Origin of the sequence: Xanthomonas sp. 4461 (assembly GCF_024806475.1) — a bacterium.
GTDB lineage: Bacteria > Pseudomonadota > Gammaproteobacteria > Xanthomonadales > Xanthomonadaceae > Xanthomonas > Xanthomonas arboricola_F.
The window spans coordinates 905,210-1,069,355 of sequence record NZ_JANTYV010000002.1; the positions used below are offsets into that span (position 1 = coordinate 905,210).

The following is a 164,146-nucleotide window of genomic DNA, read 5'->3' on the forward strand; positions in this document are numbered from 1 at the left end:
TCGCTGCGGAATGGCAGCGATCACGCCTTCGGTGGTTCGTCCTTCTGGTTGAACACCCGTTCCATCACTTCCAGCAGTTCGTCTTCGGAAAACGGCTTGGTGATGTAGGCGCGCGCACCCTGGCGCATGCCCCACATGCGGTCGGTGTCCTGATCCTTGGTGGTCACCAGGATCACCGGGATGTGCTGGGTGGTGGGCTCGCGCTTGAGCGTGCGCGTGGCCTGGAAGCCGTTGAGGTTGGGCATGACCACGTCCATCAACACCAGATCCGGCAGCGACTCCTTGGCCGCTTCCACGCCGGCGGCGCCATCGGTGGCGGTGATGGTTTCGTGTCCCAACTTCTCGACGATGCGCTGAATCCCCAGCAGCTGCGACGGCGAGTCGTCGACGATCAAGATGCGTGCCATGTGTTTCCCCTAGTGTGCGCGGCGAGTGTAGTGCCAAGGCTGCGCTTGCGGTAGCTGGGCCTGGCCAACTGCTTGGCGATTTGCGATTGCTGGCCGATGAGTGTCGCGATCCACGATGGACTGACGCGCTGTCTCTTCGAGTCGCCGGAAGTAGTACGTCGGACGGCACACACCGGATTCAACGCAGGACTCACCGGACGGCGATTCCGATTGCCTTCTCATGGGGAGCCGGCGTCGCGCAGCGCAGGATGAGGGTGCGGCCGCACTGCGATGGCGCAGAGAGACGTCAACGGCTGTACGACCGGCCCACGTCCCATCCCCCCAACCCCTCTCCCGCCGGGAGAGGGGTTGATCTGGCTGACTCCTTCGCCGGGAGGGCACCTGCCTGCTTTGCCGCATGACAAGCGAAGCATCCGGCTTGCCTTGATCGGCTCAGCTCACCGTCTCGCCGAAGGCCTTGGCCAGGTTGCGATAGGCCTTCTTCTGGGCGTCGTCGGTGGGCGCCGGAGCCAGGATTTCCAGCTCCACGATCTGATCGCCCGGGGTGGTCCCCGGCAAACCGCGGCCGCGCAGGCGCAGCTTGCGGCCGGCCTCCGAGTCGGCGGGCACCTTCAACTCCACCGAGCCGCCCAGGGTGGGCACGCTGATGGTGGTGCCCAGCGCCGCCTGCCAGGGCATGACCTGCAGGGTGTAGAGGATGTTGCGCCCGTCCACCTCGAACTGCGGGTGCGCGGCATATTCGATTTCCAGCAGCAGATTGCCGCCGCCGTTGCCCTGCCCGCTCAGGCGGATCACCTGGCCGGGCTGCACGCCCTTGGGCACGCGCACGTCCAGCTGCTTGCCGTTGATGGTGATGCGGACGCTGTCGCCGGAATGCACCGCTTCCAGCGGTACCGCCAGCTTGGCGCGGGTATCGCCACGCGCCTGCGGACCGGCGCCTGCACCAGGACCGGCACCGGGTCCGCGTGGACGGCCGCCGCGCTGGCCGGCGAACAGGCTTTCGAAAAAGTCGCTGAAGCCGCCACCGGCGCCACCGTTGCCGAACACTTCTTCATAGTCGAAGCCCTGCCCGCCGCCGTAGCTGGGCGGTGCCTGGAACTCGTCGCCCGGACGATAGCCCTGCGCCTTCAACTGGTCGTAGGCCTTGCGCTTTTGCGGGTCGCGCAGCGCCTCGTAGGCTTCGTTGATCGCCTTGAACTTGTCTTCGGCGCCGGCTTCCTTGCTGACGTCGGGGTGGTACTTGCGCGCCAATCGACGGTAGGCGGTCTTGATCTCCGCGTCGCCTGCGCTGGGTTCAACGCCCAGCGTTGCGTAGTAATCCTTGAATTCCATCTGTTCACCTCTGGAAAAAAAACGGCCCGCAGCCAGGGCCACGAGCCAGTTCGAGAGGCAGACACCGGGTTGGGACGGCCATGCGTGACGCGGGGGTGGGAATCGTCAGATACGTGCCGTACCTGACGATTCCAGACACCAACCGCGCCCGCGGGGCGGTCACGCAACTGGGTTGCTGGCCGATCTCTTCGCAGCCGGGCGGGCGACCGCGCCTATTCTACGGCGCGGCCGTCGCCGGGGAGCGAAGTCGGCGACCCCGCTCCAGGTCCATTGCCTGACAGCACGTACCCGGCAGCGCGCCGCGCTGCCGGGCGCCTGCAACTGGCGACCCGGGCCCGGGTGTCATGCACACCCCAAAGCCCTGGCCCTGACCAGCCGCCGCTGCGCGTGCTGGCGCTTACTGCACCGTGCTGCCGCTGGTGTCGTGCCCGTTGCCCACCTGAATACGACGCGGGGTCGCTGCCGGGCGCTTGGGGATGCGGATTTCCAGCACGCCGTTATGACCGGCCGCCGTGATGCCGTCGGCATCGGCGCTATCGGGCAGCGCGAAGCGGCGGTGGAAACTGCCGTAGCGGCGTTCGATGCGCGAGAAGCGCTCGGTCTCGGTGCTGGACTCGCTGTTGCGCTCGCCCTTGATCGACAGGATGCCCTTGTCCATCTGCACCTCGATCTGGCTGGGGTCGATGCCCGGCAGGTCGGCATACAGTACGAAGTGGTTGGGCTCTTCCTTGATGTCCACACGCGGCACCCACTGGGCGGTGACCACGGCCGATTCGTCGCTATCGCTGTTCTGTTCGAAGAAACGATCGAACACGTGCTTGATCTCGTTTTGCAGGGCGTGCGTGGGCCACTGGGGATAACGAACGATGTTCATTGCAAGCCTCCAAAAGGTTGGGTGAGGGGCCGGCGACTGCGGCATGCACCGCCGCGCCGGCCATGTGCGTCAGATAGGCGTGGCCTTGCGGATTTCAAGCGCGTTGACGCGCTTTTCCCCTGCCCTTTTCTAGAATCCGTTCAGCCACAGGAGCCCAGCACCATGACCATCGCCGTTGGTGACAGCATTCCCGAAGTGGTGCTCAAGCGCATGCGCGAAGGCATCGAAGCGGTCGACACGCATAGCTTGTTCGCCGGCCGCAAGGTCCTGCTGTTCGCCGTGCCGGGCGCATTCACGCCTACCTGCTCGGCCAAGCACCTGCCGGGGTATGTGGAGCACTTCGAGGAGTTCCGCAAACGCGGGATCGAAGTGTTGTGCACCGCCGTCAACGACCCGTTCGTGATGCAGGCCTGGGGGCGCAGCCAGCTGATTCCCGATGGCCTGCACCTGTTGCCCGACGGCAACGCCGAACTGGTGCGCGCGCTGGGCCTGGAAATCGACGCGAGCGGTTCGGGCATGGGCCTGCGTTCGCGCCGCTACGCGCTGTATGCCGACGACGGCGTGGTCAAGGCCTTGTTCGTCGAAGAGCCCGGCGAGTTCAAGGTGTCTGCGGCCGATTACGTGCTGCAGCATCTGCCAGATTGAAAGAGCGATTCCCCCGTCCACTCAGAAGGAAAACGGCCAGCCATGTCTGATCAGCCAGCCAGCAAAACCTCCGCCGGTATCACCGATACCGCCACCTTGCGCGCACGCGCACGCCAGAGCATCGAAGACGGCGCCATCACCGAGAGTTACCACGCCGATCGCGAGAAGGTGATCGAACTGCTCAACACCGCGCTCGCGACCGAGTACGTGTGTACGCTGCGCTACTACCGCCACTACTTCATGGCCAAGGGCATGCTTGCCGACGCGGTCAAGGGCGAGTTCCTGGAACATGCGCAGCAGGAACAGGCGCACGCGCACAAGCTGGCCGAGCGCATCGTGCAGCTGGGTGGCGAGCCGGACCTCAATCCGGACACGCTCACCAAGCGTTCGCACGCCGAATACAAGGAAGGCACCGATCTGCGCGACATGGTCAAGGAGAACCTGATCGCCGAGCGCATCGCCATCGACAGCTATCGCGAGATGATCGATTTCATCGGCGACAAGGACACCACCACCAAGCGCATCCTGGAAAGCATCCTGGCCCAGGAAGAAGAGCACGCCGACGAATTTGCCGACATGCTGGAAGGCTGGATCGGCGAGTAAGTGTGTTGCATCGGTGCCGATCGCGCCGATGCGACGACGCTGTTGAAGATGCAAGAAAACAGGGCGCCATTGGCGCCCTGTTTTCTTGGCGGCTTGTGTGGACGGCAGCCACAACCATCCCACACCCACGCCGTAGGAGCGCACCCGGGCGCGACGAAGCCTTACCGACAACGCCCCATCGCGCCCAGGTGCGCTCCTACGTGCAGGTCGCTCTGTTCACACCTGCCGATCGCCATCGCGGTGAGCGTCTGCTGGCCTGCCTGGCCGTACAACGCCGATATGGATACCGCATTGAAGACGGTGCCATTGAGCGCCCTGCTCGTATCTGAGAGCAGGTGCGGACGGCAGCACAACCCTGCCCACCGTAGGAGCGCACCCGGGCGCGACGAGGCCTTACCGATAACGCCCAATTGCGCTCAGCTAACGCCAACGTGCGCGGCGACTTTCCCACTCAACGCAAGACGCGGAACCGCACCTGCGTCCAGGCGCCGTCGCTGGCCATGGCGGTGAGCGTGTGCGCGCCCACTTCGGCAAAGTCGCGCTGAAATCCCTGGCGTCCGTCGGTCTGGGCAATCCAGCGACCGTCCAACAGCCAGTCGATACGCGCCTCGCTGCCGAGCGCGCGCAACTGCAGGCGTACCGGGCGTGCGGTGTCGTTTGCGCGGGCCAACGTGGCGCGGTCGCTCAGCCCGTCGATGCGCAGCACGCCGCCGCCGGTCATGCGCCCGTCCGGCAGGCAGTCCGCTGCCAGTGGCGGCAACTGTGCGGCCGTGCGTTCTGCCGCACTGAGCCAGGGCGATAGCAGCGCCGGCCAGCGCGCCAATGCACGGGACGTGCGTACGTGCGGCTGCGTGCACTCCTGCGACAGGCGCTGGCCGCTGCGCGCGTCCACTTCGAACTGCAACCGCCCGCTTTGCCACAGGCGCGCATCGCGTTCGGCGAAGGTGGGCGGCAACGCGCCGTCCAGTGCGTAGGCCTCGGCACGGCGTGCGCACAGGTCCGGCGGCGTCTGCTCCAGCGCGCCACCAAGGGGCCAGCAGATCTCCCTCGCCTGCACCGTGGCCGGCATCGGTGGCGGCGCACTGTCGCCGGCGTTACGCGGCAATGCATCGATGACTTCGAACATCAACGGCAATGCGGTCACCGCACCGTACTGGCCCGGCAAGGGCGTGCCATCCGGGCGGCCCACCCAGACGCCGACGGTATAACGCCGCGTGCCGCCGATCGCCCAGGCATCGCGGTAGCCATAACTGGTGCCGGTCTTCCAGGCCACACTTGGGCGCGCGGCGGTGTCGAAGGTGCCGCTGCCGTAGCCGGGGCGCGGATTGCTCTGCAAGATCTCGCGCACGATCCAGGCCGCACCTGGCGACATCAGCCGTCGGTCGATCCGGGCATCGTCCGGCGTGTAGCGCACGCGTCCGGCGATACCGCCACGATTGAGCGACGCGAACGCGCCCACCAGTTCCTGCAACTGCGCGCCGGTGCCGCCCAGGATCAACGCCAGCGACGGCGTGCTGCCACGCGGGAAGTGCAGCGCGATGCCGGCATTGGACAGCCGTGCGGCAAAGCGTGCCGGGCCGATGCGATCGAGCAGATCCACCGCCGGCACATTCAACGACAGCCGCAGTGCGGTGGCCGCACCCACCGGCCCGTTGAAGGCCGCATCGAAGTTGCCGGGCCGGTAGTTGCCGAAGCTTTGCGGCGCATCCACCAGCAGGCTTTCCGAATGGATCAGGCCATCGTCCAGCGCCATGCCGTACAGGAACGGCTTGAGGGTGGAGCCGGGCGAGCGCCAGGCCTGCACCATGTCCACATGACCGAGGCGCTTGCGATCGCCGAAGCTGGCCGAGCCGACATACGCTCGCGCTTCCATGCTGGCGTTGTCGACCACCAGCAAGGCGGCCGAGGTGCGCTCGGGCAATTGCGAAAAATACGTGGCCACGCGTTCTTCCAGCGTGCGCTGCAGCTCCACATCCAGCGTGGTCACGATGCGCGCGGCATGCGGTTGGGCGCTATGCAGACGCTGCGCCAGCAGCGCGGCATGCAGCGGCGGCTTGAGCGAGCGCGTGACCACCGGCTCGATGCGGGCATCGTCCACCTGCGCGCGCGACCACACGCCCAGCTCCACCATGCGGTCGAGCACCTTGTCGCGCGCATGCTGCGCCGCTTCCGGGTGACGGTCCGGGCGCAACCGGCTGGGCGATTGCGGCAGCACCGCCAGCAACGCCGCTTCGGCCTGCGACAACGCCTTGGCCGGCTTGCCCAGATACGCCCAACTGGCCGCCTCCACGCCTTCGATGGTGCCGCCGTAAGGTGCGCGCTCCAGATACAGGGTGAGAATCTGGCGCTTGCTCAGATGCGCTTCCAGCTGCAGCGCACGCAGTAGCTGCTTGACCTTGCCCCACGGCGTGCGCGTGTGCGGGTCCAGGATGCGGGCCACCTGCATGGTCAAAGTCGAACCGCCGGAGACGATGCGTCCCTGCCCCATCCACTGCCCGCCGGCACGCAACAAACCCCATGGGTTGACCCCGGGATGGCGCCAGAACCAGCGGTCTTCGTAGTTCAGCAACGCCTGCAGATACAGCGGCGACACCGTCTCCGGGCTGGCCGGATAGCGCCAGACACCATTGCGGTCGGCGAACGCGCGCAACGGCGTGCCGTCGCGCGCCACCACCAGCGTCGAGGTATCGGGCGATTTGGGCAGCGGCAGCGGGAAGGCCAGGTCGAGCACCAGCAACGTGGCCAGCACGGCCGCCGCGCTCCAGCGTAGCCACTGTCGCCAGCGGCGGCTGCGTTTGGGCGTCACTGCCTTGTGCCCGGCCACACTGTCCTGTGTCGTGGTGCTCATCGTGTCGGTGCGTCGATCATCCATCGCGCAAAGCATGCAGCGGCACACGAATTTCGGCCACTGTGCCAGGCGCATCGATACGTGCATGCAGACTCAGACTGCCGCCTTGCGCCTCGATGATCTGCCGCGACAGCACCAGCCCGATGCCGGAGCCACCGGGCTTAGTGGTGAAGAACGGCACAAACAGGTTGTCGCTGGGCGGTAGCCCGGCACCACCGTCGACGATCTCGATCCGGGCGTCCGTGTCGCCGGGCCACGCGCGTAGCCAGACCTGTGCCTGTCCACCAGCTTCCAGCGCATTGCGCACCAGATTGATCAGCACCTGTTCCAGCTGATCCGCATCGGCCTGCACCTGCAGCGCAGGCGCTATGTCGATGCACAGCCGTGGGTCGTCGAGCAGCTGTTGGACGCGCGCGCACAGGGGCTGCAATGCAATCGGCATCACGCTCGGTGGGGGCAGGCGTGCCAGGCGTACATAGCCGCCAAGGAAGCGTTGCAGCGCGACGCTGCGCTGTTCGATCACCGCCAGCCCGCCGCGCAGATCGTTGTGCAGCTCCGCGTCCACCACCGCTGCCGGCGGCGGCACCATGCGCGCCAGGGTGTCGGCGATCGAGCCGATCGGCGCCAACGAATTGTTGATCTCATGGCTGAGCACACGCAGCAAGCGCCGGAATGCCTGCGCCTCTTCATCGCGCAATGCGCGCTCCATCGGCTGCAGCACCAACAGATGACCGGCCTGGCTGCGGCTGCGCAAGGCCGCGTGCCCCACTTGCCAGCGCCCTTGCTGGCCGGCAAATGTCTGCACGTGGATGCTTCCGGAGGGCACCGCGAACAACTCCGACAGGCCAAGCGACTCGGCAGAGCAACCGAGCAGTGTGTCGGCAGCGGCTGCCAGCAAACGTTCGCCGGCCGGGTTGATCAGGCGCAGGCGCCAGTCCTGCTCGAAGGCGAACACCGCACCGTCCAGCGCTGCCAAGGTCTTGCTCAACAACTGCAGGCTTTCGTGCACGTCGCGCTGCTCGTCCTGCAAGCGCTGCGCCAGCAAATTGAAACGTGCGAACAGCATGGTATCGCTGCCGGCGACCGAGACGGCCCGCACGCTGTAGTCGCCCTCGCGCAATGCGTCCAGCAATCCGGCCAGCGTGCGCTGGCGGTGACCATCACGGCGCCGACGCAGGCGTATCACCGCCGCGGTGAGCAGGAGCACGCAGGCGAGCAACAGCGCGGCCTCGGTGGGTGCCGGCGCTCCCACGCACAGCACCACCGCCAGTGCAAGCAGCGCGGGCACCGCCACCCACCACGCTTGCCAGCGCAGTGGCTTACCCGACATCGTCGCCACGTAGCCCGTGTTTGCCGATGCGCCGGTACAGGCTTTGGCGGGTGATGCCCAGTTGCTCTGCGGCGCGCTGCAGGTTGCCCTGCTGGTCGGCCAGCGCGGTGCGCAACAGCAGCGCCTCGGCCTGATCCAGGGTCATGCGTGCCGCGACTGTCGTTGTGTCCTGGGCCGCGGTACGCATGCGCAGGTCCTGGGCACCGATCACGCTGCCATCGACCAGCAGCGCAACGCGCTCCATCGCATGCGCCAGTTCGCGCACGTTGCCCGGCCATGCATAGCCGAGCAAGGCCTGCTCGGCATCGCGGGCCAGCGTGGGCAGGGCGCGCCGATAACGCGTGCACGCCGCAGCGAGGTAGTGCCTGGCGAGCGGCAGGATGTCCTCATGGCGTTCGCGTAGCGGCGGCACGCGTACCTGAAACGTGTTGAGGCGATACAGCAGATCCTGGCGGAAGCGTCCGGCAGCCACATCCGCCTCCAGATCGGCGTTGGTTGCCGCCACGATGCGCACGTCCACGCGCTGGGTGCGCGAGGCGCCCACCCGTTCGAACTCGCCGTCTTCGATGGCGCGCAACAGCTTGGCCTGTTGTTCCAGCGGCAGATTGCCGATTTCGTCGAGAAACAACGTGCCGCCATCGGCCAGCTCGAAACGCCCGCTGCGGTCCTGGCGCGCGTCGGTGAAGGCGCCGCGCACATGGCCGAACATCTCCGACTCGAACACGCTGGCGGCCAGCCCACCGACGTTGACCTTGATCAGGGGCTGCGCATGCCGTTCGGACCACTGATGCAGCAGGTCGGCCACCACGCTCTTGCCGGTGCCGTTTTCGCCGAGCAACAGCACGCCGACGTCGCTCTTGGCGATGCGCGACAGATCGTCGAGCAGACGCTGCATTACCGGCGATTCTGCGATAAAACCGCCGGCCGCCTCCTGCAGCCGCAACGCCTGCGCCTGGCTGAGGCGGCGCTCGCTGCGGCGGCTACGGTCCAGCGCGATGCGGCTCTCCAGCACACTCAACACGCGCGCGTTCTGCCAGGGCTTTTCGACAAAATCCACCGCACCATGCTGCATGGCGTTGACCGCCAGGCCGACGCTCGCCCAGGCCGTCATTGCGACCACCGGCAAGCCCGGCCACTGCGCGGCGATCTGCGCGATCAAGCCCAGCCCTTCTTCGCCAGAGGTGGTGTCGCGACGGTAGTTCATGTCCACCAGCACTGCGGCGAAGGTATCGCCGCGCAGGCAACCCAACGCGATCTCCGGCGACTCCGCGCCCACCATGCCGTAGCCGGCGCTCTTGAGCAGCAGCCGCATCGCCTCGCGGACGTCGGGCTGGTCGTCGACCACCAGGATGCGGGATAAGGGAGTTGAAGGAACCGTCATGCGCAGAGTCTAGCGGCCATGCGCAGGATCGCGACGCGGCGCGATGCGCACGCCCGCAATGCGCGGGCAGCGGACACCAGCGCGCAGGCGGCCGCATGCGTGCCCGACCGCATCGTGCATGCGGCCTGCCCGCGTGTCGGTGGAGCTGTGCCTGTCTTCATTCCAGCCGCAACGCCTGCATCGGCGAGACGCAGGCCGCGCGCCAGGCCGGGACCAACGCGGCGAGCAGGCCCGCCAGACCCAGTGCCAGCAGCACGCCACCAATGGCCAGGGGATCGGCCACCCGCACGTCGAACAAGAACCGCTGCAACACGCGTGATAGCGCCATGGCGATGCCCAGACCGATCGCCAGTCCCAGGCCCAGCTGCAGCGCCGCTTCGCGCAACACCTGGCCCAGCAAGCGCGCGGACGAGGCACCCATCGCGGCACGCACGCCGAACTCGTGCCGCCGCGCGGTCACCGCCACCGCCATCACTGCGTACAGGCCGACCACGGCGAGCAGCAAGGCCAGCCCGGCAAACAGGCCCACCAGCAACAGGTTGAGCTTTTGGTCGCTGGTGGTGGTGGCCACCACGGTTTGCATGGATTGCAGGTCGGCGATGGGTTGTTGCGGAGCGACCTCGGCAAGGGCGGCGCGTAACGCGCGCTCGTCCACACGCTGCGCCTGCGCACGCAGTTGCACCGCGTAGGTCAGGCCGCCGAAGCTGCGCAGGATCTGGTACATCGCATCGCTCATCTGCGCCAACGGTTGATAGACGATGGGGGGCGCAGGCTCGGCCGGCCCGGCCTGGCGGACATCGCCGACAACGCCCACCACACGCATGGGCACGCGCTGATTGTTGCCGTCATCTTCCAGCACGACCTGCTTGCCGATGGCCTCATCGCCCAGATAGCGCTGCGCAAACGACGCGCTGACCAGGCAGACCTTTTCGGCGCCTGCGCTGTCTTTGCTGCCGATCGCGCGGCCGGCAAGCAGCGGGATCCGAAAGACTTCCATAAATCCCGGCGTGACCAGGCGGTATTGCGTATTGAACGACGGCGCCTGCGCGGTCGACACGCTCCAGCTCAGCTGGGTGGTGGTGGGTGGATTGGTGGACACGCCTGCCAGCGCGATTCCGGGCTCGCGCTGCAAGCGTTCGACGATGCGGCGCGCCTGCTCCATCGCGTCCGCCGCCGTGGCGTAGCGCTGCTTGACCGGTGCCAGGGTAAAGATGGCTGCGGCCCTGCTCTCGAACCCCATCGGCACCTGCGAGAGTTGCTGCAACGAGCGTGCAAACAAGGCCGCCCCCACCAGCAACACCACGGCAATGGCCACCTGCACCACCACCAACGCACGCGCCAATCGCCCGGCCTGCAGACTCCATCCGCCACGCCCCCCGCCGACCAGTTCCAGCACCAGGTTGCGGTTGCGATTGCGCGCGACTCCGAGCGCGGCGGCGAGCACGGCGGTGCCGATCCCTGCCAACAGCGCAAACAGCGCGCTGCCACCGGTGAGATGCGCACTGTCGCCGCGCAACCACATCACCGGCACCCAGCTGGCCAACAGGCGCAGGCCGATCCACGCCAGCAGCACGCCACCCAGGCTGCCGATCAGGCCGATCAAGACGCCTTCGGCCAGCGCCGGCAGGCTCAACCGACCCAGCGATGCACCGAGCGCCGCTCGCACCGCGCTGTCGTGACTGCGGCCAAGTGCACGCAACGCCATCAGGCTGAGCAGGTTCACCGCCGCAATCACCAGCACGCACCCTGCGGCGGCAAAGAACAGCCACAGCATGTTGCCGCTATTGGCGCCATACAGCGCGTTCTTCAGCGGCAACGCGTTGGCGGGATGCCGCTGCAGCTCCTGAAACCAGGTATCGGTCATGCCGGGGTTGGTCCGCAGTGCGGCCTCCAGGGCCGTTGCCACCTGCGCAGAGGCCTGCTCCGGGCGCACGCCCGGCTTCAGCCTCCCGACGATGATTTCGTTGGTGGAGAGATTGGTGGTGGCCAGGTCCGGCTGCATGGTCTGGATCAGATCGAACGGCTCGGCCCACGGAAACTGCGCCGGCAACACCCCGACCACCGGAACCGCACGGCCTTCCACCTGCAACAGGTGCCCCACTGCCGCCGGGTCGCCGCCGAAATAGCGCTGCCAGAATGGGTAACTCAGGATCACCGCAGACGGACCACCTGGCTGATTTTCTGCATCGTCGAAGTTGCGCCCGGCCGCCATGCGGACACTCAGCGTCTGCAAAAAGCCGCGGTCCGCACTGATCGATTGCACCACGTCGGCGCTGTCGCCGCGGGCGATATTGATCGGCAACGGCCAGGCACGCAGCATCCCGGTGGCCGACAGGCCCGGCAGGCGGCGTAGCGGCGCGTAATAGCCGGGCCCTGCCACGTTGCGTCCCTGCTCGGAAGGGCGCCCCAGGGTGACCAATTGTTCGGCCTGCGGAAACGGCAACGGTGCCAGCAGCGCCTGGTCCAGCAGCGCGAATACGGCCGTGGTGGTCGCCACGCCCAGGGCCAGCGTCAGGCTGGCCAGCAGCAGATAGCCCGGCCGGCGCAACAGGCCCCGCCACGATTGCCTGGCTTCGCGCCACAGCAGCGCGTGCGCCATCACGGCGATGGCTCCGTGACCCGCGTCGGCAAGACGCTGTCGTGTTCGTGGCGAATGCGCTCGAAGGTGTCTTCGTCGACGATGCGGCCGTCGAGCATGTGCACGATCCGCGAGGCCCGGCGCGCAAACGCAGGATCGTGGGTGACCATGCACAAGGTGGTGCCGGTGAGATTGAGCTGCTCCAGCAACTGCATCACCGACTCGCCGTTGCGGGTGTCGAGGTTGCCGGTGGGCTCGTCGGCGAGCAGGATCGCCGGCTCCCCCACCAGCGCGCGCGCCACCGCCACGCGTTGCTGCTGGCCGCCGGACAACTGGCCGGGATAGTGCCGCTGCCGGTGGTGCATGCCGACCAGTTCCAGCACCTCGCGCACCCGCTGGCGCAGCGCGGCAGTCCCGATGCCATCGCGGTAGGTCAGCGGCAAGGCCACGTTTTCTTCGACGGTAAGGTCTGCGATGAGGTTGAAGGCCTGGAAGATGAAGCCGATATGGTCGTTGCGCACGCGGGCACGTGCGCGGGCAGTGAGATCGGCGACATTGCGGCCCTGCAGCAGGTAGTCGCCGTGGCTGGGCGCATCCAGCAGGCCCAGGATCGACAGCAGCGTGGATTTACCGCAGCCCGAAGGCCCGGTGATCGCGACAAAATCGCCCGGCGCGATCTCCAGCGCAATCTCGGCAAGCGCGTGGGTTTCCACCTCATCGGTGTGAAATACCTTGCTCAATCCGTGCAGGCGGATCAGCGGAGCGGCGGGGGTAACAGTGGGCTGCATGGAGCTCTCCTTGAAGGTCTAGCGTAGACGTAACCGTGGAAACCTTGCCCACTGGCTGGTATCGGACAGGATGAGTTGGTCGCCGGGCCGGAGCCCGGCACGTATTTCGATACGGTCGCTGGAGACGGCGCCAAACCGCACCGGCACGCGGACGGCGGCATCGCCACCGGGCTGCACGACAAACAGTGCGGCCGATGAATTCGGCGCGGCCAGCGCGGGGCGCGCGACGCTGATGACATCGCGCAGCATGCCGAGCCGGATGCGGCCATCGACCGACAGGTCCGGCCGGGCGCCGGCCGGCAAGGGCTGCACGAAGCGCACATCCACGCTGACGCTGCCGTTGCGCACCGCAGGGTCGATACGGATCACGCTGCCGGCGACCAGACCGTTGCGGGTATCGACACTGACCGGCAGATCCAGCAACAGATCCTTGGCCAGCACTTCCGGCACCTGCAGCCGCGCCAGCAACTGATCCGGCCGCGCCACCCGGGCCAGCTTGGCCCCTGCAGCCACCTGCTGCCCAGGCTCTACGTCGACCTGTTGCAGGATGCCCGCGATGCCGGCACGCACCTGCAGCGCGGCCAGTTGCTGACGCGCGATCGCCAGGCTGCTGGCCACCTCGTCGCGACGTGCCTGCGCCGCACGCAACTGGGCGGCCATGTTCTGCCGGAATGCCGCAACGCGCTGCTGTTCGATCTGCGCGCGGCCGCGCTGCTGCGCCTCGGTGATCTGGCTCTCGCGCAATTCGATCGCCGAAATGACACCGGCCGCATGCGCGCGCTCATAGGCCTGCGTCTTGACTTCGGCAATGCGCCAATCGGAACTGGCCCGCGCCTGCAGCGCCTGTTGATCGAGCAGTTGCGAAGCCAGTGCAGTGCGTGCGGCGGCCACCTCCGCCTCGGCGCCGGCCAACGCGGCGGTGGCCTTTTCCTGGTTGGCCACCAGCTCGGGATTCTGCAACCGCAGGATCAGCGTGTCTGCTTCGACCCGGCTGCCGGCCTGCACCAGCACCTGCTCCAAGGTGGCCGGCGCGCCAGCGGTGATCCAGCGCGTGTCGCGCGGGACCAGCACACCGGTGGCGCGGATCTCGCGCAACATATCGCCGCGTTCGGCGGTACCGATCCACACGCTGGCACGCTCCACGCGGGGGCTGGCGCGGCCAAGGCCCACGGCGGCGATCCCGGCAGCCAGCAGCACGGCGCCACCAACCAGCACACTCACGTGCAGGCGGCGCAGACGAAAACGACGGGGAGACTTGGCGATATCCATGCCAAGGTGACAGCAGGACGCGTGCCATGTAGTCGCCGACCGCAACGCCTTGATTTGCAACGCGATCGCCGATTCCAAGCGCGTACTGCGCTGTACGATTCCGTACATGCACCTCCGATACCGGACAGTGGCGCGGCCTGTCCATGCATGCGCGCGGCAGCGTGGTGCAGACCGGGATCCGCAGATGCTGCTGGCGCACGCCAGTGCAAGCTGCGCATGTCATGTCGGCAACGGCGTGCTGCATCTCGCTTTATCGAGCACGACCGCCCCGCCTCATCGAGACGCGTGGCGCCGGTGATGTAGCTCATCTACCAGACATCGGCCGCAGCGTGATCGGTTTAGCGCGGCTGACCAACGGATGCGCTCACCGCCAGGCGGACGCGGACGATGCTCGGTGCGGCATGGACCGCTTGTCCACTCCGGTTCTGAGCCTGCTGTCCGCGCCCACCTGACGACTGCTGGCCAAGTGTGTCGGCGGTTTTCTCAACGTCTCGATGTCATCGCAGTACGATCTGGCGCCTGCGTGCCCGATAAGACCCAGCGGTTAGCTGCGCTCAGCCTGCGGCCCTCGTGTCGCAGTACCAACCGCACCCGCTGCGCTCATCTGCAGCCAGGCCGGTGGCACGACGCTCTCCGTTACCGCGACTCAAGCGTCTGCCGATACCGCAACAGCGCTTCCGGTGCGTCGGTCTGGATGATGGAAATACCGTCGCGGTGCAGGCGGCCCCAGACCTTGTCCGGATCGCGTTCGGCATCTGCGTCGCCGCCGTAGCCGGCAATGAACCCTTCCCACAAAGAGTTGACCATCAGCCGCACGTTGTGCGCCTTGCTCACTGCCGCCAATGCCGGCAATTGCGCTGCGGCCATCTTGGGCAGCTCGAAGGCCATCGGGCGCGCATTGCGGGTTTGTGCAGTGGCGATCGCGGCCAGATCGGCAGTGCCGTGCGCGTTGATCAGGATCGGGAAGAAGTACACGCGGTCGAACGGCTGCATCGCCGCCAGCGGCGGGGTCGCGATGCCCGCTTCGGCCTTGACGATCACCTGGTGCTGCATGCCGGCGCGCGTGACCGCATCGACCACCTGTACGTAGATCGCATCCTTGACGTCCAGATTGAGCAGGATGTGGCCCTTGGCGGCGGCCAGCATCTGATCCAGCGTGACCACGCGCTGATCGGTCAACGGCGCTTGCGCGCCGCCTTCGTCGCTGCGCAAGCGCAGCTTCTGCAGATCGGCCAGCGTGAGCTCTGACAGCTTGCCGGTGCCATCGGTGGTGCGGTCCACGGTGGCGTCGTGCAGCATCACCAGGGTGCCGTCGGCCGCGCGGCGCACGTCGGTTTCCATCACATCGGCGCCGATGGCGATGCAACGCCGCAGCGCTGCCAGGGAGTTCTCCGGTGCGGTGTCGGTGAAGCCATGCTGCGGTGCGGCCGCGTGGCAACCGCGATGGGCGACCACCACGATGCCGCCCTGCGGGTTGGTCAAGCGGGCCTGGATCGCCGCCACCCCGGTGGGGGCTGCATTCACAGGGCTGGCGAGCGCCGCGCACAGCATGGCGGCGACAGTGGCAACAGAACGTAGTGTCATTGAACAACTCTCGAGTGGGTGACTGATCGCCTGACGGCATCTGCACCAGGCAATGTGCATGCAAGCCGGATGCGGCAAGCAACGCTCGCACTTGCGATTCAACGCGCCATCGGCATCCGGCCCATGGCATCCCTTTCAAGCGCTACGCTCAGAACGTCGGCGTGAAGCGCAGACCGAACCAGTAGGTGGTGGGCACCGAGTAACTGTCCTTGAGCAGGTTCTGCCCTGGGCCAGTCACGCTGGTGATGCGGCTGTGGGTGATGTTGCTGACCTGGCCGATCAGGCTGAGTTGCTTGCTGATGGCATAGGTGGCGGTGAAGTCCAGCTGCGAGCGCGGCGACCAATACAGGTCCTGCCAATCGATATTGCTGACGATGGCACGCAAGGCCTTGCCCTGGCGATTGTAGGCCGCACGCAGCTCCAGCCCGCCGGTGTTGTAGAACACCGTTGCGTTGGCGGTGTAGTCCGGCTGGCCGACCAGGTTGTCGAGCTTGCGTTCGCGCTGGGTGACAGCCGTACCGCTGCCGACGCTGTAAGGCACGTCCAGGCTGCCATCGAGCACGGCAACATTGGCACTGAAGCCCACACCGCTGAGCCACGGCGCGATGGGCGCCAAGGTGTTGACGATGCCGTTGAACTCGACCCCGCGGATGCGCGCCTTGGCGGCATTTGCCGGTGTGCTGATCAAGGCATTGGCGTAGGTGGTGCCGTCGAAGGTAAAACTGTCGGTGCGCGAGAGCGTAAAGATCTCGTCCTGGATGCGCTTGTCGAACACCGCAGTGGACGCGAAGGCATCGAAGTCGCCGGGCAGGCGCCATTCCAGCGACAGGTCCAGGTTATTGGACACACGCGGCTTGATGTCCGGGTTGCCGATGGTGACGGTGACGCCTTGCGCATTCGGGTTGCCGGCGTCGGTCGTGTTGACGAAGCCGATCGAGGTGCGGGCTGCGTACGCGTCGTACGGCGGGCGGCCCAGCGTGCGGCTGGCACCGGCGCGCAGGTCCAGCGTGTCGGTCAGGTGGTAGGTCATGATGGCCGACGGCAGCAGATAGTCGTAATCGGCACTGGTCGGGTTATCGACATAGACATAGCGGTTGCTGGCAGCATCGAGTTGGCGCTGGCGGCCCACCGTGTCGAGCTTGGTGCTGTCGAAATGCACACCGGCCTGCACGTTGAGCCGATCGCTGCGATAGCTCACCAGCCCGTAACTGCCGAAGGTCTTTTCGGTATGGGTGAAGTTGTCCTGGTTGCTGAAGGCCTGCTGGTCGGTGCTGTTGAATGCGCTCAACGGCGCTGCCGCCAGCACGCGGCTGGCCTTGTCCGGATCGATGGTGATCAGGTTCAATCCGGCGTAACGCATCGGCGCCCGGCCGGTGCCGGCCACGTCGGCCAAGCCGAACGCCGGCGCGCTGGTATTGGGCTGATATTCGACGCGATAGATGTCGTAGGACGGCTTGTCGGTGGTGTACGACACGCCTGCCGCAAAGCCGATGCCCTGGTCGCTTTCGCCCTGATTGAAGCCGTAATCGAGCCGTCCGGTGAGGATGCGATCGGCAGCGGTGCGCTTGTAGTCCGGCCGCCAGTACGACAGGCTGTAGTTGTCCAGGGTGTTGTAGGCCTGCGGCGACACCCCGAAGCGCTGATCGAAACCGGAGGTGTCGTAGTTGAATGCGTAATTGGGCGTGGCATTGACGGTCACACCACTGCCGGTCTGGCCCACCGGCACCGGCGCGGCGCGGCTGATGCCGGTGGCGTACTTGATCATCCGGATCGGCTCGTCGTAGGTGGCGTCGGACCACGCGCCGCGCGCAGAAAACTGCTGCCGATCGGTCGGCCGCCAGATCGTTCCCAACTGCGCAACCTTGGTGCGCGTGGTGACGATCTGATTGGAATATCCCACCTCGATATCGCCGCCCGGATAACTGCCGGAGGTGGCGGTCTGATTGAACACCCGGTTGCGGTTGCGCGGGTCGATGATGACCTCGTTGCGCTCCATGTTGTCCTTGAAGTAGTAGTAGCCGGCCATGGCATAGGCTTCGAGCGCAGCGCTGGGGCGCATTTCGAACTTGCCGGTGACGCCATAGCGGTCGCGCTGGTTCTGCACGTACCAGTACTTGTCCTGCTGCGGCACCGCCCAGCCATTACCGAGATTGGCGCCAGTCTGCAGCACGCCGTTGTTGTCGTAGAACCCGTAATGCACCGTATCGGTGGTCATATGGGTTTCGGTGTAGCTGCTCAACGTCTGGTAGTTGGCCGACAGCGTAAAGCCGTATTGCTGCTCGCTGCCGAAGGTACGGCTGCCGGTGGCATTCAAGCGATACCCCGGGTCGTCCTGATCGCGCGGCTTGCCGACATCGTTGGCGTGGCCCAGCGCAGCTTCGGCACTGAAGAACGGCTTGCCGCCGTTCTCGAACGCGCTACGCGTCTTGAGATTGATCGCGCCGCCGGTGGCATTGGGGTCCAGATCCGGCGTAAACGTCTTGACCACCTGCAACTCGCTGACCATCGAGGCCGGCAACAGATCCAGACGCACGCCGCGGGTGATCGAACCGAGCGTGCCGTTCGGCGTGCCGGGCGAGGCAATGGTCAGCCCATCAATGGTGACGTTGTTGTAGGACGGACCCAGGCCGCGCAACACCGGTGTGGCCGCTTCGTCGCGCGGATGCTCGTTATCGGTGGCCGGCAGTACCGACAACCCGGGAACGCGACGCAACGCTTCAACAATCGTGCTGTCCGGCAGTGCGCGCACATCGGTGGCGCTGATCACGTCGGTGATGTTGGTCGCCGCTCGCTTGCTCTCCACCGCCGCCGCATTGGCGCGCCGCACGCCGGTGACCTGCATGGCGTCGAGGGTCTGCACCCCGGTTCTGCTGGTGGTGGCCGGTGCGCCGCTATTGGCTGCATCGGCTTGCGACGATACAGGTGAGACAGCCGAGGCAGGATCTATCGCTGCGGCGTCCATGGAATCAGCAGATGCATCTGCTGACACTGCAGAACGTCGATTTGCAGTCGCAACTTCGGCATCGGGCGTGGTTTCCTCGTCGTTACTGACTGTGGCTGAAGCTGTGGCGTTGGCTGTCGCCGTACCTGCGCTCGTCAACGCGCTCGCGGTCGTGGCCATAGCCACAGAAGCCGCCTCAGCTGAGGCCTCGACTGGAATCCCCGCACGCGCGCTGGCCAATGCCTGCGAAGCAGGCGAGCAGGCCGCAATGGCCACGGTGAGAACGGACAGGTGTAAACGGTACGAATCGGAGCGCTGCATGGAATCCCGGGATCGCGCAGCAAGGACGCCGCGCCGGTGAGAAAGCAGGCCACCGTAGCCAGTAACAATGACCTTTGCGTGTCACCCGCATCGCATCGAAAAGACAGTGCGCAGCGATGTCCCCGCATGCGAAGCAGCGGTATCGTCGACGTAGGAGCGCGCTTGCGCGCGATGTGGCTTTCCCAATGCCGCAATCGCACGTAGGAGCGCGCTTGCGCGCGATGTGGCTTTCCCAATGCCGCAATCGCACGTAGGAGCGCGCTTGCGCGCGATGAGCTTTCCCGGGGACGCCGCGTCGCGCGCAAGCGCGCTCCTACGGAAGCCGGATGGCATCCCCGAATGGATAGTCGCCAACCCGTGCGGACATCCGGGCGCAGCGGATTGGCGATCAGGTAAAGACGCCCCACCGTTAGGAAGGCGCACCAGCGCGGCCAGTCGCAATGACCTATGTGTGCCACCCGCATCGCATCAAAAAGACAGCGCGCGGCGATGTCCCCACATGCGAAGCAGCGGTATCGTCGACGTAGGAGCGCGCTTGCGCGCGATGAGCTTTCCCGGTGACGCCGCATCGCGCGCAAGCGCGCTCCTACGGAAGCCAGATGGCATCCCAGAACGGATAAGCGCCAACCCGTTCAACCAGTCCGGCGCGCAGCGGATTGGCGATCAGGTAAAGACGCCCCGCCGTTAGGAAGGCGCACCAGCGCGGCCAGTCGCAATGACGTATGTGTGCCACCCGCATCGCATCAAAAAGACAGCGCGCGGCGATATTCCCCGCGGCTTTGAGCGCGCTTGCGCGCGATGTGGCTTTCCCGCTGACGCCAATCGCACGTAGGAGCGCGCTTGCGCGCGATGTGGCTCTCCCGGTGACGCCGCATCGCGCGCAAGCGCGCTCCTACGGAAGCCAGATGGCATCCCAGAACGGATAAGCGCCAACCCGTTCAACCAGTCCGGCGCGCAGCGGATTGGCGATCAGGTAGCGAGCCGCGATGCGCAGATCGTCTTCTTTGCGCAAGGCACGGTCGTGGTAGGCGCGCGTCCAAACCGCACCGCGCACCCCGCGTTGCTCATTGACTGCACGCGTGCTTGCCGCCTTCATGCGTGACACCGTCCGCGCCAATGGCGTCACATCCCCCAGCTGCACCAGCCAGTGGACGTGGTCCGGCATCAGCACCCAGGCAAGCAACGAGGCATCTTCCGGCACTGCGGCGATAAAGGCGCGGCACGCCGACGCGGCCAGCGGAAAATCGTCGAACACCCGTCGCCGCTGCCAGGTTGTGGCGGTGAGGAGATAGCAGCACCTTGCAAGCGAGCGCCGGCCGCAACGTAGCGCCCGATGTCCTGCGGAAATGGATCTGGTCATCGATGCATGCTGACCCGCCCGCGCAAACCCTTGCATCGGAGTCGGACGCTCGCTTCGGTGAGAAAACCCCGAGCGTAGGAGCGCGCTCGCGCGCGATGGGGCGTTACCGGGAAAGCCCCATCGCGCGCAAGCGCGCTCCTACCTTGTTGTTTTACGGCTGCACCACCATTCGCCGCTGCCAGGTTGTGGCGGTGAGGAGATAGCAGCCCCTTGCAAGCGAGCGCCGGCCACGACGTAGCGCCCGATGTCCTGCGGAAATGGATCTGGTCATCGATGCAGGCTGACCCGCCCGCGCAAACCCTTGCATCGGAGTCGGACGCTGGCTTCGGTGAGAAAACCCCGAACGTAGGAGCGCGCTGGCGCGCGATGGGGCGTTTACCGGGAAAGCCCCATCGCGCGCAAGCGCGCTCCTACCTTGTTGCCTTACGGCTGCACCACCGTGATCGTTGCCGGGGTGGTGCGGCCTACGCCACGCAACTCCGGCCGGTACATGTCTTCCACCAGCGACGGCGACACAATGTAGGTGCCCGGCGTCACCGCACGCACCAGGTAATACACCTGCGCCTTGCTGCCCGACGACAGCGACAGCGCGGCCACATAACGGTCGTCGCGGAACTCTTCGTGCTTGACGTCGGCGGCGCTGGAGCGCTCGCTGATGCCGATGCCGTCCACCACCACATCGGCCCATTGCTTGGCATCGCCGAGATTGAAATTCTCGATTTCCAGGCCGGCCGGCAACAGATCGGTGAGCAGGGCATCGGGCATCGATTCGTTGGCGGTGATGGTGACGCGCACGATCAGCGCCTCGCCTTCCTTCAACGCGCGCGGCGTCCACGGCTTGCCGTCGGTGGTGTACCAGCTGCGCTCCACGCTGAGGTGACGCGTGTCCGCCTCCGGTGCGGTACGCGGGATGCCGGCCACTTCAATGCTGGCATACATCGGCGCCTCGCCCTGCGGCGCGAACTGCACGCCGCGGGCCAGCGCCGCACTGTCGAAGCTGCGTGCGAACACACGGGCCGGTGCGATCTGCTGCACCTCGTCGCCCACCGTCAAGCTGCCCGAGACCTGCTTGCCCTGCCCCACCATCAACGCCTTGCCCAGCCGCGCCAGCGCGATCTGCTCCTGCGTGCTCAGCCACAACACACCGCCAGCACGGCGTGCATCCAGTGCCTGCCCCAGGGCCACCACGCGGGTGTCGTACTCGGGCTTGGACAGGCCACGTTCGTGCAGCAAGGCCATCATCAAGGCATCGTCGCGAATCGCACTGCCGTAGTCGCCGAAATACGGCGGCCGCTCGGAACTGTCCTTGGCGAAGCCGGCCTTGATCGCCGCCTCGCCCCGCTTGGTGTCGCCCTGCAGCGACAGCGCCGCACCCAGATGCACCAGCGACAGGCCAGTCAGCGCCTTGCTGCGCTGGTTGTCGTACAGCGCGCGCAGCGTGCCCAGCGGAGCGCGGTTGACGCGTGCCAGCACGTAGCCGGACCACGCCTGGTTGGCGAACTTCAGATTGTCGCGGCGGTCCTGCCCATAGAACTCGTTGCCGCCGGACAGCAGGTCTTCGCTGAGGCGGTTGAGCGCCTTCTGCAGCACGTTGTCGGGCACCGCAAAGCCGGCGTCCTTGGCATCGAGCAGGAACTCGGCGATGTACGGGGTCAGGCCCGGATTGACGTAGCCATCGTCGCCCCACATCGAAAAATGCCCGCTGGCGATCTGCATCGACGCCAGGCGGCCGAACGCGCCTTCCATGCGCTCGCGGCGCGTGGCCGCATCCAGCCCCTTGGTGCCCAGCGCCTTGGCAGTGGCCTCGTCGAGCAACAGCGCGGCATACCCCTTGCTGGTGGTCTGTTCGGCGCAGCCATACGGATACTCCAGCGCGCCCTGCATGGCGCTGGCGAACGGAATCGGCGGTAGCGGGCTGACCAGCATGCGCGCGGTGACCGAACCGGCCATCAGGCCATCGGCATTGGCGCTGTCCAGGGCGACCGGTGCCAGCGGGTCGAGCACGCGCGTCTGCGTGCGCAGCACCTGCGGCCACCCGGCACGTACCGGCAGCTCGTAGTTGCGGTCGGCCTTGAACCCATTGCCGTCCACACGCACGCGCACCTTGGCCACGCTATAGCCTTCGGTGGCCGTCAGCGGGAAGCTCAGCGTCTGCTTGGCATCCACGCCCAGCTTGATGCTGCGCGCCGCCTCGGCAATCGACAGCGGGCCGATGCCATCCACACGCACATTGAACTCGCCCGGCTTGCCGGTGAAATTCTGCACGTCCAGCGTCACCGTACTGCGGTCGCCCGGCGCCATCACGCGCGGCATGCTGGCTTCGGCCAGGATCGGCGCACGCACGATGGTTTCCATGTCGCGGTTGCCGTAGCGCGTGTCCGAATACACCAGTGCCGACACCCGCAAGGTGCCGTTGAAATCCGGCACCGGCAGTTGCACGCGCGCATTGCCACGGGCATCGAGCGTCACCGACCCGGAAAACAGGTCCACGGTCTGCACGCGCGCAGTCGGGCGCTTGGCCTGCGGCAAGGCTTCCAGCGCCATGTCGCCGCCGAACTTGAGCTTGCCGCTGGCGCCTTCGAAACTTTCGATCACGCGGCCATAAATGTCGTAGGCATCGGTACCCAGGCGCCGCTGCGCAAAGAACTGCGCGTTGGCATCGGGCACCGGGAAGCGGGTGATGTTGAGAATCCCGACATCCACCGCCGAGATGGTGACGTGCGCCGCCTTGCCCGCCAGTTCCGGCACGCTCACCGTCACCGGCAGCGATTGCTCCGGGCGCATCTGCTTGGGCGCCGACAGGCCCACCGCCACGCGGCGCGCCTTGCGATCCATCGGCACATACGCCACACCCACCGCACGCGCGGGAGTGATCTTGCTCGGCGCGGTGCCGCCGCGGAACACCAGCGCGGTGACGTAGACGTCGTGGCGCTCCCAGGCATCGGTCACCGGAATGTCGAACGTGCTACCCGGCTTGACGTCGATGTCCTGCACGTACAGCAGCTTGTCGCTTTCCACCAGCAGCACGCCCTTGCCGGCATGCGGCGGGGTCAGCGTGACCGTGAGCGTGTCGCCGGCACGGTAGCCGGTCTTGTCCAGCGCCAGCTTGACCTTGTCCGGGCGCGCATCCAGGCCGCGGTTTTCGTCGTTCCAGCTCCAGCCGGCACGGAACGGGTAACGCGTGGTCAGCCCGGTGGCCGGGTCGAACACGTCCAGGCGGTACTCGCCCCATTCCACCGGGAAATCGAGCTTGGCATTGCCGCTGCCCACATCGAGCGTGCGGGTGTCCTTGTTCTCGAAGCGGCGGGTGAAGTCGTAGTCCCAATGGTCGTCGGTGTAGTTCCAGTGATAGTCGCGCAGCTCGCGCACCAGCGTGGCCTTCAGGCCCTTGGCCGGCTGCGGCTTGCCGTCGGCATCCACGCGGGTGAGCTCGAACCGCGCGCTGCCGTTGGCATCGGCGCCGTCCTTGTCGTCGAACAGGGGGCGCACGCCGACCAGCGCCTTGGCCGGCCACAGCACCCGCTTGACGGTGCGGGTGACGGTGCGCCCGCCGGTCTCGTAGACGCTGCCGGACACCACCGCGGCGATCGTGCTGACCGGCTTGGCTTCGGCCGGCAGCGCGATGTCTTCGCGCAGGATGCCGTCGCTGCCGAACGTGGTATCGATCACGTCCTTGGCTTCGCGCGGCAGCTCCAGCGTGGGGTCGCCGAAGAACCAGCCCGGCAAGGACTCGAGCGGATGCTGCTCGACGCTGACCGCCAGCTTGGCGGTGAAGCGGTTGCCATCGGCCGGCGCGCCATACAGATACGCGGCATTGGCGACCAGCTTGAACGGCTGGCCGGCGCTCAAGGTCTTTTGCGCGGCATCCAGGTCCAGCTTCATGCGCTCGGGCAGGAACTCTTCCACCCGCACCGTCATGCCCTGCACGGCATCCTTGCTGGCCGGGTCGGTACGGAACTCCACCTGCCAGCGGCCGGTGGGCGCGTCGGCCGGAATCTGCTGGGTGAATTCGAAGTAACCCTGTTGGCCGGGTTGCAGCTTGGTTTCGCGGAAGGTCTTGCCGTCCGGCTGCTTCAGGCGCAGGAACACCGGCTGCGGCTTGGTGGGTTTGCCGTCGTTGTCGCGCAGGATCGCCGACACGCGCATGGTCTCGCCGGGGCGATACAGATCGCGGCCGGCCCAGGCGAACACGTCGAACCACGCACTCTGGCGACCGGCCACCGCGAACTCGCTCAGGTCCAGCGCCGGCTGGTTGAACGGCAGCAACGAAACGTCGGTCTTGCTGCGCGCCACCAGCACGTGGCCGGCATCGAGCGTGTAGTTGAGCAGCGCATTGCCGTTGCCGTCGGTGGCGCCCTTGAGGAACAGCTCGCCCTTGGCATCGAGGATGCGCACTTCCACGTTCTTGATCGGCTCGCCGCTCTGCAGCGAAGCGGTGTGCACGAACAGCTTGTCCTTATAGGCGCGCGTGTGCAGGCCGATGTCGCTGACGGTAAAGAACGCGGTCTCTTGCTCGCTCTCGAAACTACCGGCGCGCTTCATCACCGCAAAATACAGGCCAGGCTCCTGCAGTTCCTTGATGTCCTGCGTCGGCAGGTAGGTCAGCACGCGCTCGTTCTGCTTGCCGCCCAGGATGAAACGGTTGACGTACACCGGGTCGGCCAGCTTGGACAGCGGTTGTTTGCCGCTGTATTGGCTCTCAAGCTCCCAACTGCCGCGACGACCGCCGCGCTGAAACTGCTGGAAGAACGCCGGCAGCGACTTCTCGCGCACGCGCAGGAACTCCACGTCCACTTCCGGCACGTTGACCGACACCACCGGCAGTCCGCGGCTTTCGCGCGCCGGCAGCACGCTGCCTTGCGAAGCGAACCCGACCACCGGCTTGAGCGCGCCGGTGTAGACCTTCTGCTTGAGCGGCTTGCCCAGGCGGCTGCCGTCGGCGGCCAGCAGGTTGGCGTCGATCAGTACCGTGTAGTCCTTGGCCGCTTCCACATACGGGTAACGCAGCGTCTTGCCGTCATCGGACAGCGTCCAGCTGCTGTCGCCGGTGCCGACCTTTTCCTCGAAGCGCACCAGCGCATCGAAATCCTGCGTCCCCACCAGCGGACGCGAGAATTCCAGCGCCAGCGACAGACCGTCGCCGGCCTGGTCGGGATAGGCACGCGCCAACGCGAATCCGGTGATGGCCTGCTTGTCGGCCTTGATCGCCTCGCCGCTGGCGGCGGGCAATTGGCCACTTTCGTTGCGCTTGCACGCCACCGCGCCGATCGCCACGCTCAGCAACACCACCCACAGCAACATGCGCCGTGTACCCGACCACCTCATCCCTGATTCCCGGCTGTCCATTCGCGCTACCCCATGACTGAGGACGCAAGTATAGCGACGCCAATCGTGTCGCCGATGGCCGCTATGAGGCGACGCATGGAATTACCGATGGGCGGTGATCGTGTGCCGCTGTGCGAGCGTCGCGATGGCACCGGCGGCCCGACCAGCCGCACTGTCCCTGTCCATTGAGACAAAACACCTAAAGCCATCGAGATTTAGAACCGTGGCGGCGTTTAGGCGCGATCCGATGCTTAAGTCAAAAGCTCGGTGGGTCCAGGGCGCGGCGCCCTCACCGCTCGCGGGACACGCCGTGAACCCATCCTTGGGGGCTCGGTGGCGGCATCCATGCCGCCACACGGTCCCGCAACCGGCGAGGACACCGCACCAGACGGCTGGTCGGCTGCTTTATAAAAACCAAGCACACCGACCATCTCGACGGGTCCTTGCCCGCCCAGCGTCGCGGGACCTTACGCGGCATGGATGCCGCGTAAGAGCCTCCATGGACGGATTCACGGCGTGTCCCGCGACGCTGGGCGGGCAAGGGCCCTGCAGCCAAGTTGCAGCACTATCGCCGTAAAGCCGTTTCGTTCGCCGCTCTTAGTGCAACTGCAACAACGTGCGCATGTACATCTCGATCAACGCTGGCTTGTCCGCACGCAGGCACGCCTGCACGTTCGCGGTGCCTTTGCCCTCGCGGGTGTACCCCTGCGCATCGACCTCCAGATGCAATGGCGTGGTCGGGCACAGGTCGGGGCGCAGCAGCCAGGCCACCGGCACTGCGTCGAACAGGGTCGGCGTGGCGCTGGCCCAGGGCTGGTCGGTATTGCGCCACTGGTAATACAGCTGGGTGAGCGCATCGGTCAGATCATCGCCGTGCGCAAACAGCGCGACGCGTTCGGGTTCTTCCAGCGTGATCTGGGTGGCATCCAGCGGCAGCAACACGATCGGCACGCCGGCCGCGAACACCTGCTGCGCCGCCGACACATCGGAGAGGATGTTGTACTCCGGCGCCGGCGCACTGGCCGGCCGATACGCCGACTTGCCATAGCCAACGCGTACCGACCCGCCCATCGCCACGATGCGCTTGAGCTTGGCAAAGCCGGCCGGGTCGCGCCGCTGCGCCAGTGCGGCGTCGGTCATCGGCCCCAACACCAGCAAGGTCACCTTGCCAGGATGCAGGCGCGCCTGCTGCAGGATCATCGCCGCCGCATCCGGCAACTTGCCCGGCAACCGCCCCTTGGACGCCCAGCGCGCCTGGCTGAAGGGAATCGTACTGGTGGTGCGCGCGCCCACCGCCAACGGAATCTCGCTGCGCCCGGCCTGCTGCAACAGGCGCTGCAGCAGCTGCGCACGCAAACTGGTATCGCCCCAGGCCGATGCGATGCCCAATACCCGCAGTTGCGGGCTACGCAGCAACAGCCCGAGCGCAAACGCATCGTCGATGTCGTCGCCGATATCGGTGGAGACCACCAGCAACTCGGTGGATGCGGGCGTTGGCGTCGCCTGCGCTGCGGTCACGGCAGGCGTCTGCGCCCATGCCACTGCCGACGCACACCACAGCCCCAGCATCCACCACATGTTTCGCCATCTGCGCTGCATGCACCTACTCCTGCCGCCATAAAAAAACCGCCGGCATCATAGCCGGCGGTTCAATCGTGCTACACCAACACGCCGATCAGAAGTTGGCGCGGAACTGCGCACCGACGATGCGCGGGTCGTTGATGAAGCCGGTGAGGTTGTTGAAGTCGATCGCACCGGTCACGCGGATCTGGTTGGTGCAGTTGCGGCAGAACACCGACAACTCGTACGCGCCCGCGCCCCAGTTGTAACCGATCTTCGCGCCGCCTTCGACCAGCGGCTGGCCGGTGAACTCCTTGGAGTCGTACAGGAAGAAGTTCACTTCGCTGCGGTAGGACCAGTCGGTGTAGAAGAACAGCTCGCCGTCGTTGCCCATCGGGATGCCGTAACGCAGGGTGGCGTTGGCCATCCACTTGGCGGCCTGCGGCAGGTCGTTGCCGTCGATGATGGCGTTGCCGGCCGCATTGAGCGGGTCGGTCACGGTGCAGGTGCGGCACACGCCCACCGACAGGCTCGGGTCGTCGATGCGGGTCCAGTTGTAGGCGCCGCCGGCGGTCACGCGCAGGTTCTGGGTGAGCAGCGCTTCGAAGTCGAACTCGGCGCCGCGCGCCTTGGTCTTGTCGGCGTTGAGCAGGCGCACGTCGTTGGAGACGCCGCCCACTGCGGTGAGCTGCTGGTTCTTGACGCGGAAATCGTAGATGTCGAAGCTCAGGCGCGCGCGGTTGTCGAACAGGTCCGACTTGATGCCGATCTCGAACGAATCCACCGTCTCCGGCTCGGCCACGGTCAGCGGCGCGGTGCCCGAGGGCACGCCGAAGCTGGCGCCGCGGAAGCCACGTGCCGCACGGGCGTACACGTTGACGTCGTCGTTGATGGCGAAGGTGGCCGCCAGATCGCCGGTGACCTTGGAGTTGTCGGTCTCGCCGCTGGACGGCTCCACCAGCGTGACGCGGTCCAGCGCCAGCACGTCGAAGGTCTTCTTGTCGTAGGTGTAGCGGATGCCGGCGCGCAGGTTCAGGCGATCGGTGGCCGCATAGTTCAACGAGCCGAATGCCGCCCACGAGGTGTTGCGCTGGCGGGTCAGCTGGTAGCTGGCCAGATCGCCGCCGCTGAAGGTGTTGTAGGTGTAGTTCTCGCCTTCCACATCGTCGTGGAAGTAGTACAGGCCGGCCTGCCAGTTGAGCGGGCCTTCGTACTGCGATTCGGCGCGCAGTTCCTGGCTGTACTGGTCCAGGCTCTTGATGCCGCCGGCGGTTTCCACCGGGAACGGAATCGCGCCCGGACCGGACGGCGGTGCGAACACCGCGCCGAAGCCACCGTCGATGTCGCCACGGCTGTAGTACTTGCCGATGCCCTCATACGCGGTGATCGAGTGCAGCGCGATGTCGCCCAGGTCCCAGGTCAGATTGGCGCTGCCGCCATAGGTCTGCAGTTCCTGGGTGTTGGCGCCGTCGATGAAGGACTTCTCTTCGTCGAAGCCGTCCACCAGCTGGTTGGTGCCGGGCTGGATGATGTTGGCGCGGAACAGGCGCGCGGTGCCATCCAGGTGACGCGCATGCGCGTTGAACAGGGCACTGAAATCGTCGCTGGCCTGGTACAGCAGCTGCAGGCGCACGGCCGAGTCGGTATAGCCTTCCAGATCGCGGCCGTCGCGGTTTTCCACCCAGTCATCGCGACGCTGGCCCAGCGTGGACAGACGCGCCGCCCAGTGATCGCCCATCGCGATGCTCAGGCCGCTTTCCAGGGTCATGGTGCCGTAGGTGCCGTAGGACAGGCTGGCGTAGCCGTCATTGGCGCCGATGGTCGGCTTGACCGAGTTGAACTTGACCACGCCGGCCGGCGTATTGCGGCCGAACAGCGTGCCCTGCGGGCCGCGCAGCACTTCCAGGCCTTCCAGATCGAAGATCGGGAAGCCCTTCAGGAACGCGTTTTCCTGCACCACGTCGTCATAGATCAGCGACACCGGCTGCGAGGCGTAGGTATTGAAGTCGGTGTTGCCGTAGCCGCGGATGTACACGCGCGGGAACACACGGCCGTTGGACGATTCGATGTTGAGGCTGGGCGCCTTGCCCGCCAGCACGCGGATGTCCGAGCCGCTGGTGGAGATGGCGTCCAGAAATTCCGGGCGCAGCACGCTGGCCGACACCGGCACATCCTTGGAATCTTCCGAACGACGTTCGACCGTGACCTTGACCGCATCCAGACGCACGACACCGTCGTCGCCAGAAGCCTGCTGTGCAGCAGCGTGGAACGGGAGAAGCGAAACGACGGCAACGGCAAGCGCGCTGATCTTGAGCGACCGGCTGGCTGACATGGGAAGACTCCGAATTCTGGTGGCGGGGCGGCTGCCTGGCCTGCATGCCGCGGTGCAACAGAATTAACACGATTTACACAAATATGGCAGGGCGCGTGCGAAAAAGTTTCCATAATTCGAAAGAGCGTTCGAATTAATGCAACACACCCGTGCAATTTGTGCGCCAGGGCTGAGCCAGTCTCCCGATATGGGTTCAAGCGACGTCTTCTGCGTGTTGCTCCTGGCGCCGGCAATCTTGGTCAGGCGTGCGGTCGCCAGGGGCCTGCACGGCGGGCAGTGGACCGCTCCGCAGGGAGCCCGGGTGAACGGACGAACCGCAGACTTCGGAGGGTGAGATCCGGGTGCCATCGCCCGGCAACGCTGATCTGAAGCCGGCCCGCAGCGCAGGCGCATTGCGGGCGGCGTTGATCGCTGCGCAACCGGTGAGCCATCGGTTCTGTCAGTCAGGGGGCCGCTCACACCTCCCGGCAACACATTGCCGCCCGTCTTGGCGATGCCAACCGCTACCCAGGCAACGACGTGCGGATACCAGCACATGCGGCAAGCGAGCGCCCGGATCGGCAACGCGCGGCCGCCGCTCATTCACTCCGGCGCGGGCACCCGCACCCAGCCTTCCATCAGCACCCGCGCACTGCGGCTCATCAGCGCCTTGGTGACCTGCCACTGCCCATTGACCTGTGTTGCCTCGGCCCCCACCCGCAAGGTGCCTGACGGATGCCCGAACCGCACCGCCGAGCGCGCCGCGCCGCCGGCCGCCAGATTGACCAGCGTCCCCGGCACGGCCGCAGCAGTGCCGATAGCCACCGCCGCGGTGCCCATCATCGCGTGATGCAGCTTGCCCATCGACATCGCCCGTACCAGCAGATCGATCTCGGCCGCATGCACCGGTTTACCACTGGAGGCGATGTAGTCCGCAGGCGGTGCAACGAACGCCACCTTGGGCGTGTGCTGGCGCGTGGCCGCATCTTCCAGCCGCGCGATCAAACCCATGCGTACCGCACCGTGTGCACGCAAGGTCTCGAACATGCTCAGCGCACGCGGATCGCCATTGATGGCGTCCTGCAGTTCGGTGCCGGTGTACCCCAGATCGCGCGCATTGACGAAGATGGTCGGAATGCCGGCGTTGATCAGCGTTGCATCGAGCCGGCCAAGGCCGGGAATGTCCAGCTGGTCGATAAGATTGCCAGTGGGAAACATCGCTCCGCCCTCGCCTTCGGCATCGTCGGCCGGGTCAAGGAACTCCAGCTGCACCTCGGCCGCCGGAAAGGTCACCCCATCCAACTCGAAGTCGCCGGTTTCCTGTACCTGACCAGCGGTCATCGGCACGTGCGCCACGATGGTCTTGCCGATGTTGGCCTGCCAGATCCGCACCGTTGCCACGCCATCGCGCGGCAGCGTTGCGGCATCGACCAGGTCGTTGGCAATCGCAAACGGCCCCACCGCCGCCGACAGGTTGCCGCAGTTGCCGCTCCAGTCCACGAACGCGCTGTCGATGGACACCTGCCCGAACAGGTAGTCCACATCATGACCCGGCCGCGCGCTGGTGGAGACGATCACGCTCTTGCTGGTGCTTGAGGTCGCCCCGCCCATGCCGTCGATCTGCTTGCCATAGGGATCGGGGCTGCCGATCACCCGCAGCAACAGCGCATCGCGTGCAGCACCGGGCTTCTGCGCCGCTGCGGGCAGGTCCTGCAGACGGAAGAACACACCCTTGCTGGTGCCGCCGCGCAGGTAGGTGGCGGGGATGCGGAGTTGGGGAGCAAATGCCATGAAGGTTCCTTGAAAACGACGTGCGGACGTACCGGAAATTCTGCGTAGCGCATCGATACGATATGGCAATGCGTCACCGTGAAAATCTCAAGCATGCAATCCTGCGCAGATCAGAACGGCAAGTGCGCCTGGTCAGGCAGGAGGCCGTCGGGTCGCAACTGCCAACATGCAATGGGGGCATAGTGATACGGCCGCCCACCGCCCTCGACCAGTAACACTTCGGTAGCGTGCCACGTGATGGGCACAATGGGCTGCGTCAACTTGCTCGGCGCCGCATAGCTAATCGTTACGTGCGGCGTATGTCCGCTCGCAACGTGAAAGCCTTCGGCACGTAGCGCTGCTGCGATAGCAGCCTGTAACGCAACGAAAGCAGATGGATTGCCCTCTGCCCGAAATGCCCAATGCACTGGGTCTGTTCCGCGACTTGTAATCCGGTTCAAGCAAAACGTGACTGCCTGGGCATCGAGGCGATCACCCGCACGTAGCATGGCCGCACGCGCAGCAGGCCCTTCGAACCGATCCGAGACCGACTGATGCCAGTTGCCAGGATCGAAATAGGCATCGCCAAGCATCGCATCGAGACGGTGTGCAGCCACGGCACCGACCATGGCGTCAAGCACCTGCGGTGGCGGCTTGAGCGTGAAGATCAATCGCGAAGAGTCGGCCATGATGCTGACCTATGCGGCCTTGCTTGCCTCAAGAAAATCCTGCGCAAACCGCTGCAGCACACCACCGGCTTCGTAAATAGAGACTTCCTCCGCGGTATCCAGCCGGCAGATCACCGGCACCTGCAGCTGCTCGCCATTACGCCGATGGATCGAGAGTGTCAGCGTGGCGCCTGGGGTGCGCTCACCGGAGACATCGAAGGTCTCGCTGCCATCGATACCCAGACTCTTGCGGTCGGTTCCAGGTTTGAATTCCAGCGGCAGCACGCCCATGCCGATCAGGTTGGTGCGGTGAATGCGCTCGAAGCCCTCGGCCACGATCGCTTCCACGCCCGCCAGCCGCACGCCCTTGGCGGCCCAGTCGCGCGAGGAGCCCTGGCCGTAATCGGCGCCGGCAACGATGATCAGCGGCTGTTTGCGCGTCATGTAGGTTTCGATCGCCTCCCACATGCGCAGCACCTGGCCTTCCGGTTCCAGCCGCGCCAGCGATCCTGCCTTCACCTGTCCATCGACCACGGCCATTTCGTTGACCAGCTTGGGATTGGCGAAGGTAGCGCGCTGCGCGGTGAGGTGATCGCCGCGATGGGTGGCGTAGGAATTGAAGTCTTCTTCCGGCACGCCCATCTGCGCAAGGTATTCGCCGGCCGCACTGCTGGCCAGGATCGCATTCGATGGCGACAGGTGGTCGGTGGTGATGTTGTCGCCCAGTACCGCCAGCGCCCGCATCCCGCGCAGGCTGCGCGCACCGGCCAGCGCGCCTTCCCAATACGGCGGGCGGCGGATATAGGTGCTTTGCGGGCGCCAGTCGTACAGCGGGCTCACGCGGAGTCCCTGCCCCACGCTGCGCTTGAACATCGGGTCGTAGACGCTGCGGAAATGCTCCGGCTTGACGCTGCGCGCTACCACCGCATCGATCTCCGCATCGCTTGGCCACAGATCCTTGAGCGTCACCGCCACGCCATCGGCGTCGATGCCTAGCACATCCTTTTCGATATCGAAGCGCACCGTGCCGGCGATGGCGTAGGCAATCACCAGCGGTGGCGATGCCAGGAACGCTTGTTTGGCATACGGATGGATGCGGCCATCGAAGTTGCGGTTGCCCGACAACACCGCTGTCGCATACAGATCGCGGTCGATGATCTCCTGCTGGATCGCCGGATCCAACGCCCCGCTCATGCCGTTGCAGGTGGTGCAGGCGAACGCCACGATGCCGAAGCCCAGCTGCTCCAGCTCGCTCAACAGGCCGGCTTCTTCCAGATACAGCTGCACCGCTTTTGACCCCGGCGCCAGCGAACTCTTGACCCACGGCTTGCGGGTCAGGCCGCGCGCATTGGCATTGCGCGCCAGCAGGCCGGCGGCGATGACATTGCGCGGGTTGGAGGTATTGGTGCAGGAGGTGATCGCAGCGATGATCACCGCGCCATCGGGCATCTGTCCCGGCACCTCGTCCCATTGCCCCGCGATACCGCGCTGCGCCAACTCACTGGTCGCCACGCGCTTGTGGGGGTTGGAGGGCCCGGCCATGTTGCGCACAACGCTGGATAGATCGAACTGCAGCACGCGCTCGTAGTGCGCCGTCGCCAGGTCGTCTGACCACAGGCCGGTGTGGCGCGCGTAGGTTTCCACCAGCGCCACCTGCGCATCGTCGCGACCAGTCAGTCGCAGGTAGTCGATGGTCTGCCGGTCGATGTAGAACATCGCCGCGGTGGCACCGAATTCCGGCGTCATGTTGGAAATGGTGGCGCGGTCGCCAATGGTCAGCGCACTGGCGCCGGCGCCGAAGAACTCCAGGTACGCCCCTACCACGCGCTGCTGGCGCAGGAACTCGGTCAATGCCAGCACGATGTCGGTAGCGGTGATGCCCGGCGCAGGCCGGCCGGTCAGTTCCACGCCGATGATGTCCGGCAGCCGCATCCACGAGGCGCGCCCCAGCATCACATTCTCCGCTTCCAGCCCGCCCACACCCACAGCGATCACGCCCAGCGCATCCACATGCGGGGTGTGGCTGTCGGTGCCCACGCAGGTATCCGGAAACGCCACGCCGTCCAGTGTGTAGATCACCGGCGACATCTTCTCCAGATTGATCTGATGCATGATCCCGTTGCCCGGCGGAATCACTTCCATGTTCTCGAACGCGCGCTTGGTCCACTCGATGAAGTGGAAGCGGTCGGCGTTGCGGCGATCTTCCACATCGCGGTTCTTGGCGAACGCCTGCTTGTCGAATCCTGCGTATTCCACCGCCAACGAATGGTCCACGATCAGCTGCACCGGCACTACTGGGTTGACCTGCGCCGGGTCGCCGCCTTGTTCGGCGATGGCATCGCGCAGGCCGGCCAGGTCCACCAGCGCGGTCTGCCCCAGGATGTCGTGGCAGACCACACGCGCCGGAAACCATGGAAAATCTAGGTCGCGCTTGCGCTCGATCAACTGGCGCAGATAGGCCTCCAGCATCTGCGGCTGCGCGCGTCGCACCAGATTTTCGGCGTGTACGCGCGCGGTGTACGGCAATGCCGCATACGCGCCGGGCTGCAACGCATCGATGGCGGCACGTGCATCGAAGTACTCCAACGACGTGCCCGGCAGGGGCTTGCGGTACTGGCTATTCATGGCTGGCGATATCACAAAGCGGGCGGGGTCCGTTGCTGTTGTTGTTGCTGCTGCTGTTGTTGCTGTTGTTGCTGTTGTTGTTGCTGCTGCTGTTGTTGCTGGCACTGCTGTTCACCACGTACTGCTCGCCACGCTCCTTTCTCCCGCAACGCGGGAGAAGGTGCCCGAAGGGCGGATGAGGGCGAGTCGCACGCAGCGGCTTTCAAGAGCGCTGATCCAGCGGCACAAACACCTGATCTTCCGGACCGGTGTAATTGGCCGAAGGCCGAATGATCTTGCCGTCCACGCGCTGCTCGATGATATGCGCGCTCCAACCTGCAGTGCGCGCCAGCACGAACAGCGGCGTGAACATCGCCGTCGGCACGCCCATCATGTGGTAGCTGACCGCACTGAACCAATCCAGGTTCGGGAACATCTTCTTGATGTCCCACATCACCGTTTCCAGGCGTTCGGCGATGTCGTACATCTTGCGGCTGCCCTGCTCATCGGACAGCTCGCGCGCCACGTCCTTGATCACCTTGTTGCGCGGGTCGGACACCGTATACACCGGATGACCAAAGCCGATCACCACTTCCTTGCGTTCCACACGCGCCTTGATGTCGGCCTCGGCCTCGTCCGGCGTGTCGTAGCGCTTCTGCACTTCGAAGGCCACTTCGTTGGCGCCGCCATGCTTGGGGCCGCGCAATGCGCCGATACCACCGGCGATGGCGCTGTACATATCGCTGCCGGTGCCGGCAATCACGCGACATGCAAACGTGGAGGCGTTGAACTCGTGCTCGGCATACAGGATCAGGCTGGTGTGCATTGCACGCACCCACGAGTCCTTCGGCGCAAACCCGTGCAGCAGATGCAGGAAATGCCCACCGATCGAATCGTCGTCGGTCTCCACATCAATGCGCTTGCCGTTATGGCTGTAGTGGTACCAGTACAGCAGCATCGACCCCAGCGAGGCCATCAACTTGTCGGCGATGTCGCGCGCGCCCGGATGGTTGTGATCGTCCTTTTCCGGCTGCAGGCAGCCCAGCACCGAAACGCCGGTGCGCATCACGTCCATCGGATGCGCCGACGGTGGCAGTTGCTCCAGCGCGGCCTTCACCGCGGCGGGCACGCCACGCAAGGAACGCAACTTGGCCTTGTAACCGCGCAATTCGCCGCTATTGGGCAGTTTGCCGTGCACCAGCAGGTACGCGATCTCCTCGAACTCGCTGGTGGTTGCCAGATCCAGGATGTCGTAACCGCGATAGTGCAGATCGTTGCCGCTGCGCCCCACGGTGCACAGCGCGGTGTTGCCGGCGGCAGTGCCGGACAGGGCAACGGATTTTTTTGGCTTGAAACCGGGAATGGCGGTGTCGTTCATGCGATGAGCTCCCAAGCGGTGGCGTGTTGCGATGTCACTGAGGATTGACCAGGTGGACGCAGCAAGCGGCGATCATGCGCCTTTGCGCGCAAACAGTGCATCCAGGCGTTGTTCGTAATCGTGGTAGCCGATGCGCTCATACAGCTCTTCGCGCGTCTGCATCGTTTCCAGCACCGCTTGTTGATGGCCGTCGCGCCGGATGGCGGTGTAGACGTCCTCGGCAGCCTTGTTCGCCGCGCGAAATGCCGACAGCGGAAACAACTGGATCGCCACACCGGCAGCGGCCAGTTGATCGCGGGTAAACAGAGGCGTCTTGCCGAACTCGGTGATGTTGGCCAGCACCGGCACGCCCACCGCATCGACAAAACGCTTGTAGGTCTCCAGGTCGTAGGCGGCCTCGGCAAAGATGCCGTCGGCGCCCGCTTCCACGCACGCGATGGCGCGCTCGATCGCCGCGTCCACGCCTTCCATCTGGATGGCATCGGTCCGCGCGATCAAAAAGAATGCCGGATCGATCTTGGCATCGGCCGCCGCCTTGACCCGGTCCACCATCTCGCCCTGACTGACGATCTCCTTGCCAGGCCGATGCCCGCAGCGCTTGGCGCCGACCTGGTCTTCGATGTGGCAGCCGGCCGCGCCCGCCTTGATCAGCGATTTGATGGTGCGCTCGATGTTGAACGCGCTCGGCCCGAAGCCGGTGTCCACGTCCACCAGCAGCGGCAACGCGCAGACATCGGTAATGCGGCGCACATCGATCAGCACGTCTTCCAACGTATTGATGCCCAGATCCGGCAGCCCCAGCGAACCCGCCGCCACGCCGCCGCCGGATAGATAGATGGCCTTATATCCGGCACGTTGGGCCAGCAGCGCATGGTTGGCATTGATGGCGCCGATGACCTGTAGCGGCGACTCGGCAGCCAGCGCCGTGCGGAAGCGGGTACCGGCGGAAGAAATGGGCGAGGACGTCATGGCGATTCCAGGGATGGGATGTTGGGATAAAGCGCAAACACCATGCCAATCGTAAGTGCTTGATTGCAATAAAGCATGCACGTCCATCGTTGCAGATATGAAACGATTGACGCAACATGAAACACCCATACAACACGCCAACTCCCATGCGTAGCCCCGCACCTGCAGCGCTGGCCGATACATCGCCTCCGGTGATCTGGACCGTCAGCGTGTCGCGGCTGACCGGTCTGCTGGCCGATGTCATCCCCGAATTCGACCAGCGCGCACGCATCGAGCAGATCAACCTCGGCTTTGCCGATGCAGTGGACGTCATCGGCCAGCGCCTGCGCCGCGAGCGCTGCGATGCCCTGGTCGCCGGCGGCTCCAACGCCGCCTACCTGCGCAGCCGGCTCGCGCTGCCGCTGGCGCCGATCCAGGCCACCGGCTTCGACCTGATGGAAGCGTTGGCGCGTGCGCGCCGTATCGCCCCACGTATCGGCGTGGTCACCCATGCCTCCGACGTGCCCTCGTTTCGCGCGTTCCAGGACAGTTTCGATCTGGACATCGAGCACCGCCGCTTCGTCACCGCCGAAGACGCGCGCGACCGCATCGCCGACCTGCGCGCCGGCGGCATTCAGGTCATCGTGGGCACCGGCATGGCGATCGATTTCGCCGAGCAGGCCGGCCTGCCGGGCGTGCTGCTGTATTCGGCCGATTCGGTCCGTCACGCGCTGGAAAACGCCATCGCCCTGGGCAACGCCTCCAGTCAGGAACGCCCGACCGCCCGCAGCAACGCACGACGGCTGCGCCGCAGCGAAACCCTGCTCGGCGACGACGCGGCAATGGTGCATGTCCGCGAGCTGGTGCAGTTGTATGCGCCGCACACCGGCACCGTGCTGATCAGCGGCCAGACCGGTACCGGCAAGGAGTTGGTGGCGCAACAGCTGCATGCAGGCAGTCGCCGGCGCGGCCGCTTTGTCGCGATCAATTGCGGCGCCATCAGCGAATCCTTGCTGGAAGCGGAGCTGTTCGGCTACAGCGATGGCGCCTTCACCGGCGCACGCCGCGGCGGCCACACCGGCCTGATCGAAGCCGCACAGGACGGCACGCTGCTCCTGGACGAAATCGGCGACTTGCCGATGCCGCTGCAGACGCGCCTGCTGCGTGTCCTGGAAGAACGCGAAATCCTGCGTGTCGGCGCTACCGTGCCAATTGCCGTGGATGTGCGCGTGATCGCAGCCAGCCTGCAGGATCTGCATACGCTGGTCGAGCAAGGGCGTTTTCGTCGCGACCTGTTCTACCGTTTGACCGCACTGCGCATCGCCCTGCCGCCGTTGCGCAATCGCTCCAACGACATCGCGCTGCTGCTGACGCACTATTTTCAGCAACTGGGCAGCATTGCATCGCCCTTGTCGCCCGCAGCGCTGCAGCGGCTGCAGCAACATGCATGGCCGGGCAATGTGCGCGAGCTCCGCAACCTGGTCGAACGCTTATGCATTCACTGGAAGGCGCAAGCGCAGGGCCACCTAAGCCTGGAACAACTCCAACGCTGGGCGCCGGAACTGTTTGACGCACACACCGTCCCTGCACCGCAGGTCCACACCGAGCTCGCAGCATCCCGCCTGCAGCTTACCGCCACAGCGGTGCGTACGGCCCTGGAACGCGCCAACGGTAACCGCGCCCTCGCCGCCCAGACGCTCGGCGTTTCACGCACCACCTTGTGGCGCTGGATGCAGGCACAGGCAGTGGCGCCACCGTACTGAACATTGCACGTTAGCTCGGCTTCCGCCCGGGGAAGCCATGAGTGCTGATCTCCAGCGATTGATTCACTACTGCACGCAGCTGAGCGCGCGACGATCAGCGCGCAGGCGGCGATGCAGCGGTTACTTGATCCGCGTGTACTCAGTATCGCCCGTGCTCAGACGACCCGTCGCCTCATCGATCGCGTAGTTGAGCGTGCCGCTACCACTGGACACCTGCAGCACCCCCTTGGTCAGCAGCGCCGGATAATTTCGGGTCCGGACCCCGCTGCCGAACAACTCCGGCGTGGTGTCGCGAATGATGAAGCTCTCGCCATTGTGCTCGATGCTCAGCACATTCTTCTGCGACTTCACATTGACCCACTTGCCCACATACTGCTCGCCAACATCGCGCGCGCACCCGGCCAACAGCAACATCGCAACCAGCGCACTTCCAAGCAGCGTCTTCATCGCCACTCCATCTCGACCCGGGCCTTGCAGGATGGCAAGTCCCTGTCGAGCCCGCAAGGCATCGACCCTAGCGAAAAGTGCTTACCTACGGCGTCTATCGAAACGCAACGCAGGCGTACGCTTCACAGCGACACCGGCCAGGCATTCATGACCGGTGCGATCGATAAAGCCCAGCGCCAAGCCACGCAGATCGCAGGCCCTGATCGAACGCACAAAGACGAACATCGCCGTGCCCTTCGCCAAGGCGATCGACCGCACCGCAGGGCCGCTGGGTTCGCGGCAGTGACTGCCGAGCAGTCGATTCAAAGAAGGCTGGCGCGCTGCCGTATCCACAGTCCCCACGGCAGCAGCTATCTTGCGACCATAAAAAAACCGGCTGTCGCCGGTTCTTTATCTGACACTGAATGCATGGTGGGCGGTACAGGGTTCGAACCTGTGACCCTTGCCGTGTGAAGGCAATGCTCTACCGCTGAGCTAACCGCCCGGTGACGCGAGCCGCACATTATAGGGTAGCTGCGGCAATCGTCAACAGGTGTCTATCTGGGCAGGTCGCGTGCCCGCGCCGCAGCCATATCGTCCTTGCTGCGCGCGCGTCTGCAATGGGTTCGCCCGCACTGCAGCGCATCCACAGCATGCCGGATTGGCCGCGCCCACGGCCCCGGGTCACATCGTATGGGTGGGCTTGTCCGAAGTGGTCAGGCCGGCCAGCAGGGTTTCGATCTTGTTGCGCACCGCCTCGCCTTCGGGGCCATCCGGAAACTGCACGCCGATGCCGGCGGCGCGGTTGCCCTGCGCGCCCGCAGGCGTGGTCCAGATCACCTTGCCTGCCACCGGCAGGCGTTCGCTGGAATCGGGCAGGGTCAGCAGCAGGAAGACTTCGTCGCCCAGCATGTAGCGCTTGGGGGTGGGCACGAAGATGCCGCCACCTTTGACGAACGGCATGTAGGCGCTGTAGAGCGCCGGCTTGTCTTTCAACGCCAGCGACAAAATGCCTTGGCGTGCATTCATTGCACTCATCGAGTTCCCCTAGAACGTGGCTGGCGCTCTCCTTCGCGCCAGGCCAGCAGCAATTCCGTCACTGCCAGGTCGGCGCGGACGGTGGTGCGCAGCAGATCGCGCGTGCGATTGGCGGCGTCGAACCAGGTCGCCAGCTTGTGCAACCGCGACGGATCGGTCAAGCCGGCCGAGGCCTGTGCCAACGCCAGGTCGGCCGCATGCCGCAAACGCTGATCGGCCTGACCGTCGTTGGTCCAGCGCTGCGCAATCTCCACCGCACCAACGCGGCCGCTGGCGATCTGCTCCAGGTCCTGCGCCACTGCGCGACGTACCGCCAGGCCATCCTCGCGCAACCACTGCGCGGCAAGACCGGGATGGCCGCGCGCAGCCTCCAGTGCGTCCTGCGCGGCGCGCTCGCTGACGCCTTGCGCCAGCAGCCAGGCCAGCGCTTCGTGCGCAGGCGGCAGCTTGAATTCCAGACGCTGGCAGCGGCTGCGGATGGTGGCAGGCAACCGCGCCGGCTGCGCACTGATCAACCACAGGTAGCGCCCCGGCGAGGGTTCTTCCAGGGTCTTGAGCAAGGCATTGCAGGCCGCGCGATTGATCGCATCGGCCGGGTCGACGATCACCACCTGGGCGATGCCGTACTGCGGCGTCAGCGACAGCTTCTGCGAAATCTCGCGCACCTGTTCGATGACGATCTCCGTCCGCAGCTTGTCGCCGGTGCGATTGGGAATGAACGAAATCAGCTGCAGGTCCGGATGGGTACCGGCGGCGATCAATTGCCGGGTGCGCTGCGCCAGCGCCGGGTCCGGCGAGCTGGCCAGCACGTGCTCGGCCAGGGCCAGCGCGACTTCGCGCTTGCCCAGCCCTTCCGGGCCGCAGATCAGCAGCCCGTGTCCGAGCCGGCCGGCATCCAGCGCCGCCACGGTCTGGTCGAAGGCGCGCTGCTGCCAGGGCGAAAACGCGGCGGTCATGGCGTGGGCTCCTTCTGCGGCAGGGTCGGCTCGCGGCGACGCTGCAGATAACGCGCCACCGCAGCGTTGTGTTCGGCCAAGGTGGCCGAGAAGGCGTGGGCGCCGGTGCCGTCGCCCACCGCCACGAAGTACAGCGCATCGCCGGGGGCCGGGCGCACCGCTGCCAGCAGCGCCTCGCGGCCGGGCATGGCGATCGGCGTCGGTGTCAGGCCGGTGCGGGTATAGGTGTTGTAGGGCGTATCGGTGGTCAGGTCGCGGCGGCGGATGTTGCCGTCGTAACTGCTGCCGATGCCGTAGATCACGGTGGGGTCGGTTTGCAGCTTCATGCCCAGCTGCAGACGACGCAGGAACACCCCGGCGATCAACGGCCGCTCGCTGCCCAGCGCGGTTTCCTTTTCGATGATGGAGGCCAGGATCAGCGCCTGCTCCGGCGAGGTCAGCGGCACGTTGGGCGCGCGCTGCTCCCAGGCCTGCGCCAGTGCCTTGTCCATTGCCGCGTGGGCGCGCTTGAGCACATCCAGATCGCTGTCGCCGCGTTGATACAGATAAGTCTCCGGCAGGAAGCGGCCTTCCGGATGCTGGTTGGCAACCCCCAGCCGCGCCATCAGCGCGGCGTCATCCAGTGTGCCCAGGGTCTGCTGCAACGGCGTGGCGGTCGCCAGTGCGGCACGCAGCTGACGGAAATTCCAACCTTCCACGATGGTGAAGCGGTACTGGATCACCCGCCCCTGGCGCATGCGGCCGAGCAATTCGCGCGGCGACAGGGCCGGCGCCAGTGCGTATTCGCCCACCTTGAGTTTGCCGGCCGCATCGACCTGACGCGCCAGCAGCTGCCATTCCAGATCGGTGCCCTGCGCAATGCCGGCCTCGCGCAATTTGCGCAAGGTGGCCTTGAGCGAATCGCCGGGCGCAATCACCACGCTGGGCGCGGTGGCGCTCACCGGCGTCTGCGCGAAGTGCAGGTAATGCCGCCATGCCACCAGAGCGGCAATCGCCAGTAGCGCTGCAAGCAGCAATGCCGTGCCCAGCACGGCCAGACATCCGCGTTTGCCAGTCACCGCCACACCCACCTCGTCATTGCTCCATCGCCGCGCAGGATACCGCGCACCGGTGATGTCCCGTTGAAGCGCTCATGTCCGCTCGATCGCGCGCAGCACGCCACGCGCCTTGGCGCGGGTTTCGTCCAGCTCGCGTTGCGGGTCCGAGTCCACCACGATGCCGGCCCCGGTGCGGAAGCAGACCTGGTTGCCGGCCACCTCGGCGGTGCGGATCAGGATGTTCAGGTCCATGTCGCCATCGCGATTGAGCCAACCGAACGCGCCGGTGTAGGCGCCCCGCGCGGTCTGCTCCAGCTCGGCGATGATCTGCATGCAGCGCACCTTCGGGCAACCGGTGATGGTGCCGCCCGGGAACACCGCCGCAATCACCTCGCCCGGGGTGACGCCGGCACGCAGGCGACCGCGTACGTTGCTGACGATGTGGTGCACGTGCGCATAGCTTTCCACCGCCATCAGCTCATCCACCTCCACCGTGCCCGGCGCGCAGATCCGGCCCAGGTCGTTGCGTTCCAGGTCGATCAGCATGACGTGCTCGGCGCGTTCTTTCGGGTGGCCGACCAATTCGCGGATGCGTGCCGCGTCGTCGTCGCCGGCAAAGCGCGCACGGGTGCCGGCGATCGGACGCGTCTGCACCACATCGCCCTGCACCGACACCAGCCGCTCGGGCGATGAACTCACCACCGCGCGACCGGCCGCCACGAACACACCGGCGAACGGCGCCGGGTTGGCCGAGCGCAACCGGGCATGCAGCGCCGCCGGATCCACCGCAGCGGCAAACCGTGCATTCCAGGCCCGCGAGATATTGGCCTGGAACACATCGCCGGCATGCAGGTAATCGAGCACCCGCTGCACCGCATCGGTAAAGCGCCCGGGTGCGTCTTCCTCCACTGCCTCCGGCCCCGCCCAGGCCGGCAACGGCGGCAGCGCGGCGCAAGCGCCGATGTCGTCGACGATACGGGCCAGCAGATCGTCGCGACCCGGTTCGGCCAGCGCGATGCAGCGCCCTTCCACGCGGTCACGCAACACCGCCGCCGGCGCACGCAGGGCCAGCGCGCTCGGCAGGCGGTCGGTGCGCACAGGCAGCTGCAGGATTGGTTCGACCTGCGCGGCCAGTTCGTAATCCAGCAACACCGCCCAACCGCCACGAAACGGCCATACGCTGCTCGCATCGCGCGGCACCCGTTCGGCCTGCCAGGCGGCGTCCAGCGCGTCCAGGAAATTGCTGTCGATCACCCGCCCATCGCCATCGCGCGTGCGCCCGTCCGGATCCAGCCGCAGGCTGGCGCCGTCTGCCAGCAACAGCACGTCCCAGCGCCCATGCTCGGTGCCGGAGGCGGTGGATTCCAGCAGCGCCGGATAGCGCTGCGGCGCCAGCCGGTGCAGCGCCAGCAAGTCGATGTCCGCGTGCAGTGATCGGGTGAGCGTCATCGGTCCGGGGTGGCGTGGGATACGAAAGCGCGCCGCCCCTGAGAAAGGCAGCGCGCGCAATGACTGGATCAGGGATATGTCGAACCGACACCGTCCACTGGCCGCACGCACGCAGCGCATGCGGCGGCCAGGGACTGTTGCATGATGCGCCATGCGACAGCGCAGACGCGCCGGCTCAGACGCGCTTGAACACCAGCGTGCCGTTGGTGCCGCCGAAGCCGAAGCCATTGGACATCACCGCATCCACCTGGACCTCGCGCGCCACGTTGGGCACGTAATCCAGGTCGCAGCCTTCACTGGCTTCTTCCAGGTTGATCGTCGGCGGGATGATGCCGGTGTGCAGCGCCATCACCGAGAAGATCGCTTCCACACCGCCGGCAGCGCCGAGCAGGTGGCCGGTCATCGACTTGGTCGAGCTGACCATGGTCTTGTAGGCATGCTCGCCCAGCGCGCGCTTCATCGCCAGCGTTTCGGCCAGATCGCCCAGCGGCGTGGAAGTGCCGTGCGCGTTGAGGTAACCGATCTGTTCGGGGTTGAGCTTGGCATCGCGCATGGCCGCGACCATGCTGCGCGCCGCGCCTTCGCCGTCTTCGCTCGGCGCAGTCATGTGGAACGCATCGGAGCTGGCGCCGAAGCCGACCAGCTCGGCATAGATGCGCGCGCCACGCGCCTTGGCGTGTTCGTACTCTTCCAGCACCAGCACGCCGGCGCCGTCGCCCAGCACGAAGCCGTCGCGCTGCTTGTCCCAGGGACGCGATGCAGCGGTGGGGTCGTCGTTACGGGTGGACATCGCCTTCATTGCACAGAAACCGCCGACCGAGCTCGGCGAGGAACCGCGCTCGGCGCCGCCGGCCAGCATCACGTCGGCATCGCCGTACTGGATCATGCGCATCGCCGTGCCGATCGAGTGATTGGAGGTGGCGCAGGCGGACACTGCCGAGAACGTCGGTCCCTTCAGGCCTTTGATCAGGCTCACCTGGCCCGGCAGCATGTTGATGATGGTGCTGGGCACGTAGAACGGCGAAATCTTGCGCGCGCCGCCCTCATGGAATTTGATGGTCTGCTCTTCAATGCCGAGCAGCCCGCCGATGCCGGAGCCGAGGATGGCACCAATGCGTTCGGCATTGCTTTCGTCGATCTCCAGGCCGGAGTCATCCAGCGCCATGAACGAGGCACCGACACCGTAGTGGATGAACGAATCCATCTTCTTGACGTCCTTGGCGGACACAAAAAGCGTGGGGTCGAAATTCTTGATTTCGCCGGCGATCTTGGTGGTGAACTGCGAGGCATCGATCTGCGTGATCGGGCCAATGCCTGAGCGCCCGTGGATGATCCCATCCCAGCTGCTGGCCAGATCATTGCCCAGCGGCGACACCATGCCCATGCCGGTAACGACAACACGACGACTCATTGCAGATCTCCTCACCACGGAACGGACGGTGCTTGCGGTTTGCGGGTGACGCTTGAAAAACACAGGGCCGCATCAGCGGCCCCATGGAATGTCTGACGCAGCAGCGGCATGACGCACGCCGCCGCCATCAGGAACAACGCATCAGCTCTTGACGTGAGCCTTGACGTAGTCGATCGCCTGCTGGACCGAGGTGATCTTCTCGGCCTCTTCGTCCGGGATCTCGCACTCGAACTCTTCTTCCAGCGCCATCACCAGCTCGACGGTGTCCAGCGAGTCGGCACCCAGGTCATCGACGAACGATGCGCTGGTGGTGACTTCCTCTTCCTTGACGCCGAGTTGTTCGACGACGATTTTCTTGACGCGTTCTTCGATGGTGCTCATTGGGGATATCGCTCCAGATGGAGTAGTGGTGGTTCGAGTTTTAGGATCCCCGCACATGGATGTGCGGTGCTCCTGTGAGGGACTCACAAAACGCCATCGCCGCTGCGATGGCCGCGTTGGATAGTGTAGTGGAAGCGCCCGAGCCTTGCATTGCATCACAAGTCCCGGCCGATCAGCCACTTAGCGCCTCCCGGCGGCGCACGCTCACGGCATGTACATGCCACCGTTGACGTGCAGGGTCTCGCCAGTGATGTAGCGGGCAGTCGGGCCGGCCAGGAAGGCCACCGCGTTGGCGATGTCCTCCGGCGCGCCCAGATGACCGAGCGCGATCTGCTGCAGCAAGGCGGCTCTGGCCTCCTCCGGCAGTGCCTTGGTCATGTCGGTGTCGATGAAACCGGGCGCCACCACATTCACCGTAACCCCGCGCGAGCCGATTTCCTTGGCCAGCGACTTGGAGAACGCGATGATGCCGGCCTTGGCCGCGGCATAGTTGGTCTGGCCGGGGTTGCCGGTCACGCCCACCACCGAAGCGATGTTGACGATACGGCCCTTGCGCGCCTTCATCATGCCGCGCATCACCGCCTTGGAGGTGCGGAACACGCTGGTCAGATTGGTGTCGATGATCGCCTGCCAGTCGTCGTCCTTCATCCGCATCAACAGGTTGTCGCGAGTGATGCCGGCGTTGTTGACCAGGATCGAGATCGCGCCGAACTGCTTGCCGATCGCATCGATCAGCCCATCGACCGCCGCAGCGTCGGTGACATTGAGCTCACGGCCGTGGCCGCCGTCGGCAGCCAGGCGCTCGCCGATCGCCGCGGCGCCGGAGGCCGAGGTCGCGGTGCCGATCACGGTGGCGCCCTGGGCGGCCAGCGTAGCGGCGATGGCCGCGCCGATGCCGCGACTGGCACCGGTGACGAGGGCGATCTCGCCCTGCAGAGGCTTGCTCATGAATGCTGTTCCTCGAGTGGAAAGCGCGCGACCGCAGCCGCGAACGGTGAGGGATGCCGGCAGGACCGGCAGGTGCGTCGAATCAGTGCGTCCACGCCTCGAGCGCGCCGGCGTAATCGGCAGGCGTGGCCAGCGGGCGGGCGTCCAGGCTTTTGTCGATGCGCTTGATCAGCCCGCTCAGCACCTTGCCCGGGCCGCATTCGGCGATCCGGGTGATGCCCTGGGCTGCCAGCGCCTGCACGCAACCGGTCCATTGCACCGGCAGGTACAGCTGCTCGGCCAGCGCCTGGCGAATCGCCTCGCTGCCGGTATGCACGCGTGCATCGACGTTCTGCACCACCGGAATCTGCGGCGTCTGCCAGCTCAACCCGGCCATCGCTTCGGCGAGCTGATTGGCGGCATCGCGCATCAACGGCGTGTGCGAAGGCACGCTCACCGCCAGCTTGACCGCCTTGCGCACGCCGCGCTCGGCCAGCAAGGCCAGCGCACGGTCCACCGCCGCCGCATCGCCGCCGATCACGATCTGGCCGGGCGAATTGAAATTGGCCGGCACCACCACCTGGCTGCCTGCCGCCTCGGCGCAGACCTCCAGCACCAAGGCATCTTCGGCGCCCAGCACCGCGGCCATCGCACCGACACCGGCCGGCGCGGCGGCCTGCATGAACTGCCCGCGCAGGCGCACCAGGTGCGCGCCGTCGTGCAGCGACAAGGCACCGGAGGCCACCAGCGCGGTGTATTCGCCCAGGCTGTGCCCGGCCAGCAAGGCCGGACGCGCACCGCGCTGCGCATTCCACAGCCGCCACACCGCCACGCCCGCGGCCAGCAGGGCCGGCTGGGTGTATTCGGTGCGGTTGAGCATCTCTTCCGGGCCACCCTGGGACAGCGCCCAGAGGTCGACACCGGCGCCCTCGGAGGCTTCGGCGAAGGTTTCGCGGATCTGCGGATGCAGCTCGGACAGCTCGGCCAGCATGCCTAAGGACTGCGAGCCCTGACCGGGAAAGACGAAGGCGAGAGTGGTTTCGGTCACGCGTTGCTGCCTGCAAAAATCGAGCCGGGATGATACGTGCGAAATCGCCCCGGCGTCTGTACTGCCGCGTATGCAAGGCCCGTCCGGCGCGACCGCCGGCACACTTACAGCAAGGCGTTGAGCAGATCCATTTCGCCATCGGCCAGCCAGTCCACGCACATCACCAGTACCAGCAAGACGCCGAGCGAGGTCGCCGCGTGGATGGCCAGGATGGCGCGCGCCAGCGCCCCCGCAGAGCGGCCCAGGCGACCGGTGAGCTGCGCAAACCGCTGCAGTCGCCCGGTCACCACGTGCGCATGCGCCGCCACCGCCGGGCCGGCCGCATCGAAGGCGCCCGTCATCAACCGCTGCAGCACCTCGCGGCGGCCGCGATAGTACTTGGCCACGCAGTAGCCGAACACCAGCCAGTCGCGCGCCTGCGCCTGCGCCAGGTCCATCACTTCCAGCGGGTCTTCTTCGAAATCGATGAAGCCGACCGCCTGCCCGTCGAAGGTCATGTTGCGCGGAAGCGGCTGGCCGAAATACGCGCCATCGCGATGGGCATCGGCAATGGCCGCCACCGCCAGCGCGATCAGCCGGTCGCGCTCGGGCGCGTCGGCCTCGCGCAGGCAGCTGGCAAAGGAGCGGCCGTTGTCGCTGAGGACCAAGGCCGCCTGCCCGCAACCGACCACGCGCGGCACATTGACCGCTTGCGCCTGCAGTTCGCCGAGCCGGCGCGCTTCCAGATCGCGCGCAGCATCGCCGCCACGGTGCGGCGGTGGACGCAAGGCGTGCAGGCCCCAGCGGCGGGCGACGAAGTTGAGTGCTCCGAGCGAGACCGCCCGGCTGTCGCGGCGGTACTGCTTCAGCCAGACGCGCTGTCCGGCGATGACGATGGGTTCTGCCATGACGGGTCCGTCCCTGACGCTGTCAGGCGCCGCCGGCGGACGCGGCGGCGCCTGTGGGACTCAATAGCGCAGCAGCGCCGAGCCCCAGGTAAATCCGCCGCCGAATGCTTCCAGCAGCAGCAATTGACCGCGCTGCACGCGGCCGGAGCGAACCGCTTCGTCCAGCGCCAGCGGCACCGAGGCCGAGGAGGTATTGCCGTGGCGGTCCACGGTGACCACCACCTGTTCCATCGGCAGATCCAGCCGCTTGGCGGTGGCTTCGATGATGCGCAGGTTGGCCTGGTGAGGGATCAGCCAGTCCAGGTCGTGCTTGTCGTAGCCATTGGCGGCCAGGGTCTCGTCGACCACCGAATCCAGCGCCTTGACGGCGTACTTGAACACGTCGTTGCCCTTCATCAGCAACGCGCCGCCACCGTTCTTGCCTTCGCCGAAGCCCACCGACACGCCCACCGGATCCCACAGCAGCTCTTTCTTGCTGCCGTCGGCATGCAGATGGGTGCTGAGGATGCCGGTCTCTTCGTCGGCCTTGAGGATCACCGCGCCGGCACCGTCGCCGAACAGCACGCAGGTGGTGCGGTCGGTCCAGTCGACGATGCGGGTCAGCGTTTCCGCACCCACCACCAGCACGGTCTTGGCATCGCCGCTGCGCACGAACTTGTCGGCCACGCTGAGCGCGTAGACAAAGCCCGAGCAGGCGGCATTGACGTCCATCGCACCGCACCCGACGTTGCCCAGCCGCGCTTGCAGCAGGCAGGCGGTGGACGGGAAGATCAGATCAGGCGTGGTGGTGCCGATGACGATCAGGTCGATCTCGTCGGCGGTGACGCCAGCCGCTTCCATCGCCTTCAGCGAAGCGAAATACGCCAGATCGCTGGTGGTCTGGTCGTCGGCGACGATGTGACGTTCACGGATACCAGTGCGCGAGAAGATCCATTCATCGCTGGTGTCGACGATCTTGGACATGTCGTCGTTGGTCAACACCTTTTCGGGCAAATAGCTACCCGTGCCCGCGATTCTGGAATAGATCCGCTTGCTCATGCTGTTTCCTGGTGCAAGAGCCGCGGTGATGGGCGGCTCCGGAAGTATCGAGGGTCACCCGCCGGCAAAACTGCGGCGGGTGCCACGGATCAATCTTCTTGGACGGCCGACGACTTGGTCGCGATCACCTTCTTGCCACGGTAGTAACCGTCAGCGGTGATGTGGTGGCGCAGATGGATCTCGCCACTGGTCGGATCGGTCGACAGCTGCTTGGCGGTGAGGGCATCGTGCGAACGACGCTGGCCGCGACGGGACGGGGTGACACGGGATTTCTGCACAGCCATGGGATTGCTCCAACTTTAGTTCGATAACTTGTCTGTTGAGTCGAACAGCACGCTCTACGCCCGCGTCGACCTGTCTTTCCGCCCTTAACAGCGGCGGTTACTGTTTCTTCAACGCTGCCAGCGCCGCGAACGGACTGGCCTTGTCTTGCTCTTCCTGGCTCGGCACCCACTCGGCCTCGATGGCTTCGCTGCCGGGCGCCATCGGCACCACCGGCACCGACAGCACCAGTTCGTCCTCCACCAGATCCGTCGCCCGCAGCATGCCGTCGTCGGGCACCAGCAAGGCTTCGTAATCGGGCGGCAACGCCGCCTCTTCGTCCTCGTCGCGGATCAGACCAAGACGCTGCCTGATCTGCACCGGATACAGAAAACGCTGCAAGGTGCGCTGGCAGGCCAGCGGCAGCTCGACATCGATGCTGAGTTCGACATAGGCGACCTTGAGCAGGACGTCCTGATCGAACTGGAGCGAATAGACGCATTCGCCCTCGGTATCGACCAGACTTCCCTGCAAACGGGTCATCGCAGAGAGCGGGATGCGGCCATCGAAGCGCCTGCGCGCTGCGACCATCCGCCAAGCATCCAGCATTTCGGGTACGTTCGCGGACATAAGCCGCAGAATGTTAAAGACCCGCAGTAGCCATGTCAAATGCACCCATTCACATGTGCCGCACGACGCGCGGGCTGGCAGACTCCCCTGCCCGCCTCTTTCGACGTTCATGATGCCACGCCTGATCCTTGCCTCCACCTCCGTCTATCGGCGCGAGCTGCTCGGCCGCCTGCGGCTGGACTTCACCACCGCCCGCCCGGAGGTCGACGAGCAGGCGCTGCCGGGCGAAGCGCCGGGCGCGCTGGCCAGCCGCCTGGCTGCCGAAAAGGCCGCCGCAGTGGCCGCGCAGGCGCCCGAGGCCTGGGTCATCGGCTCGGACCAGGTTGCCGACCTGGACGGCCGGGCCCTGGGCAAACCGGGAACCCTGGACCAGGCGCGCGCGCAGCTGAGCGCCATGTCCGGGCGCGCGGTGCGCTTCCACACCGCCGTCAGCCTGGTCGGCCCCGACCGCCACCTGCATGCGCTGGATGTGACCGAGGTGCAGCTGCGCCCGCTGACACGGCTAGAAATCGAACGCTACCTGGCCGCCGAACCCGCGCTGGATTGCGCCGGCAGCTTCAAGTGCGAGGGTCTGGGCATCGGCTTGTTCGATGCGATCCGCTCGGAAGATCCGACCGCCCTGGTCGGCCTGCCGCTGATCGCGCTGGCGCGGCTGTTGCGGCAGGCCGGGTTTGCGATTCCGTAAGACCAACTCGACGGCCACAGAGCCGCTCAAGCGAATCTTGTCGCCAGTCGCCATGACGTTGCAGGCCCACCGTCACGACGGCGCGGCTTACAGCCAGTGAGGCATGGCGCCACCGCTCACCGTTGCACGAGCACTGGCCGGTTGCGCTACTCCGGCCGAGCGAGTTCGCAGAATTGATATGGGTACTGGGCTTGTCCGACATGCGAGGACAAGGTGCGGCAACGTGACGGATCCAGGGTCAGCCCATACGCAGCCAGACGCTGCTGCGCAGACTCGCGCACCGCACGATCTGCAGCGGCGATATCCAGCGCCTTGCCCTTGGGCACCTGCAGCACACAGCGCCCTGGGGTCACTGCTTCAAGCTCCGCACGCAGGCCGCGGGCGATCAGCCAGCGCAACCGCGTGCACCGAGGCTGCGTGTCCCAGCCAAACTGCTGCGCCCAGCCATTCATGCGATCGATCCGCAATTGCTGCTTGTCGCGCGTGGCGCCCAACATCGCGTACAGCTGCGCCCGCTCGGCGATCAAGGCCCTGACCCGCTCGCGGTACCGATCGGTCTCGGAAAGATTGGTCGCCACGCCGATGTAACGCGCCTGCTGCGGCAACAGCGGCACTCGCCAGGACTGCGGCTCGTCGCCGACCAGCAGCACCGTGGATGCAGCAGGATCGGCAAGCGCCGGTTGCTCGACCTGGAAACTGTCGCGCGCCCATGCCTCATGCCCCCAGTCCTTCCATCCAACCAACGCAACCAGCGCGCACACACCGATCAACCACGCAGCCTTGCGATCCGCATTGACCGCAAAGGCATGCCGGCACACGACCCACAGCACCAATGGCGCAAGCAGCTCCAGTACCAGCAGATAGCGGTGGATACTGAAGACCGCTTGCCACAGCGCGTAGGCAATGCCGAAGAACACCAGCAGGACCACCGCTGCGCGATCGCGACTTGTCGAAGGCACGCGACGGCGCAGCACGATGCGTCCCGCTGCCATCAGCGCGACCGCATACAACACCGCCCATCCCGCCTGCACCAGACCAAGATCGCCGACGCGTTGCGGCTTGAACGTAAACAGCAGCGGCCAGATCAGGTGTTCGCCGATGTTGCGCGGCAACCAGCGGATATCGGCAATCGACACCGGCTGAGCCAGCGGCGACTTGAACACGCCGTTGAATTGCGGAAACAGCGGGTTGCCAAAGTGTTGCCAGACCTGCCAATACCAGTGCCCTGCCAGCAACAGCAACACCAGCACCGCGACACCGGCAAGAACGCTCAACCCCAGAATCCGCGACCGCATGCGCCCACCGTCGCACAACACCGCCGGCGCCAGCGCCAGCGCGTACAGCGCATTGGTCAGCTTGAGCGCGATCGCCAGACCGATCAGTGCGCCGGCGATGGCCCACCCCCACGCAACGCCTCGTCCTTGCCGCGCGTTGGCCTGCGCCAGCAGCACGATCGCCAGCGACGCCAGTACCGGGATCGCGCTGGCGGTATCGCCCATGGTGTTGCCCAGTTCGGACAGGAACACCGCACTGCACATACCGGCCACCGCGAACAGCGGGGTCCACTGCGCACGTCGCGATTCGTTGGACAGGACACGCCACGCCACGACGGCCACCGGCATGAACACCACTGCATGCAGCGCACCCAATAACGCCCCGACCAATGGCCCGGGCAGATGCAGCATCAACCAGGCATGCAGGACATCGAGCAGGGGACTGAAGTAACTCTGCATCTGCGCCGGCGCCAGGTCCACGCCCAGACGATCGTCGGCCCACGCGCCACCGATGTAGAGATGGTAATTGCGTAAATCCCAATTGGCGTCCTGCCCCAGACCGAGCGAGAGCAGCGCGCCGAGCAGCAGCACGGCCATCGCCGCAGCGATGACCTGGCGCGACGAATGAAAGCCGAAACGGCCATCCGCCCAGCGCGACAAACGCTGCAGGCGCGTCGCCGATGTCGCCTTGGTCACCGATGCCATCACTGCGCTCCCTTGTCGTGCGAGGCGGCCACACGGTTGCCTACGCCCGGCTCGGCCAGATACGCCAGATGCTTGGCCTCGACGCGTCCACGCGTGACCGTGTCCAGAATCAGTCCGCAGGCAAGCAACAGAAAACCGAGCAGCATCAGCGCAACGCACAGGATCGCGGTCGGAAAGCGCGGTACCAGGCCGGTTTGCAGGTAAGTCTCGAACAACGGGATCGCCAGCACGATCGACAACGCGGCGCTGAGCGCAAAACCGATCGAGAAGAACAACAGCGGCCGCTCGGCCTTGAACAGTTTTGCAATCGTGGTGAGGATGCGCCAGCCGTCGCGCCAGGTGTTCAACTTGCTTTGCGAACCTTCCGGACGCACGCCATATGCGGTCTCGACCTCGGCTACCGGCATGCGCAGCTGCAAGGCATGCACGGCCAGCTCGGTTTCGGTCTCGAATCCATGCGCATGCGCCGCGAAGGATTTGACGTAGCGCCGCGAAAACACCCGGTACCCGGACAACATGTCGTCGAAACTGCGCCCGAACAGCAGCCCCGCGCAGCGCGTCAGCAGGACATTGCCGAGGCGGTGCCCTGGCCGGTAGGCGGCCTGTTGTTGATCGCGACGTGCGCCGACCACCATATCCAGCCGTTCGTCGATGAGCTTGCGCACCAACGCCGGTGCGGCGGCTGCGTCGTACGTCGCATCGCCATCCACCAGCACGTAGATGTCGGCTTCGACATCGGCAAATCCACGCCGCACCACATTGCCCTTGCCCTGCAGCGCAACGCGGCGCACCTGCGCGCCAGCCGCCACGGCGTTGGACGCGGTGGCGTCGCTGGAGTTGTTGTCCAGCACATGGATCACCGCACCGGGCAATGCCGCAGCGAAATCGCCGACCACGGCGGCGACTGTCGCCGCCTCGTTATGGCATGGCACCAGCACGGCGATTCGAAACCCGGACAGATGTGCGGGATGGGCAACGGGCAAGGCGTCGGTCATTGCGTGATCTAAGGTGCGGAAACGGTGACAGGCTGCTCCCACCAGTCCTCGACGCTGCCGTCGCGGCCGTGCAGGCGCAGGCCCAACCAATGCGTGCCGGATGGCAGCGCGCGCGTATCGAGCGTGGCGGAGAAGCCGACGCGGGGATGCTGCGGGTCGGTGGAGATCTTCCAGTACGGACGGACATCCATCGGGCTGCCATAGTCGGCTCGCGCGACCGCACGGCCATCGAGGAGCAGCTCCACATCGGCCAGGCCGATACCGTCCTTGAACGCCCAACCACGCACCTGGATCTGGCCGGACACGCGCACATCCGGCAGCGGCGTGTCGATCCAGGCCATCGCCGGGGCGATGCACGGCCCGGGAGCGCGTTGCGCCGGCAGTGCGAACAGCAGAAAACGTTGATATCCGTGATCGGTGGACACTACCGTGGGCGGCGGCAACGGGCCGACCATGTCGCAGATGGCGTGATAGCGCTTGAGCAGGTCGCGGTAACGCTGATCGCTGGGCGACAGCACCAGCAGACGTGGGCCATTGCGGCGTCCGTCGCTGAGCAGGCCCCATTGCTGCAACTGCGCGCTGCGCCCGTGCTTGTCGTTCAAGTCGGCACGCAATACCTCAATCTGCGCATCGTGCAACTGAAAACCAAGCTCGGCGCCCACCTTGAAGTTCTCTGCCAGCACCCGCGTGCCCGGCGGCATCTGCGCCAGCTGACGTTTGACCGCGCGCGCCAGATCGTTCCAGCCGGCAAAGTTGCGCGGGTAGTATTTTTCGCCGGCCGCATGCGCGCGGATCGACGGCACCGACACCGCCAGGTAGTAGCCGTAAGCCCCCAGCGTGCCGAGCAGCGCAAGCAGCCATGCGGCACGGCGCACCGGAAGCGGCCAACGCAACAGGATCACCGGCACCGCCACCAGCAACGCCAGATAGCCAGGCAGCGGCCAGTGGAAACTGATCCGCTCGGCATCGCTGAAGAAGCCGAGCACGAAAATCGCCACGGTCGAGATGCCGCCCAGCAATCCGAAATACCGCCACTGCGCACGCGACCCGCCGCCGGAACGCGTGCCGGCCAGGGCCACCTTGAGCATGGCCCAGGCCAACAACGGCGTCACCGCCACCGTCTGGATCAGCAGGAACCACAGTCCGCCGATCTGGAACCGCCACGGATGCCGGTCGACCAGTTGAAAGCGCAGCCCGGCCTCGTCGTGGTCAGTATTCCAGAACAGCAGCGGCAGCCAGCTCACCGCACCGACCGTCAGCGCCAGCCAGATGCGCGGGTCGCGCAGCACCGCACGCCCTTGCGGGATGCACAGCAGCGCGATGCAGCCCACGCCGATCACGCCGACGAAGCGGTAATGGCTGAGCGCGCCGATCACCAGACCGATCGCCAGCTCCAGCGCGCTGGTGGCATCGACCTCGCGCAGCAGGCGTGCGCCAGCGTCCATGCACAGCACCGCTGCCAGGGCCATCGGCACGTCGGGCACGGCCAGGATGCCCAGCGTGGCCGACAGCGGCATCAGCAGCGTCAGGCTGCCGGCCTGCCAGCCCAGGGTGGAGCCGAACCAGCGCGTGGCGATGTGCGCAACCAGCCACGGCAGCAGCGCGGCGATGGCCAGAAACGGCAGGCGCATTGCCAACAGGTGGTGGCCGCCGGCCTCCACACCCAGCCGCGCCAGCCAGGCGGTCATACCCGGCAGATCCGAATACGCCGCAGCCAGGTGCTGGCCTTCCTGCCAGTAAAACGCCTCGTCGACGAACAGCGGCAACCGCGCGGCGATCAACAGCTTGACGGCCGTCGCCAGTGTCCACAGGATCACGAAGGTGCGATGTGCGCGTTGGTCCCCCTGCATTGCCCTGTGCACTCTTCTTTCACCTACGGAATTGTGATGTCGACACCGCTGCGTTCCACGGAAATGCTAACCGATGCGCTGCGTCAATCGCTGCGGCGCGCGCAAGACCAGGTCAATTCGCTGCTGCTAGGCAAGGCGCAGGAGGTGCGGCTGGCGTTCGTGGCGCTGCTGTCCGGCGGACATCTGCTGATCGAAGACCTGCCCGGCCTGGGCAAGACCACCCTCGCCCACGCGATGGCCTCCAGCCTGGGCTTGGGCTTCCAGCGCGTACAGTTCACCTCGGACCTGTTGCCGGCCGATGTGCTGGGCGTGTCGGTCTACGATGCCGCCTCGCGCCAGTTCCAGTTCCATCCCGGCCCGGTGTTCACCAACGTGCTGCTGGCCGACGAAATCAATCGCGCCCCGCCGCGCACGCAGAGTTCGCTGCTGGAGGCGATGGCCGAACAGCAGGTCACCCTGGATGGTGTGACCCACGCCTTGCCGGAACCGTTCTTCGTGATTGCCACGCAGAATCCGGTCGACCTGTCGGGCACGTTTCCGTTGCCGGACTCGCAACTGGATCGCTTCCTGCTGCGGCTGAGCCTGGGCTACCCCAGCGCCGATGCCGAGCGCGCGTTGCTCTCCGGGGTGGACCGCCGCGAGCTGATCGCCCAGGCCGCACCGCAGCTCAGCGATACCGACGTGGTCGCGCTGCGTGCGGTGGTCAACCAGATCCATACCAGCGACGCCTTGATCGGCTATGTACAGGCGCTGCTGTTGCGCAGCCGCCAGCATGCCGGGGTGCGCGTGGGCCTGTCACCGCGTGCCGGCATCGCGCTGCTGCGTGCCGCCAAGGCGTATGCGCTGCTGCTCGGGCGCGAGCACGTGCTGCCGGAAGACGTGCAGGCGCTGTTCGTGGCCGTGGCCGGTCATCGGCTGGTGCCGGAGGCAGAATCGTCCTCCGGGCCGGCGCTGGCAAAGGCGCTCCTGCACAGCGTGCCGGTGGACTGACACAGGTGCGTGCACCCTTGCGCGGCATCGGCCGCCGGCTCAGCCTGCTGGCCCGTCCGCGGGGAGCGGAAGCGTTGCCGATCGTGCTGGATCGGCGGCGCATCTATGTGTTGCCGACCCGCTTCGGGTTGTTCGTCACCGCCCTGCTGCTGGCGATGCTGCTGGGCGCGTTGAACTACAACAACAACCCGGCATTGCTGCTGGCCCTGCTGCTGGCCACCGCGGGAATCGCCAGCAGCATCATGGCGCACCTGCAGTTGTCGGCGCTGCGCATAGAAGCGGTCTCGGCCGAACCTGTGGTGGCCGGCGAGCCGCTGCGGATGCGGGTGTCGTTGGCACGTCGCGATACCCGCGTGCGACGCGGGCTGCGACTGGACCATCTGCAAAGCAGCGGTTTCTGCTCGCTGGTCGAGCACGATATGGCCGAGATCGACCTGCTGGTACCCACCGAGCGGCGCGGCTGGCAGGACATCGAACGCATCCGGTTGTCGAGCACCCAGCCGCTGGGCCTGGTACGGGCCTGGTCGTGGGTGTGGCCGGAAACGCCACTGCTGGCCTATCCCAAGCCCGAAGAACAGGGCCCGGCATTGCCTGAGGGCGCCGGTTCGCCCAACCAGACCCGCCTGCATGCGCAAGGCGAAGAACTGCATCAGCTGCGTCCGTACCGCGCCGGCGATGCGCCACGCACGATTTCCTGGAAGCACTCGGCGCGCCGCGACAGCCTGCTGGTGCGCGAATACGAACAGCCGCTGGGCATCGAAGTCACGCTGGACTGGCGTGCGCTGCACGCACTGCCGTACGAACGCCGCATCGCGCGGCTTGCCCGCTGGGTGAATCTGGCCGAACGCGACGGGCGGCGTTACCGCCTGCTGCTGCCGGGCCAGCCGCCACTGGGGCCTGCACAAGGTCCGTCCCACCACCACCTGTGCCTGCGCGCCCTGGCGCTGCTTCCCCATGACTGAGCCGCCCCTTCCGATCAATCAGGCCAGCCGCCGCTGGGCGCTGACCACCAGCTGGCTGGCCCTGGCGCCGCTGCTGTTGCAGTTGCCTGGCCTGCTTGCCACCACCATCGCGGTGGCCGCGGTCCTGGTCGGCGTGCTGAGCTGGCGCGGCACCGTGATGGCGCCGCTGCGGGTGTTGCTGGTGATCGCGATGCTGGCGGCGGTGTACTGGCAGATCGGCATGCGCTTCGGCCGCGATACCGGCTGCGCGGTGCTTGCTGCGATGCTGGCGATCAAGGCCTCCGAACTGCGCAGTCTGCGCGATGCGCGCAGCCTGCTCGGCTTTGCGTTGTTCGCCCCGTTTGCAGCATTCCTGCTCGACCAGGGGCCGGCAACGATGGGGCTGGCGTTGCTGGCGGTGGTCAGCGCCCTGCTCAGCATGCAGCGGCTGGCCGACGAAGAACATCGCACCAGCACGCCTGGGCTGCGCCTGCAGTTGCGCGGGATCGGCAAGCTGGTGGCCATCGGCGTGCCGCTGGCCATGGCCACGTTCTGGTTGCTGCCGCGCCTGAGTTCGCCGTTGTGGGGCGTGCCCGAGCGCGCGCTGTCGCGGCCCGGCCTGTCGGACAACATGTCGCCCGGCGAATGGATCGACCTGATGGCCGACGAAAGCCCGGCGCTGCGCGTGCAATTCACCGGCAAGGCACCACCACCACAGCAGCGCTACTGGCGTGGGCCGGTGATGTGGGATTTCGACGGCCGCACCTGGCAGCGCGCACGCTGGACCGGTCGCGGACAACCCGCATCGGTCACACCCGGCCCGCAGACCTATCGGTACCGACTGGATTACGAGCCCACCGACCGTCGCCAGCTGGTGTCGCTGGACCTGCCGACCCAGGGTGTCGCCAGCGCCGAGCTGTCGCCCGATTACGAACTGTTCGCGCAGCGGCCATTGAGCGCACTGACCCGCTGGGAGCTGCAATCGGCGCCACCGGCACGTTTCGATACCGACCTGCCCGAGCAGTTGCGCAAGCGCGCACTCGCCCTGCCACCGGGCTTCAATCCGCGTACCGTCGCGCTCGCCAGGCAATGGCGGGCCGACGCCGGCAACAACGACGATGCCGTCGTGCAGCGCGCACTGGGGTGGATCACCCGCGAATTCGCCTACACCCTGGATACGCCACTGCTTGGCCGCAACAGCGTGGATGAGTTCCTGTTCCAGCAGAAGGCCGGGTTTTGCGAGCACTTCAGCTCCTCGTTCGTGGTGCTGATGCGCGCCGCCGGCATCCCCGCACGCGTGGTCACCGGCTATGCCGGCGGCACCTACAACGGGCTGGGCAACTACTGGGTGGTGCGCCGCATGGATGCGCATGCATGGACCGAGGTGTGGCTGGCCGGTCGCGGCTGGGTACGGGTGGACCCGACTGCCGCCGTGGCGCCCGAACGCATCTACGACACGCTGGAAGATCGCCTGCAGACCAATGGCAACAACTTCGCCCAGCTCGGCACCTGGGCCGGCCTGAGCCAGGTCGGCGACTGGCTGCGCCGCGGCTGGAACGATCTGGTGCTGTCCTTCAATGCCGACCGCCAACAACGGCTGCTGCAGCCGCTGGGCATCGAGCGCCTGGAGCCCACCCAGCTGGCCGCCATCTTCGGGGTGTTCGCAGTCGGTGCACTGGCGTGGATGAGCTGGTTGCTGGCGCGCGGCGAACGCGAGCGTGATCCGCTGCTGCGTGCCTGGCATCGTCTGGGCCGGCGTTACGGCAAGCTGGGCCTTGCCCGCGAACCGCACGAACCGGCCATTGCCTGGGCGCAACGCGTCGCCCGCACCCACCCCGACACCACACTGTTGGCACTCAGCCAACGTTTCGCTGCCGCGCGCTACGCTGGCGCCGATTCGGACAGCGCCTCACTCCTTAAAGATCTGCAGCAGCATCGCCCGCGAACCGGAGTTTCCTCATGAGCACCCGCTTTCTTTTTCCCATTGTCGCTGTGCTCGGGCTCGCAGCCTGCGCCACCGCGCCCAAGCCGCTGCAGGGCCAGTTCCCCACGGTCAGCCCGAGCGACTCCACTGCCAGCGCGCAGCTTGGCACCTCTGTGCGCTGGGGCGGCAAGATCATCCAGACCAAGCCCGGGCAGGGTCAGACCTGCTTCGAGCTGATCTCGCGTCCGCTCAATGCCAGCGGCCGTCCGGATCGCAATGCCGTGGATGCCAGCGATGGCCGCTTCCTGGCGTGCCGTGCAGGCTTCTACGATCCGGCCGTGTTCGAACCCGGCCGCGAAGTCACTTTCATCGGCAAGATCGAGGGCTACGAGACCACCAAGATCGGCGAGTACGACTACAAGCTGCCCAAGGTGGCGGCAGACGTGGTCTATCTGTGGCCGGAAGTGCGCGACGTGGACGTGATTCCGGCCTACCCGTACGGCCCGTGGGGCGACCCGTGGGGTCCGCGCTGGGGCGGTGGCTGGGGCTGGGGCCGCGGCTGGTGGTAAGCAATCGCTGAGTCAGTTGTGATGCAAAACGCCGCTCTTGAAGGAGCGGCGTTTTTGTTTCTGTGGCTAGGTCGTCGACATCAACGCGCTCGTGCTGAATCTGTACCCGCCGGTCCCGCGCTGCGCGCAACACGCTCTGCTGTGACCGCGGCTGCGCTGGCGAGAGTGCATGCTGATGCGCATCGTCGTGTGGCCGCAGCGGATGGGCGATCGAGCATGCTCGACCCCGGCCTATCCTTGCCACTCAACGACCGGTCCGCTCACATCGATGGCAATGCCCAGCGATGCCGTCAGGGCGTGCCGAAGCGGCCCAGCGGGGCACCGGCCAGCAGATGCAGATGAATATGGAACACCGTCTGCCCGGCATGCTCGCGGCAATTCATCACGATGCGGTAGCCGTCCTGCGCCAGGCCCTGCTCACGCGCGTATGCAGCAGCGGCGAGCGCCAACTTGCCGACCAGCAACGCCTGCTCCGGCGGCACATCGTCCAGGGTGGGAATGGCGTGCTGCTTGGGAATGAAGAGCACGTGCACCGGCGCCTGCGGCGCGATGTCTTCAAAGCCCAGAACCTCGTCGTCTTCATAGACGATGGTGGCCGGGATTTCGCGACGGATGATCTTGCTGAAGATGGTGTCGGTCATGGCGGAAATCGGGAATCGGGATTGGGGAATCGCAAGAGCTTACAGCCCTTGCTTCTGACGTTGCTTCTCCGATTCACCATTCCCGACTCCCGATTCCCAGCCCTCAAAGCACCTCACCGCGGGTGCCGAAGGCGTGCGACAGGGTGCCGCGGTCCACGTATTCCAGCTCGCCGCCCAGCGGCATGCCTTGCGCGAGCCGGCTGGGGCGCACGCCATGCTGGCGCGCCAGCTGCGCCAGGTAATGCGCGGTGGCCTCGCCCTCCACGGTGGCGTTGGTGGCGATGATCATTTCGGTGATTTCGCCGGCAGCCAGGCGTTCGCCGAGTTGATCCAGCCCCAGCTCGCGCGGGCCGATGCCATCCAGCGGCGACAGGCGCCCCTGCAGGATGAAGTACACGCCGCGGTAGCCGGTGGCGTGCTCGATCGCCAGGCGATCGGCCGGCGATTCCACCACGCACAATTGCTGACGGTCGCGACTGCTGTTGGCACAGATCGCGCAGATCTCGGACTCGGTGAAGTCGCGGCACTGCACGCAATGCCCCACCTTTTCCACCGCATTGCCCAGCGCTGCGGCCAAACGACGCCCACCCTCGCGCTCGCGCTCGAGCACGTGGTAGGCCATGCGCTGCGCCGATTTCTGGCCCACACCCGGCAATACCCGGAAGGCCTCGATCAGTTGTTCGAGAAGAGAGGACATTGAGTGGCCGGGATTGGGCATTGGAGATTCGGGATTCGCAAATGCAGAAGCAAACCCCGCTTCTGGCGAATCCCTAATCCCGACTCCCGAATCCCCTCGCTCAGAACGGCAACTTCATGCCCGGCGGCAGCTGCATGCCGGCAGTAGCCGAGCCCATGCGGTCCTTGGACTCGGCGTCGATCTTGTTGGAGGCGTCGTTGAAGGCGGCGGCGATCAGGTCCTCGGCCATTTCCTGGTCGGAGAGGATGCAGGGATCGATGCGCACCTTGCGGCACTCCTTGGCCCCGGTCAGCGTCACGCTGACCATGCCGCCGCCGGCGGTGCCGGTGACTTCCAGCTTGGCCAGTTCTTCCTGGGCGCGCTGCAGGTTTTCCTGCATCTTCTGTGCCTGCTGCATCAATTGGGCAATGTTTCCACGCATGGGTCGTTACTCGTCGTAAGGGCGGATGGAATCGGGAACCACCCGCGCGCCCTGCTGCTGGATCAGCTGCTGCACATTCGGGTCGTTCATGAAGGCGGTTTCGGCTGCGCTCTGGCGCTCGCCTTTCTGCCGGTTGGCACGCTCGTGCAAGGTCTCGACATCGGCGCTGCCGGTTTCGATCACGATGCGCGGCGTGTTTCCTAGAACCGGCGCAAGTGCCTGCGCAAGGTTGGCGATGGAGCGCTCGGAGTTGAGATATTCGAAGCCTGGCGCCAACGCCAGCCGCAGCACGCCATCGCGATGGCCGATGAAGGCGGCATTGGCCGCGAGCTGGCGCGACGGGCCGTTCAATCCGCTACGGGTGACCAGCTCTAGCCATTGTTCGGCGTCGGCAATGCGGCCGTCGTCGATCAGCGTGCCAGACTCGTTGCCGGGTGCAGACACGGATGACGGTGCTGAAGCTGGCGACGCCTCGGCGGGCGCAGCCACAGAGGGCGCATCTGCAGCCATCTCTGCCGATACGGGAGCAGCGGCGCCTGCGATCGTAGGCACGAGTTCGGGTATCGCCGTGATCGGCGCCGCGGCAGCGGCTTCCGGCGGCGGCGCCATTGCAGACTCGGGCGCAAGCACGACTGCCGTGTCGGCCACCGGCGCAGCATGCGTACGCACCGGCGCATCGTCCACCGCCCAAGGCGGCGTATCGTCGGTGCGCGCAGCGGCGGACGAGCGACTATCAGCCAACGCATCCGGCGCGGGAAGCACCACAACCGGTGCCGAAGCCGCGGCGACTGCTGCTGCCGTTGGTGTTGGTGCGGATGTTGGGATTGGTGCCGATGTCGAAGCGGACGTTGCCGTAGCCACCGGTGCCGCAGCAGCCGCTGCACCCGGTAATGCTTCAACCACTTCGACCGGCTTGGCAGGCACTGCCGCCGCAGCCGTCGCCGGTGCCGCCGCCTGCACGCCCGCAGCGGCCGTGCGTGCGCCGCCGCCGCCGGTGCTGGCGCCGCGTCCATCGTCGCTGCTTCCCGCCGGCACTGCCGCAGCGGGGCGGAATGCCAGCATGCGCAGCACTGCCATCTCGAAACCGGCGCGCGGGCTCGGCGCCAGATACAGATCGCGGCGCCCGTTGAGTGCCATCTGGTACCACAGCTGCACCACTTCCGGTCTCAGCTGTGCCGCGAACGGCGTCGGGTCGATACCGTCGCCGACGAACGCCACCGACGGCACCAATTGCTGCACCTGCACGCGGTGCAGGGCCTCGGCCAGGGCTTCCAGCACCCCGCTCCAGTCGGGCGAAAATTCCGCTAGTGCTGCAACCACTTGCAGCAGGCGCGCGCCATCGCCGTCGGCCAGCGACTGCAGCATCGCCCCGACCTGGGTGCGGTCCACCGTACCCAGCATCGTGCGCACGACATCCTCGCGCAGCGCACCGCCGGCATAGGCGATCGCCTGATCCAGCAGCGACAAGCCGTCGCGCAGGGAGCCATCGGCCGCCTTGGACAGCTGCACGATCGCCGACGGGTCCGACTCGATTTCCTCGGCGGTCAGGATGCGGGTCATCTGGCCCTGGATCTGGTCCTCGTCCAGGCGCTTGAGGTTGAACTGCAGGCAGCGCGACAACACCGTCACCGGCAGCTTTTGCGGGTCGGTGGTGGCGAGCAGGAACTTCACGTGTTCCGGCGGCTCTTCCAGGGTTTTGAGCAGCGCGTTGAACGCCGCCTTGGAGAGCATGTGCACTTCGTCGATCAGGTAGACCTTGAACTTGCCGCGCGAGGGCATGTATTGCGCGTTCTCGATCACCTCGCGCACATCGTCCACGCCGGTGTTGGACGCGGCGTCGATTTCCAGCAGATCGATGTAGCGGCCGGCATCGATGTCCAGGCAGGCCGGACAGATGCCGCACGGGTCGGCGCTGGTACCGGTCTCGCAGTTCAGCGACTTGGCGAAAATGCGCGCGATGGTGGTCTTGCCCACGCCGCGGGTGCCGGTGAACAAGAACGCGTGGTGCACGCGCCCGCTGTCGAGCGCGTTGGTGAGCGCGCGGACCACGTGTTCCTGGCCCACGAGTTCGGCAAAACGCTTCGGGCGCCACTTGCGGGCGAGAACGAGATAAGACATCGGGCAACCAGCTTGTTCTGAGCCGATATTGTGCCACGGCGCGTCTCACCGGCCGCGCCGGGAAGATTCAGCTTGTGGTACGGGCCGGCGACCGCTAGAATCTGCGGCCCTGTTAGACCCCGGTCGTGCAGGTACGGAGAGGTGTCCGAGTGGTTGAAGGAGCACGCCTGGAAAGTGTGTAAGCGTCTAAACCGCGCTTCGGGGGTTCGAATCCCCCTCTCTCCGCCAGTTTCATGATTTGCGCAATGACACCAATGCCGCAAATCGCAGGGCCATGCCAGTGGCCCACGTCTTATGGTGGCCCCGTCGGTCCCTCGCGACGCTAGATCGAAAATCCCGCCAGGGCCGGAAGGCAGCAACGGTATCGATTGATGCGGGCGCCGAGGTCAACCGGCGGGGACACCACCCTACTTGGCTGTGCACGCGCTGGATCGACCCGGTCGATGCTCCAGCCACGTGTCGTTGCCTGCAGCGGCAGCATCACGGATGCGCCTGCGCCATGCCCAAGATCTTCGTCCGTTATGGCTGACAGTCTTAAATGGATCAGCCATTTCCACGATGGACGATGGTTCGCCCGGCGGGTGTCGATCGATGCAGCGCCGAGGTCAACCGATGGGGTACTCCCACCCTTCAGGCAGGTCTCGGCTCGCAGACCATCTGCCATACGCGTTTCAATGTAGCTGCGGAAACTTCATGGATCACGCAGACCGGCTTTGACGCGGCGTGGTCGAAGACGCGGCGCGATCGAACGCGATGACGCCGGTCAAACCTGCAGCGCAGCGCACCAGTGCAGACACGTTGTTGCACAGGTCATTGCGACCGAGAACCTCACTGCGCCTCGGGATGCAGCCAACCCGCGTCGCCTTCCAGGTAGTGCTCGTGCTTCCAGATCGGCACGCGCGCCTTGACCTCGTCGATGATATAGCGGCATGCGTCGAACGCAGCGCCGCGATGCGCCGCACTGACGCCCACCCAGACCGCCATGTCGCCGATCTGCAGCTCGCCCACCCGATGCACGCAGTGCGCATGCACGATGGCGAACCGGCGCGTCGCTTCGTCGAGCACGCGCTGGCCTTCGGCCTGCGCCAGCGCGGCGTAGGCTTCATAGCGCAACCCGGCCACGCCACGGCCTTCGTTGTGATTGCGCACCCAGCCTTCGAAACTGGCGAACGCACCGGCCTGCGGATGCGCTGCGCCGGAGCGCAACTGCTCCACCGGCAATGGCACATCGGAAAGCGCAAAGAGGGCTACGACATCATCGCTCACGCTCAACCTCCCGACACTGGCGGAATAAACACCACTTCGCTGCCATCGCGCAGTGCATCGTCCCAGCGCGCGAATGCGCCATCGACGGCAACACGCAACTGCGCAGGCGTCCAGCGCAAACCGTGCCGCGCATCGAGTTCTGCATACAGGCCACGCAGGTCCGGCGCGCCGGATTGCACGCGCTCGTCGGCGATCCCGGCTGCTTCGCGCAGACTGGCGAAATACAACACCGTTACCGTTGCCGTCATTGCGCCGCTCCGATATCGCGCTTGCCGCCCCGCTTGGACAGCAATTTTGTCGGCCCGATCGTCATGGCATGCGATAACGCCTTGCACATGTCGTAGATCGTCAGCGCTGCCACGCTGGCACCGGTCAGCGCTTCCATCTCCACGCCGGTGCGATGCACGCAGCGCACGGTGCAGTGAATCTCCAGCACCTGCTCGCCTGCCCAGTCGATCTCGAAACGGCAGGCATCGATCGGCAATGGATGGCAGAACGGAATCAGCTCATGCGTGCGCTTGACGGCCATGGTGCCGGCGATCACCGCCGTCTCGACGATGCCACCCTTGGCGCTGCGCAAGCCATTGGTGCGCAGTTGCGCCGCCACCGCTGCAGGAAACCGCACCCGGCTGCTTGCCGTGGCGCTACGTGCGGTGACCTGCTTGCCCGAGACGTCCACCATGGTGGGCAGCCCGGCATCATCCAGGTGGGTGAGGCGTGCGGAAGTGGTCTTTGCTGGCATGGGAGGCGGCACGAAAACAGGATGTCAGGATGCGGGATTGTCGGTGAACGGGGTGGCTTGATGGAACAGCATCCGCCAGCACGCACCGTCCAGGCGCCATAACGAACTGCGCAAGGCACACCGCACGACGCCGTCGGCGTGCGCACGGGTGCGATAGCGCAGCTGCGCCAGCTGCGGGGCCAGCAGCACGCAGACGAAGCCGTCGGCCACGTAATCGGCAGCCGCCGCACTGGTGGTCAATGCAGCGATGACCTCTTCACGTGCATAGCGCCGGCCCGAGGCACCAAACTCGATGAACGCCGGATCCAGCAGTGCCTCCAGCTCCGGCACCGAGCGACGCAGCTGCGGATCGAGCTGACGCAGCTCCAAGCCACGCAACTGCGTCAGCAGCGCACAGGCGCTCACCCGCCGATCAGGAACATCTCGACCGGCTTGCCACGCCGCGGTGCGGCGGATGCGCGCACCTCGCTGTAGCGATCGCCGCGCATGCTCCAGCGTTGACGCAAGTGCGTGGCCAGGCCTTGCTCACCGCTGGCCAAGGCCGGCTTGAGATCGTGGCCCTGGCTGGCGAACAGGCAGGTGTACAGATGCCCGTCGGCCGACACGCGGGCGCGCTGGCAATCACCGCAGAACGGCACGCTGACCGAACTGACGAAACCCACCTCGCCCGCGCCGTCGACAAACGCATGGCGTTGCGCAACTTCGCCGGTGTAATTGGCATCCAGCGCCATCAGCGGCCAGCGCGCGTGGATGCGCGCGTGCAACTGCGCCGAGCTCACGACCGCATCCGGGGTCCAGCCGTTGCAGCTGCCCACGTCCATGAATTCGATGAAGCGCAACACATGCCCGGTGCCACGGAAGTGCTCCACCAGCGGCAACACCTGATCCTCATTGACGCCACGCTGCACCACGCAATTGATCTTCAGCCGCGTGAAGCCGGACTGCTCGGCGGCAGCGATGCCTGCCAGGACCTGCGCGATGTCGCCGCGATCGCCGCTCATGCGCTTGAACAACGCCGGCTCCAATGCATCCATGCTCACCGTGATGCGCCGCAGCCCGGCCTGGCGCAGCGCCTCGGCCTGGCGCGCGAGCAAGGCGCCATTGGTGGTAAGCGCCAGGTCCTCGATCCCTTCGATGGCGGTGAGCCGCGCAATCAAGGTCGGCAGATCGCGACGCAGCAGCGGCTCGCCACCGGTCAGGCGCACCTTGGTGACGCCCACCGACACGAACGCCCGCACCAGCGTTTCCAACTGATCGAAGCTCAGGCGCTGTTGCGCATCGAAGCCGTAATCGTCGGGCACGCGGTCGGCCGGCATGCAATAGCCACAACGGAAATTGCAGGCTTCGATCACCGAAAGGCGCAGATCGCGCAGCGGGCGGCCGTAACGGTCCTGCATCGGGGCGCCGGTCAGGGTCGGCAGCGACAAGGCGCCCATCAGCGCACCGTGTCGGCGGTCGGGTCCGCCAGCGCCAGGTGTTGCCCGGGCACGGCGACGCGATGGCCGCGTGCGCGCAGCACGTCGCCGTCGGCGTCGCTGGCGTAGTGGTACAGCAGCATGCGGCTCAACAGGTCCTGCGGATATTCCCGCTCCAGATCATCCACGCCAGTATGCGACGGGTTGCCGTGAACGCCGCAGTCATGCGCGATCAGCTCGTTGTCGTCGGCGTAACGCTTCAGCATTTCCGGAATCGGCCGGGTGTCGCCGGTCCACACCAGCGCGCCTTTCAGACGCAGCCCGTAGGCGGTCTCCGGCCAGTGGTGGCGCACCGGGAACACCTCCAGCCGCATCCCGTCGTGCCAGAACGCATCGCCGACCGGCACCAGCTGGAACGCATCCCAGAAGTTCGCCCCGCCCTCGGCCAGCACATTCGGGTAGTCGGCAATACGCCGCTGCAGCAGCGGCACCACCGGCGCCGGCACGTACAGGCGCGTACGCCCGCGCCGCTCGGAGAAATAGCTGTCGACGAACACCCGCTCCAGCCCGCCGACATGATCCAGATGCACATGGGTGATGAAGATGGCCTGCGGCAGCTGGCCGTAGTGCGCCTGATAGGCGGTGAGCCCTTCGCTGCCGCAGTCGATGGTCAGCCACGGTGCGCCAGCGCGCTCGAGCGTGGCCATCGGCGAACCAAGCGCCACTGCCGACGCATTGCCGACCCCCTGCACACGCAACGCCCACTGCATCAGTAGCCCCGGCCCCAGGCCAGCTCGTAGGCGCGGTGCAGCCGCTCGTAATCCTTGTCGACCTCTTCGCGGCTGCGATTGCCGCGCAGCTTCAACAGCGACCGATGCAGCCGCTTGAGATTGCGCTCGCGCCAGCGCGTGGCCGGAATGCGCAGCACACCCCGGTCGAAATCGATCAGCCAGCCATGCCCGCCGGCATCGAACAGGATGTTGTGCGCATTGAGATCGGCGTGATCCAGGCCGGCGCGATGGAAACGTGCGATCAACTGCCCGGCGGCTTCCCATGGCGCACCGCGGCCGGCCACCTGCGCGTGGTCGGCCAGCGAGCGCACGCCTTCCAACCGTTCCATCAACAACGCCGCGCGATAGCCCAGGCCTTCGCGCAGATAGCAGGCCGCCAACGGACGCGGCACCGGCAATTTGCGCTTGATCAGTTCGCGCATCAAACGGAATTCGGCAAAACTGCGCGTGCGACCGGCACCTTTCCACAGATACCGGTCGCGGCTGACGCGTGCGGCCATGCCGCCGCGCAGGTACTGCCGCAACACGCTGCGGCCGAACGGCGCATCCACGAACCACGCACCGCCCCGCCCGCCTTCGTCGACCGGCCGCGCCCTGTCGCCCCAGCGTTGCGGCGAAAACAGCCCGGCATCGGCTTGCCGCAGCCGTTCGCGGTCGAACAGAATGGCGCCATAGCCGCGAGCTTCGCGGTACGGCGTCAGCGCTTCGGTGGCGTCGAAAGAAACCATCTATCGAGTCTAACAACACCATGGCTTCTACGCCCGCTTCGGTATGCCTGCTGCGCCTGTCCGCCCTGGGTGACGTCACCCACGTGGTGCCGCTGGTGCGCACCTTGCAGGCGGGATTTCCGGCAAGCCAGCTGCATTGGATCATCGACAAGGCCGGGCTGAAATTGCTCGACGGTCTGCCGGGCGTGCAGTTCCATGCGTACGACAAGCGCACCGGCGTGGCCGGCATGCGCGCACTACGCCAGTCGCTGGCGCCCCTGCGTCGCTTCGATGCCCTGCTGCAGATGCAGGTGGCATTGCGCGCGAATGTGCTGTCGGCCTTCGTGCCGGCGCGCCGCCGCATCGGCTACGACCGCAGCCGCTCCAAGGACCTGCATGGCCTGTTCGTCAAAGAGCGCATTGCCGACCGCCCCGGCATCCACGTGCTCGACGCCATCGGCAGCTTCGCGCAGCCGCTGGGCCTGACTCAGACCCAGGTGCGCTGGGACCTGCCAGTGCCGGACGATGCGCACAGCTGGGCGCGCGCGCAGTGGGAGGACGACGGCCGCCCGGTACTGATGATCTCGCCCTGTTCCAGCCACGCGCGCCGCAACTGGTATCCCGACCGTCATGCCGCCCTGGCCGACCATGCCGCCGCGCAGGGTTGGCGGGTCGTACTGTGCGGTGGCCGCAGTGAGCTGGAACGCAGCACTGCCGACGCCATCATCGCGGCCACACGCACGCCGGTGCTGGACCTGGTCGGCAAGGACACCCTCAAGCAGTTGCCCGCCCTGCTCGCCCGCGCCAGCCTGGTGGTCACACCGGATTCGGGCCCCATGCATATCGCCAACGCGATGGGCACCAAGGTGCTCGGCCTGCATGCGGCCAGCAATCCGCTGCGCAGCGGCCCGTATTCGGATGTGCGCTACTGCGTGGACCGTTACGACGCGGCCGCGCGCAAACATCTGGGCAAGCCGGCCGACCAGTTGAAATGGGGCAGCAAGATCGAATTCGACGAGGTGATGTCGCTGATCACCGTGGACGATGCGATCGCCGCTTTCGAGCGGTATCGCGCGGATCATCCACGCTAAGCAGCGGCGATCGATCGTCGCTCGACCAGGCGTTCGATCGCCAGCGCAAGCGGCGGGCAATACGCCGCTGCTCGACTGCATCAGGACAACGCAAAACATCCGCGACTGGGTGGCGGGTCATGCGCGCAGCAGGAATGCAATGCGACGCCGAGCTGAAAGACAGCTTGGCAATGCACCAGGATGTGCTCAAACCACCTGCCCCAACCTCGTAACCACACAGCCGTGCCGTCAGCGGCGTTTAGACACCCGTCGCGCGATAGTCCTGATACGACTTCTCTTCCACATACGACGACCCAAGCGCCAGGTTGATCTCTTTCTTGATGCGCGCGCGCTCGTCGTTTTCGATATAGACGCTGCGCGCCAGCTGCACGAAGGTGTCGTCGAAGGCCTGCGCCTGTTCTTTCAGACGGATATCGTCTTCGATCACCCACAGCCGCTCGTTGACCGCCTTGAGCGCGGCGCGCAGACGCACGATGTCGTGACCGGCGGCCGGATGCGCCATCCAGCTGAGCTCCAGCGCCGACAGCTCGCTGCGCACATTGGCCAGCTTGGCGGGGTCGCTCATGCGCTCGGACTTGATCTGCAAGATCGCGATCTTGTCGAGCAGCTCGCCAAAGGACACGGGTACCAGGATCTCGGACATGACAGGCCTCCAACGGATATCGAGCGGATTGTAGCCATCGCAGCAACGGGCGGTGGCGGCACATAAACAAAAGCCCCCTTGCGGGGGCTGATGCGGGATCTGGCGTCAGAAGGGGATTCGCCCGGCACTGCGTGCCTTTGCCCTGCGGGCGGCTTCGCCGTGCAGACAGCGATGCTGCCTGTCGAACCTGGGGCTTCTCACCCTCCCAATGACGCCGGCAACACTCACGCGCCACTGGCGCAACTGCTTGCCTCAATCTGGCGGAGAGGGGGGGATTCGAACCCCCGAGGCGCTATAAACGCCTGCCTGATTTCGAGTCAGGTACATTCAACCGCTCTGCCACCTCTCCAGATGGTCCCCAGTGTCCTGGGGCCGTGCATCATACGGGCACACGCGCCAGGCCACAAGCGGCCCGGGCCAGCGCTCCACCGCCCGGGTGTCGGCGCGGCGTGAACCGGCACTGCGACCGGCGCGAGCGCTCTGTTGCCGCTGGCCGGCCGGGCCGCGATGATGGGCACGCATCTTCTCCCTGGCGACCCGGCCCCATGCTCGAATTCGGACACCTCACCCACGTCGGCCTGCGCCGTGACCTCAACGAGGACACCTATTACGGCGACAGCGAACTGGGGCTGTGGCTGGTGGCCGATGGCATGGGCGGACATGCCTGCGGCGAAGTCGCCAGCGCGCTGGCACGCGAAACCATCGTGCGCGAAGTCCGCGCCGGCACCCCGCTCGCGCAGGCCGTGCGCATCGCCGACGAAGAGATCATCAAGACCTCGCGCCGCTGCAACGACACCTTGCCGATGGGCACCACCGTGGTTGCCGCACGCGTGTTGGGCCAGCGTTTCGAGGTGGCCTGGGTCGGCGACAGCCGTGCGTACCTGTGGCGCGAGGGGCGCCTGGCACAGCTGAGTCAGGACCATAGTTACGTGCAGGAACTCATCGCCCAAGGCACGCTCACCAGCGAGCAGGCGCGTGCGCATCCGCATCGCAACGTGGTGACCCAGGCACTGGGCGTCACCGATCCGGTCCATCTCAACGTTGCCACCATGCAGGGCGAGCTCAAATCCGGCATGCAACTGTTGCTCTGCAGCGATGGGCTGACCGAAGAAGTGGACGATGCGGCGATTGCGGCAACTCTGTCGCAAGCGGACTGCAGCGCACAGGAGTGCGTGGAATGCCTGGTCGCCGCGGCACTGGATGGCGGCGGTTCGGACAACATCACCGCGATCTTGGTGCGTAGCTACTGAGCACGGCAAGACAGCGTCGAGGCCGGCCCTCGAACGCGCGACAGAAGCTCACGACGTCCTGATCATGCGCTGCACCCGTTGCCGGCGCGGCAAGGGTGCAGCGCCACTTCAGCCGGCGACAGCGCTCTCTTCGACAGGCGCGTCCCACAGCGCGCGTCCGGCCTTCTTGCGCAGCTGCGCCAACCGCGCCTCGTGCGCCTGCGATTCCGACGCAGTCACCATCACGCGCGGGCGCGGCAGCAGCAACGCAGGGTCGAACGCGATCATGCCGTTGTTCTCATTGCTGTTCTGGCCGGCATCGGCGCTGGCAAAGCCGATCTCCTCCTGGCCCGAGGTCAGCGCGATGTACACATCGGCCAGGATCTGCGCATCGAGCAAGGCGCCGTGCAGCTGGCGATGCGCGTTGTCCACGCCCAGGCGTTTGCACAAGGCATCGAGCGAATTGCGCTGCCCCGGGTAACGCTCGCGCGCCATCATCAAGGTGTCGACCACGGTGGCGCGGTCGACGATGCGGCCGTAACCATTGCCCAGCAGCGACAACTCGTTATCCAGAAAGCCCAGATCGAACGCAGCGTTGTGGATGATCAGTTCCGCGCCGTCGATATAGGCGAGGAATTCCTCCACCACATCGCCGAACAAGGGTTTGTCGGCCAGGAATTCCAGGGTCAATCCGGTGACTTCCTGCGCGCCCGGCTCGAAGTCGCAATCGGGCTTCAGATAGCGATGAAAATTGTTGCCGCTCGGGCGCCGCTCCAGCAGCTCCACTGCACCGATTTCGACGACGCGGTTGCCCTTGCGCCATTCCAGGCCGGTGGTTTCTGTATCGAGAATGATCTGACGCATGAATCCTCTTACGCAGTTGCAGCGCCGCCGCGCTGGGCGATGGCCTGATTGCGGGCAAGCACGTCGACGCGCTCGTTGTCCGGGTCGCCATTGTGACCCTTCACCCAGCGCCAATCGATGCTGTGGCGCTGGGTGGCCGCATGCAGCCGCTCCCACAGTTCGCGGTTCTTGACCGGATCGCCGCCGGCGGTTTTCCAGCCACGCCGCACCCAACCGGACATCCACTCGGTGATGCCCTGGCGCACGTACTGCGAGTCGGTATGCAGCACGATCTGGCACGGCTCGGTCAGCGTCTCCAGCGCCATGATCGCGGCCATCAATTCCATGCGGTTGTTGGTGGATACCGCTTCACCGCCGGCCAGTTCCTTCTCGCGGCCGTTGTAACGCAGCAGGGCCGCCCAACCGCCCGGCCCCGGATTGCCGAGGCAGGAGCCGTCGGTATGCACTTCAATTGATTTCATCAGCTTCCAGAGTTGTCGCGTACTAAGGTCAGATCGTGGCCACCGGTTGCGGCCAGCGCGTGGGCCGCGCGATCGGCGTCGGCGCGATCGGTGCGGAGGCGCGTTTTTCCACTTCGAGTAAATACACCGCGCGCCATGGAGCGCGGCCAGGATCGGACGAACCGCGCCCGGTCCGCCAGATGGGCCCGAGGAAGCGCTCCGTTTCCACGCACTGCAGGCCGGCCTGCTGTGCCAGCGATCGCCAGCGATCCGGGCGCAATGCCACCGGGCCTCGACGCGCCCAATGAAAGCGGTACGGGCTCAGCGGATTGAGCGTGAACAGCCACAGCCGGCCTCCCGGCATCAGCAGCCGCTCGCATTCGGCCAGAAATTCCGCCGCGCCGCCAACGACCGCATGCTGCACCACGATGGCCTGCAGGCTTTCGGTGGGCAACGGAAACGGCATCGCGCAGCGCGCATCGCCCGCGAAGCGTCCGGCGCTACGAAACAGGCGCAGGCCGCGGCCATCGAGCATCTCGCGCGGCGGCAATTCCTTGGTTGGGGCCACCCACAACCAGGGCTGGGATGGCCGCCGCTGCAGGGACTCCAGCGCCAGGCGACGCTCGGATTGGAGCAGGCTTCGCCCCGCCTCCGTATCAAACCAGGATGAGACGCCAGCTTGACGGGAGAATGGGACGGCAGGCATGGTCCCAATTCTATGCGACTGACCGCCCTGCCCGCATTCGACGACAACTACATCTGGGCGCTGGTCGCCGCAGATGGCCGCGCCGTCGTTGTCGACCCCGGCCAGGCCGAGCCGGTCATCGCCGCCGCGGAGCGCGATGGCTGGGCCCCCAGCGCGGTATTGCTCACCCATCACCATGACGACCACATCGGCGGCGTAGCCGCGCTGCAGCAGCGCTGGCCGGAACTCGAACTGTTCGGTCCCGATGACCAACGCATCCCTGCAGATGCCCGGCGCGTTGCCCAGGGCGAGCGCTTGCAGCTGCTGGAAACCAGCTTCGAGGTGATCGAGGTCCCCGGCCACACCCGCAGCCACATCGCCTTTGTGACAGATCGCCATCTGTTCAGTGGTGATACCCTGTTCAGCCTAGGCTGTGGGCGGATGTTCGAAGGTACCGCTCCTCAGATGTTCGACTCGTTGCAGCGCCTGGCATCTCTGCCCGGCGAAACGCTTGTGTGTTGCGGCCATGAATATACCCTGGCCAACGCAGCCTTCGCGCTGCACGTCGATCCAACCAACGCTGCCTTGCAGCGCCGTCAACAGGAAGCCCAGGCCATGCGTCAAGCAGCCCGTCCTACCCTGCCGATTTCGCTCAAGAGTGAACTGGCCACCAATCCGTTCTTACGTACCAGCCGTCCTGAAATCCGCGCCGCCGTGGCACCACGCGCAGCCGGCGCACTTTTCTCCGAAGTAGACGTTTTCGCCGAACTTAGGCGCTGGAAAGACGAATTTCGCGCATGAGGCGGGTAATCTTGGCAGCGTTGGCCGCGGTTGCGGCCATCGCGCCGGCAGCGGCCTGGTCCAACGACGCAAGTCGCTCCGTCGCCACCGCTGCTGCCGGGTCCGCTGCGCCCGATACGCGCAATGGCCGCGAGATCTTCTCGTCATTCCTGGAAGGCCGTGCCGATCCGGGTTGCGACAGCGAGCATAGCGATACCCGCTGGGAACAGCATTTCTCGCGGGCCCCCGCTCGCCTGGCCGACGACGGTCAGGACGTCCTGCCGTTGTTTGGTTACGTGGTCGACGAACTGCGAGCCGCGGACATGCCGACCGAATTTGCGCTGATTCCGTTCGTCGAGAGCGGATACCGCCCCGGCGCACGCAACGGCAGCGGCCCGGCAGGGCTGTGGCAGTTCATCGCCACCACCGCGCGCAATCACCATGTGCCGGTCGGCGCGCAGTACGACGGCCGCCTGTCGGCCGTGGATTCCACCACCGCCGCGGTGCGCTACCTCAAGACCCTGTACGGTATGTTCGGCGGCGACTGGCGCCTGGCACTGATGGCCTACAACGCTGGCGAGTACCGCGTCCTGCAGGCCATGCGCAGTGCCGGCATGAATGCGCAGAACGCGCGCCCGTCCGAGCTGCCCGGCATGTCCAAGGTCACCTACGACTATGTCGAAAAGCTGCATGCACTGGCCTGCGTGCTCGATCATGCGCAGCAGCAGGGCACCTTGCTGACCTCACTGGATCGCCAGGTGCCGGTACTGACCGAGCACGCACTGCCGGCCGGCACCAGCCTCAATACCTGGGCCGGGCAGCGCGCGATCGAGCCGCAGCTGCTGGCGCGCCTGAACCCTGCAGTGGCAAACGCCCGTGCGGCACCCAAAGGCGTCCACGTACTCGCCCCCGCAGCGGCAGCGCAGCCCGGCTCCAGCGGTGCGGTGGTCGCATCTACCCCTGCGGGCATGAATGCTGACACTGCAGGCCCTGCGACAGCGGTCGCCAGCACCACGACGACCAGGATGTCCCGCCCTTCACCCGCCCGCACCCATACCGTGCGCAACGGCGAATCCGCGTGGGCCATCGCCCGTCGCTACGGCATTACCGTCGCCACCCTGCTCGCCAGCAATGGCCTGGACAAGCGTGCCGTCTTGAAGCCGGGCATGGTGTTGTCGTTCAACGACACGCCCTGAGCAGGCCGCCTGATCGGCCGCGCGCGACTGGCTGCCGCGCGCCTGACTCTCCTGTCGCTGTCGCTCAAGAAGACCCCAGGCCTCCAAGCGCCCTGACTGACTGCTGCGCATGTATCGAGTGACATCACGCATGTCTTGATCGCTTGCCGGCATCGGTCGACGCGGCAACGCGCCACCGGCGTTCCAGTCATCGGCCCTGCGCGCTTCCCCCGCCCGGATTTCAGCTGTCCGAATCAGAGGAAGATGTGCGGCGCGCTCCAATAACGGTTGGCGCAGCGCTGGCCAGGCATCCGCGCTGCCAACATCCAAGCCGCACGCCCATGACGAGAACAATGCGTCGCCGCACCGCTAGAAGCGACTGGACGTAGCGAGCGCGTCCTCAGCCGGGTATGGACGGCGCGCTCCGCATCCGAGTGCACGAGCGGCACATCCCGATTCCGAGCACCGGCTGCACCCGCCCGCAGCCACACGATTGCTCATCGGCGGCACCTACCGCGCAGCCCACGTGCACTCGCCAATCGCTTAAGCGTGGACTTCGTCCCAGTTCGTATCAGCGGCTGCAACACATGCGCACCGTACCGACACCCAACGCCACCAGCGCACAAAGAAAAAGCCCGGTCGCCCGAGCCCTTTCCTTGTATCCATTGACACCCAGCCGTTACAGCTGCGCCTCTTCGATCTGGATCTTGTAGCGCTTGCGCATTTCCTTGACGTAGGCCTGCGCGGCATTGTTGCCATCGATCTGGCTCAGCTGCTCGCGCAGCATCGTCTGCTGCTCGGCCGGCATCTGCTTCAGGTCGCCCGGCGTCGCCTTGCTGATCACGAACACCGCAAAGCGGCCGCCATCCAGTTCCACCTTGCCCACCGAGGGCTTACCCTCGGTCGGACGGGGCGCACTGAAGATTGCGCGATTTGCCGCCGGCGTCGGAATCGGCGCCGTGCGCGGCAGCCCCGGGATCGGCTGCACCTGCAGCTTCTCGGTTGCCGCCAGCGCCTGCAGTGTTTCACCCTTCTGCACGCGTGCCAGTAGTGCATCGGCGGCGGCGGCGGCGGCTTTCTCGGTACGGTCGGCATGCACCGCGGCAATCACCTTGTCGCGCACCTTGTCCAACGGCAATGCCTGCTCGGCAGTGTGATTGGTCACGCGCAGCATCACGCTGTGGTTAGGGGCGATGGTGATCGGGTCGCTCACCGTGCCGTCCTGCACCAACGTTTCGGAGAACGCCGAACGCAGCACCGCCGGGTTGGCCGCAATGCCGCTGGCGTTGGTACGCGAGAACGGGCCCAGGGTCTGCACCGGCAAACCGACCTGCTTGGCCGCCGGCTCCAGGGCAGTCGGATTCTTGTAGACCTGATCCACCAACTTGCCGCTGACATCGGCGTACGCCTTGTCGGCGTCGGCCTTGAGCTGCTCGGCAGCAAGCTGGTCGCGCACCTGCTCGAACGACTTGCCCTGCCCGCCCTTGACCTCGCGCAACTGGATCACGTGATAGCCGAACTCGGTCTTGATCGGCCCGACCACGTCGCCGGCCTTCATCGAAAACAGCGCGTCTTCGAACGGCTTGACCATGGTGCCCTTCTCGACCCAACCCAGGTCGCCACCGGCATCCTTGGAGCCCGGGTCCTGCGAATTGGCCTTGGCCAGCGCGGCGAAATCGGCACCCGGCTGCTTGGCTTCCGCAGCGAGCTTGGCCGCCTTGGCTTCGGCCGCCTTCTGCGCAGCGGCATCGCCACCTGCACTGATCAGGATGTGCGACGCCAGACGCTGGTCCGGCTCGACAAATCGCGCCTTTTCCTCTTCATAACGCTTGCGCAACGTCGCCTCGTCGGCAGCAGTCGCCGGCGGCATCGTGGCGGCATTGAGCTCGACGTACTCGATGCTCACGGTCTCCGGCTGGCGGAAATCCTGTGCATGGGTGTCGTACCACTGCTTGATCTGCGCATCGCTGACCGGTGCGGTATCGGCAGCCGGAGCCGGCAACATCGCCAACTCCACATCGCGCGTTTCACCCATCAGCTTGAGCAGGCGCTCGAATTCGGTCTTGGTCGCAAACCCCGATTCGGCAACGGCCTGCGGGATCACCGACTGCTGCAAGCTGTCGCGCACCAGCGCATCGAACTGCGCCGGCGTGCGCGGTGGCGTGCCCTGCGCCAATGCGGCACGGTACTGGTCCGGGCTGAACTTTCCATCGACCTGGAACGCCTGAATATTGGCGATGTAATCGCGTACCGTGGCATCGCCGATCACGATACCGGCGTCTTCGGCGCCAAGCCGTACGACTTGCTCGTCCACCAACTGGTCGAGCACCTGCAGCTTGTTTTCGCGGGATTCGAAGGTGCGCGGGTCGAAGTTCTCACCCTGCCGCTGACGCTCCTGCATGCGCGCCTGTTCGAAGCGCGCACGGAAATCCTGCGTGCTGATCTCATGGTGCTGCCACAGCAGCGAGACCGGCCACCACGTGGGTGCCGATTTCCACCAGGTCGGTGGCGCCTGCACCTTGGCGACATTATTGGCGCCAATGCCGCCCAGGTAGCTGGAGTCGATGACGAACAGGAACGGAATCATCAGCAACCCCAGGATGGCGGTAGCGATCCAGCCTGACGTCTTGTCGCGAAGTTTCTGCAGCATTGGCAAATCACGGCCTGTGGGCGAGCCGCGCAGTGTAACCCGCCTGACGCCAAGCACCCAGCCCAACGCCCGCCAGCCCCGGGTCAAGATGCAGCAAAGGTGAGGCACTGCATCGGCACAGACGGCAAGCGCCGCGATGAGGTCGCCATGGGATCGGGTTACCGCCGCGCCCGACCCGAGCTCCCACCACCAAAGGCCAATGCGCCATCCACTCGCCGGACAACTTCAAACAGCCAACAAAAAAGCCCCCGGCACAAGGCCGAGGGCTTGGGTGTAACTGGCGGAGCGGACGGGACTCGAACCCGCGACCTCCGGCGTGACAGGCCAGCATTCTAACCAGCTGAACTACCGCTCCGCTTTAAACTTGGACATCTACCCCACTGCAGTCGCATCGCGAATGTCGTGGAGAAAACGAAGCCCCCAATTGCTCAGGGGCTTCGGTGTAACTGGCGGAGCGGACGGGACTCGAACCCGCGACCTCCGGCGTGACAGGCCAGCATTCTAACCAGCTGAACTACCGCTCCGCGCTTAAAACTTTGCTTGGTGCTTAGTGGTGGGTGCTGAGGGTTTCGAACCCCCGACCCTCTCCGTGTAAGGGAGACGCTCTACCGCTGAGCTAAGCACCCTAGCGAGTCGATTAGTTTACTGCATCCTTCAGGGCTTTGCCAGCCTTGAATGCAGGATTCTTCGAAGCAGCGATCTTGATGCTGTCGCCGGTCTTCGGATTGCGGCCGGTACGCTCAGCGCGCTCGCGGACCTGGAAGGTGCCGAAGCCAACGAGGGTGACAGCGTCGCCCTTCTTCAGCGCCTTGGTGATTTCGCTCACAACCGCGTCGACAGCACGGCCAGCTTCAGCCTTGGAGATGTCAGCGGCAGCGGCAACGCCATCGATCAATTCGGTTTTATTCATTCTTGAAACTCCCTTTGCGGCAGATGCCGCGGAATCGACAATCGGCGCTCTTGCCGTTAGCGAAGAACCCGACACAAGTGGTATCGCGTGACGCATCACATTTTGCCGCGCCCACGAGTCGTGCATTTATACCAGCGCCCCCAACAGCACGCAAGCCAAAACCCAATAACGACGCGGGTTTTGGCTTGTTTCGGGACGTCTTAGACAGCGCACGTTAGTGCTTGACGCGGGTACCCGGGGTAGTGCGCGACTTGCCACGCACAGCAACGCGCGACGCAGTCTTGCGGGCTTTTTCCTTGCCCACCTTCTTGGGTGCCAGCGGACGCTCCAGGGCGAGATCCAGCACTTCGTCGATCCACTTGACCGGCACGATCTTCAAGTCGCGCGTGACGTTGGCCGGGATGTCCGCCAGGTCCTTGCGGTTCTCGTCGGGGATCAACACGGTGCGGATGCCACCACGTAGTGCCGCCAGCAATTTCTCCTTCAAGCCACCGATCGCCGACACGCGACCGCGCAACGTGATCTCGCCGGTCATTGCCACATCGGCGCGGATCGGCACCCGGGTCAACACCGACACCAGCGAGGTCACCATCGCAATACCTGCACTCGGGCCATCCTTCGGCGTCGCGCCATCGGGCACGTGCACGTGCACGTCCTGCTTCTGCAGGAAATCCACATCGATGCCAAGACGCTCGGCGCGCGAACGCACCACCGACAAGGCCGCCGATGCCGACTCCTTCATGACGTTGCCGAGCTGACCGGTGAGGATCAGGTTGCCCTTGCCCGGCACCAGTGTGGATTCGACCTGCAACAGCTCGCCGCCGACTTCGGTCCAGGCCAGGCCGGTGACCAGACCGATTTCGTTTTCTTCTTCGGCGCGACCGAAGTCGAAGCGACGCACGCCCAGGTACTTGTCGAGATTCTTCGCGTTGACCGTCACCAGTGCCTTTGGCTTGCCCTTCTTGGCGACCGCCTTCTTGGCAACCGGTTGCGGACCGGCAAGCGCGATTTCCTTGACCACCTTGCGGCAGATCTTGGCCACTTCGCGCTCGAGATTACGCACGCCCGATTCGCGCGTGTAGTAACGCACGATGTCCTGGATCGCATCGCTGCCGATCTCGATCTCTTCCGGCTTCAGGCCATTGGCCTTGATCTGCTTGGGCACCAGGTAACGCATGGCGATGTTGAGTTTCTCATCCTCGGTGTAGCCGGGGATGCGGATCACTTCCATGCGGTCCAGCAACGGACCGGGAATATTGAGCGAGTTGGAGGTGGCGACGAACATCACCTCCGACAGGTCCAGATCCACTTCCAGGTAATGGTCGTTGAAGGAATTGTTCTGCTCCGGATCGAGCACCTCCAGCAACGCCGACGACGGGTCGCCGCGGAAGTCCATCGACATCTTGTCGATCTCGTCCAGCAGGAACAGCGGATTCTTGCTGCCGACCTTGTTGAGGTTCTGCACCAGGCGGCCCGGCATCGAGCCGACATAGGTCCGGCGATGGCCACGAATCTCGGCCTCGTCGCGGATACCGCCAAGGCTCATGCGCACGAACTTGCGGTTGGTCGCCTTGGCGATCGACTGCCCGAGCGAGGTCTTGCCCACGCCCGGCGGGCCGACCAGGCACAGGATCGGGCCTTTCATCTGCTTCACCCGCGACTGCACGGCGAGGTACTCGAGGATGCGCTCCTTGACCTTGTCCAGGCCGTAGTGATCGGCGTCCAGCGTGTCTTCGGCAACCTTGAGGTCCTTGCGGACCTTGGTGCGCTTCTTCCACGGCACGCCCAGCAACCAATCCAGATAGTTGCGCACCACGGCGGCTTCCGCAGACATCGGCGACATCTGCTTGAGCTTGTTGAGCTCGGCCTTGGCCTTGGTCTCGACCGGCTTGGGCATGCCGGACTCGGCGATCTTGCGCGCAAGCTCTTCCAGCTCGCCCGGCGCGTCGTCCAGATCGCCCAGCTCCTTCTGGATCGCCTTCATCTGTTCGTTGAGGTAGTACTCGCGCTGGCTCTTTTCCATCTGCGACTTCACGCGGCCGCGGATGCGCTTTTCCAGCTGCTGCACGTCGATTTCGCCATCTACCAGCCCGACCAGCAGCTCCAGCCGCTCGCCGATCTCGGTGATCTCCAGCAAGCGCTGCTTGTCGGCCAGGCGCACGCCGATGTGCGCGGCGATGGTGTCGGCCAGGCGGCCCGGCTCGTCGATGCCGGCCAGGGTCTGCAACAGCTCCGGCGGCAACTTGCGATTGGTCTTGACGTACTGCTCGAACAGCGACATCAACGAGCGCGCGATCGCTTCCACTTCCCGCGCCTCACGGCCATCGCTGGCCTCGACTTCGATGCCCTGCCCCTGCAATGCGCCGTCCAGCTCGACGACCTTGTCGACGGTGACCCGCGACAGGCCTTCGACCAGCACTTTGATTGTGCCGTCTGGCAGCTTGAGCAGTTGCAGCACCTGGGCCAGGGTGCCGACGGTATACAGATCGCCGGCAGCCGGGTCGTCGGTCTCGGCCGACTTCTGCGCCACCAGCAGGATGCGCTTGTCCGCCTCCATGGCCTTTTCCAGCGCGCGCATCGACTTGTCACGGCCGACAAACAGCGGAATCACCATGTGCGGAAACACCACCACGTCGCGCAGCGGCAACACCGGCAGATCGAGAACTTCTGGTTGGGACTGGGCCATGGGGCGCTCCGCAGGAATGGGGATTTGAGGCGTAAAAAAAGCCGATGGCCCCGTTATGGGGCCATCGGCCAGGTGTTGCAAGTAGCGCTTGGATCCCCTTTAACCGCGAGCCGGGGCTGGGCCTGGCTCCACGGTCACAGGACTCAGTCGCCCGACGCGGCCTTGGCCGGAGCCGGTTGCGCCTGGTAGATCAGATACGGCTCGGATTTGTGCTCGATGACCGACTCGTCCACCACCACCTTGCTCACGTTTTCCTGCGATGGCAGCTCGTACATCGTGTCCAGCAGCACCGATTCGACGATGGTGCGCAGGCCACGCGCGCCGGTCTTGCGCTTGAGCGCCTTCTTGGCGATCGCAGACAGGGCATCCGGGCGGAACTCCAGTTCCACGCCTTCCATGTCGAACAGCTTCTTGAACTGCTTGGTGATGGCGTTCTTCGGCTCGGTCAGGATCTTGATCAGGGCTGGCTCGTCCAGTTCCTCCAGCGTTGCGACCACCGGCAGGCGGCCGACGAACTCGGGGATCAGGCCGAACTTGATCAGGTCTTCCGGCTCGACCTCGGCCAGGATCTTGCCGACTTCCTGCTTGCGCTCGCTGCTCTTGACCTTGGCACCGAAGCCGATGCCGCCGGCATCGTTGGAACGCGCCTGGATCACCTTGTCCAGGCCAGCGAAGGCGCCGCCGCAGATGAACAGGATGTTCTTGGTGTCCACCTGCAGGAACTCCTGCTGCGGATGCTTGCGCCCGCCCTGCGGCGGCACCGAGGCGACCGTGCCTTCGATCAGCTTCAGCAGCGCCTGCTGCACGCCTTCGCCGGACACGTCGCGGGTGATCGACGGGTTCTCGCTCTTGCGCGAGATCTTGTCGATTTCATCGATATAGACGATGCCCTGCTGCGCCTTCTCGACGTCGTAGTCGCACTTCTGCAGCAGCTTCTGGATGATGTTTTCCACGTCCTCGCCGACATAGCCGGCTTCGGTCAGCGTGGTCGCATCGGCGATCGTGAACGGCACATTGAGCAGGCGCGCCAGCGTTTCGGCCAGCAGCGTCTTGCCCGAGCCGGTCGGACCGACCAGCAGGATGTTGGATTTGGCGAGTTCGACGTCGTCGTTCTTGCTGCGGCTCTCGATCCGCTTGTAGTGGTTGTACACCGCCACTGCAAGCGTGCGCTTGGCACGCAACTGCCCGATCACGTACTGATCCAGCACTTCGAGGATCTCGCGCGGCTTGGGCAGGCTGGAACGGGCCGACTGCGCCTTCTCTTCGAGCTCTTCGCGAATGATGTCGTTGCACAGCTCAACGCACTCATCGCAGATGAATACGCTGGGACCGGCAATCAGCTTGCGGACTTCATGCTGACTCTTACCGCAGAACGAGCAGTAGAGAATCTTGTTGCTGTCGCCGGAACGACCTTGGCGGTCTTCGCTCATGCTTCTGTTACCCAGTTACCCCACCCGATGCACGGGGGTTCGATTTCGAGAATAGCACAGGGTCGGGAGGACATTCGCCCAGCCCGACCCTGCCGGTTTTTCCTGCAATTTCAGCAATCTGGCGATCAAGACGGCTGAATCGACTCTTCCGGACGACGTTCCAGCACCTGATCCACCAGGCCATAGGCCTGTGCGTCGACCGCGCTCTTGAAGTTGTCGCGCTCGGTGTCGCGCGCGATGGTTTCCAGCGACTGGCCGGTGTGCTTGGCCAGGATCTCGTTCAGGCGCGAACGCAGGGTCAGGATCTCGCGCGCATGGATGTCGATATCGGTCGCCTGGCCCTGGAAGCCACCGAGCGGCTGATGGATCATCACGCGCGAATTCGGCAGCGCATAGCGCTTGCCGGCGGCACCGGAGGCCAGCAGCAATGCGCCCATCGAGGCAGCCTGGCCGACGCAGATCGTGCTTACGTCCGGCTTGATGTACTGCATGGTGTCGTAGATCGCCATGCCGGCCGTGACCACGCCGCCGGGCGAGTTGATGTAGATGCTGATGTCCTTTTCCGGGTTATCCGCTTCCAGGAACAGCAGCTGGGCCACGATGACGTTGGCCATATGGTCGTCGATGGGACCGACCAGGAAGATCAGACGCTCCTTCAGCAGACGCGAGTAGATGTCGTACGCACGCTCGCCACGGCTGGTCTGTTCGACCACCATGGGCACCAGGTTCAGGGCTTTGGTCACAATGCTCATCAGTCTTCCCGTTGTGGCAGCGGCCTGTGCCGCTGCCCGTGTTCGACATCCGCGCCCCCGATCCTGCAGGGCGCAGTCCTTCTCTTGCTACCGCATCAGACGCGAATGGCGTCCTGGAACGACAGCGGCTGCTCGGTGTGCTGGGCGCGCTCGGCGATCCAGTCGATCACCTGCTCTTCCATCACACGGCTCTGCAGCCCACCCATCAGTTGGGGGTCGTTACGGTACATCTCAATGACCTGTTCCGGCTCTTCGTAGGTGGAAGCGATCAGACGCAGCGTTTCGCTGACGCGCTTGGATTCCAGGCGCAGCTCGTTGCGACGGGCCACTTCGCCGACCAGCAGGCCGACCAGCACGCGCTTGCCGGCGGCATCCATGAAGCCCTGGTAGGCATCGTCCGGCACCTGGCCCGGATCGCGCCCGCTGCGACGCACCTGCTCGACCTGCTGGGCCAGCATGGAACGGGCCTCGTTCTCGACCAGACGCGGCGGCATTTCGACGTGCGCGTAGGCGGCGATCAGCTGCTCGCCCACTTCGCGACGCAGGCGGTTCATCAGCGCGCCCTTGAGCTCGCGCTCCAGGTTGGTGCGGATATCGGCGCGGAACTGCTCGGCATCGCCACTCTTGACGCCGAAGCTCTTGATGAACTCCTTGTCCACCACCGGCAGCACCGGCTCGGACACTTCGACCGCCTTGACGTGCACCTGCACGGTCTTGCCAGCCAGCTGCGGCACGCGCCATTCGGCCGGAAAATCGACAGTCAGGGTCTTGTCTTCGCCCTTGGCCAGACCTTCCAGGCCCTTTTCGATCTGGTCGAACATCACGCCCGAGCCCAGCACGCTGCTACCGGTCTCCACGCCTTCGGCGGGCAGACGCTCGTCGCCGGCCTGCGACCAGGTCTCCAGCGCCACCAGGTCGCCGACCTGCGCGCCGCGCTCGACCGGGTTCCAGGTCCGGCGCTGCAGGCGCAGGTTTTCGATCATCTGGTCGATGTCGGCATCGGTTACTTCGGCGGTGTGACGCACCACCGACAGCGTGGCGACATCGATATCGCCGAAGTCGGGCACCACTTCGAAGGTGGCGACGAAGTCGAAGTCGCTTTCGCCCTGGTCGATGCGCGGGTTGCCGGCCAGACGCAGCGAGTGCTCGCGCACGGCCGAGTCGAAGGTTTCGCGCAACAGACCTTCCATCGCCTCGGCACGCACCTGCTGACCGAAGCGCTGCTCGATGACCTTGGTCGGCACCTTGCCGGGACGGAAGCCCTTGATGCGCGTGGTCCGCGCCAGCTCGCGCAGGCGACCGCCGACGTGGGTCTCCAGACGCTCCTGCGGCAGGGTGAAGGTCAGGCGGCGTTCCAGATTGCCGGTGGATTCGATCGATGCTTGCATGTTGACTCCTGCCACCGACTGCACAAGCGTCGGCACGAGATGGAAGATGGGGGTTGACGGATGGCGAGAAAGCCGCCGAGCCTTGTAGTTTCGCCGATAACGGCGGCGGCTACCAGCGGGACGCGCGCAATGGCGCCTGCAGCCTGAAGCCGGTTTGCGGGAGCTGCAGCGGCCGGAGCACTCACGGCCGCACTGCATTGGTGCGAAAGGGGGGACTCGAACCCCCACGCCTTGCGGCGTCAGAACCTAAATCTGGTGCGTCTACCAATTCCGCCACTTTCGCGATGTCGCAGGTGCCTGCGCATTGTTGCAGGGATGCCGGCAAAGAAAAAGCGCTGCGAACGGGCCGGCAAGGCGGTGCGACTGGTCTGTGGCAGGCCGGCACGCGACCGCCTGCCCTCGCTTTCTGGAGACCAGTGCGAACCGGACTCGACTGAACGGTTTACGCTGCCAGCCTGATTCCAGCCCAAACCCGGTGATGTCGCGTGCGCATGACTGCGTCAATATTTGCGAAAATTCCGTTAAACCCAAGCCCAGAGAGCGCGCTGTCGCAATGAGAGACCGATACCGTCAGATCGTGGCACTGTCGCGAGACTGCATCAAAGAGATCGACCTCGACGGGCGGATCACAGCGGTCAATGTCAATGGATTGACCGCCCTGGGCGCCAGTGGTCCGGAGCAGATGCTTTCTCGCCCCTGGCGGGAGTTCTGGCCGGCCGAGGCCGTCGCGTTGGTCGATACGGCGCTGGCGGCATCGCTGGCGGGCTCGATCCATGAATTCGAGGCCAGCTGCGTCAACTTCGCAGGCGTACGCCAGACCTGGCAGGTGGTCACCAGCCCACTGTTCGACGAGGCCGGCAACGTCGAGGCAATCCTGGCGGTCAGCAAGAACATCTCCGACCGCCGTGCGCTGGAAGCGGCTTTCCACACGCTGGATCGCACCCTGAAGGCAGAGCGCGAATTCTCCATGGACGCGCTGATGCTGGCGCGCACGCGCGCGGACACCCTGTCGACCGAGCTGCATAACCTGCGCGATCTGCGCGAACGCATCGAAGACGATCTGGACATTGCGCGCGCCGCGCAAGGCGCTGCCGAAAAGATCTCCGAGCAGGCACAAAAGGGCGAGGCGGTCGGGCAACTGCTGGCCGGCGTCGTGCACGATCTGAACAATGTGCTGCAGGCCGCTACCTCGGCGATCGACCTGGTGGTCCAGCGCGGGAAGATCGATGCGCAGGACACCAAGTTGCTCGGGGTTGCCGACGCAGCATTGCAGCACGGCTCGGTGATGGCGCAACGCCTGGTGGGCTTCTCGCGCCAGTATCCCTACAGCCCCGACGTGGTCGACCTGGGCGCATTGGCAGCACAGCTCACCCCGCTGCTGGAGCAGGTCATCGGCGCGGACTTGCGCCTGCAGGTCCGCAACGACGCAGGCGCATGTTGCGCCATGGTTGACCAGCACACCCTCGAGCGCGCAGTACTCAACCTGGTCATCAATGCGCGCGATGCATGCGACAGCGGCGATACCATCCGCGTGGAGACCGGCCATGCAAGCGTGACAGACGCCGAAGCCAGCCTGACAAAACCCGCTGGGGAGTACGTCACCATCGCAGTCGCCGACGATGGACATGGCATGGATAGCGATGTGCAATCGCGGTTATTCGAGGCCTATTTCACCACCAAAAGCGCGGACAAGGGCGCGGGTCTGGGCCTGGCGCAGGTGTACAGCGCAGTCCGGCAGGCCGGCGGATTTGTCGACGTGACGTCGGCACCGGGTCTGGGCGCGCGCTTTACGCTTGCCTTCCCACGACTGCAACCTGCCGACGCCTGATTGGCGCTTGCGGATGCGCGCACGAGCAACGCGCGGACCGTGCTGACTGCATGATGGCCGGCAGCTTGGCTGCGGTGAGTTCTTCCTGTTTCGACAACGGCAACAGGCGGACACGGGTGGCGTCGGCGATGAGCGATGGATCGAGGACGAGTGCGCCTGCCTGCAAATCGCCATGCGAGACTTGATGGTGCCGATGCGTGCAATCCATCGGTCAGAGCACTGTCTTATCGATCTGCGCGTGCCTGATGACCGACTATTCCGACAGCTCTGCCTGATGACCGTCGCTGCTGCATCGGTACGCGATGCGGCCTCTGCATGCAGCGCTCGCTTCGGAAAACTGCCGGCAAAGCGCCGATCCAGATCGAATTGCTGATACGCGCCGATGCAACGTCGTCGCTGGCGTCGCTCGCATGCCCATATGCACTTACATGCAGCGCATCTGCATTGGTCGGCTATCGACCCCACATTTCCTGGCGTAGCCACTACTCGATAAACACATCCCGGCGATGGGGTGACCCGAGCATCTCGCGTTCGCGCCGGGAGTGCGCGCTTCGCGGATGCGGAATCCTTGCCCGATCCACAAGCCCATAGTCTGGCGACCCGAACGTCCCGGCATTTCTGGCTACCACCATATCGGCCACACCGCCATCGAACATTCACGACCAGCGCGTGGCAATGGCTCGTCGCCGACTGCGGTCGCGAACAGTGCACACGTATGGCAGTCAAGAAACATCGTGTCTTGCTATCGACCGACATCACCGTCAAGCGCCTTGCCAATCCCCAACACCCCGGTCACGGGGCAACCTCGCTGAGGAAATGCATCATGGTTCAGACACACCTTCGCAAGTCGTCCGGCCTGTTTACCGCCATTGCAACCGCCCTGGCGCTGTTACCCGTGATGGCGTTGGCATCGCCCGCACGAGGTACCTTGCTCAACAGCAATTTCCTCACCAGCTATACGCGCAGTGCGCTTGCCGCGTTGCTGCCCGACGAGAAGGCCGCCGAGCAGCCCAGATGCGATGTCCGCGTTGCCGAAATCACCTATGCAACGATCGGCGTGCACGGAGAGCCAGCCACCGCGTCGGCCGTGTTGCTGGTGCCGGGCGGCGCAACCTGCAACGGACCCTATCCCCTGCTTGGCTGGGACCAGGGCACCGAACCACTACGCACTGCAGAACAGGCGAAGGAAATTCGCGACGCGAAGGGCGATGACCCGTTGGTCACCCGGCTCGCCGGCCAGGGCTATGTGGTGGTGAGCACCGATTACCTGGGACTGGGCAAATCCAACTATGCCTTCCATCCGTATCTACATGCCGCCAGCGAAGCCAGTGCAAGTATCGACGCGATGCGTGCCGCACGGCAGGTGCTGACACGCTTGAACACGCCGCTGTCGGGCAAGGTCATGCTCGCGGGGTACTCGCAAGGCGGACACGCCGCGATGGCAACCCAGCGCGAAATCGAGGCGCATTTCTCCAAGGAGTTCAACCTGGTTGCCAGCGCACCGATTTCCGGGCCTTACGCGCTCAGCCAGAGCTTCCTGGACAGCTGGAGCGGGCATAACGCGGTAGGCGAAAGCAGCTTCGGACTGGTGCTGGCAACCTACGCACTGGTCGGTATGCAGCACGCCTACCAGAACCTCTATCTGGCGCCGTCGCAGGTCTTCCAGGACCCGTGGGCCGGAAAGGTCGAAGCGCTCTTCCCCGGCACGCATGACCTGACCGACCTGGCGCTCGGCGATTCGCTGCCAACCATCGACAAGGTGCGCAGCTACTTCCAGCCGAGTTTCTACAACGACTTTGCGCGCAACCCGAACAACGCCTTCCGCAAGGATCTTGCCCGCAACGATCTGCTGGACTGGACACCGCGCACCCGCACGCTGCTCTGCGGCTCTTCCAATGACGCCACGGTGCCGTTGAAGAACGCCACCACTGCCATCGCTGCATTCAAGCAACGCGGCAGCACGCAGGTGTCGGTGGTGGATCTGGGCAGCGGCAATCGCGCAGACAACAGCGCGCTCGAGCACTTGTTGACCAAGGAGAGCTGCATCATCGCGGTGCGCCAGCAACTGCTCGACAAGCAGCGCTAGCGGCAGGCGCACGGCGCCACGGACGCAGGATGAGACCACGGCGGACGGCGCGCAGGACACTGCCGCCACTCGTCGGTCGGTCCGTTGCAACATCCGGGCAGCTACTGCCTGGGACCTATCGACCGCGCGCGACAGCGTGGCGCATGTCATGCGATCGATGCAGAGACAAGGGCGCGCGTCCATGCCGACACCACGGTTGCAGCGCCACTTGCACCAGCGCTTGCCACAAAGAAAAACAGCCACTCAACTTTCGCTGAGTGGCTGCCTGTCTGGTGGGCCGTCAAGGATTCGAACCTTGGACCTATTGATTAAGAGTCAACTGCTCTACCAACTGAGCTAACGGCCCTGAAACTGAGTCGCGCATGATATGCGCTTTTTTGCTTCGTTGCAACACCCGCGACGCATCGGGTCAAACTTTCTTGCTATCAGTGGGGTGGCTGAGGGGACTCGAACCCCCGACATCTGGAATCACAATCCAGTACTCTAACCAGCTGAGCTACAGCCACCACTGAAAACCTGCTTCCTACCGTACCGCCGATGGCGCGCCCGACAGGACTCGAACCTGTAACCGCCGGCTTAGAAGGCCGGTGCTCTATCCGGTTGAGCTACGGGCGCCCGGACCGAACTTCGCATTCCCACGCCGTCAAGAGCTCGGAATGGTCGGGGTAGAGGGATTCGAACCCCCGACATCCTGCTCCCAAAGCAGGCGCGCTACCAGACTGCGCTATACCCCGGCGGGACCCTTCCATCCCGAAGGCTGGAAAGGTCGGCTATTTTGGGAACGATTGGCCTCGCTGTCAATCATTTCCGTGTAAATCGGGCGATCCGGTATCCTCGCTGCAACGCTCACCCATACGGCGAGCACCACCTTCATGGAGAACACCTATGCGTAGCGGTAACCCGGCCCTTCGGGAATCCACGTTCCTCGACCTCGGCTCCGGCTCGGTGGTCACCCGCGATGGTCAGGCGATGACCCTCAACGGCACCGTCAACAAGACCGGCCTGCTGTTGCTGATGGCGGTACTCACTGCCGCCTTCGCCTGGTCGCAATCGATCGGTGCCGACGGCATGCCGCTACCGGCAGCACGCCTGTACATGATCGCCGGTGCGATCGGCGGGCTGGTGTTCGCACTGGCGACCAGCTTCAAGCCGACCTGGGCACCGGTCACCGCACCGCTGTACGCGCTGGTGGAAGGCTTCTTCCTGGGCTCGATCTCGGCGGTCTACGAGGCGCGTTTCAACGGCATCGTGTTCCAGGCGGTGCTGCTGACCTTCGGCACCATGTTCGCGCTGCTGTTCGCCTACCGCAGCGGCATGATCAAGGCCACGGAGAACTTCAAACTGGGCGTGGTGGCCGCCACCGGCGGCATTGCGCTGGTGTATCTGGCGACCATCGTGCTGGGCTTTTTTGGCGTGCGCATTCCCTTCATCCACGACTCGGGTCTGATCGGGATCGGCTTCAGCCTGTTCGTGGTCGTGGTGGCCGCGCTGAACCTGGTGCTGGACTTCGACTTCATCGAAAGCGGCGTCGAGCACGGCGCGCCCAAGCACATGGAGTGGTACGGCGCGTTCGGCCTGATGGTGACGCTGGTGTGGCTGTACATCGAGTTCCTGCGCTTGCTGTCGAAGCTGCAGTCGCGCAACTGAGCCGGGATTCGGGATTCGGGATTCGCAACAGCGGTTCCTCGAGCATCCGGGTTTCGAGCAAAAAGAAAGGGCGCCTGGGCGCCCTTTCTTTTTGTCTTTTTGCTGTAGCGATGTCGCTCAGAGGCGGCTGGCGATGGCCTTGGCGAAGCCCATGGTGTTGCCGGTGCCGCCCAGGTCGGGGGTCAGCGCGTCCTTGGCTTCCAGGGTGGCGACGATCGCTTCGCGCAGGCGCTCGGCGTTCTGCGGCTGGCCGATGTGGTCCAGCATCTGCGCGGCGCCCAGCAGCAGCGCGCACGGGTTGGCCTTGCCCTGCCCTGCGATGTCCGGCGCCGAGCCGTGCACGGCTTCGAAGATCGCCGCATCGACACCGATGTTGGCGCCCGGGGCCAGGCCCAGGCCACCAACCAGACCCGCACACAGGTCGGAGATGATGTCGCCGAACAGGTTGGTGGTCACGATGATGTCGAACTGCTCCGGACGCATCACCAGCTGCATGCAGGTGTTGTCGACGATCATTTCCTGGAACTCGATTTCCGGGTACTGCGTGGCGACATCGCGAGCGACTTTCAGGAACAGGCCCGAGGTCGACTTGATGATGTTGGCCTTGTGCACCGCGGTGACCTTCTTGCGGCCGGTGGCGCGCGCCAGGTCGAAGGCGTAGCGCACGATGCGCTCGGAGCCCTTGCGGGTGACGCGGGCGCCGGAAACGGCCACTTCGCCGTCGGCCGAGACTTCCTGGCCTTCGCTCAGGTAAGCGCCTTCGGTGTTCTCGCGCACCGTGATCAGGTCAACGCCATCGGCGAAACGCGACTTGGTGTTGGGGAACGACTTGGCCGGACGCACATTGGCGTACAGGTCGAACTTGCGACGCATGGCCACGTTGATCGAGCTGAAGCCCTCGCCGACCGGCGTGGTCAGCGGGCTTTTCAGCGCCACCTTGTTCTTGGTGATCGACGCCAGAGTGGACTCGGGCAGCAGATCGCCGTGCTTTTCCAGCGCGACCAGGCCAGCGTCGGCGTACTCGTAGGTCAGGCCAGCCTGCAGCGCGTCGAGCACGAACAGCGTGGCATCCATGATCTCCGGGCCGATACCGTCGCCGCGGATGACCGTGATTGTCTGCGTCATAACGTTGGGTTTCCGAACTTGAAAGGGGGGAGCGCCAGCCGTTAACCCGGCAAAGCGGCGCAAGGAGGTTTCACCGGCAATTATGCCCGATGCCGGTGACGGCGCCCAAACCGACCTTGGTCTAAGGCATCGCGGCTCGCCGGCAAGGGCGAGCGCGTTGCTGCTGCAGCAGGCGATTCAGCAGCGCGACGGCGGTCGTGCGCTCCAGGCCGCCCGGCCAAACGCTGCCGGCAAGACGCCGCGGAGCGAGGGACCTAGGCGGCCAGATCCGCCAACGCCCATCCGGATGCGATCGCACCTATCGGACGGCTATCGCCATCGCAACGGCAGTCAGGCGCCCTCATCGACAGGCCGCCAGGTCCGCAAGCGGCCAGGAGACAACCCAGCCCCTCTCGGCTGGCAACCCGAGCGCATTGCCAAAACGGGACGCGCCGCCTCAACGGCGGCGCGTGACCTGCTTTTACGAATCCCCACTCCCCATCCCGAATCCTGACCGGCACTGGCCAATCAGCCGCCTACGGGTGTCCATCAGGCATGCGCATGCTGCTCGGGAGGCTGTGCGCCGCCTTCGAGCTGATCGAGGAAATCCACCGCGCGGCGCAGGTGCGGGATCACGATGGAGCCGCCGACCACCAGACCGACCGAGAAGGTTTCGAAGAACTCTTCACGGGTGACGCCTGCTTCCTTGCACTGCGCCACGTGGTAGCTGATGCAGTCGTCGCAGCGCAGTACCATCGAGGCGACCAGGCCGAGCAACTCCTTGGTCTTCACGTCCAGTGCGCCGGCCTGGTAGGTCTGGGTGTCCAGCGCGAAAAAACGCCGTACGACCTGATTGGGCTCGGCCAGGATGCGCTGGTTCATGCGCTGGCGGAATTGCGTGAACTCGCGCAGGCGATCGGCGCTACCGTCGTCGGAAGCACTCATGCCTGACCGCCTGCGGCGGCGAACAGCGGTTCGAGTTTGCCGGCGCGATGCATGGCCATCATGTCGTCGTAGCCGCCCACATGGACGTCGCCGACGAAGATCTGCGGCACGCTGGTGCGCCGGGCCAGGGCGACCATCTTGTCGCGCTCGGCCGGGTCGAGGTCGATCCGCACCTCGGTCCAGGTCTGGCCCTTGCTCTTGAGGAAATTCTTGGCCGCCACGCAATACGGGCAGATGGCGGTGGAATACAGGGTGATCTGCGGGCCGGTGGCCGCATCCTGCACGTTGGTGTCTTGGCTCACGGGAAACTCCGTGGTGGGTTTGAGGTCTGACACATGGTAGCGGGCGACTGGAATTTCCATGTCGTCACCGCAACACTGTGGATTAATTGCCGATTCACGCCGCTGCGCTGCGCTGCCCGCATGCTCCGCGCACCACCTGGGAGTTCCACTTGCGCCTGCTTCCGCTCGCTACCGCCCTCACCCTGGCCCTCGCCATGGGCGTGGCACCTGCGCAGGAAAGTCGCCTGCCCGATATCGGCTCGTCGGCTGGCGAGCTGCTGACTCCGGCCCGTCAGGCCGAGTACGGCAAGATGATGCTGGCCGAGTTGCGCAACTACGACTACGTGCTGGACGACCCGCTGATCGGCGACTGGCTGCAGACCATGGGTACCCGGCTCGGCGCCAACAGCGACCAACCGCAGCAGCCCTTTACCTTCTTCATGCTGCGCGACCGCCAGATCAATGCGTTCGCCACGCTGGGCGGCTATATCGCGGTCAATGCCGGGCTGGTGCTGACCGCCGAGCGCGAGGACGAAGTGGCCGCGGTGCTGTCGCACGAAATCGCCCACGTCACCCAGCAGCATGTGCTGCGCGGGGTGGAACGCGCCCAGCGCGACCAGATCCCGATCCTGCTCGGCATGCTGGCGGCAGTGGTGGCGGCGCAGCAGGCCGGCGGCAATTCCAAGGGCGATGCCACCATGGCCACCATCACCAGTGCGATGGGGCTGATGCAGCAACGCCAGATCGACTACACCCGCTCCAACGAATCGGAGGCCGACCGGCTGGGCATCCGCACGCTGGTCCGCAGCGGCTACGACGTGGACGCGATGGCCGGCTTCTTCGAGCGCATGTCGGTTGCGATGCGCGCCAACGAGGGCGGCTACAGCGCACCGGACTTCCTGCAGACCCACCCGGTGACCACCACCCGCATCAGCGAGGCCAAGGCGCGCGCCGAGCAGATGAAGAAGAACACCGTGGTGCTGACCACCTCGGTGCCGGGCGGAACGCGCCAGGAGCGCGTGGACCCGGCCGATCCATCGTTGTCGGAGCCGTTGAGCCGCAACGGTAACGCGCTGCTGCCGTATGCACTGCGATTGCCGGTGGATGCGCTGAGCCGTGGCGGCGACCAACAGGGTTTCGACTGGGCCAAGGAGCGCCTGCGCGTGCTCAGTGCGAGCACGCCCGATGCGGCCATTCGCGAATACGAAAACCTGCGCCGTAGCGCCAAGCAGGGCCTGACCGATGCGCAGCGTTACGGGCTGGCGCTGGCGCAACTGCGCAACAGCGGGAGCCGGCCGAGCGAACCGGTGGCCGAGCTGGCCGGCCTGCTGGAAGCGCATCCGGACAACCTGTGGCTGGCGCTGGGCCTGAGCGAGGCGCAGGCGCGCGTGGGCCAGCGCGAGGCAGCCAACGCCCGCTTCGATGCGCTGCTCAAGCGGCTGCCGAACAACCGTGCGGTGGCGCTGACCTATGCCGGCGCGCTCAACGAACAAGCCAGCAAGGAATCCGGTCAGCGCGCGCGTCAGGTGCTGGAGCCCCTGCTCTACCGCAGCGGCGAGGATCCGTTGCTGCAACAGACCTACGCCCGCGCCTGTGAGCTCGCCGGCGATCATCTGCGGGCCAGCGAGGCCTATGCCGAATCGGCGTCCCTGAACGGGCGCCCGGAGCAGGCCCTGATCCAGTTGGAGGCGCTGAAAAAGAAGGACCTGGACTATGTGACACGGGCGCGTGTGGATGCGCGGATTGCCGCAATCACGCCGACCGTGCTGGAACTGCGTCGTCAAGGTATCCGCGACCCGGATCTGTCCACGCAGTGACATCGGGTCCGCGAATACGCATCGCGCGGCATGCTGCGCCTGGCTTCACCGCGCCTGAAGCGGTTCAGTCCGCTTCACAGAATGACCGCCTGGCAGGAGGCAACGCCCGCCATGTCACATTAAAGTCACAAAACCGTAGTCTACTGGCGATCACCAAAGCCAGACGGTAAGCCCCGCGTGCAGAAACGCATTCTGATCGTCGATGACGAACCCGCGATCCGCGACATGGTGGCGTTCGCGCTGCGCAAAGGCGAGTTCGAGCCCATCCATGCTGGCGACGCGCGCGAGGCGCAGACCGCCATCGCCGACCGCGTGCCCGACCTGATCCTGCTGGACTGGATGCTGCCGGGCACCAGCGGGCTGGATCTGGCGCGGCGCTGGCGCAAGGAACAGCTGACCCGGGAGATCCCGATCATCATGCTGACCGCGCGTGGCGAAGAGAACGACCGTGTCGGCGGGCTGGAAGCGGGCGTGGACGACTACGTGGTCAAGCCCTTCTCGGCACGCGAGCTGCTGGCGCGTATCCGGGCGGTGATGCGCCGCACCCGCGAGGACGACGAGGACGGCAGCGTGGCCGTGGGCCGCCTGCGCATCGATGGCGCCGCGCACCGGGTGTTTGCCGGCGATGCGCCGGTGCCGATCGGCCCGACCGAATACCGGCTGCTGCACTTCTTCATGACCCATCCCGAGCGCGTGTACACGCGCACCCAACTGCTGGACCATGTCTGGGGCGGCAGCGTGTATGTGGAAGAGCGCACCATCGACGTGCACATCCGCCGCCTGCGCAAGACGCTGGAACCGTTCGGCCTGGAAAACATGGTGCAGACCGTGCGCGGCTCGGGCTATCGTTTTTCGTCGGCAACCTAGTACATGCCGCACCGCGACCCGGCCGCCGATCGGCCGGGTCGCCTGCCTACCTGACGCTTCGTGGTAACGCCTTCCATGCCTCAACATATCCGTTCCGCCTGGCTCAAGACGCTCGGCACCCTTGCGCTGTTGTTGGGCGCTGCCGTCGTGGTGGGCGTGCTGATCGGGCATGTGTGGATGGCGCTGACGCTCACCGCGCTGGGGGTGCTGAGCTGGCATTACTGGCGGCTGCGGCAAGTGCTGCGCCGGCTCACCGCGCGCCAGCGTGCCGAGCCTGCCGCCGGTGTCGGCGCCTGGAACGAACTGGATCGGCTGCTGTATCGCAGCCAGGCCGAAATGCGCGGACGCAAGCGGCGCTTGATCGACATGTTGCGCACCTATCGCGCCGCGGCGCAGGCGCTACCGGATGCGGTGGTGGTGGTGGACCGCAACAGCCAGCGCGTGCAGTGGTTCAACAAGGCGGCCGGCGGCCTGCTCGGGCTGCATCATCCTGGCGATATGGGCGTGTCGGTGGTGGAACGCCTGCAGCCATTGCCGCTTGCCCACTGGCTGGCGGCCGGTCGCAATGCCGAGCCGATGCTGGATGCGGCCTCGCCGGTGGACCCGGACCTGCGCCTGAATCTGCGCCTGATCCCCTACTCCGACGACTACTGGCTGCTGGTGGCGCGCGATGTCAGCAAGCTGTTGCGCCTGGAACAGGTGCGTCGCGATTTCGTGGCCAACGTGTCGCACGAGCTGCGCACGCCGTTGACGGTGGTGCATGGCTACCTGGACATGCTCGACCCGGAGGACTTTCCCGACTCTGGCCCGATGCTGGCGGAGATGCGCAAGCAGTCGCAGCGCATGGCGCAGCTGGTCGAGGACCTGCTGACCCTGTCGCGGCTGGAATCGCAGGAAGAGCTCGGCGAAGAAAACGTGGCGATGGCGCCGATGCTTTCGACCTTGCGCCGCGAGGCCGAGGCGCACAGCCAGGGCCGCCACACGGTGGAAGTGATCGATGAAGCCGGCGTGGATCTGCTCGGTTCCAACAAGGAATTGCACAGCGCGTTTTCCAACCTGGTGACCAATGCGGTGCGCTATACGCCCGGGGGCGGCACGGTGACGATCCGCTTCCTGCGCGAGGGCGACGGCGCGGCGCTGGCGGTACGCGACACCGGCTACGGCATTCCCGCCTCGCATCTGCCGCGCATTACCGAGCGCTTCTACCGCGTGTCCAGCAGCCGCTCGCGCGAGAGCGGCGGCACCGGGCTGGGGCTGTCGATCGTCAAGCATATCCTGGGCCTGCACCAGGCACGGCTGGAGATCGAAAGCGAAGTGGGACGCGGCAGCGAATTCTCGTGTCATTTTGTGGCCGCACGCGTCGTGCAGCGCGAACAGTCCCTGCCACTGTCACGCTTGGCGTGATATGTAGGCAGTGCGCGTCGACGCGTGTAGCGCCTGTACCCGCGCAACGTCCGTTGCACGCGCTGCACCGCAGCGCGCACGCGGCAACACCGCACACCAATCCGTCTTGATGACCGACTCCATGGGCCACGCCAAACAACTGCACGACGTCACACCTTCCGAGGACATCGCCACCGATCCCTTGCGGGATCCGGCGCTGTACATCAACCGGGAACTGTCGCAACTGGACTTCAATTTCCGGGTGCTGGCGCAGGCGCTGGACGAACAGGTGCCGCTGCTGGAACGGCTGCGGTTCCTGTGCATCTCGTGCACCAACCTGGACGAGTTCTTCGAAATTCGCGCCGCCACCGTGCGGCACGCGCAGGAGTTCGGCCTGCCGCCGGCACCGGACGGCCTGAGCCCCACGGCCATCCTCAACGCCGTGCACGACCGCGCGGCCAAGCTGGTCGAGCAGCAGTACCACGCGTGGAATGACGTGCTGCGCCCGGCGATGGAAGAGGCCGGCGTCGCCGTGCTTGGCCGCGCGACCTGGACCTCGCGCCAGAAGCGCTGGCTGCGCGCCTACTTCCGCAACGAGATCATGCCGGTGCTGTCGCCGCTGGGCCTGGACCCGGCGCACCCGTTTCCGAAGATTCTCAACAAGACACTGAACATCGTGGTGGTGCTGGAAGGTCAGGACGCGTTCGGGCGCGCCGGCCATCTGGCCATCGTGCGTGCGCCGCGCTCGTTGCCGCGCATCATCCAGTTGCCGGCCAGCCTGTCGCCGGAGGGCGCGCAAAGCTTCGTGTTCCTGTCCTCGGTGCTGTCGGAGTTCGTGGACGAATTGTTCCCGGGCATGCAGGTCAAAGGCTCCTACCAGTTCCGCGTCACCCGCAATTCCGAGCTGGTGGTGGACGAAGAGGAAGTCGAAAACCTGGCACTGGCATTGCGCGACGAACTGGTCACGCGCGGCTACCGGCCGGCGGTGCGGCTGGAGATCGCGCACGATTGCCCGGCGCCGATCATGCGCACCCTGCTGCAGAACTTCGGCTTGAACGAGAACGCGGTGTATCGCATCGTCGGGCCGGTCAATCTGAGCCGCGTCACCCAGGTCTACGACCTGGTGCAGCGCCCGGAACTCAAGTACCCCTCGTTCAACCCGCGCACCCTGCGCGACAGCGAGGGCATCTTCCAGATCGTCAGCAAGGGCGATGTGCTGCTGCACCACCCCTTCGATGCGTTCACCGCGGTGCTGGACGTCATCCGCCAGGCGGCCGTCGACCCGAACGTGCTGGCGATCAAGCAGACGCTGTACCGCACCGGCAAGGATTCGCTGATCGTCGATGCGCTGATCCTTGCCGCGCGCAACGGCAAGGACGTCACCGTGGTGGTGGAGCTGCGCGCGCGCTTCGACGAAGAGGCCAACCTGGGCCTGGCCGACAAGCTGCAGGAAGCCGGCGTGCAGGTGGTCTATGGCGTGGTCGGCTTCAAGACGCACGCCAAGATGCTGCTGATCGTGCGGCGCGAGGGACGCAAGCTCAAACGCTATGTGCACCTGGGCACCGGCAACTACCACAGCGGCACCGCGCGGCTGTATACCGACATCAGCCTGATCACGGCGGATGTGGAAATCGGCAACGATGTGCACATGCTGTTCCAGCAATTGTCCGGGCTGGCCCCGCGCATGAAGCTGGAGCAGTTGCTGCAATCGCCCTTCACCCTGCACGCCGGCGTGTTGAAGCGGATCGAGCGCGAAACGCGGCTGGCCCGCAACGGCCGCCCGGGCCGCATCATCGCCAAGATGAATGCCCTCAACGAGCCGCAAGTCGTGCGTGCGCTGTACACCGCTTCGCAAGCCGGTGTGCAGATCGACCTGATCGTGCGCGGCGCCTGTACGCTGCGGCCCGGGGTGCCCGGCGTGTCCGACAATATCCGCGTACGCTCGATCGTGGGGCGATTCCTGGAACATAGCCGCGTGTACTGGTTCGGCAACGACGGCGCGGCCGAGTTGTACTGCGCCAGCGCCGATTGGCTGGAACGCAATCTGTTGCGCCGCGTGGAAACCTGCTTCCCGATCCTGGAACCGGATCTGGCCAGGCGCGTCTATCGCGAAGTGCTGCAGAACTACCTGGACGACAACGTCAGTGCCTGGGAACTGGATGCCGAAGGCGTGTACCACAAGCGCACCCCCGGCCCTGGCGAGCCGGCCCATTCGGCGCAGATGACCTTGCTCGATCGGATCTGAGAACGCGAGGGCCGTGGGCTCTCACGTGGCCAACCGCCCATCGGCTACCATGCGGCCATGCCAATGCCCTCCCCCACGATTCCGCCCCTGCGCGATGGCGATTTTCTTGCCGCCATCGACTTAGGGTCCAACAGTTTCCACATGGTCATTGCGCGCTACCTGATGGGTCAGCTGCGCGTCGTCGATCGCCTGCGCGAAACCGTGCGCATGGCCGACGGCCTGGATGGCAAGGGCGGTCTGTCCAACGAAGCGCGCCAGCGTGCGCTCGAATGCCTGGCACGCTTCGGCCAACGCATCCGTGAAGTTCCCTCGCTGCGCGTGCGCGCTCTGGCGACCAATACGGTGCGTCAGCTGCGCTCGCCGCAAGCTTTTTTGATGCCGGCGGAAACTGCACTGGGGCATGCGATCGAAGTGGTCAGCGGGCGCGAGGAAGCGCGGCTGATCTATCTGGGCGTGACCCATGCGCAACCGCCCAAGCCCGATCAACGCCGGCTGGTGATCGACATCGGCGGTGGCTCGACCGAATTCATCATCGGCCAGGGCTTCCAGACCCTGGAACGCGAAAGCCTGCAGGCCGGTTGCATTGCCAGCACGCGGCGATTTTTCCCGGGCGGCAAGTTGTCGAAGAAAAAATGGAAGGATGCGCTGACCGAGATCGGTGCCGAATTCCAGCAGTTCGCCGGCCAATACAAGGCGCTGGGCTGGCATGAAGCGATCGGTTCGTCCGGCACGCATAAGGCGATCGGCGAAATCTGCGCGGCGATGAAGCTCACCAAGGGGGCGATCACCGCGCAGGCGCTGCCGGCGCTGCGCGATGAGCTGCTCAAGGCCAAGCGCATCGAAGACATCCAGCTGCCCGGCCTGGCGGCCGAGCGGCGGCCGATCATCGCCGGTGGAATCCTGGTGCTCGAAGCGGCCTTCCAGGCGCTGGGGCTGGAGAAGCTGATGGTCAGCAAGGCCGCGATGCGCGAAGGCATCCTGTACGACATGCTCGGCCGCGGCGGCCAAAACGACCCGCGCGACAGCTCGGTGGCCTCGCTGGTGCAGCGCTACGGCATCGATGAGGTGCAGGCGCAGCGCGTGGAAGCCACGGCCTGCCGCCTGTTCGATCAGGTCTGCGAATCCTGGCATCTGGATGGCGACGATGCGCAGGTACTGCGGCGTGCCGCACGCCTGCACGAGTTGGGGCTGATCATCGCGCACAGCCAGTATCACGTGCATGGCAGCTACATCCTGGAACATTCGGATATCGCCGGTTTTTCGCGCCAGGAACAGCAGGTCCTGGCAGCGCTGGTACGCACGCACCGGCGCAACGTCCCCAAGACCGCCTTCGATGCGCTGCCGGACCGGTTGCTGCTGCCCACCCGCCGCAAGGCCGCGCTGCTGCGGCTGGCAGTGCTGCTGCACCGTGCGCACGAATCGGACCCGATCCCGACACTGGAACTCACCGCCGACGACACGCGGCTGTCGTTGATCCTGTCGCAAAGCTGGATCGATTCGCGCCCGCTGCTGCGCGCCGACCTGATCGGCGAAGTCGAAAGCATGGCCGGCCTGGGCATCGCGTTCAAACCGTTTGTGGCCTGAGGCCTGCGGCCTCAGGCGGGAATCGGGAATCAGGAATCGGGAATAGTCGACCACGGGGCTTTGAGAAGTTCTGACTGGTGGCGATTGCGCTGAACGAGTGCAGCACGCTGCCTTTGCGATTCCCCATTCCCCATTCCCCATTCCCCATTCCCCATTCCCCATTCCCCATTCCCGGCTCCACTGTCACCGCCGCGACTTATGGGCGCAACATCGATGCCATCGCCCTGCCGGAAGCTAGCGAAAACCGGAGAACGGGCATGCGCTACGCGATCGTTACCGAAACCTATCCCCCCGAGGTCAACGGTGTTGCGCTGACGGTCCACGGCCTGGAAACCGGCCTGCGCGCGCGTGGGCATCAGGTGGATGTGGTGCGTCCACGCCAGGGCTGCGACACCGCCCCATCCGATGCATTGCTGGTGCGTGGCGCGTCGCTGCCGCGCTACCCGGGGCTGAAATTCGGGTTGCCAGCGACCCAGCGGCTGATCCGTCATTGGCGAACGACGCTACCGGATGCGATCTACGTGGCCACGGAAGGCCCGTTGGGCTGGTCGGCGATGCGTGCGGCACGCCGGCTGGGCATTCCGGTCGCCTCCGGCTTCCACACGCGTTTCGACGAATACCTGCCGGACTACGGCGCCGCCTGGCTGCAGGGCACCGCGCTGCGCTGGATGCGGCGTTTTCATAATCAGGCCGACGCCACCCTGGTGCCGACGCGCGAACTGCAACAGTTGCTGCGCCAGGACGGGTTCGAGCGTGTGCAATTGCTGGCGCGCGCTGTGGACAGCCAGCAGTTCGATCCTGGCCGCCGCGATCATGCCTTGCGCGCCGGGTGGGGTATCGAAGGCGAAGGCTTCGCAGCGATCTATGTCGGACGGATCGCCAACGAAAAAAATCTGCCCTTGGCAGTGCAGGCATTTCGCAGGCTGCAGCAGGTCCGCCCGAAGGCGCGCTTTGTGTGGGTCGGCGATGGCCCGGCGCGCGAAAAGATCGCACACGACAATCCCGACTTCATCTTCTGCGGCGTCCAGCGCGGCGAGGCCCTGGCGCGCCACTTCGCCAGCGGCGACCTGTTCCTGTTCCCCAGCCGCAGCGAAACCTTCGGCAACGTGACCCTGGAAGCGATGGCCAGCGGTGTGGCGACGGTCGCCTTCGACTACGGTGCCGCGCGCGAATACCTGCGCAATGGCCAGACCGGCGCGGCGGTGGACAACGACGCGGCTTTCATCCAGGCAGCCGTCGCACTCACCCAGGACGACGCGCTACGCCAGCGCTTGGGTGCGGCGGCGGCGCAGGCGATGAAAAAACTGCATCCGGACAATGTGGTATCCGACTTCGATGCCTTGTTGCTGGGCATCACTGCGGCACGGGGGCGTTATGTCGTCAACGCGGCTTGAGGTCTTGCGCGGTCATGAAGCGCGCTGGTGCCGACGCGCCAACCATTGGTGCCGCCGACACACGGTGCGCCGCACATTCGCCACCATCAGCCGCCTGGGCGATGGTGTGTTCTGGTACAGCCTGATGGGCCTGCTGGTGCTGCTCGACGGCATGGGTGGCGTTCGCGCCTCGGCGCACATGGCCGCCACCGGCGTGCTCGCCTTGACGCTGTACAAGGCACTCAAGCGCTGGACCCGCCGCCCGCGTCCCTACGCCGCCGACGTGCGCATCCGCGCCTGGGTGGCGCCGCTGGACGAGTTCAGTTTTCCCTCCGGCCACACCTTGCATGCGGTGTCCTTCAGCATCGTGGCGCTGGCCTACTACCCGTGGCTCGCCCCGCTGCTGGTGCCATTTTCGGCATGCGTGGCGCTATCGCGCGTCGTGCTTGGATTGCATTACCCCAGCGACGTGCTGGCCGCCACGGCGATCGGCGTCGCGCTGGCGAGTCTGTCGTTGTGGGGGCTGCCGGCACTGATCGGGTAGAGGTTTGCGGCAGCACCGCGCCGCGCGAGCTCGCGTAGGCCTGGCCCGGTTTCCTCATCGTTATTGCGCAACAGACCGGGACTCGGGCCGGGTGCCTGCGCAGGTGCATACCGCTGCGATGCGTTGCTTGCCCGCTCACGCAATCGCAGCTACCACGCCTCGCCATCCGGCGGTCCGGACGTACAATGGCGCGATGACGACACTGTTCATTTCCGACCTGCATCTGGATCCGGCCCGGCCGGCGATCACCGCGCTGTTTCTGGATTTCCTGCGCACGCAGGTGCCCGGGAGCGATGCGCTGTACATCCTTGGGGACCTGTTCGAAGCCTGGATCGGCGATGACACCCCGTCCACCGCTGCGGATGAGGTCGCGGTGGCATTGCATGCGGTGGCCGATGCCGGCGCCCCAGTCTTCTTCATGCCGGGCAACCGCGACTTCCTGGTGGGCGATGCCTACGCGCAGCGCGCCGGCTTGCGCATTCTGCCCGACCCCACCGTGATCGATCTCTACGGCCATACGACGCTGCTGCTGCACGGCGACCTGCTGTGCACCGACGACACCGCCTATCAGGCATTCCGTGCGCAGACCCGCGACCCGGTGTTTCAGGCGCAGTTTCTGTCGCAGCCGCTGGCCGCCCGCGTGGCCTTCGCGCAGCAGGCGCGTGCGGCAAGTCAGGCCCGCTACGCCGAACTCAAGCAGGGCGACCAGGCGCAGCTCGAAACCGTCACCGACGTGTCGCAGGCCGAAGTGGAAGCGACCTTCGTGCGTTACGGCCTGGATCGCATGATCCACGGCCATACCCATCGCCCCGCAATCCATACCCTGCAAGCCGGTGGCAACACCTGCACGCGCATCGTGCTGGGCGACTGGTACGAGCAAGGCTCGGTGCTGCGGGTGGATGCCGATGGCGTTGCGTTGGAGCAGTTGCCACTCTAGATCCGGCAGCCGCAGCCGCCCCCGCATGCGGGGATTGCGCTGCGGTGAGTCCGTTGCCGCCGGTTGCGCGAATGTGGCGGCTGCGCTTCGCATCGCAGGCCAGGTGCGGCCACTGCTTCGCACGCACGACGGCGTGCCGCTGAAGACAGCGAGCACCTCGTCCAGTCCAGCCGATGAAACGCGCGCTCAACACGGCGCAGCGCGCGCGTTGCACCCTCGATTCGGGTGCCGCACCCAATCCGTCCGGCATCGGATACATCGATCAGTCGCGCTGCTGAAAGTCCCTAAAGTGCAACCTTCATCGGCAACGGATGCCGCTACCAACATCGCGTCCGGATGCGCAAATACGCAGTGGCAGCGCTCGCCGGCAACCAGACGCCTGCGCGCAGTCCCGGCTGGCCAAGTCGCTACAGCGTGTCATTGAACGCTGCGCGCACGCTCGGCGTAGTCGACAAAATCCGCATTGACCACGTCGTACCAGAACAGCGTGCCATCTGCCTGGACGCGGAAGCGATCGCGCACCGGGCTGGTCTGCGGGTCGCCTGGGCAGCCGTCGCCATGGCGTTCGCGCACGGCAAACTCAAACGCGTCCGGGGTTGGCGGATCGTCCTGTTCGGCCATGATGCTGATGCAGTTGTCCGGGTAGACCTTGTCGGTTTGCAGCCGTGTTTCGAGCAACTGCAGCGCGCGCGCCTGGGCAGCGTTTTCGGTGGCGGGCGCCGGCACGGCAACCGCGGGCTTGGGTGGGGTGGCGGTGGGCTCGGCAGGTTGCTGTTTGCATCCGGCAACTGCCAGCGCGACCAGGCACAGCAGCGCATAACGCGGGGACGTGGACATGAGTGCTCCGCTCGACAGGACGTGGCCGGCAGGCGCCGGCGGTGCGTCTAGTCTGCGCGATCATCGCGCCTGGGTGTAGCGCACTCGCGCAATGGCCCGACACCGCTCGGTGCCGGGCCATCGCAATCGCACACCGATCAGCGGAAGCCGGCGATGGTGGCCTTGGTGTTGACGAGCACGCGCTGATTGTCGGCGGTGCTGGCATTGCCCATGGGCACGCCGTTGTAGCTGATGTTGGGGTTGGACCAGTAGTTCAGCCGCGGGCAGCCGCTGGTGCAATCGTAGGCCATGATGGTGCGCCAGCTGTTGCCGTAGCGATAGCCGTGACCATAAGCGTACGGCGAGGTGCTCGGGTCGTTGGTGGCATCGTGGCGGGCGCTTTGCAGATGGCCGATTTCATGCGCAAAGCTGTAGTAGCCGGTCGCGCAGTCCCAGTACACCGACGCGAAGGCGCTCGCGGCCGTGGAGCCGATGCCCGAGGCCAGCCCGCAGTAGCTGCTGTTGTCCAGCACGATCACGCCCACGTCTGCGGTGTAGGTGTTGCGGCTGGTGTGGATGCTGTCCATGTAACCGTCGTTGGTTACGCGGAAGCGCTGCAGGTCGGTGGTGAAGTTGCCGGTTTCGGTGTAGCTGGTGGTCTCGTAGCGCGCCAGCTGCAGGGTGATGCCGACATTGCTGTTGATGTAGCCCTGGTTGGCTTCGGCCACCGCCAGCTGCACCAGCGACTGCATGTTGCCGCCGTACGCGGTTACCGCCTTGTTGGTGGCCACGACCAGCACGCGGATGGTGGCCGGGCTGCCGGATGAGGCGGCCGCTGCGGTCACGCGCCCGTCGCCGGGCATGTCGAACCTGGGCAGCAGGCTGTATTCGGCCGGATGTTCCTGCGGCATACGCTGCTCGTCGACCTGCACCAGCACATGGCGGCCATCGGCCAACGGACGCAGGCGATACAGCTTGCCGGCGTAGCGGATGGTGCCGGTGACGGTCTCGCCGCTGCGCACCAGGATGGCCGAGTTCAACGGGTCCACGCCGGACAAGGTGCGCGCGCGGGTGCCCGCGCGCGGGCCGAGGTTGCCGTACCACACGCTGTCGCCGCCCTCCAACGCATCCACCTTGGCCTGCGTGGCGGTGATGGTCTGGCCATCCAGCTGCAATTCCAGCAGTTTTTCGCCAGCGGTCACCGCGCCGGCATCGAGCTGCACCACCTGTGCGTTGGTGGTGGACGGGGCGCTCAACAGGCGTTGCAGCGAGGGTTCTGCGGTGGCGGTTGCCGCGGCGCTGCGGCTGAGCGCCGGGCCGGTTTGGTACAGGGGCTTGCCGGCAGCAGCGGCCGACCCGGCCAGGCACATGGCGATCAGACCGACCGTGGTGCACATCGACTTCGACTTCATCGTCTCTCTCTCCTAAGACATGGAAGCAATGGGTGCGAAACACCGGGCCCCTGTCCCCGGGACGCCATTAGGGCGCGCCGGAATGTACCGAATGCAAGTTGTTACAAAAGAAAATTACGTTTTTGTGATGCTTGCCGAAGACTGGATGCGATTCCGGCCGCATGCGCGACGACGTAGCGCACAGTTCCGGTCGAAAGGGGTGGCGGCGAGACGCGCGCGTCGCGCTGCATCGCCGATGTTGCAGCGGCGCAAGTCAGACCAAGTCCGCAGGTCTACCGACAGACCGAAAACCGCGCGCCAACCAACGCGCGTCGATCAGGCGGGCATCGCTGTCATTGGCTGGGCCTGTATTGCATGGACAGGTCGGATGCCAGTTCCGGGCGCGCGGCCGGCAGCAACCCGCGTGTTGTTCCCGGCGTTCTGTCAGTCGCTCTGACGAGAAGGTTCTTGGCTGTCTTGGGAGGCTTAGCTGCGCTGCATTCAGCGCTTGCAAAGCGCTTGATCCGTGCTTTAGCTGCAGGGCCCTTACCTGCCCTCCATCGCGGGACGCGCGGTGAATCCGTCCATGCAGACTCTTATGCGTCCACGCCGCATCAGGGCCCGCGACGGTGGGCGGGCAAGGACCGGTCGTGATGGTGGGTGTGCCTGGTTTTCAATCGAGCAATCGACCAAGTCCGTGGTGTGGCATCCCACCGATTGCAGGACGCGGTGACCGCAGGGATGGATGCGCTGCGTAGCTTCCGATTGGTGAGGGCACTGCAGCCTCGACCAGCGCCGCTTGCGAAGCGCGGATCGCGTCAAGCGCACCTAAATCACTCTGCGCCCCGTGCCCGACAGCGCATGCGTATACCGTTGCATGACAGCGGCAACGAACCACGCCCTCAGCCGGCCTGCTCCACCAGATCGGCGAGTTCGTCTTCGTCGAAACCGGCAAGCAGCCGCGCCTGCAGATTGAACGGGCCATGCAGATAACCGCCGGCGTACTCGCGCAACAACGCCTTGAAGCGCGCCCTTGGTTCGATACCGGCCTGTGCGCAATACCAGCGGTACCAGCGCGAGCCGGCGGCCACGTGCGCCACTTCCTCGCGCAGGATCGTCTCCAGCACCTCGGCCGTGGCGGCATCGCCGAGCGAACGCAGTTTGACGATCATCGCCGGTGTCACATCCAGGCCGCGCGCTTCCAGCACCCGCGGCACCAACGCCATGCGCGCCAGACCGTCATGCGCGGTTTTCTCGCACATTTCCCACAAGCCGTTGTGCGCGGCAAAGTCGCCGTAGTCGCGATCGTGTGCCTGCAGGCGTGCGCGCAGCAGCATGAAGTGACGCGATTCGTCGTCGGCCACCGCCACCCAATCGGCGTAGAAGCCATCAGGCAGGCCGCGAAAGCGATACACCGCGTCCCAGGCCAGATCGATCGCATTGAGTTCGATATGCGCAATCGCATGGATGAAGGCAGCGCGCCCTTCCGGCGTGCCCAGCCCGCGCCGCGGCAGCTCGCGCGGGTGCACCAGCACCGGCGTGGCTGGCCGACCGGGCATGCGGATCGGCCCAGGTGCAGGAGCGGCCGCGTTCAACAGCAGCCGGCCCTCGCGAAACGCGGCTGCGCACTGTTGCGTCAACGCGACCTTTTGCAGCGGGTCGGCAGCGTCCAGGCACGCGCGTGCGGCATCGAACAGATCCATGCTCACCGGGCCTGCCGCAGCGGTTGCCGGCCCAGTGCTGCCAGCGATGCTGCACGCACCCGCTCGCACGGGTTTGCCTTGATCCGCAACTGGCAAGCGGTGCGTCTGGCACACGCCAGCGCGAACAGCCGCGTACGATCGGCCTGTGCAGGCGCGGGCACCGCTGATGGCAATGCGCCAGGTTCACCCGCACCAATGCCGACTCCGGCGCCGAGCAAGCGCGCCTGGTCGCTGCGGCAATCCACCGCGTACGTCCATTCAGCCAGGCCTGCTGGCGGTGCGCCTGCAGCTGCCGCCTCGCGCAGCCGCACCACCACAATCGCCTCGCCCACGCGCGTGGCGCCGGCAAGATCCAGCCGCTGCGCGCCTGCGGGCGTGGCGAATGCGGGGTCCAGTGCAGCCTGTTGCTGCCAGTCCAATTGCATGTCCAAGGTGGTGCTCAGCGCAACAGGCACCTGGCCGTTGCGCAAGCGCGCATCGTCCACGGTGCGGACTGGTGCAGCGTCATCGGCGACGCAGCCCGACAGCAGCAGGGCTACCACGGCCAGCTGGCCGCAGCGCCGTGACAATTCAGGCGCGGCGACGCTTCTTGGCATCGTCCGAGCGCAGTTGCTGGATGCGTTCGAAATAGCCCGGTTCGATGCCGGTGATGTACTCGCCGTTGAAGCAGGAAGAATCGAACTGCTGGATGTCCGGGTTGCCTTCGCGCACCGCCACTTCCAGATCTTCCAGGTCCTGGTAGATCAGCCAGTCGCAGCCCAGGAATTCCTGGATTTCCAGCTCGCTGCGGCCATGCGCGATCAGCTCTTCGGCGGCCGGCATGTCGATGCCGTAGATATTGGGGTAACGCACCGGCGGCGCGGCCGAGGCCAAGTACACCTTGCGCGCACCGGCATCGCGCGCCATCTGCACGATCTGCCGGCTGGTGGTGCCGCGTACGATGGAATCGTCCACCAGAAGCACCACACGGTTGCGGAATTCCAGGTGGATCGGGTTGAGCTTGCGGCGCACCGACTTCTGCCGCTCGCCCTGCCCCGGCATGATGAAGGTGCGGCCCACGTAACGGTTCTTGACGAAACCCTCGCGGTATTTCACCCCGAGCACGTTGGACATTTCCAGCGCCACGTCGCGCGAGGTGTCCGGGATCGGAATGATGGTGTCGATATCGTGATCCGGGCGCAGGCGCAGGATCTTCTCGCCCAGCTTCAGGCCCATGCGCATACGCGCCTTGTGCACCGAAATATTGTCGATCATCGAATCGGGGCGCGCGAAGTACACGTACTCGAAGATGCACGGCGCGTTGACGGTCGGCGCCGCGCAGACTTCTGAAAACAGCTCGCCGCGCGCGGTGATCACCATCGCCTCGCCGGGACGCACGTCGCGCACGCGCTGGTAGCCGAGGATGTCCAGCGCGGCCGATTCGGAGGAGACGATGTATTCGGTGCCTTCGGCGTGCTCGCGCTTGCCCAGCACCAGCGGACGGATGCCGTGCGGGTCGCGGAAGGCCACCAGACCCAGGCCCAGCACCACGCTCACCACCGCATAGCCCCCCTTGCAACGGCGGTGCACGCCGGCCACCGCGCGGATCGCCGCCTCGGGGGTGAGCATGCGCTGCGCATCCAGCTCGTAGGCGAACACGTTCAGCAGCACTTCGCTGTCCGAATCGGTGTTGATGTTGCGGCGGTCGGCTTCGAACACCTGCTGGCGCAAGGCCTCGGTGTTGATCAGGTTGCCGTTGTGCGCCAGCGCGATGCCGTAGGGCGAATTGACGTAGAACGGCTGCGCCTCGTCCATGCCTTCCGAGCCTGCGGTCGGGTAGCGGCAATGCGCGATGCCGACGCGGCCTTCCAGCACCGCCATCTTTTTCTCGTCGAAGACATCGCGTACCAGGCCATTGGCTTTTTGCACGCGCAACCGCGTGCCGTCTGCGGTGGCGATGCCTGCGGCGTCCTGCCCACGATGCTGCAGGACGGTCAGGCCGTCATAAAGTTGCCCGGCGACGTTTTGGTTGCCGACAATACCGACGATGCCACACATGGTGCGCGTTCTCCGCTGCGGCTTGCGCCGTTACTGTGAAGGTGGCCGTGCCTGGCCTTGGGATTCGACCCGAGCCGGGTCGCTTTCTCCGCCGCGAACCTGCGCCGGATCGATATTGGCCGGCATCGCCTGCGCCGGATTGCGTCCGTCGCTGGCGGCGTTGCCGGGTTTGCCGAGCGCCCGCGACACGGTGTCGCTCAGTCCGGACCCGGACAGCATTTTGCCCAGGTCCGCATTATCGCCTGTCGAAGGCAACTTCCCCAACTCCGTGGGCAGGTTGCCCAGTTCCATGGATGGCATGTCCATCGACGGCATGCGCCAGGCCGGCAGTTGCGCTCGCATCCAGCCGGCACCGGGCTGCAGGATCGGCAGCAGCACCGATTGTCGCCACGCCGCCTCGCGCGGCAATGGCGTGAAGCCCATCAGCAGCACCAGCACGCTGGCCAGAAACCCGCCGCGCACCACGCCCAGACCGAACCCGAGCATGCGGTCGGTCCCGCCGAGCTTGACCGCATCCACGCCGGCGCGAATGACCATGCCGATCACCGCCACACTGATCAGCACGCCGACAAACACCATGGCGTAGCCGCCGAACGACTCGGTGGCCGACGGATGCTTGCCATCGGCCAGCCAGCGCGCGGCCGAGCCGCCAAACAGGAACGTAGCCCAGCCCGCCAGCAACCACGACAAGGTGCCGACCACGATCGCGACGAAGCCGCGCAGCAGGCCCAACAGCGCCGACACCAGAATGATGACGCCCAACACCATGTCGATCATTGGCGAGGTCTCCGCGCGGCGCGTACGCCGGTCCAACGTGGCTTGCTGATCATTGCCTTCCCCTCCGTGGGCGTGAAGCTGTCGAAACTGCGGGTGTGTCCGAAAGACGCCAGCGCTGATCATCCGCCTCTTCGGCGCCTGCAACACGTGGACCGGACGCGTGGCTCACGCCGATTCGCACCGCTACCGCAGACGCCAGGCGGCGCGGCAGGTCGAGAACATCTCTAAGGATGCGGACGCACCATGCCGGAAATACCGACCTTGGCCGCCACCTGTGCGCGCAACTGCTCGGCATCGCCACGATTGGCGACCGGGCCGACGCGCACGCGGTTGAGTGCGCCCTTGTCGGTGCGGACCTGTTCGACGAAGGCGCTGAAGCCGGCAGCGCGCACGCGGTCGCGCAGGGCATTGGCATCTTCGGCGCGGCCGAACGCGCCCAGCTGCACCGCAAACCCGACACCGCTTGCGGCAGGAGCCGCCGGCACGGTGGGTGCGGCCGCAACCGGTTTTGCCGGCTCTGGCTTGGCCGGTTCCAGCTTGGCAACGTCAGGCTTGGCCGGCGCCGGTTTGGGCGCTTCGGCCGGTTTGGGCGCTTCGGCCGGCTTGGGAGCGGCGACCGGCTTGGCCGGTTCCGGTGGCAGGCTCTCGGTCTTGGGCGCGGCAGGCGCGCTGGCGGCGGCCACGCTGCTGCCAGGCTTTGCGGCCGGCGCAGGCGTCAGCGTCGGCGTGGCAACCGGCGCCGGTGCGGAAGCGTTGGCGTCCAGCGTCACCACCTGCGCGTTGACGTCGCTGCGCACCTTCACTGCCTGCAGCCGCGCCGATTCGGCCTGGGCCTGGTCGGCATACGGCCCCACGCGCACGCGCCAGGCGGGGCGACCATTGATCTGGGTCTTCTCGCTGAAGCCGGGCAGCTGCGCCTGCTTAAGCCGCGCGATCACCGCATCGGCATCGGTACTGGTGGCATACGCGCCAAAATTCACCGCGTAGTTGCCGGCCGCCACTTCCGGCGCGGACGGGGCGCTGGAGGGGTTGGCCAGATCGGCGGCGTCCGGGTTGTCCTGCACCGCGGCCGGCGCGCTGGGGGCACCGGCCATGCCCAGCGCGCCACCCGCAGGCGCATTGCCCGGGGTGACCAGCGGCAATTCGCGGGTTTCGAACTCGCCATTGCCGGGCGCGGCAGGCGCCTCCAGCGGCACATCGGCCACACCGCTAGACGGCGCGGGGCCCTTGACCAGCATCGGCAGGAAGATCACGGCAAGCGCCACCAGAACGATGGCGCCAATCAGTCGCTGTTTCAGAGCAGTGTCCACAGTAAAGAGCGCTACAGGCGTGGCGGGGTGCCGCGGCGATTATAAGGCCGGCGCCACCTCGCCGACCCTAGTGGGCTGAACGAAGTGCGTTCAGCGCGTCGGCAACGGTATGAAACGAGCCGAACACCAGCACGCGGTCCCCGGGCTTTGCTGCTGCCAGTACCGTGCGCAGTGCGCTTGCGACGTCGCGCTGGCGCGGCGCCTGCGCCGCAGCGCTGCCCTGCAGGCGCTGCTGCAAGGCCTCGGCCGACTGCCCACGTACGCCTTCCAGCCCGGCCAGCGTCCAGTGGTCGATCTGCGCGGCCACCGCCTCCACTACGCCCAGCACGTCCTTGTCTCCCAATGCGGCGTAGATCGCATGCGTGCTGCCGGCATGCGCCTGCGCGCCGAGTGCATCGGCCAGCGCGCGCGCGGCCTGCGGGTTGTGGCCGACATCCAGCAACACCTGCACGCCATCGACGTCGATGCGCTGCAGGCGCCCGGCCACCTGGGCGTTGGTGATGCCCTGCGCCCAGGCAGCAGCGGGCAGTTGCACCGGCAATGCCTGCAGCGCGGCGATCGCCGCGGCCGCATTGGCCAGCTGCACCGGCGCGTGCAGAGCCGGCATCGGAAGCTCCAGGGTCACCGCGACATCGCGCCAGCGCCAGTGCTGCGCGTTGGGGTGCGGTGTGTCGATCGGCTCGAAGAAATAATCGCTACCGGCGCGGATCGCGTTGGCGCCCAATTGATAAGCACGCCGCAACACGCTCGACGGCGGGTCGATCTCGCCCAGCACCACCGGTTTCCAGGCACGAATGATGCCGGCCTTCTCTGTGCCGATCGCCTCGCGGTCTTCGCCCAGCCAATCGGTGTGATCGATATCCACGGTGGTGATCACCGCCACATCCGAATCGATGATGTTCACCGCATCCAGGCGACCGCCCAGGCCGATCTCCAGCACCGCCAGATCCAGACCGGAGCACTGCAACAGCCACAACGCGGCCAGTGTGCCGTACTCGAAATAGGTCAGTGCGGTCTGGCCGCGCGCCACTTCGACGGCTGCGAATGCATCCACCAGTTGCACGTCGCTGGCCTCGCTGCCATCGATACGCACGCGCTCGTTGTAGCGCAGCAGATGCGGCGAGGTGTAGGTGCCCACCTTCCAGCCGGCCGCCCGCCCGATCGCCTCGATAAAGGCCACGGTGGAGCCTTTGCCGTTGGTCCCGCCTACGACGACGACATGTTTGGCCGGCGCTTCAATCTGCAACCGCGCAGCGACCTCGCGCACGCGCTCCAGGCCCATGGCGATGTTCTGCGGATGCTGCTGCTCGATATAGGCGAGCCAGTCGGAGAGAGAGTTCGTTGCGTTCATGGGGAGGGCTGCGCAGAGTAGGGGCACATTATCGCCATTTGCGCGTGCGCATCGCACGCCACGTTGGCGCTTGATGCCTCGCGAATGCTTGGTCAGACCGATGCACGGCAGGGCGCGTCATCAATTCGCACAGGCGATATGCGTCGCGTGACCTTTGACGGCTATTTAAACTTACCGGCGACGGTCCATGTTGGAGACACCACTTGCCAGAAAAGCCAGGCATTCGACCACTCATTGCGGCCCGTAGATCTCAGTGACCCGCGCACCCAAGACCGAGCGTTGCCCTTTCAAGGTTACCGCGATCTGCTGCTCTGGGTAGCGGATGTACAGCTCCTCCTTGATGCAAAGATGATCTGGAAACGCATGATCAATCGGACCACCGCGCAATTGATATTCGCAAAAATCGCTTTTCGACTGATGGTAGGTCTGCATGAGATATGCCTCCTCGAACGTCGTCCCCACCAGCAATGTCACCCCCCAAGGGATGGCTTTTGCCAGAAACAACCAGGAGAGAAAGCCCATCATTACCGGCATCCCGAGGAACATAAAGACTTTAAGGACGTGCCCGCCACCATCCATGTCTGTTGGTCGACCTAAGCGACGGTTACGCCTACGCAGCAGCACCGTTAGCGCGATACCCATCACCAAGGCCGGCCACTTCCAATAGCGCCCCTGAAGGAACTCGACGGGGATAAATGTGGCGAACAAGCTCGGCGGAATAAGCCCAAGCATCACGAAGATAGAGGCAACCTTCATCAAAGCGAACAGCTTTGTTTTCACCGAACTGATCCCTCAGACGTATGCGCATGCTGCGCAGCGGCCAACAAACGCTGAAGACCGAGACCAGACACCCCTCTTCAAACGTGCAAATTTAAAGAGGACGCCTGGATTGCAAGCAGCAATGCATGGAAACCCATCTCGAGCACCTGAATGTTGGCAGCGTGAAAGCTATAAGAGTTATTCCTGAGCGCAACACGCCACCACCAAGGCTACAGTGCCCGATGCTTGGCTTCGCCAAAAAACGGGGTGTGATGCGCGCAGTCGTTGAGGCGCACCACTTCCAGGTGATCGACATCGTCGCCTTCGAGCAGGTTGAGCGTGGTCGGGGCCTGGCGGAAGCTCCACAGCTTGGACAGCGGCAGGCCGAGGATCTTGCACAGGATCACGCGGTTGACCGCGTCGTGCGCGACCACCAGCAAGGTGTCGTCGGCGCCCAGGCCGTCGGCGGCGCGCGCCAGGCCGCGCCAGCTGCGGTCCAGCACCTGCCGCAGCGATTCGCCGCCCGGCATCAGCACGGTATCGGGCTCTTCGCGCCAGGCGCGCAGGCGCGCGGGGTCCTTGTCGTTGATCTCGCTGGCCAGCAGGCCTTCCCACTCGCCATGGGCGATTTCCTGCAGGTCCGGATCGGTCTGCAGCAAGCTTTCGCGCGATGCGCCCAACGCAGCCTTGGCTGTGGCCTGCGCGCGCGACAGCGGCGAGGCGACCGCACGGGTGATCTGCAACGCCTGCAGCCGCTCGCCCAACGCGCGTGCCTGGCCTTCGCCCACCGGCGACAGCGGAATATCGATCTGGCCCTGGTAACGGCCTTCGGCGTTCCACGGCGTCTCGCCGTGACGAGCAAGCAGGATGCGCATGCGCTGAGAGTTCCTTGGGGGAGGGGCCGGCACGCCGCGGCGAAACCGGACCGCATCATAACCGCTCCCACCCGTTCCCTCTGCGCTTGCGCGCACGCCCTGCTCTTCCGACCGCGCTGCGTGCCTGCGATGCCCTGCTTCAGCGCCCCCGGCTGGCCTCCGGCGCTGAAGCACCGCACTGCCGATCGCAGGAACTTGGCGACGTGTCGAGGCCGGCATGCTGCCGGCAACATGGAGCTCGGCACCCTGGGTGACCGCCGCGCGCAGAGAACCGCACTGCCGCGCACACCGCGCAATTCTTGTGCGCTGTGCGCGACGCGATACGGTCGCAACACCGCGCCGATCCAGCCGTCGCCCAATGAATCCGGCGTGCTCAGGCGCGACCGAGCGCCGGGTCGCTGCGGCTGGGGCTGCCGGTCTCCAGGTGACCGGCCAGACGCCGCCGGAACGCGCCGCCCGGTTGCTCCACCACCACGTCGTACCAGTGGTCGCTGGCGGCCAGCGGCAGATGCAGCACCTGGCGCTGACCTGCGGAAAGCTGCAGCGCGCGCGGGGCAGGATCTGCGTGGTCCAGCGCACGCAGGTGCAAGGTGCAGGGCCGTCGCCCCGCGTTACCGATCTCCAGCACCAGCGTGCCGCCATCCTGACGCGCTTCGACCCACGGCGCTACCGCTGCTTGCGGCGTGGTCGCCAGCTCGCCGGCAAATTCGCGCAGGAATCCGTTCGGCCCGTGCACGCGCAACCCATACGCGCCGTCGTGCGCGGCACCCACCGGAACGTCATCGAGCCGGGTACCAGGTAATACCGTGTAGTACCACGGCCCGCCAGTGGGAGCACTGGTGTAGACGTTGAATGCAGCCGCAGCCGTGCCGGTGTTGACGAACTGCAACTGCAGCGCGCCATCACCTTGCGCGCGCGCGTGCACCTGCAAGGCATACGGCAACGCACGCGCCGGACGTTGGCCGGGCTCCTGTCGCGGCATGACGGCCTTGGTCGGCGGCACAGGCAATGGTTTGTCGCGTGCCGCCGCCGTGCGTGTGCGGTAGTCGTCGATGGACGGCAGTGCGCTCAGCGCCGAATCGTCGGGCTTGCGGAAATCGAACACGCTAGTGAGATCGCCACTGACCGCACGACGCCACGGGCTGATATTCGGCTCGGCCACACCGAAGCGACGTTCCAGCAAGCGCAGCACCGAGGTGTGATCGAACACCTGCGAATTGACCCAGCCGCCGCGCGTCCATGGCGAAATCACCAGCATCGGCACGCGGATGCCCAGGCCCACCGGCACGCCGTTGTAGGCCTCGCCGCGCACATCGACATTGCTGCGGCCCATGCGCGGGTCCAACGCCGGCAGCGGCGCCGGCACATGATCGAAAAAGCCGTCATTCTCGTCGTAGTTGATGATCAAGGCCGTCTTCGCCCAGACGTCCGGATTGGAGGTCAGCGCATCGATCAACCGCGACACCAGCGACTCGCCGTAGGCCGGCGGCGCTTCGGGGTGTTCGCAATAGGCAGTCGGCGGAATGACCCACGACACCTGCGGCAGGCGATTGCCCTGCACGTCGGCAGCGATTGCGGCGATCAGGTGATCGGCCTGCGTGCTGGCGGCGTTGTCCGCGGTGGATCCGGGGACACAGGCACGCGCGCGGCGATAACGTTCGTCAGCTGTGTCCAGCCCGCGGTAGTGCGCAAAATACGCCAACGAGTTGCAGCCGAAGTTGTCGTATTCCTGATACACCCGCCAATCGATGCCGGCCGTCTGCAGACGCTGTGCGTAGGTGGTCCAGCCCATCGCCGCATAGCCGGGTTTGTCGCGCGCCATGTCGGCGGTCCAGTTGCCGTCATCGGCGTTGCTGGCCACCTGCGCACGGGTGTCGCCCACGCTCAGACCGCTGGTGCCGGTGAACAGATACATGCGATTGGGATTGGTCGGCCCGTGCATCGAGCAGAAGTAGCCGTCGCAGATGGTGAACGCATCGGCGAGCGCGTGGTAGTACGGAATGTCCTGACGTTGGAAGTACCCCATCGTCAGCTCGCCCTTGTACGGCACCCACGCGTCGTATTCGGCCCAGCGCGTCGGATCCTGCCCGTGGCCGGCTTTCCACGAATGATCCAGGCTTTTGATCAATGGTGCGCTCGTGGTTTGCGTATCGAACGCAAACGGCAGCAGCCGTCGTCCATCGGCCGCCGGCTGACTCCACACCGGCTGGCCGTCGCGCAACTGCAGCGCATGCGGATCGCCGAACCCGCGCACACCACGCAACGCGCCGAAGTAATGGTCGAACGAACGGTTTTCCTGCATCAGGATCACCACGTGTTCCATATCGCGCAGCGTGCCGGTACGCGCATTGGCCGGCAATACCAGCGCGCGACCGATCGACGACGGCAATGCCCCGGCAGCGGTGAGCGCAGCGACGCGCTTGAGGAAGTCGCGGCGCGAAGAAGATGACGTCATGACGAAAGATCCTGCAAAGGTCGGTGACGTGCAGCGCGCACGGCGGCCGCACACGTTACGTATAGCGGGCCTGCGCGACAGTTTTGCGACAGCCACCGTCATCAATGTTTCATGAGCCCTTGACACCCTGCGTCGCGAAACGCCGGTCTTGCACCGTGCGTCCGCCCTCAGCCGTGCTCGAATAGGACTCCCCCATGACTTCCGCCCGTCGTTTCCATGTCACGCCACTGGCCCTCGCCCTCGCCGCGCTGCTCCCCGTCATCGCGCACGCCGCAGAACCCGTCGCCAGCGCAGCCGATGCACCGGTGACGCCTGCCGATGCCGCGGGCAACGCGACCCAGCTGGATGCGATCAATGTCGTCTCGCAAGGCAGCACACGGCAGGTGCAGCGGATCAGCCGGCAGGACATCGAACAGCTGACGCCGGGCAGCAGTGCCTTCAAGGCGGTGGAAAAACTGCCCGGCGTGCAATTCCAGTCCGCCGATCCGTTCGGCACCTACGAGTGGTCCACGCAGGTCACCTTGCATGGCTTCGACCAGAGCCGCCTGGGCTACACACTCGATGGCATTCCCTTGGGCAACATGAGCTACGGCGTCACCAACGGCCTGCACATCACCCGCGCCATCATTTCCGAAAACCTCGGCTCGGTGGAGATCGCACAAGGCGCCGGCGCGCTCGGCACCGCATCCAACACCAACCTCGGCGGCACCATGCAGTTCTACTCCGCCGATCCGCAGACCACGCCCGGCGCGCGGCTGGTGCAGACGGTGGGCAGCGATGCCACGCGACGCACCTTCGTGCGCGCCGATACCGGCGATCGCAATGGCTTGTCGGCCTATCTGTCCTACGCCAATGCCACCACCGACAAGTGGAAAGGCTTCGGCGATCAGCAATCCGAACAGGCCAACCTCAAGACCGTCTACCAATGGGGCGAGGGCAATCGCCTGAGCCTGTTCCTGGATACCTCGCGGCGCAAGGAATACGACTATATGGACCTGTCGTTGACCAGCCAGCGCGCACTGGGTTGGGACTACGACTACCTGCAACCGGATTGGGCCACCGCCGTACAGATGGCGCGCGCCTACCAGACCACCGGCGCGACCAGCGGTGTGGCCAACGGCTACCCGCAATCGCTGGCCGGGCTGCCCAGCGATTACAGCTGGCTCGATGCCAGTTATTACGCCGGCGGCGGCCTGCGCCGCGACAATCTTGCAGGCCTGTCGGGCACGTTCGTGTTCGGCGGTGCAACCCTGGATGCCGCAGGCTATTACCACGCCAATCGCGGCGAAGGGCAATGGGTGACGCCGTATGTCGTCACCTCGGCGCAGATCCCGCTGTCGATGCGCACCACCGACTATGGCCTGGACCGTTTCGGCGGCACCAGCGCACTGAAGTGGTCGTGGGGCAATCACGATCTGGAAGCCGGCGTGTGGGCCGAGAATGCACGCACCACGCAAGGGCGCAATTACTTCGCGCTGGGCAATGAGGGCTACACCTCGCTGTACAACGTGTACGAAGCGCAGACGCCGTTTCGCCGCGATTTCCTGCAGCGTTACACCACCCAGACCCGCATGCTCTACGTGCAGGACACCGTGCGCCTGCTCGATGACCGGCTGACGTTGAACTACGGCGCAAAGGCGCTCAACACCACCACGCGCGCGCAGTCGCTGGTGCCCACCACGTCGCTGGCGCAAGGCCGCATCCGCGCCGAAGACGGCTTCCTGCCGCAAGTGGGCGTGAACTACAAACTCGACGAACGCCAGGACGTCTATGCGTCCTACAGCAAGAACATCGCCGCCTTCGGGTTCACCCCGTTCGCCACCTCGCAGGCCGCGTTCGATCGCAGCCGCTCCACGCTGGAGCCGGAAGAGTCGCAAACCGTGCAAATGGGGTACCGCATGCAGGACGAGCAATTCCAGCTCTCGGCCGATGCCTACTTCACCAAGTTCTCCAACCGCCTGCTGACCACCTCGCCGTGCACCGCGGTGCAGACCTGCGCCTCGATCCTGAGCAATGTCGGCGCAGTGCATAGCGCCGGCGCGGATCTGGCGCTGATGTGGCGCCCGACCGAAGGCCTGAGCTGGTTGAACTCGCTGTCGTGGAACCGCTCGCGTTATCAGGACGATTACCTCAACAACGGCGTGGTCGCGACCTCGGGCAAGGACGTGGTGGGCATTCCCGCGTTGATGTTCTCTTCCAGCGCCAGCTACCAGTTGGGCAACCTGCGCCTGGACCTGGACGGCAAGTACGTGGACAAGCGCTACATCACCTTCCTCAACGATTCGCAGGTGCCTTCGTACTGGCTGTTCAACGCCGGGGCGCGCTACGACTTCGGTCGCGTGGGCGGCGTGGCGGATATCGCCCTGGCCCTGAACATCACCAACCTCACCGACAAGCGCTACTTTGCCAGCACCGGCACCAACGGTTACGTCGCCTCCGATCCGGACGGCTACAACCAGACCATGGTGGTGGGTGCGCCACGCCAGTACTTCATGAGTCTGGACGTGAATTTTTAAGCGCTCTGCACCAGCGCAAGGCGCCCTCATCCGGCGCTACGCGCCACCTTCTCCCGCGCGCGGGAGAAGGCATGCCGACGGTGCCCCGGCGCCGTGAGCCGGCCTGTGGCACCCTTTCCCGAGACTGTACGTTCGCTCGGCTCGGCTAGGCTCGGTTCAACTCGGTTCGGCTTGCTCGGCTTGCTCGGCTTGCTCGGCTTGCTCGGCTTGCTCGGCTTGCTCGGCTTGCTCGGCTTGCTCGGCTTGCTCGGCTTGCTCAGCTTGTTCGGCTTGTTCGGCTTGTTCGGCTTGTTCGGCTTGCTCGGCTTGCTCGGCTTGCTCGGCTTGCTCGGCTTGTCCGGCTTGTTCGGCTTGTTCGGCTTGTTCGGCTTGTTCGGCTTGTTCGGCTTGCTCGGCTTGTTCGGCTCGTTCGGCTCGTTCGGCGTAGCCGCCTTCAGGTTTCATCCGCTTTCTGTCCGCCCTGCCGTTTCTTCTGCCTTCCCTGCGTGGCGGCTTCCCTGCTTGCTGGCCTGCCTGTTTCTCGAAGTCCCTGCCCTTCCCCGCCTGCGCGGGACTGCCCGAAGGGCGGATGGGGCACCCGCCTGGCATCAGACGCATGCTGTCCGCCAACCAACCCAGCGCTACCGTCGCTCCCCACCCGGACTGCACGCACCAACGCAGATCGTTGTTCTTGCACCGCCACATGGCACCGGCCTCACCCCGCATATAATCGCCGGCTTATCTTTCACTCAGCAGGCCCCGCCAGATGGCGCAGACGATGAAGGCGCTGGTCAAGCGCGAAGCAAACAAAGGCATCTGGCTGGAGCAGGTTCCCGTGCCCACGCCCGGCCCCAACGAGGTGCTGATCAAGCTGGAAAAGACCGCCATCTGCGGCACCGACCTGCACATCTACCTGTGGGACGAGTGGAGCCAGCGCACCATCACCCCTGGCCTGACCATCGGTCATGAGTTCGTCGGCCGCGTGGCCGAGCTCGGTTCCGCGGTGACCGGCTACCAGGTCGGCCAACGCGTCTCGGCCGAGGGCCATATCGTCTGCGGCCATTGCCGCAACTGCCGTGGCGGCCGCCCGCACCTGTGCCCCAATACGGTCGGCATCGGCGTCAACGTCAACGGCGCCTTTGCCGAATACATGGTGATGCCGGCCTCCAACCTGTGGCCGATCCCGGACCAGATTCCTTCGGAGCTGGCGGCATTCTTCGACCCCTACGGCAACGCCGCGCACTGCGCGCTGGAGTTCGATGTCATCGGCGAAGACGTGCTGATCACCGGCGCCGGCCCGATCGGCATCATTGCCGCCGGCATCTGCAAGCACATCGGTGCGCGCAACGTGGTGGTCACCGACGTCAACGACTTCCGCCTCAAGCTGGCCGCCGACATGGGCGCCACGCGCGTGGTCAACGTATCCAATACTTCGTTGAAGGACGTGATGAAGGACCTGCACATGGAAGGCTTCGACGTGGGCCTGGAGATGAGCGGCAACCCGCGCGCGTTCAACGACATGCTCGACTGCATGTACCACGGCGGCAAGATCGCCATGCTCGGCATCATGCCGCGTGGCGCCGGCTGCGACTGGGACAAGATCATCTTCAAGGGCCTCACCGTGCAAGGCATCTACGGCCGCAAGATGTACGAGACCTGGTACAAGATGACCCAGCTGGTGCTGTCCGGTTTCCCGCTGCAAAAAGTGCTGACGCATCAACTGCCGATCGACGACTTCCAGAAAGGCTTCGACCTGATGGAAGAAGGCAAGGCCGGCAAGGTCGTGTTGAGCTGGAATTGATCGGCCCGCGGTGAGAAACGCAAAAGGCGCCCCAGGGCGCCTTTTGCATGTCGCGTGTTCGATGTCATGCAGCTGCGTCATGCATGGCAGCCGTCGCCCGCCACGCATGCGCCAGCCAAACGCCTAGCGCATCGCACTCACGGCCAGGTGACGGTTGCGGTGGCCACCAGATGGTTCTGCGAATTCTGCCGCCCGAAGCCGAACTCGGCCGCTTCGCTGGTGTCGTAGTAGCCCACGGTCAGACCCAACGGGCCGAAGGTCTTGCCCACATTCACGCCGAAGTCGTTGTAGTCGTGGTCCACCTGGCTTAGCGCCGAGGTGTAGATGCTGTGCCCGGCATGCGCGCCAACGGTGAAGTCATGCGGCAACGCCCAGTTGGCGTCCAGCGCGTAGTAGTACCCGTCGGTCTCGGTGCCGTACAGATCGTTGGTGTAGGCAAGGGTCAGGCTGTAGGTCTTCAGGAACGTGGTCTTGGTGATCAGCTCGGCGTAGTTGGAGGCACCGGCGCCCAGGTACTGGTAGCGGTTCACCATCACATCGAGATTGAAGTTGGCGCTCAGGTCGGTGTTGTAGCCGACAAAGCCGTCCACTTCCCAATCCGGATCGCCGGCGCCGTAATCCACATTGGAGGTCCAGGTACCGACGTAGAAGCCATACGGCAACTTGTAGGTCAGCCCGGCCTGGAACGCGGGTTCTTCGTTGGTCTGCGAGATACCGCGGAACAGGTAATCGCTGGTCACCGCAAAGGTACCGCTGAGTGCCGAGGCGGGCTGTTCGTCCTGCGCCTGTGCAAGCGGCACCACACCCAACAGCAGCAACGACAGACAACTAGCGAGCGGGGAAAGCTTCATGGGCATCTCCTGAAACGATGGGCGGTCGGTTGGCGAGCGAGGACTGCACAGACTTCTTAGTCCAACTGTCATTGCAGCGCAACATAAATGCCGCGCTCGCTTGATCGAGCGCACATCCGCAAGGCCGATGCGCTGGTCAGATCTTCGTCTCATCGACCGCCTGGGCCGAATCTTGATGGCGGGGATCGGGGATTGGGGATCCGCAACAGCCACAGCAGGACGCCACCACTGGCGAATCTTCACTACCGATCGCCTCTCCAGATGCAGGGCGTGCCCGCCCATCCGGCTGCATCAGGCCGGGAAGACGCCGTAGTGGCGTGCTGCCAGGCGCAGCTGCTGGCCGGTCTCGAAGCTTCCTGCCGAGGCCGGCAGTTCCACCTCCACCTCGTTGCCGGCCGGCTGCAGCGTGGCGCGCAGGCGCAGGCGCGCCCCGCTGCGTTGCGACCAGGCCACCGTGGCCGGCCAGCCGGTGTCGTCGGGTACCAGATCTTCCGGACGCACGTAGACCTCGACCGGGCCGGCAGCCAGTGCGGCGTTGGCTGCCGGCAACGCGTGGCCTGCCACCTGGATCTGCCCCTGCGCCAGCACGCCCGGGATGCGGTTCACCGCCCCCACGAACGAATACACGAACGGCGAGGCCGGTTTGTCGTAGATCATTGCCGGGGTATCGAGTTGCTCGATGCGGCCGCGGTTGAGGATGGCGACGCGGTCGGCCAATTCCAGCGCTTCTTCCTGGTCATGGGTCACGAACACCGTGGTCAACCCGGTCTGCTCGTGCAGCGCGCGCAACCAGCGGCGCAGATCGCGGCGCACCTGCGCATCCAGTGCGCCGAACGGCTCGTCCAGCAGCAGCACGCGCGGCTCGATCGCCAACGCACGCGCCAGCGCCACACGCTGCCGCTGCCCACCCGATAGCTGGGTGGGATAGCGTTGCTCCAGGCCCTGCAATTGCACCAACGCCAGCAGCTCTTCCACCCGCGCGCGGATGCGCGCTTCAGCCCAACGCTCGTTACCGCGCCGCACCCGCAACCCGAAGGCGATGTTCTCGAACACGTCCATATGCTTGAACAACGCGTAGTGCTGGAACACGAAGCCGACCCGGCGCGACTGCACGCTCATGCGCGTGGCATCTTCGTCGCCGAACAGCACCTGCCCGCCATCGGCATGCTCCAACCCGGCCATGATCCGCAGCAGCGTGGTCTTGCCCGAACCGGACGGCCCCAGCAAGGCCAGCAACTCGCCCTGACGCACATCCAGGGTGATGTCGTCCAGCGCGGTGAACGTGTCGAACTGCTTGCGCAGGCGGTGGATGCGGATGCCCATGGTCACCTCAATGGCGGTGGTTGGCAGCCAGCGAATCGCCGTGCCGCCATTCCAGATACGTCTTCAGCGCCAGCGTCAGCAGCGCGGTCAATGCCAGCAGCGAGGCGCACGCGAACGCGGCGCTGTAGGCGTATTCGTTGTAGAGAATTTCCACATGCAGCGGCAACGTATTGGTGCGCCCGCGGATATGCCCGGACACCACCGACACCGCGCCGAACTCGCCCATCGCGCGCGCCGCGCACAGCAGCACGCCATACAGCAGGCCCCAGCGGATATTGGGCAAGGTCACGCGCCAGAACATCTGCCAGCCGTTCGCACCCAGGCTCAGCGCGGCCAGCTCTTCGTCGCTGCCCTGCTGCTCCATCAGTGGCATCAACTCGCGCGCAATGAACGGGAAGGTGACGAAGGTCGTCGCCAGCACGATGCCCGGCAGCGCGAACACGATCCGCGGCAGCTGGATCACCATCTCGCCCAGCGCCGGCAACTGCACCCGCCACCCCTCGTCGATCAACGGCCAGGCCCAGCCACTGCGGCCGAAGATCAGCACGAAGATCAAGCCTGCCACCACCGGCGAGACCGAGAATGGCAGGTCGATCAGGCTGACCAGCAGGCGTTTGCCCCAGAACCGGTGTTTGCTGATGGCCCACGCAGCGGCAACGCCGAAGATCAGATTCAACGGCAACACGATCGCCGTCACCAGCAACGTCAGCTTGATCGCCGACAAGGCATCCGGGTCGACCACTGCACGCAGAAACGTCTCCCAACCGCCGCGCAGCGCTTCGGCAAACACCAGCACCAGCGGCAGCAGCAGGAACGCCAGCAGAAAGACCAGCGCCCCCAGAATCATCAGCCACTGCACCCAGCGCGGCTCGTTGGTGGCCGAATCGGTGATGCGGCGCGCCTGCTCGGTCATCGTGCGGGTCTGCAACATGGAAGGCAGCGATGAAACAGCATCGCTCATGCGGGCCTCCGTTGATAGCGCAACAGGCGTGCCTGCAGCGTATTGACCAGCAACAGGATCACGAACGACAGCAACAGCATTGCCGCTGCAATGGCGGTGGCACCGGCGTAGTCGAACTCTTCCAGCCGGATGGTGATCAGCAGCGGTGCGATCTCGGTGGAATTGGGCAGGTTGCCGGCGATGAAGATCACCGAGCCGTACTCGCCCACGCCACGCGCGAAGGCCAGCGCAAAGCCGGTCAGCACCGCCGGCCACAGCCCCGGCAGCACCACCCGCCATACCGTCTGCCAGCGCGAGGCGCCCAGCGTGGCGGCAGCGGCTTCCAGCTCACGCTCGCTCTCGGCCAGCACCGGCTGCACCACCCGCACCACGAACGGCAGGCCGACGAACACCAGCGCCAGCACGATGCCCAGCTGGGTGTAGGCCACCTTGATGCCGATCGCCTCCAGCCAGCGCCCGACCCAGCCGTTGCCGCCGTACAGCGCGGTCAGCGCGATGCCGGCCACTGCGGTCGGCAGCGCGAACGGCAGGTCGATCACCGCATCGAACAGGCGCTTGCCCGGAAAGCTGTAACGCACAAACACCCACGCCACCCAGGTGCCCATCACTGCATTGAAGGCGCCGGCCGCAAACGCGGTGCCGAAGCTCACCCGCAGCGCCGACAGCACGCGCGGCTCGCTCCAGACCTTCCACAAGCCCTCCCAGCCCAGGCCGCTGGTCTTGATGAAAATCCCCAGCAGCGGGATCAGCACGATCAATCCCAGCCAGGTCAGGGTGATACCCAGACTCAGGCCCAACCCCGGCATCACGCGTCGGCGCGATGGCGACGCTGGGCGTGCAACCGACGTCTGCATGCCTACTTCTTGGCCTGGATCTGGTCGAACAGGCCGCCGTCGGCAAAATGTTCCTGCTGCGCCTTGTCCCAGGAGCCGAACGCCTGCTGGATGGTCACCAGCTTGATGTCCGGGAAGCGGGCCAGGTCCGCCGGGTCGGCGAATTCCGGGTGCCGCGGACGATAGAAATGCTTGGCCGCCAGCTTCTGCCCTTCCGGCGCGTACAGATAGCGCAGATAGGCCTCGGCCACATCGCGCGTGCCGTGCTTGTCAACATTCTTGTCGACCAGCGCCACAGACGGCTCGGCCAGGATCGACAGCTTGGGCACCACGATCTCGAACTTGTCCTTGCCCAGCTCCTCGCGCGCCAGCAGCGCCTCGTTTTCCCAGGCCAGCAGCACATCGCCGATCCCGCGCTGCACGAAGGTCGTGGTGGCGCCGCGCGCACCGGTATCCAGCACCGGCACATTGCGGAACAACGCCTGCATGTAGCGCACGATGCGCTCACGATCACCTTTGAAGATGTGGTCGGCGTAGGCCCAGGCGGCCAGATAGTTCCAGCGCGCGCCACCGGACGTCTTGGGATTGGGGGTCACCACCGACACCCCCGAGCGCAGCAGGTCCGGCCAATCGTGGATGTTCTTCGGGTTGCCCTTGCGCACCAGGAACACGATCGTGGAGGTATACGGCGCGCTGTTGTCAGGCAGGCGCTTCTCCCAATCGGTATCGATCAGCTTGGCCTTCTGCGCGATGGCATCCACGTCGTAGGCCAGCGCCAGCGTCACCACGTCCGCTTCGATCCCGTCGATCACCGCGCGCGCCTGCTTGCCGGAGCCGCCATGCGACGTCTCCACGCTGACCGTGTCTTGCGGGTGCTGCTGCTTCCACTGCGCCGCAAAGGCGGTGTTGTAATCGCGGTAGAACTCGCGGGTGGGGTCGTAGCTCACGTTGAGCAGCCCGATGTCGCGCGCACCTGCCGGGCCGGCCAGGGCCAGCAGGGTGCAAAGCAGGGAAGCAAGACGGATATGGGGGTATGTCACAACGATCTCCTGGCCGGTGGGCGCAGCTGAACAGCAAGCATGCCATGCTGCGCAGCGGCACGCGGGCGGTGAAATGACATCAGCGCCGCCGCTTATGCCGATTTTGCATGACGTAGTGGTATGCCATTGTGATCGTTAACATTGCGCTTCTTTCTTTGCCACAGCGACCGCCATGACCCGTCCGCCTGCCGCGCTCACCGCCCACTACGCCGCCGAACTGGACACCATCCAGTCCCAGGGCCTGTTCAAGTCCGAGCGCATCATCACTGGCCCGCAGTCGGCGCAGATCACCCTGGCCGATGGCCGTAGCGTGCTCAACTTCTGCGCCAACAACTATCTGGGCCTGGCCGACCACCCGGACATCATCCAGGCTGCCAAGGACGCGCTGGACACGCACGGCTTCGGCATGGCCTCGGTACGTTTCATCTGTGGCACCCAGGACCTGCACAAGCAGCTCGAACGCACCATCGCCGATTTCTTCGGCACCGAGGACACCATCCTCTACGCGGCCTGTTTCGACGCCAACGGCGGCCTGTTCGAACCGCTGCTTGGCGAGCACGACGCCATCATTTCCGACGCGCTCAACCACGCCTCCATCATCGACGGCGTGCGCCTGTGCAAGGCCAAGCGCTTCCGCTACGCCAATTGCGACATGGCCGATCTGGAAGCGCAGCTGCAGGCCGCCGATGCGGCTGGCTGCAAGACCAAGCTGATCACCAGCGATGGCGTGTTCTCGATGGATGGCTTCATCGCCCCGCTGGACGAAATCACCGCCCTCGCCCGCAAATACAACGCGCTGGTGCATATCGACGAATGTCATGCCACAGGCTTTCTGGGCGCCACCGGACGCGGCTCGGCCGAGGTCAAGGGCGTGCTGGACCAGATCGACATCTTTACCGGCACGCTAGGCAAGGCCATGGGCGGCGCGCTGGGCGGCTTCACCACCGCCAGGCGCGAGGTGATCGAATTGCTGCGCCAGCGCTCGCGCCCCTATCTGTTCTCCAATTCGCTGCCGCCGCACGTGGTGGCTGCAGGCATCAAGGCATTCGACATGCTGGAAGCGGCCGGCGAGCTGCGCACGCAACTTATCGACAACACCCGCTATTTCCGCGAGCGCATGACCGCCGCCGGCTTCGAGCTCAAGCCCGGCGTGCATCCGATCAGCCCGGTGATGCTCTACGACGCCCCGCTGGCGCAAAAGTTCGCCGAGCGCCTGCTGGAAGAAGGCATCTACGCCATCGGCTTCTTCTTCCCGGTGGTGCCCAAGGGACAGGCGCGCATCCGCACCCAGATCAGCGCCGCGCATACCCGCGAGCATCTGGACCAGGCCATCGACGCCTTCATCAAGATCGGCCGCGAACTGGACGTCATCAAGGCCTGAGCGTGCGGACGGTGCTGCGCCAACGGCTCCTGCTCGCGGCGCACACCGATGCCCAGGCGCAGTTGCTCGCCGGCAGCTGGCAGACCCGCTGCCTGCATTGCCGTCGCCGCCTGCACATCGGCATCGACGGCGAACCGCTGGGGCACACCACGCTCGAACACGTGGTCCCGCAGGCCTGGTTCGGGCGCCGCGCAGCAGCAGCGCTATGCGCGCAGGTCGGCGACGACCCCAACGATGCACGCAATCTGGCGCTGGCCTGTGCCGGCTGCAATCACGCCAAAGGTCGGCGCCACGATGCCAATGGCGCCAGCGATGCACGCGCCGGCGAAGTCGTCGCTGCGCTGCTCAGCGCGCGTCTGGCGCGCTGGCGGGAGCCGACGTCAGCGCCTGGACTTCCTTCGCGCTGAGCGCTCGCCACGCGCCTTTACCCAGCTCGCCCATCGCCAGCGGCCCGATCGCCACGCGCACCAGCCGCAACACCCCGATATCCACGGCCGCGAGCAGTCGACGGATCTGCCGATTGCGGCCTTCGTCCAGCACGATTTCCAGCCATGCATTGCGCTCGCCCTCGCGCAGCAAGCGCACCCGCTTGGCACGCAGCAGCGCGCCATCACCCTCGGGGTCTGGATCGATCACACCGGTCTGCAACTGCGCCAGCTGCCCGGCGTCGGGGCGGCAGTCGATCTGCACATGATAGGTCTTGTCCGGGCCAGTGGCCGGATCGGTCACCGCCGCTGCCCATTGCGGATCGTTGCTGAAAAGCAGCAGGCCCTCGCTGGCCTTGTCCAGCCGCCCCACCGGTGCAATCCACGGCAGGCCGGCGCCGTCGAAACAGCGATACACCGTGTCCCTGCCCTGCTCGTCGCGCACCGTGGTGACCACGCCACGCGGCTTGTTGAGCATCAGATAGACCCGCGCAGGCCCGGCCAGCGGCTGGCCGTCCACCGCGATCGCCTGATGCTGGTCGGCACGGATCGGAAATTCGGGGTCGCGAACCACCCGCGTATCCACGCTGACGCGCCCATCGGCGATCCAGCGTGCCGCCTCGGTGCGCGAACACACACCCAGCTTGGACAACACCCGCGCCAGCCCATGACGTGGCGCGGTGATGCCTGGTCCTGCCGCCGAGGCACGCGTCGGGCGCATCGGCACCGACGAACCACGGCTGCGATGCCGGGACGTCGCCGGCGGGGGCCGCCGGGTCATGCCGTCCCGACCGCGCGGCTTACTTGTTTTCGACCGGCTTGGCGTCGGCCGCCGGTGCAGGTGCCGCTGCCGCCGGCGCTGCGCCGGCAACCGGGCGCGCCTTGACCACACGCACGCCGCGCGACTTCATCCAGGCATCGAATTCTTCGGCGGTCATGCGCTTGCCGTTCTGGCTCATGTCGAAGCGCCACGGCGTGTTGTCGAATGCGGTGGTGGCCTTGTAGGCAGCCGGGTCGTTCGGGTTGACCGTGCCGCCCGGCGGAATCACCTTGGCCACGTCCTGGCAGCCTTCCACGCGCAGACGCAGCAGCACGCGGTCCACCGACTGCTCGCTGGTATAGGGCTGTGCCAACACGCCGGTGGGCATGCCCAGCTGGACGCTACGGGTATAGAACTCGGCGGCCGCCGGTGCGATGACGGTGGCGGGCAACGGCAGCGGCTGGGACACCGTGCTGCCGGCGCAGTTCGGAGCGGCGTAGGCGGCGGGAATCAAGGCGAGACAGAGCAAACCTGCCGTGGCGGTACGCAGCATCGGATTCTTCCAATTATGAGTGTGGTGTTGACGCGGCGAGTGTAGGCAGCGATGAACGCTGTTTCAACCGGAACCGTGCCTGGAGGGCAACACAGACAGGTTAGACGGTGCCTCGACACGCTTTTGGTGGTCCTACAAAGACAAAACCCGGCACAAGGCCGGGTTTTGTATGGAACAAGCTAGCGGTCCGATTAGTTCTGGACGTTCAGCTCGGTACGACGGTTCTTCGCACGGCCTTCCGGATTGTCCGAACCATCCGGGTTGGTGTTCGGAGCAATCGGACGGCTCTCGCCGTAGCCGATCGGACCAACCAGACGCGACGCATCGACGCCGTTCTTGGTCAGGTAGTCGTACACGGTGGTCGCACGACGCTCGGACAGCTTCTGGTTGTACGCGTCGGTACCCTTCGAGTCGGTGTGACCGGCAACCTCGACCTTCAGGTCGGGGTAACGCTTCAGGATCTCGGTCGCTTCGCTCAGGATCGACTGTGCGTCCGGACGCAGGGTCGACTTGTTGAAGTCGAAGTTCACGCCCTTCAGGTCGATCGACACAGGAACCGGGCAACCGTCCGGACCGATGGTCTGGCCGGGCTGCGAAGCCGGGCACTTGTCGTCGCAGTTGTTGACGCCGTCACCGTCGTCATCCAGGTCTGCGCAGCTCGGGGCAACCGGAGCCGGAGCCGGCGGCGGAGCGGTCGACGGAGCCGGTCCCAGCGGGATCACGACGCCGACCGAAGCCAGCACGTCGCCGAACCAGTCTTCCTGCGGAGCAGCAACGCTCTGGTCGTTGAAGTCGGCGCGATAGGCCAGTTCAGCACGCACGGCGACGCGCTTGTCGAAGGTGGTCTGCAGACCGACACCAGCCTTGGCGGCAAAGTTGCCGTCCTTCTGCTGGCCCGGCGAAACCGGGTTCGGAGTTGCGTCGAACTCTTCTTCCGAACGCTGGTAGCCCAGACCGAACAGCAGGTAGGGGTTCCAGCCGCGGCCTTCCTGGATGAAGTGGCGACGTAGGTCGAACGAGATGCCGTACTGGCTCCAGTTCTGATCCTGGTTGGCATCGAAGTTCGGGTTCTGATAGTTCAGTTCACCGTCGATCGACCAGTTCGGGCTGACAAACTTGCCCAGGCCCAGGGTGACGAACGGAGCATCATTGGTCAGACGATCGCTGTCCTGGAAGTTGAAGCCAGCGCTACCGGTCAGGTACCAACGGTCATCGAACTCCTGCGCGGACGCAGCCTGGGCAACTGCCAGACCGCCGAGCAACGCGGCAGTGAGAATTTTCTTGTTCATTTATACAGCTCCTTCTTTGGGAGATAAACCGATAGAGGCGTTGTTCTTGGTAAAGATGCTCGTCACATCCAGAGCCATCGGGGCGCAGATTAAGCCGGCCTCAGTGAAGATCGCGTTAACGGTCATATAACATGTGAAAGCAATCACCATGGCGGCGGAGCCCATCCAATACTACGTATACAGTTTCATGAAGGAAAGGACCGGGCACCCACTTTCGCCAGTCAACGCATCTGAACGGCAGCCCACTTGAGCCTGTTGAATACGGTTCCAGAGAGGGCGTTCTGCAGGGGCTTCACTAGCGCAAAAAACCACATTGGTGAACGCAAGGCCCCGGCCGAGCTGAATTGCGGAGTCGGTTATTGCAGCCGCCTCGCTCCACAACGCACCCTGAACTCCCCACCAGGAGCGTCCCGATGAAAGCCGTCGCCCTTACCCGTTATCTGCCGATCGATGATCCAGCATCGCTGCTTGACATCGACGTCCCCGCCCCCGCCGCGCCTTTGGGGTATGACTTATTGGTACGTGTGGAAGCGATCTCGGTCAATCCGGTCGATACCAAAGTGCGTGCGCCCAAGCCGCAGCCACTGACCGAGCCCAAAATCCTGGGATATGACGCTGCGGGCGTGATCGAGGCGGTGGGCCCGGACGTCACTGCGTTTGCCGTGGGCGACGAGGTGTACTACGCCGGGGATATCGGCCGGCCGGGGAGCAACGCGCAGTATCAGCTGGTGGATGCGCGCATCGCCGGCTGCAAGCCCACTTCGCTGAGCTTTGCGCAGGCGGCTGCCTTGCCATTGACCACGCTCACCGCGTGGGAGCTGCTGTTTCAGCGCATGCCGTTCGCATTCGATGGCGCACGTAACCGCGGCCGCCATCTATTGATCATTGGCGGTGCCGGCGGGGTGGGATCGATTGCGATCCAGCTGGCGCGACATGCCGGCTTCACCGTGATCGCCACCGCCTCCCGCCCGGAGAGCGTCGAATGGGTGCGGCAGATGGGTGCGCAGCACGTCGTCGACCACCACCAACCGCTGCACGCGCAGTTGCGGGCACTGGGCCTGCAACAGGTGGATGCGGCGCTGAATCTGGCCGATACCGACCGCTACTGGCAGCAGTTGGGCGAGATCCTGGCGCCGCAGGGGCATGTCGGCCTGATCGTCGAGCCACGCAGCCCCCTGATGATTGGCGACCCGTACAAGTCAAAGTGCATCGGCATCCATTGGGAGCTGATGTTCGCGCGGTCGCGCTACGCCACCGACGACATGGTGGAACAGCATCGCATCCTCAACCGTGCCGCGAGCCTGATCGACGCCGGCGAGCTGCGCACGACACACACCGAAACGCTGTCGCCGATCAACGCCGACAACCTGCGTGAAGCACATCGGCGGCTGGAGAGCGGCAGCACCATCGGCAAGCTGGTGTTGGCCGGGTGGTAGCCACAGCGGGTAGCGCCGCCTGTTTGCGCGGCAACACTGCAGACAGACCTGGACTACGCCCGCCATCGGGCTGCGCGGCGATGGCCAGGCATGCCCGCTACATGGTCAGGCGCCGCCCATGGCGGGCCCGCGCATAACCGATGCGGTGAAGTCAGCCAGGCAAGGTCTGCATCGCGGCCGGCAGCGCCAAAGCGGCAGCTTGGGACTTGCCGCCACGCCCGTTTGCCTGCATCGTGCGCACTCCGTACGCCAGCGTATCCATATCATGTCGCCCGCCACCGGCCCGTCCGCCTCGTCCTTCCCGCACCTGTTCACGCCACTCGATCTAGGTTTCACCCAATTGCGCAACCGCGTCCTGATGGGCTCGATGCACACCGGGCTGGAAGATCGGGCGCGCGATTTCCCCAGGTTGGCCGCCTATTTCGCCGAACGGGCCGCAGGCGGTGTCGGCCTGATCGTCACCGGCGGCTTTTCGCCGAACGTGGTGGGTTGGCTCAAGCCGTTCGGCGGCAAACTGTCCTGGCCCTGGGAAGTCCGCCCGCACCGCCAGGTCACCCGCGCGGTGCACGAGCACGGCGCCAAGATCTGCATGCAGCTGCTGCACGCCGGGCGCTATGCCTACCACCCGTTGTCGGTGGCGCCGTCCAGGCTGCAGGCGCCGATCAATCCGTTCACTCCGCGCGCATTGTCGGCAGCGGCGGTGGACCGGCAGATCGCCGCGTACGCGCGCGCCGCGCGGCTGGCGCGCGAGGCCGGCTACGACGGTGTCGAGGTGATGGGCTCGGAAGGCTACCTGATCAACGAGTTCACCGCCGCGCGTACCAACAAGCGCAACGATGCCTGGGGTGGCGACGCGACCAAGCGCATGCGGTTTGCGGTGGAAATCGTGCGCCGCATCCGTGAAGCCTGCGGACCGGACTTCATCATCATCTACCGGCTGTCGCTGGTGGACCTGGTCGAAGACGGCAACCAGTGGCAGGAGATCCTGGCGCAGGCGCAGGCCATCGAAGCCGCCGGCGCGACCATCATCAACTCCGGCATTGGCTGGCATGAAGCGCGCGTGCCGACCATCGCCACCTCGGTGCCACGCGCCGCATTCGCCGGCGTCACCGCCAAGCTCAAACCGCATCTGCGCATTCCGGTGGTGGCGAGCAACCGCATCAACATGCCGGAAGTGGCAGAACGCATCCTGTCCGACGGCGCAGCAGACATGGTGTCGCTGGCGCGCCCGCTGCTGGCCGACCCGCAGTGGACCAACAAGGCCCGCGCCGGGCAGTCGCACACCATCAATACGTGTATCGCCTGCAACCAGGCCTGCCTGGATCACGTGTTCGAAAACAAGCTCGCCACCTGCCTGGTCAACCCGCGCGCCGTACACGAAACCGAGCTGATCTATACACCTACCGCAACGCCCAAGCGCATTGCCGTGGTCGGCGCCGGACCTGCGGGCCTGGCCTGCGCGACGGTGGCGGCCGAGCGCGGGCATCACGTCACCTTGTTCGATGCGGGCAGCGAGATCGGCGGGCAGTTCAATGTGGCCCGGCGCATCCCGGGCAAGGAAGAATTCAACGAAACGCTGCGCTATTTCCGCCACCGGATCGAAGCCACTGGCGTCCAGCTGCGTCTGAACGCGCCTGTGCAGGCAGCAGACCTGAAGGACTTCGACGAGGTCGTGCTGGCGACCGGCATCGAACCGCGCAAGGTCGACTTTCCCGGTGCCGATCACCCGATGGTGGTGAGCTACCTGGACGTGGTGCTGGGCCGGCATGTGGCTGCTCCCAAGGTGGCGATCATCGGCGCAGGTGGCATCGGTTTCGATGTCGGCGAATTTCTGGTGCACGCCGGGGAGTCGCCGGCGCTGGATCCGCAGCGATGGATGGCCGAATGGGGCGTGGACCCGACCTTCGAAGCGCGCGGCGCGCTGGCCAAGCCGCAACCCGAGCGCCCTGCCCGTCAAGTCTGGCTGCTGCAGCGCAGCCCCGGGCGGCCAGGTGCCCGCCTGGGCAAGACCACCGGCTGGATACACCGCGCAACGCTCAAGGCCAAGGGCGTCAAGATGCTCGGCGGCGTGGAATATCTGGGCGTGGACGACGCCGGACTGCGCATTCGCGTGGAGGGCAACGAGCAATTGCTCGACGTCGGCACCGTGGTGATCTGCGCCGGTCAGGAACCGCGACGCGAGCTGCTGGCCGCGCTGCAGGCCAACGGCCAGCAACCGCACCTGATCGGCGGCGCGGACGTGGCCGCCGAGCTGGACGCCAAACGCGCGATCAACCAGGCCAGCCGACTCGCTGCGCTGCTGTGATCGGTGCGCGCACCCGCTGAGGCGGTGCCGCGCCGTCCGGGACAGATGTCCACCCAGGTGCAAGCCCTTCTCCGCTTGGGAGGGGCTTGGAAGCTGCGCCATCATGGCCGCCGCTCTCGTCCGTACTAGCGCCATCCCGCGTTCGACGCGTGCGCGGTTCTTCGTAGTGTCTTGGCGCTGCGCTATAAGCGGCGGATGCCGCCTGCTTCGAAAACGCGCCTGATCCCTACCCTGTCAATGGAAACGTTGCTGGCGTACACGGCTGCGCATTTCGGCAAGAGTCTGCTCTGGTACACCGGCGAGCTGCTGCTGATCTTCGCCCTGACCGAATACGTGGGACTGAGTGCAACAGCTGCCGGCGTGTCGGTCGCTGCCGGGCTGCTGGTCAGTGCCGCAATGGGGCTACTGGCTGCGCGCCGCTGGCAAGCGGGCATCAGCCTGGCATGGGCAGGGCGCGCGCAATGGCGAGGCATGGCGCTGGCGGCGGCGGCGATGTCACTGCTGTTTCTGGTGCCGCTATTGCCGCCGCCTGCACGCCTGCCCTGCGTGCTGTTGCTCAGCCTGCCGTTTCGCGCGGCCTACGCCATCGGCGATGTCGCGCAGAACACGTTACTTGGGCTCTGCCGTTGGCCTTGGCGCGGAGCGCAAGGCGTAAGCGCACTGCGCTTGATCGGCAGCGGTCTGGCTGCATTATCGATGAGTGCAGCGATCGGGCTGCTGCTCTCCAGGCCGCATGCGGGTGCTGCCACCGCGATGACGGTGGTTTGCATTGCGAGCTGCATTGCAGTGACCGCGTCGTGGTGGCTGCGTCTGACGCTGCAACCGCAGACGCAGCACGTCAACAGCGTACCAACCGATCGATCGTTCACATCCTTGCGCCACCATCCACTGTTGCCGCTGATGGTGATCGCGCTGCTGTCGCTGACCTTGCCTACGTTTACCAAACTGGCGCCGTATCTGGCGCAGACACTGATTATCTCGCAACGTTGGGGCAGCGCGCTGCTGATCAGCTACGCCATTGGCTCGGTGGTCGTACAACCGCTGGCAGCGCGTCTGCATACCGGCGCGTTCCAGCGCCTGGGATACAGCGGCGCCGCGCTGGCAGGCTGTGGGCTGCTGTTTGCGCTGCAGACAACCCGCAGCACCTGCCTGGATGCAGCGCTGGCACTTTGCGTGGGCATGGCCGCGGGCAGCGCCGGACAATGGGTCTGGGCGCGCCATGCCGAACTTTGCATGCAGTACGGCCCCACCCAACAAGCTCGCCGCTCTGCCGTGCTGACAGCGGTGGCACAGGTTGCGCTTGCGCTAGGCAGCACGGTGGTCGGCCTGCTGTTGCAACAGCACAACGACCACGGCGCAGCTCAAGCGCAACTGGCATGGTCGATGGCAATCGGGCCTGTCGCCTGCGGCGCGGCCTGTCTGCTGCTGGCCTGGAACAACCGTGTATCGCGACTTGAGCGACGACTGCCCGCAGAAGCGACACCACAATCGAGACCATTACAAACTTGACTGCCTGTATCCGGATGCACCCAAAGCCGATCCTTGACCACACCGGCGCGAAGATAGTTTGTTGAATCTGCACCGAGCCATTTAGCGGCTGATAAAACGTAGCGAACAGTGGCCAGATGAGCGTGGACGGCGCATGGGAACAGGAGTCTACGAACGGAAAACGCCGACTGCGGGCAATGGCCGCGCAAGCCTGGTGGCTGGGCAGTTTTTTAGTCGCCCTCAGGCGTCACTTGTAGTGACCAACATAGTCGACGCTCGAAAAAGATCCTTCCGTTTTCGCTGCCGAAGCCACGCGCATATTCGATATGCATCGTCACCCGACGACTTGCTTGCTTTGAAGCTGCGGTTGCCGGCGTGCGTATGATCATAGATTGGGCTCCGGCATCCACTCGCGATGCGCACGACCGTCGCGATGAGCATCATGACAGCCACCTAGCTTGGCGATCTCGAATATACGCCTCGCGAGCGAAGCGTGAGCGCATCGCGCAACGCGGTTGAGCAGCCATGAGTGCGACAACCCGGCCATCAGAATCGTGCGATAGCGATGCAATAACGCAACGTCCGACATCGCATGCGAGTTCATGCTGCGCATCGTCAACGGCTTGCTCGACGATACCGACAGATGCGCAGTGCCCACGCATGCAATCGCGTGCGACGGACCATCATCGTCGACTCGATGACGCGCAGGTTCGCCGCGTGTCTTTTCGTAGCCCAGAAGAAACGTGCAGCCGGCGTGAACGCAGAATCAGCCAAACGTCTTGCTGCACAGTGCACGCGATATCGGAACCAGGCACTGCACGCGCCCGTGTCGCCTGGGCGAATGCGACGCGCGTTACAGCTGCCTTGCGTGCTGTGCCTTGGGCATAACGCAGACACCGCCGAAGTCGCGCCGCGTCAACCCCGCCCATTCAGCCAAGATTATGTGATCGCCGCCTACCTTGCGCCAACTTTTTGACCCACCTCACTTGGTGGGCACCTTCGGTAGATCCCTCTTTCACCGAAGACCGGGCGGCCCGTGACAGGTCGCCTCCCCATGACGCCAAGCCTTTCGTATTGGTGCATCCACCTTGGATGCTCTGCGGACCGGCCCATACGGAGCAAGGAGTTGTATGAAGATGATTTGGATATTCTGGCTGGCGCAATTGATGCCGCAGCCAGCTGCAGATTCACTGTGCTTGAGTACGACCGTTTATCTGGAAGCGCGCGACCAGACCTTGCGCGGCCAACAGGCTGTCGCTGAAGTTGCGTTGCGTCGACTGGACAGCGGCTTGTGGGGCGACTCGATGTGTGAGGTGGTCACTGCACGCAAGCAGTTTGCACCGACGATCGTCGCGCCAGGCACGCAGTTGAAGAACGACGACGCCTGGAACAAGGCATTGGGTGTTGCCCTCGCCGCCGAACGCAACTGGGCGTTGCCGGTGGGCCAGCGCAAGGAGATCGTGCCTGGCGCGAGCCACTTTGCTGCCAGCGCGATTGCCAGCCCGAGTTGGCGGAATGCGTATCAGGTTGCCACCATCGGCGATCACACTTTCTACCGCGTGCAGAAGCTGCGCCCGCGGACTGCGTCGTAGCGACAGCGTGCGCCGATAGCGCGTTGCAACGTGTCCGAACCGTTGCGATGACGCGGCCGGCCAACAGCGACAGGTTGTCGCACACGCCAGTCGATGCGCGACTGCGCAGCATGCCCCCCGATGCAGCCGAGCGCCCGGTGCGTGCAGCCCGCAGATCGCTACGCGTGACGATGCCGATGGGCGGCAGCGCCCAGGCCACCGCCGATGGGCAGGCGGCACAGCTTGCCGCACAACCCGGCTAAGCTTGCATCCCCTCTTCACCATTGGATGCACATGAAGCTCTACACCAAGCCCGGCGCCTGTTCGCTTGCAGACCACATTGTGTTGCGCTGGTCCGGGCTTCCGTTCGACCTGGTCGTGGTCGATGCAGCAACCATGAAGTCGCCCGAGTATCTGCAGCTCAATCCCGCTGGCGCAGTGCCGTTACTGATGGTCGATGATTGGGCCCTGACCCAGAACGCGGCCATCCTGAATTACATCGCCGATGTTGCGCCGCTCACCAGCCTTGGCGGTGATGGCAGCGCGCGCAGCCGCGCCGAAATCAATCGCTGGATCGCCTTTTCCAATGCCGATGTACATCCGACCTTCAAGCCGATCTTCGGCAGCACGGCGTATCTGCAGGATCAGGCATTGATCGCGCGCAGTCACGACGATGCACGCAGCAAGTTGCGCGCTCTCTACACACGCGTCGATACGCATCTGCAGGGCCGGCAGTGGTTGGCCGGCGACAGCCATACCGGCGCCGATGCCTATCTGTTCGTGACCTTGCGGTGGGCCAACAAAGCCGGCGTCGACCTCACCGGCCTGACCGCGCTGGATGCGTTCTTCAAGCGCATGCATGCCGATGCCGATGTGCAGGCCGCCCTGACGGCCGAAGGCCTGTCGTAATCGGCACTGCGGCCTGACAGCTGGCGTAACGTCACACGGCAAGCCGCCCCTCGCAGCGCCTGCGGGTCGTCGCCACGCATTGCCCGCAAACGATCGCAACATATCGAGCTCCGCATGCAGGTCCAGCGCCCGCACGTGGACACAAAAAAAACGCCGGGCAGTGCCCGGCGTTCTTGTAGCAATGCACTGCGAATCAACCCAGCAGATGCGACACGCCGCTGCGCTCTTCTTCCAGCTCGGCCAGGGTCTTGTCGATGTACTTCTGGCTGAAGTCGTCGATCGGCAGATCCTTGACGATGGTGTACTTGCCGTTTTCGGTGGTAACCGGGAAGCCGAACATCACCCCTTCCGGAATGCCGTAGGAACCGTCCGACGGCACGCCCATGGTGACCCACTTGCCGTTGCTGCCCAGCACCCAGTCACGCACGTGATCGATGGCGGCATTGGCAGCCGATGCGGCCGAGGACAGACCACGCGCCTCGATGATCGCCGCGCCGCGCTTGCCCACGGTCGGGATGAAGGTAGACGCGTTCCATTCCTGGTCGTTGATCGCATCGCCTACCGAAGCGCCATCGGAGGTGGCGAAACGGTAATCCGGGTACATGGTCGGGCTGTGGTTGCCCCACACCGCCAGCTTCTCGATGCCGGCCACCGGCTTGCCGAGCTTGACCGAGAGCTGGCTCAGCGCACGGTTGTGGTCCAGGCGCAGCATCGCGGTGAAATTCTTGGGGTCCAGGTCCGGCGCCGACTTCATGGCGATATAGGCATTGGTGTTGGCCGGGTTGCCGACCACCAGCACCTTCACGTCGCGCTTGGCGACCTTGTTCAGGGCCGCGCCCTGCGCGGTGAAGATCTCCGCATTGGCCAGCAGCAGATCCTTGCGCTCCATGCCCGGGCCGCGCGGACGCGAACCGACCAGCAGGGCGACGTCGACGTCCTTGAAGGCCACTTCGGCGTCGTCGGTACCGACCATGCCCGCCAGCAGCGGGAATGCGCAGTCTTCCAGTTCCATCATCACGCCCTTGAGGGCGGCCTGGGCTTTCTCGATCGGCAGTTCAAGCAACTGCAGAATGACCGGCTGGTCCTTGCCCAGCATTTCTCCGGAGGCGATGCGGAACAGCAGGGCATAGCCGATCTGGCCGGCAGCGCCGGTCACAGCAACACGAACAGGTGCTTTCATGGGGTGTTTCCTCTGCTAAAAAGCGTTGGTGGGGGTCGCGCGCTGGCGGGGGCCGCAAGGCCTGGCGGCGCGCATTGACAAGCAAACGGCCGCGCAAGGCGGCCGTTCGACGGGGGGCTGCGATCAGGCGGCGAGGATCTTGTTCCACTCCGCAACGCGGTCGGCCTTGGCGGCCAGCACGGCGTCGGTGTCGCCTTCGATGGTGAGCGTGTTGATGGTGTCGCCCTGGGCAACGCTGTCCACCACGTCCAGACCCTGGGTGACCTTGCCGAACACGGTGTGCTTGCCGTCCAGCCACGGGGTGGCGGTGTGGGTGATGAAGAACTGGCTGCCATTGGTGTTCGGGCCAGCATTGGCCATGGACAGCACGCCGCGCTCGTGGCCGACGCCGTTATTGGTCTCGTCTTCGAAACGGTAGCCCGGGCCGCCGCGGCCGGAACCTTCCGGGCAACCGCCCTGGATCATGAAGTCGGCGATGACGCGGTGGAAGCTCAGGCCGTTGTAGAAGCCGCGCTTGGCCAGATTCACGAAGTTGGCGACGGTCAGCGGCGCCTTCTCCGGATACAGCTCAACAACGATCGGGCCGCGGGAGGTGTCGAAAGTGGCGATCAGGGACATGGAAATCCTTGCAGGTTCTGGGGTGATCAACAGCCCATTAGGATACACCCGGGCGCGTGGACGACCGCGCAGTTACGACCATGGTCCAACGACGTGGCCGGGCCCGGATCCTGAGCGCCGTCACGCTGGCTGAATGGGCGATCTGAACCGACGTCGGTCAATCCGCAACGGCAACGCAACGAAACCGCTATAATGTCGGGCTTACCTCATCTCAAGACTGGCGCCAGACAGGGGCCCTTTCCGCATGTCCATTGAAAAACTCCGCAATATCGCCATCGTCGCGCACGTCGACCATGGCAAGACCACCCTCGTCGACTGCCTGCTGAAGCAGTCCGGCACCCTGTCCGAACGCACCGTCTTGGCTGAGCGTGTGATGGACAGCAACGATCAGGAAAAGGAACGTGGCATCACGATCCTGGCCAAGAACACGGCCATTACCTGGAACGGCAACCGCATCAACATCGTCGACACCCCGGGACACGCCGACTTCGGTGGCGAAGTCGAGCGCGTGCTGTCGATGGTGGACTCGGTGCTGATCCTGGTCGACGCGATGGACGGCCCGATGCCGCAGACCCGCTTCGTGACCCAGAAGGCGTTCGCGATGGGCTTCAAGCCGATCGTGGTGGTCAACAAGATCGACCGTCCCGGCGCACGCCCGGACTGGGTGATCGACCAGGTGTTCGACCTGTTCGACAAGCTCGGCGCTACCGACGAGCAGCTGGACTTCCCGATCGTCTACACCTCCGCACTGAACGGCTACGCCAGCCTGGATTCGGACGTGCGCGACGGCGACATGACCCCGCTGTACGAAGCGATCATGCAGCATGTGTCGGCACCGGACGTGGATCCGGACGGCCCGTTCCAGATGCGCATCAGCCAGCTGGACTACAACAACTTCGTCGGCGTGATCGGCATCGGCCGCATCCAGCGCGGCGTGCTGAAGAAGAACATGCCGGTCAGCGTGATCGACCGCGAAGGCAAGAAGCGTCAGGGCAAGGTGCTGCAGGTGCTGGGCTTCCTGGGCCTGGAACGCATCGAGCAGGACACCGCCGAGGCCGGCGACATCGTCGCCATCTCCGGCGTGGCCGAGCTGACCATTTCCGACACCGTGTGTGCGCTTGAGCACCCGGAAGCGCTGCCGGCGCTGACCGTGGACGAGCCCACCATCTCGATGACCTTCCAGGTCAACAATTCGCCGTTCGCCGGCAACAAGGACCTGTCCGGCGGCAAGTTCCTGACCAGCCGCCAGCTGCGCGACCGTCTGGACCGCGAGAAGGTGCACAACGTGGCACTGAAGGTCGAAGAAGGCTCGGACGCCGACAAGTTCCTGGTCTCCGGCCGTGGCGAACTGCACTTGTCGGTGCTGATCGAGAACATGCGTCGCGAAGGCTACGAGCTGGCCGTGTCGCGTCCGGAAGTCATCATCAAGGAAATCGACGGCAAGCAGATGGAGCCGATCGAACAGCTGGTGGTGGATATCGAAGAACAGCACCAGGGCGGCGTGATGGAAAAGCTGGGCACCCGCAAGGGCCAGCTGAAGAACATGGAGCCGGACGGCAAGGGCCGCGTGCGCCTGGATTACATGATCCCGGCGCGTGGCCTGATCGGCTTCCAGAACGAGTTCCGCACCCTGACCCAGGGCTCGGGCCTGCTGTTCCACGTGTTCGACCATTACGGCCCGAAGGAACAGGGCGCCATCGCCAAGCGCCAGAACGGCGTGATGATCGCCAACGCACCGGGCGCAACTCCGGCCTATGCGCTGGGGCCGCTGGAAGAGCGTGGCCGCCTGTTCGCTGCCGAAGGCGACAACGTGTACGAAGGCCAGCTGATCGGCATCCACTCCAAGGATAACGACCTGACCGTCAACGCGATCAAGACCAAGCCGCTGACCAACATGCGTGCTTCGGGCAAGGACGACGCGATCAAGCTGACCCCGGCGATCAAGTACACGCTGGAACAGGCCCTGGACTTCATCGAGGACGACGAGCTGGTGGAAGTCACCCCGAAGGAAATCCGCCTGCGCAAGAAGTTCCTGACCGAAAGCGACCGCAAGCGCGCTGGCCGTTCCGGCTAAGCACTGACGTCCAGTCGTGAGCAAGACGCCCTATAGCCCGGATCCGCGTGCGCATCCGGGTCTCCACGCGATCGCCTTGTTGGAGGCGGTCAAGGGCGGGCTTGCGCTGTTGGCGGCGACGGGCCTGGAAATTCTGGGCCCGCTCCCGCTGCAGAACGCGGTCAGCACGCTGATCCGCCGCTTCAATCTGGATCCGGACCACGGCGCACTGCCGTCGTTGCTCAAGACCATCAGCCCCGATGCGGTGCATCTGGCGGCCGCTGCCATGCTGGCCTATGGCCTGCTGCATGTGGTGGAAGCCTGGGGGTTGTGGCGTGCCAAGGCCTGGGCCTCGCTACTGGGCTGCCTGTCGGCGGCCATCTATCTACCCTTCGATATCTACGCCATCGTCCGCCATCCTGGCTGGACCGCCTGGGCCGTGCTGGCGATCAACCTGATCGTGGTCGGCGTGCTGGCACGCGATCTGGTCAAGCGCCGACGTCGCTGACCCTGCCGCCCGTCCACGGGCACCCCGGCACGTTGTTACTCCGACGCAGCGACGTTAGCCTGCGGCAAGTCCCCTGCGGAAAACCGCCAATGCGCTCCACCTCCTTGTGCTTTGCGCTGCTGCTGGCGCTATGCGGCTGCGCGCATGCGGACCACCCGCAGCGCCCGGCAACCGGCACCGCGCCGGCAACCAAACCGCTCGACCTGATCGATGCCGATATCGCCGGCCTGCAAGCCCGCATGGCCCGCGGCGACACCACCAGCCTGGACCTGACGCGCGCCTATCTGCAGCGGATCGACACCATCGACCGCGCCGGCCCCACGCTCAATGCCGTGATCGAGCGCAATGCGCAAGCCGAAGCCGATGCGCGCACCCTGGACACGGAACGCGCCGCCGGCCGCATCCGCGGACCGCTGCACGGCATCCCGGTGCTGCTCAAGGACAACATCGACGCCGTGCCCATGGTCAACAGTGCCGGCTCATTGGCGCTGGCCGGGTTTCGCCCAGCCCGCGACGCCTTCCTGGTGCAGCGGCTGCGCGCGGCCGGCGCAGTGATCCTGGGCAAGACCAACCTGAGCGAATGGGCCAACTTCCGCTCCACCCAGTCCAGCTCCGGCTGGAGCGGCCGCGGCGGGTTGACCCGCAATCCGTACGCGCTGGATCGCAACCCCTGCGGCTCCAGCGCCGGCACCGGCGCGGCGATTGCCGCCAGCCTGGCCACGGTGGGCATCGGCACCGAAACCGATGGCAGCATCACCTGCCCGGCTGCGGTCAATGGTCTGGTCGGGCTCAAGCCCACCGTCGGGCTGGTCAGCCGCGACGGCATCATTCCGATCTCGGCCAGCCAGGACACCGCCGGCCCGATGACGCGCAGCGTCGCCGACGCGGCCGCGCTGCTGCAGGCCATCGCCGCGCCCGATCCACAGGACCCGGCGGCACGCAGTGCGCCGTCGTCCACACCGAACTATCTCGCCCAGCTCAACCCCGATGGCCTGCGCGGCGCGCGCCTGGGCCTGCTGCGCAATCCACTACGCGAAGATCCGGCGATTGCCGCAGCATTGGATCGCGCCGTGCAGATCTTGCGCGCGGCCGGTGCCACGGTGGTTGAGACTGCCCTGGTCACGGATGGCAAGTGGGATGCTGCTGAGCAGATGGTCTTACTGGTCGAATTCAAGGCCGGCTTGAATGCCTATCTGCGCAGCCACGCCGCACCGGTCAAAGACCTCGATGCGCTGATTGCCTTCAATCGCACCAATGCGCAGCGCGAAATGCCCTACTTCGGCCAGGAATTGTTCGAGCAGGCGCAAGCTGCGCCGGGCCTGGAGGATCCTGGCTATCTGAGCGCACGCGCTAGCGCCCGGCGGCTCGCCGGCGAACAAGGCATCGACGCAGCACTGAAGGCCGACCGCCTGGACGCGCTGATCGTGCCGACCACCGGCCCTGCCTGGGTCACCACGCTCGGCAAGGGCGACAGCTTTCCCGGCGCCGGGTACGGCGCCGCCGCAGTGGCCGGATATCCAAGCCTGAGCGTGCCGATGGGGCAGACCCGGGGCCTGCCGCTCGGACTGCTGTTCATGGGCACCGCGTGGAGCGAGCCGCGCCTGATCGCCCTGGCCTATGCCTATGAGCAGCGCAGTCACGCGCGGTTTGCGCCCGGCTACGCGCCGAGCGTACCGCCGGCGACACCAGCCACCGCATCGCAAACGGCCACGCCGGACTGACCGAATGCGCAACGCAGCACGCAGGCGGTGCAGACATCGACAGCATGCGCACACCGTCGCGGGCCGGACGCGTCAGCAGGCACCGCTAGATCGATGCCGCCGGCTCGCCGTCTTCCGCACCCGGCGAGCGGACGCCTTCCGGCGAGATCGGTGCTGCAGCACGCGACACCGGCTGTTCCTGCGCTGCAATTTCGGCGCGGATCCTGGGCAGCGCGTACGCGTGCTCGCGGGTCAGAAAGTCGATCATGCGCTCGCGCACCAGGCAGCGCAGATCGAACGCATCGCCAGAATTGCGCGCGCTCACCAACAAGCGGACCTGGATGGTGTTGTCGCTGGTGTCGGTGATCTGGGTAACGCACACGCGCCCATCCCAGAGCGGCTCGCTCTGGCAGATGCGCTCAAGTTCCGCGCGCACTGCCGCGATCGGCGTGCGGTAATCCAGCCACAAGAACGCGGTACCGAGCAGATCCGCACTGGCCCGCGTCCAGTTCTGGAACGGGTTCTCGATAAACCAGGTCAGCGGCACCACCATGCGTCGCTCGTCCCAGATGCGCACCACCACATACGAGCTGCCGATCTCTTCGATGCGGCCCCACTCGCCTTCCACGATCACCACATCGTCCAGACGGATCGGCTGGGTCAAGGCGATCTGCAGCCCGGCAATCAGGTTACCGAAGACCGGCTTGGCCGCGATACCGGCCACCAGCCCGATGATGCCGGCCGATGCCAGCAATGTCTTGCCGATCTGGCGCACCTGCTCGAAGCCAAGCAACACCACCGAGATGCCGAGCAGGATCACCGCGCCCATCACCACCCGGCTCAGCACCCGTGTCTGGGTCTGGATACGCCGCGCGGTGAGATTGTCCGATACCTCGATCGGATTGCTGCGCAGGATTGCCGCCTCGCCGGCTGCTACTGCGCGTACCAGCAGCCAGGTGACGCAGCCGACGATGCCGACATGCAACAGGTGCTGCACCGCCGCCAGCGCCTTGCCGGACAGCGGCGTCGCTTCGGTGGCGACCCCCAGAAACAGCAGCGGCAGGATGAAGGCCGCCGGCAGCGTGACCACGCGAAGGATGCGTGCGCGGCGGTAGTCGCGGCCCTGCATGCGGCGGAACAGCCACAGCATCAGCGACCAGGTGACGATGCCCGCCAGCAGCGCGGCGCCTAGCGGGATTGCGTATTCGCGGATGACGTTCCAATCGGCAGTCAAACCGTTCCTCCTGTGGGGGGAAAGAGGGATGGCTGCAGCATCATGCCGCACGCGGCATGAGCATCACGTCATGCGTACAGTGCGGTCACGCGCCCAGCGGCTGCGAGCTCACCTGTTGTTGCTTGCGCACGATCGCCATCGCAATTTCCAGCGACTGCTCATAGTTCAAGCGCGGGTCCACGCTGGAGCGATAGGCACGCTCCAGATCGCGCTCGGTGAGCTCGCGCGCACCGCCGGTGCATTCGGTGACGTCTTCGCCGGTCAGTTCCAGATGCACGCCGCCCAGCCGTGTGCCGGCCGCCGCATGCAGGTCGAACGACAACTCCACTTCGCTGCGGATATTGTCGAAACGCCGGGTTTTATAGCCGTTTCCGGTGCTTTCGGTATTGCCGTGCATCGCATCGCAGACCCACAACACGCGTCGGCCATCGCGCTTGACCGCATCCAGCAGCGGCGGCAATTTTTCGGCAATCTGGGTCGCACCCATGCGATGGATGAAGCTCAAGCGCCCGGGTTCGTCCTCGGGGTTGAGCACATCGATCAGGCGCAGCAGCTGATCCGGCTGCACCGATGGCCCCACCTTGATCGCAATCGGATTGCGCACCCCACGCAGATATTCCACATGCGCGCCATCCAGCGCTGCGGTGCGCATGCCGATCCACGGGTAATGCGTGCTGAGGTTGAACCAGCCCCACTGACGCGGCACCTGACGGGTCAGGCCCTCTTCGTAGGGCAGCAACAGCGCTTCGTGCGAGGTGTAGAAGTCGATGCGATTGAGGTTGTACACCTCCGACCCGGACAGGGTTTCCATGAAGCGCACCGCGTCGCCGATCGACGCCACCATCTTCTGGTAGTCCGCCGCCAGCGGCGAATAACCCACCCAGTCCAGATTCCAGTACTCGGGGTGGTGCAGGTCGGCGAAACCGCCATCGATCAACGCACGCACGAAGTTCATCGTCATCGCCGACCGCGAGTGTGCGGTGATCATGCGGCGCGGGTCGGGCACGCGCGCGGCCTCGGTGAAGGCCGGCGCATTGATCACATCGCCGCGGTAACTGGGCAAGGTCACGCCATCGCGCGTTTCGGTATCGGCGGATCGCGGCTTGGCGTACTGCCCGGCAAAGCGCCCTACCCGCACCACCGGCAGGCGCAGGCCATGCACCAGCACCAGGCTCATTTGCAGCAGCACTTTCAGCCGATTGGAGATCGTGCCCGATTCGCAATCGCTGAAATTCTCCGCACAATCGCCGCCCTGCAGCAGGAAGCGCTTGCCTTCCTGCGCCTCTGCCAGCTGGCGCTTGAGCGCGAAGATCTCCCACGAGGTCACCAGAGGCGGCAACTGCCCCAACTCGCTCATGGCGGCCTGCAGCTCATCCTGGTCCGGATACACCGGCAGCTGCAGGGCGGGTTTGCCACGCCAGCTACCCGGCGCCCACGACGAGGCGGCGGAATCGGAAACGGGAGTTGGGGAGGAAAGATTCATGGAAAAGCTCCTGGACAGCCTGCGATGGTGGCAGAGCCTGATCGCTACGCAAAGCACCCAGGCTGCAGAGCACACCGCTGCCAGTCACCTATCTCCACTGAGGGCAGCGACCAAAGCAACGGACACGGCTGAACGGCGCGGGATTCACTGTGCAATTTCGATGTTTTTTTGTGCAAACGACAGAGACCTGCCATCGGCCCATCAGTGGTGATGCACCGAACTACGCCGCGCCTTGAAGCCGGCATATAGCGCCCACAATGCAAGCGCCACGAACCACACCATGCTCCACATCGGCATGCTCAGGCCCAGGAAGCGCCAATCGATGTTGCCGCAATCCCCGGTACCGGTCAGCACCGTGCGAAACACTTCGAACGGCCCCATCGTCTCGCTCAGAAAGCTCAGTGGCGGCCCGCACGACGACATCATGTCCTTGGGCCGGATCTGCACCCAGACATGCCGCGCCGCAATCCCCATGCCCACGCCCGCCGCGATGAAACCCAACACGCCATAGACCTTGCGCCCACCGGCAGCACGCGGCCCATGCAGCGCCCCCAGCAGGAACACTACCGCCAGCGCCGCGAATGCGATCCGCTGAAAAATACACAACGGGCATGGCTCGAGTCCCAAGTGCAGTTGCACATAGATCGCGTAGGCCAGCAGTCCTGCGCAAGCAACAAACCCCAACAGAAACTGTGCCCGGAAACCCCAACGGAATGGATTCATCGTGACCGCTTGCCTAGGACCAAGGCCTCGATTATCAGCCATGACCGCCGACATGACCACGCATGCATGCGTCTGCCGAAGCGCCTGCTACGAAGCGCTACAGCATCTGCGCGGTGCTGTCGGCGCTATCGGTGACCTGCAGAGCACTCAAGCGCCCCTCGAGGAGGGCGGAGGCATCCAAAGCTCCTGGTGCGGATGGATCCGGCTCGGGCACGAACGGCCGATGCGCCGTGATCGCGTCGCAACCACATGCGTGCCGCGGACAAGATGAAAGCATTGCCATGCCCAATCCACCGCGCTCCCGCCCCCTGTCTCCACAGCACCTCTGGCAGCCCCCAGGCTTCCGGGGAACCGGCCACCGAGCCAAGCGCCGTCCCACGCCATCATGGCTGCTTAGTTGAGATGCGACGCGTCGCTCAAACGCCAACCTCGCCCTCACTCCAATTCACGACCGACTTCACGCACTCCGGATCCTCTTCACTCCCAAGCCAGCGCGCCAGAACATTCGCGGATTCTTCGATCCACGTTGGCCGTACCGCAGCATCCGGTGATCGCGCCGCGCCGGCGATTTGCACCTTGCTGCGTCCCTCCACGACACCCCCAACGCCCCAATAAAAAAGCCCGGCGCGAGCCGGGCTTTTCTAAGCATCTTTACGAAGCGCTCCGATTACTCGGCCACTTCTTCCGCCACGACCGGGCGGTCGACCAGCTCGACATACGCCATCGGCGCATTGTCACCGGCACGGAAGCCGGCCTTCAGGATGCGCAGGTAGCCGCCGGGACGGGTCGCGTAACGCGGGCCCAGCTCGACGAACAGCTTGCCCACGGCTTCCTTGTCGCGCAGGCGAGCGAAGGCCAGACGACGATTGGCAACGCCATCGACCTTGCCGATGGTGATCAGCGGCTCGGCGACGCGACGCAGTTCCTTGGCCTTCGGCAAGGTGGTCTTGATCAGCTCGTGCTTGAACAGCGAAGCGGCCATATTGCGGAACATGGCTTCGCGGTGCGCGCTGGTGCGGTTGAACTTACGACCGGATTTCTGGTGACGCATGAGTGTGATTTCCTAAGGAATGTTGAGACTGCTTGAGAGACGTTGTCGCCATCCTGGCGCTGTTGAATGGACTGCGGTTGGTCCGAACCGGCCGTCCCTTGACCGGATGTCACCGCGGGCTTTGGCCCGTCGATGTAAAAAACAAACATGGGCGCCCGAAGACGCCCATGCGGGTGATGCATTAACCAAGCATGCCGTGCTGGGCGACACCGGCCGGCGGCCAGTTCTCCAGCTTCATGCCCAGCGCAAGGCCGCGCTGTGCCAGCACTTCCTTGATTTCGGTCAGCGACTTCTTGCCAAGATTCGGGGTCTTGAGCAGTTCCACTTCGGTCTTCTGGATCAGATCGCCGATGTAGTAGATGCTCTCGGCCTTCAGGCAGTTGGCCGAACGCACGGTCAGCTCGAGGTCGTCGATCGGGCGCAGCAGCACCGGATCCACGCCGCTGGCAGCCGGCTTGGCCGCACCGCGATCGCGGTGGGTGAAATCGCCGAACACCGACAGCTGATCGCTGAGGATGTCGGCGGCGGTGCGCACGGCTTCCTCGGCATCGATCGTGCCGTTGGTTTCGATATCGATCACCAGCTTGTCGAGGTCGGTGCGCTGTTCGACGCGCGCAGCTTCCACGGCATAGGCAACGCGACGCACCGGCGAGAACGACGCGTCCAGCATCAGACGACCGATGGTACGGGTCTCTTCATCCGGACGACGACGCGCAGCAGCCGGCTGGTAGCCGAACCCACGCTCGATCTTCAGACGCATGTTCAGTGCGGTGTCTTTGGTCAGGTGGCAGATCACGTGGTCGCCGTTGATGATCTCAACGTTGTGATCGGTCCTGATGTCGGCCGCAGTGACCGTGCCCGGACCCTGCTTGGACAACGACAGCGTGGCGCTGTCGCCACTGTGCATGCGAATCGCCACGTCTTTCAGGTTGAGCAGGACGTCAAGCACGTCTTCCTGCAAACCCTCGACCGTGGTGTACTCGTGCAGCACGCCGTCGATCTCGACCTCGGTGATCGCAAAACCGGGGATCGACGACAACAGCACACGACGCAGGGCATTGCCCAGCGTGTGCCCGTAACCGCGCTCCAAGGGCTCGATCACGACCTTGGCACGGTTGTCGGTAAGACGTTCGATCTGCGGACCACGGGGGCGCAGAACCTGGTTGGCGGTAACCGTCATGTTGCGGGGTCTCCTGCGAACCTCCGGCAGTGCCGGAGGTTCTCCAATGTGAATTACTTCGAATACAACTCGACGATCAGCGCTTCGTTGATATCCGAAGGCAGGTCAGCGCGATCCGGCACGGCCTTGAATACGCCGCTGAACTTCTTCGAATCGACTTCGACCCACGACGGCGTCATGTCGTGCTGCTCAGCCACGGTCAGGGCTTCCTGCACGCGGAGCTGCTTCTGTGCTTTTTCCGACAGCGTGATCGCATCGCCGGCCTTGATCTGGTACGAAGCCAGATTCACCGACTTGCCATTGACCAGCACGCCACGGTGCGACACCAGCTGGCGCGCGGCCGGACGGGTGACCGCAAAGCCCATGCGGTAGCAGACGTTGTCCAGACGGGTTTCCAGCAACTGCAGCAGGTTCTCGCCGGTGTTGCCCTTCTTGGTCGAGGCCTTCTTGTAGTAGTTGCGGAACTGACGTTCCAGCAGACCGTAGATACGCTTGACCTTCTGCTTTTCACGCAGCTGGGTAGCGTAGTCGGAGAGCTTGCCTTTGCGAGCCGCGCCGTGTTGGCCGGGCTTCTGCTCAAGCTTGCACTTGGAGTCCAGCGCACGCGCCGGGCTCTTGAGGGAAAGATCGGCGCCTTCGCGGCGGGCGAGCTTACAGGTAGGACCGATATAACGAGCCATTTCTTATCGCTCCCTTTAGACGCGACGCTTCTTCGGCGGACGGCACCCGTTGTGCGGGATTGGCGTCACGTCGATGATGTTGGTGATCTTGTAGCCCACGTTGTTCAACGAACGCACGGCCGACTCACGGCCCGGACCCGGACCCTTGATACGTACTTCCAGCGACTTCACGCCGTAGTCGAGCGCAGCGCGGCCAGCCTTTTCGGCGGCAACCTGAGCAGCGAACGGGGTCGACTTACGCGAACCACGGAAACCGGCGCCGCCGGACGTAGCCCACGACAAGGCGTTGCCCTGGCGATCGGTGATGGTGACGATGGTGTTGTTGAACGAAGCGTGGACGTGAGCGACGCCGTCAGTGATGACGCGCTTGATCTTCTTCTTCGTTTTCTTTTCTGCTGGCTTTGCCATGATCTATCCCTTACTTCCTGATCGCCTTGCGCGGACCCTTGCGGGTGCGGGCGTTGGTACGGGTGCGCTGACCACGCAGCGGGAGACCACGGCGATGACGCAGACCGCGATAGCAGCCCAGGTCCATCAGTCGCTTGATCGCGATACCGATTTCACGGCGCAGGTCGCCTTCGACGACATACTTGCCGACTTCGGCGCGCAGGCGCTCGATTTCGGGTTCGGACAGATCACGAATCTTCGTGGTCGAGGTAACGCCTGCGGATTCGCAGAGCTTCTTAGAACGGGTACGGCCGATGCCGTAGATGCTTTGCAACCCGACCCAGACGTGCTTCTGGGCTGGCAGGTTGACGCCTGCAATACGCGCCATGACGCGATTCTCCAACTGAGTGATGGCCCGACAGCGCCCAGGCGCCATCCGGCAGGATGGATCAAAAGTGAACTCGGAATTATAGCAAGGCCTCGGATTGCTTTGAAGCCCGTGGAACCAGAGGTTCCATGGACCCGGCGTGGGGAGTGTGCCCTCGCTCCGGCGCCGGACGGTGTTGATCCAGAAAACTTCTCCGAACCGCCTGTGCTACTCCCGCACAGGACCACCCCGTCACACCCGCGCGCGAGACGTCGCGCGAGCCGCCCTTCTGATCGGAAGATCGTGGCCCGGGAACCAGGCCGTCTTCACGTAATGAAGATCTAGTGTACCACTTAACCGCGCGCCAAGCCGCCGCGCGAGCCGCCCTTCAGGTTGGCCTTCTTCAGCAAGCTCTCATACTGGTGCGACATCAGATGCGCCTGGATCTGCGCAATGAAGTCCATCACCACCACCACCGCGATCAGCAACGACGTACCACCGAAATGGAACGAGGTCCCGAGCTGAGTGCGCATGATTTCCGGCAGCAGGCAGACGATGACCAGGTACAGCGAACCAGCCGCGGTCAGCCGCGTCAGCACGCCGTCGACGTAATCCGCCGTGGCCTTGCCGGGGCGGATGCCCGGAATCAATGCGCCCGACTTCTTGAGATTGTCGGCAGTCTCTTGCGAGTTGAACACCAGTGCGGTGTAGAAAAACGCGAAACCGATGATCAGCGCGGCAAATACCAGCATATGCACCGGCTCGCCCGGTCCAAGCGCGTTGGCGATCTTCTGCAACCACGAACCCACGCCACTACCTGATGCCGCCTGACCCGACCACATCGACAGCGTCGCCGGGAAGGCCAGGATGCTGGAGGCGAAGATCGGCGGAATCACGCCCGCCATGTTGAGCTTCAGCGGCAGGAACGAGGTCTGGTTCATATACGCATTGCGACCGCCCTGGCGGCGCGCGTAATTGACCGTAATCCGCCGTTGCCCACGCTCGACGAACACCACAAACAGCGTAAACGCCAGGATGGTGATGACGATCAGCAACAGCGAAATGAAGCTCAGATTGCCTTCGCGGAACGCCTCGACAGTCTGGATGGCCGCCGACGGCAGTCCGGCCACGATGCCGGCAAAGATGATCAGCGACACACCGTTGCCGATGCCGCGCTCGGTGACCTGCTCGCCAACCCACATCAGGAAGATTGTACCTGCCGTCAGCGCGATCACTGCTGTGAGCACAAAACCCATGCCCGGCGCGTACACCACCGGAGCGCCGCCCGGTGCGGTCTGGTTCTGCAGCGCAAGCGCGATACTGCCGCCCTGCACCACCGCCAGAAGCACCGCGCCAATGCGGGAATACTGGGTGATCTTGCGTCGGCCCGACTCGCCTTCCTTCTGCATCGCCTTGAGGGCGGGAAAGATATGCGTGGCCAACTGGATCACGATCGATGCCGAGATGTACGGCATCACGTTCAACGCAAAAATACTGAAACGGTGCAGGGCGCCGCCCGAGAACATGTTGAACATGTCCACGATGCCGCCGCCCTGCGCCTGCATCAACGAAAGCATGGCATCGGGATTAACGCCCGGCACCGGCACATAGCAACCGATGCGATAGACGATCAATGCCCCGAGGACGAACAGTAGCCGCTGGCGAAGTTCCGTGAACTTGCCGAGCCCGCCACCGAGGTTACCAATGCCAGCCTGCGCCATCTGCCGATTACTCCTCTACGCTGCCGCCGGCAGCTTCGATTGCTGCCTTGGCGCCTGCGGTAGCCGCAACGCCCTTCAGCACGAACTTCTTGCTCAGCTCGCCCTTCAGCACGATCTTCGCCTTCTTGGCGCGGCTCGGGACCAGATTGGCCGCACGCAGCGCTGCAAAGTCGACATCACCGGCATCCAGCTTGTCCAGCTGGTAGGACAACACTTCAGCGGTATCGCGCGCCATCTTGGAGCGGAAACCGATCTTGGGCAGACGGCGCTGCATCGGGGTCTGGCCGCCTTCGAAGCCGGCCTTGATCTTGCCGCCGCCCTTGCGAGCGAACGAACCCTTGTGACCGCGACCAGCGGTCTTGCCGAGGCCCGAACCGATACCACGACCGACGCGGGTGCGTTCGGTACGGGCGCCGTCGGCCGGCTTGAGGTCATTAAGACGCAGAGTCATTGGATTACTCCTCAACCTTGACGAGGTAGTGAACCGTATTGATCAGGCCACGCACCTGCGGGCTGTCCTTCAGTTCACGCACATCGTTGAGCTTATTCAGGCCCAACGCACGCACCGACAGGCGGTGACGCGACTGGGTTCCACGCAGGCCACGCACCAGGCGCACCTTGACGGTCTTGTTGGTGTCCTTAACCATGGTTGAGCTCCTCCACCTTCTTGCCGCGCTTGGCCGCAACACGGGCCGGCGACTGCACTTCCGACAGACCCTTCAGGGTTGCGCGGACCAGGTTGATCGGATTACGCGAACCGACCGCCTTGGCCAGCACGTTCTTCACGCCTACAGCTTCGAGCACGGCGCGCATCGCACCGCCGGCAATGACGCCGGTACCTTCGGAAGCCGGCTGCATGTACACGCGTGCGGCGCCATGGCCGGACTTGACCGCGTGCCACAAGGTTCCGTTGTTCAGATCAACAGTAGCCAGGTTCTTGCGCGCCTGTTCCATCGACTTCTGAATGGCGACCGGCACTTCGCGCGCCTTGCCATAACCGAAACCGACCTTGCCCAGACCATCGCCGACCACGGTCAGCGCAGTGAAGGTGAACTGGCGACCGCCCTTGACCGTCTTGCTGACGCGGTTGACCGCGACCAGCTTCTCGATCATGCCGTCGTCGACTTTCTCTTCGCGGTTACGGTCGCGATCACGACCCCGCGGTGCACGTTCTTCTGCCATCTTGATTCCTTGATTGATTGAGTATGTACGGCTCGAAGCCGCTTATGGTTGTGGAGTGGAACGGTGTTCCCGCGGCCGCTGCAAAAGAACGGGACGGTCCGGCATCTCCCCGCCGGCGGAAACGCGGATGCGGCCGATGGCCACATCCGCAGCAGTGCTTAGAACTGCAGGCCGCCTTCGCGAGCCGCATCGGCCAGCGCCTTGATGCGACCATGGTAGCGGTAGCCCGAGCGGTCGAATGCGACCTTCTCAATACCAGCAGCCTTGGCGCGCTCGGCGATCAGCTTGCCGACCTTGACGGCGGCATCGCTGTTCTTGCCGTTCTTCAAGCCATCCTTGACGTCGGCCTGCAGGGTGTTCGCCGCAGCAATCACCTTGGAACCGTCGGCAGTGAAGACCTGGGCATACAGGTGCTGACCGGTGCGCAGCACCGACAGACGCGCGACGCCCAGCTCGCGGATGTGTGCACGGGTCGACTTGGCACGACGCAGGCGGGCGATGTTCTTGTTGATGCTCATGATATTTATCCTACGAAAGCTGAAGGAAAACAGGCTTTTGCAATAAGAAGTCCAGCCATGGATGGCCGGACTCCTCGCAGAGGGACCTGCCTTACGCCTTCTTGGCTTCCTTGCGAATGATGACTTCACCGGCGTACTTCACACCCTTGCCCTTGTAGGGCTCCGGCGGACGGAAACCGCGAATCTTGGCGGCGACTTCGCCGACGCGCTGCTTGTCGGCGCCCTGGACCACGATTTCGGTCTGGGTCGGGGTCGACAGCGTGATGCCTTCCGGCGCCACGAACACCAGCGGGTGCGAGAAACCGAGCGCCAGGCTCAGATCCTTGCCCTGCATGGCAGCGCGGTAACCGACGCCGACCAGCTCGAGCTTGCGCTCGAAGCCTTCGGACACGCCCTTGACCATATTGGCCAGGATGGCGCGCACGGTGCCGGTGATGGCCAGCTGCGACGGATCGTTTGCCGACAGGGTTGCGACATCGCCGTCGATGGCGATTTCCACGCCCACCGGCTTGGGCAGGGTCAACGTACCCTTCGGGCCCTTGACGCTGACCAGCTCAGGCTGGACGTTGAGCTCAACACCCTTCGGAAGGGAAACAGGCTTCTTGGCTACACGGGACATGTTCGATTCCTTCCCTTAGGCCACGAAGCACAGGACTTCACCACCAACGCCGGCTTCGCGAGCCTGCGCATCGGTCATGATGCCCTTCGACGTGGAGATGATGGCGATACCCAGGCCACCGAGGACCTTGGGCAGCTCGGTCTTGCCGCGGTACTGACGCAGACCCGAGCGCGAGAAACGCTTCAGGGTCTCGATGACCGGACGGCCTTCGAAATACTTAAGCACGATTTCCAGCTCCGACTTGTTGTTTTCGGTGGCCGTAACGCGCAGGTCGGTGATGTAACCCTCGTCCTTCAGGACCTGGGCGATCGCAACCTTGATTTTGGACGACGGCAATTTCACCGTCTGCTTACCAACCGCGGCCGCATTCTTGATGCGAACCAGCAGGTCGGCGATGGGATCAGTCATGCTCATATGAGTACCTTTGAGTGCACCGATATCCGCTTTCGCGAAAATCTTGTGTTTTCCTGGGGACGGGCCAGGACCCTTGACGCCATGCCAAGCCGCTACGGGCAAGACAGAAGCGGAAGTATACGACAAAAGAGCCCGACTTGCGTCGGACTCCCTTGTTGAACAGAACCATCCTGTTCAAACCGGCCGCGAGCGGCCGGGATGCTGTTACCAGCTTGCCTTACGCAGGCCCGGAACGTCGCCGTTCATCGTGGCCTTGCGCAGCATGTTGCGACCCAGACCGAACTTGCGGTAGACACCGCGCGGACGACCGGACAGCTCGCAACGGTTGCGGTGGCGGCTCGGTGATGAATCGCGCGGCAGCTTCTGCAACTTGGTCGACGCATCGATCTTCTCTTCGTAGGACGCATCCTGACTGGAGAGGATCTTCTTCAGCGCATCACGCTTGCCGGCAAATTTCTTCGCCAGCTTTGCACGCTTGATGTCGCGGTGGATCATGGAGGTCTTTGCCATTTCGGATGTCCTCGACGGTCAGTTACGGAACGGGAACTTGAACGCTGCCAGCAGCGCCTTCGCTTCCGCATCCGTCTTGGCGGTGGTGGTGATGGCGATATCCATACCGCGAATCGCATCGACGGCGTCGAAATCGATTTCCGGGAAGATGATCTGTTCCTTCACACCCATGTTGAAGTTGCCACGACCGTCGAAGGAACGACCGGAGACACCACGGAAGTCGCGCACGCGCGGCAACGAGATGTTGATCAGGCGATCCAGGAACTCATACATCTTGGCGCGACGCAAGGTGGTCTTGCAGCCGATCGGCCAACCATCGCGAATCTTGAACGATGCGACCGAGACGCGCGACTTGGTGACCACCGGCTTTTGACCGGAGATCTTGGACATGTCGGCGACCGCATTCTCAAGAATCTTCTTGTTGGTAGCCGCCTCGCCCACGCCCATGTTAAGCGTGACCTTGACCAGCTTCGGCACTTCCATCGGATTGGTGTAGCCGAATTCCTTCATCAGGGCCGGCACCACGTTTTCCTTGTAAAACTTTTCGAGACGCGTATTCATGATCTCATTCCTCAGGCGTCGAGCGCCTCACCGCTGGAGCGGAACACACGCAATTTGCGTCCATCCTCCAGCACCTTGAAGCCAACGCGCTCGCCCTTGCCCGTTGCCGGGTTGACGATATTGACGTTGGAGATATGGATCGACGCTTCACGCTCGACCACGCCGCCGGCGACACCCGCCTGCGGGTTCGGCTTGGTGTGGCGCTTGATGACGTTGGCGTTGGAAACGATCACGCGATCGCCGTCCACACGCACAACTTCACCCTGCTTACCCTTGTCCTTGCCGGTGTTGATGACGACCTGGTCGCCCTTCTTGATACGGTTAGCCATGTGTATGTCCTCCGCTCACAGCACTTCGGGAGCGAGCGAGACGATCTTCATGAACTTCTCGGAACGCAGCTCGCGCGTCACCGGCCCGAAGATGCGGGTCCCGATCGGCTCCTGCTTGTTGTTCAACAGCACAGCGGCATTGCCATCGAAGCGGATCAGCGAACCGTCGGGACGGCGCACACCCTTGCGGGTACGCACCACGACGGCGTCGTAGACTTCGCCCTTCTTGACCTTGCCACGCGGAATGGCGTCCTTGACGGTCACCTTGATGATGTCGCCAATGTGTGCGTAGCGGCGCTTGGAGCCGCCCAGCACCTTGATGCACATCACTTCCTTGGCACCCGAATTGTCGGCCACATCGAGGTAGCTCTGCATCTGGATCATGATTCAGATCTCCCTTAGCCGGCCGAACGGGTGACGATTTCGACCACCCGCCAGTTCTTGGTCTTGGACATTGGAGCAATCTCGGTCACGCGCACGACATCGCCTTCATTGCAGGCATTGTCGGCATCGTGTGCGTGGAGCTTGGACGAGCGCTTGATGTACTTACCGTACAACGGGTGCTTGACCTGGCGCTCCACCAACACGGTGACCGTCTTGTCCATCTTGTTGCTGACGACACGGCCTTCGACCGTGCGCAGCGTTTGCTTTTCGTTGTTGTCGCTCATCGCGGCCGTCCTTACTTGGTGCTGCCGAGCAGGTGCTTGACGCGAGCAATCTCGCGGCGCACCCGGCGGGTTTCGTGGGTCTTCGGCAGCTGGCCGGTGACCTGCTGCATGCGGAGCGAGAACTGCTCCTTACGCAGATCGGTCAGGTGGGCCTTCAGTTCGTCAGCCGACTTCTCGCGGAGTTGTTTGATATCCATCAGCGCACCGTCCGGGTCACGAAAGTGGTCGTCACCGAGAGCTTGGCAGCGGCAAGGCGGAACGCCTCACGTGCGGTCTCTTCGGGAATACCCTCGATTTCATAGATCATGCGGCCCGGCTGAATCTGCGCGACCCAGTACTCCACGTTGCCCTTACCGGAGCCCATGCGGACTTCGATCGGCTTCTTGGTGATCGGCTTGTCGGGGAACACACGGATCCACATCTTGCCGCCCTTTTTGACGTGGCGGCTGATCGTGCGGCGTGCTGCTTCAATCTGGCGTGCGGTCAGCTGACCGTGCGCCGTGGCCTTGAGGCCGTATTCGCCGAAGCTGACGGCGTTTCCGCTCCATGCCAGGCCGTCATTGCGGCCCTTGTGCATCTTGCGATATTTGGTTCGCTTGGGTTGCAACATTGCCGTTACCTCGCTTCACGAGCCGGGCGCGACGGGCGGTCACCACGGTCGCCACGATCGTTACGATCGTTGCGCGGGCTGTCGTCCTGCTTTTCCTGGCCAACCTGAGAGAAGTCGAAGACTTCGCCCTTATAGATCCAGACCTTGATGCCGATGATGCCGTACGTCGTGGACGCCTCGGCAAAACCGTAATCAATGTCGGCACGTAGCGTGTGCAGCGGCACGCGGCCTTCGCGGTACCACTCCGAACGGGCGATTTCTGCACCGTTGAGGCGGCCAGCCACATTGACCTTGATGCCCAGGGCACCCAAGCGCATCGCGTTGCCGACCGAGCGCTTCATTGCGCGGCGGAACATGATGCGACGCTCAAGCTGCTGCGCGATCGACTCGGCGACCAGCTGCGCATCCAGCTCCGGCTTGCGCACTTCGGTGACGTTGATGTGCGCCGGAACGCCCATCAGCTCGCTCACTTCCTTACGCAGCTTTTCGATATCCTCGCCACGCTTGCCGATCACCACGCCCGGACGGGCAGTGTGGATGGTCACGCGGGCGGTTTTGGCAGGGCGCTCGATCAAGATCTTGCTGACACCTGCCTGCGCGAGCTTCTTGCGCAGCATTTCACGCACTTTCAGGTCGGCTGCCAGATAGGCAGCGAAATCGCCCTTGTTTGCGTACCACTTGGAGTTCCAGTCTTTGGAGATACCAAGACGGATTCCAGTCGGATGAACTTTATGACCCATGGTCTTTTCCTTTCCGCTTACTTGGCGGCGCCGACAATCACAGTGATGTGACTGGTGCGCTTGAGGATGCGGGTACCGCGGCCTTTCGCCCGCGCCATGAAACGCTTCAGGGACGGACCTTCATCAACCATGATGGTCTTGACCTTCAGCTCGTCGACATCCGCGCCCTGATTGTTCTCGGCATTGGCAATAGCCGACTCCACAACCTTTTTGATCAGGTGTGCAGCCTTCTTGTCCGAGAACTTCAGCAGATTGACCGCACGCTCGGCGGACAAACCACGCACCTGGTCAGCGACCAGGCGGGCCTTCTGCGGGGAGATGCGCGCGGTGCGCAGGATTGCTTTCGCTTCCATCGTCATCTCTCCTTACCTGCTCGACTTCTTGTCGCCACCGTGACCCTTGAAGGTCCGGGTGACGGCAAATTCGCCGAGCTTGTGGCCGACCATATTCTCGTTGACGAGCACCGGAATGTGGTTCTTGCCGTTATGCACGGCGATGGTGATGCCTACCATTTCCGGCAGGATCATCGAACGGCGCGACCAGGTCTTGATCGGCTTCTTGCTACCCGCGGCGGACTCCACCTTCTTTGCAAGGTGGTGATCGACGAACGGGCCCTTCTTGAGTGAACGTGCCATGGTCGATTAGCCCCTACGATCGCGGACGATGAATTGCTGGGTGCGCTTGTTCTTGCGCGTCTTGTAACCCTTGGTCGGAACACCCCACGGGGTGACCGGATGCGGATTACCCTGACCAGCCTTCGCTTCACCACCACCATGCGGGTGATCGACCGGGTTCATGGCCGCACCGCGAACGGTCGGGCGAACACCGCGCCAACGCTTGGCGCCGGCCTTGCCCAGCTTCTCGAGGTTGTGCTCGTCGTTGCCGACTTCGCCGATGGTGGCGCGGCACTCGACCGGCACCTTGCGCATTTCGCCCGAGCGCAGACGCAGCGTGGCATAGATGCCTTCGCGAGCGACCAGCTGGACGGCTGCACCGGCAGCACGTGCGATCTGAGCGCCCTTACCCGGCTTCAGCTCGATACCGTGGACCGTCGTACCGACCGGGATGTTGCGCAGCGGCAGCGTGTTGCCGGTCTTGATCGGTGCATTGGCACCGGCAATGACCTGGTCGCCAGCCTTCAGGCCCTTGGGGGCGATGATGTAGCGACGCTCGCCGTCGACATAGCACAGCAGGGCGATATGAGCGGTACGGTTCGGATCGTATTCGATCCGCTCCACACGCGCCGGAATGCCTTCCTTGTTGCGCTTGAAGTCGATGATGCGGTAGTGCTGCTTGTGGCCACCACCGACGTGACGCACGGTGATGCGGCCATGGTGGTTACGACCACCGGACTTGCTCTGCGAGTCGAGCAGCGCCGCGTGCGGTGCGCCCTTGTGCAGATCGGGAGTAACCACGCGCACGGCGGAACGACGGCCGGGAGAGGTGGGTTTGAACTTCATCAATGGCATGGGATGGACCTCAGGCCTTGGCCGTTACGTCGATGGACTGACCATCAACCAGGCGGACGTACGCCTTGCGCCAATTGCCACGGCTGCCAGCACGGTTACGGAAGGACTTGCTCTTGCCCTTGACGTTGACCACGTTGACTGCCTTGACCTTGACGTCGAACAGCTGCTCAACCGCGGCCTTTACATCGGCCTTGGTGGCTTCGTTCGAAACTTCGAAGACATACTGGTTGGAGATTTCCTGCAGGCGCGCGGTCTTTTCAGAGACTCGCGGAGCACGCAGCACGCTGAAGATTTTTTCGTTGCTGCTCATGCCAGCCACTCCTCGACCTTCTTGACCGCATCGGCGGTGATCACGACCGTATCGGCCCCGACCAGAGCGACCGGATCCAGACCCTGCACATCACGCACCTGCACATACGGCAGATTGCGGGCGGACAGATACAGGTGCTCGGAAGCTTCCTCGGTGACGATCAGCGGGCGCTTGCCCACGTCCAGTCCCTTCAGCTTTTCGATCAGACCCTGGGTCTTGGTGGTTTCGACGTCGAACGCATCGACGATCATCAGGCGACCCTGGCGGTTAAGCTCAGAGAAGATCGCGCAGATGGCCGCACGGTACATCTTGCGGTTGACTTTCTGCTCAAAGCTGCGCGGCTTGGCCGCGAAGGTCACGCCGCCGCCGACGAAGATCGGAGCCGTCAACGCGCCATGACGCGCACCGCCGCCCTTCTGCTTCTTCGACTTCTTGGTCGTGCCCGCAACTTCCGAACGCGTCTTCTGTGCCTTGGTACCAGCGCGACCGGCATTGCGATAAGCGACGACGACCTGGTGAACCAGATCTTCGCTGAATTCGCGACCGAACACGGCATCGGAGACCGAGACCTTGTTGTTGCTACCCGTGATAACGAGTTCCATCGTCATCTCTCCTTATGCCTTGCTCGCCGGACGGACGATCACGTCGCCACCAGCTGCGCCAGGCACGGCGCCGCGGATAGCAATCAGACCACGCTCGACGTCGACCTTGACCACTTCCAGGTTCTGCGTGCTTTGCTGCACGGCGCCCATGTGGCCCGACATCTTCTTGCCCGGGAAAACGCGACCCGGGGTCTGGCGCTGACCCAACGAACCCGGCGCGCGATGCGACAGCGAGTTACCGTGAGTTGCATCGCCCATACGGAAGTTGTAGCGCTTGATGGTGCCCTGGAAACCCTTACCCTTGGTGACGCCCTGGACGTCGACCTTCTGGCCGACTTCGAAGATGTCCGCCTTGATTTCGCCGCCGACGGCGAAATCGCCGAGCTGCGCATCTTCAACGCGGAATTCCCACAAGCCACGACCCGCTTCGACCTTCGCCTTGGCGAAGTGACCGGCGGCCGGCTTGTTGACCAGTGCGGCGCGACGCGCGCCAACGGTAATCTGCACTGCGCTGTAACCGTCGGTTTCAACGGTCTTGATCTGCGCGATGCGGTTCGGAGTTGCTTCGATCAGCGTAACCGGCACCGAGCGGCCGTCTTCAGTGAAGACGCGGCTCATGCCAGCCTTGCGGCCCACGAAGCCCAACGAATATTTCTTCGTCATGGTCGTAGTCCTCAGGTCAACTTGATCTGTACGTCGACGCCAGCCGCGAGCTCGAGCTTCATCAGCGCGTCCACGGTCTTGTCGTTGGGGTCGACGATATCGAGCACACGCTTGTGCGTGCGGGTTTCGTATTGGTCACGCGCATCCTTGTCGGCATGCGGGGATACGAGGATGGTGTAACGTTCGATCTTGGTCGGCAACGGGATCGGGCCACGCACTTGCGCACCGGTCCGCTTAGCCGTTTCGACGATCTCGCTGGCCGAACGGTCGATCAAACGATGATCGAACGCCTTCAACCGAATCCGGATCTTTTGTTCCGACATGACGGAAGCTTCCTTCGTTAAAAGAGCGACGGGCAAGGCCTCTGGGATACCTGCCCCGATATTCCTGCGTTGGTGAAATCGCCAGACCTCCTGCCGACGAGGGCTTTCCTCCGCCCAAAAACTGAGGCAGCCCGGTAAACCGGCCTGCCCAGACGGAAAAGTATAGTGCGCAGATAGAGCACGGTCAACAACAGGTGAGTTGTTGAGTGCTCCATGCAACGCGACCTTCCCGGTCTGGCGAACACGAGCGGCATCCTGCCGTTCTTTTCGCTTGTTAACCCAGCGCCCTACCCAGGGACACCGAGCCGCGCATTATAGCGATGCGGATTTAGGTACGCAAGCGCTTAACCAAAAAGAATCCGACACCCCGCCCGCACTCCAACGCAAAAAAAGGGCCGGCTTGCGCCGACCCCTTAGATTGCGTCGGCGACCGAAGCCGCCGAACTGCAGGTATTGCTTACTTGATGACCTTGGCAACCACGCCGGCGCCGACGGTACGGCCGCCTTCGCGAATCGCGAAGCGCAAACCTTCGTCCATCGCGACCGGGTTGATCAGGGTCACGACCATCTTCACGTTGTCACCCGGCATCACCATTTCCACACCTTCCGGCAGCTGGCAGGCGCCAGTGATGTCGGTGGTGCGGAAGTAGAACTGCGGACGGTAGCCCTTGAAGAA

At 65.1% G+C, this 164,146-nt stretch carries 148 protein-coding genes, 11 tRNA genes, 3 other RNA genes and 2 pseudogenes; 40 read left to right on the forward strand and 124 right to left on the reverse strand.

Annotated features, from left to right (window positions below; translation table 11 throughout):
- Positions 1-20 precede the first annotated feature (20 nt).
- The 3 genes from pilH to FHY19_RS11620 all read right to left on the reverse strand — a co-directional run bounded on the left by pilH (position 21) and on the right by FHY19_RS11620 (position 2,613).
- Positions 21-407: a twitching motility response regulator PilH gene (gene pilH / locus FHY19_RS11610; protein ID WP_008578169.1), complete on the reverse strand. Its 387-nt coding sequence runs from the start codon at positions 405-407 to the stop codon at positions 21-23.
- A gap of 432 nt (positions 408-839) precedes the next feature.
- Complete coding sequence (locus tag FHY19_RS11615; RefSeq protein WP_259153125.1) at positions 840-1,739, reverse strand: DnaJ C-terminal domain-containing protein; 900 nt, start codon at positions 1,737-1,739, stop codon at positions 840-842.
- A 397-nt stretch (positions 1,740-2,136) separates the two neighbouring features.
- Entirely contained in the window at positions 2,137-2,613 is a 477-nt protein-coding gene (locus FHY19_RS11620; RefSeq protein ID WP_259153124.1) for an Hsp20/alpha crystallin family protein, read from the reverse strand.
- 162 nt (positions 2,614-2,775) lie between these two features.
- Between FHY19_RS11620 and FHY19_RS11625 the strand changes: the two genes are divergently transcribed.
- Positions 2,776-3,258: a peroxiredoxin gene (locus FHY19_RS11625; RefSeq protein WP_259153122.1), complete on the forward strand. Its 483-nt coding sequence runs from the start codon at positions 2,776-2,778 to the stop codon at positions 3,256-3,258.
- Positions 3,259-3,300: 42 nt separating this feature from the next.
- Positions 3,301-3,861, forward strand: coding sequence for a ferritin-like domain-containing protein (locus FHY19_RS11630; RefSeq protein WP_046963150.1), 561 nt, complete (start codon positions 3,301-3,303; stop codon positions 3,859-3,861).
- Positions 3,862-4,312: 451 nt separating this feature from the next.
- On the opposite strand, the gene pbpC is transcribed toward FHY19_RS11630, so the two are convergent.
- The 6 genes from pbpC to FHY19_RS11660 all read right to left on the reverse strand — a co-directional run bounded on the left by pbpC (position 4,313) and on the right by FHY19_RS11660 (position 14,055).
- On the reverse strand, positions 4,313-6,709 hold the full coding sequence (pbpC, locus tag FHY19_RS11635) for a penicillin-binding protein 1C (protein ID WP_259166224.1): 2,397 nt from the start codon (positions 6,707-6,709) through the stop codon (positions 4,313-4,315).
- Positions 6,710-6,725: 16 nt separating this feature from the next.
- A complete protein-coding gene (locus FHY19_RS11640) occupies positions 6,726-7,229 on the reverse strand; it encodes an ATP-binding protein (RefSeq protein WP_259166376.1) in 504 nt (167 codons plus the stop codon).
- 799 nt (positions 7,230-8,028) lie between these two features.
- Entirely contained in the window at positions 8,029-9,420 is a 1,392-nt protein-coding gene (locus tag FHY19_RS11645; RefSeq protein ID WP_259166225.1) for a sigma-54 dependent transcriptional regulator, read from the reverse strand.
- 157 nt (positions 9,421-9,577) lie between these two features.
- On the reverse strand, positions 9,578-12,019 hold the full coding sequence (locus FHY19_RS11650; protein ID WP_259166227.1) for an ADOP family duplicated permease: 2,442 nt from the start codon (positions 12,017-12,019) through the stop codon (positions 9,578-9,580).
- Entirely contained in the window at positions 12,019-12,786 is a 768-nt protein-coding gene (locus FHY19_RS11655) for an ABC transporter ATP-binding protein (protein WP_259153119.1), read from the reverse strand. Before FHY19_RS11655 ends, FHY19_RS11650 begins: the two co-directional genes overlap by 1 nt.
- 18 nt (positions 12,787-12,804) lie before the next feature.
- Positions 12,805-14,055, reverse strand: coding sequence for an efflux RND transporter periplasmic adaptor subunit (locus FHY19_RS11660; protein ID WP_259166229.1), 1,251 nt, complete (start codon positions 14,053-14,055; stop codon positions 12,805-12,807).
- 401 nt (positions 14,056-14,456) lie between these two features.
- Here FHY19_RS11660 and FHY19_RS11665 point away from each other — a divergent pair.
- Positions 14,457-14,532: non-coding RNA, sX9 sRNA (locus FHY19_RS11665), on the forward strand.
- 159 nt (positions 14,533-14,691) lie between these two features.
- On the opposite strand, the gene FHY19_RS11670 is transcribed toward FHY19_RS11665, so the two are convergent.
- From FHY19_RS11670 to acnD, 9 genes are all read right to left on the reverse strand, one after another.
- Positions 14,692-15,639 (reverse strand): glycerophosphodiester phosphodiesterase family protein, encoded by a 948-nt coding sequence (locus tag FHY19_RS11670; RefSeq protein WP_259166232.1) that lies wholly within the window; start codon positions 15,637-15,639, stop codon positions 14,692-14,694.
- Between the two features lie 148 nt (positions 15,640-15,787).
- Positions 15,788-18,901: a TonB-dependent receptor gene (locus FHY19_RS11675; protein WP_259166234.1), complete on the reverse strand. Its 3,114-nt coding sequence runs from the start codon at positions 18,899-18,901 to the stop codon at positions 15,788-15,790.
- A gap of 892 nt (positions 18,902-19,793) precedes the next feature.
- On the reverse strand, positions 19,794-20,261 hold the full coding sequence (locus FHY19_RS11680) for a transposase (RefSeq protein WP_259166377.1): 468 nt from the start codon (positions 20,259-20,261) through the stop codon (positions 19,794-19,796).
- A 423-nt stretch (positions 20,262-20,684) separates the two neighbouring features.
- Positions 20,685-25,586: an alpha-2-macroglobulin gene (locus FHY19_RS11685; protein WP_259166237.1), complete on the reverse strand. Its 4,902-nt coding sequence runs from the start codon at positions 25,584-25,586 to the stop codon at positions 20,685-20,687.
- Positions 25,587-26,183: 597 nt separating this feature from the next.
- Complete coding sequence (locus FHY19_RS11690; protein ID WP_259166378.1) at positions 26,184-27,155, reverse strand: nucleoside hydrolase; 972 nt, start codon at positions 27,153-27,155, stop codon at positions 26,184-26,186.
- A 106-nt stretch (positions 27,156-27,261) separates the two neighbouring features.
- The gene (locus tag FHY19_RS11695) at positions 27,262-29,478 is read right to left on the reverse strand and encodes a TonB-dependent receptor (RefSeq protein ID WP_259166238.1); all 2,217 of its coding nucleotides are present in this window, start codon (positions 29,476-29,478) and stop codon (positions 27,262-27,264) included.
- Between the two features lie 582 nt (positions 29,479-30,060).
- The gene (prpF, locus tag FHY19_RS11700; protein ID WP_259166239.1) at positions 30,061-31,248 is read right to left on the reverse strand and encodes a 2-methylaconitate cis-trans isomerase PrpF; all 1,188 of its coding nucleotides are present in this window, start codon (positions 31,246-31,248) and stop codon (positions 30,061-30,063) included.
- A gap of 110 nt (positions 31,249-31,358) precedes the next feature.
- Entirely contained in the window at positions 31,359-31,916 is a 558-nt protein-coding gene (locus tag FHY19_RS11705) for a 2'-5' RNA ligase family protein (RefSeq protein ID WP_259166240.1), read from the reverse strand.
- Between the two features lie 9 nt (positions 31,917-31,925).
- On the reverse strand, positions 31,926-34,520 hold the full coding sequence (acnD, locus tag FHY19_RS11710) for a Fe/S-dependent 2-methylisocitrate dehydratase AcnD (protein ID WP_259166241.1): 2,595 nt from the start codon (positions 34,518-34,520) through the stop codon (positions 31,926-31,928).
- A gap of 32 nt (positions 34,521-34,552) precedes the next feature.
- Between acnD and FHY19_RS11715 the strand changes: the two genes are divergently transcribed.
- The gene (locus FHY19_RS11715; protein ID WP_259166242.1) at positions 34,553-34,699 is read left to right on the forward strand and encodes a hypothetical protein; all 147 of its coding nucleotides are present in this window, start codon (positions 34,553-34,555) and stop codon (positions 34,697-34,699) included.
- A gap of 23 nt (positions 34,700-34,722) precedes the next feature.
- Here the strand turns inward: FHY19_RS11715 and prpC are convergent, their stop codons facing one another.
- Together prpC and prpB are read right to left on the reverse strand one after the other, a co-directional pair.
- Entirely contained in the window at positions 34,723-35,877 is a 1,155-nt protein-coding gene (prpC, locus tag FHY19_RS11720; protein ID WP_259166243.1) for a 2-methylcitrate synthase, read from the reverse strand.
- A gap of 72 nt (positions 35,878-35,949) precedes the next feature.
- Positions 35,950-36,846 carry a methylisocitrate lyase gene (gene prpB / locus FHY19_RS11725; protein WP_259166245.1) on the reverse strand — a complete coding sequence of 299 codons (897 nt, stop codon included), beginning with the start codon at positions 36,844-36,846 and terminating at the stop codon, positions 35,950-35,952.
- A gap of 146 nt (positions 36,847-36,992) precedes the next feature.
- Between prpB and prpR the strand changes: the two genes are divergently transcribed.
- A complete protein-coding gene (prpR, locus tag FHY19_RS11730) occupies positions 36,993-38,588 on the forward strand; it encodes a propionate catabolism operon regulatory protein PrpR (protein ID WP_259166381.1) in 1,596 nt (531 codons plus the stop codon).
- 120 nt (positions 38,589-38,708) lie between these two features.
- Here the strand turns inward: prpR and FHY19_RS11735 are convergent, their stop codons facing one another.
- The 14 genes from FHY19_RS11735 to FHY19_RS11800 all read right to left on the reverse strand — a co-directional run bounded on the left by FHY19_RS11735 (position 38,709) and on the right by FHY19_RS11800 (position 50,077).
- Complete coding sequence (locus FHY19_RS11735) at positions 38,709-39,035, reverse strand: hypothetical protein (protein WP_046963165.1); 327 nt, start codon at positions 39,033-39,035, stop codon at positions 38,709-38,711.
- Between the two features lie 409 nt (positions 39,036-39,444).
- A tRNA-Val gene (locus FHY19_RS11740) sits at positions 39,445-39,519 on the reverse strand.
- A gap of 179 nt (positions 39,520-39,698) precedes the next feature.
- Positions 39,699-40,052 (reverse strand): PilZ domain-containing protein, encoded by a 354-nt coding sequence (locus FHY19_RS11745; protein ID WP_003483889.1) that lies wholly within the window; start codon positions 40,050-40,052, stop codon positions 39,699-39,701.
- Positions 40,049-41,008 (reverse strand): DNA polymerase III subunit delta', encoded by a 960-nt coding sequence (locus FHY19_RS11750; RefSeq protein WP_259166247.1) that lies wholly within the window; start codon positions 41,006-41,008, stop codon positions 40,049-40,051. The genes FHY19_RS11745 and FHY19_RS11750 overlap by 4 nt, the downstream gene beginning before the upstream one ends.
- Positions 41,005-42,078: an endolytic transglycosylase MltG gene (gene mltG, locus FHY19_RS11755; protein ID WP_259153096.1), complete on the reverse strand. Its 1,074-nt coding sequence runs from the start codon at positions 42,076-42,078 to the stop codon at positions 41,005-41,007. The genes FHY19_RS11750 and mltG overlap by 4 nt, the downstream gene beginning before the upstream one ends.
- A 60-nt stretch (positions 42,079-42,138) precedes the next feature.
- Entirely contained in the window at positions 42,139-43,494 is a 1,356-nt protein-coding gene (locus tag FHY19_RS11760; RefSeq protein WP_259166248.1) for an aminodeoxychorismate synthase component I, read from the reverse strand.
- Positions 43,495-43,669: 175 nt separating this feature from the next.
- Positions 43,670-44,905: a beta-ketoacyl-ACP synthase II gene (fabF, locus tag FHY19_RS11765; protein WP_259166249.1), complete on the reverse strand. Its 1,236-nt coding sequence runs from the start codon at positions 44,903-44,905 to the stop codon at positions 43,670-43,672.
- Positions 44,906-45,046: 141 nt separating this feature from the next.
- Positions 45,047-45,286 carry an acyl carrier protein gene (gene acpP, locus FHY19_RS11770; protein ID WP_002814322.1) on the reverse strand — a complete coding sequence of 80 codons (240 nt, stop codon included), beginning with the start codon at positions 45,284-45,286 and terminating at the stop codon, positions 45,047-45,049.
- 204 nt (positions 45,287-45,490) lie between these two features.
- Complete coding sequence (gene fabG, locus FHY19_RS11775) at positions 45,491-46,234, reverse strand: 3-oxoacyl-ACP reductase FabG (RefSeq protein ID WP_259166250.1); 744 nt, start codon at positions 46,232-46,234, stop codon at positions 45,491-45,493.
- 82 nt (positions 46,235-46,316) lie between these two features.
- The gene (fabD, locus tag FHY19_RS11780) at positions 46,317-47,261 is read right to left on the reverse strand and encodes an ACP S-malonyltransferase (RefSeq protein WP_259166251.1); all 945 of its coding nucleotides are present in this window, start codon (positions 47,259-47,261) and stop codon (positions 46,317-46,319) included.
- Between the two features lie 104 nt (positions 47,262-47,365).
- Complete coding sequence (locus FHY19_RS11785; protein ID WP_259166252.1) at positions 47,366-48,148, reverse strand: serine/threonine protein phosphatase; 783 nt, start codon at positions 48,146-48,148, stop codon at positions 47,366-47,368.
- 60 nt (positions 48,149-48,208) lie between these two features.
- Positions 48,209-49,186 (reverse strand): beta-ketoacyl-ACP synthase III, encoded by a 978-nt coding sequence (locus tag FHY19_RS11790; RefSeq protein WP_005995227.1) that lies wholly within the window; start codon positions 49,184-49,186, stop codon positions 48,209-48,211.
- A gap of 89 nt (positions 49,187-49,275) precedes the next feature.
- Positions 49,276-49,470 carry a 50S ribosomal protein L32 gene (gene rpmF, locus FHY19_RS11795; protein WP_003483870.1) on the reverse strand — a complete coding sequence of 65 codons (195 nt, stop codon included), beginning with the start codon at positions 49,468-49,470 and terminating at the stop codon, positions 49,276-49,278.
- 97 nt (positions 49,471-49,567) lie between these two features.
- Positions 49,568-50,077 carry a YceD family protein gene (locus FHY19_RS11800; RefSeq protein ID WP_259166382.1) on the reverse strand — a complete coding sequence of 170 codons (510 nt, stop codon included), beginning with the start codon at positions 50,075-50,077 and terminating at the stop codon, positions 49,568-49,570.
- A gap of 109 nt (positions 50,078-50,186) precedes the next feature.
- On the opposite strand from FHY19_RS11800, the gene FHY19_RS11805 reads away from it, so the two are divergent.
- A complete protein-coding gene (locus tag FHY19_RS11805) occupies positions 50,187-50,762 on the forward strand; it encodes a Maf family nucleotide pyrophosphatase (protein WP_259166253.1) in 576 nt (191 codons plus the stop codon).
- A gap of 146 nt (positions 50,763-50,908) precedes the next feature.
- Here FHY19_RS11805 and FHY19_RS11810 read toward each other — a convergent pair whose 3' ends face one another.
- Genes FHY19_RS11810 through FHY19_RS11820 form a run of 3 tightly spaced genes read right to left on the reverse strand, consistent with a single transcriptional unit; the run spans position 50,909 to position 55,586 of the window.
- A complete protein-coding gene (locus FHY19_RS11810; RefSeq protein ID WP_259166254.1) occupies positions 50,909-52,741 on the reverse strand; it encodes a hypothetical protein in 1,833 nt (610 codons plus the stop codon).
- Entirely contained in the window at positions 52,741-53,736 is a 996-nt protein-coding gene (locus FHY19_RS11815; protein WP_259166258.1) for a glycosyltransferase family 2 protein, read from the reverse strand. The genes FHY19_RS11810 and FHY19_RS11815 overlap by 1 nt, the downstream gene beginning before the upstream one ends.
- An 8-nt stretch (positions 53,737-53,744) precedes the next feature.
- Positions 53,745-55,586: a glycosyltransferase family 39 protein gene (locus FHY19_RS11820; protein ID WP_259166259.1), complete on the reverse strand. Its 1,842-nt coding sequence runs from the start codon at positions 55,584-55,586 to the stop codon at positions 53,745-53,747.
- 36 nt (positions 55,587-55,622) lie between these two features.
- Between FHY19_RS11820 and FHY19_RS11825 the strand changes: the two genes are divergently transcribed.
- Genes FHY19_RS11825 through FHY19_RS11840 form a run of 4 tightly spaced genes read left to right on the forward strand, consistent with a single transcriptional unit; the run spans position 55,623 to position 60,010 of the window.
- Positions 55,623-56,576 (forward strand): MoxR family ATPase, encoded by a 954-nt coding sequence (locus FHY19_RS11825; RefSeq protein ID WP_101363571.1) that lies wholly within the window; start codon positions 55,623-55,625, stop codon positions 56,574-56,576.
- 5 nt (positions 56,577-56,581) lie between these two features.
- Positions 56,582-57,538 carry a DUF58 domain-containing protein gene (locus tag FHY19_RS11830; RefSeq protein WP_259166260.1) on the forward strand — a complete coding sequence of 319 codons (957 nt, stop codon included), beginning with the start codon at positions 56,582-56,584 and terminating at the stop codon, positions 57,536-57,538.
- Positions 57,531-59,480: a DUF3488 and transglutaminase-like domain-containing protein gene (locus FHY19_RS11835; protein ID WP_259166261.1), complete on the forward strand. Its 1,950-nt coding sequence runs from the start codon at positions 57,531-57,533 to the stop codon at positions 59,478-59,480. Before FHY19_RS11830 ends, FHY19_RS11835 begins: the two co-directional genes overlap by 8 nt.
- Positions 59,477-60,010, forward strand: a complete 534-nt coding sequence (locus tag FHY19_RS11840; RefSeq protein ID WP_259153067.1) for a Slp family lipoprotein — start codon at positions 59,477-59,479, stop codon at positions 60,008-60,010. Before FHY19_RS11835 ends, FHY19_RS11840 begins: the two co-directional genes overlap by 4 nt.
- Before the next feature lie 290 nt (positions 60,011-60,300).
- Here FHY19_RS11840 and FHY19_RS11845 read toward each other — a convergent pair whose 3' ends face one another.
- The 4 genes from FHY19_RS11845 to dnaX form a co-directional block, all read right to left on the reverse strand.
- Positions 60,301-60,651 carry a histidine triad nucleotide-binding protein gene (locus tag FHY19_RS11845; RefSeq protein ID WP_058562265.1) on the reverse strand — a complete coding sequence of 117 codons (351 nt, stop codon included), beginning with the start codon at positions 60,649-60,651 and terminating at the stop codon, positions 60,301-60,303.
- Between the two features lie 103 nt (positions 60,652-60,754).
- Complete coding sequence (gene recR / locus FHY19_RS11850; RefSeq protein WP_259153064.1) at positions 60,755-61,348, reverse strand: recombination mediator RecR; 594 nt, start codon at positions 61,346-61,348, stop codon at positions 60,755-60,757.
- Positions 61,349-61,448: 100 nt separating this feature from the next.
- Positions 61,449-61,769 (reverse strand): YbaB/EbfC family nucleoid-associated protein, encoded by a 321-nt coding sequence (locus FHY19_RS11855; protein ID WP_259166262.1) that lies wholly within the window; start codon positions 61,767-61,769, stop codon positions 61,449-61,451.
- Positions 61,770-61,775: 6 nt separating this feature from the next.
- On the reverse strand, positions 61,776-63,887 hold the full coding sequence (gene dnaX / locus FHY19_RS11860; RefSeq protein ID WP_259166264.1) for a DNA polymerase III subunit gamma/tau: 2,112 nt from the start codon (positions 63,885-63,887) through the stop codon (positions 61,776-61,778).
- 135 nt (positions 63,888-64,022) lie between these two features.
- On the opposite strand from dnaX, the gene FHY19_RS11865 reads away from it, so the two are divergent.
- Both FHY19_RS11865 and ffs read left to right on the forward strand, forming a co-directional pair.
- A tRNA-Ser gene (locus FHY19_RS11865) sits at positions 64,023-64,115 on the forward strand.
- A gap of 75 nt (positions 64,116-64,190) precedes the next feature.
- An RNA gene (ffs, locus tag FHY19_RS11870) (signal recognition particle sRNA small type) lies at positions 64,191-64,287 on the forward strand.
- A 428-nt stretch (positions 64,288-64,715) separates the two neighbouring features.
- On the opposite strand, the gene FHY19_RS11875 is transcribed toward ffs, so the two are convergent.
- From FHY19_RS11875 to FHY19_RS11905, 7 genes are read right to left on the reverse strand one after another with little or no spacing between them, the layout of a single operon-like run.
- Entirely contained in the window at positions 64,716-65,159 is a 444-nt protein-coding gene (locus FHY19_RS11875; protein ID WP_259166266.1) for a molybdenum cofactor biosynthesis protein MoaE, read from the reverse strand.
- Positions 65,156-65,401, reverse strand: coding sequence for a MoaD/ThiS family protein (locus FHY19_RS11880; protein WP_046963186.1), 246 nt, complete (start codon positions 65,399-65,401; stop codon positions 65,156-65,158). The genes FHY19_RS11875 and FHY19_RS11880 overlap by 4 nt, the downstream gene beginning before the upstream one ends.
- Entirely contained in the window at positions 65,398-65,895 is a 498-nt protein-coding gene (gene moaC / locus FHY19_RS11885; RefSeq protein ID WP_259153042.1) for a cyclic pyranopterin monophosphate synthase MoaC, read from the reverse strand. The genes FHY19_RS11880 and moaC overlap by 4 nt, the downstream gene beginning before the upstream one ends.
- Before the next feature lie 24 nt (positions 65,896-65,919).
- On the reverse strand, positions 65,920-66,300 hold the full coding sequence (locus tag FHY19_RS11890) for a nuclear transport factor 2 family protein (RefSeq protein WP_259166268.1): 381 nt from the start codon (positions 66,298-66,300) through the stop codon (positions 65,920-65,922).
- On the reverse strand, positions 66,297-67,331 hold the full coding sequence (gene moaA, locus FHY19_RS11895) for a GTP 3',8-cyclase MoaA (RefSeq protein WP_259166271.1): 1,035 nt from the start codon (positions 67,329-67,331) through the stop codon (positions 66,297-66,299). Before moaA ends, FHY19_RS11890 begins: the two co-directional genes overlap by 4 nt.
- Positions 67,331-68,080, reverse strand: a complete 750-nt coding sequence (locus FHY19_RS11900) for an MBL fold metallo-hydrolase (protein ID WP_259166272.1) — start codon at positions 68,078-68,080, stop codon at positions 67,331-67,333. The genes moaA and FHY19_RS11900 overlap by 1 nt, the downstream gene beginning before the upstream one ends.
- Complete coding sequence (locus tag FHY19_RS11905) at positions 68,080-68,829, reverse strand: 3-deoxy-D-manno-octulosonic acid kinase (RefSeq protein ID WP_259166273.1); 750 nt, start codon at positions 68,827-68,829, stop codon at positions 68,080-68,082. Before FHY19_RS11905 ends, FHY19_RS11900 begins: the two co-directional genes overlap by 1 nt.
- A 20-nt stretch (positions 68,830-68,849) precedes the next feature.
- Between FHY19_RS11905 and FHY19_RS11910 the strand changes: the two genes are divergently transcribed.
- On the forward strand, positions 68,850-69,899 hold the full coding sequence (locus FHY19_RS11910; RefSeq protein ID WP_259166275.1) for a glycosyltransferase family 9 protein: 1,050 nt from the start codon (positions 68,850-68,852) through the stop codon (positions 69,897-69,899).
- Positions 69,900-70,137: 238 nt separating this feature from the next.
- Here the strand turns inward: FHY19_RS11910 and FHY19_RS11915 are convergent, their stop codons facing one another.
- Complete coding sequence (locus tag FHY19_RS11915; RefSeq protein WP_259166276.1) at positions 70,138-70,542, reverse strand: DUF6165 family protein; 405 nt, start codon at positions 70,540-70,542, stop codon at positions 70,138-70,140.
- Between the two features lie 258 nt (positions 70,543-70,800).
- A tRNA-Ser gene (locus FHY19_RS11920) sits at positions 70,801-70,891 on the reverse strand.
- A gap of 196 nt (positions 70,892-71,087) precedes the next feature.
- Between FHY19_RS11920 and FHY19_RS11925 the strand changes: the two genes are divergently transcribed.
- Entirely contained in the window at positions 71,088-71,792 is a 705-nt protein-coding gene (locus FHY19_RS11925; protein ID WP_115510463.1) for a PP2C family serine/threonine-protein phosphatase, read from the forward strand.
- 108 nt (positions 71,793-71,900) lie between these two features.
- Here FHY19_RS11925 and dnaQ read toward each other — a convergent pair whose 3' ends face one another.
- Genes dnaQ through FHY19_RS11940 form a run of 3 tightly spaced genes read right to left on the reverse strand, consistent with a single transcriptional unit; the run spans position 71,901 to position 73,781 of the window.
- Positions 71,901-72,635 (reverse strand): DNA polymerase III subunit epsilon, encoded by a 735-nt coding sequence (gene dnaQ / locus FHY19_RS11930; protein WP_259166279.1) that lies wholly within the window; start codon positions 72,633-72,635, stop codon positions 71,901-71,903.
- 8 nt (positions 72,636-72,643) lie between these two features.
- Positions 72,644-73,096, reverse strand: a complete 453-nt coding sequence (gene rnhA, locus FHY19_RS11935; protein ID WP_039424918.1) for a ribonuclease HI — start codon at positions 73,094-73,096, stop codon at positions 72,644-72,646.
- A 28-nt stretch (positions 73,097-73,124) separates the two neighbouring features.
- Complete coding sequence (locus FHY19_RS11940; RefSeq protein WP_259153030.1) at positions 73,125-73,781, reverse strand: hypothetical protein; 657 nt, start codon at positions 73,779-73,781, stop codon at positions 73,125-73,127.
- 12 nt (positions 73,782-73,793) lie between these two features.
- On the opposite strand from FHY19_RS11940, the gene gloB reads away from it, so the two are divergent.
- A complete protein-coding gene (gene gloB, locus FHY19_RS11945) occupies positions 73,794-74,561 on the forward strand; it encodes a hydroxyacylglutathione hydrolase (protein WP_259166280.1) in 768 nt (255 codons plus the stop codon).
- A complete protein-coding gene (locus FHY19_RS11950; RefSeq protein WP_259166281.1) occupies positions 74,558-75,736 on the forward strand; it encodes a lytic transglycosylase domain-containing protein in 1,179 nt (392 codons plus the stop codon). The genes gloB and FHY19_RS11950 overlap by 4 nt, the downstream gene beginning before the upstream one ends.
- Before the next feature lie 658 nt (positions 75,737-76,394).
- Here the strand turns inward: FHY19_RS11950 and FHY19_RS11955 are convergent.
- From FHY19_RS11955 to FHY19_RS12000, 10 genes are all read right to left on the reverse strand, one after another.
- The gene (locus tag FHY19_RS11955; protein WP_259153024.1) at positions 76,395-78,365 is read right to left on the reverse strand and encodes a peptidylprolyl isomerase; all 1,971 of its coding nucleotides are present in this window, start codon (positions 78,363-78,365) and stop codon (positions 76,395-76,397) included.
- A 278-nt stretch (positions 78,366-78,643) separates the two neighbouring features.
- Positions 78,644-78,720: transfer RNA gene (locus FHY19_RS11960), tRNA-Asp, on the reverse strand.
- Positions 78,721-78,812: 92 nt separating this feature from the next.
- A tRNA-Asp gene (locus FHY19_RS11965) sits at positions 78,813-78,889 on the reverse strand.
- Positions 78,890-78,916: 27 nt separating this feature from the next.
- Positions 78,917-78,991, reverse strand: a tRNA-Val gene (locus FHY19_RS11970).
- A gap of 11 nt (positions 78,992-79,002) precedes the next feature.
- Entirely contained in the window at positions 79,003-79,275 is a 273-nt protein-coding gene (locus FHY19_RS11975) for an HU family DNA-binding protein (protein WP_002806049.1), read from the reverse strand.
- Positions 79,276-79,489: 214 nt separating this feature from the next.
- Complete coding sequence (lon, locus tag FHY19_RS11980; RefSeq protein WP_259153021.1) at positions 79,490-81,961, reverse strand: endopeptidase La; 2,472 nt, start codon at positions 81,959-81,961, stop codon at positions 79,490-79,492.
- A gap of 143 nt (positions 81,962-82,104) precedes the next feature.
- Positions 82,105-83,391, reverse strand: a complete 1,287-nt coding sequence (gene clpX / locus FHY19_RS11985; RefSeq protein WP_046963201.1) for an ATP-dependent Clp protease ATP-binding subunit ClpX — start codon at positions 83,389-83,391, stop codon at positions 82,105-82,107.
- Between the two features lie 125 nt (positions 83,392-83,516).
- Positions 83,517-84,143, reverse strand: coding sequence for an ATP-dependent Clp endopeptidase proteolytic subunit ClpP (gene clpP / locus FHY19_RS11990; RefSeq protein WP_002806026.1), 627 nt, complete (start codon positions 84,141-84,143; stop codon positions 83,517-83,519).
- 95 nt (positions 84,144-84,238) lie between these two features.
- Positions 84,239-85,531, reverse strand: coding sequence for a trigger factor (gene tig / locus FHY19_RS11995; protein WP_259166282.1), 1,293 nt, complete (start codon positions 85,529-85,531; stop codon positions 84,239-84,241).
- Between the two features lie 198 nt (positions 85,532-85,729).
- A tRNA-Leu gene (locus tag FHY19_RS12000) sits at positions 85,730-85,814 on the reverse strand.
- Between the two features lie 270 nt (positions 85,815-86,084).
- Between FHY19_RS12000 and FHY19_RS12005 the strand changes: the two genes are divergently transcribed.
- Together FHY19_RS12005 and FHY19_RS12010 are read left to right on the forward strand one after the other, a co-directional pair.
- Positions 86,085-87,359 (forward strand): ATP-binding protein, encoded by a 1,275-nt coding sequence (locus tag FHY19_RS12005; protein ID WP_259166385.1) that lies wholly within the window; start codon positions 86,085-86,087, stop codon positions 87,357-87,359.
- Between the two features lie 823 nt (positions 87,360-88,182).
- The gene (locus FHY19_RS12010; RefSeq protein ID WP_259166283.1) at positions 88,183-89,445 is read left to right on the forward strand and encodes a lipase family protein; all 1,263 of its coding nucleotides are present in this window, start codon (positions 88,183-88,185) and stop codon (positions 89,443-89,445) included.
- Positions 89,446-89,715: 270 nt separating this feature from the next.
- Here FHY19_RS12010 and FHY19_RS12015 read toward each other — a convergent pair.
- From FHY19_RS12015 to FHY19_RS12030, 4 genes are all read right to left on the reverse strand, one after another.
- A tRNA-Lys gene (locus FHY19_RS12015) sits at positions 89,716-89,791 on the reverse strand.
- An 83-nt stretch (positions 89,792-89,874) separates the two neighbouring features.
- Positions 89,875-89,951 (reverse strand) — tRNA-His (locus FHY19_RS12020).
- A 32-nt stretch (positions 89,952-89,983) separates the two neighbouring features.
- A tRNA-Arg gene (locus FHY19_RS12025) sits at positions 89,984-90,060 on the reverse strand.
- 42 nt (positions 90,061-90,102) lie between these two features.
- Positions 90,103-90,179: transfer RNA gene (locus FHY19_RS12030), tRNA-Pro, on the reverse strand.
- Positions 90,180-90,330: 151 nt separating this feature from the next.
- Between FHY19_RS12030 and FHY19_RS12035 the strand changes: the two genes are divergently transcribed.
- The gene (locus FHY19_RS12035) at positions 90,331-91,092 is read left to right on the forward strand and encodes a Bax inhibitor-1/YccA family protein (RefSeq protein WP_259166284.1); all 762 of its coding nucleotides are present in this window, start codon (positions 90,331-90,333) and stop codon (positions 91,090-91,092) included.
- Positions 91,093-91,209: 117 nt separating this feature from the next.
- On the opposite strand, the gene FHY19_RS12040 is transcribed toward FHY19_RS12035, so the two are convergent.
- The 3 genes from FHY19_RS12040 to grxC all read right to left on the reverse strand — a co-directional run bounded on the left by FHY19_RS12040 (position 91,210) and on the right by grxC (position 93,443).
- Positions 91,210-92,217, reverse strand: a complete 1,008-nt coding sequence (locus FHY19_RS12040; RefSeq protein WP_259166285.1) for an isocitrate dehydrogenase — start codon at positions 92,215-92,217, stop codon at positions 91,210-91,212.
- A gap of 528 nt (positions 92,218-92,745) precedes the next feature.
- Positions 92,746-93,141 carry a carboxymuconolactone decarboxylase family protein gene (locus FHY19_RS12045; protein WP_259166286.1) on the reverse strand — a complete coding sequence of 132 codons (396 nt, stop codon included), beginning with the start codon at positions 93,139-93,141 and terminating at the stop codon, positions 92,746-92,748.
- The gene (grxC, locus tag FHY19_RS12050) at positions 93,138-93,443 is read right to left on the reverse strand and encodes a glutaredoxin 3 (RefSeq protein ID WP_259152870.1); all 306 of its coding nucleotides are present in this window, start codon (positions 93,441-93,443) and stop codon (positions 93,138-93,140) included. The genes FHY19_RS12045 and grxC overlap by 4 nt, the downstream gene beginning before the upstream one ends.
- Positions 93,444-93,592: 149 nt before the next feature.
- Here grxC and FHY19_RS12055 point away from each other — a divergent pair, with 149 nt between their 5' ends.
- The 8 genes from FHY19_RS12055 (at position 93,593) to lpxH (ending at position 104,172) form a co-directional block, all read left to right on the forward strand.
- Positions 93,593-95,239 (forward strand): M48 family metalloprotease, encoded by a 1,647-nt coding sequence (locus tag FHY19_RS12055; protein ID WP_259152869.1) that lies wholly within the window; start codon positions 93,593-93,595, stop codon positions 95,237-95,239.
- A 177-nt stretch (positions 95,240-95,416) separates the two neighbouring features.
- Entirely contained in the window at positions 95,417-96,106 is a 690-nt protein-coding gene (gene phoB / locus FHY19_RS12060) for a phosphate regulon transcriptional regulator PhoB (protein WP_002806631.1), read from the forward strand.
- A 75-nt stretch (positions 96,107-96,181) separates the two neighbouring features.
- Positions 96,182-97,510: a phosphate regulon sensor histidine kinase PhoR gene (phoR, locus tag FHY19_RS12065; protein WP_259152858.1), complete on the forward strand. Its 1,329-nt coding sequence runs from the start codon at positions 96,182-96,184 to the stop codon at positions 97,508-97,510.
- A 121-nt stretch (positions 97,511-97,631) separates the two neighbouring features.
- A complete protein-coding gene (gene ppk1 / locus FHY19_RS12070; protein WP_259153948.1) occupies positions 97,632-99,734 on the forward strand; it encodes a polyphosphate kinase 1 in 2,103 nt (700 codons plus the stop codon).
- 63 nt (positions 99,735-99,797) lie between these two features.
- Positions 99,798-101,318: an exopolyphosphatase gene (gene ppx / locus FHY19_RS12075; RefSeq protein ID WP_259153943.1), complete on the forward strand. Its 1,521-nt coding sequence runs from the start codon at positions 99,798-99,800 to the stop codon at positions 101,316-101,318.
- 257 nt (positions 101,319-101,575) lie between these two features.
- Entirely contained in the window at positions 101,576-102,712 is a 1,137-nt protein-coding gene (locus FHY19_RS12080) for a glycosyltransferase family 1 protein (protein ID WP_259166289.1), read from the forward strand.
- Positions 102,693-103,235, forward strand: coding sequence for a phosphatase PAP2 family protein (locus FHY19_RS12085; protein ID WP_046963210.1), 543 nt, complete (start codon positions 102,693-102,695; stop codon positions 103,233-103,235). The genes FHY19_RS12080 and FHY19_RS12085 overlap by 20 nt, the downstream gene beginning before the upstream one ends.
- A 193-nt stretch (positions 103,236-103,428) precedes the next feature.
- Positions 103,429-104,172, forward strand: coding sequence for a UDP-2,3-diacylglucosamine diphosphatase (gene lpxH / locus FHY19_RS12090; RefSeq protein ID WP_259166292.1), 744 nt, complete (start codon positions 103,429-103,431; stop codon positions 104,170-104,172).
- A gap of 417 nt (positions 104,173-104,589) precedes the next feature.
- Here lpxH and FHY19_RS12095 read toward each other — a convergent pair whose 3' ends face one another.
- From FHY19_RS12095 to FHY19_RS12145, 11 genes are all read right to left on the reverse strand, one after another.
- Entirely contained in the window at positions 104,590-105,009 is a 420-nt protein-coding gene (locus FHY19_RS12095) for a hypothetical protein (protein WP_259166293.1), read from the reverse strand.
- A 137-nt stretch (positions 105,010-105,146) separates the two neighbouring features.
- Positions 105,147-106,400: a zinc-dependent metalloprotease gene (locus FHY19_RS12100; RefSeq protein WP_259152850.1), complete on the reverse strand. Its 1,254-nt coding sequence runs from the start codon at positions 106,398-106,400 to the stop codon at positions 105,147-105,149.
- Between the two features lie 881 nt (positions 106,401-107,281).
- A complete protein-coding gene (locus FHY19_RS12105) occupies positions 107,282-108,082 on the reverse strand; it encodes a ferritin-like domain-containing protein (protein ID WP_259166294.1) in 801 nt (266 codons plus the stop codon).
- A gap of 2 nt (positions 108,083-108,084) precedes the next feature.
- Positions 108,085-108,624: a hypothetical protein gene (locus tag FHY19_RS12110; protein WP_259166296.1), complete on the reverse strand. Its 540-nt coding sequence runs from the start codon at positions 108,622-108,624 to the stop codon at positions 108,085-108,087.
- Between the two features lie 28 nt (positions 108,625-108,652).
- Positions 108,653-110,119 carry an amidophosphoribosyltransferase gene (purF, locus tag FHY19_RS12115; RefSeq protein ID WP_016902228.1) on the reverse strand — a complete coding sequence of 489 codons (1,467 nt, stop codon included), beginning with the start codon at positions 110,117-110,119 and terminating at the stop codon, positions 108,653-108,655.
- A gap of 30 nt (positions 110,120-110,149) precedes the next feature.
- Positions 110,150-110,896 (reverse strand): CvpA family protein, encoded by a 747-nt coding sequence (locus FHY19_RS12120; protein WP_259166297.1) that lies wholly within the window; start codon positions 110,894-110,896, stop codon positions 110,150-110,152.
- Positions 110,897-111,120: 224 nt separating this feature from the next.
- Entirely contained in the window at positions 111,121-112,206 is a 1,086-nt protein-coding gene (locus FHY19_RS12125; RefSeq protein WP_259166299.1) for an SPOR domain-containing protein, read from the reverse strand.
- Between the two features lie 67 nt (positions 112,207-112,273).
- Entirely contained in the window at positions 112,274-113,557 is a 1,284-nt protein-coding gene (gene folC, locus FHY19_RS12130) for a bifunctional tetrahydrofolate synthase/dihydrofolate synthase (protein ID WP_259166301.1), read from the reverse strand.
- 231 nt (positions 113,558-113,788) lie between these two features.
- A complete protein-coding gene (locus FHY19_RS12135) occupies positions 113,789-114,337 on the reverse strand; it encodes a hypothetical protein (RefSeq protein ID WP_259166302.1) in 549 nt (182 codons plus the stop codon).
- Positions 114,338-114,546: 209 nt separating this feature from the next.
- Positions 114,547-115,191, reverse strand: a complete 645-nt coding sequence (locus FHY19_RS12140; RefSeq protein ID WP_005993981.1) for a histidine phosphatase family protein — start codon at positions 115,189-115,191, stop codon at positions 114,547-114,549.
- Between the two features lie 373 nt (positions 115,192-115,564).
- Positions 115,565-117,646: a phospholipase C, phosphocholine-specific gene (locus FHY19_RS12145; RefSeq protein WP_259166303.1), complete on the reverse strand. Its 2,082-nt coding sequence runs from the start codon at positions 117,644-117,646 to the stop codon at positions 115,565-115,567.
- 194 nt (positions 117,647-117,840) lie between these two features.
- On the opposite strand from FHY19_RS12145, the gene FHY19_RS12150 reads away from it, so the two are divergent.
- Positions 117,841-120,162 (forward strand): TonB-dependent receptor, encoded by a 2,322-nt coding sequence (locus tag FHY19_RS12150; RefSeq protein WP_259166305.1) that lies wholly within the window; start codon positions 117,841-117,843, stop codon positions 120,160-120,162.
- Between the two features lie 156 nt (positions 120,163-120,318).
- Here FHY19_RS12150 and FHY19_RS12155 read toward each other — a convergent pair whose 3' ends face one another.
- A complete protein-coding gene (locus tag FHY19_RS12155; protein WP_259166307.1) occupies positions 120,319-120,606 on the reverse strand; it encodes a hypothetical protein in 288 nt (95 codons plus the stop codon).
- Between the two features lie 301 nt (positions 120,607-120,907).
- Between FHY19_RS12155 and tdh the strand changes: the two genes are divergently transcribed.
- Entirely contained in the window at positions 120,908-121,942 is a 1,035-nt protein-coding gene (gene tdh, locus FHY19_RS12160) for an L-threonine 3-dehydrogenase (RefSeq protein ID WP_259152833.1), read from the forward strand.
- A gap of 137 nt (positions 121,943-122,079) precedes the next feature.
- On the opposite strand, the gene FHY19_RS12165 is transcribed toward tdh, so the two are convergent.
- The 5 genes and pseudogenes from FHY19_RS12165 to FHY19_RS12185 form a co-directional block, all read right to left on the reverse strand.
- The gene (locus tag FHY19_RS12165) at positions 122,080-122,793 is read right to left on the reverse strand and encodes a TorF family putative porin (RefSeq protein WP_259152832.1); all 714 of its coding nucleotides are present in this window, start codon (positions 122,791-122,793) and stop codon (positions 122,080-122,082) included.
- Between the two features lie 291 nt (positions 122,794-123,084).
- Positions 123,085-124,116, reverse strand: a complete 1,032-nt coding sequence (locus FHY19_RS12170) for a sulfate/molybdate ABC transporter ATP-binding protein (RefSeq protein WP_259166310.1) — start codon at positions 124,114-124,116, stop codon at positions 123,085-123,087.
- A gap of 7 nt (positions 124,117-124,123) precedes the next feature.
- Entirely contained in the window at positions 124,124-125,077 is a 954-nt protein-coding gene (cysW, locus tag FHY19_RS12175; protein WP_259152830.1) for a sulfate ABC transporter permease subunit CysW, read from the reverse strand.
- Positions 125,074-125,931 (reverse strand): sulfate ABC transporter permease subunit CysT, encoded by an 858-nt coding sequence (cysT, locus tag FHY19_RS12180; protein WP_104611254.1) that lies wholly within the window; start codon positions 125,929-125,931, stop codon positions 125,074-125,076. The genes cysW and cysT overlap by 4 nt, the downstream gene beginning before the upstream one ends.
- A 2-nt stretch (positions 125,932-125,933) precedes the next feature.
- Positions 125,934-127,030 (reverse strand): annotated as a pseudogene (locus tag FHY19_RS12185) (sulfate ABC transporter substrate-binding protein).
- Positions 127,031-127,122: 92 nt separating this feature from the next.
- On the opposite strand from FHY19_RS12185, the gene kbl reads away from it, so the two are divergent.
- Both kbl and FHY19_RS12195 read left to right on the forward strand, forming a co-directional pair.
- On the forward strand, positions 127,123-128,331 hold the full coding sequence (gene kbl / locus FHY19_RS12190; protein ID WP_259166313.1) for a glycine C-acetyltransferase: 1,209 nt from the start codon (positions 127,123-127,125) through the stop codon (positions 128,329-128,331).
- 2 nt (positions 128,332-128,333) lie between these two features.
- The gene (locus tag FHY19_RS12195) at positions 128,334-128,738 is read left to right on the forward strand and encodes an HNH endonuclease (RefSeq protein ID WP_259166315.1); all 405 of its coding nucleotides are present in this window, start codon (positions 128,334-128,336) and stop codon (positions 128,736-128,738) included.
- Here the strand turns inward: FHY19_RS12195 and FHY19_RS12200 are convergent.
- The 3 genes from FHY19_RS12200 to FHY19_RS12210 all read right to left on the reverse strand — a co-directional run bounded on the left by FHY19_RS12200 (position 128,677) and on the right by FHY19_RS12210 (position 131,358).
- On the reverse strand, positions 128,677-129,537 hold the full coding sequence (locus tag FHY19_RS12200) for a pseudouridine synthase (RefSeq protein WP_259166317.1): 861 nt from the start codon (positions 129,535-129,537) through the stop codon (positions 128,677-128,679). The two genes, FHY19_RS12195 and FHY19_RS12200, sit on opposite strands and share 62 nt — an antisense overlap.
- Positions 129,538-129,556: 19 nt before the next feature.
- Positions 129,557-130,069 (reverse strand): hypothetical protein, encoded by a 513-nt coding sequence (locus tag FHY19_RS12205; RefSeq protein ID WP_259152825.1) that lies wholly within the window; start codon positions 130,067-130,069, stop codon positions 129,557-129,559.
- Positions 130,070-130,260: 191 nt separating this feature from the next.
- Positions 130,261-131,358 (reverse strand): OmpA family protein, encoded by a 1,098-nt coding sequence (locus FHY19_RS12210; protein ID WP_259152824.1) that lies wholly within the window; start codon positions 131,356-131,358, stop codon positions 130,261-130,263.
- A 413-nt stretch (positions 131,359-131,771) separates the two neighbouring features.
- Here FHY19_RS12210 and FHY19_RS12215 point away from each other — a divergent pair, with 413 nt between their 5' ends.
- The 3 genes from FHY19_RS12215 to FHY19_RS12225 all read left to right on the forward strand — a co-directional run bounded on the left by FHY19_RS12215 (position 131,772) and on the right by FHY19_RS12225 (position 136,608).
- Entirely contained in the window at positions 131,772-132,794 is a 1,023-nt protein-coding gene (locus FHY19_RS12215; protein WP_259166319.1) for a zinc-binding alcohol dehydrogenase family protein, read from the forward strand.
- A gap of 265 nt (positions 132,795-133,059) precedes the next feature.
- Positions 133,060-135,099, forward strand: coding sequence for an NADPH-dependent 2,4-dienoyl-CoA reductase (locus tag FHY19_RS12220; RefSeq protein WP_259166320.1), 2,040 nt, complete (start codon positions 133,060-133,062; stop codon positions 135,097-135,099).
- A 237-nt stretch (positions 135,100-135,336) separates the two neighbouring features.
- Positions 135,337-136,608, forward strand: coding sequence for an MFS transporter (locus tag FHY19_RS12225; RefSeq protein WP_259166321.1), 1,272 nt, complete (start codon positions 135,337-135,339; stop codon positions 136,606-136,608).
- Between the two features lie 86 nt (positions 136,609-136,694).
- Here FHY19_RS12225 and FHY19_RS12230 read toward each other — a convergent pair.
- A non-coding RNA gene (locus FHY19_RS12230) (sX9 sRNA) lies at positions 136,695-136,770 on the reverse strand.
- Positions 136,771-137,717: 947 nt separating this feature from the next.
- Between FHY19_RS12230 and FHY19_RS12235 the strand changes: the two genes are divergently transcribed.
- The 3 genes from FHY19_RS12235 to FHY19_RS12245 all read left to right on the forward strand — a co-directional run bounded on the left by FHY19_RS12235 (position 137,718) and on the right by FHY19_RS12245 (position 139,067).
- Positions 137,718-138,179 carry a cell wall hydrolase gene (locus FHY19_RS12235; protein ID WP_055846073.1) on the forward strand — a complete coding sequence of 154 codons (462 nt, stop codon included), beginning with the start codon at positions 137,718-137,720 and terminating at the stop codon, positions 138,177-138,179.
- Positions 138,180-138,289: 110 nt separating this feature from the next.
- On the forward strand, positions 138,290-138,421 hold the full coding sequence (locus FHY19_RS12240; protein ID WP_259166322.1) for a hypothetical protein: 132 nt from the start codon (positions 138,290-138,292) through the stop codon (positions 138,419-138,421).
- Between the two features lie 31 nt (positions 138,422-138,452).
- The gene (locus tag FHY19_RS12245) at positions 138,453-139,067 is read left to right on the forward strand and encodes a glutathione binding-like protein (protein ID WP_259166323.1); all 615 of its coding nucleotides are present in this window, start codon (positions 138,453-138,455) and stop codon (positions 139,065-139,067) included.
- Between the two features lie 193 nt (positions 139,068-139,260).
- Here FHY19_RS12245 and FHY19_RS12250 read toward each other — a convergent pair whose 3' ends face one another.
- Positions 139,261-140,247, reverse strand: a complete 987-nt coding sequence (locus tag FHY19_RS12250) for a malate dehydrogenase (protein ID WP_259152815.1) — start codon at positions 140,245-140,247, stop codon at positions 139,261-139,263.
- 123 nt (positions 140,248-140,370) lie between these two features.
- Positions 140,371-140,865 (reverse strand): peptidylprolyl isomerase, encoded by a 495-nt coding sequence (locus FHY19_RS12255; protein WP_039413197.1) that lies wholly within the window; start codon positions 140,863-140,865, stop codon positions 140,371-140,373.
- Positions 140,866-141,109: 244 nt separating this feature from the next.
- Between FHY19_RS12255 and typA the strand changes: the two genes are divergently transcribed.
- The 3 genes from typA to FHY19_RS12270 all read left to right on the forward strand — a co-directional run bounded on the left by typA (position 141,110) and on the right by FHY19_RS12270 (position 145,147).
- A complete protein-coding gene (gene typA, locus FHY19_RS12260; RefSeq protein ID WP_259152811.1) occupies positions 141,110-142,939 on the forward strand; it encodes a translational GTPase TypA in 1,830 nt (609 codons plus the stop codon).
- Positions 142,940-142,955: 16 nt separating this feature from the next.
- Positions 142,956-143,426 carry a DUF2127 domain-containing protein gene (locus FHY19_RS12265; RefSeq protein WP_259152810.1) on the forward strand — a complete coding sequence of 157 codons (471 nt, stop codon included), beginning with the start codon at positions 142,956-142,958 and terminating at the stop codon, positions 143,424-143,426.
- A 104-nt stretch (positions 143,427-143,530) separates the two neighbouring features.
- Positions 143,531-145,147 carry an amidase gene (locus tag FHY19_RS12270; RefSeq protein WP_259166386.1) on the forward strand — a complete coding sequence of 539 codons (1,617 nt, stop codon included), beginning with the start codon at positions 143,531-143,533 and terminating at the stop codon, positions 145,145-145,147.
- A gap of 85 nt (positions 145,148-145,232) precedes the next feature.
- Here FHY19_RS12270 and FHY19_RS12275 read toward each other — a convergent pair whose 3' ends face one another.
- From FHY19_RS12275 to FHY19_RS12425, 31 genes and pseudogenes are all read right to left on the reverse strand, one after another.
- The gene (locus FHY19_RS12275; protein WP_259166326.1) at positions 145,233-146,360 is read right to left on the reverse strand and encodes a mechanosensitive ion channel family protein; all 1,128 of its coding nucleotides are present in this window, start codon (positions 146,358-146,360) and stop codon (positions 145,233-145,235) included.
- Between the two features lie 85 nt (positions 146,361-146,445).
- Positions 146,446-147,843, reverse strand: coding sequence for a 3-deoxy-7-phosphoheptulonate synthase class II (locus FHY19_RS12280; protein ID WP_259166328.1), 1,398 nt, complete (start codon positions 147,841-147,843; stop codon positions 146,446-146,448).
- Positions 147,844-148,044: 201 nt separating this feature from the next.
- A complete protein-coding gene (locus FHY19_RS12285) occupies positions 148,045-148,566 on the reverse strand; it encodes a disulfide bond formation protein B (protein ID WP_259152805.1) in 522 nt (173 codons plus the stop codon).
- 667 nt (positions 148,567-149,233) lie between these two features.
- On the reverse strand, positions 149,234-149,617 hold the full coding sequence (gene rplQ / locus FHY19_RS12290; protein ID WP_003486665.1) for a 50S ribosomal protein L17: 384 nt from the start codon (positions 149,615-149,617) through the stop codon (positions 149,234-149,236).
- A gap of 181 nt (positions 149,618-149,798) precedes the next feature.
- The gene (gene rpoA, locus FHY19_RS12295) at positions 149,799-150,797 is read right to left on the reverse strand and encodes a DNA-directed RNA polymerase subunit alpha (RefSeq protein ID WP_002811635.1); all 999 of its coding nucleotides are present in this window, start codon (positions 150,795-150,797) and stop codon (positions 149,799-149,801) included.
- A gap of 53 nt (positions 150,798-150,850) precedes the next feature.
- Positions 150,851-151,477: a 30S ribosomal protein S4 gene (rpsD, locus tag FHY19_RS12300; protein WP_002811641.1), complete on the reverse strand. Its 627-nt coding sequence runs from the start codon at positions 151,475-151,477 to the stop codon at positions 150,851-150,853.
- Between the two features lie 15 nt (positions 151,478-151,492).
- On the reverse strand, positions 151,493-151,885 hold the full coding sequence (gene rpsK, locus FHY19_RS12305; protein WP_003486671.1) for a 30S ribosomal protein S11: 393 nt from the start codon (positions 151,883-151,885) through the stop codon (positions 151,493-151,495).
- Between the two features lie 10 nt (positions 151,886-151,895).
- On the reverse strand, positions 151,896-152,252 hold the full coding sequence (gene rpsM / locus FHY19_RS12310) for a 30S ribosomal protein S13 (protein ID WP_003486672.1): 357 nt from the start codon (positions 152,250-152,252) through the stop codon (positions 151,896-151,898).
- A gap of 332 nt (positions 152,253-152,584) precedes the next feature.
- On the reverse strand, positions 152,585-153,952 hold the full coding sequence (gene secY, locus FHY19_RS12315) for a preprotein translocase subunit SecY (protein ID WP_039412801.1): 1,368 nt from the start codon (positions 153,950-153,952) through the stop codon (positions 152,585-152,587).
- 7 nt (positions 153,953-153,959) lie between these two features.
- Positions 153,960-154,403 (reverse strand): 50S ribosomal protein L15, encoded by a 444-nt coding sequence (rplO, locus tag FHY19_RS12320; protein ID WP_003486676.1) that lies wholly within the window; start codon positions 154,401-154,403, stop codon positions 153,960-153,962.
- A gap of 4 nt (positions 154,404-154,407) precedes the next feature.
- Positions 154,408-154,599, reverse strand: a complete 192-nt coding sequence (gene rpmD, locus FHY19_RS12325; protein ID WP_259166331.1) for a 50S ribosomal protein L30 — start codon at positions 154,597-154,599, stop codon at positions 154,408-154,410.
- Complete coding sequence (gene rpsE, locus FHY19_RS12330) at positions 154,592-155,134, reverse strand: 30S ribosomal protein S5 (RefSeq protein ID WP_003486682.1); 543 nt, start codon at positions 155,132-155,134, stop codon at positions 154,592-154,594. Before rpsE ends, rpmD begins: the two co-directional genes overlap by 8 nt.
- A 158-nt stretch (positions 155,135-155,292) precedes the next feature.
- Entirely contained in the window at positions 155,293-155,652 is a 360-nt protein-coding gene (gene rplR, locus FHY19_RS12335) for a 50S ribosomal protein L18 (protein ID WP_005993383.1), read from the reverse strand.
- Between the two features lie 91 nt (positions 155,653-155,743).
- Positions 155,744-156,271, reverse strand: a complete 528-nt coding sequence (gene rplF, locus FHY19_RS12340) for a 50S ribosomal protein L6 (RefSeq protein ID WP_064634201.1) — start codon at positions 156,269-156,271, stop codon at positions 155,744-155,746.
- A gap of 15 nt (positions 156,272-156,286) precedes the next feature.
- On the reverse strand, positions 156,287-156,685 hold the full coding sequence (gene rpsH / locus FHY19_RS12345; protein WP_010371096.1) for a 30S ribosomal protein S8: 399 nt from the start codon (positions 156,683-156,685) through the stop codon (positions 156,287-156,289).
- Between the two features lie 204 nt (positions 156,686-156,889).
- Entirely contained in the window at positions 156,890-157,195 is a 306-nt protein-coding gene (gene rpsN, locus FHY19_RS12350; protein ID WP_005917137.1) for a 30S ribosomal protein S14, read from the reverse strand.
- A gap of 18 nt (positions 157,196-157,213) precedes the next feature.
- The gene (gene rplE, locus FHY19_RS12355) at positions 157,214-157,756 is read right to left on the reverse strand and encodes a 50S ribosomal protein L5 (protein WP_010371090.1); all 543 of its coding nucleotides are present in this window, start codon (positions 157,754-157,756) and stop codon (positions 157,214-157,216) included.
- 11 nt (positions 157,757-157,767) lie between these two features.
- Complete coding sequence (gene rplX / locus FHY19_RS12360) at positions 157,768-158,085, reverse strand: 50S ribosomal protein L24 (RefSeq protein ID WP_003486696.1); 318 nt, start codon at positions 158,083-158,085, stop codon at positions 157,768-157,770.
- Between the two features lie 15 nt (positions 158,086-158,100).
- On the reverse strand, positions 158,101-158,469 hold the full coding sequence (gene rplN, locus FHY19_RS12365) for a 50S ribosomal protein L14 (RefSeq protein ID WP_003486699.1): 369 nt from the start codon (positions 158,467-158,469) through the stop codon (positions 158,101-158,103).
- Positions 158,470-158,483: 14 nt separating this feature from the next.
- Positions 158,484-158,753 (reverse strand): 30S ribosomal protein S17, encoded by a 270-nt coding sequence (gene rpsQ, locus FHY19_RS12370; protein ID WP_104611275.1) that lies wholly within the window; start codon positions 158,751-158,753, stop codon positions 158,484-158,486.
- An 11-nt stretch (positions 158,754-158,764) separates the two neighbouring features.
- Positions 158,765-158,950 carry a 50S ribosomal protein L29 gene (rpmC, locus tag FHY19_RS12375; protein WP_003486703.1) on the reverse strand — a complete coding sequence of 62 codons (186 nt, stop codon included), beginning with the start codon at positions 158,948-158,950 and terminating at the stop codon, positions 158,765-158,767.
- Positions 158,950-159,363, reverse strand: a complete 414-nt coding sequence (gene rplP, locus FHY19_RS12380; RefSeq protein ID WP_003486706.1) for a 50S ribosomal protein L16 — start codon at positions 159,361-159,363, stop codon at positions 158,950-158,952. Before rplP ends, rpmC begins: the two co-directional genes overlap by 1 nt.
- A gap of 5 nt (positions 159,364-159,368) precedes the next feature.
- A complete protein-coding gene (rpsC, locus tag FHY19_RS12385) occupies positions 159,369-160,103 on the reverse strand; it encodes a 30S ribosomal protein S3 (RefSeq protein WP_005993372.1) in 735 nt (244 codons plus the stop codon).
- Positions 160,104-160,120: 17 nt separating this feature from the next.
- A complete protein-coding gene (rplV, locus tag FHY19_RS12390; RefSeq protein WP_002811686.1) occupies positions 160,121-160,456 on the reverse strand; it encodes a 50S ribosomal protein L22 in 336 nt (111 codons plus the stop codon).
- 12 nt (positions 160,457-160,468) lie between these two features.
- Positions 160,469-160,738, reverse strand: coding sequence for a 30S ribosomal protein S19 (rpsS, locus tag FHY19_RS12395; RefSeq protein ID WP_005993369.1), 270 nt, complete (start codon positions 160,736-160,738; stop codon positions 160,469-160,471).
- 6 nt (positions 160,739-160,744) lie between these two features.
- Positions 160,745-161,572: a 50S ribosomal protein L2 gene (rplB, locus tag FHY19_RS12400; RefSeq protein ID WP_003486715.1), complete on the reverse strand. Its 828-nt coding sequence runs from the start codon at positions 161,570-161,572 to the stop codon at positions 160,745-160,747.
- Positions 161,573-161,582: 10 nt separating this feature from the next.
- Positions 161,583-161,882, reverse strand: coding sequence for a 50S ribosomal protein L23 (rplW, locus tag FHY19_RS12405; RefSeq protein WP_002811694.1), 300 nt, complete (start codon positions 161,880-161,882; stop codon positions 161,583-161,585).
- A complete protein-coding gene (gene rplD / locus FHY19_RS12410) occupies positions 161,879-162,484 on the reverse strand; it encodes a 50S ribosomal protein L4 (RefSeq protein ID WP_016900669.1) in 606 nt (201 codons plus the stop codon). The genes rplW and rplD overlap by 4 nt, the downstream gene beginning before the upstream one ends.
- Positions 162,485-162,496: 12 nt before the next feature.
- On the reverse strand, positions 162,497-163,147 hold the full coding sequence (gene rplC, locus FHY19_RS12415; protein ID WP_005993363.1) for a 50S ribosomal protein L3: 651 nt from the start codon (positions 163,145-163,147) through the stop codon (positions 162,497-162,499).
- Between the two features lie 11 nt (positions 163,148-163,158).
- On the reverse strand, positions 163,159-163,470 hold the full coding sequence (gene rpsJ, locus FHY19_RS12420) for a 30S ribosomal protein S10 (protein WP_003486723.1): 312 nt from the start codon (positions 163,468-163,470) through the stop codon (positions 163,159-163,161).
- Positions 163,471-163,927: 457 nt separating this feature from the next.
- Positions 163,928-164,146 (reverse strand): annotated as a pseudogene (locus FHY19_RS12425) (elongation factor Tu); the annotation flags it as partial.

Coding starts and splice junctions, on each gene's coding strand:
- rplN (WP_003486699.1), bottom strand. CDS start 158,469: ATGATCCAGATGCAGAGCTACCTCGATGTGGCCGACAATTCGGGTGCC.
- FHY19_RS12105 (WP_259166294.1), bottom strand. CDS start 108,082: ATGGATCTGTTCGATGCCGCACGCGCGTGCCTGGACGCTGCCGACCCG.
- clpP (WP_002806026.1), bottom strand. CDS start 84,143: ATGAGCATTGTGACCAAAGCCCTGAACCTGGTGCCCATGGTGGTCGAA.
- FHY19_RS11910 (WP_259166275.1), top strand. CDS start 68,850: ATGGCTTCTACGCCCGCTTCGGTATGCCTGCTGCGCCTGTCCGCCCTG.
- clpX (WP_046963201.1), bottom strand. CDS start 83,391: ATGAGCGAAGACCGCCAAGGTCGTTCCGGCGACAGCAACAAGATTCTC.
- FHY19_RS12045 (WP_259166286.1), bottom strand. CDS start 93,141: ATGAGTGCTTCCGACGACGGTAGCGCCGATCGCCTGCGCGAGTTCACG.
- rplE (WP_010371090.1), bottom strand. CDS start 157,756: ATGAATACGCGTCTCGAAAAGTTTTACAAGGAAAACGTGGTGCCGGCC.
- secY (WP_039412801.1), bottom strand. CDS start 153,952: ATGGCGCAGGCTGGCATTGGTAACCTCGGTGGCGGGCTCGGCAAGTTC.
- FHY19_RS11815 (WP_259166258.1), bottom strand. CDS start 53,736: ATGACCGACGCCTTGCCCGTTGCCCATCCCGCACATCTGTCCGGGTTT.
- FHY19_RS12100 (WP_259152850.1), bottom strand. CDS start 106,400: ATGAAGTCGAAGTCGATGTGCACCACGGTCGGTCTGATCGCCATGTGC.
- FHY19_RS12145 (WP_259166303.1), bottom strand. CDS start 117,646: ATGACGTCATCTTCTTCGCGCCGCGACTTCCTCAAGCGCGTCGCTGCG.
- FHY19_RS12210 (WP_259152824.1), bottom strand. CDS start 131,358: ATGAACAAGAAAATTCTCACTGCCGCGTTGCTCGGCGGTCTGGCAGTT.
- FHY19_RS11695 (WP_259166238.1), bottom strand. CDS start 29,478: ATGTCAGCCAGCCGGTCGCTCAAGATCAGCGCGCTTGCCGTTGCCGTC.
- acnD (WP_259166241.1), bottom strand. CDS start 34,520: ATGAATAGCCAGTACCGCAAGCCCCTGCCGGGCACGTCGTTGGAGTAC.
- FHY19_RS11955 (WP_259153024.1), bottom strand. CDS start 78,365: ATGCTGCAGAAACTTCGCGACAAGACGTCAGGCTGGATCGCTACCGCC.
- FHY19_RS12080 (WP_259166289.1), top strand. CDS start 101,576: ATGCGCTACGCGATCGTTACCGAAACCTATCCCCCCGAGGTCAACGGT.
- dnaQ (WP_259166279.1), bottom strand. CDS start 72,635: ATGCGTCAGATCATTCTCGATACAGAAACCACCGGCCTGGAATGGCGC.
- rplF (WP_064634201.1), bottom strand. CDS start 156,271: ATGTCCCGTGTAGCCAAGAAGCCTGTTTCCCTTCCGAAGGGTGTTGAG.
- rplP (WP_003486706.1), bottom strand. CDS start 159,363: ATGTTGCAACCCAAGCGAACCAAATATCGCAAGATGCACAAGGGCCGC.
- dnaX (WP_259166264.1), bottom strand. CDS start 63,887: ATGTCTTATCTCGTTCTCGCCCGCAAGTGGCGCCCGAAGCGTTTTGCC.
- FHY19_RS12005 (WP_259166385.1), top strand. CDS start 86,085: ATGAGAGACCGATACCGTCAGATCGTGGCACTGTCGCGAGACTGCATC.
- moaC (WP_259153042.1), bottom strand. CDS start 65,895: ATGCCAGCAAAGACCACTTCCGCACGCCTCACCCACCTGGATGATGCC.
- rplC (WP_005993363.1), bottom strand. CDS start 163,147: ATGACGAAGAAATATTCGTTGGGCTTCGTGGGCCGCAAGGCTGGCATG.
- FHY19_RS12085 (WP_046963210.1), top strand. CDS start 102,693: ATGTCGTCAACGCGGCTTGAGGTCTTGCGCGGTCATGAAGCGCGCTGG.
- FHY19_RS11750 (WP_259166247.1), bottom strand. CDS start 41,008: ATGACCGCCGCGTTTTCGCCCTGGCAGCAGCGCGCCTTCGACCAGACC.
- folC (WP_259166301.1), bottom strand. CDS start 113,557: ATGAACGCAACGAACTCTCTCTCCGACTGGCTCGCCTATATCGAGCAG.
- FHY19_RS11705 (WP_259166240.1), bottom strand. CDS start 31,916: ATGGCCGACTCTTCGCGATTGATCTTCACGCTCAAGCCGCCACCGCAG.
- FHY19_RS12205 (WP_259152825.1), bottom strand. CDS start 130,069: ATGCTGCGTACCGCCACGGCAGGTTTGCTCTGTCTCGCCTTGATTCCC.
- FHY19_RS11690 (WP_259166378.1), bottom strand. CDS start 27,155: ATGCTGGGGCTGTGGTGTGCGTCGGCAGTGGCATGGGCGCAGACGCCT.
- FHY19_RS12245 (WP_259166323.1), top strand. CDS start 138,453: ATGAAGCTCTACACCAAGCCCGGCGCCTGTTCGCTTGCAGACCACATT.
- FHY19_RS11615 (WP_259153125.1), bottom strand. CDS start 1,739: ATGGAATTCAAGGATTACTACGCAACGCTGGGCGTTGAACCCAGCGCA.
- fabG (WP_259166250.1), bottom strand. CDS start 46,234: ATGAGCAAGCCTCTGCAGGGCGAGATCGCCCTCGTCACCGGTGCCAGT.
- FHY19_RS11810 (WP_259166254.1), bottom strand. CDS start 52,741: ATGGCATCGGTGACCAAGGCGACATCGGCGACGCGCCTGCAGCGTTTG.
- rnhA (WP_039424918.1), bottom strand. CDS start 73,096: ATGAAATCAATTGAAGTGCATACCGACGGCTCCTGCCTCGGCAATCCG.
- rpoA (WP_002811635.1), bottom strand. CDS start 150,797: ATGACGGTTACCGCCAACCAGGTTCTGCGCCCCCGTGGTCCGCAGATC.
- FHY19_RS11840 (WP_259153067.1), top strand. CDS start 59,477: ATGAGCACCCGCTTTCTTTTTCCCATTGTCGCTGTGCTCGGGCTCGCA.
- FHY19_RS11785 (WP_259166252.1), bottom strand. CDS start 48,148: ATGGCAGAACCCATCGTCATCGCCGGACAGCGCGTCTGGCTGAAGCAG.
- tdh (WP_259152833.1), top strand. CDS start 120,908: ATGGCGCAGACGATGAAGGCGCTGGTCAAGCGCGAAGCAAACAAAGGC.
- FHY19_RS12165 (WP_259152832.1), bottom strand. CDS start 122,793: ATGAAGCTTTCCCCGCTCGCTAGTTGTCTGTCGTTGCTGCTGTTGGGT.
- typA (WP_259152811.1), top strand. CDS start 141,110: ATGTCCATTGAAAAACTCCGCAATATCGCCATCGTCGCGCACGTCGAC.
- FHY19_RS11645 (WP_259166225.1), bottom strand. CDS start 9,420: ATGACGGTTCCTTCAACTCCCTTATCCCGCATCCTGGTGGTCGACGAC.
- FHY19_RS12280 (WP_259166328.1), bottom strand. CDS start 147,843: ATGAATCTTTCCTCCCCAACTCCCGTTTCCGATTCCGCCGCCTCGTCG.
- FHY19_RS11675 (WP_259166234.1), bottom strand. CDS start 18,901: ATGCAGCGCTCCGATTCGTACCGTTTACACCTGTCCGTTCTCACCGTG.
- FHY19_RS11975 (WP_002806049.1), bottom strand. CDS start 79,275: ATGAATAAAACCGAATTGATCGATGGCGTTGCCGCTGCCGCTGACATC.
- FHY19_RS11835 (WP_259166261.1), top strand. CDS start 57,531: ATGACTGAGCCGCCCCTTCCGATCAATCAGGCCAGCCGCCGCTGGGCG.
- kbl (WP_259166313.1), top strand. CDS start 127,123: ATGACCCGTCCGCCTGCCGCGCTCACCGCCCACTACGCCGCCGAACTG.
- FHY19_RS11940 (WP_259153030.1), bottom strand. CDS start 73,781: ATGCCTGCCGTCCCATTCTCCCGTCAAGCTGGCGTCTCATCCTGGTTT.
- FHY19_RS11800 (WP_259166382.1), bottom strand. CDS start 50,077: ATGTCCGCGAACGTACCCGAAATGCTGGATGCTTGGCGGATGGTCGCA.
- prpF (WP_259166239.1), bottom strand. CDS start 31,248: ATGGCATTTGCTCCCCAACTCCGCATCCCCGCCACCTACCTGCGCGGC.
- FHY19_RS11735 (WP_046963165.1), bottom strand. CDS start 39,035: ATGAAGACGCTGCTTGGAAGTGCGCTGGTTGCGATGTTGCTGTTGGCC.
- recR (WP_259153064.1), bottom strand. CDS start 61,348: ATGTCCTCTCTTCTCGAACAACTGATCGAGGCCTTCCGGGTATTGCCG.
- FHY19_RS12235 (WP_055846073.1), top strand. CDS start 137,718: ATGAAGATGATTTGGATATTCTGGCTGGCGCAATTGATGCCGCAGCCA.
- rpsS (WP_005993369.1), bottom strand. CDS start 160,738: ATGGCACGTTCACTCAAGAAGGGCCCGTTCGTCGATCACCACCTTGCA.
- rplV (WP_002811686.1), bottom strand. CDS start 160,456: ATGGAAGCGAAAGCAATCCTGCGCACCGCGCGCATCTCCCCGCAGAAG.
- rpsE (WP_003486682.1), bottom strand. CDS start 155,134: ATGGCAGAAGAACGTGCACCGCGGGGTCGTGATCGCGACCGTAACCGC.
- rpsQ (WP_104611275.1), bottom strand. CDS start 158,753: ATGAGCGACAACAACGAAAAGCAAACGCTGCGCACGGTCGAAGGCCGT.
- rpsM (WP_003486672.1), bottom strand. CDS start 152,252: ATGGCGCGTATTGCAGGCGTCAACCTGCCAGCCCAGAAGCACGTCTGG.
- FHY19_RS12285 (WP_259152805.1), bottom strand. CDS start 148,566: ATGAATCCATTCCGTTGGGGTTTCCGGGCACAGTTTCTGTTGGGGTTT.
- FHY19_RS12215 (WP_259166319.1), top strand. CDS start 131,772: ATGAAAGCCGTCGCCCTTACCCGTTATCTGCCGATCGATGATCCAGCA.
- rplB (WP_003486715.1), bottom strand. CDS start 161,572: ATGCCATTGATGAAGTTCAAACCCACCTCTCCCGGCCGTCGTTCCGCC.
- FHY19_RS12200 (WP_259166317.1), bottom strand. CDS start 129,537: ATGACCCGGCGGCCCCCGCCGGCGACGTCCCGGCATCGCAGCCGTGGT.
- gloB (WP_259166280.1), top strand. CDS start 73,794: ATGCGACTGACCGCCCTGCCCGCATTCGACGACAACTACATCTGGGCG.
- FHY19_RS12035 (WP_259166284.1), top strand. CDS start 90,331: ATGCGTAGCGGTAACCCGGCCCTTCGGGAATCCACGTTCCTCGACCTC.
- FHY19_RS11845 (WP_058562265.1), bottom strand. CDS start 60,651: ATGACCGACACCATCTTCAGCAAGATCATCCGTCGCGAAATCCCGGCC.
- FHY19_RS11905 (WP_259166273.1), bottom strand. CDS start 68,829: ATGGTTTCTTTCGACGCCACCGAAGCGCTGACGCCGTACCGCGAAGCT.
- tig (WP_259166282.1), bottom strand. CDS start 85,531: ATGCAAGCATCGATCGAATCCACCGGCAATCTGGAACGCCGCCTGACC.
- rpsC (WP_005993372.1), bottom strand. CDS start 160,103: ATGGGTCATAAAGTTCATCCGACTGGAATCCGTCTTGGTATCTCCAAA.
- FHY19_RS12170 (WP_259166310.1), bottom strand. CDS start 124,116: ATGGGCATCCGCATCCACCGCCTGCGCAAGCAGTTCGACACGTTCACC.
- FHY19_RS12225 (WP_259166321.1), top strand. CDS start 135,337: ATGGAAACGTTGCTGGCGTACACGGCTGCGCATTTCGGCAAGAGTCTG.
- FHY19_RS11655 (WP_259153119.1), bottom strand. CDS start 12,786: ATGCAGCCCACTGTTACCCCCGCCGCTCCGCTGATCCGCCTGCACGGA.
- FHY19_RS11685 (WP_259166237.1), bottom strand. CDS start 25,586: ATGAGGTGGTCGGGTACACGGCGCATGTTGCTGTGGGTGGTGTTGCTG.
- FHY19_RS11620 (WP_259153124.1), bottom strand. CDS start 2,613: ATGAACATCGTTCGTTATCCCCAGTGGCCCACGCACGCCCTGCAAAAC.
- FHY19_RS11915 (WP_259166276.1), bottom strand. CDS start 70,542: ATGTCCGAGATCCTGGTACCCGTGTCCTTTGGCGAGCTGCTCGACAAG.
- rpsK (WP_003486671.1), bottom strand. CDS start 151,885: ATGGCAAAGCCAGCAGAAAAGAAAACGAAGAAGAAGATCAAGCGCGTC.
- FHY19_RS12155 (WP_259166307.1), bottom strand. CDS start 120,606: ATGAAACCTGAAGGCGGCTACGCCGAACGAGCCGAACGAGCCGAACAA.
- moaA (WP_259166271.1), bottom strand. CDS start 67,331: ATGGGCGCCTTGTCGCTGCCGACCCTGACCGGCGCCCCGATGCAGGAC.
- FHY19_RS11825 (WP_101363571.1), top strand. CDS start 55,623: ATGTCGACACCGCTGCGTTCCACGGAAATGCTAACCGATGCGCTGCGT.
- FHY19_RS11760 (WP_259166248.1), bottom strand. CDS start 43,494: ATGACGCTCACCCGATCACTGCACGCGGACATCGACTTGCTGGCGCTG.
- FHY19_RS12095 (WP_259166293.1), bottom strand. CDS start 105,009: ATGTCCACGTCCCCGCGTTATGCGCTGCTGTGCCTGGTCGCGCTGGCA.
- FHY19_RS11670 (WP_259166232.1), bottom strand. CDS start 15,639: ATGACACTACGTTCTGTTGCCACTGTCGCCGCCATGCTGTGCGCGGCG.
- rplR (WP_005993383.1), bottom strand. CDS start 155,652: ATGAGCATCAACAAGAACATCGCCCGCCTGCGTCGTGCCAAGTCGACC.
- FHY19_RS12220 (WP_259166320.1), top strand. CDS start 133,060: ATGTCGCCCGCCACCGGCCCGTCCGCCTCGTCCTTCCCGCACCTGTTC.
- FHY19_RS11660 (WP_259166229.1), bottom strand. CDS start 14,055: ATGGATATCGCCAAGTCTCCCCGTCGTTTTCGTCTGCGCCGCCTGCAC.
- rpsJ (WP_003486723.1), bottom strand. CDS start 163,470: ATGTCGGAACAAAAGATCCGGATTCGGTTGAAGGCGTTCGATCATCGT.
- FHY19_RS11880 (WP_046963186.1), bottom strand. CDS start 65,401: ATGACGGCAACGGTAACGGTGTTGTATTTCGCCAGTCTGCGCGAAGCA.
- FHY19_RS11855 (WP_259166262.1), bottom strand. CDS start 61,769: ATGCGTGGAAACATTGCCCAATTGATGCAGCAGGCACAGAAGATGCAG.
- FHY19_RS11630 (WP_046963150.1), top strand. CDS start 3,301: ATGTCTGATCAGCCAGCCAGCAAAACCTCCGCCGGTATCACCGATACC.
- cysT (WP_104611254.1), bottom strand. CDS start 125,931: ATGCAGACGTCGGTTGCACGCCCAGCGTCGCCATCGCGCCGACGCGTG.
- FHY19_RS11650 (WP_259166227.1), bottom strand. CDS start 12,019: ATGGCGCACGCGCTGCTGTGGCGCGAAGCCAGGCAATCGTGGCGGGGC.
- prpR (WP_259166381.1), top strand. CDS start 36,993: ATGCGTAGCCCCGCACCTGCAGCGCTGGCCGATACATCGCCTCCGGTG.
- lon (WP_259153021.1), bottom strand. CDS start 81,961: ATGGCCCAGTCCCAACCAGAAGTTCTCGATCTGCCGGTGTTGCCGCTG.
- FHY19_RS12010 (WP_259166283.1), top strand. CDS start 88,183: ATGGTTCAGACACACCTTCGCAAGTCGTCCGGCCTGTTTACCGCCATT.
- FHY19_RS12040 (WP_259166285.1), bottom strand. CDS start 92,217: ATGACGCAGACAATCACGGTCATCCGCGGCGACGGTATCGGCCCGGAG.
- FHY19_RS12240 (WP_259166322.1), top strand. CDS start 138,290: ATGCCCCCCGATGCAGCCGAGCGCCCGGTGCGTGCAGCCCGCAGATCG.
- rpsD (WP_002811641.1), bottom strand. CDS start 151,477: ATGGCTCGTTATATCGGTCCTACCTGTAAGCTCGCCCGCCGCGAAGGC.
- rpsN (WP_005917137.1), bottom strand. CDS start 157,195: ATGGCAAAGACCTCCATGATCCACCGCGACATCAAGCGTGCAAAGCTG.
- FHY19_RS11900 (WP_259166272.1), bottom strand. CDS start 68,080: ATGCAGTGGGCGTTGCGTGTGCAGGGGGTCGGCAATGCGTCGGCAGTG.
- fabF (WP_259166249.1), bottom strand. CDS start 44,905: ATGAGTCGTCGTGTTGTCGTTACCGGCATGGGCATGGTGTCGCCGCTG.
- FHY19_RS12255 (WP_039413197.1), bottom strand. CDS start 140,865: ATGTCCCTGATCGCCACTTTCGACACCTCCCGCGGCCCGATCGTTGTT.
- ppk1 (WP_259153948.1), top strand. CDS start 97,632: ATGGGCCACGCCAAACAACTGCACGACGTCACACCTTCCGAGGACATC.
- FHY19_RS11745 (WP_003483889.1), bottom strand. CDS start 40,052: ATGAGTGCAATGAATGCACGCCAAGGCATTTTGTCGCTGGCGTTGAAA.
- pbpC (WP_259166224.1), bottom strand. CDS start 6,709: ATGAGCACCACGACACAGGACAGTGTGGCCGGGCACAAGGCAGTGACG.
- rpmC (WP_003486703.1), bottom strand. CDS start 158,950: ATGGATATCAAACAACTCCGCGAGAAGTCGGCTGACGAACTGAAGGCC.
- FHY19_RS11625 (WP_259153122.1), top strand. CDS start 2,776: ATGACCATCGCCGTTGGTGACAGCATTCCCGAAGTGGTGCTCAAGCGC.
- rpmF (WP_003483870.1), bottom strand. CDS start 49,470: ATGGCTGTGCAGAAATCCCGTGTCACCCCGTCCCGTCGCGGCCAGCGT.
- FHY19_RS11925 (WP_115510463.1), top strand. CDS start 71,088: ATGCTCGAATTCGGACACCTCACCCACGTCGGCCTGCGCCGTGACCTC.
- rplQ (WP_003486665.1), bottom strand. CDS start 149,617: ATGCGTCACCAGAAATCCGGTCGTAAGTTCAACCGCACCAGCGCGCAC.
- rplD (WP_016900669.1), bottom strand. CDS start 162,484: ATGGAACTCGTTATCACGGGTAGCAACAACAAGGTCTCGGTCTCCGAT.
- prpC (WP_259166243.1), bottom strand. CDS start 35,877: ATGAACGACACCGCCATTCCCGGTTTCAAGCCAAAAAAATCCGTTGCC.
- pilH (WP_008578169.1), bottom strand. CDS start 407: ATGGCACGCATCTTGATCGTCGACGACTCGCCGTCGCAGCTGCTGGGG.
- rpmD (WP_259166331.1), bottom strand. CDS start 154,599: ATGGTTAAGGACACCAACAAGACCGTCAAGGTGCGCCTGGTGCGTGGC.
- FHY19_RS11820 (WP_259166259.1), bottom strand. CDS start 55,586: ATGCAGGGGGACCAACGCGCACATCGCACCTTCGTGATCCTGTGGACA.
- rplO (WP_003486676.1), bottom strand. CDS start 154,403: ATGACTCTGCGTCTTAATGACCTCAAGCCGGCCGACGGCGCCCGTACC.
- acpP (WP_002814322.1), bottom strand. CDS start 45,286: ATGAGCACCATCGAAGAACGCGTCAAGAAAATCGTCGTCGAACAACTC.
- lpxH (WP_259166292.1), top strand. CDS start 103,429: ATGACGACACTGTTCATTTCCGACCTGCATCTGGATCCGGCCCGGCCG.
- FHY19_RS12140 (WP_005993981.1), bottom strand. CDS start 115,191: ATGCGCATCCTGCTTGCTCGTCACGGCGAGACGCCGTGGAACGCCGAA.
- purF (WP_016902228.1), bottom strand. CDS start 110,119: ATGTGTGGCATCGTCGGTATTGTCGGCAACCAAAACGTCGCCGGGCAA.
- rplW (WP_002811694.1), bottom strand. CDS start 161,882: ATGAGCAGCAACGAAAAAATCTTCAGCGTGCTGCGTGCTCCGCGAGTC.
- FHY19_RS11950 (WP_259166281.1), top strand. CDS start 74,558: ATGAGGCGGGTAATCTTGGCAGCGTTGGCCGCGGTTGCGGCCATCGCG.
- rplX (WP_003486696.1), bottom strand. CDS start 158,085: ATGGCTAACCGTATCAAGAAGGGCGACCAGGTCGTCATCAACACCGGC.
- cysW (WP_259152830.1), bottom strand. CDS start 125,077: ATGAGCGATGCTGTTTCATCGCTGCCTTCCATGTTGCAGACCCGCACG.
- FHY19_RS12150 (WP_259166305.1), top strand. CDS start 117,841: ATGACTTCCGCCCGTCGTTTCCATGTCACGCCACTGGCCCTCGCCCTC.
- ppx (WP_259153943.1), top strand. CDS start 99,798: ATGCCCTCCCCCACGATTCCGCCCCTGCGCGATGGCGATTTTCTTGCC.
- FHY19_RS11805 (WP_259166253.1), top strand. CDS start 50,187: ATGATGCCACGCCTGATCCTTGCCTCCACCTCCGTCTATCGGCGCGAG.
- FHY19_RS12120 (WP_259166297.1), bottom strand. CDS start 110,896: ATGATCGACATGGTGTTGGGCGTCATCATTCTGGTGTCGGCGCTGTTG.
- prpB (WP_259166245.1), bottom strand. CDS start 36,846: ATGACGTCCTCGCCCATTTCTTCCGCCGGTACCCGCTTCCGCACGGCG.
- FHY19_RS11790 (WP_005995227.1), bottom strand. CDS start 49,186: ATGAGCAAGCGGATCTATTCCAGAATCGCGGGCACGGGTAGCTATTTG.
- phoR (WP_259152858.1), top strand. CDS start 96,182: ATGCCTCAACATATCCGTTCCGCCTGGCTCAAGACGCTCGGCACCCTT.
- rpsH (WP_010371096.1), bottom strand. CDS start 156,685: ATGAGCATGACTGATCCCATCGCCGACCTGCTGGTTCGCATCAAGAAT.
- FHY19_RS12250 (WP_259152815.1), bottom strand. CDS start 140,247: ATGAAAGCACCTGTTCGTGTTGCTGTGACCGGCGCTGCCGGCCAGATC.
- FHY19_RS11680 (WP_259166377.1), bottom strand. CDS start 20,261: ATGACCAGATCCATTTCCGCAGGACATCGGGCGCTACGTTGCGGCCGG.